192 protein-coding genes, 2 tRNA genes, 1 other RNA gene and 1 pseudogene (2 of these 196 running past the window's edge) are annotated in these 230,686 nt (G+C 59.4%); 73 read left to right on the forward strand and 123 right to left on the reverse strand.

Annotated elements, in window-relative coordinates; translation table 11 throughout:
* The 3 genes in view from IMCC20628_RS19725 to IMCC20628_RS19735 are tightly spaced (at most 11 nt apart) and all read left to right on the forward strand, a layout consistent with a single transcriptional unit that may run on beyond the window.
* On the forward strand, positions 1-2,626 hold the 3' portion of the coding sequence (locus IMCC20628_RS19725; RefSeq protein ID WP_047031612.1) for a site-specific DNA-methyltransferase. 344 nt of this gene lie to the left of the window's left edge; 2,626 of the gene's 2,970 nt are visible here — the last part of the coding sequence; its start codon lies off the left edge, out of view; the stop codon is at positions 2,624-2,626.
* An 11-nt stretch (positions 2,627-2,637) separates the two neighbouring features.
* Positions 2,638-5,166 carry an AAA family ATPase gene (locus IMCC20628_RS19730; RefSeq protein WP_047031613.1) on the forward strand — a complete coding sequence of 843 codons (2,529 nt, stop codon included), beginning with the start codon at positions 2,638-2,640 and terminating at the stop codon, positions 5,164-5,166.
* 7 nt (positions 5,167-5,173) lie between these two features.
* On the forward strand, positions 5,174-7,264 hold the full coding sequence (locus tag IMCC20628_RS19735) for a 3'-5' exonuclease (RefSeq protein WP_047031614.1): 2,091 nt from the start codon (positions 5,174-5,176) through the stop codon (positions 7,262-7,264).
* Positions 7,265-7,420: 156 nt separating this feature from the next.
* On the opposite strand, the gene IMCC20628_RS19740 is transcribed toward IMCC20628_RS19735, so the two are convergent.
* The 10 genes from IMCC20628_RS19740 to IMCC20628_RS24410 all read right to left on the reverse strand — a co-directional run bounded on the left by IMCC20628_RS19740 (position 7,421) and on the right by IMCC20628_RS24410 (position 17,104).
* Positions 7,421-7,741, reverse strand: a complete 321-nt coding sequence (locus IMCC20628_RS19740) for a hypothetical protein (RefSeq protein WP_047031615.1) — start codon at positions 7,739-7,741, stop codon at positions 7,421-7,423.
* A 981-nt stretch (positions 7,742-8,722) separates the two neighbouring features.
* Positions 8,723-9,499 carry a hypothetical protein gene (locus IMCC20628_RS19750; protein WP_047031617.1) on the reverse strand — a complete coding sequence of 259 codons (777 nt, stop codon included), beginning with the start codon at positions 9,497-9,499 and terminating at the stop codon, positions 8,723-8,725.
* Complete coding sequence (locus IMCC20628_RS19755) at positions 9,492-10,199, reverse strand: ATP-binding protein (protein ID WP_047031618.1); 708 nt, start codon at positions 10,197-10,199, stop codon at positions 9,492-9,494. The genes IMCC20628_RS19750 and IMCC20628_RS19755 overlap by 8 nt, the downstream gene beginning before the upstream one ends.
* Positions 10,200-10,346: 147 nt before the next feature.
* Complete coding sequence (locus tag IMCC20628_RS19760; RefSeq protein ID WP_047031619.1) at positions 10,347-11,498, reverse strand: hypothetical protein; 1,152 nt, start codon at positions 11,496-11,498, stop codon at positions 10,347-10,349.
* Entirely contained in the window at positions 11,495-11,965 is a 471-nt protein-coding gene (locus tag IMCC20628_RS19765; RefSeq protein WP_156174590.1) for a hypothetical protein, read from the reverse strand. Before IMCC20628_RS19765 ends, IMCC20628_RS19760 begins: the two co-directional genes overlap by 4 nt.
* 69 nt (positions 11,966-12,034) lie before the next feature.
* Positions 12,035-12,946: a hypothetical protein gene (locus IMCC20628_RS19770; protein ID WP_047031621.1), complete on the reverse strand. Its 912-nt coding sequence runs from the start codon at positions 12,944-12,946 to the stop codon at positions 12,035-12,037.
* Positions 12,947-13,797: 851 nt separating this feature from the next.
* A complete protein-coding gene (locus IMCC20628_RS19775; RefSeq protein WP_047031622.1) occupies positions 13,798-14,553 on the reverse strand; it encodes an ABC transporter permease in 756 nt (251 codons plus the stop codon).
* A gap of 7 nt (positions 14,554-14,560) precedes the next feature.
* Positions 14,561-15,319 carry an ABC transporter permease subunit gene (locus tag IMCC20628_RS19780; RefSeq protein WP_047031623.1) on the reverse strand — a complete coding sequence of 253 codons (759 nt, stop codon included), beginning with the start codon at positions 15,317-15,319 and terminating at the stop codon, positions 14,561-14,563.
* Positions 15,316-16,086, reverse strand: coding sequence for an ABC transporter ATP-binding protein (locus tag IMCC20628_RS19785; RefSeq protein ID WP_245307830.1), 771 nt, complete (start codon positions 16,084-16,086; stop codon positions 15,316-15,318). The genes IMCC20628_RS19780 and IMCC20628_RS19785 overlap by 4 nt, the downstream gene beginning before the upstream one ends.
* 67 nt (positions 16,087-16,153) lie before the next feature.
* Entirely contained in the window at positions 16,154-17,104 is a 951-nt protein-coding gene (locus tag IMCC20628_RS24410) for an ABC transporter substrate-binding protein (protein ID WP_082128247.1), read from the reverse strand.
* Positions 17,105-17,862: 758 nt separating this feature from the next.
* On the opposite strand from IMCC20628_RS24410, the gene IMCC20628_RS19795 reads away from it, so the two are divergent.
* Entirely contained in the window at positions 17,863-19,272 is a 1,410-nt protein-coding gene (locus IMCC20628_RS19795) for a DHA2 family efflux MFS transporter permease subunit (RefSeq protein ID WP_047031625.1), read from the forward strand.
* Between the two features lie 78 nt (positions 19,273-19,350).
* Here the strand turns inward: IMCC20628_RS19795 and IMCC20628_RS19800 are convergent.
* Positions 19,351-19,524: pseudogene (locus tag IMCC20628_RS19800) on the reverse strand (IS110 family transposase); the annotation flags it as partial.
* Positions 19,525-20,254: 730 nt separating this feature from the next.
* Between IMCC20628_RS19800 and IMCC20628_RS19805 the strand changes: the two are divergent.
* Positions 20,255-21,415: a DUF3102 domain-containing protein gene (locus IMCC20628_RS19805; RefSeq protein ID WP_156174591.1), complete on the forward strand. Its 1,161-nt coding sequence runs from the start codon at positions 20,255-20,257 to the stop codon at positions 21,413-21,415.
* A gap of 108 nt (positions 21,416-21,523) precedes the next feature.
* Here IMCC20628_RS19805 and IMCC20628_RS19810 read toward each other — a convergent pair whose 3' ends face one another.
* The gene (locus tag IMCC20628_RS19810; protein ID WP_156174592.1) at positions 21,524-23,380 is read right to left on the reverse strand and encodes a hypothetical protein; all 1,857 of its coding nucleotides are present in this window, start codon (positions 23,378-23,380) and stop codon (positions 21,524-21,526) included.
* 91 nt (positions 23,381-23,471) lie between these two features.
* Positions 23,472-23,561, reverse strand: a tRNA-Ser gene (locus IMCC20628_RS19815).
* A 417-nt stretch (positions 23,562-23,978) separates the two neighbouring features.
* On the opposite strand from IMCC20628_RS19815, the gene IMCC20628_RS19820 reads away from it, so the two are divergent.
* The 3 genes from IMCC20628_RS19820 to IMCC20628_RS19830 all read left to right on the forward strand — a co-directional run bounded on the left by IMCC20628_RS19820 (position 23,979) and on the right by IMCC20628_RS19830 (position 26,303).
* Positions 23,979-24,296 carry a hypothetical protein gene (locus IMCC20628_RS19820; RefSeq protein ID WP_047031629.1) on the forward strand — a complete coding sequence of 106 codons (318 nt, stop codon included), beginning with the start codon at positions 23,979-23,981 and terminating at the stop codon, positions 24,294-24,296.
* A 262-nt stretch (positions 24,297-24,558) separates the two neighbouring features.
* Positions 24,559-25,551 carry a BMP family ABC transporter substrate-binding protein gene (locus tag IMCC20628_RS19825; RefSeq protein WP_047031630.1) on the forward strand — a complete coding sequence of 331 codons (993 nt, stop codon included), beginning with the start codon at positions 24,559-24,561 and terminating at the stop codon, positions 25,549-25,551.
* Between the two features lie 128 nt (positions 25,552-25,679).
* Entirely contained in the window at positions 25,680-26,303 is a 624-nt protein-coding gene (locus tag IMCC20628_RS19830) for a ribonuclease D (protein ID WP_047031631.1), read from the forward strand.
* Between the two features lie 1,098 nt (positions 26,304-27,401).
* Here IMCC20628_RS19830 and rpsA read toward each other — a convergent pair.
* The 5 genes from rpsA to aroA form a co-directional block, all read right to left on the reverse strand.
* A complete protein-coding gene (rpsA, locus tag IMCC20628_RS19840; protein WP_047031633.1) occupies positions 27,402-29,108 on the reverse strand; it encodes a 30S ribosomal protein S1 in 1,707 nt (568 codons plus the stop codon).
* A gap of 138 nt (positions 29,109-29,246) precedes the next feature.
* Entirely contained in the window at positions 29,247-29,894 is a 648-nt protein-coding gene (gene cmk, locus IMCC20628_RS19845) for a (d)CMP kinase (protein ID WP_047031634.1), read from the reverse strand.
* 10 nt (positions 29,895-29,904) lie between these two features.
* Complete coding sequence (locus IMCC20628_RS19850; protein WP_047031635.1) at positions 29,905-30,540, reverse strand: FMN-binding negative transcriptional regulator; 636 nt, start codon at positions 30,538-30,540, stop codon at positions 29,905-29,907.
* 70 nt (positions 30,541-30,610) lie between these two features.
* Entirely contained in the window at positions 30,611-31,252 is a 642-nt protein-coding gene (locus IMCC20628_RS19855; RefSeq protein WP_047031636.1) for a 2-hydroxychromene-2-carboxylate isomerase, read from the reverse strand.
* Complete coding sequence (gene aroA, locus IMCC20628_RS19860) at positions 31,249-32,607, reverse strand: 3-phosphoshikimate 1-carboxyvinyltransferase (RefSeq protein WP_047032803.1); 1,359 nt, start codon at positions 32,605-32,607, stop codon at positions 31,249-31,251. Before aroA ends, IMCC20628_RS19855 begins: the two co-directional genes overlap by 4 nt.
* 222 nt (positions 32,608-32,829) lie before the next feature.
* Here aroA and IMCC20628_RS19865 point away from each other — a divergent pair, with 222 nt between their 5' ends.
* Positions 32,830-33,261 carry a TIGR02300 family protein gene (locus tag IMCC20628_RS19865; RefSeq protein WP_047031637.1) on the forward strand — a complete coding sequence of 144 codons (432 nt, stop codon included), beginning with the start codon at positions 32,830-32,832 and terminating at the stop codon, positions 33,259-33,261.
* Positions 33,262-33,431: 170 nt separating this feature from the next.
* Positions 33,432-33,507 (forward strand) — tRNA-Ala (locus IMCC20628_RS19870).
* Between the two features lie 198 nt (positions 33,508-33,705).
* On the opposite strand, the gene IMCC20628_RS19875 is transcribed toward IMCC20628_RS19870, so the two are convergent.
* The 7 genes from IMCC20628_RS19875 to IMCC20628_RS19905 form a co-directional block, all read right to left on the reverse strand.
* On the reverse strand, positions 33,706-35,163 hold the full coding sequence (locus tag IMCC20628_RS19875) for a M20/M25/M40 family metallo-hydrolase (RefSeq protein ID WP_052766566.1): 1,458 nt from the start codon (positions 35,161-35,163) through the stop codon (positions 33,706-33,708).
* 131 nt (positions 35,164-35,294) lie between these two features.
* A complete protein-coding gene (locus IMCC20628_RS19880; RefSeq protein WP_052766567.1) occupies positions 35,295-37,127 on the reverse strand; it encodes a M4 family metallopeptidase in 1,833 nt (610 codons plus the stop codon).
* Positions 37,128-37,151: 24 nt separating this feature from the next.
* Complete coding sequence (locus IMCC20628_RS19885) at positions 37,152-37,574, reverse strand: hypothetical protein (protein ID WP_047031638.1); 423 nt, start codon at positions 37,572-37,574, stop codon at positions 37,152-37,154.
* 181 nt (positions 37,575-37,755) lie between these two features.
* Entirely contained in the window at positions 37,756-39,744 is a 1,989-nt protein-coding gene (locus IMCC20628_RS19890; RefSeq protein WP_047031639.1) for a di-heme-cytochrome C peroxidase, read from the reverse strand.
* On the reverse strand, positions 39,725-40,972 hold the full coding sequence (locus IMCC20628_RS19895) for a serine protease (RefSeq protein ID WP_047031640.1): 1,248 nt from the start codon (positions 40,970-40,972) through the stop codon (positions 39,725-39,727). Before IMCC20628_RS19895 ends, IMCC20628_RS19890 begins: the two co-directional genes overlap by 20 nt.
* Positions 40,973-41,002: 30 nt before the next feature.
* Positions 41,003-43,348: a S8/S53 family peptidase gene (locus tag IMCC20628_RS19900; RefSeq protein ID WP_197078348.1), complete on the reverse strand. Its 2,346-nt coding sequence runs from the start codon at positions 43,346-43,348 to the stop codon at positions 41,003-41,005.
* 21 nt (positions 43,349-43,369) lie between these two features.
* On the reverse strand, positions 43,370-44,578 hold the full coding sequence (locus IMCC20628_RS19905) for a helix-turn-helix transcriptional regulator (protein ID WP_047031642.1): 1,209 nt from the start codon (positions 44,576-44,578) through the stop codon (positions 43,370-43,372).
* Between the two features lie 596 nt (positions 44,579-45,174).
* Here IMCC20628_RS19905 and IMCC20628_RS19910 point away from each other — a divergent pair.
* From IMCC20628_RS19910 to IMCC20628_RS19935, 6 genes are all read left to right on the forward strand, one after another.
* The gene (locus tag IMCC20628_RS19910) at positions 45,175-46,614 is read left to right on the forward strand and encodes a UbiA family prenyltransferase (RefSeq protein ID WP_047032806.1); all 1,440 of its coding nucleotides are present in this window, start codon (positions 45,175-45,177) and stop codon (positions 46,612-46,614) included.
* A 5-nt stretch (positions 46,615-46,619) separates the two neighbouring features.
* Positions 46,620-47,966: an FAD-binding oxidoreductase gene (locus IMCC20628_RS19915; RefSeq protein WP_047031643.1), complete on the forward strand. Its 1,347-nt coding sequence runs from the start codon at positions 46,620-46,622 to the stop codon at positions 47,964-47,966.
* A gap of 104 nt (positions 47,967-48,070) precedes the next feature.
* The gene (locus IMCC20628_RS19920) at positions 48,071-49,072 is read left to right on the forward strand and encodes an NAD(P)H-dependent glycerol-3-phosphate dehydrogenase (RefSeq protein ID WP_047031644.1); all 1,002 of its coding nucleotides are present in this window, start codon (positions 48,071-48,073) and stop codon (positions 49,070-49,072) included.
* A 151-nt stretch (positions 49,073-49,223) separates the two neighbouring features.
* Positions 49,224-51,470: an AGE family epimerase/isomerase gene (locus IMCC20628_RS19925; RefSeq protein ID WP_047031645.1), complete on the forward strand. Its 2,247-nt coding sequence runs from the start codon at positions 49,224-49,226 to the stop codon at positions 51,468-51,470.
* A 74-nt stretch (positions 51,471-51,544) separates the two neighbouring features.
* The gene (locus IMCC20628_RS19930) at positions 51,545-52,975 is read left to right on the forward strand and encodes a phosphomannomutase (RefSeq protein WP_047032807.1); all 1,431 of its coding nucleotides are present in this window, start codon (positions 51,545-51,547) and stop codon (positions 52,973-52,975) included.
* 123 nt (positions 52,976-53,098) lie between these two features.
* On the forward strand, positions 53,099-54,376 hold the full coding sequence (locus IMCC20628_RS19935) for an IS66 family transposase (protein WP_047028619.1): 1,278 nt from the start codon (positions 53,099-53,101) through the stop codon (positions 54,374-54,376).
* Positions 54,377-54,457: 81 nt separating this feature from the next.
* On the opposite strand, the gene IMCC20628_RS19940 is transcribed toward IMCC20628_RS19935, so the two are convergent.
* The 3 genes from IMCC20628_RS19940 to IMCC20628_RS19950 all read right to left on the reverse strand — a co-directional run bounded on the left by IMCC20628_RS19940 (position 54,458) and on the right by IMCC20628_RS19950 (position 58,588).
* Positions 54,458-55,783: an HlyD family type I secretion periplasmic adaptor subunit gene (locus tag IMCC20628_RS19940; protein WP_047031646.1), complete on the reverse strand. Its 1,326-nt coding sequence runs from the start codon at positions 55,781-55,783 to the stop codon at positions 54,458-54,460.
* Positions 55,770-57,530, reverse strand: a complete 1,761-nt coding sequence (locus IMCC20628_RS19945) for a type I secretion system permease/ATPase (protein ID WP_197078350.1) — start codon at positions 57,528-57,530, stop codon at positions 55,770-55,772. The genes IMCC20628_RS19940 and IMCC20628_RS19945 overlap by 14 nt, the downstream gene beginning before the upstream one ends.
* 350 nt (positions 57,531-57,880) lie before the next feature.
* Entirely contained in the window at positions 57,881-58,588 is a 708-nt protein-coding gene (locus tag IMCC20628_RS19950; protein ID WP_245307831.1) for an FCD domain-containing protein, read from the reverse strand.
* 123 nt (positions 58,589-58,711) lie between these two features.
* Between IMCC20628_RS19950 and IMCC20628_RS19955 the strand changes: the two genes are divergently transcribed.
* The 3 genes from IMCC20628_RS19955 (at position 58,712) to IMCC20628_RS19965 (ending at position 61,839) form a co-directional block, all read left to right on the forward strand.
* Positions 58,712-59,707 (forward strand): hypothetical protein, encoded by a 996-nt coding sequence (locus IMCC20628_RS19955; protein WP_047031647.1) that lies wholly within the window; start codon positions 58,712-58,714, stop codon positions 59,705-59,707.
* A gap of 14 nt (positions 59,708-59,721) precedes the next feature.
* On the forward strand, positions 59,722-60,753 hold the full coding sequence (locus IMCC20628_RS19960; RefSeq protein ID WP_052766569.1) for a hypothetical protein: 1,032 nt from the start codon (positions 59,722-59,724) through the stop codon (positions 60,751-60,753).
* Positions 60,754-60,879: 126 nt separating this feature from the next.
* On the forward strand, positions 60,880-61,839 hold the full coding sequence (locus IMCC20628_RS19965) for a 4,5-dihydroxyphthalate decarboxylase (protein WP_047031648.1): 960 nt from the start codon (positions 60,880-60,882) through the stop codon (positions 61,837-61,839).
* A 146-nt stretch (positions 61,840-61,985) separates the two neighbouring features.
* Here IMCC20628_RS19965 and IMCC20628_RS19970 read toward each other — a convergent pair whose 3' ends face one another.
* The gene (locus tag IMCC20628_RS19970; protein WP_047031649.1) at positions 61,986-62,417 is read right to left on the reverse strand and encodes a heme-binding protein; all 432 of its coding nucleotides are present in this window, start codon (positions 62,415-62,417) and stop codon (positions 61,986-61,988) included.
* Positions 62,414-63,283 (reverse strand): sugar phosphate isomerase/epimerase, encoded by an 870-nt coding sequence (locus tag IMCC20628_RS19975; protein ID WP_047031650.1) that lies wholly within the window; start codon positions 63,281-63,283, stop codon positions 62,414-62,416. The genes IMCC20628_RS19970 and IMCC20628_RS19975 overlap by 4 nt, the downstream gene beginning before the upstream one ends.
* Before the next feature lie 434 nt (positions 63,284-63,717).
* Between IMCC20628_RS19975 and IMCC20628_RS19980 the strand changes: the two genes are divergently transcribed.
* Both IMCC20628_RS19980 and IMCC20628_RS19985 read left to right on the forward strand, forming a co-directional pair.
* Positions 63,718-64,464, forward strand: coding sequence for an SDR family oxidoreductase (locus IMCC20628_RS19980; protein WP_047031651.1), 747 nt, complete (start codon positions 63,718-63,720; stop codon positions 64,462-64,464).
* A gap of 57 nt (positions 64,465-64,521) precedes the next feature.
* Complete coding sequence (locus IMCC20628_RS19985; RefSeq protein ID WP_047031652.1) at positions 64,522-65,508, forward strand: 2-dehydropantoate 2-reductase; 987 nt, start codon at positions 64,522-64,524, stop codon at positions 65,506-65,508.
* A 234-nt stretch (positions 65,509-65,742) separates the two neighbouring features.
* Here the strand turns inward: IMCC20628_RS19985 and IMCC20628_RS19990 are convergent, their stop codons facing one another.
* The 4 genes from IMCC20628_RS19990 to IMCC20628_RS20010 all read right to left on the reverse strand — a co-directional run bounded on the left by IMCC20628_RS19990 (position 65,743) and on the right by IMCC20628_RS20010 (position 70,210).
* Complete coding sequence (locus tag IMCC20628_RS19990) at positions 65,743-67,272, reverse strand: tripartite tricarboxylate transporter permease (protein ID WP_047031653.1); 1,530 nt, start codon at positions 67,270-67,272, stop codon at positions 65,743-65,745.
* A gap of 6 nt (positions 67,273-67,278) precedes the next feature.
* The gene (locus IMCC20628_RS19995) at positions 67,279-67,833 is read right to left on the reverse strand and encodes a tripartite tricarboxylate transporter TctB family protein (protein WP_082128253.1); all 555 of its coding nucleotides are present in this window, start codon (positions 67,831-67,833) and stop codon (positions 67,279-67,281) included.
* A 131-nt stretch (positions 67,834-67,964) separates the two neighbouring features.
* Positions 67,965-68,993, reverse strand: a complete 1,029-nt coding sequence (locus IMCC20628_RS20000) for a tripartite tricarboxylate transporter substrate binding protein (protein WP_197078351.1) — start codon at positions 68,991-68,993, stop codon at positions 67,965-67,967.
* 512 nt (positions 68,994-69,505) lie between these two features.
* Positions 69,506-70,210: a FadR/GntR family transcriptional regulator gene (locus IMCC20628_RS20010; protein WP_047032811.1), complete on the reverse strand. Its 705-nt coding sequence runs from the start codon at positions 70,208-70,210 to the stop codon at positions 69,506-69,508.
* Positions 70,211-70,364: 154 nt separating this feature from the next.
* On the opposite strand from IMCC20628_RS20010, the gene kdgD reads away from it, so the two are divergent.
* Entirely contained in the window at positions 70,365-71,270 is a 906-nt protein-coding gene (kdgD, locus tag IMCC20628_RS20015) for a 5-dehydro-4-deoxyglucarate dehydratase (protein WP_047031657.1), read from the forward strand.
* Between the two features lie 74 nt (positions 71,271-71,344).
* Here the strand turns inward: kdgD and IMCC20628_RS20020 are convergent, their stop codons facing one another.
* Together IMCC20628_RS20020 and IMCC20628_RS20025 are read right to left on the reverse strand one after the other, a co-directional pair.
* Entirely contained in the window at positions 71,345-71,674 is a 330-nt protein-coding gene (locus IMCC20628_RS20020) for a multidrug efflux SMR transporter (protein WP_047031658.1), read from the reverse strand.
* 1 nt (position 71,675) lies between these two features.
* Positions 71,676-72,290 carry a TetR/AcrR family transcriptional regulator gene (locus IMCC20628_RS20025; protein WP_047031659.1) on the reverse strand — a complete coding sequence of 205 codons (615 nt, stop codon included), beginning with the start codon at positions 72,288-72,290 and terminating at the stop codon, positions 71,676-71,678.
* Between the two features lie 232 nt (positions 72,291-72,522).
* Between IMCC20628_RS20025 and IMCC20628_RS20030 the strand changes: the two genes are divergently transcribed.
* Complete coding sequence (locus IMCC20628_RS20030) at positions 72,523-73,521, forward strand: NADPH:quinone reductase (protein WP_047031660.1); 999 nt, start codon at positions 72,523-72,525, stop codon at positions 73,519-73,521.
* Between the two features lie 66 nt (positions 73,522-73,587).
* On the opposite strand, the gene IMCC20628_RS20035 is transcribed toward IMCC20628_RS20030, so the two are convergent.
* Positions 73,588-75,033 carry an aldehyde dehydrogenase family protein gene (locus IMCC20628_RS20035; protein ID WP_047031661.1) on the reverse strand — a complete coding sequence of 482 codons (1,446 nt, stop codon included), beginning with the start codon at positions 75,031-75,033 and terminating at the stop codon, positions 73,588-73,590.
* A gap of 272 nt (positions 75,034-75,305) precedes the next feature.
* Between IMCC20628_RS20035 and IMCC20628_RS20040 the strand changes: the two genes are divergently transcribed.
* Positions 75,306-76,226 (forward strand): class I SAM-dependent methyltransferase, encoded by a 921-nt coding sequence (locus tag IMCC20628_RS20040; protein WP_156174593.1) that lies wholly within the window; start codon positions 75,306-75,308, stop codon positions 76,224-76,226.
* 47 nt (positions 76,227-76,273) lie between these two features.
* Here IMCC20628_RS20040 and IMCC20628_RS20045 read toward each other — a convergent pair whose 3' ends face one another.
* From IMCC20628_RS20045 to ffs, 6 genes are all read right to left on the reverse strand, one after another.
* On the reverse strand, positions 76,274-77,512 hold the full coding sequence (locus IMCC20628_RS20045; RefSeq protein WP_047032813.1) for a lytic murein transglycosylase: 1,239 nt from the start codon (positions 77,510-77,512) through the stop codon (positions 76,274-76,276).
* Positions 77,513-77,582: 70 nt separating this feature from the next.
* Positions 77,583-77,972, reverse strand: coding sequence for a RidA family protein (locus tag IMCC20628_RS20050; protein ID WP_047031662.1), 390 nt, complete (start codon positions 77,970-77,972; stop codon positions 77,583-77,585).
* A gap of 11 nt (positions 77,973-77,983) precedes the next feature.
* The gene (gene recR, locus IMCC20628_RS20055) at positions 77,984-78,589 is read right to left on the reverse strand and encodes a recombination mediator RecR (RefSeq protein WP_047031663.1); all 606 of its coding nucleotides are present in this window, start codon (positions 78,587-78,589) and stop codon (positions 77,984-77,986) included.
* A 27-nt stretch (positions 78,590-78,616) separates the two neighbouring features.
* Complete coding sequence (locus IMCC20628_RS20060; RefSeq protein ID WP_047031664.1) at positions 78,617-78,940, reverse strand: YbaB/EbfC family nucleoid-associated protein; 324 nt, start codon at positions 78,938-78,940, stop codon at positions 78,617-78,619.
* A gap of 87 nt (positions 78,941-79,027) precedes the next feature.
* Entirely contained in the window at positions 79,028-80,872 is a 1,845-nt protein-coding gene (locus IMCC20628_RS20065; RefSeq protein WP_047032814.1) for a DNA polymerase III subunit gamma/tau, read from the reverse strand.
* Between the two features lie 110 nt (positions 80,873-80,982).
* Positions 80,983-81,079, reverse strand: an RNA gene (gene ffs / locus IMCC20628_RS24830) — signal recognition particle sRNA small type.
* 94 nt (positions 81,080-81,173) lie between these two features.
* Between ffs and IMCC20628_RS20070 the strand changes: the two genes are divergently transcribed.
* Together IMCC20628_RS20070 and nudC are read left to right on the forward strand one after the other, a co-directional pair.
* Positions 81,174-81,578: an HIT family protein gene (locus IMCC20628_RS20070; RefSeq protein WP_047031665.1), complete on the forward strand. Its 405-nt coding sequence runs from the start codon at positions 81,174-81,176 to the stop codon at positions 81,576-81,578.
* Between the two features lie 3 nt (positions 81,579-81,581).
* A complete protein-coding gene (gene nudC, locus IMCC20628_RS20075) occupies positions 81,582-82,544 on the forward strand; it encodes an NAD(+) diphosphatase (protein ID WP_047031666.1) in 963 nt (320 codons plus the stop codon).
* Between the two features lie 10 nt (positions 82,545-82,554).
* Here the strand turns inward: nudC and IMCC20628_RS20080 are convergent, their stop codons facing one another.
* The gene (locus IMCC20628_RS20080; RefSeq protein WP_047031667.1) at positions 82,555-83,439 is read right to left on the reverse strand and encodes a prephenate dehydratase; all 885 of its coding nucleotides are present in this window, start codon (positions 83,437-83,439) and stop codon (positions 82,555-82,557) included.
* Positions 83,440-83,468: 29 nt separating this feature from the next.
* A complete protein-coding gene (locus tag IMCC20628_RS20085) occupies positions 83,469-84,215 on the reverse strand; it encodes a 3-deoxy-manno-octulosonate cytidylyltransferase (protein WP_047031668.1) in 747 nt (248 codons plus the stop codon).
* 172 nt (positions 84,216-84,387) lie between these two features.
* Here IMCC20628_RS20085 and IMCC20628_RS20090 point away from each other — a divergent pair, with 172 nt between their 5' ends.
* The 6 genes from IMCC20628_RS20090 to IMCC20628_RS20115 all read left to right on the forward strand — a co-directional run bounded on the left by IMCC20628_RS20090 (position 84,388) and on the right by IMCC20628_RS20115 (position 92,101).
* Positions 84,388-85,053, forward strand: a complete 666-nt coding sequence (locus IMCC20628_RS20090) for a cytochrome c family protein (protein WP_047031669.1) — start codon at positions 84,388-84,390, stop codon at positions 85,051-85,053.
* A gap of 169 nt (positions 85,054-85,222) precedes the next feature.
* The gene (locus IMCC20628_RS20095) at positions 85,223-87,067 is read left to right on the forward strand and encodes an extracellular solute-binding protein (RefSeq protein WP_047032815.1); all 1,845 of its coding nucleotides are present in this window, start codon (positions 85,223-85,225) and stop codon (positions 87,065-87,067) included.
* Positions 87,068-87,226: 159 nt separating this feature from the next.
* Positions 87,227-88,330, forward strand: a complete 1,104-nt coding sequence (locus IMCC20628_RS20100) for a microcin C ABC transporter permease YejB (protein ID WP_047031670.1) — start codon at positions 87,227-87,229, stop codon at positions 88,328-88,330.
* Entirely contained in the window at positions 88,327-89,478 is a 1,152-nt protein-coding gene (locus IMCC20628_RS20105; protein ID WP_047031671.1) for an ABC transporter permease, read from the forward strand. Before IMCC20628_RS20100 ends, IMCC20628_RS20105 begins: the two co-directional genes overlap by 4 nt.
* The gene (locus tag IMCC20628_RS20110; RefSeq protein ID WP_047031672.1) at positions 89,475-91,124 is read left to right on the forward strand and encodes an ABC transporter ATP-binding protein; all 1,650 of its coding nucleotides are present in this window, start codon (positions 89,475-89,477) and stop codon (positions 91,122-91,124) included. The genes IMCC20628_RS20105 and IMCC20628_RS20110 overlap by 4 nt, the downstream gene beginning before the upstream one ends.
* Before the next feature lie 8 nt (positions 91,125-91,132).
* Positions 91,133-92,101 carry a glyoxylate/hydroxypyruvate reductase A gene (locus tag IMCC20628_RS20115; RefSeq protein ID WP_047031673.1) on the forward strand — a complete coding sequence of 323 codons (969 nt, stop codon included), beginning with the start codon at positions 91,133-91,135 and terminating at the stop codon, positions 92,099-92,101.
* Here the strand turns inward: IMCC20628_RS20115 and IMCC20628_RS20120 are convergent.
* The 3 genes from IMCC20628_RS20120 to IMCC20628_RS20130 all read right to left on the reverse strand — a co-directional run bounded on the left by IMCC20628_RS20120 (position 92,098) and on the right by IMCC20628_RS20130 (position 94,792).
* On the reverse strand, positions 92,098-92,958 hold the full coding sequence (locus IMCC20628_RS20120) for an NlpC/P60 family protein (protein WP_047031674.1): 861 nt from the start codon (positions 92,956-92,958) through the stop codon (positions 92,098-92,100). The two genes, IMCC20628_RS20115 and IMCC20628_RS20120, sit on opposite strands and share 4 nt — an antisense overlap.
* Positions 92,951-93,322 (reverse strand): MarR family winged helix-turn-helix transcriptional regulator, encoded by a 372-nt coding sequence (locus IMCC20628_RS20125; protein WP_047031675.1) that lies wholly within the window; start codon positions 93,320-93,322, stop codon positions 92,951-92,953. Before IMCC20628_RS20125 ends, IMCC20628_RS20120 begins: the two co-directional genes overlap by 8 nt.
* A gap of 75 nt (positions 93,323-93,397) precedes the next feature.
* Positions 93,398-94,792 carry a leucyl aminopeptidase family protein gene (locus tag IMCC20628_RS20130; RefSeq protein ID WP_047031676.1) on the reverse strand — a complete coding sequence of 465 codons (1,395 nt, stop codon included), beginning with the start codon at positions 94,790-94,792 and terminating at the stop codon, positions 93,398-93,400.
* Between the two features lie 143 nt (positions 94,793-94,935).
* Here IMCC20628_RS20130 and IMCC20628_RS20135 point away from each other — a divergent pair, with 143 nt between their 5' ends.
* Positions 94,936-95,736 (forward strand): tetratricopeptide repeat protein, encoded by an 801-nt coding sequence (locus IMCC20628_RS20135; protein ID WP_047031677.1) that lies wholly within the window; start codon positions 94,936-94,938, stop codon positions 95,734-95,736.
* Positions 95,737-95,987: 251 nt separating this feature from the next.
* Here IMCC20628_RS20135 and IMCC20628_RS20140 read toward each other — a convergent pair whose 3' ends face one another.
* The 10 genes from IMCC20628_RS20140 to IMCC20628_RS20185 all read right to left on the reverse strand — a co-directional run bounded on the left by IMCC20628_RS20140 (position 95,988) and on the right by IMCC20628_RS20185 (position 105,648).
* A complete protein-coding gene (locus tag IMCC20628_RS20140) occupies positions 95,988-97,001 on the reverse strand; it encodes a type II secretion system F family protein (protein ID WP_047031678.1) in 1,014 nt (337 codons plus the stop codon).
* 13 nt (positions 97,002-97,014) lie between these two features.
* Entirely contained in the window at positions 97,015-98,025 is a 1,011-nt protein-coding gene (locus tag IMCC20628_RS20145; RefSeq protein ID WP_047031679.1) for a type II secretion system F family protein, read from the reverse strand.
* A gap of 12 nt (positions 98,026-98,037) precedes the next feature.
* Complete coding sequence (locus IMCC20628_RS20150) at positions 98,038-99,546, reverse strand: CpaF family protein (protein ID WP_047031680.1); 1,509 nt, start codon at positions 99,544-99,546, stop codon at positions 98,038-98,040.
* Positions 99,547-99,571: 25 nt separating this feature from the next.
* Positions 99,572-100,858 (reverse strand): CpaE family protein, encoded by a 1,287-nt coding sequence (locus tag IMCC20628_RS20155; protein ID WP_047032816.1) that lies wholly within the window; start codon positions 100,856-100,858, stop codon positions 99,572-99,574.
* A 45-nt stretch (positions 100,859-100,903) separates the two neighbouring features.
* Complete coding sequence (locus tag IMCC20628_RS20160) at positions 100,904-101,599, reverse strand: CpaD family pilus assembly protein (RefSeq protein ID WP_047032817.1); 696 nt, start codon at positions 101,597-101,599, stop codon at positions 100,904-100,906.
* Positions 101,600-101,613: 14 nt separating this feature from the next.
* Complete coding sequence (locus IMCC20628_RS20165; RefSeq protein WP_082128255.1) at positions 101,614-103,152, reverse strand: type II and III secretion system protein family protein; 1,539 nt, start codon at positions 103,150-103,152, stop codon at positions 101,614-101,616.
* 8 nt (positions 103,153-103,160) lie between these two features.
* Positions 103,161-103,970 carry a Flp pilus assembly protein CpaB gene (gene cpaB / locus IMCC20628_RS20170; RefSeq protein ID WP_047031681.1) on the reverse strand — a complete coding sequence of 270 codons (810 nt, stop codon included), beginning with the start codon at positions 103,968-103,970 and terminating at the stop codon, positions 103,161-103,163.
* Positions 103,971-104,270: 300 nt separating this feature from the next.
* Positions 104,271-104,786, reverse strand: a complete 516-nt coding sequence (locus IMCC20628_RS20175; protein ID WP_047031682.1) for a prepilin peptidase — start codon at positions 104,784-104,786, stop codon at positions 104,271-104,273.
* A gap of 116 nt (positions 104,787-104,902) precedes the next feature.
* Positions 104,903-105,091 carry a Flp family type IVb pilin gene (locus tag IMCC20628_RS20180; RefSeq protein WP_047031683.1) on the reverse strand — a complete coding sequence of 63 codons (189 nt, stop codon included), beginning with the start codon at positions 105,089-105,091 and terminating at the stop codon, positions 104,903-104,905.
* Between the two features lie 368 nt (positions 105,092-105,459).
* Entirely contained in the window at positions 105,460-105,648 is a 189-nt protein-coding gene (locus IMCC20628_RS20185; RefSeq protein WP_047031684.1) for a Flp family type IVb pilin, read from the reverse strand.
* 373 nt (positions 105,649-106,021) lie between these two features.
* On the opposite strand from IMCC20628_RS20185, the gene IMCC20628_RS20190 reads away from it, so the two are divergent.
* From IMCC20628_RS20190 to IMCC20628_RS20200, 3 genes are all read left to right on the forward strand, one after another.
* Entirely contained in the window at positions 106,022-106,435 is a 414-nt protein-coding gene (locus tag IMCC20628_RS20190) for a pilus assembly protein N-terminal domain-containing protein (RefSeq protein WP_082128256.1), read from the forward strand.
* A 127-nt stretch (positions 106,436-106,562) separates the two neighbouring features.
* On the forward strand, positions 106,563-107,198 hold the full coding sequence (locus IMCC20628_RS20195) for a TadE/TadG family type IV pilus assembly protein (RefSeq protein ID WP_047032820.1): 636 nt from the start codon (positions 106,563-106,565) through the stop codon (positions 107,196-107,198).
* A gap of 50 nt (positions 107,199-107,248) precedes the next feature.
* A complete protein-coding gene (locus tag IMCC20628_RS20200; RefSeq protein WP_047031685.1) occupies positions 107,249-107,821 on the forward strand; it encodes a TadE/TadG family type IV pilus assembly protein in 573 nt (190 codons plus the stop codon).
* A gap of 32 nt (positions 107,822-107,853) precedes the next feature.
* On the opposite strand, the gene IMCC20628_RS20205 is transcribed toward IMCC20628_RS20200, so the two are convergent.
* The gene (locus IMCC20628_RS20205; protein WP_047031686.1) at positions 107,854-108,831 is read right to left on the reverse strand and encodes a PhnD/SsuA/transferrin family substrate-binding protein; all 978 of its coding nucleotides are present in this window, start codon (positions 108,829-108,831) and stop codon (positions 107,854-107,856) included.
* Positions 108,832-108,964: 133 nt separating this feature from the next.
* Between IMCC20628_RS20205 and IMCC20628_RS20210 the strand changes: the two genes are divergently transcribed.
* From IMCC20628_RS20210 to IMCC20628_RS20225, 4 genes are all read left to right on the forward strand, one after another.
* On the forward strand, positions 108,965-110,185 hold the full coding sequence (locus IMCC20628_RS20210) for a phosphopentomutase (protein WP_047031687.1): 1,221 nt from the start codon (positions 108,965-108,967) through the stop codon (positions 110,183-110,185).
* Complete coding sequence (locus tag IMCC20628_RS20215) at positions 110,182-111,153, forward strand: adenosine deaminase (RefSeq protein ID WP_047031688.1); 972 nt, start codon at positions 110,182-110,184, stop codon at positions 111,151-111,153. Before IMCC20628_RS20210 ends, IMCC20628_RS20215 begins: the two co-directional genes overlap by 4 nt.
* Positions 111,154-111,332: 179 nt before the next feature.
* A complete protein-coding gene (upp, locus tag IMCC20628_RS20220) occupies positions 111,333-111,962 on the forward strand; it encodes a uracil phosphoribosyltransferase (RefSeq protein WP_047031689.1) in 630 nt (209 codons plus the stop codon).
* A 170-nt stretch (positions 111,963-112,132) separates the two neighbouring features.
* On the forward strand, positions 112,133-112,687 hold the full coding sequence (locus tag IMCC20628_RS20225) for a TIGR02281 family clan AA aspartic protease (protein ID WP_047031690.1): 555 nt from the start codon (positions 112,133-112,135) through the stop codon (positions 112,685-112,687).
* A gap of 21 nt (positions 112,688-112,708) precedes the next feature.
* Here the strand turns inward: IMCC20628_RS20225 and deoA are convergent, their stop codons facing one another.
* The 8 genes from deoA to IMCC20628_RS20265 form a co-directional block, all read right to left on the reverse strand.
* Positions 112,709-114,019, reverse strand: coding sequence for a thymidine phosphorylase (deoA, locus tag IMCC20628_RS20230; protein ID WP_047031691.1), 1,311 nt, complete (start codon positions 114,017-114,019; stop codon positions 112,709-112,711).
* Between the two features lie 8 nt (positions 114,020-114,027).
* Positions 114,028-116,418, reverse strand: coding sequence for an aldehyde dehydrogenase family protein (locus IMCC20628_RS20235; protein ID WP_047031692.1), 2,391 nt, complete (start codon positions 116,416-116,418; stop codon positions 114,028-114,030).
* 10 nt (positions 116,419-116,428) lie between these two features.
* The gene (gene deoC / locus IMCC20628_RS20240; protein ID WP_047032821.1) at positions 116,429-117,340 is read right to left on the reverse strand and encodes a deoxyribose-phosphate aldolase; all 912 of its coding nucleotides are present in this window, start codon (positions 117,338-117,340) and stop codon (positions 116,429-116,431) included.
* A 110-nt stretch (positions 117,341-117,450) separates the two neighbouring features.
* On the reverse strand, positions 117,451-118,248 hold the full coding sequence (locus IMCC20628_RS20245) for a purine-nucleoside phosphorylase (protein WP_156174595.1): 798 nt from the start codon (positions 118,246-118,248) through the stop codon (positions 117,451-117,453).
* Complete coding sequence (locus IMCC20628_RS20250) at positions 118,248-118,637, reverse strand: cytidine deaminase (protein ID WP_082128258.1); 390 nt, start codon at positions 118,635-118,637, stop codon at positions 118,248-118,250. Before IMCC20628_RS20250 ends, IMCC20628_RS20245 begins: the two co-directional genes overlap by 1 nt.
* A gap of 1 nt (position 118,638) precedes the next feature.
* On the reverse strand, positions 118,639-119,610 hold the full coding sequence (locus tag IMCC20628_RS20255; RefSeq protein ID WP_047031695.1) for an ABC transporter permease: 972 nt from the start codon (positions 119,608-119,610) through the stop codon (positions 118,639-118,641).
* A 4-nt stretch (positions 119,611-119,614) separates the two neighbouring features.
* On the reverse strand, positions 119,615-120,748 hold the full coding sequence (locus tag IMCC20628_RS20260; RefSeq protein ID WP_047031696.1) for an ABC transporter permease: 1,134 nt from the start codon (positions 120,746-120,748) through the stop codon (positions 119,615-119,617).
* Entirely contained in the window at positions 120,745-122,280 is a 1,536-nt protein-coding gene (locus IMCC20628_RS20265) for an ABC transporter ATP-binding protein (RefSeq protein ID WP_047031697.1), read from the reverse strand. Before IMCC20628_RS20265 ends, IMCC20628_RS20260 begins: the two co-directional genes overlap by 4 nt.
* A gap of 201 nt (positions 122,281-122,481) precedes the next feature.
* Between IMCC20628_RS20265 and IMCC20628_RS20270 the strand changes: the two genes are divergently transcribed.
* Positions 122,482-122,916, forward strand: a complete 435-nt coding sequence (locus IMCC20628_RS20270) for a thioesterase family protein (RefSeq protein WP_047031698.1) — start codon at positions 122,482-122,484, stop codon at positions 122,914-122,916.
* Positions 122,913-123,125, forward strand: coding sequence for a SlyX family protein (locus tag IMCC20628_RS20275; protein WP_047031699.1), 213 nt, complete (start codon positions 122,913-122,915; stop codon positions 123,123-123,125). Before IMCC20628_RS20270 ends, IMCC20628_RS20275 begins: the two co-directional genes overlap by 4 nt.
* 7 nt (positions 123,126-123,132) lie before the next feature.
* Here the strand turns inward: IMCC20628_RS20275 and IMCC20628_RS20280 are convergent, their stop codons facing one another.
* From IMCC20628_RS20280 to IMCC20628_RS20320, 9 genes are all read right to left on the reverse strand, one after another.
* Positions 123,133-123,963: a TolB family protein gene (locus tag IMCC20628_RS20280; protein ID WP_047031700.1), complete on the reverse strand. Its 831-nt coding sequence runs from the start codon at positions 123,961-123,963 to the stop codon at positions 123,133-123,135.
* Positions 123,963-125,573 carry a glycoside hydrolase family 43 protein gene (locus IMCC20628_RS20285; protein WP_047031701.1) on the reverse strand — a complete coding sequence of 537 codons (1,611 nt, stop codon included), beginning with the start codon at positions 125,571-125,573 and terminating at the stop codon, positions 123,963-123,965. Before IMCC20628_RS20285 ends, IMCC20628_RS20280 begins: the two co-directional genes overlap by 1 nt.
* Complete coding sequence (gene mgrA / locus IMCC20628_RS20290) at positions 125,570-126,613, reverse strand: L-glyceraldehyde 3-phosphate reductase (RefSeq protein ID WP_047031702.1); 1,044 nt, start codon at positions 126,611-126,613, stop codon at positions 125,570-125,572. Before mgrA ends, IMCC20628_RS20285 begins: the two co-directional genes overlap by 4 nt.
* 5 nt (positions 126,614-126,618) lie before the next feature.
* Entirely contained in the window at positions 126,619-127,761 is a 1,143-nt protein-coding gene (locus IMCC20628_RS20295; RefSeq protein ID WP_047031703.1) for a Gfo/Idh/MocA family oxidoreductase, read from the reverse strand.
* Between the two features lie 5 nt (positions 127,762-127,766).
* Positions 127,767-128,519 carry a sugar phosphate isomerase/epimerase gene (locus IMCC20628_RS20300; RefSeq protein ID WP_047031704.1) on the reverse strand — a complete coding sequence of 251 codons (753 nt, stop codon included), beginning with the start codon at positions 128,517-128,519 and terminating at the stop codon, positions 127,767-127,769.
* A 23-nt stretch (positions 128,520-128,542) separates the two neighbouring features.
* Positions 128,543-129,625, reverse strand: coding sequence for an ABC transporter ATP-binding protein (locus tag IMCC20628_RS20305; RefSeq protein WP_047031705.1), 1,083 nt, complete (start codon positions 129,623-129,625; stop codon positions 128,543-128,545).
* A 4-nt stretch (positions 129,626-129,629) separates the two neighbouring features.
* Positions 129,630-130,520, reverse strand: coding sequence for a carbohydrate ABC transporter permease (locus tag IMCC20628_RS20310; RefSeq protein ID WP_245307967.1), 891 nt, complete (start codon positions 130,518-130,520; stop codon positions 129,630-129,632).
* Between the two features lie 43 nt (positions 130,521-130,563).
* On the reverse strand, positions 130,564-131,469 hold the full coding sequence (locus IMCC20628_RS20315; protein WP_156174596.1) for a sugar ABC transporter permease: 906 nt from the start codon (positions 131,467-131,469) through the stop codon (positions 130,564-130,566).
* 85 nt (positions 131,470-131,554) lie between these two features.
* The gene (locus tag IMCC20628_RS20320; RefSeq protein WP_047031708.1) at positions 131,555-132,787 is read right to left on the reverse strand and encodes an ABC transporter substrate-binding protein; all 1,233 of its coding nucleotides are present in this window, start codon (positions 132,785-132,787) and stop codon (positions 131,555-131,557) included.
* Between the two features lie 222 nt (positions 132,788-133,009).
* On the opposite strand from IMCC20628_RS20320, the gene IMCC20628_RS20325 reads away from it, so the two are divergent.
* From IMCC20628_RS20325 to IMCC20628_RS20345, 5 genes are all read left to right on the forward strand, one after another.
* Positions 133,010-134,035, forward strand: coding sequence for a LacI family DNA-binding transcriptional regulator (locus tag IMCC20628_RS20325; protein ID WP_047031709.1), 1,026 nt, complete (start codon positions 133,010-133,012; stop codon positions 134,033-134,035).
* Between the two features lie 60 nt (positions 134,036-134,095).
* A complete protein-coding gene (locus IMCC20628_RS20330) occupies positions 134,096-134,422 on the forward strand; it encodes a metalloregulator ArsR/SmtB family transcription factor (protein ID WP_047031710.1) in 327 nt (108 codons plus the stop codon).
* Positions 134,423-134,619: 197 nt separating this feature from the next.
* Positions 134,620-137,472 (forward strand): molybdopterin oxidoreductase family protein, encoded by a 2,853-nt coding sequence (locus IMCC20628_RS20335; RefSeq protein WP_047031711.1) that lies wholly within the window; start codon positions 134,620-134,622, stop codon positions 137,470-137,472.
* Positions 137,469-138,230, forward strand: a complete 762-nt coding sequence (locus IMCC20628_RS20340) for a 4Fe-4S dicluster domain-containing protein (protein WP_047031712.1) — start codon at positions 137,469-137,471, stop codon at positions 138,228-138,230. Before IMCC20628_RS20335 ends, IMCC20628_RS20340 begins: the two co-directional genes overlap by 4 nt.
* Before the next feature lie 4 nt (positions 138,231-138,234).
* Positions 138,235-139,146, forward strand: a complete 912-nt coding sequence (locus IMCC20628_RS20345; protein ID WP_047031713.1) for a DmsC/YnfH family molybdoenzyme membrane anchor subunit — start codon at positions 138,235-138,237, stop codon at positions 139,144-139,146.
* A gap of 38 nt (positions 139,147-139,184) precedes the next feature.
* On the opposite strand, the gene IMCC20628_RS20350 is transcribed toward IMCC20628_RS20345, so the two are convergent.
* The 4 genes from IMCC20628_RS20350 to IMCC20628_RS24835 all read right to left on the reverse strand — a co-directional run bounded on the left by IMCC20628_RS20350 (position 139,185) and on the right by IMCC20628_RS24835 (position 143,505).
* A complete protein-coding gene (locus IMCC20628_RS20350; RefSeq protein ID WP_047031714.1) occupies positions 139,185-140,207 on the reverse strand; it encodes a TAXI family TRAP transporter solute-binding subunit in 1,023 nt (340 codons plus the stop codon).
* A 141-nt stretch (positions 140,208-140,348) separates the two neighbouring features.
* Positions 140,349-141,404 (reverse strand): succinylglutamate desuccinylase/aspartoacylase family protein, encoded by a 1,056-nt coding sequence (locus IMCC20628_RS20355; protein WP_047031715.1) that lies wholly within the window; start codon positions 141,402-141,404, stop codon positions 140,349-140,351.
* A gap of 38 nt (positions 141,405-141,442) precedes the next feature.
* Complete coding sequence (locus IMCC20628_RS20360) at positions 141,443-143,050, reverse strand: NAD(P)/FAD-dependent oxidoreductase (RefSeq protein ID WP_047031716.1); 1,608 nt, start codon at positions 143,048-143,050, stop codon at positions 141,443-141,445.
* 86 nt (positions 143,051-143,136) lie between these two features.
* On the reverse strand, positions 143,137-143,505 hold the full coding sequence (locus tag IMCC20628_RS24835) for a PilZ domain-containing protein (RefSeq protein WP_082128259.1): 369 nt from the start codon (positions 143,503-143,505) through the stop codon (positions 143,137-143,139).
* A gap of 206 nt (positions 143,506-143,711) precedes the next feature.
* On the opposite strand from IMCC20628_RS24835, the gene xseA reads away from it, so the two are divergent.
* The 3 genes from xseA to IMCC20628_RS20375 all read left to right on the forward strand — a co-directional run bounded on the left by xseA (position 143,712) and on the right by IMCC20628_RS20375 (position 148,092).
* A complete protein-coding gene (gene xseA, locus IMCC20628_RS20365) occupies positions 143,712-145,292 on the forward strand; it encodes an exodeoxyribonuclease VII large subunit (protein ID WP_047031717.1) in 1,581 nt (526 codons plus the stop codon).
* A gap of 98 nt (positions 145,293-145,390) precedes the next feature.
* Positions 145,391-146,626: a putative DNA modification/repair radical SAM protein gene (locus tag IMCC20628_RS20370; RefSeq protein ID WP_047031718.1), complete on the forward strand. Its 1,236-nt coding sequence runs from the start codon at positions 145,391-145,393 to the stop codon at positions 146,624-146,626.
* Positions 146,626-148,092, forward strand: a complete 1,467-nt coding sequence (locus IMCC20628_RS20375) for a UdgX family uracil-DNA binding protein (RefSeq protein WP_047031719.1) — start codon at positions 146,626-146,628, stop codon at positions 148,090-148,092. Before IMCC20628_RS20370 ends, IMCC20628_RS20375 begins: the two co-directional genes overlap by 1 nt.
* A gap of 52 nt (positions 148,093-148,144) precedes the next feature.
* Here the strand turns inward: IMCC20628_RS20375 and ybaK are convergent, their stop codons facing one another.
* The 18 genes from ybaK to IMCC20628_RS20465 all read right to left on the reverse strand — a co-directional run bounded on the left by ybaK (position 148,145) and on the right by IMCC20628_RS20465 (position 165,693).
* Positions 148,145-148,618: a Cys-tRNA(Pro) deacylase gene (gene ybaK / locus IMCC20628_RS20380; RefSeq protein WP_047031720.1), complete on the reverse strand. Its 474-nt coding sequence runs from the start codon at positions 148,616-148,618 to the stop codon at positions 148,145-148,147.
* Between the two features lie 11 nt (positions 148,619-148,629).
* Positions 148,630-148,977 carry an ArsC family reductase gene (locus tag IMCC20628_RS20385; RefSeq protein ID WP_047031721.1) on the reverse strand — a complete coding sequence of 116 codons (348 nt, stop codon included), beginning with the start codon at positions 148,975-148,977 and terminating at the stop codon, positions 148,630-148,632.
* A 24-nt stretch (positions 148,978-149,001) separates the two neighbouring features.
* Positions 149,002-150,573 (reverse strand): glutamine-hydrolyzing GMP synthase, encoded by a 1,572-nt coding sequence (gene guaA, locus IMCC20628_RS20390; protein ID WP_047031722.1) that lies wholly within the window; start codon positions 150,571-150,573, stop codon positions 149,002-149,004.
* Positions 150,574-150,582: 9 nt separating this feature from the next.
* A complete protein-coding gene (locus tag IMCC20628_RS20395; RefSeq protein ID WP_047031723.1) occupies positions 150,583-151,215 on the reverse strand; it encodes a 5'-methylthioadenosine/S-adenosylhomocysteine nucleosidase in 633 nt (210 codons plus the stop codon).
* Entirely contained in the window at positions 151,212-151,661 is a 450-nt protein-coding gene (locus IMCC20628_RS20400) for a PaaI family thioesterase (RefSeq protein ID WP_047031724.1), read from the reverse strand. Before IMCC20628_RS20400 ends, IMCC20628_RS20395 begins: the two co-directional genes overlap by 4 nt.
* 75 nt (positions 151,662-151,736) lie before the next feature.
* Positions 151,737-152,201, reverse strand: a complete 465-nt coding sequence (locus IMCC20628_RS20405) for a TspO/MBR family protein (protein WP_047031725.1) — start codon at positions 152,199-152,201, stop codon at positions 151,737-151,739.
* Positions 152,202-152,265: 64 nt separating this feature from the next.
* Positions 152,266-153,558 (reverse strand): RsmB/NOP family class I SAM-dependent RNA methyltransferase, encoded by a 1,293-nt coding sequence (locus IMCC20628_RS20410; protein WP_047031726.1) that lies wholly within the window; start codon positions 153,556-153,558, stop codon positions 152,266-152,268.
* A 178-nt stretch (positions 153,559-153,736) separates the two neighbouring features.
* Positions 153,737-154,483 carry an SDR family oxidoreductase gene (locus IMCC20628_RS20415; RefSeq protein WP_047031727.1) on the reverse strand — a complete coding sequence of 249 codons (747 nt, stop codon included), beginning with the start codon at positions 154,481-154,483 and terminating at the stop codon, positions 153,737-153,739.
* Between the two features lie 26 nt (positions 154,484-154,509).
* Complete coding sequence (locus IMCC20628_RS20420) at positions 154,510-155,976, reverse strand: aldehyde dehydrogenase family protein (RefSeq protein ID WP_047031728.1); 1,467 nt, start codon at positions 155,974-155,976, stop codon at positions 154,510-154,512.
* Positions 155,977-156,005: 29 nt separating this feature from the next.
* Positions 156,006-157,616, reverse strand: a complete 1,611-nt coding sequence (locus tag IMCC20628_RS20425) for an ABC transporter ATP-binding protein (protein WP_047031729.1) — start codon at positions 157,614-157,616, stop codon at positions 156,006-156,008.
* A complete protein-coding gene (locus tag IMCC20628_RS20430; protein WP_197078352.1) occupies positions 157,613-158,476 on the reverse strand; it encodes an ABC transporter permease in 864 nt (287 codons plus the stop codon). Before IMCC20628_RS20430 ends, IMCC20628_RS20425 begins: the two co-directional genes overlap by 4 nt.
* A complete protein-coding gene (locus tag IMCC20628_RS20435) occupies positions 158,473-159,423 on the reverse strand; it encodes an ABC transporter permease (protein WP_047031730.1) in 951 nt (316 codons plus the stop codon). The genes IMCC20628_RS20430 and IMCC20628_RS20435 overlap by 4 nt, the downstream gene beginning before the upstream one ends.
* 70 nt (positions 159,424-159,493) lie before the next feature.
* Positions 159,494-160,984: an ABC transporter substrate-binding protein gene (locus IMCC20628_RS20440; RefSeq protein WP_047031731.1), complete on the reverse strand. Its 1,491-nt coding sequence runs from the start codon at positions 160,982-160,984 to the stop codon at positions 159,494-159,496.
* Positions 160,985-161,020: 36 nt separating this feature from the next.
* Positions 161,021-162,328: an acetylornithine deacetylase/succinyl-diaminopimelate desuccinylase family protein gene (locus IMCC20628_RS20445; protein ID WP_047031732.1), complete on the reverse strand. Its 1,308-nt coding sequence runs from the start codon at positions 162,326-162,328 to the stop codon at positions 161,021-161,023.
* Positions 162,329-162,391: 63 nt separating this feature from the next.
* On the reverse strand, positions 162,392-162,721 hold the full coding sequence (locus tag IMCC20628_RS20450) for a septal ring lytic transglycosylase RlpA family protein (RefSeq protein ID WP_047032823.1): 330 nt from the start codon (positions 162,719-162,721) through the stop codon (positions 162,392-162,394).
* 182 nt (positions 162,722-162,903) lie between these two features.
* Positions 162,904-163,776: an SDR family oxidoreductase gene (locus tag IMCC20628_RS20455; RefSeq protein ID WP_047032824.1), complete on the reverse strand. Its 873-nt coding sequence runs from the start codon at positions 163,774-163,776 to the stop codon at positions 162,904-162,906.
* 47 nt (positions 163,777-163,823) lie between these two features.
* Complete coding sequence (gene queG, locus IMCC20628_RS20460) at positions 163,824-164,969, reverse strand: tRNA epoxyqueuosine(34) reductase QueG (RefSeq protein WP_047031733.1); 1,146 nt, start codon at positions 164,967-164,969, stop codon at positions 163,824-163,826.
* 31 nt (positions 164,970-165,000) lie between these two features.
* A complete protein-coding gene (locus IMCC20628_RS20465; RefSeq protein WP_047031734.1) occupies positions 165,001-165,693 on the reverse strand; it encodes a glutathione S-transferase family protein in 693 nt (230 codons plus the stop codon).
* A gap of 191 nt (positions 165,694-165,884) precedes the next feature.
* Here IMCC20628_RS20465 and IMCC20628_RS20470 point away from each other — a divergent pair, with 191 nt between their 5' ends.
* Positions 165,885-166,688, forward strand: coding sequence for an undecaprenyl-diphosphate phosphatase (locus tag IMCC20628_RS20470; protein WP_047031735.1), 804 nt, complete (start codon positions 165,885-165,887; stop codon positions 166,686-166,688).
* Positions 166,689-166,815: 127 nt separating this feature from the next.
* Here the strand turns inward: IMCC20628_RS20470 and IMCC20628_RS25485 are convergent, their stop codons facing one another.
* The 12 genes from IMCC20628_RS25485 to IMCC20628_RS24415 form a co-directional block, all read right to left on the reverse strand.
* On the reverse strand, positions 166,816-166,968 hold the full coding sequence (locus IMCC20628_RS25485) for a hypothetical protein (protein WP_197078353.1): 153 nt from the start codon (positions 166,966-166,968) through the stop codon (positions 166,816-166,818).
* 235 nt (positions 166,969-167,203) lie between these two features.
* Complete coding sequence (locus IMCC20628_RS20475; protein ID WP_047031736.1) at positions 167,204-167,923, reverse strand: sulfite exporter TauE/SafE family protein; 720 nt, start codon at positions 167,921-167,923, stop codon at positions 167,204-167,206.
* A gap of 62 nt (positions 167,924-167,985) precedes the next feature.
* Positions 167,986-168,966, reverse strand: a complete 981-nt coding sequence (locus IMCC20628_RS20480; RefSeq protein ID WP_047031737.1) for a complex I NDUFA9 subunit family protein — start codon at positions 168,964-168,966, stop codon at positions 167,986-167,988.
* A 252-nt stretch (positions 168,967-169,218) separates the two neighbouring features.
* A complete protein-coding gene (locus IMCC20628_RS20485; RefSeq protein ID WP_047031738.1) occupies positions 169,219-169,512 on the reverse strand; it encodes a DUF1330 domain-containing protein in 294 nt (97 codons plus the stop codon).
* 19 nt (positions 169,513-169,531) lie between these two features.
* Complete coding sequence (gene pyrF, locus IMCC20628_RS20490) at positions 169,532-170,260, reverse strand: orotidine-5'-phosphate decarboxylase (RefSeq protein ID WP_156174597.1); 729 nt, start codon at positions 170,258-170,260, stop codon at positions 169,532-169,534.
* A gap of 90 nt (positions 170,261-170,350) precedes the next feature.
* Complete coding sequence (locus IMCC20628_RS20495; protein WP_047031739.1) at positions 170,351-170,932, reverse strand: NAD(P)H-dependent oxidoreductase; 582 nt, start codon at positions 170,930-170,932, stop codon at positions 170,351-170,353.
* Positions 170,933-171,023: 91 nt separating this feature from the next.
* The gene (gene pmtA, locus IMCC20628_RS20500; RefSeq protein WP_047031740.1) at positions 171,024-171,614 is read right to left on the reverse strand and encodes a phospholipid N-methyltransferase PmtA; all 591 of its coding nucleotides are present in this window, start codon (positions 171,612-171,614) and stop codon (positions 171,024-171,026) included.
* Between the two features lie 112 nt (positions 171,615-171,726).
* Entirely contained in the window at positions 171,727-172,854 is a 1,128-nt protein-coding gene (gene dnaJ / locus IMCC20628_RS20505; protein WP_047031741.1) for a molecular chaperone DnaJ, read from the reverse strand.
* 96 nt (positions 172,855-172,950) lie between these two features.
* On the reverse strand, positions 172,951-174,876 hold the full coding sequence (gene dnaK / locus IMCC20628_RS20510; protein WP_047031742.1) for a molecular chaperone DnaK: 1,926 nt from the start codon (positions 174,874-174,876) through the stop codon (positions 172,951-172,953).
* A 253-nt stretch (positions 174,877-175,129) separates the two neighbouring features.
* Positions 175,130-177,325, reverse strand: a complete 2,196-nt coding sequence (locus IMCC20628_RS20515) for a transglycosylase domain-containing protein (protein WP_047031743.1) — start codon at positions 177,323-177,325, stop codon at positions 175,130-175,132.
* A 225-nt stretch (positions 177,326-177,550) separates the two neighbouring features.
* Complete coding sequence (locus tag IMCC20628_RS20520) at positions 177,551-178,942, reverse strand: M20/M25/M40 family metallo-hydrolase (RefSeq protein ID WP_047031744.1); 1,392 nt, start codon at positions 178,940-178,942, stop codon at positions 177,551-177,553.
* 306 nt (positions 178,943-179,248) lie between these two features.
* The gene (locus IMCC20628_RS24415; RefSeq protein WP_197078354.1) at positions 179,249-180,217 is read right to left on the reverse strand and encodes an AraC family transcriptional regulator; all 969 of its coding nucleotides are present in this window, start codon (positions 180,215-180,217) and stop codon (positions 179,249-179,251) included.
* A 181-nt stretch (positions 180,218-180,398) separates the two neighbouring features.
* Here IMCC20628_RS24415 and IMCC20628_RS20530 point away from each other — a divergent pair, with 181 nt between their 5' ends.
* From IMCC20628_RS20530 to IMCC20628_RS20565, 8 genes are all read left to right on the forward strand, one after another.
* Positions 180,399-181,130 (forward strand): SDR family NAD(P)-dependent oxidoreductase, encoded by a 732-nt coding sequence (locus IMCC20628_RS20530; RefSeq protein WP_047031745.1) that lies wholly within the window; start codon positions 180,399-180,401, stop codon positions 181,128-181,130.
* 111 nt (positions 181,131-181,241) lie between these two features.
* Positions 181,242-184,196, forward strand: a complete 2,955-nt coding sequence (polA, locus tag IMCC20628_RS20535; protein ID WP_047031746.1) for a DNA polymerase I — start codon at positions 181,242-181,244, stop codon at positions 184,194-184,196.
* 192 nt (positions 184,197-184,388) lie between these two features.
* Positions 184,389-185,621, forward strand: coding sequence for an ABC transporter substrate-binding protein (locus IMCC20628_RS20540; RefSeq protein WP_082128261.1), 1,233 nt, complete (start codon positions 184,389-184,391; stop codon positions 185,619-185,621).
* A 33-nt stretch (positions 185,622-185,654) separates the two neighbouring features.
* Entirely contained in the window at positions 185,655-187,349 is a 1,695-nt protein-coding gene (locus IMCC20628_RS20545) for an ABC transporter permease subunit (protein WP_047031747.1), read from the forward strand.
* Positions 187,350-187,351: 2 nt separating this feature from the next.
* Positions 187,352-188,008, forward strand: a complete 657-nt coding sequence (locus IMCC20628_RS20550; RefSeq protein ID WP_047031748.1) for an ATP-binding cassette domain-containing protein — start codon at positions 187,352-187,354, stop codon at positions 188,006-188,008.
* Positions 188,005-190,470: an ATP-dependent helicase HrpB gene (hrpB, locus tag IMCC20628_RS20555; protein ID WP_082128262.1), complete on the forward strand. Its 2,466-nt coding sequence runs from the start codon at positions 188,005-188,007 to the stop codon at positions 190,468-190,470. The genes IMCC20628_RS20550 and hrpB overlap by 4 nt, the downstream gene beginning before the upstream one ends.
* A 69-nt stretch (positions 190,471-190,539) precedes the next feature.
* Positions 190,540-191,880: an ActS/PrrB/RegB family redox-sensitive histidine kinase gene (locus tag IMCC20628_RS20560; RefSeq protein WP_047031749.1), complete on the forward strand. Its 1,341-nt coding sequence runs from the start codon at positions 190,540-190,542 to the stop codon at positions 191,878-191,880.
* A 64-nt stretch (positions 191,881-191,944) separates the two neighbouring features.
* Entirely contained in the window at positions 191,945-192,511 is a 567-nt protein-coding gene (locus IMCC20628_RS20565; RefSeq protein WP_047031750.1) for an ActR/PrrA/RegA family redox response regulator transcription factor, read from the forward strand.
* Positions 192,512-192,551: 40 nt separating this feature from the next.
* Here IMCC20628_RS20565 and IMCC20628_RS20570 read toward each other — a convergent pair whose 3' ends face one another.
* Positions 192,552-193,022 carry an MmcB family DNA repair protein gene (locus IMCC20628_RS20570; RefSeq protein ID WP_047031751.1) on the reverse strand — a complete coding sequence of 157 codons (471 nt, stop codon included), beginning with the start codon at positions 193,020-193,022 and terminating at the stop codon, positions 192,552-192,554.
* 207 nt (positions 193,023-193,229) lie between these two features.
* Between IMCC20628_RS20570 and IMCC20628_RS20575 the strand changes: the two genes are divergently transcribed.
* Entirely contained in the window at positions 193,230-193,886 is a 657-nt protein-coding gene (locus IMCC20628_RS20575) for a L,D-transpeptidase (RefSeq protein WP_047031752.1), read from the forward strand.
* A gap of 105 nt (positions 193,887-193,991) precedes the next feature.
* Here the strand turns inward: IMCC20628_RS20575 and IMCC20628_RS20580 are convergent, their stop codons facing one another.
* The 3 genes from IMCC20628_RS20580 to IMCC20628_RS20590 form a co-directional block, all read right to left on the reverse strand.
* The gene (locus IMCC20628_RS20580; protein ID WP_047031753.1) at positions 193,992-196,148 is read right to left on the reverse strand and encodes a malate synthase G; all 2,157 of its coding nucleotides are present in this window, start codon (positions 196,146-196,148) and stop codon (positions 193,992-193,994) included.
* 261 nt (positions 196,149-196,409) lie between these two features.
* Positions 196,410-198,413, reverse strand: coding sequence for a hydantoinase/oxoprolinase family protein (locus IMCC20628_RS20585; RefSeq protein WP_047031754.1), 2,004 nt, complete (start codon positions 198,411-198,413; stop codon positions 196,410-196,412).
* 152 nt (positions 198,414-198,565) lie between these two features.
* Complete coding sequence (locus IMCC20628_RS20590) at positions 198,566-199,960, reverse strand: cytochrome P450 (RefSeq protein WP_047031755.1); 1,395 nt, start codon at positions 199,958-199,960, stop codon at positions 198,566-198,568.
* Positions 199,961-200,218: 258 nt separating this feature from the next.
* On the opposite strand from IMCC20628_RS20590, the gene gyrB reads away from it, so the two are divergent.
* The 4 genes from gyrB to IMCC20628_RS20605 all read left to right on the forward strand — a co-directional run bounded on the left by gyrB (position 200,219) and on the right by IMCC20628_RS20605 (position 206,138).
* Positions 200,219-202,651 carry a DNA topoisomerase (ATP-hydrolyzing) subunit B gene (gene gyrB / locus IMCC20628_RS20595; protein ID WP_047031756.1) on the forward strand — a complete coding sequence of 811 codons (2,433 nt, stop codon included), beginning with the start codon at positions 200,219-200,221 and terminating at the stop codon, positions 202,649-202,651.
* Positions 202,652-202,745: 94 nt separating this feature from the next.
* Positions 202,746-203,003 carry a hypothetical protein gene (locus tag IMCC20628_RS25210; RefSeq protein WP_156174598.1) on the forward strand — a complete coding sequence of 86 codons (258 nt, stop codon included), beginning with the start codon at positions 202,746-202,748 and terminating at the stop codon, positions 203,001-203,003.
* Entirely contained in the window at positions 202,978-204,360 is a 1,383-nt protein-coding gene (locus tag IMCC20628_RS20600) for an aminotransferase class III-fold pyridoxal phosphate-dependent enzyme (protein ID WP_047031757.1), read from the forward strand. The genes IMCC20628_RS25210 and IMCC20628_RS20600 overlap by 26 nt, the downstream gene beginning before the upstream one ends.
* A 305-nt stretch (positions 204,361-204,665) precedes the next feature.
* On the forward strand, positions 204,666-206,138 hold the full coding sequence (locus IMCC20628_RS20605) for a PLP-dependent aminotransferase family protein (protein WP_047031758.1): 1,473 nt from the start codon (positions 204,666-204,668) through the stop codon (positions 206,136-206,138).
* Positions 206,139-206,183: 45 nt separating this feature from the next.
* On the opposite strand, the gene xsc is transcribed toward IMCC20628_RS20605, so the two are convergent.
* From xsc to IMCC20628_RS20620, 3 genes are all read right to left on the reverse strand, one after another.
* Complete coding sequence (gene xsc / locus IMCC20628_RS20610) at positions 206,184-207,968, reverse strand: sulfoacetaldehyde acetyltransferase (RefSeq protein WP_156174599.1); 1,785 nt, start codon at positions 207,966-207,968, stop codon at positions 206,184-206,186.
* A 162-nt stretch (positions 207,969-208,130) separates the two neighbouring features.
* Complete coding sequence (locus IMCC20628_RS20615) at positions 208,131-208,778, reverse strand: YjbE family putative metal transport protein (RefSeq protein WP_047031759.1); 648 nt, start codon at positions 208,776-208,778, stop codon at positions 208,131-208,133.
* A 292-nt stretch (positions 208,779-209,070) separates the two neighbouring features.
* On the reverse strand, positions 209,071-209,952 hold the full coding sequence (locus tag IMCC20628_RS20620; RefSeq protein WP_082128369.1) for a LysR family transcriptional regulator: 882 nt from the start codon (positions 209,950-209,952) through the stop codon (positions 209,071-209,073).
* A gap of 112 nt (positions 209,953-210,064) precedes the next feature.
* Here IMCC20628_RS20620 and IMCC20628_RS20625 point away from each other — a divergent pair, with 112 nt between their 5' ends.
* From IMCC20628_RS20625 to IMCC20628_RS20665, 9 genes are all read left to right on the forward strand, one after another.
* Positions 210,065-211,024, forward strand: a complete 960-nt coding sequence (locus IMCC20628_RS20625) for an NAD(P)H-binding protein (protein WP_047031761.1) — start codon at positions 210,065-210,067, stop codon at positions 211,022-211,024.
* A gap of 304 nt (positions 211,025-211,328) precedes the next feature.
* The gene (locus IMCC20628_RS20630; RefSeq protein ID WP_047031762.1) at positions 211,329-212,612 is read left to right on the forward strand and encodes a polyhydroxyalkanoate depolymerase; all 1,284 of its coding nucleotides are present in this window, start codon (positions 211,329-211,331) and stop codon (positions 212,610-212,612) included.
* A gap of 162 nt (positions 212,613-212,774) precedes the next feature.
* Complete coding sequence (locus tag IMCC20628_RS20635) at positions 212,775-213,209, forward strand: DUF2852 domain-containing protein (RefSeq protein ID WP_047031763.1); 435 nt, start codon at positions 212,775-212,777, stop codon at positions 213,207-213,209.
* A 129-nt stretch (positions 213,210-213,338) separates the two neighbouring features.
* On the forward strand, positions 213,339-214,085 hold the full coding sequence (locus IMCC20628_RS20640) for a M48 family metallopeptidase (protein WP_047032830.1): 747 nt from the start codon (positions 213,339-213,341) through the stop codon (positions 214,083-214,085).
* A 92-nt stretch (positions 214,086-214,177) separates the two neighbouring features.
* On the forward strand, positions 214,178-214,843 hold the full coding sequence (locus IMCC20628_RS20645; protein WP_047031764.1) for a phosphoribosylanthranilate isomerase: 666 nt from the start codon (positions 214,178-214,180) through the stop codon (positions 214,841-214,843).
* Between the two features lie 5 nt (positions 214,844-214,848).
* Entirely contained in the window at positions 214,849-216,069 is a 1,221-nt protein-coding gene (gene trpB / locus IMCC20628_RS20650) for a tryptophan synthase subunit beta (protein WP_047031765.1), read from the forward strand.
* A gap of 2 nt (positions 216,070-216,071) precedes the next feature.
* Positions 216,072-216,911 (forward strand): tryptophan synthase subunit alpha, encoded by an 840-nt coding sequence (gene trpA / locus IMCC20628_RS20655; protein ID WP_047031766.1) that lies wholly within the window; start codon positions 216,072-216,074, stop codon positions 216,909-216,911.
* 36 nt (positions 216,912-216,947) lie between these two features.
* The gene (accD, locus tag IMCC20628_RS20660; RefSeq protein WP_047031767.1) at positions 216,948-217,868 is read left to right on the forward strand and encodes an acetyl-CoA carboxylase, carboxyltransferase subunit beta; all 921 of its coding nucleotides are present in this window, start codon (positions 216,948-216,950) and stop codon (positions 217,866-217,868) included.
* 71 nt (positions 217,869-217,939) lie between these two features.
* Entirely contained in the window at positions 217,940-219,232 is a 1,293-nt protein-coding gene (locus IMCC20628_RS20665) for a folylpolyglutamate synthase/dihydrofolate synthase family protein (RefSeq protein WP_047032831.1), read from the forward strand.
* A gap of 78 nt (positions 219,233-219,310) precedes the next feature.
* Here IMCC20628_RS20665 and trxA read toward each other — a convergent pair whose 3' ends face one another.
* From trxA to IMCC20628_RS20695, 6 genes are all read right to left on the reverse strand, one after another.
* A complete protein-coding gene (gene trxA, locus IMCC20628_RS20670; protein WP_047031768.1) occupies positions 219,311-219,631 on the reverse strand; it encodes a thioredoxin in 321 nt (106 codons plus the stop codon).
* 111 nt (positions 219,632-219,742) lie between these two features.
* Positions 219,743-223,366 carry a double-strand break repair helicase AddA gene (gene addA / locus IMCC20628_RS20675; protein ID WP_052766574.1) on the reverse strand — a complete coding sequence of 1,208 codons (3,624 nt, stop codon included), beginning with the start codon at positions 223,364-223,366 and terminating at the stop codon, positions 219,743-219,745.
* Positions 223,293-226,484 (reverse strand): double-strand break repair protein AddB, encoded by a 3,192-nt coding sequence (gene addB, locus IMCC20628_RS20680; protein ID WP_047031769.1) that lies wholly within the window; start codon positions 226,482-226,484, stop codon positions 223,293-223,295. Before addB ends, addA begins: the two co-directional genes overlap by 74 nt.
* On the reverse strand, positions 226,481-227,236 hold the full coding sequence (locus tag IMCC20628_RS20685) for a nucleotidyltransferase family protein (protein WP_047031770.1): 756 nt from the start codon (positions 227,234-227,236) through the stop codon (positions 226,481-226,483). Before IMCC20628_RS20685 ends, addB begins: the two co-directional genes overlap by 4 nt.
* Before the next feature lie 18 nt (positions 227,237-227,254).
* Positions 227,255-228,763 (reverse strand): tRNA (adenosine(37)-N6)-threonylcarbamoyltransferase complex ATPase subunit type 1 TsaE, encoded by a 1,509-nt coding sequence (gene tsaE / locus IMCC20628_RS20690; protein ID WP_047031771.1) that lies wholly within the window; start codon positions 228,761-228,763, stop codon positions 227,255-227,257.
* Between the two features lie 6 nt (positions 228,764-228,769).
* Positions 228,770-230,686, reverse strand: partial view of an ATP-binding protein gene (locus IMCC20628_RS20695; protein ID WP_343123246.1) — the 3' portion only. 528 nt of this gene lie beyond the right edge of the window; 1,917 of the gene's 2,445 nt are visible here — the last part of the coding sequence; its start codon lies off the right edge, out of view; it ends in the stop codon at positions 228,770-228,772.

Here is a 230,686-nt window from a genome sequence, read left to right on the forward strand (position 1 = left end):
CAATGCACCACCGCTTTATATTCAGGAAAAGGTGCATCCCAAGGCGATCATCGATGATCTGAAGCGCAAGACCACCAAGGCGCGGGAGACCACCGACGAAGCCCCCGATCTGTTTGCCGATTTCAACGGCATCGCCGATCCGGAAGCGCGGGCCGAATTCTACCAGCACACCAAGCACTGGCAGAACCGCTTCATCCTCGGCGACAGCCTGCAGGTGATGGCGAGCCTGGCCGAGCGCGAGGAGATGCGCGGCAAGGTGCAGTGCATCTATTTCGACCCGCCCTATGGCATCAAGTTCAATTCGAACTGGCAGGTTTCGACTCGAGAAACGACTGTAAAGGACGGCAAGAAAGCTGACGTCTCGCGCGAGCCGGAACAGGTGAAGGCTTTTCGCGACACCTGGAAGGACGGCATCCACTCCTACCTTACCTATCTGCGCGACCGGCTGATGGTGGCGCGGGAACTGCTCACCAATAGCGGCTCGATCTTTGTGCAGATCGGCGACGAGAATGTACATCGCGTCCGGGCACTGATGGATGAAGTTTTTGGGGAGGAGAACTTTGTTTCATTGATTTCGTATCCAACATCGGTCGGTCTGGGCTCCTCGGGTCTGGACAACGTAAACAACTATCTGATCTGGTATGGAAAAAGTAACGCGACAAAAGTACGCTCGCTGTATCGGGTCCTTGAATTGGGAGGTGAAGGAGCCACTCGATATTCAAAGATTTACGGCGAGGATGGAGTAATTATCAATGCCAGTGAAGCGTCCGAGAACGATTTAGCAAACGGAAAATACTTTACAGATCAAGGCATGACCTCCCGAAGTGGGTCAGAGACTACCTTGAAACCCTTCTTCTTTCGGAGCCGAGAATTTAAACCTATTTCGGGTGGATGGCGCACATCACTAAAAGGGCTTGAACGGGTAGCGAAAGCAGACCGTGTCCTTCAGACAAGTGCGAAGCTTCGTTTCCGAAAAAACTTCGACGATTTCGGCGTTCTGGCGCTGACCAACAACTGGACTGATGTATCTGGCGGTATTCAAAGCAGAGCCGATCCGAAAGTGTATGTAGTCCAAACCTCGACGAATGTTATCGAGCGGTGTGTTGTTATGGCTACCGACCCCGGCGACCTCGTCCTCGACCCCACCTGCGGATCAGGCTCTACAGCCTACGTCGCGGAGCAATGGGGTCGCCGCTGGATTACAATCGATACATCGCGCGTCGCATTAGCGCTTGCGCGTACACGGCTGATGAGTGCGCGTTACGCTTATTACCTTCTGGCCGACAGCCGCGAAGGCCGTGACAAAGAACAGGATGTATCCGGGAAAATCCTCGCCGACACGGCAGTGACAGGCGACATTCGCCAAGGCTTCGTCTATGAGCGCGCGCCGCATATCACGTTGAAAAGCATTGCCAACAACGCCGAGATCGATGTGATCTGGGAGAAATGGCAGGAGGTGCTGGAGCCGCTTCGGCGGCAGCTGAACGAGGCGCTTGGTGCCACATTTGAGGAATGGGAAATCCCTCGCGATCTTGACGAATGGCTGGATAGCAAGGACGGCCAAGCCAAGGTGCATCTGGTATCTGAGAAGGCGCGTCATTTGCACGCCGACTGGTGGGAAGGCCGCATTGCCCGGCAGACGGAAATTGATGCCTCGATCGCCCGTTCTGCAGATGTCGAACTGCTCTACGACCGCCCCTATGAAGACAAGAGCAAGGTGCGAGTTGCCGGTCCCTTCACAGTCGAAAGCCTGTCGCCGCACCGTGTCATCGCCGCCCGCGAGGACACGCTGGGGGAAGAACTTGCCGCCGCCGGCGCAATCACCTCCCGCACCTCCACTCCCGCCAATATGCCGGAGGCCGATTTCGGCGAGATGGTGCTCACCCATCTGCGCAGCGCCGGTGTGCACCAACAGGAGAAGCGCGACACCATCCACTTCAGTTCCATCGATCCCTGGCCTGGCAATTATATTGCCGCGGAAGCCCGCTATACCGATGGCGGATCGGTGGAGAAGCGCTCGGCAATTCTCATCGGCCCGGAATTCGGCACGCTGACCCGCAGCCAGATCACCGCGGCCGCCCGCGAGGCCTCGGATTCCCGTTTCGACGTGCTGATCGCCTGCGCCTTCAACTTCGACGCCCAGGCGACCGATCTCAACCGGCTTGGCCCGCTTGCTATCCTCAAGGCCCGCATGAACCCCGATCTGCACATGGCTGAGGATTTGAAGAACACCGGCAAGGGCAACCTCTTCGTTGTCTTCGGCGAGCCCGACGTGGAACTGATCGACACCCCGAACGGCGAGATCAAGGTGAAGGTACATGGCGTCGACATCTTCGATCCCTCGACCGGCGAAATCCGCTCCGACGACGTCAAGGGCATCGCCGCCTGGTTCATCGACACCGACTACGACGAAGAAAGCTTCTTCGTCCGCCACGCCTATTTCCTCGGCGCAAACGACCCCTACAAATCGCTGAAGACGGCGTTGAAAGCCGAGATCGATCCCGACGCCTGGGAGACATTGTATTCAGACACGTCACGACCATTCGCACGGCCGAGCACGGGGCGGATCGCAGTGAAAGTGATCAATCATTTTGGTGATGAAGTGCTGAAGGTTTTTGGGGTTTAGGGGATTAATTAATGAGAGAAGAACTAGCTAACATTCTATCTGCGATCCAACACAAAGAGCTTCCTGCGGCATTCGAAGACCTGTTAGGCGCAGCCTGGGACGCCACAAACGAGCGCTTTCACGTGCAAGAGACCTATGTTGTCGATTACAAAGAAACACTTCCAGATGAACTAGCTCGTGGATACGGGGCAGGTATAATTCGCCTTGCGATTGCCTACTATAATTCCTTCGGCGGCATCATCGTATTCGGAGTTCGGGACCGCGAACTATCGGTCGCGGGAGTTGCTGGCAATGTGGACATAGAAGCTTTTAATCGAGCGCTGAGCGACTATACTGGCTCCAGCATCGAATGTTTGTGCAAACAGTACACTGTCCCCACCAAAAAAGGTGAACTAAATATCTCGGTTATGCTGGTTCCGCGGAGGGGAACGACACCACCGATTCGACTATTGCGGAAGCTGGATAAGTACCCCCCGAATATCCTGTGGGTACGTGATCGACATGAGGTTCTTGAAGCAGCTCCGCGTCACTTAGCTCAGCTCTACTCAGATAGATCGCTCTTGCCATCGGATCAGGACGGCGAATCTCGCGTTCTGGTTCATCGGTCTCTTCCTCCGTCCCCAGCCACGATCGAGAGGTTCATAAACAGAGGCGTATTGCTGGACCAGCTTTGGACTTGGTTCGTCTATTCGGACCAACCAAGAGTGTATCTACATGGCCCAGGTGGATCGGGAAAAAGCACACTGGCTCATGAGTTCGCAAAGCAGCTAACAGAGAATGGAGCACAGGTACACCTAAAAAACGGGGAGCATCTAGACTACGTTCTTTATCTATCTTCTAAAGAAACAGAGCTAAATACATACAACGGTCAACAACAGAAATTTTTGCTGAGACAATTTTCTGATGTTGATGAGCAGATAGATCAAATTCTCCATCATTCTGGCATGCACAGCCAAAACGATGAGACGACGATTGCTGTAGATAAAGATGCATTGTTACAAGAACTTTTTGACAATTTTTCTGGCCTGATAGTTATCGACGACATCGACGCGCTGAGCAGACGAGGCCTCGACACCGGCGAAGAGCTTCTTTTCTTTAAGACTATGAAGGGGCGATCACGCAACAAGATTTTGTACACTCTTAGGCATCCTCCATCACACGCGATGAGCAGCTCGATTGTTGTACCTGGTCTATCCCCGGAAAATGAATATTTCGATTTTCAACGTGTATGCTGTGAATATTTCGATGTTCCTGAGCCTCCGCCCGAGAAAACTCCTCATATTATGGAGGTTACCAGTAGTTTGCCGTTGTTGATAGAAACGTTGGTTGGCATCCGAAAGCACTGCAGCAATTACAACGAAGCTATTGAGCTATTTAAAGATCGTGGGGGAGAAGAAGCGCGACGATATTTGTATCAGAGGGAGTACGACCGACTTTCAAACCAAGGTAAATCAAGATACGTCCTCGCAGGTTTATATCTACTTGATGAACCTATTACTTTTACCGCATTCTGCGGACTTACCCAAATGTCCCCTGAGCATCTAAAAGAGTCTCTAAGCGAGGCGGGAAGTATTTTTATATCTCGATCAGAAGACACCAGCGGTGAGACTCTCTACCAACTTACACCACCGTCGCGGCCATTCATTGGTGTAGTTTCAGGGCAGCTTCCGCACATCGGCGGATTAAGAACCCGGGTAAAGCATTATCGCTCCGAAGGCTTGAAGATGGGGCGTGAAGAGGCGGCTGTGATTGCGAGCATGGAGAGCTTGATAAAAACCAAATCGTATGGCGATGTCGCTCGCATTGCTGAGAAGTATGCGCCGCATGATCCGGTGATGGTGAATCCGAAAGTACAATCTTTACTCGGTCAGGCTTACTCGGAGCTCGGACCAGAAATGAGAGAAAAAGCCAGGCATTGTTTCAAGCACGCCGAGGGGTTGGGGTACCGCGACATATTCATGATGCGCCGATGGTTCAACATGGAACTCTTCTCTGGCTATGGGCAAATGGAGGCGGAGAGAATCTGTCGAGCGATGATTGAAGATTCTAAGATCACTCAGAGAGCCAGAAGTGAGTTCTGGAGTAAACTGGGCGCATGTGAATTTTCGAAGTCTCGGGCCGTCTCCACCGCTAGTAGCGACAAAGCCATGCTTTACCTTAGAAATTCAATTGTGTTCTATTGTGAGGGAATGTGGGTAGGGCAGCGCTCTGCCGACTTCGATGCAAGTCTGGGCTTGGGATGGCTAGAAAGGCCACTTCATGAATTGATCATTCGTGCAGGCCGCGATATTGAACAGTTCTTTGTCCTAATTGAAGACTTGTCTCGACAGAAACACGATATTTTCTTAGATTCTGCCAAGCTAATCATTTCATACTTGACGCGCTCTCCTGTCACTGCTGACGAAATGCTGCGAGCTCAGCTTAGAGGATTTGCTAGCCGCACCATTGCGACAATCAAACGCGAAATCAAGAATGCAAACGAAACGCCGGGATTTGGTTTCGTACTTGAAGCGCTAAACTCCTTCAAAAAATCAGTGTGAGCTGAAAATGCCGACAATCCTAGCCGACAGCTTTACCGCATCACTCGCCAAGCTCAGCAATGATGAGCAGAAGCGGGTGAAGCTGACGGCATTCGATCTGCAGACCGAACCTGATCGTCCAGGTTTGAAGGCGCATCGTATCGACGCGTCGAAAGACCCTAACTTCTGGTCAGTACGGGTCAATCGTGATCTCAGAATTATCATCCACAAGACCGGCGATAGCGTGATGCTGGCCTATGTCGATCACCATGATGACGCTTACAAGTGGGCGGAACGGCGACGGATCGAAACCCATCCGCGCACCGGTGCGGTACAGATTGTGGAAGTGCGCGAGCTGGTTGAGGATGTTGATGTCCATCGCCACTTGCCGCATCAGCAAGAGCTTCCCTTCGCAATCCAGATCGAACACAAGGTTTCCACCAGTCCATTGTTCGAGGCTCTGACTCCCGATGATGTGCTTGGCCTCGGTGTTCCCGAGGACTGGGTCGGCGACGTGCTGCAGGCGACTGAAGACGCATTCTTCTCGCTCGCCGACCATTTGCCTCAGGAAGCGGCGGAATCCCTGCTCGACTATGCAGCCAGTGGTGTTCTAAGGCCGCCGGCGCCGGTCACTGATGATCCGCTCACCCATCCCGACAGCCAAAGACGGTTCCGCATCCTTGAGGGGCACGAGGAGCTGGCTGCTGCCTTGGACCAGCCGTTTGAGAAATGGGCGATCTTCCTTCATCCTTCGCAACGTGCGCTGGTGAACCGGAACTTCTCTGGGCCGGTCAGGGCAATCGGGTCGGCCGGTACAGGGAAAACGGTCGTTGCCTTGCATCGGGTGGCGCGAATTCTCAAGGATGATCCCGAGGCGAGAGTTCTTCTGACAACATTCTCCGAACCTCTGGCGATTGCCCTCAAGCGCAAGCTCGGCGTGCTCCTGGCCGACGCTCCAACTCTGACGGACCGAGTCACGATCTCCTCATTTGAGCAAGCTGCGGCAGACCTGAATGCATTGATGACCGGTCGAAAAGCCTACCTCATAGGCAGGGACAAGCTGAGATCGATCATCAGTGATGCCGCTAGCAGCCTTCCGCGTTACACGTCGCAGTTTCTCAATTCGGAATGGGAACATGTGATCGATGCCTGGCAGATTGACAGCGCCGAAGCCTACGCCACTGTTCCTCGCATGGGGCGCAAGAACCGACTTGGTTCGAAACAACGGACCGAGCTTTGGGGTGTCTTCGCAGAGGTTCGAAAGCAATTGCGTTCCAAAGCCCTGATGACGGCAGCTGGCGTGTTTACCTCCGTAACGGCTCATTACAGCGCGCGGAATGACAAGCCCTACACCCACATAGTTGTCGATGAAGCGCAGGACTTGGGCGTTGCTGAACTGCGGTTCCTCGGTGCGATCGTTCCAGAGCGACAGGATGCATTGTTTTTTGCGGGAGATATCGGTCAACGCATCTTCCAGCAACCGTTTTCCTGGAAGGGCCTCGGCGTTGATATCCGCGGACGGTCGTTCACACTGAAGGTAAACTACCGTACTTCACATCAGATACGGCGATTGGCAGATCATCTGCTGCCCGAGAATATTCGCGATGTGGACGGTGAGACCGATGATCGAAAGGGCACCGTTTCGGTTTTCGACGGCGTGGAGCCAGTGGTTGTGATCGCTCCGAACTGGGAGTCGGAAAAGGAAGCGGCGGCCGAGTTTTTGAAAAGGCTCATCGCTCAAGGAATTCTGCCAGGTGAGATCGGTATTTTTTGCCGGTCAAATGAACAGATCAGCCGCGTGGCTGAGATAGCGCACCTGGCGGGGTTAAAAACGATGTCATCATTGAGCGGATCAAGTCCTGAGGACTTCGTCCTGATCGGAACGATGCATTTGGCAAAGGGGCTTGAGTTCCGCGCCGTGTTGATCGTTGGCTGTGATGAAGGCGTTCTACCATTGCAATCCCGTATCGCTGATGTCGCCGATGAGTTTGAGCTGGATGAAGTCGTATCGACTGAGCGCCAATTGCTCTACGTCGCAGCAACTCGGGCGAGGGACCAGTTGTTCATCTCAGCGATTGAGCCCGGTTCGGAGTTTCTCGACGACCTAATTGTCGCCTGAACATTCTGCTGGTTCTATGGGTTCGGCGGAGACTATTTCTGCATTATACACCAAATATCCGATTCCTCTGCAAACGGCGTTATAGGGAGTAATGGGGGGAAGACAGATAAGAAGGACCAAACAGCGTTTGAATGACGGTGCCAAAAATGAGGCCGATCATGCAGGCTTGAGATGCCGCTTTGGCCGAAATGGAAATAGCCCGTCTGCATAACGTGCAGCAAGCTCTTCGAAGACGTCTTCGCTTTCTCGGACATCAAAACCTTGAAGCTCAAGGCCATCCACGATCTCATCGCGCAACCGATCCAACGCCTGACGTCGTCCTAGATTGTGCTTCTCGGCACTCATGATCATTTTCCACAGCAGCATGCGCGCCAGATCATCTCGCGACGGCCGGCACCGAAAACGGGCCTCATCTCTCACTCTCTGCTGGCGGGTACGCTGTGCAGCATTGATTTCTCGCTGTGATTTCTTTGTCATCCTGATCTCCTTGTTCATCATGGAGCCACAGTCTGATGGCCGGCGATGCAAGCAACAAACGCCGTTTGCCCTGCCAATGTTGACAATCTGGAAGGGGATTGCGCATCGGAATTTGAAGTCTCCACCCCTTCTGTCTGTAAACGCCGTGCGAAGAAGAATCGCAGATTCCTGGCATCGAATCGGCGTGACAGATTTTGGAATCGCGACAGGATAAATTGAAGTAACTTCCATCAAGTTGCCCGCACGTCATCACGGATCGAGTTGATGTCTGGGTGCCTTGAAACGCGTCCTCTTCACGTTCTTACAATTGAACTCAATTTGGCACCCGTCCCATCGGCCAATTTCCAGGTGGACATCTTGGCTGCGCGATATTCTGCCAGGTAACATGCTTCCCCCAGCTGCCGTCCATGGCTGCTGCCGAACAGCGAAAAGCTTGAACAGATTGCGGTGCTAACGGCTGATGCGGGGTTGCATCCAGGGCGGTTCATCGCCTGAAGTTTTCCGGATTGTCCGTGCCAGGGCGTCGCTCAACTCAACGATTGCGTTGTAGAGTTCAGACTGGGGTTTCAGGTCGCAAAACAAAGGTACAAGGTTACGATGCAAATCAGCGGCACGAGCGACCAGGCCGTCGATTTGCATGGAATTCAGTTCAGGGCTGCGTTTGTGTCTTTTTGCCATTGTGAAGCTTCTCCAAAGGATTGCCCCGTCCATCTCAATGGAGAGCTGAGTCACCTCATGATTCAAACCGGATGAGCAAGAATGCTCGATCTTCCAGCTATCGGAATCGCGGAATTCTGGTTTCGAAACGGCTGGGCCTGAACCGGAATCGCCGAGGCAGAGTCTGGCAACGCGGGGACTGGTTTCTGAAACGGCGAATCCTAAATCGGAAACGCCGTATCAGAGTTCAGAATCGCAAAGACGGACTTTGGAATCGTTGGCGCCCGGGTGGGTAACGCGGGAGCCGAATTCTGAATCGTGCTTTTAGGGCGCCGGTTTTTCTGGGCCCTTTGCGGTTACGTTCATTTCCTGAGTAAGCAGTGCTCTGACTTCGCTACCATCAAGGGTCCTGGCTTCAGCAAGACAGGTTGCCAGTGACAGAAGCGCATCGCGATGCTGCGATAGCATTTCGACGGCCATGGTCTCTGCGACCTCAAGCCTTGCATGGACATGATGCGCCAGTTGGCGATCGAGCGAAAGGATCGATGAGTGATCCTTCACTGAACGGTACAGTAGGGGCTGGGTTGTCCCGAATCCGAGATTGGCCTCTGCATCTGTCGCCAGCCTCGTGGCATGTGCAAGATCAGACGTGTCATTGCCACCGGAGCCTACGACATGATCACCAAAAATGAGCTTTTCCGCGGTCCTGCCGGCGAGCGTACAGGCGATCATCTGATTGAGCCATGTTTCGGTCTGAATGACATTCCTGCGCATCTGGCTTTCGACGAAGCCCCCGGAGCCATTGCCGACAGTCACCGTTGAAACGGTTGCGATGCCAAAGAATGTCCAAGCTAGCGCGTGCCCAGCTTCGTGAACTGCAATTCGCCAGACAAGCTCTGGCGACATTGCCGCCTGACCTTCGGTGAGCGCTGCATGAATGTCGCTGTACGATAACGGTCGCTTTTCGCGGCGGGCTTTCTGTCGTGCTTCGCGGATTAGACGCTCGATGTCTGCACCTGTCCTGCCGGCAGCAGCCAGTGCCAATGGCTTAAGCATTGTGTTCATGTCGGGCACGGCGGCGGTGAGATGAAGGTTATCCATTAGTCCGCACTCCTTCCTTGCTGTCGTTGACTTGATCGCAGCCGTCATCAGCAGTGCTGTCGTTGCTGTGAAACAGCAAAGCACCAGGCGCACTTTTGGAACCGACGGAACCACCGATCTCGCTGCTGTTCAGGAGCGCATCGAGGTCACCTCCCAAATGATGCGCAATGATTTTCACCAGCGCATTTGTATCCGGGGTCGGGATGACAATGTGCTTCTCAAGACGTCCTGAACGCAAAAGTGCAGGGTCGATCTTGTCTGGCCGGTTGGTCGCGCCCACGACAATGACGCCTTCGGTTTTTGCAGCCCCGTCCAGTAATTCCAGCACGCGATTCACCAGGCTTGACCAATAGTCGTCATGGTGGCGATCGCTGCCGCCACGGCTCCCGATGTTATCGATTTCATCTACGAACAGGATGCAGGGGGCTGCCTTGCTGGCATGCTCGAAAGTCGCGTTAATCGCTGCCAGAACATCGCCAAGATTCGACGCTTCCAGCCATCTCGCCACGGACGTCGCGATCAGCGGGACCTGAAGCGTATTACAGAGTGCCTTCGCAAACGTTGTCTTGCCCGTACCGGGCGGCCCAGAGAGCAGCAGCCGTGAACTGAGATCGGACCACTCGACCTCCTTGTTTTTGTAAGCACCAAGGTCGATCTTGAGGTCAAGAGCCCACGTCTGGGCATCCCCATAACCTGCCAACCGTTCAACATAGAGATGGTCCTTTCCGGTGGACGGTTTGACAGATTGCTCCCGCTTCTGCTTCTTGGCTGGTTCTGCCCCGGTCGGTGCCTTGACTGGCTCTATGATGTCGAAACAGACAGAATATTTCTCGCGCTTCCTTGCTTCCTAGCGACCCGACCTGTTCAGCAACGAACCAAGTCCGCAATTCTTTCCGTCGTCACCCTTGGCTTCTGCCCGTGCAGCATTCTCCGCTTCAAGCGCGGTCAGGATTCCGATGATTTTGGTCAAGGATCGACCTGGGCGGATTGCGATAGCCAGATCATCGATGCCGAGATGGAGCGGCTCGAATTCGAGTTCGCTCATCAGAAACCAGGAGCGGCCAACCGCGATTTGGCAACAGATGGCGAGCACATCAGCGATCAGGCTTGCATCAATTCCGTCACCTTGGATCACAATGTCCGCGACAGCAACAAGACGCGCCGGTAGTGGCTGTTCTCTCTCATCAGAGATGATCAAAGGCTTGGATGCATTAAGGACCTTGTTCGACACAAGCCGCCGCACGTCATCATGACGATCAAACCTCTCTAACAAAGCGCTCCCGCAGCAAGAGAGTGACCTTCGTCGTTTTGAATCCGCCAATGATTTAAAGTGCCCTGTAAGAGTTGGGCCATCGCTAATCGATTCAAGGGATGCGTAGAAAGGCAGGATCAAACCTTTTTCGAGCATATTGCCGAGCTGTTTTTCAAAACCGTGAACCGGAATCTGCACTGCGATGATCGGGCACTCGGACTTCATGATCGCAATCAGTCGATCGAGGGTATTCGCATCTTTCCCAAGAGCCCTTGCGAGCAATAGAGCGGTTGCGACTTCACGAACTTTCAGCGTGGGCGCAAAGCCCCCCACAATTGAAAGTACGTGGTCCCGGAGCCTGAGCAACTCCGATGAACTCGGCGTGGTCCCATTTTGATTGACGAGCATTTTGCGAACAGGTTTGCCGACTTCGCCGACCTCTCCAAACTCCTCATCATCGAAATCATTGAACTCGCCAGATTCAAGCTTCCTTTCGAGACATTTCCTGTTGCACGATGACACCTCCAGGAGGTTCCGCATCAGGTCCCGATCATGATCAACATCACCCGAGAACTTTGCTGTATGGTCCGCTGAAAGCCGCCAGATTGTGCCTTCACGCGAGGTTGCGCCAAGGGGCTGATCTTCAAGGATACCAGCTTCTGCGGCACGGCCAAAAGCTTCGAGCCGGGCAGCGCGGCGTTGGCGTGACAGGAGATACCGAAAGACACGTTTGCTGATCTTGCTCATAGCTGTGTCTCCTCTGAGCATGCGGAATAATCCGCGATTGTCTGAAAGTTCGCAGGCAGGAAGCGGCGGTTTCCATCAAGCCAGCCTTTGAGGATCAGGCCTGCCGGGTGCTTGAACCTGCACAACAACTCAAGTCTACGCTGCAAGCGCCTGGGCAGCCTGGTGTTGCCGGCTTCAACGGCTCCAGCGTGATCAACAATTTTCCGGACAGTGCTTGGCGCGATGTCATCAACGAGGTCAGGCGTCGGATTGCCGTCGCAAGACATCGCGAGAATCTCAAGCTCAATTTCAGCCGGACTTTGCGCCTTGCGGCTTGGCTTCGGTTTCCGAGATTTGGTAGCCGGTGGCTGCTTTCGAGAAGTGGACATCGGACCAGCATGATGTTGAACATCCGCGTTTTGCGGGAATGGCACGACATTGGTGTTGGGGGGATAGGTATTGGATTTACACATGACATATTTCTCCAAGCGCCAGATCAAAAGATCGGCGGCTGTTGTGAACAAAACGGTTGATTGATGGATTGAGCTGATTGCCTGTCAGTGCCGGATGGGCACTTGAGCAAAGCCCAGCTTGATCATTTGCGGCTCTCTGCCGGTCCCGATGCCAGAGCTTCCGCAAGAGGTCTGATCAGCCTCATCATCAGGCTCAGTCTCTTCTGCCGCAGTCATTACATCGACCGCCGTCGTTACCTGATGACTGGATTTACTGGAGAAGGTTTCACAAGCCAGCTTCCAGTTGGCCTGGATGCGCGAGCGGAACTTCTTCTGTAGCAACCCGATAGCTTCGCCGGCACCGGCAACCTCCACAAGGTGGTCAAGATGCGACAAATGCCAGATGCCACCTTCGAGGTCGGTCTTCTGGTTTTCTGCATTGAGGATCACAACCCTGACATCTTCGGCAACCATGCGTCGATGCTCTTTGTACAAGAAGTCGGGAACGACAAGCGCCGCTGCCAACATGCGATTCCTTAGCTCATCAATTCGTGCGCGCTCGTAGGAATTGAGGCTGCGTTTTGAATCCACCAGATGCGCAACCTTGGTCAACCGATTCAGAATGACGAGATCGGGCGTGTAGGTCTTGCGGCCACCCATATCGGCATCAAAAGTCACCGTCCGGTAGTTCAGCGGGTTATTCATGAGGACAACTTGCATCGCTGCCGGTGTCACCGGAAGCCGTAGATTTTGAGTCAGCACCGCGAGGTCTGGATTGCACTTGGCGACAAAGGCGATTCCGCGTTCGATCAGCCGGCCTTCCATTCCGGGAATTGCCCTAAGAACTCCGGCGATTTCATCCACGCCACCTGCGAGCGCATTTGCGAGGGCGTCGGCAGAAAGGGAGGGACTGACAACTTCATCGATGAGTTCATCAAAACGCTGCCTCAAATCGGGGCTGTCGGCTGAATAATCATAGATGTGGGCAGTCGTAGTCTTGAGGGTGTTCTTGTTCATGCGAGTCTCCTGTTGAGGAGCGATGACGGCAGCATTCATGCAGACACGGAGGGTCAGATGCGGAAATAATTTCCGCATTGGCTACCCCTGATGGGCAGTCGGACCATTAGTGTCGGCGAGGAGCTGGCGTGATCGCTTTATGGTGTAACGATCAGCGGTGCGAAAGCGACATCGGTGACGGCGAAACGTCGCCGGCCGGCCTGCGCGGCAGCCAAAAGCGAGCTTCAATAGGAGATTTATGTGATTGATCTTTCCCTGACGGGAAGTTGGCGGTAAGGGTCAACATAGCCCAATTCCTTCTAATCCAAGGTTACGGGTCAGGCCTCTGTCGGTGTTGGTAGCACCGGCGGGGGCCGTTAAGTCGCTTAAAAACATCAGTTTCTGGCGACAAAAATACAAATAGTCCGGAGTAGCTCCTCCGGCAAGGCGAAAAGAACGTATCCGGAACAAGGGCTCCGGCATGGTTAACAAACGACGCGGGTGTTCCGAAGCCCAGACAAAGGAACGCTCCAACGTATGGGAGCTTTGAGGGTAGTGCATCAAGCGCTGAGTTTTGTCGGTATGGGCGGAGAGCGGTCGTTCGTTGCAACTGCGCAGAGGCTACGCAATTTCTCAAAAGCGTAAACTCATCCGACGGAGTTTTCTTCCGATATGCCAGGTCGAATGAACATTCCGAGCCCAATTCAGCCGTCCCATATGCCGCGGTGGTGGCTTCGTTCAATCCTGAATCTAAAATCTGCGACGTGCTTTGGTGACTGATTCAATTTCCGTATTGGCATCGGGGATTGAAAGCGATTATGGGGCCGAGGCAGTAGGTCGGCATTTCTGCCCGTAGCCGAAGCCCAAGTGTTCTACTGCCGATAGCTCAACAAGCGTCTTTCGGCGAATTGCAGCACTGAATTGCTAATCATACCAATTACGGCCAGCAGACAGAGCCCGGCGAACAACCCCGCCATGTCGAAGGTGCGCGAGGCGAGAACGACCAGGCTGCCAAGCCCGACCTGGCCCGTAAGCATGTTGGTAATCACAACCAGAACCAGCGAAATTACCATCGACAGGCGCATGCCAGCGATGATGTCCGGCGTGGCATTCGGGAGGGCGATCTTCCAGACGAAAGCCAGAGGCGACATTTCCAGCGCAGCGCCGACCTCTTTGAGGCGGGGTTCGATCGCCGAAAATCCATGCACGGTCGCCAGCAATGCCGGCCAGATCGCGCCGAAAATCACAACGATCAAAGACATCTCCCGGCTCAGGCCAAAGATAGCGACAGCTACCGGAATAATCGCTGCTGGCGGCATCGGGCGAAAGATTTCAAGCACTGGACCAAGCGACAGCCGGGCCAGTGGCCAGACGCCGATAATGCTGCCCAACACCACGCCTAGCAAGCTGCACAGGAACCAACCAACCAACATAGCGACGACAGTGTGGGTGGTCTGCTCCAGCAATGTCCCGCTGACGAATCCGGTGGACAGCGATTGCCAGACCGAAACCGGGCTTGGCAGGAACACTCTCGGTACCAGTTGCGCAGCGGTTACGCCGTACCAGATAACGATCAACGATCCAATAGAAATTGTGTTGATAGCAAGACCCTTGATGACGTCTCTCATGTGACCCTCAATTCGAATTTAGGCGGAGTGTGAAAGCATATCGCTCCAACGCCATGAAGGCCCAGTTCAGGCACCAACCCATGAATGTAATTACCACCAAGTAGGCCAGCATCCGGTCCGGATGGAATCCTTCTTCGGCGATCATCATGCGATGGCCGAGTCCCCAGGGGTTGGATACCAATTCGACCGTCACCGCGATCAACAGCGCGATAGCGGCGGCGAAACGCAGCATGACGATCAGGCGTGGCCGCACAGAGGGCAGGACGATTTTCCACACACGGGCAAACCAGCTCAGCTCCAGCACATCGGCGACCTCAAGCAGCCGAGAATCTACGGCGCGTACCGCACTCTGGGTTAAGATGATACAGGGCCAAATCACGGCAAAGATGATTACGTAGACTTCCATCGCCAAGCCGAGACCGAAGGTAATGGTCATTAGCGGCACCAGCGCGATTGCAGGCAGGGGCCGCAGCACCTCAACCGGCCCCCGGATTGCCAGTGCAACCGGACGTGCCAGGCCACTGACTAGGCCTATGAAGGTTCCCAGGAAGCTACCTAACGCGAGCCCCAGAAGGGTCGCAGTCAGGGTCTCTTTCGCCGCCACAAGCACCTTTCCGTTCAGGATCAGGCGCCAAAGTTCGGCGAGCACCATGCTTGGCGGCGCCAAAGTGTCTGACTCGACATGGTTCACACCCAATGCCCATTCCCAGCCACCAACCAGGACCGCAAGCACTATGAAAGGGCGATAGTTGAAGCTGTGCCTCATCCCTGGTGTCCGTCGTGGGTCAGGCTGAACAATTCGCGCCGCATATGGAGGAAGATTACGTCTTCCTTGGTGGCAAGTTGATCGCGTGGGTAAGGCAATGTGACTTCGACCAACCGGCCAAGGCGCCCGGGATTGGACTGCAACGCCACGATCTGACTACCGAGATAAAGCGCCTCGTCAAGGTCATGCGTGACGAACAGTACGGTAATGGCGCTCTTTTCTTGAATCCTCAAAAGTTCGTCCTGCAGCACCGCGCGCGTCATCGCGTCGAGCGCGCCAAAGGGCTCATCCATCAGTAAAATCGAGGGCTCTTGTGCCAGACATCGAGCGATCTGCAACCGTTGCTGCATGCCACCTGAAAGTTGCGCGGGGAATTTGTCCGCATGATTGGGAAGACCCACCAGTTCGAGCATGGCTTCGATACGGTCGCGGCGTTCGGCGCGCGGCACCTGGGCGGCTTCCAGCGCGAGCGAGACATTTTCATACGCGGTGCGCCAAGGCAGGAGGGCACGCTGGTAGTCCTGAAACACGACGGCGACATCACGACTGGGGCGGGTGCGAACCTCGCCAGCGACTCGAATGTCACCTTTGGTGGCGCGGATAAAGCCCGCGACCAGCCGCAACAACGTGGTCTTTCCGCAACCCGAGGGGCCGATCACACAGCTTATGGTTCCAGCCTCGATGGTAAAATCGATGTTGGAGAGTATGGGTGTGTCCCCATAGGCGAACCCGACATCATTAAAAGCAATTGACTGAGCAGTCGCCACTTCGTCTTCCTTCCATGACCGTCCACTTATTGCCAAGGGCCGACTAAAGTCGGCCCTTGCTGTAGTGTTAGGGTTTTTTCCATACAACAACATCAGCATCGAGCGGTTTGGTGGCCAAACCGAGGCTGATCATGACTGTGTTGAGTTGTTCTATGTATTTAGCTGTATCGGGGCTGCAGAAGTTCTGCTTCCCTGCCGCACTGATGAACTCTACATCCTGCTCAAGCGCTTCGGCGGTATTCGCGATCGATTTTTCGGGATTTTCGGACGCGAATTTCACACCTTCGGCCAGACCGGCAATAAAGCTCGCCGTGGCCTCTGGATGAGCATCGGCCCAGGAACGCTTGGCGAAGTAGAATGAATCCGGCACGCTAAGCTCGGTGTCGTTCAGATTTGAAAAGACTTTGCCCAGCCCTGCCTTAACGATACGAGCCATATAGGGCTCCGACGTCACCACGGCATCGACAGTTGTGCCGCGCAGGATATCGGCCTGCTGTGGGTATTTGACCTCCACGTAAGTGACTGAGTTCGGATCCACGCCCTTTTCGCGCAGCCATTCCATGAAGGCAACGTGGGTCCCGCCATGGACTCCTGGCACCGCCACCCTTTTGCCGACGAAATCAGCCGGCGAATTGATGACCGCGCCATTGCGCGGGATCACACCCAGTACATCATTGCCCGGTCCGAAAGTGGTCTGGCAGCCTAAGGCGACGTAATCGAGACCGTTTTGTACAGCGCCGAAGAAGACGCCGGTGGCGGCGGAGCCAATTTCAGCCTGGTCCGCTTGAACTGCAGCGACCACGCCAACAGAGTTAGACTGCAGCAAGAGCGTGGTGTCGAGGCCGCCCTTGGCGAAGTATCCCTCGTAGTGTCCATTGAAGAAACCGGCCACGGCGGCGGTTGGGGTGAAGGCTACGGCGGCCTTGACGTTTTCGGCAAGCGCTGGTGCGGCAGAAAGTGCAATCACTGCCGCCCAAAGCGCACACCCGGACATTCCAGTGCGGTATTTACTCATCATCTACTAACCCTCCCAGATTGCGACCGACTGTTCCGGTCAAATTTATATGCGGCAATCCGGCCGCAGGACGGCGCACCTACTGCTAGGTGAAGGCGTTTTGACGGGGCCCGTGACCCTGTGGTGCTGGTGATCGCCGCGCGCGCCGACAGAGACGATGCCGCAGATTATCGCGGTAGCAGTCTTGGGCGTCGCAAGGAAGGACGGTCACGTCGCAGCATGGGATTTGTAGACGGTCGTCGAGAATTTGAGTGGCGCGATCGGCCCGGATGCAGATGAGATAGAGTTTCAACATGTGATGATCCGTGATCCACATTAGGGAATCGAGGGCCAAATCCCTGCGCGGCTACGTGCGCCGATGAACAGCTTTTTGTGTATCTTCAGAGTGGGGTATTCTGATCGCATTGAACAGATGGATTATCTAACCAATTAAGGTATTGGTTGAGGAAGAGCGCAGCACCAGAAGCCCCGCTTTTACACTGAGATTTCATCTGAGCGTGATGCACCTCTCGTACAAAAATGATGCTTCGCTTTCTGTGAGGCGCATTGGGCTTTCTCTTTGAATACATTGGCAGGAGGACAGTAAGATACGCGCGCATCGACGAGTTGGTCTAAGCAATTCGTTTGGAACCGCCGATGCATTTTCCGGGTGTAGTGGCGATTGCAAATCAGTTGATTGTATGGACGCAGCCATCTAACGGGGGTTGCATTTTGAGACCAAGTATCGGACTGAGTTATTCTCAGAGTACCAAGCACACCTTATGAACCAGATATCCCCAGACGCACGCCGAATCGCGCTGATCGTGGCTGCTGCATTTTTTATGCAGTTGCTTGACGGCGTCATCATTGTTGTCGCCCTGCCCGAAATGGCACTGTCGCTTGGTGTAAGCACGCTCGACATGAGCGTCGGCGTCACCAGCTACATACTGGCGAGCGCCATTTTCATCCCAGTTGCCGGATGGTTGGCGGACCGTTTTGGGCCACAGCGGATATTCCTGCTCGCCATCATATTGTTCACCCTGGCCTCTGTTGCCTGTGGTCTGGCGCAGAGCCTGCCTCAATTCATCGTCGCCCGTTCTATCCAGGGTATCGGCGGGGCTTTCATGATCCCTGTCGGCCGTCTGATTGTGTTGCGAAATGCCGGCAAGCACGAACTGGTCGACGCCATCGCCCTCATCACTTGGCCGGCGTTGATTGCTCCGGTCATCGGCCCAGCCTTGGGCGGTGCCATAACAACGTACATTTCTTGGCGCTGGAATTTCTTCATCAACATTCCACTTGGCATCATCGGCATTGGTCTGGTGCTGGCTTTCATCCCCAAGAGTCCTGATCGCGACCGACGACCGCTCGACTGGCCCGGTTTCATTCTCACCAGCGTCAGTCTGGGCAGTCTGCTCTATGGCCTGGAGCTTTTTGTGCATGCGAACGGCAACTACGTTCAGCCGATTTCGCTGTGCCTGCTGGGCTTGCTGACCGGCGCCTCCGCGATCCGCCACCTTTCCCGAACAAAGGTGCCGCTGCTGGACCTGAATACCTTCCGGCGTCGCACCTTTGCCATTTCCAACCTCTTTGCCGGCGGCTATGCTCGCATATCAATCAACGCAACCCCATTTCTGCTGCCTCTACTGTTCCAGATCAGCTTTGGGCTAGATCCATTGCAGGCGGGCGGACTGACCATCGCCTATTTTGCCGGCAATTTGGCAATGAAAACGGTCACGACGCGGATCCTTCGCCGCTTCGGATTTCGCCTTGTGCTGGTAGTCAATGGCGTTCTCAGCGCAATCTTCATCGCTGCTTGCGGCGCGCTGATGCCAGACACCCCATATGGCCTGGTGCTGGGTATCCTGTTCTGCGCGGGCCTTACCCGTTCGATGCAGTTGACAGCTCTCAACACGATTGCCTTTGCCGATGTCGAACCTGCTGAGCGCAGTTCCGCTTCGACACTGTCAAGCATGTTGCAGCAGGTTTCGATGGTCCTCGGTGTGGCACTCGCCGCGCTACTACTTAATGCCTCGCAGGCTTTTGGTGCGCGCCAATCACTGGCTCTTGTCGATTTCCAGATCGCCTTTGCCGCCATCGCCATTCTGGCGCTGATTTCCGCCGGACTGATGCTGCGTTTGCCGGCAGATGCTGGCTCGGCCGTGTCCGGGCACGGGAAAACAGCACGCTAAGTGTCGAGGTCGCGCATTAATAAATCCCCAACATGAGCTTGCATTTGGGGATAAAGCTCATCCCTTGGTCATTTTGTAATGGCTTGTGGAACAGGCTTCCATGCCAACGAGGCAAGGATTAAGCCGAGCGAAGAACGGCAACACATGAGCGCGGCGCAATGGCGAGTTGAAAACGACCTCGTCACTTTCCGTTTTCCCGTGAACCTGAAAAATGGTCTTGGCCAGGTCGGCTGCGATTGTTGTAACTTGCATGGGATGGCTCCTCTCGTTTTGCAGATTTTGACAACTACAAGTATAACGCATCGTGACGTCGGTTGGAGCAGGAGCCATCCACCCCATCAACAATGCGGCAGCTGCGGTGCAGCATTTGATAAGGTGACGAAGGTCGGCAAAGGGCCGGAAGCGTCGCCGATATCGGTGCAAGTTAAGGTCCGCTTTGCGGACTGGCATTCGGCAGTCGGCCACACTCTTATCATTTGCACACTGAAAACAGCAGTCGCTTCCGAACTCCCAGTGTTCCCAATCATGATTTTTTGTGGCGTCGGTGTTCAATCTCGGAAAACCTAGCCGAAGGCGCGTAGGCGCAGCGCTGCATTAATAATGGGCAGCCAAATCGCTCTGGGCCGTACTCTCCAAGAGAGCCGCCATGTCACAACCAATTTCCGTCAACTCGATTATTGACGACAGAGTGAGTCCATCACTGTCCGCAAAAGAACATTGGCTCGATAGAGAGATTTCCCCATTGCTTCGGAACACAAGAAAGAGCCTTTTCGGGCATTACCGAGGGAGTTATATGACGATCCATATTGCAGAAGAAAAAGATGTAAAAATATTTTCTTAGGCTAATTCAAACCTTATATTGTCGTGTTAAAAAGTACTAATTTCAACATTATTCAAAAATGTCAATTTGCAATAAACTATATTTTGAAGTATAATGGGTATATCTACAGTATTGTAGTGTCAACTGTAACCGGAGTAAAAAATGACATCTTTAAACAGAAAAGTACAACGCGCAGCCACTGCTAAGCAGACGAAGAAATCACGTGCGGAAACCAACGCCGTCGCGAAAAAGAAAGTGCGCGCAGCACGGGCACCGCAGGAAAATGACGAGCCGCTTTCGCCAGAAGCCGAAGCGCGCCTGTCTGAGCTCGCAAAGCAAATCGCGACATTGCATCGCAAGTCGACCTCACAGGTGTTTGAACTTGGTCAGTGCCTGGCTGAAGCAAAATCGGTTCAGCCTCAAAAACGCTTCGGTCGCTGGCTGAAAGAAAATAGCGGCTATAGCGTCCGTTCGGCCTGGAGTTTCATCTCCGTCCACGATCGGCTTGCTGATCACCGCGAACGACTTGAACAGCATGCCGTTGCAACGACAGCGCTCTTCGAACTGGCGAAAGGCGAGCCAGATCAGATTGAGGACGTCATCAAGCAATTTGACGAAGGCAAGAGCCTCAAGTCTATGGAAATCAAGACGCTCATCGGCGGCAAAAAGGACGAGACTGAAGAGAATGCCGATCCAAGGCAGATGGGCGGAAAATCCGGACTTCAAAAAATGGCTGCTACCAAACTGAAGATGAGTACGGCGGAGATGAACCGACTCATCGCTGCTGTCCTCGTCGGAGTGGAAGAAGCTATTGCGCGTCACGAGAGCGGAAAGCGAATCGTCATGGCGGCGCTGGCAGCTGATGTCGAAATCAATGCACGACATGCATCCGATCTATTCAAAGACATCGTGGCTCCTTTAGTGCCAGTTCAGCACATGCCGAAAGCGAATCTTGAACATGAAAGTATTGGCCTTGAGACAGGCTGGGGCGCAGTTCAGCACAGCCTCTATCGCCTCGGTGGTGTTGGATCATGGCCAGTCCGCGACGAGATGGAAAAATGGGTCATCGACGTCGCACACCCTGCACTTCGTTTTGCGGTGCATGGCGAACCCTATGTTGTCAGTGCAAAACCAGCTGGAGTTATTGTCGCCGAGGTCGCAAAAGCAGACAGCGACGTCACGAAAAATGATCATACTATGGTCGAGAAGGAAACCGACGTTGATGAGACAACACCAAACGTGTCTGACGCCGAGTTGGATGCAACGCTCGACGGTCTTATGGCTGCCAGCAAAACAACCGCTGAAGCACGCATGTCACGATAACGCGGGACAGCCGTTCAGCGTTTGCGTTACTCAATGCCTGACAATAACACCTACCAAAGCCCCGTTGGTCCACAGCGGGGCTTTGGTCTTTCTGTTCACAGAGGCTTTTTATCTGTCTTTGGCCTGTCGCCGTGTTTTTGCAAGCTGATCAAAATCCAGGCCACGGAACATGGAGAAATCAATCTTTGGATTGAGCGGCATCTTGGCGAACATCTCGGCTTCGGACTCAGTCAGCGTTTTCCAACCATATTTGTTGTGATCATCGCCGCCGAGCGCATGCCCGGCCTGCATCCGCCGTTCCCGTTCGCCGATCTCCTTGTCTTTACGAGCTTCCGTAATGTAATCGCCGCGTAGGGATTGGAACCGTTCACCTCGCGAGTCCTTGATGCCCGCCTTGTCGTAAAGGCGTCGCATATAAGTCGACGCCGATTTTGCCGGATCAGCGAGTTTCATAAGCTGAGGAAACAGGAACTGGTCGCCTTGTCTCCGGGCCCATTCGACATAACCGATTTCGATCAGAAAATTATGAAGTACAAAATACCGACCGCTTTCCGTCGTTTTGATCGGTCGTCGGACCCACTTCCCACCGACCATTACAATTCCCTCCACCTCTGCTACGCAGATTCCGTCGAACTTATCCGTGATGTCGTTCCCGATCAGATGAGTGAGCAAACCTAAACGACGGCTAGTCAGCAACCCCAGCAGAGGCAACATGACATCATCGATGTAAGGCGATTGAACACATGTCTGGAAGAGCCTTGTCAGCTTCTTGGTTGATATCGGCTCCGCGGAAATCGCATCCAGGGCATCTTTGGAATATTTGAGCGCTACGTTCTTGACTGGATTGTCGAAGGAATGTTGCGCGGCAGCATAGCTGAACACGGGCTTGATGACCCCCATATATCCATTCTGCAATGTATTCTTGGCAATCCGCCCCTTGCTAAAGCCTCGGTTGCTGTCGATAACCTCTCTTGCTGTAAGGTGTGAAGGCCGGTCCTTGTCTCTTGGGGGCCAGAATTTCATGAGATTGATGAACGCTTGAAGATCGGTTGGCGTGTACCTATCGATCGGATGATCGCCGATCAATTCCACAAATAGACTCAAACGCATCTCCGCCGTCTTGATGTCTTTGCTGGCCTTTACCATGGCGTTGACCCGTTGCGCGAGATACTGACTTGCAGCAGTGCTGAACAATGGTTTGTCGGACAGATCGCGTTCCACATATCGCCGATCCTTGTCGGCCTCCGTTTCAACATTGGCACTGACAAGCCCGACCCTCGCACTGATCTTGCCTTTCGAAGGCGAGCCGCTCTCAGGTGACAACGTCAAAAGAGATGCGGGATCATCGTTGGCTCTCTCGACCAATCGTCTGGCCAGCAGTTCGGCGTGATCTCCGAGCTCCTTGTTATACGCTTCGCCTGCATCCTTGCGCGCCTTCTCTTGCGCAATCCGCACAAGCCCCCGCATCATCGCGAAGTTGCTTTCCTCTTCAGCAGTTGGCGGAGGAGGAGGTTTGCTAATGTCATAGAGAGCGGATTTGAGGCCCATCGTCACGGCCTGCCACGCCCGGGTGCCTTTGTCATCCTCATCGATTCCATCGAAGTCGCCACCAAGCATGTCTTCCATCAGCGGCCAGAACCCGGTCTCGTCATCATTCGCTTTGGACATCGCAATCTCGATCCGTTCAAATTTCTCACGTGCGATCGCGGCCAGCTTGTCGGCAATCCTGCGGGCTTCCGGTTTCGGTATAACGCCGAGGCCAATCCGGATGGGACGCTTCACGTCGCCAGCGATCGTTTTGGGCAGTCGCATCTGAAACATATAGGCCGAACCGGTTTTAATCAGGTAAAGGCCCGGCGACGAGCGTGGGCGACCTGTCCTGCCCTGCTTCGCGGAAATTATTTCCGCGTTTTCGGATGATACTCCCGACGATACATGGAACGATACATTTTGAGTGTCTGCCATTGGAAACGGCCCTTGATTTGGGCGGCCCGTTTCAATTAAAGCTTATCTATCAAAAAGTTAGGAGATTCCGCATTTGGTGCCCCGAAAGGCGTGGCGGAGAGGGTGGGATTCGAACCCACGAGACGGTTCCCCGCCTACACACTTTCCAGGCGTGCGCCTTCGACCACTCGGCCACCTCTCCGCATATCCGTCTGACGGGCAAGTACCCGGCCATGCCGCCCGCTGTCAAGGCGGTCGCCCTGCCGGAAAATTGACTGGCAAAATGCGCCAAAAATTCCCGGTCCGGATCGGGCGGCACTATAGCCAAGACGCTTTGCTTGGCAACCGCTATTTGGCTTGGGTCTCCACATTGTCGGACTTGCGGTGCCGCTCAGCGCAAAATCGCCCTAGGCCAGCCGCAAAAACCGGCCCCGGGTGGTGATTTCCGACGTCCACCGGCTGCCTTGCATGCAATTATACACCCATCCGATGAAGGTGGAGAACTTGCCATTGCGTCAGAGTTGTCCGGGCTTTATGTCACGTAGGCCGCATATTCGCCGCGCATCTCCGCTGTGGCGGCAATCGTGCAGTCGGGGCTCATGTCTTTCCGGAGGGTTGCATGCGATTTATCGCACGGGTGTTCAGCCTGATTTTCCTAGTGTTCGCCGTCATCGCCGGGATGGTCGACGCCATCCAGTCGGTGGCTGCCGGCCAGCCGGTTCTGACGCCAATGATCGAGTCCTGGACGGCCAACAGCCCCGACACACTGGCGCTGGTTGCGGGCATGTTCGACACCTACCTGCCTGGGTGGGTCTGGGATCCGGGTGCAGTCTGGTTGTTGTCGCAACCGGCATTCGCGGTTTTCCTGCTGTTCTCGCTGATCTTCTATCTGATCGGGTATCGCCGCACCAAGCCCGCCGGCCGCTTCGCGGCCTGACCGGCAAATCAGCTCACCCGGACTGAGTGCCCGGCTTTTGCGGCACCGGCTCAGACGAGCCCGGTTTGCAGGCAAGTCAGGTGACGTAACGGCAATCGGTTTCCACTGCGGGCAAGGCAAATCGGCGTTGGATTTTTGCACAAAGCCATGCAAGGATGCGCTCTTCCGGCCCCGCAAAGCCGGCAAAATTCCGCAGGTCTGCCCGCAAGGGCATGCGGGAGGACCCTTAAAGATCAACAAGTAACCTATAGGGCTGCACACAATGAAACGCACGCTTTTGAGCATCCTCGCTATGGCCGCCATGTCCGCGACCGCCATGGCCGCCGACATCAAGCCGGCAATCATCTACGACCTCGGCGGCAAGTTCGACAAATCCTTCAACGAGGCTGCCTATGGTGGCGCCGAGAAATTCAAGACCGAAACCGGCATTGAATATCGCGATTTCGAAATTGCCAATGACGCCCAGCGCGAACAGGCGCTGCGCCGCTTTGCCAAGGACGGCAACAACCCGATCGTCATGGCCGGTTTCTCCTGGGGCTCTGCGCTCGAAAAGATCGCCCCGGAATATCCGGATATCAATTTTGCCATCATCGACATGGTGGTGGACGCGCCAAATGTGCGCTCCGTGGTCTACAAGGAACAGGAAGGCTCCTACCTGGTCGGCGTGATGGCCGCCAAGGCATCCGAGACCGGCACTGTCAGCTTCATCGGCGGCATGGACATTCCGCTGATCCGCAAGTTCGCTTGCGGCTACAAGGGCGGCGTGATGGCCACCAATGCCGACGCCAAGGTTCTTGAAGCCATGACCGGCCCGACACCGGACGCCTGGAATGATCCGGTCAAGGGTGGCGAGATCACCAAGTCGCAGATCGATCAGGGCTCCGACGTGGTCTATGCAGCAGCCGGCGGCACCGGTATCGGTGTGCTTCAGGCTGCGGCTGATGCCGGCAAGCTCGGCATCGGTGTCGATTCCAACCAGAACGGCCTGCAGCCCGGCAAGGTTCTGACCTCCATGGTCAAGCGCGTCGATGTGGCTGTCTACAATGCCTTCATGGATGCCAAGAATGACTCGTTCTCCTATGGCTTCAGCTCGCTGGGTCTCGCCGAAGGCGGCGTTGATTATGCCATGGACGACAACAATGCTCCCTTGGTCTCCGATGAGATGAAGGCCGCAGTGGAAACCGCCAAGGCCGACATCATTTCGGGCAAGGTCACGGTTCACGACTATATGTCCGACAACGCCTGCCCTTACTGAGGCATCTGACGGTCTTCGGGCCGGTTCAACAATTCAAGCGGCCGGGCAACACTTGCCCGGCCGTTTTCTTGCGCAGTCCGGTTTTCTTGCGGTATAGCCCGTTTCACACTCACAGGGATGAATCGAACATGGCTGATATCCGTACCCACAAGGGCGATATTTCCGACGCGGCGATGGCGCTTTACAGCGGCGACATCGCGGTTGACACCGAGACCCTTGGGCTGGTGCCGCGCCGCGACCGGCTTTGCGTCGTGCAGCTGTCGCCCGGTGACGGTTCTGCCGATGTGATCCAGATCGCTGCGGGTCAAACCCGCGCCCCCAATCTGGTGGCCCTGCTTTCCGATCGCACCAAGCGCAAGCTGTTCCACTATGGCCGTTTTGACATTGCCGTGCTGTTCAACGCGCTGGACGTGACATCAACGCCGGTGTTCTGCACCAAGATCGCCTCGCGGCTGACCCGCACCTATACCGACCGTCACGGCCTCAAGGACATCACCAGAGAGCTTCTGGGCGTCGAGCTGTCCAAGCACCAGCAATCGTCTGACTGGGCCGCAGAGACGCTGACAGCGGCACAGCTGGACTATGCGGCTTCCGATGTGCTGCATCTGCATGCACTGACCGAGAAGCTGACCGCCCGGCTGGTCCGCGACGGGCGCGAAGCCCATGCCGAGGCCTGCTTCAAATTCCTGCCCACCCGCGCCAAGCTGGACCTGCTGGGTTGGGGTGAAACCGACATTTTCGCCCATAGCTAAGCGGGTTGAACGGCTCAGCCTGTGTCCGGCAATGCGTGGACATGCAAAAGCAGTCCCGCGCGAAAATTTTCGCCGGGGTGGAGCAGGTAATCAGTCCGGAGGGCCGCACGCGGGCTTTGCCTTACGGAAATGAGTATATGGGTGGCGCAGCGCGCGCGCGGCCCGAATTTCGCCGGATGATGTCCGCATCCGACAGGCGGCACCTCGCATTCCCGGGAGTGGCTTATCCACCAGGCCCCCGCCCGGATTGCTCCGGCCACGATCAGGACAGATCGCGGGAGATGGTTTTCGTGGTCCGGCACGTCTTTCGGGTCAAAAGACCAAAAATCCGCCACAGGCCCGTTCCGGTGTCTCATCCGCAATCCCGCCTGCCCTGGGGCAAGGCATGGATGCTCGACCGGCCCGGTGGCTGGCTTGGCCCGTATGGTGAACCGGCTGCCAGCGGAGCCACGATGGTCACCGCCTCCTTGCGGATGCTGCCGCACGTTACGGCAAAGCCCGAAAGGTATCCCTCCCACCTGAACCGAAGCGTTCGCGATCCATCCGGCAGCGGGAGTACGGTGATGATGTCACGGGTTAGGAGGGTGTGGAAAAGATGGCGGATATCATTGACGGAGTTGGCGCGGCGCTTTTACCGATTGTCGTCATGCCGGACCCCGATCCGGCATCCAGCGGGCGAGCGTCCGCGAGCCGGTAAACTCTTGCGCTCTCACGGTTTTTGGCGGGAACCCCTCCCGCGTCCGCAGAAGCGGACGCAGCGGGATCCCGGATCAAGTCCGGGATGACGGTGGGGAGGGAGTGGCGTTCGATCATAGCTCTTTATCCCCGACAATTCGCGAACCCGATCTCCCCCCTTGGTGGGGGAGAAAGCAAAATCATGACCTTGGCTTTGGCTAAGTCATAGATTTTGCAAGAGAGGGGGCTGGTTTTGGTGTGCGGAATTTCCCCCTCACCTGAAAAATCTATGACTTGGCGCTGCGCACCAAGATCATGATTTTTCTTCCTCTCCCACCAGGGGAGAGGGGAAACGTTGCAAACAAAAAACCCGCCGGATTGCTCCGGCGGGTTCGTGTCTTTCGAAATCAGATCCGAGAAGGATCAGTCTTCGCTGTTCTGCTTCTTCAGGGCTGCGCCCAGAATGTCGCCGAGCGAAGCGCCCGAGTCGGACGAGCCGAACTGTGCGACTGCCTGCTTCTCTTCGGCGATTTCCAGCGCCTTGATCGACAGACCGACCTTGCGGTCCTTCTTGGAGAAGTTGGTCACGCGGGCGTCGACTGTCTGGCCGACCGAGAAACGCTCAGGGCGCTGCTCGTCACGGTCACGCGACAGGTCCGAGCGGCGGATGAACGAAGACAGGTCTTCGTGATCAACCAGAACCACTTCGAGACCGCCGTCGGTGATCGCTGTCACCTTGGCAGAGACGATAGCGTTCTTGCGCAAATCGCCCGAAGCGGCGGCGTCGCCGATCGAGTCCTTGCCAAGCTGCTTGATGCCCAGCGAGATGCGTTCCTTGTCGACATCGACGTCGAGCACGACGGCCTTGACCATGTCGCCCTTGTTGAACTCCTCGATGACCTGTTCGCCTGGACGGTTCCAATCGAGGTCGGAGAGGTGAACCATGCCGTCGACGTCGCCGTCGAGGCCGATGAACAGGCCGAATTCGGTCTTGTTCTTGACTTCGCCTTCGACTTCGGTGCCGGCAGGATGGGTCTGAGCGAACACTTCCCAAGGATTCTCAAGCGTCTGCTTGAGGCCGAGCGAGATGCGGCGCTTGTTCGGGTCGACTTCGAGAACGACCACGTCAACTTCCTGCGTTGTCGACAGGATTTTGCCGGGATGCACGTTCTTCTTGGTCCAGGACATTTCCGAAACGTGGATTAGGCCTTCGATGCCTGGCTCCAGTTCGACGAATGCGCCGTAGTCGGTGATGTTGGTGACAGTACCGGTGATGCGCTTGCCGGCAGGGTACTTGACGCCGATACCATCCCACGGATCGCTTTCCAGCTGCTTCATGCCCAGCGAGATGCGGTGTGTGTCCTGGTTGATCCGGATGATCTGGACCTTGACGGTCTGACCGATCGACAGGATCTCGGACGGATGGTTGACGCGGCGCCATGCCATGTCGGTGACGTGCAGCAGGCCGTCGATGCCGCCAAGATCAACGAACGCACCATAATCGGTGATGTTCTTGACCATGCCTTCAACGGTCTGGCCTTCTTCGAGGTTCTGCACGATTTCCGAACGCTGTTCGGCACGGCTCTCTTCGAGAACGGTACGGCGCGAGACAACGATGTTGCCGCGGCGCTTGTCCATCTTGAGGATTTCGAAAGGCTGCGTGATGTGCATCAGCGGCGAGACGTCGCGGATCGGGCGGATGTCCACCTGGCTGCGCGGCAGGAAGGCCACGGCGCCGTCCAGATCGACGGTGAAGCCGCCCTTGACCTGGTTGAAGATGACACCTTCAACACGCTCCTGCGCATTGAATTTTTCTTCGAGACGGATCCAGCTTTCCTCGCGGCGAGCTTTTTCGCGCGACAGCATGGCTTCGCCCAGCGCATTTTCGATGCGTTCGACATAGACTTCGACTTCGTCGCCGACCTTGAGCGAGCCGTCCTTCGACTTGGCGCCGAATTCCTTCAGCGGCACGCGGCCTTCGACCTTGAGACCGACGTCGATGATGGCGACGTCCTTCTCGATGGCGATGACGATACCCTTGGCGACATAGCCTTCGGCGAGGTCCTGCGTGGCAAGCGATTCGGCAAACAGCGATGCGAATTCGTCTGTCATGGATTCAGTGTTAGGCATGAATTCTCCTGGCGACCGCGTAATCATGGTGCGGTCGGATGCGCCTGGTTGGTGTTGGTCGGACCGGCGATGCCTGTCTGCCCCTGACCTTTACAAGGCGGGACAAATACGGCGCGGGACAAGCTCGCTGGTGTTAGTTCAATGTTCGAGCGCAGCATCCACAAGGATACGGGCGGCTTCGAACGCGGTTTCTATACTCATTTTGGTTGTATCTAGCAAGTGCGCATCCGAAGCCGGGCGAAGCGGCGAATCAGCGCGCTCCGCATCGCGCGCATCCCGCTTGATGATGTCGGCAAGAATCCCGTCCAGATCGGCGCTGCCGCCATTTGCGGTGATTTCGTCGTGGCGGCGGCGAGCGCGGACTTCCGGGCTGGCCGTGACGTAGAATTTGATCAGCGCATTGGGGCACACCACCGTGCCGATATCGCGGCCATCGAGCACCGAACCTGGCGGTGTCGCGGCAAAGACCCGCTGGGCTTCGACCAAGGCGCGGCGCACTTTCGGCATCACCGCCACTTTTGATGCTGCCTCGCCGATCTCATGGGCTGACAGCACCGAACGGTCGAGACGCCCGAGATCGAGCGTGCGGGCGATCTCGGCAGCCATGTCCTCGTCATCGAGCGGCAGGCCGCGATCCAGCAGCGCCTTGGCGGTGGCGCGATAGGTCAGGCCGGTATCAAGGTGACTGAGGCGGTAATGGCTTGCCAGCAGACGCGACAGCGTGCCTTTTCCGGCAGCCGCCGGTCCATCGACCGCAATGACAATCTGCGAAACCTGTTCAGTCATTCCGGATGCCTCATGTCTGTGAAAGTTTGCCGTAGAGGGCGACCAGATCGGCCATCTGATCCTCGTCGTTCTCCATCAGTCCGGCATGAACGCCGCGCCGGTCGGCTTCCGGACGGTTCTGGCTGACTTTCCACTTGCCGGTCAACTGCGCGGGGCTGATCTCGATGCCGACAATGCCGCGCAACTGCGCTGCCACGAATGTCTCCGGTGCGTCACTGACCTTCCAGGGGTCTGGGCGCTCTGCCTCGTGACGCGCGGTCAGTTTGGACACCTGCTGGCCGAGCCAGTCCGGTCCCTCTTGCACTGTGGCCGTGCCGCGTCCTTGAACCATGGCATAGTTCCAGGTCGGCACCACCTTGCCATGCTCGGCCTTGGCCGCATACCAGGACGGCGTCACATAGGTATCGACACCTTGGAACACCACCAGCACATCGGCGCCGTCCCTGATGTGCCGCCATTGCTCATTGGCCTTGGAGACATGGGCGCGAAGCGTGGTGACGCCGTCTTTTTCAGAGACCAGGAACGGCACCGGGTTTGCCAGCATGCCGGACGGCGAGGTCGAGATCAGCAGGCCGAGCGGATGCGCGGTGATCAGCGCCCGCATGACGGCCTCTTCGGTTTCGGCAAAATGTGGCGGCAGATACATTGGGCCTACTCCTCGGTTGAAAACGGCGCGCACCGGGCAGCCTGTACATCAGGGCCGGATCTGCGGCGGCTCATTTGCGCTCAATACCCACCGTGACATCATCGAGATGCCGGTAGGGTTCGCGGGCAAACAGGGTGTCATCGTCAAGCCAGGCCAAAAGCATGTCGAAGGAATCGACGCCCCAGAACACTTCATGCCCCGATGCGGTGGCGCAGACAAAGCTCGGCACGCCGAAAACGCCGCGGGCGATCGCCTGCTCGGTGTTGGCTCTCAGTGCCGCCTTGGCGGCGTCGTCACCGGCAAGCGCCAGCGGAATGCCGACTGTTTCGGCAAAACCCGCCAGTTCCGCATCGGTATCGGGCGCCCGGCCCTGTTCGAACACGAAGCCAAACGCGCGCCTGACCGTGTCGAGATCGGCATTGGCGCCTGCCAGCAGCCGCAGCGCTTTCAGCGGATTGAACGGATGGCGCGGCGGAAACCGGATATCGACGCCATGCTGTTGCCCTAAAAACACCGACTGCCGGTAGGTGTGGAGCCGCTTGGCGGAAATTTCGGCCGGTCCGCGCTGGCCCCAATGATTGAGAATTGCCCCGAGCAGCACCGGAACCGGCCGTACCGTCACATCCGCCGGCAATTCATTCAGCCGTGCCAGCGCCACATGCGCGAAGGGCGAAATCAGGTCGTAGTAAAAATCGATGGTTCTGGAGGTCATATCTCAATCATCTCCGCGCCCATGCCGGCCATCATGGTCATGAATTCGGGAAAATGGCTGGCGATGCTCGAGGCATCATCAATGGTGACCGGATGCTCGCTGGCAAGCCCCATGACAAGAAAGCTCATGGCGATGCGGTGATCAAGCCCGGTGGCGGTGATCATGCCGCTGGACACCGCACCCAGCCCCTTGCCATCGGGGCGGCCGCGCACCGACAGCCCGTCGGGACCTTCACTACAGTCGACGCCGTTGAGTTTCAGGCCGCGCGCAAGGGCGGTGAGCCTGGCGCCTTGCCGGGCCGGCAAATCTCCAAGCCCCGGCATCCGGGTCTCGCCGCTGGCAAAGCTCGCGGCAATGGCCAGCGCCGGATACTCGTCGATCATCGAAGCCGCACGCTCCGCCGGCACGGTGAGGCCGGTCAGTTGCGAGGCGCGGACCCGCAGATCGGCGACCTCTTCGCCACCGTTCTGACGCGGGGCAAGACTCTCTATATCTGCGCCCATCTCCTGCAGCGTCAGGATCAGGCCGGTGCGCGCCGGGTTCATCAGCACATTTTCGATGGTGATGTCGGAGCCCGGCACGATCAGCGCCGCCACCAGCGCGTAGGCCGCGAGCGATGGATCGCCGGGCACGTCGATTGTCTGTCCATAAAGTGCGCTGCGGCCTTCGAGACGAATGGTCCGCACAGCATCCGCTCCAGTTTCAACGCTGAGCTCCGCGCCGAAACCGGCAAGCATTTTTTCGCAATGGTCTGGCGTCGGGACAGTCTCGATCACACTGGTGATGCCGGGGGTATTGAGTCCTGCCAGCAGGATCGCCGATTTGACCGCGGCCGAGGCCATCGGCACCGGGTAGCTGATCGACGCAGGCGCCTGCGGTCCGCGCAACGTCACCGGCAAAAGGTCACCGGCTTCCGAGCTGACCTGAACCCCGATCTGCCGCAACGGGTCGAGAACGCTTCCCATCGACTGGCGCGACAGGGTCACGTCACCGACGAATGTGGTTTCGAAATCATAGGGGCCGACAAGCCCCATGATCAGCCGGCAGACAGTGCCGGCGTGGCCGAAATCAAGTGGTGCTTCCGGTGCGAGCAGGCAACCATTGCCGACGCCGCTGATGATCCACAGTTTACCATCGCGGCGGATCGTGGCGCCCATGGCCTGCATCGCGGTGCAGGCCGCGCGTACATCGGCGCTTTCGAGCAGGCCGGTGATCCGGGTTTCGCCCCGGGCGAGGCCGCCCAATATGACACAGTGCCGGGAAATTGATGCATCGCCGGGAATGCGAATGCTGCCCCTGAGCGCGGCGCTTGTTGAGGCGCGGGCTGGACGAAGGGGTGCTGCAGCGTGGCCCATGGGCAGTTTTCCGGCTGTTTTGGTCGGGACAGGCCGGAGATCCGGCGCCTGTGCCCGGCTGATTAGCACAGGCTTGAGGCGGGCGTCATCCGGATTGGTTGAATATTTGGTGAGAATGGCTTTGACAGCCGCGTTCAACATCATTATGGGGTCCGGACCCGCCGAACCGGGAAGTCAGGCACTCGAGCCTTGTCCTTCCTACCATTTCAAGAGGCTTCGACTGTGGCAAAACCGGAACTTGGAACAAAACGCGTTTGCCCCGAAACCGGACGCAAATTCTACGATCTCAAAAAAGATCCAATCGTTTCGCCCTATACGGGCAAGACATATCCGATTTCATTCTTCGAGGAGACGGCAAAAGTAGCCGTCATGGCGAAGGCGAAAGCGGAAAAGAAAACCGACGACGACGATGATGATGATGTACCGGAGGTCGAGGCAGAATCGGCTGACGTGGAAATCGTTTCGCTTGAGGAAGCCGACGAGGCGACCAAGAAGACCGGCAAGTCTGATGATACTGCCGACATCGACGACGACGATGATGTTGAAATCGACGATGACGACGATGACGACACATTTCTTCCCGATGACGATGATGACGATGACGACGACGTCAAGGATATCATCGGCGTCAGTGACGATGACGACGATCAGTAAGTGAAGTTCAGTCGCGGCCTGGAAAACTCTTTTTTCCGAAACTGCAAAATGGATTGAAATTTCATCTTGATCTTGTGCGGCTGCAGACGTATGAAGCCGCACTTGCCAACCACTGATAAGTGGTTGGCCACTCGCAAGGATTGAAGCCTACCCTCAATCCTTCGCGTCCCGGGGCCATAGCTCAGCTGGGAGAGCGCCTGCATGGCATGCAGGAGGTCAGCGGTTCGATCCCGCTTGGCTCCACCATTTCTTCCCAAGACCCTTGAAAACCCAAGGCGCTGCTGCGAAAGCGGGCGGTTGGCAGCTTCGATGCAATCAGTACGGCGCTCGGCGAAATCGTCAGCCTCTTGTGTCGCATCGACTGTCGAATTTTCTTCAAAGCAGCAGGCTGTGGCGCACAAGAGATGCGACACGCCTTGATGTCTGCAAGGCTTGATCCCGGCATCAGTGAAAAGTCGAGACCTTTCCGCATTCGAACATGCACTGAAACTTGGAGCCCTCGCGCCAGCACCCCGCCCAGCCGCGCCAGGCATTTGTGTCTCGCAGATCGGCCTTGCAGAGCCTGGTCATGCAGGACCAGTCATTGACGCCACAGCCTCTGGTGCTGCCGTTGCCGATGACGCGCAGTGTCGTATAGTTATAGCGATTGGCCGTGGGGGGCGTTGGCGCATTGGCGTTCTTGGCCATTTCAATGGCAAATTCCACGCCGAGTTTTGCGAAGCGCTCCTGATGCCGCCCGCTCGAATCCTGATTGGTGATCAGATCATCCGGCGAGTGAATGGTACGGTTGTAATCGGCAAAGGCCGATTCAAACGGGAATGCCGATGGAAAGCCCTTGCGGGTCCACGACGCGTGGTCCGAACAGGCATAGCCGCACTGGGTTTCGCCCCAGGTGATGGCGTGGGCACCACTGCTATTGTATTCGGCGATCAGCCGCTTGAGAAACGCGGTCGCATTCGGGTTCACAAAGTCGGTGACGAAATACATGTTCTTCGACGACCCCGCAAATCCGGTCATGTCGAACTGAAGAACGCCATTGACGGTCGAGTTGTTGGCCTCGAATGCCGTGGCGATATCGCCCGATCCGCGCAAGCCGACTTCCTCGGCGGCATAGGCCATGAATTTGATGGTGCGTTTTGGCCGGAAATTGATGTCGGTCAGCACCTTCAGGACTTCCGACACCACGGCGATGCCCGATGCATTGTCGTCGGCGCCCGGCGCGTCGTTGGTGTCGCCGCCGTTGATGGAATCAAGATGCCCGCCAATGACCACGATTTCGTCGGGATGGACCGCACCACGGATTGTGGCGATGACCGAATCCTGTGCCCAGGCGTGATTGATCCGCTCGATGGAAAAATCGCTCCGCCCCGCACCATAGCCTGTCCAGAGATTGGCAACCGTTGTTGCCGCCTGCGCGCCCTGTGCTGCCTGATAATAGCGCGTGCCCAGGTTCTGCAAGGTTTGCACTGTCGAGGTGATCCGGGTGCGGTTGACCTGCGCAAGTGCCTGATTGACGCTTTGCGCTTCGGTCAATTGAGCTGGAAACACGCCCTCGGGCCAGACATAGCCGGGCTGATAGATCGGGTTGTCCCGCTCGGCCAGTGCGGCGTCGAGGCTGGGGTGAACCGTGTAACCGCCACATCGGCGGAAATTCTCGTGCATCATCGTATGCAGATCGCCGATCAGGCTTGAATTGATCCGGGCCACGGTGAGACCGTTTCTCTGTCCAAGCGACGTGAACCCTGGCTCTTCAGGCCCTGAAAGTTGCGCGGCGAGCGAACCCTGCAGGACACCTGCGGCATCGCTGCCCAGAACGATCCATTGATCGCCTTGCTGAGCAGCAGCCGAAGAAATGCCAGCGGCGATAAAGCCTGCGGTCATGAGCGACAGGAGCTGTTTCATGGAAATTCTCCTCAAACAAATGTGACGTTCAGCGTCTGTTGTCGGGACGCAGGCACGGTCACTGGAAACGGGGTTGGTTCTGGAACAACGGGCCCGGTGGAGGATCCGGGCCCGTTCACGGCTAACAGGGTTCAGAACATGTTCCTGATCTGGCCGCATTCGAAGTTGCAGGTGTAGCTGCTGCCTTCTTTCCAGCAACCGGCCCAACCACGCCAGGCGCTCTGACTTCTCAGATCAGCCTTGCAGAGATTGGTCATGCAGTTCCAATCATAGGCTCCACAACCGCGCGAAGCGCTGCTCGAGATGATCCTCAACGTGGTGTAGAGGTAGCGTTTGGCAGTGGGCGTCGGTGCAAGCGAGATCCCGACCTGATCGAAAGCATAGATCACGTCCGCTTCCGCATAGTTGAGGCGCTTGGCCGCATTGAGAACCTTCTGGGCACCTCCGGCGAAGGTTTCATTGGGAACCCAATAGTTCTGGTTGGCATAGACCATGATGTCGAATGCCTTCTTCACATTCCAGCCCGGCCGCTTTGACAGCAGGCAGAACGCCTTGTTGTAGACGCCGCTGGAATAGTGAACGTCCATGCCGGCCACATAATCACGCACATGCCCGATCGAGCGGCCGTCCTGCGGCGGGTTGCACATGTAGCGCAGAGCCTGACCGGCAGCCTTGAAGATATCGGCACCGGTTTCAAGATCCGGCATGGTCCGGTTCGGGAACAGCTGTCCCCGGGTTTGGGCGAAGTAGTATTCTGACGCCTCACCCGCCATGTCCGAGAATGCCTCGTTCATGCCACCCGACTGACCACTGTAGATAAGGCCCGAATTCTGCTCGGTGAAGCCGTGCGAGACTTCGTGCGCCATGACATCCAGGCTGACCAGCGGGTGGAAGCGCGTTGCGCCGTCGCCGAAGGTCATCTGCTGACCATTCCAGAACGCGTTCTCGTAGTTGTTCGAATAATGAACGCGGATATGGAGCTTGTTGGTCAGCGGGCTGGTGCCGTACCAGGCCTGGTACATGTTGAACACAACCTTGCCCATGCCCTGCGCATCATTAAGCGGAGAATGAGCGCCATTGATCGACTTGACCGTGTTGTCGTGGCACGTCAAGCCAAACGGGGTTCCTGGCCCGCTGGTCCCATGGTTGAGGTTTTCGGTTTTCAGAGCGGTGGCGTCCATGGTGCAGTTCGTGCCGCTCTCGGTGACCTCATATTTGGGTGGCACGCCGGTTCCCCAGCGATACTGACCCACTTTGGTGTTGCCGCCAGGACCGGTTCCTTTCTCGACATACTGGATGTTGTCGTAGGACTGAATCGTGTCGCCGGTCTGCGCATCGATGACCAGCACCGGCCGGGTGGGACGCACCCCTCCGCCTTCATCCACCACCGTGGTGAAGAAGCTGGTCAGGTAGGACAGCCGGAGCTTGTTTTCGCCATCGACGACGTAAACCAGATCCGCCTGTTCATTTTCGAACGGGGCGAGTTCACCGCTGCTTTCTTCCGCCGAAACGGCGGCCCGAGGCGTAAGCCGAACCACGGCTTCCTTGGCTTTTTCAAGCGCCTCTTCGGGCGTCAGTGCCGGCGCCGCCGTCGAGCTTTCCTCCGGTGAAATGTCAAACACCGCGGTCCCCTCCAGCATGATCGCCGCGCCGGAACCGTCCTGTTCGACGATGACATGCTGGTCCTTGACCGGAATGCCGTTCACCGTTTGCTGGAACCGCACCACCCTTCCCAGATCGTTGGGAAGTTCGTTGACGGTCTTGACCTGCAGATCGCTGGCTTCATCAAGCCCAAGCGCACGCGCGGTTTCAAAGCCCAGCGCATCGGTTGTCGCACCGGATTCCTGAAGTGAACCCATCACGCCGAGCATTGCGCCTACATCTCGCACATCAGCCGCCATGGCTTGAGTTGCTATCAGGGCCAGCGTTGCAGCCAGGCATGTAATTTTCAGTGTCGTTCTCATGTCGACCTCCTAGATATGCCGGGGTTAAAACGCGTTGCGGGTCTGGCCGCATTCGAAGTAGCAAATGTAGTTGTTGCCTTTCTTCCAGCAGCCGGCCCATCCGCGCCAGGCGCTTTGGCTCCGCAAATCTGCCTTGCAAAGATTGGTCATGCAGCTCCAGTTGCCGGAGGCGCAACCACGGCTGGCGCCACTCGTGACCACTCTCAACGTGGTGTAGAGATAGCGAGGCGCAGCGGTGGCGTCGGCGTCCATAGCGCCCGCCGGCATCTCCTCGGATGGCGCGATCTCAACCGTGCCGCCCTCCGCTTCAGCATCGGCGAAGAGATCCGATATCTCGGACGGCATGCCATCCGGCATTGACGAATCCTGCGCAAAAGCTGGCGATGCCAGACCAATGCCTAGCGCAATGATCAAACGCGAAATTGATGTCGTGAGTGTGGTTTTCATGACTGTCTCCCTGTCTGAGTTTGAGCTCGGGAAACCAATTGTTCCCGGAACCTATCAAAACAGATTGGGAAAATCGCAAATCACCAGAATTGGGGAAAATTCAAAATTGATTTTTAAAACAAACAATTGACAAAGTCATATACAGAGACTCACCTTTATTGAAGGTGTAGCCGTCTATAGATCACAATGTCTTCAGGTACTCGACAAGCTCCCACTTTTCTGCTTCCGACAACGCGTCCGTTCCATATTCATGCCCGGAATTGTAGTTCCCGGGCACCGGCGCTCCATCGGTATCGTACACGCGATACTCGAACGGCGCGGTGATCCGGCCGTCAGCCGCCTGATGAACGGGTTCCGGCCCGGTTTTGAAGCCGATCCTGACCGGATCAAATTCACGGCTGCCGACGTGAAAGACAGAGGGTCTGTCGCCAGGTCCCGGCGTGCTCATCTCCTCTTCACTGTCAAGCACAAGGCGAAGTGGAGATGGCAGCAAGAGATCATAAAGCGTCGGCACCGACCCATTGTGCAGATAGGGCGCGGTCGCCCATATGCCGTTGAGCGGGCGCGCCTTGTAGACAAGCACGCTTTCATCAGGCTCCCTGGTCGCCTCCGGAGAGGTCAGACAGGCGCGCGCAAGCTCCTTCTTGCGCTGGTCTTTCACGCCCGGCAGATAGGTTTTCCCATCCACCGCCTCCTCAGCCGCACGGCGCCAGAAAAACGCCTGATCAAAGACATCGTCAAAGAACTTGCCGGCCAGTTCATCAACCTTGCCGATGACAGCGCCCACGGCGGCGTTGGTGAGCATATTCCGGGTGAAGTCGGGGCTGTCGATGGGTTCGCCCTGGATCATGAACGGGCGGCGCCCTTCGTAATTGCCGGCATTGGCCTGATGCATGAACGTATTGCAGGCAAGCGACATGTCCGTGCCGCTGCTCAGAAGACTGCTCATCTTGGCCTTGATCGGCGTTCTGGTGTCATCCCAGGCAAGTTTTTCATGGCATTGAGCACACTCGGCTTCAAAATGAACCTGGCCGCGCTCCGCTTTGGTCCAGTCGATCTTCGGCAGGATGTCCTCCGGCCACCGGGGAGATTTCAACCGCGCCAGCTGCCGTTCGAGATCGATCATTTCCGCGGCCCGCAGGCTTGACCGGTAGCCCAGCAGACCGGATTTCCATTTCGGGCTGATCTCGACATGGGCAAACACACCGATGACTTCCGAGGTGTTGCGCACCAGCGCACCGATGTCGGTTTGCTTGCCGAGGATCGACAGATTGAGGATGTTGCGGGCGATGCCGTTCCACTGCACCTTGTCCTGTTGCGAGGTATTCCAGATGAAAGGATAGCTTGAGGGCGCATCGGATTTGAGCGCATCCTCAAGTTCAGGCCCGCCACCGATAATGGCGACCTTGTTGAGAATGTGCCCTTGCGCATCAAGGCGCCCGAAGCCCGAGCGGAATTCACGGCCATTGCGTTGCTGCAACAGTGTCTGCCAGGCAATCTGTTCGGCGAGTTGCAGCCGGAGACTGCGCCGGGACTCCACACTGAGGTCGGCCTGCAGAACCGCGCGTGCAAAGCGGTCGAACTTGGCGTCGTCGTCATGGGTCATGACCAGAGCGTCGAGCAAACCCTCCAGAAGTCCCTGGAAATCGGCGAGGGTTGGCGCGCCTTCCACCCTGATCGTCTTGCCTTCAAACACAATGTCGTTGGTGTGGCAGGCAGAACAGGTCATCCCCACCCAGGGCTTGCGCATGACAAATGCATTGCAGGTCTCCGGAAACCGCTCACACATGAGATCGGCTTTGCTGCTGTCGTCCTGGTCGACAGCAAAACCGACAGGCAGCCCGTGCGGGTTGCCATCACCGGGCGGCGACGGCAGGTATCCATACCTGGAAAAATTGTCTTCGGAGAAAAAGCCGGCTGTGTTTGCCGATTGCTCGAGCGCCAGCGCCCAACTGAGCGGCAGCAGACGCGACCCCTGCGAAGTCGAGTACCACCAGGACCTTTCCTTCTCGTTCCAGCCCTGCTCCAGACAGGTGATTGCACCTGTGGAGCAAACGCCGCTGTCTCGCGCCTCGACACTCGCCGGTGCCAAGGAAACCAGCACGAAGCCGAGCACCACCAGAAACGGCCGGCAACACCGCACCATTGCTTCAGTTGGACCCTGTGCCATCAACACTACCCCCCGCATCAGGACTGCTTCCCGCGTCCACGCCTATATTGATTTGAGTGTCAGGCCCGGCGTCAGCCGGCGGTTCCGGCACAGGTTGCACCGGCGAAAGCAGCGTCCTGACCAGTTCCATCCGAACCGCCCGGTTGGACCGGCTGTAGCGGCCGGAAATATCCCGTCCCCAATGGTGCAATCCGACCACTTCACCCGAAACATTGAAGACAGGCGAGCCTGATGAACCACCAAGCGTGTCGCACATATGGGCAAAGTCAGACCGGGATTGACGGCCGGGCGATATGCTTTCGAAGACAGTGCAGTCGCTATCGGAAATCTGCTTTGGCTCACCTGCCGGGTGCTGGATGATGAAAAGCCGCTCGCCGTCCTGGGCCGGCTGGTCTGCCAGAGGCAGGCTGTTCCACCGTTTGCCGGGTTCACCGGCCAGTTCCAGCACCGCGGTGTCGAGCTCGACATTGACCGTCCGCACATTGAGGCAATCATATTGCTCCATGCCCGGAATTTGGCCGATGCGGTTATATTCATAGCCGAAAATTACCTTGGTGTTGGCGCAGGCCTCCTGATCGGCCACACAATGTTCGTTGGTCACCAAGGTGCTGTCGTCGACAAGAAATCCGGTACAGACATAGCGCTTCGGCCCATTGGGGGTGTTCTTGATCATGGAGAGCTTGGCGACGGCGCCGCTCACCCGCGATACAGTGTCGAGCAGGTCACCACCATATTCGTAAAGATGCTGGCGCTGGTCTTGTCCGATGATGGATTCGAGCACCATTCCCCTGCGGTCGAAACTTATCGATTTCAGCTCGAAGCTGAGAGAGCCATTGCGGTTGCCGTAGACAGACACACCCAGAGACTGGCCACGACCGATATTGGTCCAAAGTGCTGTTCTTCCGGCAAGCATCTCCGGGGTCAGTGTCTGAACATTGGCGCCGTTGGCGTCGACAATTTCAATCTCGAAATACTCATCCGCATCAAAGCTGATGTTCTCGAACCGGAGCTGAACGCCGGACGCGCCGGCTCTGAGGAAAGACTGCGCCCATTGCGCCGCTCCGCGGACTTGCTCGGTCCCCGATTCCTCGGGCGACGGCGGAAACCGGACCTCCAAAGTCTCGACGACGCCTTCGAGATGAGCCACCGACACCGGCGGTGGAGCATTCTGCGCGACCACTGGCACTGTCGAAAACAAGGTTGCGATGAGCAGTATCCGAAATCTCATAACTTGCCCTCCTATGGTTGTCTCATCCGCCTAACGGGTGGTTACAATCAGGTCCGCGATCTCGCTCATCGGAAATTTCTGCAGAAACTCCGGCTTGCGCTCACCACACTCTTCCGAAACCGTGGCTGGCAGGAACCGGGCAATGCGATCAAGATGTTCCGGGACCACCTGAAAAGTTCCGCGATGAAGCCGGTTGTTTTTCTCGTACATGATGAGGTGCCAATCCAGCCGGGCATTGTAGTGAAAGCGCCGGAGAGCGTCCTTGTCGATGAAAACCAGGCCGCCTTCGCCCACTGTCCAGTTGGCCTGCAACTGGCTGGCATTGGTCAGGTCGGTGAACGTGCCGTCCATGCGGCAGCCATCAGACAGTTCCACGTGATCGACACCGAATTGCATCACCCGGTCCATGTCGATCATGGTGGCATTGGCATAATCGAGAAGCGTATCATCCAGTTTGGCGGTCGTGATCAACTGGGTGTAGATATCATCCACATCGCGCATGCCGCGCCGGATCAAATGGCCCACCACCGCGGCAACGATGGGGGCTGCCTGGGACGTGCCCGACAACGGGCCGACCATTCCGTCACCAACGGTCGAAATCAGATTCGATCCAATGGCACCGATGTCATGATAGCGGTACCCGGCATTGCTCTGGTCAAGAAGCTTGAGACGGCCGTCCGCATCCACATCCAGTCCGACGACGGAAATGACATTCCTGCTCTCGATGCAGGCCGGGCTGATGCTGCAACCGGCGCGCTCGTTGTAGTTGCCGGCCGCGACGATAAACGGAATGGATTTTGCGTCCTGAATAATTGCCTTCTCGAGCAATCCTGCCTCGGCCTTGTTCCAGGCAACGCTCATATTGACGGCATCCACGTCCCACCACGAAAACAGATTGACCGCTTCCAGCAGGGCCTTCATGGCCGGCTCGTTGGGGCTCATCGCCCCGTCCGGATTGGGCACATGAATGATGGTGACGGGCGGCAGGCCTCCCGGGGGAGCCTGTGTCTGACCGCCAAGGCTGAGCAGTTCGACCAGCATGCCGAGCGTATGGGTGCCGTGACTTTTCTCCGCAAGCGGGTGCTCGTTGAGCAGTCCGCAGTCCGCACCGGCCGTATCATCGGGCGCTTCGCCTTCTGCCACTGTCTCAGTGCCGGTTGTCAGCGAGGCATTGACAGCTTCAGCGCCATTGTCCGGATCGAGAGTGCCGGCAGTTTCGGGCGCCGGCTCCAGCGGCTTGATTTCCTCGAGGATCCTCTTCTCCAGGTTCCAGCGCATCAGGTGCACCTTGCCCTTGAAGGCGCAATGATTGAGGTCCGCTTCCCCGTCGATATGGGCGATCGTGACGGGCTTGAGATTTTCGCCGTCCTTCCAGGGCGTTCGCATTTGCCCCGCCTTGTTGACAATCTCCATCCACCGAAGCTTGGCCTGGTTGTTCTGTTTGAAGGACGCAGATTGCAGCCGCAGCTTCTGTTCCACGATCACGTTTTCCGACAGGGAATCGAATGCCCTGCCGTAAGCGCCCGAATCAAACGACTCGATGGTGAAATTGGCTTCGATGATCGGGATCGCAACCATCTTGACTTCGGAACCCGCCGCGCCGAATTTTCGAAGCGCATTGGGAGAAGCCAGCTTCGAGAACATCTCAGGATCAACCTTGCCGTCATCGACATACTGGATGATCTCGGGCGGGCGGTTTGCCCATCCTTGCTGGACATCGCTGCCAGCACAGGATTCATGGATGGCGAACGCCTTGCGGCACCAGAGCTGCGCGAGGTCCGAAGTCTTGACGATGGCAATGTCATTGACCTGGCTCGCGAGCTCGGAGGCTTGTCGCGTGCCGACTTCATAGGACAATCGCATATCGATATCGGGAAGATAGATGGTCGCGCCAGGCCAGGCTTTTGACCAATCCACCCCATCCTGTTTGGAGGCCTTGCCGCGCACAGAACAGATGTCGGGATTGAGCGTGCACAGCAGCACCTCGACATTGTACGGGGTGCGTCCCTCAAGCCAGGATGGCCAGATGCCGCTTCTGATCATGACATCGGTGGGATTTTCGCCAGCAAGAATGATGGCCCGTTTGGTCTTCAGCGCTGTGTTCTCAGAGAGGGTCAGATAGAGTTTGGCAAGCGCGGCCTGGACCGCATCCTTGCTGACAACCTCGGTGCGCCAGAAAGCCTGCCTGGATGCGTCTGCGAAATCCGGGGCTATCATCCTGCCGCCGGTCTCCTGCGCCACAGCCCCTGCGGATGCTGACGCCGATGCGGCGCAAATCAAACCGGCAAGGACTGTCATCCGGCTGAAAACCGCCGTCCTGCGACGGTCGGGGGCAATTCGGTATTGCCTGTCAAACGGTGAAACCATTCCGGGCATGACAACCTCCATGCGAAGAGCCTAAATGCGAGTCTCCACCACTTCATCCCCAGAAATGGTGATGGCAGACTCCACAAAAACCTGTGGACTGAAACCCGTCGCCATGCGGATGAGCTGCGCCCGATTTTGTGTCATGGTTTTCGAAAGCAGCGTTTTGACCTGGGTGTAGATTGTTTCGGGCGAACGATTGCGCTGCTCCGATATCTGCGCGTTGGTCATGCCGTCGGCGATCATCGCAAGCACGGCTTCTTCCGAGGGCGTGAGAGAAAACACCTGCGCCAGATACCGGGTATCCACGCTGTACTTCTGACTTGTATCCAGACTGAAAAGCACGAATCCGTTCAGATTGGTCTCGCCGATAATGTTGCCCGAAAAAAGCGGACAGACTTCAATGCAAAGTGCGGCTTCATCTTGCCTGAGCGGATGAAGCACCGCCTCCTTGCGTGGGCGCCCGCCAAACTTGCCGTGCTGCTCGACGCCTGAAAACAGTGTATCGAGCTCGGCCCTGACTTTCGGATCGTTGGCAACAAGCCGTCCATGTGCGTTGAGCGCAAAAGCAGTGTGCACTTCAAGCTGCCGGTCAAATTCGACATTCTTGAAGACAATTCCGCCATTCGTCGAAAGGATGCAAATGCCGATGCGAAAGTGGTTGAAAGTCTCAAGCAGGGCTTTCTCCGCGCCGATCACGCGGGTGGTCTGACGGCCCATATCAAGCGCCTTTGCGATATGCGGCATGATCGTGTTGATGGCCTGCAGACGTTCGCCCGTTGGCAATCCGGCTCGTCGCGAGAACTGCATGGCAAAGCGGTCTGAATAAAGATGATCCTTGTTGAGCAGAGCACCAGCCCGGAAGGAAATGCCGTAATTCGCCATCATCTTGGCATTCGGCCGGCTATCGATCACCGCACGCGTGGGGCCCAGAACAGTATCGGGTATCAGTTCAATGCCATCTGTGAGCTGGGAATATTCGGCAAATATCCTCTGATCCCTGAGTTCCTGCTTGTTGAACAGACGGAGATACTCGTCGACAAGAACACGCTCGTAGTTGGATGTATTGTATGTCGCGCAAACGGAGGGAGTATGGACTGAAGTGGAGATGTCAAACACGAATGCGCCGCGCGCATCCACAAGCTCTGCGACCTTGTCGAGGATGTCCGGCCAGCGTTCCGGCTCCATTGCTGCATCGTAAATCGACAGAATGAGGCTTTGCGTATCCGGTAAATTTTGCACCTGGTCCTCCAATGACTTGGATTGCAGGGTTCTATCCCTGTCTTTAGCTTAACTGCCCCCACTTTGTTGATTATGTTTTATAACACCTGACCCATGTGGCTGCAAAGTTCCTGAATTCTCGGTTAGCAATTTGCTCCACCGACCGGTGCTATGCGGAGAAGAGAACGTCCCCCGTGGCAGGGAATGTAGCGGAGTTGCGTGTCAGGTTCATGCTGTTCACGGTCATTCCAAGAGCACGATATATTCCCCGCCCGGCTCACCATATGCACGAAACTCAAGCACCCAAAGCCAAAGCGCTCCGCGTGACACAGCGCGATATCATCTTTGTGCCAGCGCAAGCACATAGAGATAATCTGGGCTAGAGGATGAGCTGCTACCCCACTCTGCCTCTTTGCTACCATCGCATCTGATCGGAGTTTAGTGTGAACTACACAACCACAGCATGCACGGCGATCCAGATCTGAGCAAGGTTTTGATAACCACACTGGCAAAAACCGACGTTCCAGGCGGCTGGAATCTTTGAAACACGATGCCTTTTACCGGAAATGAAGTGTTTGTGTCCTATGCCGGATCGGACTGAAGCAGGGAGCCCGATCATGGATGCTGTGAGCGACAACCGGCACGTGCCGCTTTGTATTGATCTTGATGGAACGTTGATCACCACCGACACCCTTTGGGAAGGGCTGGTCTCGGTGCTGATACGCCGCCCATGGCTGATCTTTGCGGTTGTTGCCTGGGCTATGTCCGGCAAGGCGGTGCTCAAGCGCGAAGTCGCGGCCCGCTACCAGAACACGGGTGGCGACTGGCCCTACCGCGCCGAGGTGATTGAACGGATCCAGTTTGCCCGCAATGCCGGTCAGCCGGTCTGGCTGGTGACTGGTGCGGCCGAATCCACAGCCAAGGCCATTGCCGCCCATCTTGGCTTGTTTGACCGTGTCCTGCACTCCTCCGACTCAGAGAACCTGACATCCCGCCGCAAACGTGAGCGCCTTGTCGCTCTGTGTGGCGATGGCGGTTTCGATTACGCCGGCAACAGCCATGATGATGTCACGGTTTTCGATGCGGCACGGCGCGCCATCATCGTGGCGCCAGACAAAGCCGCCAGACGCTGGGGCCGAAAGCACGACGCCGAAGTGTTGCCGCTGGCCCGGGTCTCGCCGCTGACGATTTTCAAGTCCATCCGTGTGCACCAGTGGCTCAAGAACGTCCTGATCGCGGTTCCGCTGGTGCTCAATCACGAATATGCGGTTGCAGGCCTGGTCTTTGCGGTCTTTGCTGCCTTCTTCTCGTTCAGTTTCCTGGCGTCCGCGGTCTATATCATCAATGACATTGCCGATCTCGCCAACGACCGCAAGCATCCGCGCAAGCGGCTGCGTCCGCTGGCCAGCGGCGCGGTGTCGATTCCGGTGATCAGTGCCGTAGCAGTCGTGCTGGTCGTGGCTTCGGTCGGGCTGGCCAGCCTGTTGCCGCCACAGTTCTGGGGCGTTTTGTGCCTCTATGCGGTGATCACCACTGCCTATACCTTTGTGCTCAAGCGCAAGCTGCTGGTGGATGTCTTCACTCTGGCCGGGCTGTACACCGTGCGCATCATCGCAGGTGCGGCGGCCACCGGCGTTGATCTTTCGTTCTGGTTGCTGGCGTTCTCGATCTTCTTTTTCCTCAGCCTTGCGCTGGTCAAGCGATTTGTCGAACTCGATGAACTGGCCGACGATGATGCGATGCAATTAACCGGTCGCAGCTATATGGGCTGTGACAAGGACATGATTGGACAGGCCGGGGTCGCCTCGGCGTTCTCGGCGGCGATGGTTCTGGCGCTCTATGTCGACAGCAAGGAAGTTGCCTCGATGTATCCGCAGCCGGCGCTGCTGTGGCCGCTGTGCCCGCTGATTCTCTACATGCTGCTCAGGATCTGGGTTCTCGCACGGCGGTCGCAGATGCATGAGGATCCGGTGGTGTTCATCATGCGTGACTGGCGCAGCCAGATGACCACGGTCGCTGGTGCCTGCCTTGTCTTCCTGGCGACATGGAAGATGTGACCCCGATGGGCACCGCGTTTGAAAGCTGGGGCAGGGTGGTTCGCCATCCGCGCGGCAAAGCCCAAGTCACCGATTTTACCGGCGGCGCCGAACAGGGGTTCCTGGCTTTCGGCAATGGCCGGTCCTATGGCGACACCTGCCACAATGACCGCGGCCGGCTGATCGCCATGCAGCCGGGTGCCGCGATCAGCGCGTTTGATCCCGATACCGGCATCCTGAGCGCTGACGCGGGCGTTTTGCTTTCGGATATTCTGGCTCTGGTCATGCCGCACGGCTTTTTCCTCGAGGTGACACCCGGCACGGCGCAAGTGACGCTCGGTGGCGCCATTGCCAATGATGTTCATGGCAAGAACCACCATCGTCGCGGCACATTTGGCGGATCGGTGGTTTGCTTCGTGCTGCTTGGCAGTGACGGGGTGCGCAAGACCTGCTCGGCAGATAGCCACACAGCACTGTTTGAAGCCTCCATCGGCGGCATGGGGCTCACCGGAATTATCGAATCGGCCACCATCCGGTTGATGAAGGTCGCCTCCGCCAATGTGCGCCAGACAGCCTTTCGCTTTAACTCGATTGACGGCTATTTCGACGCGATTGACGATATTGATGCGGCCCATGAATATTCGGTGGCCTGGATAGACCAGCTGGCACGCGGCAGTGGGCTCGGGCGTGGCGTGCTGATGGCAGGAGACCATGCCGAAGATGGTGGTCCGGCAAAGCCGCCATCGCCGCCAAAACTGTCGGTTCCGTTCTCGCCGCCGGTCAACCTGCTCAACCGGCTGACGCTCAAGGCTTTCAATGAATTGTATTACGGCCGCGCGCCAAAACAGCCGACCACCAGAATTGTGCCGTGGGCCTCCTATTTCCATCCGCTTGATGCGATCACCGGATGGAACCGGCTCTATGGCCCGCGCGGGCTGTTTCAACATCAGAGCGTCTATCCTGCGGTCAATGCCCGCGAGACCACGATTGCGCTGATCGAATGCGCCCAAAATCATGGCGCGGCGTCGTTCCTGACGGTGCTCAAGCGCTTTGGCGATTTTTCCTCTCCGGGCCTGATGTCGTTTCCGCGGCCGGGTTTCACCCTGACGCTGGATTTTGCCAATTCCGGCGAGCGGACACTGAAGATGCTCGATGCGCTCGACGACATCGTGCTCAACGCCGGCGGGGCGCTCAATCCCTACAAGGACCACCGCATGTCGCCAAAGATGTTTGCGGCCTCGTTTCCGCAATGGCGGCAGATGGAAGCGATGCGAGATCCGGCGGTAATGTCTGATTTCTGGCGCCGCACAGCAATGGTTCTTTCCGAAGGCGAGGTTTTTGCGAGCAGCCTCGATCAGGCCGCCCGCGCCTGATCGGTTGTGATGCTGCTTGCCAGGATCAGCCCGGGCAAGTAACTCAGGACATTCAGAGCGACTGAGGCCGGCCCCGCTCCGGCCCAACCCCGAAGGCAACAGCCATGTCCCGCATCTGCATTCTCGGCGCTGGCGCCTGGGGAACAGCGCTGGCCACAGCCTTTGTCCGGCAGGGTCACGATGTGCGGATCTGGGGTCGCAATCCTGCGGCCTGTGACGAGATCAACCGGCTGCACACCAACACTCCCTATCTTGGCGATGCGGTTCTGCCCGATGCGCTGCAGGCGACGCCCAACATGGCGGAAGCTGTTACCGGCGCCGAGATCGTGCTGTTTGTCGCGCCGGCCCAGTCAACCGGCGATGTCGCCAGCCAGGCTGCTCCGCACCTTTCTGCCAGTGCTGTTCTGATTGCTTGCGCCAAGGGTATCGACAATCGCAGCGGGCAGATGCAGAGCGAAGTCATCGCCGCGCAATTGCCCGATCATGTCGTCGGGGTTCTCTCAGGTCCGAGTTTTGCCGCCGATGTGGTGCGCGGATTGCCGACTGCCGTGACGCTGGCGATGCCCGAACAAGACGCAGCCCAAGCCCTGGCGCAGAGCCTGTCCGGCGGCGGTGTCCGGCTTTACGCCTCCGACGATATCGCCGGGGTGCAGATCGGCGGATCGCTGAAGAACGTCATGGCGATTGCTGTCGGGATCTGCCGCGGCGGCGGCATGGGGGCCAGCGCCGAAGCCGCGCTGATTACCCGTGGCTATGCCGAACTGGTGCGGCTTGGCGTGGCGATGGGCGCGCGGGCCGAAACCCTGCTGGGTTTGTCCGGTCTTGGCGATCTGGTGTTGACCTGTTCGTCTGAATTGTCGCGCAATTTTGCCTATGGCATAGCCGTGGGCAGCGGCCGGGACGTGTCGGGCCTCAAGCTGGCCGAGGGCGTCTATACGGTTTCCATCGCCAATAAAATTGCCGCCAAGCACAAAATCTCCTGCCCGGTCATGGAGACCGCCGGCATGGTGTTGTCGGGAGCAATGTCGGCAGAACAGGCGCGCGTTGCGCTGATGTCGCGCCCGGTCAAGGCGGAAAACCCTGAAACACCAAAGAGCCCGGATTGAGCTCAATCCATCCGGTACGATATCGCGGTAAAACCTGATTTTCGACTATTGCGCATGTTTTCCCTGAAGCATGAGGGAATTTTCACCTTTTCCCGGTTTAATCAATGCAATCAGATCAAACGCCGAAAGGCCGCGTCAAGCGGAGCATCCCATGGGCTCAAGCCACACCATAACGCCCGTCATTCTGTGCGGCGGCGCCGGATCCCGGCTTTGGCCGATGTCCCGGGATTCAAAACCGAAACAATTTCACCGGCTGGTCAATGACAAGACCCTGCTGACCAACACGCTTGAACGTGTCGATCACAAGGGCGAAGGCCTGCGCTATCTTCCCACCCGCATCGTCGGCGGGGTCGGGTTTGAATCGCTGCTGGTCGAACAGGGCGAAACCGGCAGTGTCGAGGTTGAGCGCTATTTGCTTGAGCCGCTGATTCGCGACACCGCTGCCGCGATCGCGGCATCGATCGTCGATCTGGCCGAATCCGATCCGGACCGAATGGTTCTGGTGCTGCCGTCCGATCACCAGATCTCCGACGTGGCGGCATTTTTCGACGTGATCCGCACCGGTGCGGAAGCGCTGGCGACACGCGGCGGCATCATGACCATCGGCATCGCGCCGACGCGGCCCGAGACCCAGTATGGCTATATCGAGCGCGGCGACGGCGACGGTCCGGTCTATGACGTCTCGCGGTTCCGGGAAAAACCCGATCTCGAAACCGCCGAGAGTTTTCTTCGCTCCGGCCGGTTTTTCTGGAACGGCGGCATCTTCATGTTCCGCGCCGGCGATATGGGCGCCGAACTGGCCCGCCAGCAACCGGAAGTCTGGGCGCAGGCGAAGCTGGCCGTCGAGCGCGCCGATGTGAAAGGCAAGTGCTACCGGCTCGATGCGGAGGCCTTTGCCGCCAGCCCGAAGATCTCGATCGATTATGCGGTGATGGAAAACGCCCCGCGGATCGGCGTTGTGGCGGCCAGTTTCGACTGGAATGATCTGGGATCGTGGAACCAGTTGCATGACGGCTCGCCGCTCGACGAGAACGGCAACGCCCGATTTGGCGATGTGCTGACCATCGATGTGTCCAACAGCTATCTCCGCTCCGAAGACCGGCTGCTGGCAGTTGCCGGGCTCGACAACATCATTGTGGTCTCCCAGCCCGATGCGCTGCTGATCGTGCATCGCGACAAATCGCACCTGGTCAAGGACATCGCCGGGCGGGTCAAGAAAACCGGTGAGTGGCCACCGCTGGCTGTGGCCCGTTCAGGCAGGCCGGTCCCTTCGACACGGCTTATCCGCAAGTGGCTGTTTGACACCGCCCTGCCGCTCTGGGCCGGTGCCGGCGTCGACCGGGTGCATGGCGGCGTGTTTGAGGCGCTCAATCATGATGGCAGTCCGGCGGACCTGGATTACAAGCGGCTCAGAGTTCTGGCCCGGCAGGTCTACTGTTTTGCCAATGCCGAACTGCTCGGATGGGAGGAAGATGCCCGAGAAGCGCTCGCCCATTGCTTCAGCACCCTGACCACCACCGGATGGCACCCAGATGGCGGCTGGATTCATCTGTGGAACCCCGATGGAACGGTCAAGGATCCGCAACGCGACACCTATGATCAGTGCTTTGTGCTGCTGGCGCTGGCCTGGCTGTGGAAGGCAACAAAATGGCCCGAAGCCCGGGTCTGGGCCGAACGCACCATTGCCTATATGGACGATCACCTGGTCGATCGCGTCAATGGCGGATTTTACGAATCGAGCCTGCGTCTGGATTACCGTCGCGCCAACCCGCACATGCATTACCTCGAGGCGATGCAGGCCTGGTACGAAGTCACCGGCGAGCGCGCCTTCCTCGATCGCGCCCAGACCGCGGTCGATCTGTTCACCACGGTGTTCTTCAATCCCGAAAGCTGGAGCGTCACCGAGCATTTCGAGCGCGACTGGTCGGTGCGCCAGGACAAGCCGGCCCGCGTCGAGCCGGGGCATCATTATGAATGGGTCTGGCTGCTGCTGCGTCAGGCGCGCTTCGCCGACCAGCCGCAACTGAAGGAATACGCCCGCAAGCTCTACGCCACCAGCCACGCTTTCGGCCATGCCCGCGGCACCGACGCGGTGTGTGATTCGATGGCGCCGGACGGCTCGGCCATGGTGGGCACCGCCCGGCTGTGGTGCCAGACCGAGGCATTGAAAGCCGGACTGCTGGCCCGCGCCGAAGGTCTGCCGGGCGATGAGACGCTGTTCATCCGCATGCTTGACGTGATCTTCAACCGCTATCTGACCACACCAGCGCCGGGTGGCTGGTATGATCAGATTGATCCCAACGGCAGAGTGATATCCAAGGACATGCCGACCAGTACCTTCTACCATGTATTTTGTGCACTGGTGGAGTATCTCAGGCACGAGGACATGCTGGCCTGATCTGACGAGCGGCAATGCCGGCGCGGTGGTGCGCCCAAACGCCGTCGCAGGATGCGCAATCAACGGGAGAGACGATCATGGCGGCGAAATTCGGCACCAGCGGGCTTCGCGGTCTTGTCGGGGAATTGACCGACGGCACTGCCGCAGCTCACGCACGGGCCTTTGCCAGGCACCTCAGGCTCTCTGCAATGGCAGCCGAGGGCGCGCCGGTATTCCTGGGCCGGGACCTGCGCGCCTCCAGCCCGGAGATTGCCGGGCAGTGCGCTGCGGCTTTGCTTGCCGAAGGGTTTGAGCCGGTCGATTGCGGCGTGCTGCCGACACCGGCGCTGGCGCTGCACGCCATGGCCAAGGGTGCTGCCGCGCTGATGATCACCGGATCGCATATCCCGGACGACCGCAATGGCGTCAAATTTTACCGTCCCGATGGCGAGATCGACAAGCAGGACGAAGCCGCAATCTCCCGGCTTGCGCCGGAATTCCTTTTGGGCCCCTTATCTGCGCCCTCCGGCTTGCGCGACGAAACAGCCGCCGCCACCGCCGCTTTCATTGACCGCTATCGCGGCTTTACCACCGGCGACATGCTGCGCGGATTGCGCATCGGCCTCTATGAGCACAGTTCTGCGGCAAGCGGCGTTCTGGCCGAGATTTTGCAGGAGGCCGGCGTTGAGGTGGTGCGGCTTGGCAGGTCGGACGTGTTTGTTCCGGTCGACACCGAAGCCGTGTCGGACGAAACCAGGGCGCTGGTGGCCGGCTGGGTCTGCAGCCATGGGCTCGACGGTCTGGTCTCGGCTGATGGCGACGGCGACCGGCCGCTGGTGGCGGATGAGACCGGCCAGGTGCTCAGAGGCGATGCGCTGGGTCTGATTGTGGCGCGCTATCTTGGCGCCGATGCCATCGTCACCCCGGTGACTTCCAATTCGGGCATTGAAAGCCGCTGTCAGGCACGGGTTCATCGCACCAGGGTCGGTTCGCCCTTTGTCATTTCCGGCATGGCGCAAGCCCTGGCCGGGGGCGCCAGCCGCGTCATCGGATTTGAGGCCAATGGCGGCGTGCTGACCGGCAATGACATCGAGGTTGGCACGGCCCGGCTCGCCGCACTGCCGACGCGCGACAGCGTTCTGCCGGTTCTTAGTGCCTTTGCAGCGGCCCGTGCGGCAGGGCAAAGCCTCTCGGCCCATGTCGCAGCTCTCGGACTGCCGGTTGCCGCCAGCGACCGAATCGAAAACTTCCCCACGGCAACAAGCAAGGCGCTGCTGGCGGAGCTGTCAGAAGATGCGGCGGTTCGCGACAGCTTCTTTGAACCGATCGGGCCGGTCTCGACGGTCGATCTGACCGATGGGTTCAGAGTGACGCTGCAAAACGGCGCCATCGTCCACCTGCGCCCGTCAGGCAACGCTCCCGAAATGCGGATCTACAGCGAGGCTGCGACTGAAGCCGAGGCACGCAAATTGATCGTCAGCACTGTCGGGAGAGTTCATGAGCATTGCCGCCCACATAGCTCCTGAGCTACCCCGAAATTCGCGCACTGACATAAGCTGCGATTTGTTGCCGGCAGGTCTTGATTCAGCAGGTGCAATGTAATTACCCACCCCCTTGCCATGCACCACAATGTCTGAATCCATGATGATATGGATCGGACTGATTTGCAGCAGCTGAGCAAGGACGAATTGATCGAGATGGTGCTTCGGCTCCAACGGCCTGCCAAGGATTCTCGGACGTCTTCCAAGCCGCCCTCTACGGACAAGAAAGAGAAACGCGTCAACTCACGACCGGGTGGAGCCAAGCCCGGGCATGAACCCCACAATAGGGTGCTGGCGGATTTTGCCGACATGTTTCGCGATCATGAACCGACCGCCTGCAAGAGATGCGGCCATGCGTTTTCCGGTGATGATACGATGGTGCTGGCCGGGGCCTATGACGAGATCGATATTCCTGCGATCCGTCCTCATGTCACCCGGCATCGGCGTTTTTCCTGTCATTGCCCGCAATGCGGCACGACGACAAAAGCCACCGCACCTGCCGTGGCAACCGCAACGCCGTTCGGGCCAGGCATTCACGCGCTGGCGATCTACCTCAAGAGTTTCCATGCATTGTCTTACGAACGCCTGAGCGGTGTGTTCATGGATATCTTCGGCCTCCATGCGAGCGAGGGCGCGATCATGAACATGTTTGCCCGCTCCCGTCCGAGCTTCCAGGCCACAGCACAGGCCGCCAAGGCCAGCCTTCGAGCCGCCCGCGTTGTCGCCAGCGACGAAACCGGTGTGCGTATTGAGGGCACAAATGCCCAACACTGGGTTTTTCATTGCAAGGATGCCGTTGTCCACCAGCCCGATTACTCCCGTGCAGCACGGGTCGTTCACGAGACCATGGGCGGCCATGTCCCCGAGGTATGGATATCTGATCGGTATTCAGCCCAGCAATCTCACGGCCATCGACATCAAACCTGCCTTGCACATTTGGCGCGTGATACAGCCTTTGCGCTGGAACATGGCGAGGATGATCTCCCTCTTCGCTTCCAGCTTTGGTTTGGCCGTGTGTTTGATTTCGCCAGAGCCATAAGCACATTCGCTGCGTCTACCGTCGCAAGCAAGAAGCGCAAATTCGATAAACAGCTTGCCGGGCTTCTATGCGCCCCGACTTCATGCGACCTGGCCCAAAAGCTCCAGGCCAAGATCGGGCGGGCCCGCGATCAGCTGCTGACGTTTTGCGACTATCCCGGAGAAGTCGATGTCACCAACAACACATCTGAGCGAAAGCTCCGTCCATGGGTCATTCAGAGAAAGGTGACAAACGGATATCGCGCCATGTGGGCCGCCCAAGCCGAGGCGGATGTACGCACAACCGTCGATACCGCCCGCCTCAAAGGCGCAAATCCCTTCCAGGTTATCGCATCCGTCTTGGCGTAGGCCGACATCAAGGCCCGAAATCATAAATTCAGGGGTGGGTAATTACGGTGCAATGAGCGGCTGATCTGAAACCCGGTTGAATCAATTCTCGCGGAAAGCTTTCGCGAAGCTGTCACGGATCGGGCGAACCAGATAGTCAAGGAAGGTCCGCTCTTCCGTGGTGACAAAAGTCTCGACCTGCATTCCCGGATAAAGGTCCAGAATGCTGATCCCCACGTCCTCTATATCGGCGAGTTTGAGGCGCGTAAGATAATAGGGCTGTCGGGTGGACTCATCGACCAGGATGTCGGCAGAGACAAAGTCCACGGTTGCCTTGGCGACGGGCGTGGTGCGCTGGTTGAGAGCACTGAACATGATTGTGGCTTCCTGGCCGACCGAAACTACATCGATATCTTCCGGACTGACCCTTGCCTCTATGAGGAGTTCCGCGCCCTCCGGCAGAATTTCCACAAGCTGCTGACCGGACTGAACCACTTCACCGATTGTGTGCACTCCAAGCTTGATCACGGTCCCTGCAATTGGCGAGCGCACGACGGTCCGTTCCAGAATGTCGCGGGCTGCCTTGATCTGATTTTGAATGTCCTGCAATGCTGAACGGACCTGAGCGAGCTGTTTGGACGCTTCCTCCTGACGCGAGGTCCGGGTGTGCTGAATTTGCTGTTCTGTCTGAGCAATATCCTGCCGAACTGTGGCAATGGAGGCAATATTCTCGCCTTTGTCACCCAGAAGCGACGCGCGGGCGCGTTTGAGAGCCAACAGTCTCTCTTGCGTGGTCAGGCCATCTTTCATCAGTCCTGCCAGCCCGTGAAGCTCATCCGCCATCAATGACATCTGCTCCTCAACAGCTTCATTTTGCGCTTTGATGCCGACTATCTGTTCTTCGAATGCGCGGATTTTCTTTTCAAGTATGCCGATTTCATCCTTGTGCCTGGACAGGCGGGCGCTGAAATCGGTGCGTTCATCTTCCAACAGCAGAACGATCGATGGGCTGGCGGTCTTCTCGGTCAACTGTGCCGGAAAGCGGATTTCGTCAAGATTGTCACGCTCAGCCAGCAATTTTGCCTCGAGCGCCATCAGGGTATCCCGTCGCTCGGTCAGCCGGTCGAGATTGGACGCTGCAGCGGTTTTGTCGAGTACCAGAACCGGCGCACCGAGCGTGATCCGGCTTCCCTCCTCAATCAGGATTTCCTTGATGATCCCACCTTCGAGATGCTGGACGACCTTGTTCTGGCCGCTGACCACAAGAGTGCCAGAGGCAACGGCAGCTCCGGCAATTGGCGCAGTCGACGCCCAGACACCAAAACCGCCGAAAAACAGGACCAGACCCATCACCCCCACGAGCACAGGCATGCGAACCGAGAAAAGTTTCGATGTGGCGGAAGTCTTTTTGGCGTCATTTGGGGTCATTGGAAATCCTGGTTATCGACGTCAACCGCCCGGTCGCACTTCCGGTGGCTGAGGAGGGATGTCCGCCCGAGTTCCTGGCCGCCCGGGCCCCTGATCCGGGGATGAGGCGCGCCATCATCTCGTCACGCGGGCCCCAGGCCTCGATCTCGCCCTGGCTGAGGATCATGACCTTGTCAGCCACCTGCATGACACCGGTTCGCTGGGTTATGATGACAACTGTCGTTCCCGCCGCCTTTGCGGCCGAAATCGTCTCCGAGAGTTGTCTTTCTCCATCAATATCCAGGTGAGCGTTAGGTTCATCAAGCACGATGAATGCGGGCGAACCGTAGAAAGCCCGCGCCAGTGCAACACGCTGGGTTTGCCCGCCCGACAGGCCTCGCCCCCCCGGCCCCACAAGCGTTTCATATCCCTCCGGCAATTGCATGATCAGTTCATGGACACCTGCGCGCCCGGCCGCCTCGACTACAGCGGAATCAACCCGGTTCGGGTCGAGCCGTGATATGTTCTCGGCGATGGTTCCAGGCATCAACTCGATTGACTGGGGCAAATAGCCAACGTGGGCGAAGCGTGCCGCGTCAGGCCAGTTCATGATATCGGCCCCGTCCAGCCGGACACATCCTCTGGACGGGCTGGCAGCGCCGACGAGAAGCCGTGCCAGCGTGGATTTCCCCGCGCCGCTAGCGCCCAATATGACCAGAACCCCGCCAGCCTCCACCTTGAAATTCAAGCCTTTGAGGACTGGGTCCTGCTCCGCAGTTCCCGGAGCAGCATAGACAAGCGTTTCGACATCGATCCGCCCGGTAGGCCGGGGGAGTGATGTTCTTTCACCAACCGAGGCCGACTTATCAAACAGGTTCGTCAGGCGGCGATGGGCAAGCCGGGCCTGAGACAGCGACCGCCATGCTCCCACGGCCTGTTCAATGGGCCCGAGCGCACGCGATGAGATGATGGAAGACGCAAATATCATACCGGCTGTCATCTCGTTGATGAGCACGAGGTAACCACCCACCCCCAGCAGCGCTATCTGCAGCAGAAGCCTGAAAAAACGCGTCAGCCCGAAAAATGTCGAATTGCGAATGCCGACACGGTCCTGGCCCAAAAGCGATTTGTTGTTGCTTTTCGCCCATTTCGTCATGCCCGCATCGAACATGCCCATTGCACGGACGGTTTCCGAATTGCGGATTATGGACTGGGCCACGCCCATGCTGGTCTGGGTGTCGACGCCGGCCTGCTGCTGAACCGCGAAAGTGGCTCTGTCATTGGCGGCAGCCAGTCCCATCAGCAAAAGCGCGCCGACCAGTGTGATGTAACCCAGCGTCGGATGGATGAAAAAGACCAGCACAACAAACAGGGGTGCAAAAGGCAGATCAAGCAGGCTCAGCGCCACACGGTTGGATATGAACCCTTTCAGGAGCGAAATATCGCGCAGGGGTTCCGTCCCGTTCATGCCGGAGCGCTCATTTTGCAGGATGCGTTCAAAAACCGGTCGCGAAATGCCCAATTCGAACTGCGCGGCAGCCCGGTTCGCCATGATCCCGCGCACGCCTTCAAGCAGGCCGAACACCAGTACCGCCAAAAATGCCACGATGCTGATCATGACAAGGGTATCGAAACTCCGACTGACAAGCACCCGGTCATAGATCTGCAGCATGTATAGCGGTGTGGCCAGAACAAGCATATTCAGGAACACCGAGAAACCGGCAATCATCCAAATAATGCGCCTGACCGGCGCCATGAACGTAGACATGGAAACAACCGTTTCACCCCCGGAGACAGGGACGTGACTGGACGATCGACCTTTAACCATTTGCTACCCAAATGCTTGTTTTGACATCTAAACGATACATCATCCAAAAAATCGGAAGAGCACTCAATCTTAACCAATTTTATACCATGTTCATCCGGCAATGTAATAGCGCATGTGGGGCTATCGTTAATTTCGGAAATTCAGGCAGTTCTGATGAGGCGGCCTGCAGAGCGATGGGCCAGCAGCAAAGACTGCAAATCCGCCGTCTCGTAAACTTGAATTCTTCAATAACGAACGTGATCGCGCCCCGAGCAAGCATCCACCGACACCACATTACCTGCCAAATAAATCTACATCCCCGCACTGCGAAGGATCAGCCGCTTGCGTACCGACTCGAGATGCGCGCGCATCGCATTCGCAGCGTCTTCCGGCTTTTTGTTCAGGATCGCCTGGCAAATGTCCTTGTGCTCGTCGAGGGTCGGGTAACTGCGGGAGGGGCCGGACTCAGTACGTTGCGTCTGCCAGACATTTGAGCGTCGCACGGCGTTCAGTGTTTCAAAAACCGTCATCAGCAACTTGTTTCTGGTGGCGGTCGCAATGGCATTGTGGAACCGGTTATCCCACGCCTCGAAAACGCGCCAATCCGTCGCCTCGGCACATCGCCGGTAGCAGCGCCGGAGTTCCCTGTGATCGCTTGAAACGCCGTTTTGTGCCGCCAGTCGAGCGAGTTCGGGTTCGATAATCAAACGGGCGTCGGCTATCTCTTCCGGAGTGGTTATGCCGCTGAGGTAGCGCACCTCTGTAAGATTCAAGACCGAGCGAGCCCCGATATAGGTTCCGCGCCCCACCTGTCGCCAAACCCGGCCTTCGTCCTCCAGCACGCTCATCGCCGTGCGCAGCGCGGCCCGGGTCAGTCCCAGCTCGACACATAGCAATCGCTCAGGCGGAATCCGGTCGTTCAGGGCGAAGTCATGCCCCTCGATATAGGTTCGCAGTCTCTCGACGGCTTCGGCTGCACGCTGCTTGTTCATATACTGACCAATGCCGTAATTGGTCACGGTTTGCACCTGTTTTTTTGGCGCCATAACAATCAGAATTGTGCTGACTTAAAGGATCATACGTTCTTCGTTGACCGCTGGCATTGCATGCTCGCACACGCAGATCATTATCAGGGAATTCATATGACCAAGCTTGCTCTCTCGCTGGCATGCACGCAGACCGACCGGGCCGCTCCCATACTTGACGGGCGCATTGCCATCAGCGGATGTGACGTGATCCCGCTGCCAGGGGTGACACAGACCATTTTTCGTCAAGTGCTCGATGACAAGGCATTCGACATCGCCGAAATGTCGATGTCGAGTCACCTGATCCAGGTTGACCGGGGTGTTCGCGACTACGTCGCACTGCCAATCTTCCTGTCTCGCAGCTTTCGGCATTCAGCCATCTATATCAACGCCAACAGCGGAATCAAGAAACCGGAGGACCTGCGTGGCTGCAAGTTTGGTGTTCAGCAGTTCCAGCAAACAGTCGGCCTTTGGGTGCGGGGCATGCTGGCTGACGAATACGGGATTCGCAGTCAGGACGTAACCTGGATGAATGGCGGGCTGGAAGCGCCTGGCGGTGGCGAAAGGCTGAAGCTCGACCTGCCCGAGGAAATCAGCCTTACCCCGATTCCCGCGACCGAGACACTCAATGGCATGCTCGCCGACGGCCGGCTGGATGCTCTGATTGCAACAAAGCCGCCCTCATCCTTTACCAGCGGAGACAGCCGGGTAGCGCGGCTTTTCCCGGACTACCAGAGCGCGGAGAAGGACTATTTTCGCAAAACCCGGGCGTTCCCGATAATGCATTGTGTCGTTGTCCGGCAAAGTCTGGTCGACCAGCATCCATGGCTCCCCGCTGAAGTGTTCAAGGCCTTTGTCAGAGCCAAGGCGCTTGCCCTTGATGAGATGAAGCAGGTTAACATTCTTCGGCTGACTCTGCCCTGGATTGCCGAAACCTTTGCGGACGTCCAAAACCTGATGGGTGGCGATATCTGGAATTATGGCCTCAAGGAGAGCAGGCATGAAATCGAGCACATGCTGAGATATGCTCATGGAGATGGCCTGACCGGCCGTCACCTGACTCCTGAAGAGGTCTTTCATCCCAGTACATTCTCCCTGTCCGACAAGATATAACGAAGGAGACCTCGATGGCTGATAGCAAAAACGGTTCACAGGAAGACCCGCTGTTTTCCGGATTGTTTGATCCGACGATTACAAGCATCCCGCAAGGTGTTTCCCAGCCCAATCCCGACATCGTTCCGAATGCCGAGAATATGGGAGTCTGGAAAGAAGAGACCCGGATGCCGATCGCGACGGCTGAAATGGGTGTCATCGCATGCAATGGGAAGGTCCATGTCATCGGCGGCTATGCGCGCGGTCAGGTCAACAGCGATTACCATCAGGTATTCGATCCTGCGACCGGCGAGTGGACACTGAAGGCGCCCATACCCTATGCCTGCAATCACCTCAGCATGGCGGCGATCGGCAGCAAGATCTACAGTTTCGGTGGCTTTATCGAGCAGAACCGCTGCCCGCACTCCAACTGTTTTGTCTATGACGACGACACGGATGAGTGGGAACGGATTCCGAACCTTCTCAGACCGCGCGGTGCGATTTCAGCAGTGGAACTCAACGGACAGATTCATCTGCTTGGCGGCCGCAACGTCAGGTCGGTCGATTGGCACGAGATATATGATCCGGAAACGCAGCAGTACCAGCTTCTCAACGATATGCGCGGATCGACACCGACGCAGCCATTCGCGGGCCAGCGATGCCACATGGGAGCTGTGGTCGTGGATGGAAAAATCCACTGCATCGGCGGGCGCAAGGATTCCTACGACTTCAACACCGGTCTGCATTCGGTCTTTGATCCCGAAAGTCTGACCTGGTCGTTCCGGAAGGAAATGCCGACCATTCGCAGTGGACACTCTGTGGCCTATGTGAACGGCAAGATACTGGCGTTCGGTGGCGAGGCGCGCGGTTTGGTCTTTGAAGCCAACGAGTCGTATGATACCAAGACCGAAAAATGGGAAATTGTCGCACCAATGCCGGTACCGCGGCATGGCTTGCATGGCGCGACCGCAGCAGTCATAGGCAATACTGTCTACGTGCCCGGCGGTGCCCCGATTACCGGCGGGAGCGTCCAGGGTGCCTATCACGACTCCTTCACCTTCGGTTAGCACGCGGACCATCAACCAGACCCTGATGTGCTTCATGAAAGCGCAATCGGGGCATTCTGGCACTTTCACCTGAATTGAAAGCCTCATTCCCGTCTGGTGACGAAGGAAACAGGAAAGGCACGGCCAATGGAAAACCCGAACCTCAACATTGTGCTGCGCATGCAAGGCAATGTAGCCCCAATTTGCGATGGCAGGGTGAAAGTCGATGGATTTGACCTCACAATCCACGATGAAGGGGCAATGCAGGGCGCCTTTAGAAGCATGGTGCGGGAGCACAAATTCGAGATCAGCGAACTTGCACTGACAACCTATGTCGTCGCACGGGAACACGGTGCGGAATTCACGGCACTGCCAATCTTCCTTGTCCGGGAATTTCACCACGGTGCGATCCTGTTCAACCGGAACGCCGGCATTACTGATCCCAAGCAGCTAGAAGGCCGCGACGTCGGAGTTGACCGCGGATATACCGTCACAACAGGCGTGTGGGCGCGCGAAATCCTCGCCAAGGAACACGGGGTGGACCCCAGGCGCGTCAACTGGATCCTGTCCAGCGACGAACATGTTGCCGATTTCCGGCCGCCCGAAAATGTTCGACTCATAGAGGACGGACGCAGCCTGAGAGAGGACCTTCAGGCAGGTGTGCTGCCCGCCACCGTCGGGTTCTTTCCCGAGGATATTCCAGAACAGTATGACAACATCGTTGCCTTGCACCCTGATGGGCTGGAGGCTGGTCTGCGTGCATTCGACCAGCGCGGACACTACCCGATCAACCACCTGATCGTGGTGCGCAACGACGTGTTGGCGCGTAACCCGGATTTGCCTGTGGCGCTGTTCGACGCATTTGCGCAATCCAAGCAGATCTATGTTGATCAACTCAAGGCTGGCGCGATCGAATCTCCGACAGCCATCGATCAAATGCATGCCCGGATACTCGAGCGTGGTGCCGATCCACTGCCCTACGGCATAGAACCCAACCGGGCGCTTCTGGAGGGGTATCTGGAGCAATGCCAGGCGCAGGGCGTGCTGAACCGTCCAGTGAGCCTTGAGGCGCTGTTCGAGCCAACGACGCTTGAATTGATCGGCTAGACAATAGCTAGCCAACGCCGCGACGGGACCGCCATGACCCTAATAACAACGCCGCGCATCCGACTGGATGCGCGGCGTTGTTTGTTACTTCATGATTGCGCTGGCTCGTCTCTGGCTATTTCGCCCGATTGGAGCGGGCTATCGGTTCAACCGCCGTCGGCTGTCAGTCCCGCAGCCTCAATCCCGGCAATAGCGCAGACTTCATCATTATCGCCGGTATCCCCGGAAATCCCGACAGCACCGATAATGTGCCCGTCCGAATTCTTGATCAGCACACCACCCGGCGCGGGCACGCATCGCCCGTCGGAAGCATCTGAAGCAGCACTCATGAAGCCCGGCACTTTCTGTGAGCGCTTGGCAAGTTCGCGTGACCCCAACCCGAACCCCAGCGCGCCGTAGGACTTTCCCTTGGCCAGTTCGAGGCGCAGAATTCCGCTGCCATCCTCCCGCTTGGCGGCGACCAGATGACCACCTGCGTCGAGAACGACAACCGTCAGCGGCTCTAGAGAATTCTCCCGCCCCTTGGCGAGTGCGGCGTCAACGACGACAGAAGCATGCTTGAGCGAGATACTTGTCATGTTCTTGTTCCTTTTTCCGATTCATTGTTTTCAGCACAGGCCGCAGCAAGCAGCAGTGCACGGGTGATCTCGACCGCTTCGGCGCAAACCTCGTAGGGCGAGCGTTCCCAAAGGGCGGGATTGGGGGCCTCGTAGCTGAGGTAACCGTCGTAACCGATTTCGCTCAAACGGCCGAAAAGATTGTTCCAGTCGATCACACCCTTCCCGGGCACGAGCCGATCAATCGGGCGGCGAATTCCGGGTGTCGGGTGCAGGGGCGCATCGCTGTATTGAAATGCAAACAACTCGTCTGCACGTACGCCATCCAGACCGGCTGAAACACCTTGGCTTCTGTGCAAGTGATAGGCGTCGAGAAGCATGCCGCAACTGGGGTGGCCGGCGCCCTCGATGATCTCACGCAGGACCGCGGTCCGGTTGACTACCGGGTGCTGGGAGTTGAACTCAAGTGCAAGTTTGAGATCATATTCGGCAACGATCGCACCGGCAATCCGGGTTGCCGCGATAGCATCCTTGACGGTGCCTGTCACCTGGCCCGGCGCGCTCATGATCATGTCGCAGCCAACTGCCTTTGCAATCTCACAGGTTTCATGCAGGACGCCAAATAGTCTTTTCTGTTCCTCAGGCGGCGTAAAAAACCAGCCATATTCTGTGCCCAGAACGCCAATGGACACATCGCTGTCGCGCATCATGGCAATCACATCGTCTTTCGTCATGCCACGGTCAAAGCAATCGACAACGTCGCTGCGACGGATCTCGATTGCGTCAAAACCTGCCTTCGCAGTTGCATCCAGACAGATATCAAGCGGCGTGGTATGGATCGTCCAGGTGTGAAGAGCCGTCCTGAACGGCTTTTGCGTGTGTTTCATGATGCAAACTCGCTGTTGGACAGCCGCAGGCATCCGGAACGTCGCGCACAATTCATGCTCCCCGTCCCGGGATGATGTCGGTTCAGCGACTGCCGAACAGACTTGCATATGCGCACGCTCAAATGATCAGCTTCCATTTACCCATGCCGACGTCCGTCCTTGCTGGTGCCTCGCACAATGCGAACCGAGTTGTTTTTGCTGTGCCATTGTTCACGCGCTGCACCGCGCAGCACTGAAATGGCAAAGTCTCAATCGTCGTCCTAGGATAGGTCGATAATTGGCTGGGCGAAATTTCAAAGCAAAACCATTTCATCGATTGGGTCACCTGCAATATCTTCCGTTGGCGTGGCCGCACACCTATGCTGCAGCGCATAAGTGCGTGGTGAAAGTTTGCCATGCGGAACAGGCGCGGATGCGCTGCAAGGGAGAAGTCGATGGAGAAACGTGTTGCGGTGGTCACTGGAGCTGGCAGTGGCGTAGGTCGTGCGGCTGCGCTTGCACTTTTGAATGCCGGCTGGTCGGTTGGACTTGCAGGCCGCCGGGCCGACGTTCTCGAAGAGACCGTCACGATGGCCAAGGCAGGAACGGCATTTGCGGTGCCGACTGACGTGACAAAGCCGGATGATGTTGAGGCGCTGTTCACCGCTGTCACAACGAAATTCGGACGGCTGGACACGCTTTTCAACAACGCCGGCGGCGGTGCGCCAAGCACGAATTTTGGCGACGTCACTTACGAGACCTGGCTTCGCGTTGTGAATGTCAATCTCAACGGAATGTTTCTCTGTGCGAACGCGGCCTACCGGGCGATGCGAGATCAGTCGCCACAAGGCGGACGGATCATCAACAATGGCTCCTTGTCGGCACACACCCCGAGACCGGGGTCTGCGCCTTACACAACGACCAAACACGCGATATCCGGGCTGACGAAATGCATCTCGCTTGATGGGCGCGCGCACAATATTGTTGCGTCACAAATTGACATTGGAAACGCTGCAACACCGATGACTGCACGAATGGCCGGGGGCGTGTTGCAACCCAACGGTACGATGATGGCCGAGCCCACCATGGATGCCGCGAATGTAGGGGACACAATCCTCATGATGGCCAATATGGACCTGTCCGCCAACATACAATCGGTTATGGTCATGTCTTCGCAGATGCCGTTTGTCGGGCGCGGTTAGACACAGTTTGCAGAGTGCCCGTTCAAGGGAGAATAGTACGATGATAGGGCCTCAACGATGAAGATCTGTATTTTTGGGGCCGGCGCGGTCGGAAGCCACATCGCTGCGCGGTGCGATTTCGGCGGCGCCGTCACATCGGTCGTGGCCCGCGGCACGCAGCTGGAAGCGATCCGTTCGTCAGGGATCGTCTTGCAGTCACCGGACGGAGAACGCGCGGCTTCGGTCACCGTTTCGGATGATCCCGGTGAGCTGGGCCCCCAGGACGTGGTGATTGTTGCCGTAAAGGCCCCTGCCTTGACATCCGTCGCACGATCCATCGGCCCGTTGCTCAAGCCGGATACAGCAGTCGTTTTTGCAATGAACGGAATCCCCTGGTGGTATTTTTACGGCCATGGTGGAGCAATGGATGGCACCCGCCTTCCCACCATCGACCCTGAAGGCGCCGTGTGGAATGGCGTTGGACCCGAGCGCGCCATCGGATGCGTTGTCTATTCGGCAAGCGAGGTGGTCGCGCCGGGGATTGTTCGACTTGCTCAAGCCAGCAGCCGCCTGGTGATCGGTGAACCAGACGGGACAATGTCGCCCCGCTCGATTGCGATTGCCGATATCCTGTCCGGCGGCGGCCTCCCGACCACGACAACCGATGCAATTCGCGACGTCATCTGGTCAAAGCTGCAAAACAATGTCGCTTCGGGGCTGATGGCGATCCTGACGCAGTGTACGGTCGACAAGATCGCGGCAAAGCCGGCCTGTGCGACAGCCATGCGCGCGCTCCTGACCGAAACCATCAAAGTTGCAGAAGCACTCGGAAGATCGCCGTCGCGTGATATCGACAAGGTGATGGCACAAATGCACGCGCTCGCACACAAACCGAGCATCCTGCAGGATCTGGAGCAGGGCCGGATGATGGAGATCGAGTCGCTTTACACGATCATTCTGCGATTGGCCAAGATGGTCGAGGTCGAGACACCGAACCTGGATTTCATGATAGCGCTCGCCAGTCTCCGCGCCGAAGCAGCCGGTCTGGCCCCCGATGTGACCTAGCCCGGACGGTAAATACGCCGCTTCCCTCATCGAACCAACAGAACCTGATCAGGGTAGAATGCGTGCTGCGTCCGGCAAAGACCGCCCGCGGAGAAGCCTTCTAGTACTTTCGCTTTTCCGCACATCTTCAGGCCCGACAAGGGGTGAGATTTTGACCCCTTGCCGGTGGCTTCACGATGAGCTGCGGGCGGGCCTGAAACTTGTCTAATCAGCCGCCGCCCGGCTTTGTGCTCTCTATTCTTTCGTCTCGTTCTGACTGGCAAGGCTGCTTCGCATGCTGCTTATGGCACTGTACACGAAGGTCGCCAGCGCCAGTCCGAGAATTGTCAGTGTAATTGGCCGAGTCAGCACCACACTGAGATCGCCCGCGTGGATCGTCATTGCACGGGCAAGGTTGGATTCGACGATCGGCCCCATTACGAAAGCCAGAACCACCGGAACAACGGGAATGTCGATTTTCACCATCCAGTAGGCCACCAGGCTGAGCACGATGACCATCATCACATGAGCCGTGTAGTTGGCATAGGCATAGGTCCCCAGCAGGATCATGATGAAAACACAGGGGCCGAGAATACGGCGCGAGATCTTTGAGATATAGGCGAAACCGCGCGTGTAGATCAGGCCAAGCGCCAATAGCCAGAGATTGATGAAAATAAGTCCGATAAAGATCGAAGTGATCAGTTTCGGCTCAGCTGCGAAAAGCAGCGGACCGGGAACAACCCCTTTGCTGATCAGCACGCTGAGCAGGATGGCGGCTGAGCCTGAACCGGGAATGCCCAGCGTCAAGGACGGAACAAGGGTGCCTGCGACGACCGCGTTATTGGCTGTCTCGGGAGCTGCGATGCCTTCGGCGATACCTGTACCAAACTCATTTTTGGGTCGCCGCGACCAACGCTTTTCCTCTCCATAGGCGATCAGGGAACCAATCGAAGCGCCGGCGCCGGGCAGCGCACCGATGGCTGTGCCGATCATGCTGCCCCGGATCCATGTCGGGATCAGCCTGCGAAAATCCGACTTCAGGAAACGATCATCGGTCTTTTGCGTGTTGATCTGCAGAACAGTTTTTGGCGTCTCGATGGTCTTGCGGTGGCTGATGAGCAGGCGAAGCGCCTCGGGACCAGCGAGGAACGCGATGATCACCACAACAAGCGGAATGCCATCCGTCAGGAACCCCTTGTCGAAGGTAAACCTCATGCCGCCAAAATCGGAACTTCCAACGGTGGAAAGAAACAGGCCGAGACCTGCCGCCAGAAACCCGCGAGTAGGGTCCCGCCCGAAGAAGCTGCCGATGATCGAAAGCCCGAATATGCCAAGCGCAAACATTTCACCGGGTCCAAATTCAAGCGCAATGCTGGCAATCCATCCCCCCACAAGGATGAAGATGATCGTGCTGGTAAGGCCGCCGATGACACCGGAAAGAAGCGATATCTTGAGCGCCCGGTTGGGAAAGCCTTTCTGCGCCATTGAGTAGCCGTCCAGGACGGTTACGGCCTGCGCTGGCGTTCCCGGCGTCCGTATCAGAATTGCCGGGATCGAGCCGCCGTATTCCGCTGCGGAATAGACCGCGAGGAAAAAGATGATCGCCACATCGGCGGGCATTGTGAATGTAAGTGGAAAGAGAAGGGCAAGAGACTGGGAGCTGCCAAAACCGGGAAGCGCGCCGAGAACGATCCCCAGGGTCACACCGGCAACAATTGCGAGGATCACTGGCAGGCTGCCCATGTCCATGAGGACCGGTCCGATATTAGCGATTATGTTTTCCATGTTCGTTCAGTACCCACCTAGATACAGGGGAAGGAATTTCAGCGGCAGCGGCACATTCAGGCCAAGGACGAATGCGCAATAAACCACCAGCGTGGTGCAGATCGCACCCAGCGCCGCAATCACAACAGCCTTTGGCCAGGGCATCGGAAGCCGCGGCAACAGCAAGGCGAACATGAAGAGCGACGTTGCAATTTCCAGACCAAGGGGCTTGAGCAGAACCATGTAGAGCAGCGAAAGAGCGACGATCAGAGAGACTTCAACCAAGTCCAGGGTGATCGGTCCGTCCTTGTCGTCGTCGGCGTCGTCAATGTCGTCGGGAGGCGGCTGCGTCTCAGGCTGCTTTGTGATGAGTTCCCGGATCAGCGTGGCAACACCGCAGACCAGGATCATGGCAAGGGCGATGCGCGGGAAAAAGCCATCACCGGGATAGCCTCGCAGAATGGAGGGAGGCAGTTGGGTGGCTTCCCAATAGAGATAGGCGGCCCCCACCAGCGTTACGAACACCGAAATCATGAAGCTGCGCCGCCGCGGCAGTACAAGTGTTCTTAGTCGTGTAAGCATTGGTGCGGTTCCAAATCTCAGGGTTTTCGTAATGCACGTCAGGCTCGGCTGTTTTCGAAAGACGATCCCGTCTCATGCGGACCGCATGAACGGGGGGCGGAGCATGGCCGCCCCCCGGTAAGCGAGGTTGATTAGCCGTCGATCATTCCGACCTTGATCAGGAACAGACGGGTTTCAGCAACATCATCCTTGAAATCGGACATCAGCTTGTCGCGATCTGCAGCATCAAACGCAGGCACGACGTGTGGATTTTGCACCATGTAGGTATCCCGGTAGTGGTCGGACTCGGACACCTTTTTCAGTGCAGCGGCGAGTGTGTCCATGACCTCTGGCGGTGTGCCCGCCTTGACCATGAACCCCTGCCACTGGTGCGGAACGTTATAGGACATACCCACGTCGCGGATCGACGGAACATCGGCCCACAGCGGATCTTCCAACCGCTCCTCGTTGAGGGTCAGAATGGGGCAGATTGTCCCCGCTTCGATATGGGTATTCCACACACCGGCCGGTCCAAAGCCTACGCGCAAATGGCCCCCGATCACATCCTTGACGACACCGCCGGAGCCTTTGTACGGCACGAATCCGAGGTCGGCGCCAGCCGGATCGCGGCCGATCATGGTGTGCTGAAGGTGCTGCGTGGAACCAACCTTGTTCGAACCCATGGTCAGTTTGCCGGGATTCGCCTCATTGTAGGCGACCAGATCCTCCCAGCTTTTAATCTCGGGGTCGTCGCACCGCACGGCGACACCGTAAACCGTCTGCTCAAACTTCGCCAGCAAATGAAAATCATCCGGCGTCTTTGTGAAGTGCGGCAGATTGAAATAGCTGGTGAAGCTGCGGCTCATGTGCATGAATGTGTAGCCGTCGGCCGGCTGTTCGCTCAAATAGACCGTGGGCTCGTGGTTTGAACCACCGTTCTTGTAGGTGACATTGATCGGAACGCCGAGATACTCATCTTTTTTCAGCTCACCGGCAACCATTTCGCACCAGATCGATGTTCCCGAGCCCGGGGACGTCGTACAGACAAGTTCGATCGGCTTTGATGGATAATTGCTGTCTTGCGCTGTCGCTACTGTCGCGAACGCCATCACGGCTGTTGCGGACGTGAAGAGTGCTGCGGCAGTACCAATTCTTTGCGATATTCTGGGCAGGATGTTCATCTTGGTATTCTCCTCCATTTATTGATCTAGCTTGTCTCCCCGATCATCGGTCAAAACGATCGCTAATTCTTCGGATCGGTTTGCGGGGGTGATTCAAAGTCCTTGTGCCCGGCTTGCCGAGCACAAAGCGATCAAAGCCTCCCCTTCGATCTCTTGGTCGTGGGGAAAAGCATATCGGCATACCTGCTTCGATGGATAGGCAGATTGCGTACCAATTGCGGCATTGGTTGCGGCGCGAACCGAGGCTCGCTTTCGCTGCCAGCAAATATCTGAAGGCCGAAGATATCCGACCCCTCGTGACAACTACGCACACTATCGAGCTGTTTGCAGTCCGGGTGTTCAGTCCCGGCATCTCGTGCCACACGCCGAGGATGGAGCTATTCTGTCCGGAAATCCGTGGGATCGATACCTGACGCGCGCCGTGTCAATACGGGCCCGGATGACGCGCATTCGCTCTTTGTCTTTTGCATGTCGTTAGCGCAAAGCCGCTGCACACTTTTGCGCGACAGGCATCAGCCCATTTGCAGCGCGCGATAGCGTCGCTGACTTTGACCCAGGTGGTCACGCATGGCGCGTCGCGCCGCTTCGGGGTCGCGATTCTGGATGGCCTTTATGATCGCCATGTGCTCCGCATCCAGCATCACCAGATAGGATGGATCGCGGGTCATCTGTGTCCCAATCATGGTGCGCGGTATCGAATCGGGACCGAACATGGCCAGCATCTCGCCAAAGCGCGGGTTGCCCGAGGCGGCGGCGATGGCCATGTGCAGCGCGAAATCCGCCTTGGCCGCCATGCGTCCGGCTTCGACCTCAGTGCGCAGAAGCTTCATGGCCGAAAGCATGTACTCCTCCTGCTCCGGATTACAGCGTTGTGCTGCAAGCGCTGCAGCCTCGCTTTCTATGGCAAGGCGCAGTTCGAGAAGTTCCAAGACCGAGGACAGCCGGGTCTGATCTGTATCGCGCAGGGGCGGGTATGAGGACTTCGCTGCCTCGACCACGAAAACACCAGAGCCCTGTCGCGACAGCAAAAGCCCGTCGGCTCTCAGTGCTGCCACCGCTTCGCGCAGCACTGTGCGGCTGACGCCGAACTCGGCCGAGAGCACCGACTCGGTTGGAAGCTTTTCACCTGGCCGGTATTCCCCTCGCCCGATCTTGCCGCGTAACACCGCGGCAAGTTCGGAAACGCGGCTCGGTTTCCCGGAAGAACTATCTGTCACGTCAAACTCCTGCATTCTGACATTTCCTGACGCAAATCGCGGCAAATGCCAAGCGGTCTGTTTAATTCATCCTATTAATTCATACTATCTATATTGCTATTCTGCGGAAGGAAATCTAAACGAAGGAAATGCAACGCAACCAAGGATCCGCATCATGACCCCCGAACAAATCAAAACTGCCCTGGGTTCTGGCCTGCTTTCTTTTCCCGTCACTCATTTCGATGACGACGGCGCCTTCGCAGCCGACAGCTACAAATCACATATTGAATGGCTGACGGGCTTCAAGGCTCCGGTCCTGTTCGCGGCGGGCGGTACCGGCGAGTTTTTCTCGCTAAAGCCGTCTGAAATCCCGACTATTGTCTCGGCAGCAAAGGAAGCTGCAGGCGAGACTGCCATCGTCTCCGGCTGCGGTTACGGTACCAACGTTGCTATTGATATTGCCAAGTCCGTCGAAAAGGCCGGTGCTGACGGCATATTGCTTCTGCCGCATTACCTGATCGACGCACCCCAGGAAGGGCTGTACGCTCACGTCAAGGCCATCTGCCAATCAGTCGGCATCGGCGTTATGGTCTATAATCGCGACAATGCGGTGTTGCAGGCCGATACGCTTTTGCGGCTTTGCGACGACTGCCCGAACCTTATCGGATTCAAGGACGGCACCGGTGACATCGGCCTTATTCGCGAAATCACCGCACGCGCCGGCGATCGCTTGATGTATCTGGGCGGCATGCCCACGGCCGAGCTGTTCGCTGAAGCCTATCTGGGTGCCGGCTTTACCACCTACTCTTCGGCGGTGTTCAATTTCGTGCCAGGCCTGGCCAATGAGTTCTACACGGCGCTGCGTGGCGGCGACCGGGCGACATGCGACCGCCTTCTGAAAGATTTCTTCTATCCATTCATGGCTATTCGCAACCGTCAGAAAGGGTATGCCGTTTCGGCCATCAAGGCTGGTGTGCGCCTTCAAGGCTTCGCCGCGGGCAAGGTACGGTCTCCACTGACCGATCTGAGCAGGGAAGAAGAGGCAATGATGGAAAAACTGATCGGCGACCATCGTCGCTGATCCCCCGCCCTGTTCAATAAACAACAGCCTACCCAATGCCGGGCGGCGATGTGAACCGGCGGGCTTGAGCCGGTTCAGTGGGTTGCGGTTTTCGAGAGCAGGTTGAGGACGCCGACGCCTGCGACAATCAGGCCGATCCCCAGATAGCCATAGAGATCCAGTTTCTGGCCAAACAGGAAAATCCCTATGAACGTCACCATCGCCACACCGGCGCCGGCCCAGATCGCGTAAGCTACGCCTACCGACATGGTCTTGAGCACGATCGACAGAAAATAGAAGGCGACGGCATAGCCGACGACCGAGATGCTGCCATAGTTCCACTTGGTAAAACCGTCGGACGCCTTGAGGGCGGTTGTCGCAACCACCTCGCCGGTGATGGCAATCGCCAGAAAAATCCAGGGCATGTCATCGCTCTCCGCTGTGAGGTTCGGTTTGTGAACCGCTGACGCTCAATGCCGGAGCGGCATCAAGGTCTTCCAGAAACTTCAGGATTTCGCGCCGCGTTGCGGGGTTCGAATCCGGTCCGCCACCGAGATCGGAAAGCCAGAGCCCGTCAGCCGCCAACCGCAACGTGCGTGCCAGCGGCGTGCTGTCGGTCTGGCGATGTTCATCCAGCCGGGCTTCGACCCAATTGTTCCACAGACCACAATAGCGCGGATCGGAGCTGAGCATCAGGATCAGCACGGCGAGACGTTTTTCCTCGGGCAGACTCATGTCGATGCCGGCAATGACCTGCAAATAGGCGCGCGAGAACCGCCCATGACTGGTTTCATCGGGATCAAGAGTGGCCTCGACCAGACCGCCAAACCAATTGACAACCTGCTCGAACAAACCATCAACCAGTGCGTCCTTGCCCGGATAGTGATGCAACAGGCCGCCTTTGCTGACGCCGGCCTGACGCGCCACGCTTTCCAATGTCAACGCAGGCAGCCCATGTTCGATGATCACACCGGCCGCGGCGTCGAGCAGTTTTGCGCGCAACGCTTCAGGATTGTTCTTGCGATGAGGCAAATTTATCATTCTGTAAACATACCGTCTGGCCGGTTTTTAAACAAGCCATTGCCGTTTGCCTTGATGGTGTTTTTGCACCGTCCTTGTCCGCTCGCAGGCTTGCCGTTGAGGGCTCGTTTGGTGTCTATGACAAGACACGAAACCATCGCCTCGGAAGCTGGCAACTGGTGGCACGCAGACATAACGACCACTGCAGTGCTCTTCCCATTGCCAGCGCCGACCTGCCAACCCGGAGATTTTCATGAAAGCCATATTTTGCACAGACCGCGGGCCTGCCGCGGAGACCCTTTCGCTGCTTGAGGCCTCAAAGCCATCACCGGGACCGGGCGAGGTCCTGGTTGCGATGAAAACTTCAGGCGTCAATCCGTCTGATGTGAAAACCCGCAGCGGCGCCCAGGGCCCGATGGTCGCCGACCGGGTGATGATCCACAATGACGGCGCCGGCATCATCGAAGCCGTTGGCGACGGCGTCGATAGCGGACGTGTCGGTGAGCGTATCTGGCTTTACAATGTCAATCGGTCGACCGACGGGGTCAAGCAGGGCACCAACGGCACCGCCGCAGACTATATCTGTGTGCCAGCAGCACTTGCTGCGCCGCTGCCCGATCAGGCCAGCTTCGAAGCCGGCGCCTGCCTTGGCGTACCCGCGATGACTGCGCACCGGGCCGTGCTCTGGGCCGGACCGGTGGCCGGCAAGACCGTGCTGGTGACCGGTGGTGCCGGCGCCGTAGGGCATTCGGCAATCCAGATCGCCAAGGCCATGGGCGCACGGGTTATCGCCACGGTAAGTTCTGATCAAAAAGCCGCTGTCGCGCGCGAAGCCGGGGCGGACGCGATCATCAATTACAAAACCGAAAACCTGGAAGCCCGGATTATCGAACTGGCCGGCCCCGACGGCGTCGATCATGTCGCCGAGGTGGATCTGGCGGCGCATATGAGCCTTTATCCAAGAACTCTCGGATTCAACGCCACAGTTGGCGCCTATGCTTCAGCGACCGACGTCAACCCGGTGCTGCCGTTCTTTCCGCTGGCGTTCCGCAATATCTGTCTTCAGCCGGTTTTCGTTTACTCGATGTCGGATGCGGCCAAATCCGACGCCATCAGGGACATCAACGCACTTCTCACCTCAGGTGCACTGACGCCGATGGTGGCCAAGGTCTTTGCGCTGGGAGAGGTGGCTGCGGCGCATCAGGCCGTCGAAAGCGGCACACTGATCGGCAACGCCATCCTGAAGATCTGAACCATCAGGCAGAATGATGAAAACGGCCCGCGCCTGTGTCAGGCGCGGGCCGTAATCTGTTCGGGATCAGTCGGCGTCGCTGTCCCAGCCGGAGATTGCCTTGGCTTCAAGGAACTCTTCGATTCCCCAGACACCGCCTTCGCGGGCCCGGCCGGACGCCTTGACGCCGCCAAAGGGCGAGCCGGCGCCGCGTGATTTGCCATTCATCTGAACCATGCCCGAGCGCAGTCGCCGCGCCATGCGATTGCGCTTGGCGCCATCCTGGCTCTGCACATAATTGGTCAGACCGTAGATCGTGTCATTGGCGATCTCGACCGCATTTTCCTCGCCGTCAAAAGGAATGATCGACAGCACCGGCCCGAAGATTTCCTCGCGTGCGATGGTCATGTCATTGTTCACATCGGCAAAAATCGTCGGGCGGACGAAATAGCCCCGGTTGAAGCCTTCGGGCCGGCCAAGTCCGCCGGCGACTAGACGGGCACCTTCATCGATGCCCTTCTGAATCAGGCCCTGGATCTTGTCGAACTGCTGGGCCGAAACCACCGGACCGATATGATCGCCGGCCTGGTTGGCAGGACCGACCTTGACAGTGGCGGCAACCTCGATGGCCTTGTCCACGGACTGATCATAGACCGAACGTTCGACCAGCATGCGCGTCGGAGCGTTGCAGCTCTGACCGGTGTTGTTGAAGCATGACCGGACGCCACGCTCGACGGCCTTTTCATCGGCGTCGGCAAAGATCACATTGGCGCCCTTGCCGCCGAGTTCGAGGCAGACGCGCTTCAGCGTGTCGGCAGCGGACTTGGAAATGAGAATGCCGGCGCGCGCTGAACCGGTGAAGCTGATCATCTCCACATCAGTGTGGGTCGACAGATCGGTGCCGACGCCGACGCCGTCGCCATTGACCATGTTGAACACACCGGTAGGCAGGCCCGCGGCATGGACGATTTCGGCGAAGACGATCGACGACAGCGGCGCGATTTCCGATGGCTTGTGGACCATGGTGCAGCCGGCCAGCAGCGCCGGAATCACCTTGAGCGTGACCTGGTTCATCGGCCAGTTCCAGGGCGTGATCAGGCCGACAACGCCGATCGGCTCCATGGCGATGCGATCATTGGGCGCATGCGGTCCGAGCGGACGGATGAATTCGATGTCCTCGAAGGCCTTGATGAAATTGTCGATATGCCAGGTTCCGGAGGTGACCTGATCGTCGCGTGACATGTCGATCGGCGCGCCCATTTCAAGACTGATCGCCTGGGCCATATCCTCGGCGCGCTCGACATAGATGTCGCGGATTTTCTTGACATAGCCAAGCCGGGTCTGGGGATCGGTGCGCGACCAGCTGTCAAAGGCTGCCTTGGCCGCAGCAACTGCCGCATTGGTGTCTTCGGTGCCACCAAGCGAGATCACCGCACAGGCCTCTTCGCTCGACGGGTTGATGACTTCGCAATCGCGGCCGGCAATCGGCGAAACCCAGGCACCGTTGATGTAAAACTCGCGCTTCTCAATCATATTGTTCTCCATGCTCTCTGGCCGGCAAAGCGGCCGGGAATCGCCTTTAGTCTGATTTGGGGGGAAGCGGCGATGATTGCAACCTCGATTCCGCAGAACGATCGCCGAGCTTCAGCCTCAATCGGGATTTCACGTCACCTGCGTGGCGTCAACCGATCGGGCGACCGGCAGCGCTCAATGAAGCAAATTCCGGCCAATGCCTTTCCAGACCCGGTTTTGTCGCGTATTGGACCGTCAAGACGAGCCCCAAGCTCTCCACCGGACCCGAATTCATGAACTACAGCATCCTGTCATTCTTCCTGCCGTTCACACGGTATCCCTATGAAGGCCAAGATGTGCCCTGTCCGGGCTGCGGACATGGAGCCAAGACCAGGCTTGCAGGGATTGACCGCAGACTGAAACGCCTGACGACGGTTGCCTGCGACCATTGCGGCCTGCTCTATACCAGCCCGATGCCTTCAGATGTCGAACTGGAAGCCTATTACGCCGATTTCTACCGCTTCGATTATCAGGCCGCTTCAACGGTGCCGAAGGAAAAGCATCTGGCAAAACGGCGCGTCGAAGCCGCCAACCGTGTGAAGCAGCTTGAAGGGCTTTTGCCGGAAAATGCCCGGACCCTCGATTTCGGCTGCGGGTCAGGTGAATTCGTCACCGCCATGCTGGCGCTCGGCCATGACGCGCACGGATTTGAACCCGGTGAAACCTATGGCAACCATGCGCAGTCGCTGCATGGAGACCGGATCACCATCAAGGGATGGCAGCAGGTCAGCTATCCGGAGCGGTTTGACCTGGTGAGTTGTTTCCATGTGGTGGAACATTTGAGCAATCCGGTGGATGCACTCCGCCAGATGGCCGCTTGGTCGGCGCCCGATGGCCTTGTCTATGTCGAGGTGCCCGATCTCGGGACGACCTTGAACAAGGGGTTCGGCGCCCTGCATTTTGCCCATCTGCTCGGCTTCAATCATCACAATCTGATTGTCGCCGCCGCGCGCGCCGGGCTGGTTCCCGAGAAGGTCGTCACACCGACAGGGATCATTTTCCGCCACCAAGCGATCGATGAGGCTGCCACGGAGGCCGAGGCCGCACGTGGGGCGGCGCTGACGCAGCGTCTCTATGGCAATGGCAAAATGATTTCAAACTACTTCAAGCACCAGTTCCGCAAGATTACCGGCGCCTACAAACGACAGGGCTGACACCAACCTGCTCTGCGCCGCGTGTCACCTCGGGGTGCAGTGTCAGATTATCGCAGCGATTTCAGCAAGGCAGGCGTTGGAAAACAGGTTGGCGACTGGCTGTTTTTTGCCTGCCATTCGCCGATTGACCGCCGGGTCTTGTAGCCCGGCAGGCCGTCCGCTCCCCCGACATCATAGCCCTGCTTTTCCAGCGAAAATTGCAGCCTGGCGATGTCGGAGCGCAGCATCTTGCCGGTATTGCCCCAGGGTGTCACAAACGCACTTCCGCCATGGGCCATGCGGTCGGCGAGATTGCCGATGAACAGCGCGTAGAGGTCGGAATTGTTGTATTCCTTGATCACGTAGAAATTCGGTGTCACCACAAATTCCGGGCCGTAGATTCCGGCAGGCACCAGCACCATGCCGGGCGCACGGCGTTCATGATCGGGAAAGGGCCGGCCGGAAATGCGGATGATACCCATATCGGTCAAGCCGCTGATCGACCGGGCCCGGTCCGGGCCCTCAAGGGCGCAGGTGACGCCCCGCGGGATCACCGCCTCAAAGCCCCAGTCGCGACCGCGAACCCAACCCGACTGGGCCAGATAATTGGCGATAGAGGCCAGCGAATCGGCGGTCGAGTTCCAGATGTCGCGCTTGCCGTCGCCATCGAAATCAACCGCATGGTCAAGATAGCTCGACGGCAGGAATTGCGGCTGGCCCATGGCGCCGGCCCAGGAGCCTTTCATTGCCGAAGCGGAGACATCGCCGCGCTGGAGGATCTTCAGCGCTGCCAGTATTTCCTTGCGGAACAGCTCGGGCCGCGTCGACATGAAGGCCTTGGTGGCAATCACCCGCACTGCCGAATGGGGAATCTTGGCCCGTCCGAAGCCGGACTCGCGGCCCCATATCGCCACGATGATCGACGCCGGAACGCCATAACGATCCTCGATCTTGCGCAGCGTGCCTGCGTGTTGCGCCATCAGGGACCGACCCGAGGCGGCGAGACCCTGAAGCCGTTTTTCATCGAAATAGGCGCCGGGGCTGCGAAATTCGGCCTGGCTCTGGGCCCGCTGCTTGGGTTTGGGAAAACCGGGGGGTTGAAGATCAGGAAGATCCCAATCGAGACTGATGCCTGAAAAAGCGCTGTCAAAAACCGGTTTGGAGACGCCGCCGCGTTTGGCTTCCGGCCACAGATCAGCCTCCAGCCATTGGCGGAACTGGGCTTCGACCCCGGATTTGGTTGCGGCGTGTGATGGCATGGCCCCGAATGTGGCCACGGCGAACAGGAGGGTCATCGAAAGGATCAGGGTGCGAATCATCTGCTCAATCTAACCTGAGCAGCACGTCAGGAGAATGGCACGTCCGGTTTCACCGGCATCAGCTCTGGCGAAAAGCCTCTATCTCGATCTCCGTCAGCAGATCGGGGTGCGCCAGACCGGCAACAATCACGTAGGTCGAGGCCGGTGCGTGACCTTCGAGAAACTGATCCCGAATCTCCCGGTAGGCGCTGACATCGCCGGGCGCCACGTCGTAGACACGTATCGAGACGATGTCGCTGATTTGCATTCCGGAAGCGATCACGCCGGCAAGTCCGTTGCGCCACGCCTGTTCGGCCTGGGCACGGTAGCCCTGCAACATCTGCCCGTCCGGCGCAACCCCGATCTGGCCCGAGATGATCAGACGGCTTCCCGGCGAAACCATCTCAACGGCCTGGACATAATTGGAAGCCGGCTTCGGCATGGTTTCGGGGTTGAAAAATCGTGGCATGTGTCGCTCCCTCAAAAGGCAGTGCGCGCCCGGATGGCCGCAGCCAGCGTGCCTTCGTCGAGATAATCAAGTTCGCCGCCAACCGGTACACCATGGGCCAGCCGGGTGATCTTGATGTCGAAGCCGGACAATTGCTCGGTGATGTAATGCGCCGTGGTCTGGCCTTCGACGGTTGCGTTGACGGCAATCAGGATCTCGCGGACTTCGCCCTTGGCGACCCGGTCGACGAGCCCGGCAATCGACAGATCGTCGGGGCCGATGCCATCGAGCGGCGACAAGGTGCCGCCGAGCACATGATAGCCGGCATTCATCGCCGCGGCCCGCTCCAGCGCCCACAGATCAGCCACGTCCTCGACAACGATGATGACGGTCTGGTCGCGGGTCGGATCGGTGCAGACCGTGCAGGGGTCGGAGGTGTCGGCATTGCCGCAGGTCGAGCAGATGCGGACCTTGTCGAAGGCCTCGTTCATCGCTAGTCCCAGCGGTCCCATCAGCTGGTCCTTTTTCTTGATCAAGTGCAAAGCGGCGCGGCGCGCCGATCGCGGCCCCAGACCGGGAACGCGCGCCAGCAGCTGGATCAGGCGCTCGATTTCCGGCCCGGTTACACGTTTTTGCATCTCAATCTCCGGTGACGGTCACGCAGCTCAGAATGGCAATTTCATGCCGGGAGGGATCGGCAGGCCGGCGGTCAGTTCCTTGGTCCGCTCGGCAACCATGGTCTCGACCTTGCCCTTGGCGTCGTTATGGGCTGCGACAATGAGATCCTCGAGGATCTCGACATCATCTTCCTTGAACATGGAAGGATCGATTTTCAGGCCCAGCATCTGGCCCTTGCCGGACAGGCGCACGCTAACCATTCCGCCGCCAGCGACGCCTTCGCATTCGAGTGCCGCCATTTCGTCCTGCATGCTTTCCATCTTGGCCTGCATGTCCTTGATCTTGCCCATCATGCCCATGATGTCTTTCATCACAATCTCCTTTTGGTTGTTGAGTGCCGGTCCTGATCCGGTCCTGCGGCCCCATGCTGCAGCCATTTGCTGCAGTATGGGCACCGGCTAATCGGATTCGTCGTCGGGATCCATTTCATCTGGCAGGATGTCACCGTCCTCGGAAGGCGACAGCACCGTTTCGGCCAGGATTTCCTCGGTAACGGCGATGCGCACATCGGTGATCCGCGAGCCGGGGAACTTTGCCAGAATGGCTGCCACATCAGGATCCTGACGCGCATCGCTGACCAGTGCGTCCCGCTTGGCGGTCTCGCGCTCGGAAAGCGTCGGGGCGCCTTCTTCGCGGCTCAGCGTCACGATCCATTTTGCCCCGGTCCAGTCTGCCAGCTTCTTGATCAACTCACCCGGCAGGCTCGGACTTGCTTCCGGTGTCAGGCTGATCTCGAGGCGGCCGGGCTCGATCCGGACAAGACGCACACCGGTTCGGATCTGCACCTTCATGGCGATGTCGCGAAATTTTTCGGCCAGCGCCACCATGTCTTCAAGTGACGTTATGGCGATCTCTTGCACAGGCTCTGCGAGAGCCGGCGTGGCGACCGTGGGCTCGGCGGAATGAGCCAGCCGCATCGCCGGTTGTCCGCCACCGCCGCCTTGCGGCATGCGGCGTTCGCCGACCGCGCGGGCCGTCGCACCGCCGCCGCCAGAGGGTTGCCCGCCGCCACTGGTCGAAGCCGCTCCGGACGTCGTGCCGCCGGAATTGTGAAACGCCTTCACCGCATCCTCCGGCGACGGCAAACTGGCCGCATGCCCGATCCGGATCAAGGCCATTTCCGCTGCCGCAGCAGGCCGGCTTGAGGTGTCGGTTTCGGTGATGCCCTTGAGCAGCATCTGCCAGACCCGCGAGAGTATGACGGTCGACAAGGTTCCGGCAAAATCAGCACCGTTGAGGCGCTCGGTTTCGGTCAATGAGGGATCTTCACCTGCCTGCGGCACGAATTTCAGCCGGGTAACCAGATGGGTGAAATCAGCCAGATCGGTCAGGATCACCGAGGGGCTGGCGCCCGAATTATACTGATCGCGATAATTTGCCAAAGCTGCCGCAACGTCGCCAGTCATCAGCGACCCGAACAATCCGACAATGCGGGATCGGTCAGCGAGGCCAAGCATCGAACGCACGGCTTCAGCATCGACCCCGCCGCCACCATGGGCGATTGCCTGATCAAGCAGCGACAGCCCGTCACGCACCGAGCCTTCGGCGGCGCGGGCGATCATGGCCAGCGATTCGTCGTCGATCAAAATGCCTTCCTGATCGGAGACATTCCTGAAATGGGCAACAAGCAACCCCGAATCGATCCGCCGCAGGTCAAAGCGCTGGCAGCGCGACAGCACGGTGATCGGAACCTTGCGAATCTCGGTGGTGGCAAAGATGAACTTCACATGTGAAGGCGGCTCTTCCAAGGTCTTGAGCAGGCCGTTGAAGGCCTGATTGGAGAGCATGTGCACTTCGTCGATGATGTAGACCTTGTAGCGCGCCGACACCGGGCGGTAGCGGATCTGCTCGATGATCTCGCGGATATCGTCAATGCCGGTATGCGAGGCGGCATCCATCTCGATGACATCGACATGGCGACCTTCCATGATCGCCTGGCAATGTTCGCCCGGAACGGTCAGGTCTATGGTCGGCTGGTCGATCTCGGCAGTCTGGTAATTCAGCGCCCGCGCCAGAATCCGCGCCGTCGTGGTCTTGCCGACACCGCGCACACCAGTCAGCATCCAGGCCTGTGCAATGCGGCCGGTGGAAAAGGCATTGGTCAGCGTGCGGACCATCGGCTCCTGGCCGATGAGATCGGTGAAATCCTTGGGCCGGTATTTCCGCGCCAGAACCCGGTACGGTGACTTCGCCTCAGGCGCTGTCCCCGAGGGGGCTGTATTCGTGCCGGTTAAATCGTCCATGATCCTCGTGCCGCCTTCGCGCTGGCCCGGTGGCCATTCAAATCGAATGTTTGCACCCCGGTCGAACCCGGTCAATGACCGGGCCTGCCATGAATGGCACGGGCAAAAGGGTGGGAGGCTGGCACGGTGACCCGTGCCTGGCTCGTTAGGGCTGCTTCCTTCCGGACCTGACCCGGTTGGCGAGTGGCTCGTCCACCACCAACCTCCCACCGCACATATCGTCAATCGAACAGGCAAAAGCAAGCCAGGGGCCAAAAAAACTGCTAGAGTTTGCACTCAACTCTGTCCGGCGGTATAGCCCATGTCTGATTTTGTTCTCGATCCGCGCCTCGACCGCGATTCCAAGCTATTGATCAAGCTGGGTTTGTGCCAGCTCAGATTGATGATGGACAGCCGCTGGCCCTGGGTGCTGCTGGTGCCGCAACGCAGCGGTATTTCGGAGATATTCGACATGACGCCGCTCGACCAGACGATGCTGACCTTCGAGACCGCCCTTGCCGCCAAGGCCCTCAAGCAGGCGACCGGCTGCCTCAAGATCAATGTTGGTGCGCTTGGCAATCAGGTTCGCCAGTTCCATCTTCACATCATTGCCCGCAACGAAGGCGATCCCGCCTGGCCCGGTCCGGTCTGGGGGCATGGCGAAGCCAGCGCCTGGACTCCCGACGCCCGCACCGAATTTACCGAAAGACTGCTTGAGGTCCTCTGATTTATGATATTTTCCCTGTTTGACCATGATGCTCCTCATGGCGAAGCCAGCCGTCTGACGGCTTTTTCAACCAATCGGCTTGATCGCCGCTCCGAACACCGCACCGAAACCGAGCTTGGTGACGCGCTCAAGGATCCGGCAACACGCTATTTCGCCATCACCAAAGGCCGGCTGGCGATGCGGGTCGATGGCGACGCACCCATTGGGTTGCTGACGGCTGATGACATTGCGGCAATGCAGCCGCAAGACGCCGACGCCATTCTGATCGGATGGACCGAATCCAATGCCGCCCGCATCGCCATGCCGGTCGGCATTGGCCCCGATGATCTGCCCGAAGCCTTCAAGGCCATCGACACACGGTCGGTCTATCGTCAGGCGCTTGTGGACGAGGAAACGCTGGGCGCCTTTGCGCAAGGCACCAGCCTTGTTTCCTGGGCACTGGCGCACCGGTTTTGCGGCGTCTGCGGAGGGCAGATGACGCCCGAAGCCGGCGGTTACCGCCGAAAATGCCACAGCTGTGGCCATACGGTGTTTCCGCGAACCGATCCGGTCGGCATCATGCTGGTTGTTGATGAGGCTGGCGATCGCTGCCTGCTTGGCCGCAGCCCGCATTTTCCGCCCGGCATGTTTTCATGCCTGGCAGGCTTCATCGAACCGGGTGAAACCATGGAAGACGCGGTGCGGCGAGAGACAATGGAGGAATCCGGCATCAAGGTTGGCCGGGTGCGCTATCATGCCAGCCAGCCATGGCCGATGCCGCATACATTGATGATCGGCGTCTATGCCGAGGCACAAAGCCTCGAGATTTCCCGCGACACTGCAGAGCTTGAGGATTGCCGCTGGTTTGACCGCACCGAGACCGAAGCCATGCTGGCGAATGTTCTCGGCGAGGCCAATGCCTCGGCGCCGCCGCCCGGCGCCATCGCCCATCGGCTGATGCGCGACTGGCTGGATTGGGGCAAGTAAAGGGGGCTGTTCAGCCCTCGGCCTCTTGTGCGTGGGTTCCGTTTTGCACCAGGCGGAACGGATGGGCAGGGTAGACACCGAGAATCCGCAGTTCCTTGGAAAAGTAGCCAAGCTCCTCCAGGGCGCGGGCGACCGGCGCTTCGTCCGGATGTCCCTGGATGTCGGCATAGAACTGGGTTGCGAAAAACTTGCCGCCAATCTGGTAGCTTTCCAGCTTGGTCATGTTGACGCCATTGGTGGCGAAACCACCCATCGCCTTGTAGAGCGCTGCCGGAATGTTGCGGACCTTGAAGACGAAGGTGGTGACGACCACCTCGCCCGCCACCGGCCGCGGCGGAATCTGGGCCTCACGTGACAGCACCACGAAACGGGTGACATTGGTTTCGGTGTCCTCGACATTCTGCTCGAGGATATCGAGGCCATAGAGTTCGGCTGCCAAATGCGGCGCAAGTGCCGCCATGGTCCGGTCGTTGCTCTCCGAGACCAGCCGGGCTGCGCCGGCGGTGTCGCCAGCCACAACAGCCTTCCAGCCATTGGCGCGGACAATTTTGCGGCACTGACCGACGGCATGGACATGGCTGTGCACGGTGCGGATTTCCGACCGGTCAACGCCCGGCAGCGCCATCAGCTGAAAATGGATCGGCATGAAATATTCGCCGACGATATGCAGTTGCGATTCGGGCAACAAATGGTGGATGTCGGCAACCCGGCCGGCGATGGTGTTTTCGATCGGGATCATCGCCAAATCCGCCTCACCCTGTGCAAGCGCGTTGAAGGCATCCTCAAACGTGGCGCAGGGCAACGGATCCATGCCGGCAAACATGTCGCGGCAGGCCATGTCGGAATTTGCGCCAAACTCGCCCTGAAAGGCGATGCGGTTGGTGGATGCGGTCATGATAGGTGTCCGTTGTGAGAAATGCGTGTCTATTTCGGCGCCAGGATTTTGCGGGCGCGTTCAAGATCGGCGGGAGTATCGACACCGAGAGGAACGGAGTCAACGATGGCCACATCAATGCGCATGCCGTCCTCGAGCGCCCGCAACTGCTCAAGCGATTCGCGTCTTTCAAGCGTTGAGGGAGGCAGCGACACGAAGCGCTGCAACGCCGAGCGGCGCCAGGCGTAAAGTCCGATGTGGTGATAGAGCGGTCCGTCGCCATAGGGCGCGGTGGCACGGGTGAAATACAGTGCCCGCAAAAGCCCCTCGCCGATCGGCGTACCGATCACCTTGACGATGCTCGGGTTGATTTTCTCGGCTTCGTCGGAAATTTCGACGGCCAGCGTGGCGAGATCTGCCTTGGATGTCAAAAGCGGCAGGGCAGCCCTGCGGATGGCTTCAGGCTCGATGGCGGGAATGTCACCCTGAACATTGAGGATGACTCCGGCTCGCGCCTCGGGGTCCATTTTCATCGCCGCTTCGAACACGCGATCCGATCCGGACTGGTGATCATCGCGAGTCATCACCGCCTCGAAGCCTGCGGCTTCGACCACATCGGCGATTTCGCGCGAATCAGTGGCAACGGCCACACGGCCAACAGCTGCAAGTGCCGCCTGCCGGGCCACCCAGACGACCATCGGTTCGCCACCAATGTCGGCAAGCGGTTTTCCGGGTAGCCGGGCGGAGGCCATTCTGGCCGGAATGATAACGAGCGTATGCTCTGGGCCTTCTGCCATATGGGTCTGATCCTCGGGTTATTCGGCACAAGTGTCAAAAAGTCTCATGGCCGCCATTACAAACGGTGTTGCAACGAACTTGCAAAAGACATAGGTTCCGCGCGATTTCAAGACTGGTTCGGACATTGCTGAAAACAGCGCGGGACGCCGGATCGAAACGGAGCGACGGAACATGAACTCCTCATATTTTAACTCGGCAGCAGGCGCTTTTCTCGGTGTTTTGTTTGTTCTGATGACCCTTTCCATCGTGTCGGAGGGGATTTACCACGCAGCGGAGCCGGAAACCGAAGGCTTTCTGATCGAGGTTGCTGAAGGCGGCGGCGATGCGAGCGCGCCGGCAGAAGCGGCTGAACCTGAACTGATTGCGCCGCTGCTCGCCAGCGCCGATCCGGCCAAGGGCGAATCCGTGTTCAAGAAATGCGCCGCCTGCCACAGCAATGATGCTGCCAGCGCCAACAAGGTCGGCCCCGGCCTGTGGAACATCGTCAATCGGCCGGTCGCCACGCATGAGGGGTTCAAGTACTCCAGTGCCATGACCGAATTCTCCGAAGATGGAACCGTGGTTTGGGATTACGAGCATCTCAGCGAATTCCTGGCCGCACCGAAAAAATATATCAAGGGCACAGCAATGGGCTTTGCAGGCGTCAAGAAGATCGACGAGCGGGCAGACCTGATCGCCTATCTTCGCACGGTGGGCGATACGCCGGCGCCGTTGCCTGACGCAACCGAGGCCGCCACCGATGCGAGTGCCGAAGCCCCTGCCGATGCGGGTGCCGAGGCTGAAGCCGCTGCCGAACCTGCAGCAGAACCGGCTGCGACGCCTGCGCCAAGCGAATAATCTGCCATTCGATTGTTATGAAAGCCGGGCCTCGTGCCCGGCTTTTTTTATGATTTCATGCGGTTTTTGGCATCAGCCCCTGCAAGTGCCGCAGAACTGGCCTATTGTTGTTGTTATGACACAGGTTACCGGAGGACCCGCACCCATGACCATCCGCATTGCCGCATCCATGCTGGCCGCATCCGTTCTCGCCCCGATTCTGGCCCCCACTCTGGCATTGGCCGGAGTAATCTTCAGTGCAACGGTTGCATCGGCTGAGGAACCGGTCTGGCAGCATGCCACGGCAATGATTGACGAGCCGAAATACGCGCAAGGCTTTGACCGCTTCGACTACGTCAATCCGGATGCGCCGAAGGGCGGCACGCTGAAACTGGCGGAGGAAGGCACCTTCGACAGCTTCAACCCGACCCTGGCCAAGGGTGAATTGGTGACCGGGCTCAGCCTGGTCTTCGACACCTTGATGAAATCGTCGGAAGACGAGGTGTCTTCGTCCTACGGGCTGCTGGCCGAAAGCACCTCCTTTCCCGACGATATTTCAAAAGTCACGTTCCGGCTTCGGGCGGATGCCAAATGGGCAGACGGCAAACCGGTGACCGCCGACGATGTGGTCTTCAGCTTCGACAAGGCCAAGGAACTCAATCCGCTGCAGGCCAATTACTACGCCCATGTCGTCTCGGCCGAGAAGACTGCAGAGCGGGAAGTGACCTTTCTGTTTGACGAGAACAACAACCGCGAACTGCCGCAAATCCTTGGGCAGATCCTGGTTATCCCAAAACACTGGTGGGAGGGGACAGGCGCCGACGGCAGCGCGCGCGACATCAGCCGCACCACGCTGGAGCCGGTAATGGGGTCAGGCCCCTACCGGATCGCTGCCTTCAAACCCGGGTCAACCATCCGCTACGAGTTGCGCGACGACTACTGGGGCAAGGATCTCAACGTCAATGTCGGGCAGCACAATTTCGGTGCGATCGAATATATCTACTTCTCCGACGCCAATGTCGAATTCGAGGCTTTCCGCGCCGGTACGGTGGATTTCCGGCAGGAGAATTCAGCCAGCAAATGGGCTACTGCCTATGATTTTCCCGGTGTCCAGAATGGTGACATCAAGCGCGAGGAAATAGAGAACCCGCTGCGCGCCGTCGGCATCATGCAGGCGATGGTACCCAACATGCGTCGCGACAAGTTCAAGGACATACGGGTGCGCAGGGCGCTCAACTTCGCCTTCGATTTCGAAGACCTGAACCACAATCTGGCCTTTGACGCGCTGGCGCGGGTCGACAGTTACTTCTGGGGCACGGAGTTGGCTTCCACAGGCTTGCCGGAAGGCCGCGAGAAGGAGATTCTCGAAGGGCTGAAGGACAAGGTGCCAGCCGAAGTGTTCACCACGCCCTACACCAATCCGGTGGGCGGCGATCCGACAAAGGCGCGCGCAAATCTGCGCCAGGCGCTGACGCTTTTGCAGGAAGCCGGATATGAGCTGAAGAATGGCAGGCTTGTCGATGCAAGCACGGGCGAGCCCTTCGAGATTGAAATCCTGCTTTCCAGCCCTTCGCTTGAAAGGTCGGTGCTGCCCTATGTCGCCAGCCTGAAGAAAATTGGCTTTGATGCGCGGATCCGCACGGTCGACGCCTCACAATATACCAACCGGGTGAGAAGCTTCGACTACGACATGATCTGGAATGTCTGGGGGCAATCGCTCAATCCGGGCAACGAGCAGGCCGGGTATTGGGGGTCATCTTCGGTGGATCGCGAGGGATCGCGTAACTATGCCGGAATATCCGATCCGGCAGTCGACGAATTGATCCGGATGGTGATTTTCGCCCAAACCCGCGAGGAAAAGGCGGCGGCTGTAAAAGCACTCGACCGGGTACTGCTGGCACATCATTATGTGGTGCCGCTGTTTTACAGCAACGCGGTCAAGGTGGCTTACAGCAAGAACCTCGCCCACCCCGACGAGCTTCCCTATTACGGGCTCGGTTTTCCGGATGTGTGGTGGATGAACGAGCCAAATTGAGGCGTTTTCGGCCTTGCACCGCATGCGACATTCGATTCTGTATGAGACAGAGACGAATCAGCCGGATTCCGGACAATCCGGCTGGAAGGACGCGGAATTGAGCAACACACCACCCAACAGAGATGATGCGCGCGCTGCGACTGACAGGAATGTTGCCTGATGGGCATCTATATCCTTCGCCGGCTGCTTTTGATGATTCCGACCGTCGTCGGCATCATGGCGATTTCTTTTGCGGTGATCCAGTTCGCGCCCGGCGGGCCGGTCGAGCAGGTGATTGCCGAGCTGACCGGGCAAGGTGATTCGGCAATCGACCGGATTTCCGGCGGTGGTGACACCATGGGCAGCGCCCAGCAGGATTTCGGCGATTCCACATCCTCGCAATATCGCGGCGCGCAGGGACTTGACCCCGAATTTATCGCCAAGCTGGAAGCCCAGTTCGGCTTTGACAAACCGCCGCTCGAGCGGTTCGGCAAGATGATGTGGGACTATATCCGCTTCGACTTCGGCGAAAGCTATTTCCGCAGCATCGATGTGCTTGATCTGATCATCGAGAAAATGCCGGTTTCAATCTCGCTCGGCATCTGGATCCTGCTGTTGTCCTACGTCATCTCGATTCCGCTGGGGATCAAGAAGGCGGTATCCGATGGCTCCCGTTTCGATGTCTGGACCTCAGGCCTGATCATCATCGCCTATGCCGTGCCCGGCTTTCTGGTCGGCATCATGCTGATCGTGATGTTTGCCGGCGGATCGTTTTTTGACTGGTTCCCGTTGCGCGGCCTGACCTCGGACAATTTTGCCGAGTTGAGCCTGTTCGGCAAGATCGTCGACTATTTCTGGCACCTGGCGCTGCCCCTGATCGCGCTGTCGCTGGCGGCATTCGCCACCACGACGCTTCTGACCAAGAACTCGTTCATTGATGAAATCCGCAAGCAATATGTCACCACGGCGCGGGCCAAGGGACTGACCGAAAGCCAGGTGCTTTACCGGCATGTGTTCCGCAACGCGATGCTGATCATCATTGCCGGCTTTCCCGGCGCGTTCATCACGGCGTTCTTTTCAGGATCGCTGCTGATCGAAACGATTTTCTCGCTCGACGGATTGGGGCGGCTCGGGTTCGAATCGGTGATCCGGCGCGATTATCCGGTGGTGTTTGCAACGCTGTTCATCTTTTCACTGATGGGGCTGGTCGTCGGGCTGATTTCGGATCTGGTCTACACCTGGGTCGATCCGCGCATCGACTTTGAGAAAAGGGACGTCGGATGAGCGCGGCGGCTTCCAGCAACCCTGAGACCTATGATGTCAATGGCCGGCCAAAAGGCTGGCTGTCGCCGACCAACAAGCGGCGCTGGGCCAATTTCAAGGCCAACCGGCGCGGCTACTGGTCGCTGTGGCTGTTCCTGTTCCTGTTCATCGCCAGCCTGCTGGCCGAGTTCATCGCCAATGACCGGCCGATCCTGGCCTCCTACAAGGGCGAAATCCTGTATCCCGTGCTGGTCGACTATCCGGAGGAAAAGTTCGGCGGCTTTCTGGCGCGCACCGATTACCGCGATCCATTCATCCAGGACGAAATTCAGGCCAATGGATGGATGATCTGGCCGCCGATCCGCTATTCCTACACCACCGCCAATTCCTATATTCCGCATTCGGCACCGACCGCGCCGTTCTGGATGCTCGAAGACGGTGCAAGCTGCTCGGCTTACCCGCTCAAGGATGAGGACCCCGGCTGCACGCTGGGCAACATGAACTGGCTGGGCACCGACGATCAGGCCCGCGATGTCACCGCGCGGATGATCTACGGGTTTCGTATTTCCGTTCTGTTCGGGCTGATTCTGACGATCTTTTCGGCTGTGATCGGCGTCACCGCCGGCGCGGTGCAGGGCTATTTTGGCGGCTGGACCGACCTGTTGATGCAGCGTTTCATCGAGATCTGGTCATCTATGCCGGTGCTCTACATCCTGCTGATCATCGCCGCGGTGCTGCCGCCGGGGTTCTGGATCCTGCTTGGCATCATGCTGTTGTTTTCCTGGGTTTCGTTCGTCGGCATCGTCCGGGCGGAGTTCCTGCGCGCCCGCAATTTCGAATATGTCAACGCCGCCCGGGCGCTCGGCGTCGGCAACTCCACCATCATGTTCCGGCACCTGCTGCCCAACGCCATGGTGGCGACGCTGACATTCCTGCCCTTCATCCTGTCGGGTTCGATCACCACACTGACCTCGCTCGATTTCCTTGGCTTCGGACTGCCTCCGGGTTCGGCTTCGCTGGGTGAACTGATTGCCCAGGGCAAGCGCAATCTGCAGGCACCCTGGCTGGGGATGACCGCGTTCTTCACCATCTCGATCATGCTGTCGCTGCTGATCTTCATCGGTGAAGCCACGCGTGACGCCTTCGATCCGCGAAAGACTTTTCGATGAGTAGTGGTTCAGGCAATACCAATGACGTGCTGCTGTCGGTGCGCGATCTTTCGGTGGAATTCCACCAGTCCGGCGAAAGTCAGACCGCGGTCGACCATATCTCGTTCGACATAAGACGCGGCGAGACCGTGGCGCTTGTGGGCGAATCCGGCTCCGGCAAATCGGTCTCGGCGTTGTCCGTGCTGCGGCTCTTGCCCTACCCGGCGGCGAGCCACCCGTCGGGCGAAATCCTGTTCAAAGGCCAGGATCTGCTCTCGGCACCGGAACCGGTGATCCGGGATGTGCGCGGCAACGACATCACCATGATTTTCCAGGAGCCGATGACCTCGCTCAATCCGCTGCAATCGGTCGAAAAGCAGATCTCGGAAATCCTGCATCTGCACCAGCCTATCAAGCCCGACGAGGCACGCCGGCAGGTGCTGGAACTGCTCAATCAGGTCGGTATCCGCGATCCGGAAAAACGCCTAGCCTCCTATCCGCATCAATTGTCCGGTGGTCAGCGCCAGCGGGTAATGATCGCCATGGCGCTGGCCAACCGCCCGGAATTGCTGATTGCCGACGAACCGACCACGGCGCTCGACGTCACCGTGCAGGCACAGATTCTCGAATTGCTGAGCACTCTCAAAAGCCAGCACGGCATGGCCATGCTGTTCATCACCCATGATCTCGGCATCGTCCGCAAATTTGCCGACCGGGTTTGCGTGATGACCGACGGAAAGATCGTCGAAGCCGGTCCGACGGTCGATATTTTCGCCAATCCGCAGCATGCCTACACCAAGCATCTGCTTGCCGCAGAACCGAAGGGCGAGCCGCCCGAGCGCGATGAAGCCGCCCCGGAAATCATGCGTGCCAAGGACATCAAGGTCTGGTTCCCGGTCAAGAAGGGTTTTCTGCGCCGCACGGTCGACCATATCAAGGCGGTGGACGGGCTGTCGCTCGATCTCAAGGCAGGCCAGACGCTCGGTGTTGTCGGCGAGTCCGGATCGGGCAAGACAACGCTGGGGCTTGCGCTGATGCGGCTGATCCGTAGCGAAGGCGAGATTTATTTCAACAAGCTGCCGCTGCACGAGCGGTCATTCAAGCAGATGAAGCCGCTCAGAAGCGCCATGCAGGTGGTGTTCCAGGATCCGTTCGGGTCGCTGAGCCCGCGGATGTCGATTGCCGACATCGTCGGCGAAGGTCTGGCCATTCATGCCCCTGACCTTTCGGCCCGCGATCGCGACCGCCGCGTCGCCGAAGCGCTGGAGGAAGTCGGGCTCGACGCCACCACCCGCTGGCGCTACCCGCATGAATTTTCCGGCGGTCAGCGGCAACGGGTGGCGATTGCCCGGGCCATGGTGCTCAAGCCGCGCTTCGTCATGCTCGACGAGCCGACATCCGCGCTGGACATGAGCGTTCAGGCCCAGGTGGTCGATCTGCTGCGCGATCTGCAGAAGCGGCATCAACTGGCCTATCTGTTCATCAGTCACGACCTGAAGGTGGTGCGGGCGCTGGCCAATGACGTGATTGTCATGCGCAACGGCAAAGTGGCCGAACAGGGCACGGCGGACAAGATTTTCGACCACCCCGAAACCGAATACACCAAAGCGCTGATGGCGGCGGCCTTCAATCTGGAAGCCGCTGACAGCACCGTGGTCAGCGAATAGGCAGCTTCATGACAGACAAGAGCATCGACAAGGGCCGCATTCTGCTGGCACCCACCGGCTGGTCGACAGAGCTGTGGATTGATGAACTGGCCAAGGCCGCACCAGACCGGGCCGTGACGCTTGAGCCGGAGGGTGAAACCGATCCCAGTATCCATTACGCGGTGGTGTGGAAACAGCGGAAGGGCCTGTTGTCGAAGCTGCCCAATCTCAAGGTGATCTTCTCGCTTGGCGCCGGTGTCGATCATGTGTTTTCCGACACCAGCCTGCCAGACGTGCCGATCGTACGCGTGGTGTCGCCTGACCTGACCACACGGATGAGCGAATATGTGGTCTGGCAGGTTCTCGACCATCACCGCCTCGGACCGCACTACCGGGCTCAGCAGGCAGACCGGATCTGGCTTGAGGACAAAGACCAGGCCGCTGCCGCCGATATTACCGTTGGCATCATGGGGCTGGGCGAACTGGGCAGTGATGCAGCCGCCAAGCTGCAGGTGATGGGCTTCAAGGTCTCCGGCTGGTCGCGAACTCAAAAACAGGTCGAGGGCGTTGCCTGCCATGCCGGCCCCGAGGGGCTTGATGCATTTCTGGCCTCTGCCGACATTTTCGTGGTGCTGCTGCCGCTGACACCCGACACAAGCGAAATCCTCAATCGTGACGTGTTTTCGAAGATGACAAAGCGCGGGCCTTTGGGCGCGCCAGTGCTGATCAATGCCGGGCGCGGCGGGCTGCAGAACGAGACCGATATTCTCTCGGCCCTCGATGAAGGTCTGCTTTCGGCCGTCTCGCTCGACGTGTTTCAGCAGGAACCGCTGCCGCCGGAAAGTCTGTTCTGGGCGCATCCAAAAGTGACGCTGACCCCGCACGCAGCGGCATCGTCGGTGGCATCCTCTCTGATCGTGCCGATTGTGCGCCAGATGGACGCTTATGAACGCGGCGAACCGCTGGTCAATCTGGTTGACCGCAAAACCGGGTATTAAGGCCTGCGATAGCCTGTCGGATGACTGTAGAGCTTGGCGATGCGGTCAATTGCCTCGCGCAGGGGTTCGCGGGTGACAGACATGGTTGCACCGGAAGCGTGCAGCAGGGTGTGCTGATCTTCCAAAAACCCGACATGGCCTTTCCAGAACACCAGATCCCCGCGCTGCAAACCATCCCTGTCGGGATCAATCGGGGTTCCCAAATCTGCTGCCTGCTGATCTGAATCGCGCGGCGCCGGTTTGCCGGTCATGGCGAGTGCCATCTGCACCAGGCCCGAGCAATCGATACCAAGGCCGGAACGCCCGCCCCAGAGATAGGGCGTGTGCAAAAACCGGGCGGCGACGGACACGGCATCTTCAGCCGCTGTTTCATCGATCGGCCGCAGATGCGTGGCGATGATGGCGGAGCCATCGTCCAGAAGCGCATAGGGAGTGGCACGCGTTTCTGCGGCGCCAACCACATTCACACGGCTGCCCATCGACAAGACCTTGAGATGCGGAAAGCGCAGATCCGGACCGGGATAGACAAAACTGCGCGGCACTGACACGACATGGGTGGCCGGGCTTGTGCCCTCCGCGATGGCCTCTTCGCGCAGATAACCGACATAGCCGTCGGCGGCCAGCTTAACCCAGGCCCAGCCACCAGAGCGGTCAAACACGGTCAGCGTCTCGCCGAGAAGCGCCTCTGTATCCATGCTGCAATCAGCGTCAGGTCTGGGGCGGACCGGGACCACTGGCAGGATCACCTCGCCAGGCGTGCCTTCGGCAAATCGCTCAGCCTCGACCCGGCCCTTGAGCCGGATATCGGCCAGATCCGCCCGATAGGCGTGCAAGCGATGGTCAAGTGTTTCACTCATGGATCTGATCTTTCGCCAAGGACAATTTGCGGCCTTCAGCAATGATGATGTCGCCAAGTCTCTCGACAAAGAGCGCGCCGTCCACCGTCCGCTTGATGATGACATTGCGCCGGTCGCGATCATCGCGTACCCGGCGCACCAGCCCCATATGGCCCATGGTGTCGAGCGCCCGGGTGATCACCGGCTTGGTTACCCCCAGCGTGGCGGCGAGCCCCCGAACCGTGTGCGGCGGCGGCGCCAGATAGATGTGCAGCAAGATGGCCAGTTGCCTGATGGTCAGATCAGGCCCGATCACACGCACATGCTCAAGCGTGGCGGCGTGCCACAGCCCAAGGGCATCGGAGGGCCGGAGGTCAAGTGACATTGCGGGTGCCTGTATCGTTTCGGTACCGAATTACTTTGACCGAAACACAGGCAGCGCGCAAGTCAGCGGTTGATCTCAGGCAGGATGCCGTTTGCTGATCACATCAAACAGGGCCCGGATGCCCTGGGCTTCGCCGCCCATCGGGGCATGCGGCTTGTCCTTTGGCGACCAGGCGAAAATATCAAAATGCACCCAGTTTGTTCCGGGCGCCACAAAACGCTTGAGAAACAGTGCGGCCGTGATCGAACCGGCAAATCCGCCCGCCGGCGCGTTGGTCAGATCGGCAATCCGGGCTTTGACATCAGCTTCATAGGGCTTGTAGAGCGGCATCCGCCAGAGCGGATCGACAACCGCTGTCGACGCCGTTGCGAGGTCTGCGGCCAGTTGATCGTCATCGGTATAAAATGGCGGAAGATCGGGACCGAGCGCGACACGCGCTGCACCTGTGAGCGTCGCCATGTCGATGAGCAGGCCGGGATTGTCCTCGCAGGCGAAGGTGAGCGCATCTGCCAGCACCAGGCGTCCCTCGGCGTCGGTGTTGTCGATCTGGACGCTGAGGCCCTTACGGCTCATAAGCACATCGCCGGGCCGGAAGGCCGACGCCGAGATCGAATTCTCGACCGCCGGGATGAGCACCCGCAGATCGACCTTCAGGCCGGCGTCCATGATCATCATGGCCAGCGCGATCACATTGGCGGCGCCGCCCATATCCTTCTTCATGTTCAGCATCGAAGCGGCCGGTTTGATATCAAGACCACCGGTGTCGAAGCAGACCCCCTTGCCAACCAGGGTGAGTTTCGGTGCACCCTCCTGACCCCAGCGCAATTCAAGCAATCGTGGCGCCTCCTGAGCCGCTCGGCCGACCGCATGGATCATCGGAAAGCCCTGGGACACGAGCTCATCGCCGGCAATGACACTGACCTTGGCCTGGTAATGTGCACCAAGTCCGCGGAAGGCCGCTTCCAGCGCATCCGGCCCCATATCATTGGCGGGCGTGTTGACCAGGTCTCGAGCCAACCCCACCGCCGTCACCGTGCGCCTGATGGCATCGGCATCTGCATCGTCGGGTATCACCAGCCGTGGACCTTCCGGTGCCGGCTTGCGGTAGCTCTCGAACCGGTAGGCGCCCATGCCGAAAGCCAGCGCCATCCTATCGCCCGGGATGGGCGAGGCGGCAATGTGCCAATCTCCCTTGGGCAAAACCCGTGCAAGCTTGCCGCCTACCAGCGGATGGCAGTCACCCTCCTCGCCCAGCCCGAACAGCGCGCCCGAAAGCTTGCCCTGGCTGTCGGGCACCAGCAGCACTGATCCCTCAGCGGCCTGAAAGCCGGCGGATGCCGCCCAGGCTGACGCCGCTTCTTCCAGCTTTCCGTGGTCCATATCGGCCCGCGACACCGCCCAGATGGGCAAGGTTTCAGCAGACTTCGGCGCGAAGGGCGACGGTCGATCAATGTGGGCATAGGGCGACATTGTTTCTCCTTTGGCTCTCCGCAAAAGGGACGCGGAGAATCAGACGTTAACTCTTGATTAGGGTTAACAGATTATTGCTTGAACGAAGACTGCGGCGCCACCCCTACCGGGCCGCCACGCACCTCAATTTACGGGACCAGGCCATGTCAGCGACCCCATCACGTGCACTCCTACCCCGGCGGCTGCTCAGCGCAGTCTGCATTGCCGCGCTCGCTGTCTCGCTTGCGGGATGCGCTTCCAAGGGCAGGCTGACCACCGGGTCGATCCCGTCGATGAACAAGCCGCTTGAGACCATGAACGCGACCGAGTTGCATTCCGCAGCCGCCAGCATCGGCAGGGTTTATGACAAAAACCCCAAAGACGCCGCTGTCGGGATGAAATACGCGTCCGTCCTGACCATGGGCGGCCGATCTGAACAGGCGCTTGCCGTGATGCAGCAAGTGGCGATCCACAATCCGACCGATCGCGCGGTGCTTGCGGCCTACGGCAAGGCGCTTGCCGGCGCAGGCCAATTCGACAAGGCGCTTGATGCCATTCAACGGGCGCAGACCCCGGACCGTCCGGACTGGCAGCTGTTGTCGGCGGAAGGGGCCATTCACGACCAGATGGGCGATCCCGACACCGCCCGCGCGCGCTATCGCAAGGCGCTGGATCTGCAACCCAATGAATCCTCGATCCTGTCCAATCTCGGCATGTCCTATGTCTTGCAGGGCGACCTTAAAACCGCGGAATCCTATCTTGCTTCCGCCATCCGCCAGCCCGGTGCGGACAGCCGGGTTCGCCAGAACTTGGCGCTGGTTGTTGGCCTGCAGGGCCGCTTTGCCGAAGCTGAAAAAATCGCCGGCGCAGAGCTTTCTGCGGAACAGGCAAGCGCGAACGTGACTTATCTGCGCGCCATGCTGAGCCAGCAAAACGCCTGGAACAAGCTCAAAGACACCAATTAAGGGGTAAGCCACTTCGCGCTCACGCCACACTGATCCATCCATGCAAAACGCCACGTTCAACTGAGCGTGGCGTTTTTTTGTTCGGGCATCTGGTGTTTTATTTGCGGGTCAACTGATGAAAGTCTGGGGCGATCGGCTGCTTTTGCCGCCAAAACGCCGCGCTTCCGATTGGATCGCGTGGCGCTGTCGGTTTATCAGATATGTGCGCCATCCCCGGCTTGTCATCCCGGAGATGGATAACTTCAGGCGGCCTATTGCGGCATGCCGCCAGCGAAATTGTCCGCCACCTGGATCGCTGCTGGTCCGAGAATAACGCCGATGAGCACCGGCAGAAAGAACAGGATCATCGGGACAGTCAGCTTCGGCGGCAAGGCTGCGGCCTTCTTCTCTGCTTCATTCATGCGCTGATCGCGGCTTTCTGCTGCAAGAACGCGCAAGGCCTGTGCAATCGGCGTGCCGTAGCGCTCGGACTGGATCAACGCCTGGGTGACCGACTTGACCGTATCGAGGCCCGTTCTGTTGCCCAGATTTTCAAATGCCACGCGCCGGTCCTGGAGATAGGACAATTCGGCAGTTGTCAGCACGAATTCCTCGGCCAGTGCAGTGGATTGCACCGCGATTTCCTCGGCCACGCGCTTCATCGCGGCCTCGATGGAAACCCCGGATTCAACACATATAAGCATCAGGTCAAGGGCGTCGGGCCAGGCAAGCTTGATCGACGCCTGGCGTTTTTTGGACTGATTGGAAACAAACATGTTGGGCGTGTAGAAGCCGACATAGGCACCAACGATGCAGGCCAGGACTCTCACGGTGAAAGGCTTGTCAGTCAGGTTTTCCAGAACGAAGACGTAGACAACCGTGCCGGTGAGAAAAATGAAGGGCAGCACGAACCGCGCCAGCAAGAACATGTTGAGCGAATTCTGGGTGCGATAGCCGGCCGCGCGCAGCTTGGCGACCGTGGCTTCATCTGCCAGCGCATTCTTCAGGTTAAGCTGCTCGACAATGCCGCGCACGGAGGCGTTGTTGTGAGACCGCAGCCCGGCACTCTTGGCGCCTTCGCGCGACTGCTCGGCGTTGAGCCTGGCGCGTTCCCTGGCGCGGATTTCATCGCGCTCAAGTGCTGCGGACTTCATCCGCGCATCAAGGTCGCCCCGTTCAAAATAGGGAGCCATGATGGTGAACAGTGTGGCGAAGACCGCCACGGACACGAGAATGGGGACCAGATAGGCCGGATCAGTCAGGGAAGACGCAATATCAGATAGCATGGTTCATCCGTCCCTAAATATCGAAGTTGATCATGTTGCGCATCACCATGATGCCGATCGACATCCAGATTGCCGATGCGCCAAGAATGAGGTGGCCGCGCGTATCGGTGAAAAGGATCGTGATGTAGTCAGGCGATGTCAGATAGACCAGCGTGGCCACAATGAATGGCAAGGCGCCGATGATGGCCGCCGACGCTTTTGCCTCCATCGACATGGCGTTGATCTTGGCCTTCATCTTTTTCCGGTCACGCAGCACCCGCGACAGGTTGCCAAGGGCTTCGGACAAATTGCCGCCAGCCTGGGCCTGAATGGTGATCACGATGGCGAAGAAATTGGCTTCAGAGAGCGGGATGCGGCTGTAGAGCCGGGTACAGGCCTCCGGTACGGTCATTCCCATCTGCTGTGCTTCAACGATGCGCTTGAACTCGGCGCGGACTGGTTCCTGGCCTTCGGACGCAATCATCCGAATGGCGTCATTCAGTGGCAGACCGGACTTGATCGACCTGACCATGATGTCCAGCGCATTGGGAAATTCGGTCAGGAATGCCTTCAAACGCCGACCGCGCAGAAAACCTATGGTCCAGCGCGGAAACCCGGCGCCAAAAATGATCGCCACGCCGGCCGCAACAAGAGGACTGCCATAGCCGACGAATGCGACCAGACCTGTGACAGCGCCCAGAATGAGAGAGAATATGTAGAACTGCCGGATCGAAATACCGAGCCCCGCCTGAGCAATCAGATCCTTCAGGGGTGGTGACTTGCGGCGGTCGTTTTCCTTGTTTTTCTCTTCCAGCGTCTTGAGCGAGTCCTGGACGGATTTGCGGCGTTTGTTGACTTCATTGAGCCTGTCGCGCGCCGCGGTCGCCTTGGACCGGTCGGTTTCAGCCGATTTGACCCGTTTGACGCGGTTTTCAGCCTTCCGATCGTCCTCGATCCGGCTGTAGAGCACGCCATAGCCCAAGGCACCCGCCGCAAGCGCGACCAGCCCTATGATGGCAAGTACCACTGTATCCACACCAAACACGCGACTTACTCCTTACGAGGTCATTTTTTCCATGGCGTCGAGCGAGGCGGCAAGGCGCTTGTCCTCGCCATAATAACGGGCACGATCCCAGAAATGCGGCCGGCCGATGCCGGTTGAACGATGTTCGCCGATAATGTTGCCATCGGCGTCTTCACCCGACATGTCGTATTTCATCAGGTCCTGGGTGATGATCACATCACCTTCCATGCCGATGACTTCGGTAATGTGGGTGATGCGGCGCGATCCATCGCGCAAGCGGGCGGCCTGAATGACCACATCCACCGATCCTGAGATGATTTCGCGCACGGTCTTGGCCGGCAGCGTAAATCCGCCCATGGCGATCATCGATTCCATACGGCTCAAACACTCGCGCGGGCTGTTGGAGTGGATCGTTCCCATCGAGCCGTCATGACCCGTGTTCATGGCCTGCAAGAGATCGAACACCTCCGGGCCACGTACCTCACCGACTATGATCCGCTCAGGCCGCATGCGGAGACAGTTCTTGACCAGATCGCGCATGGTGATCTCGCCTTCGCCTTCAATGTTGGGCGGGCGGGTTTCGAGCCGCACCACATGCGGCTGCTGCAGTTGAAGCTCGGCGGAGTCTTCGCAGGTGATGATCCGCTCGTCAGGATCGATATAAGCCGTCAAACAGTTGAGCAGCGTGGTTTTACCAGAGCCGGTACCGCCCGAGATCACCACGTTGCAGCGCACCCGGCCGATGATCTGCAATACGGCAGCTCCCTCGGGCGTGATCGCACCGAACTTGACCAGCTGATCAAGGGTCAGCTTGTCCTTCTTGAATTTACGAATGGTCAGCGCAGTGCCGTCAATCGCCAGCGGCGGTGCGATGACATTGACGCGGGAGCCGTCGGGAAGGCGGGCGTCACATATCGGGCTGGATTCATCCACCCGGCGGCCTACCTGGCTGACGATGCGCTGGCAGATCGACAGCAACTGGCTGTTGTCACGGAACCGGACATCGGTTTCGAGCACCTTGCCGGCCACTTCGATGTAGGTCATGCCTGCGCCATTGACCATGATGTCGGCGATGTCGTCGCGAGCCAGCAAAGGCTCCAGCGGGCCATAGCCCAGAACGTCGTTGCAGATATCATCAAGCAGTTCTTCCTGCTCGGCGATGGACAGCGCAAAATTCTTGATCGTGATGATATCATTGACGATATCACGGATTTCTTCACGCGCGCTTTCGGCATCAAGCTTGGCCAGCTGCGACAGGTCAATCGTGTCGATCAGAGCCGAGAAGACCTGGCTCTTGGTGTCGTAATAGGCTTCGTTGCGGGATGACTTGCGCTTGGCCTGAGGCTCCTCGCGACGCGGCGCGGCCTGCTGCGTGGGCTGCGGAGCAGACGCGGAGGCCTTGGCGTGTGCCGGCGCTGGAGCCGGCGACGACGCCTTGACTGCCGGGGCGACCGCGACCGGAGCTTCGGCACTGACCGATGGCTTGGCTGCCGGGGCGAGCGGTGGCTTACCCGGTGCGTCATTGCTGCGTTTGCCGAACATGTTCAGTTCCACTCCAGACTTACGGTTACTTGCGACCCAACAGACCCATCAAAGACGACAGGCCGGCCTTCTTGCTTTTTTTCGCTTCCGCTCTTCCGGTCACGACATGCGCGATCTGAGCCAAGGATTCGGCGATTGGCGACTTGGCCGAGGATTCGGCTATCATCCGACCGGAATTCGCCGCTTCGCCGAACAACGGCGCATCGAACGGAATAATGGCAAGCGGTTCGATTTCCAGCGGATCGCAAAACACATCAGGCGCGATTTCCGGCCGCTTGGCCATTCCGACCTGGTTGAGGATCAGCATTGGCGGATGATCGTTGGGTCGCAGCTTGCGCAAGGTGTCGAACAGATTCTTGGTGTTGCGCAAATTGGCGAGATCGGGTGTTGCGGTGATGACAATCTCATCGGCGGCACAGAGCAGCTTGCGGGTCCAGTCAGACCAGATGTGCGGAACATCGAGGATCGAGACCGGCGCGTTGCGCTGAATGATGTCGAGAATTGGCAAGAATGCCCCGCCGTCAAAATCGTAAGTCCGGTCCAGCATGGAAGGCGCGGCAAGCATCGACAGATGCTCCGAGCATTTGGTCAGCAGGCGGTCCAGAAACACCTCATCGAGCCGGTCTGGCGAAAACACCGCCTCGGCGATTCCCTGTGTCGGATCGTTGTCAAAGTTGAGGTTCGCGGTTCCGAACGCCAGGTCCATGTCAGCAAGGATGACCTCGCTGGAAAAAAGATTGGAAATGCTCCAGGCACAATTGTGGGCCAATGTGGACGACCCAACGCCGCCCTTGGCACCGACAAAAGCGATCGACCGCCCAAGCGGCGCTGCGTCAGGGTCGACGAAAATCGTCGAGATCACGCCGATGACATCGGCCATCGAAACCGGAGCAACGATATATTCAGAAACACCATTGCGTACCAGTTCACGGTACAAAGACACATCATTGACGTGCCCGACGACAACAACCCTGGTATCGGGATCGCAGACGCCGGCCAGTTCACCCAGTTCTTCCATCAGTGTCTGGGCGTCGGCGCGAGTCTCGAGAATCAACAGGTTGGGCGTCGGTGAGCCGGCAAACATGTTGGCCGCGGCCGAGACTCCGCCGGAATTGATACGCAGATTGACCTTGGCCATGCGCCGATCCTGGGAACAGCGTTCCATGGTCTTGGCCAGACCTTCGGATTCAATGAAGGCATGCACAGAGATCCGCGGCAAGGGCCGGACGCGCTCGAAGTCGCCGCGCTCCTGAGCGTTCTCGCCCTGCTCTGGCTGCTGTTCCTGCTCAAGCTGGTAATCAAGGTTGGTCATTGCATTGTCCTGCTTCAAAAAGCGCGTTGCGATTCAGCCTGTTCATTAGTTTCCGAGACCCGCACCGCTTGTTCTGTAGGTTTCAATCACCGCTGAACGCCGTTCAGCATCAATCGGAGTCATGCCGCGGGGCGCGATCAGATCACCCGGATTGGCAATCTGGGCGGCCAGGTTGTTCTGGCTGGCACATCCGAAATTGGCCCAATGCTTGTTCTCGGAGGTGTTGCCGAGCATATCCTCGGGCCAGCGCCCGCACTCGCCGGTAGAAGCAGTGATGGCCATGAAAGCGATGCGGATCGGTGCAGCATCATCCGGCGAGGACACCTGATATGGCGACGACAATATGCGATCTCCGGGGACGCCTTCCTTGCGCAAGACATCTGCCACCTGAGTGGACAGAACCGAAGCAGCGCCGGCATTGGCCGAACCGACCGGAACCATGATGCGGATGGCGCCGGATGCGCCCGACCGGTAGTTTTGTGCCGCACCGCGGATGGTCTCGCGCATCGATATGGTCAACTTGCGGTCACCCGTTGCAATGGGAAGGTCGACCGTGCGCTCCTTCTCCGCGATAATGATCGGGTGATTGGTCCGGTAATCGTCAGGAACAGCGCCGACGGTAACGCTGCGGCCTGGCCAGCCGGCGCAGCCGGATAGCAGCGAAACGGCGACCAACAACGGCAGGGCCGCCCGGAACGACCGGAGATCAGGATTAACGGAAACTGGGATCTTGCTAGACATGGTGAGGGTCCTGATCATTTGTAGATAAAACCGACGGCGCCGTGGTAGCGGCCTGGCGGCAATTTGGTTTCCATTCGGCCATAAACCCGGTTGACCCGGCCGAGGAAAAAGCCCGCGCCGTCGCCGGCTGCATTGAAATTGTCATCCGGACGGGCGATCTGGTTGCGAGCAACAGGTTTGACAATGTAGGGCGTGGCTATGATGACCAGCTCGGTCTCGTTGCGGACGAAATCACGGCTGCGGAAAAGCGTTCCCAAAACCGGAACCTTGGACAATCCCGGATAGCCCGACATCGCCTGGCGAATGTCATCCTTGACCAGACCGGCAAGCACAATTGATCCACCGGACGGCAGTTCCACCGAGGTTTCGGCCTCGCGGCGCTTGATTGACAGGCGAGTCAAACCGGAGTTGTTCTGTGCACCCTGAAGCGAGGTCGATCCCTCGAATGTCGGCTCCGACACTTCGGTGTAGACCTTGAGGGAAATTCGCCCCGGCGACAGCACAACCGGCGTAAAGTTCAACCGGATGCCGTATTCCACTTCGCGATCGGTATATGTGGCTTTACCGTCGTCGTCGTAGTCAACCGCATCACGGACCTGGAACTCGCCGCCAACATAGAATTTGGCGCTTTCGCCCGAGATCGCCGTCAAACTGGGTTCCGCCAGGGTGCGCATGACACCGGCCTGTTCCATTGCGTTGACATAGCTGGATATGGTGCGGCCGCCGACGGTCCCTGCCAGCGAGGCAAAGTTGAGACCGGTGGTCAGCGATCCCAGGTTGGCGGGGTTGTTATTGTAGAAGGCTCCGTTGCCGCCGGTGATCGACGAATTGAAGCCGAGCTGCTTGAGCACCTGCCGGCTGACCTCGGCGATGGTCACCTTGAGGGTCACCTGGTCTTCGCCATCGATCTTGAGCAGATTGACAATCTGGGATTTCTGACGGTCCTCGGCGCTGATGGCGGCGTCGCCGCCCTCGCTGGTCGCAGTTGTCAGACGCGTTGTGGCCTCGCCACCTGTCAGAAAGATTTCTGCCAGCCTTGCTGCCTGCGCGGCATCCTGCGGGGTGCGAACCGATCCGGTCAGGACAATGTTGTCGGAAATGATTTCGACCGTAATGTCGGAGTCCGGGAGAAAGCGGGCAAGGTGACCCTGCAGACCTGAGACATCGCGTTCGATTTCAAGATCGATGGCAACGATCTCTTCGCCGTTCGGGCCGAAAATGAAGATGTTGGTCTGGCCAACCGTCTTGCCGAACAGATAGAGCCGGCGAGAGGTGCGTGTGACCGCATCAGCAAGGGTCGGATCAGCAACAAGGATATCATGAGCATCGGTCGGAAGATCGATGACGATGGCCTTGTTCAGTCCCAGCTTGACCCGTTTGTTGACGCCGGGCCCGGTCTGTTTGATCGTGATGACGCTTTCAGCCGCCTGAGCAGAGGGCAGGAAACGGCCGCTTGACGGTTCCAGGCCTAAGCCCAGGACCACGGTTGTTCCCACCAGAGCAATGCTGGCGATGGATGACAGGAGCGATTTTGCAATGTGACGCACGTTCATTCTCCGCTTCAGTTGGTGGCGCCAACTTTGGTTATGGTGCCGGAGCGGATCAGCTGGATGGCAGTGGAGCCGTCTTCGCCGCTCAGTAGGTATTTTGCACCGTCGCTGTCAGGTTCCTGAACATCGGCGACGCTGCGCAAGGCGAGGGTCAACCGGTCGGCCATTTGCTGGGCAACGGTAATGATTTTTGCTTGTTCCGGCGTCAGCTCAAGGGTCGCCGTGGTTCCAACCGCTGTGCGGTTACCCTCGGCGTCTTGCTCGATCCGCTGGTCGATTGCCAGGATCCGGATGTTGGAAAGAATGACTTCCGTGAGAAATCCTTCCTCCGCCGTCTTGCGGCGCACCATGATCACGTCCACCCGGTCATTGGGGAGAATGAAGCCGCCGGCGCTGGTGGCCACCGATATCTCTGTCGCAATGGCGCGTTTGCCGGCAGGCAGAAGCGAAGACATGATACGGGAGGAGGAATCGACGATTTTTTCAGGCCGCAACGGTTCGCCGGCAAATATCGGCAGACGAACCACCGCACCGGTGAGCTCGGCGATCGCCTCCGGACGATTGTCCCGACGGACCAGCCCTTCGATGACGCCGTCTTCCGGCCAGCCTTTCCACTCCAGTGTTTCCTCGTTGAGACGTGCGCCTACCGGCAGGCTGGCGGTTGTCACCAGCACATCGATGGTCGGCATCTTTTCGATTACCGGCGCAGAGGCAATTTCATTGACCTGTACCGTGGGGGAGGTCAGATTCATGGCCAGATATCCAGCAAGTCCTGCTGCCAGGACTGCCACTGTCATTATGACGACGCGGGCGGGTTTCATGCTGTTTCCTCAAACGAGTATTGGATAGGCTCGCTGCAGAATGCATGTGTAATCGTGTAATTATGGTTAATGACCCGGTAGCAAACAGGGTTAACGCAAGATTGATTGGAAAAAGTTCAGCCTGCCAGGTCCTGATTCACCTGCGCAATCGCCCGAACCATAGGGCGCACACGCCGGAACTTGTCGCTACAAGAACTTGGAAAAGAGACGACTGCGGCACATCTAGCTGGATGCGCGGCGCTTTAAAACACCGGCCAGCGGCCGCAATCTGGAGCACCGTCCAACAAATCGAACGATGCCCTAATGCAGGCGAGCCAGCGCCTGGGTAAAGATTTCGGTGTCAGGAAAAGTGGAGAAGGCTGCCGCGCCAATGGCCACGCCATAGGGAATTCCGGCACGCGCCTTGAAAAAATGCATCGGAATCGGGACCGGCGAAATCAGGAGTACATTCTCATTGGCGCGGATCATCAGCACGATCAGGGCCAGAAAGCCGCCGTAAATGCCAGTGAAGCCAAGAAACGCAACCAGATCAATGTTGAAGCCGTACCAGAGCGCTGCGGCGCTGAGGATCTTGGCGTCTCCGCCGCCCATTACATTGAAAGCAAACAAGGCGAAACAACCGGCAAATACCGTTAATGCGGCGGCTAGAGACCAGCCGAATGTGACCAGGTCCATGCCGCTAAACGGAGCCACCACGAAAAATGACGCCGCCAATACGATTGGGACACGATTGGGGATTTTCATCGTCAGTATGTCAGAGAATGCCGCCATGGCCAGGCAAAGCGGAAAAATGACAAATATTGCGGCCTCGACCATCGGTTTGCTCCTGAGTTGCCTGGAACCCTAGCGGCAAGACATTAAAAAAAAGCAACGCGCATAAAAAAACCGCCCCGAAGGGCGGCTCTTGAAACGGAAAATCCAGTAGCGCGGGCTTACAGGCCCTGTGCGCCCTTGGCCGTATTCATCTTGTCGGAAAGGCCCTGGAACTGAGCATTGAGTGTGTTGCCCAGTGTGGTGGCGCCGGTGATGAGCGCGACCGAGATAAGCGCAGCAATGAGGCCGTATTCAATCGCTGTGGCGCCGGATTCGTCATTGGCGAAACGTTCAAAAAGGTTCTTCATGGGTTTGTTCCTTCATCCACTTGTATATTCAGCACTCCGCCAACTGCTTCGGCTGGTCGGATTTGACGATCATAGGAGCTGAGGTTTTCAAACTGCTTAAAGAACAAGGTGAACAAATACCTACTGGTCAGAAAAACCTGTTCTGATGAACAGGACGATAACAAGCAGCATGGAACCGGAGATACTTTCGACTGGCAGGATAGAAATGCAAAAAGCCGCCCCGAGGGGCGGCTGCTTAAATCGCAAAGGCTTCAGCGCCGCGCATCAAATCGGATGCTCAAAGGACGCCTTTAGCTCTTGAACCGATGCATGTACGATATCATCCAAATAAACTCATTCGACATCGACATGCATCAGGTGAGCCAATTTTACAGGCCCTGTGCGCCCTTGGCGGTATTCATCTTGTCGGAAAGACCCTGGAACTGTGCATTGAGCGTGTTGCCGAGGGTGGTAGCGCCGGTGATGAGGGCGACCGAGATAAGTGCGGCGATCAAGCCATACTCAATTGCGGTGGCGCCGGATTCGTCCTGAACGAAACGATTGATCATGTTTTTCATGGGATGCTCCTTAGTTCACATAATGGTTTCAGCACTCCGTCAACTGTTACCGTTGATCAGATAGAGGCACCCTACAGACAGGCATTTTCGATCTACTTAATAAAGAGAGTTAGCAAAACCTTCCGCGCCGGCAGCTGCAAACTGGCTTAATGGAGTCCGAACGAGCGCTCTCGAAAATCAGCTGTGCGCCGGCCCTATTATAGAGTGAACCTGAACGACGCCTTGTTTGAAGTATCGGGTCCATGTCAGCGCAAACCACGCTGCCGTTTGAACAGGGCGATGACTGATTTTTCAAAGATCCGGGCCGCTTTAAGGCTTCGTTCACCAATCCGAGTGATTTTAGGGGCTAGATCCGAAATCCCGAGGAAACGGCATGACCCACTCCCACCCAGTCCGAAGCCGGTTGATGCATGCCCTATGCGGCATGGCCCTGGTCACGATGTCGACACTTCCGGCACAGGCAACCGATGATGTCATCCGGGTGTTCATGGATCATGCGCGGATTCTCAAACTGGACCGCACCATCAGCAAGGTCATTATTGGCAATGCCGCAGTGGCCGATGTTGCCATCTCCGATCCGCAGACCATCGTGTTGACCGGCAAATCCTATGGCACGACAAATCTTGTCATTCTCGATCAGGCCGGCGATGCGATCGTCGATGAACGCATTCTGGTTTCTGTTGATGAGGCCAATACGCTTCGTGTTTTCAAACAGACGTCACGATCGGTGTTTTCCTGCTCGCCATCCTGCGAAGAGCATGTGCCGACGGCGGCAACGAGTCCCTGATCCCTTGCCCAGCGCAAGTATTGGTTGATGGTTGATTAACCACGCCGGGAGACTTGCCTGCAACCGCGTTACGAATATTCAACTAGTTTGGTCTAGCGTCGTCCCTTGACACCTAATGTCCGGGAGCATGACGATGAATGTCGATGATCAAGCCAATAAACGGCACACGTCACCACGGCGGATGCGGCGGATTCTTGCCCGGTTGAACCGATCCCGGGACGGGACGGCTGCAATCGAGTTCGGGCTGCTGGCGTTTCCCTTTTTCCTTTTGATCTTCGCCACCATCGAAGCCTTTATCGCTTTTGCTGGCGAACAATTGCTCGAAAACGCCGTTGATACGATGGGCCGGCAAATCCGCACGGGCCAGATCACGTTCGACATGGGCCGTGCCACTGATCTGACCGAAGTTCAGTTCCGCACAAAATTCTGCGGTGAGATCAGCCTGATGATCAAATGTGCTGACCAAGAAGACCCGGACGACAAGAAACTCTATCTCGATGTTCGGGAGTTTGCGGATTTCTCGGCCATCCCGACCTACATTCCAAAGATGGGCAACGAACGTTACTCGGATCTGGATGACACCGGCTTTGCCTATGATCCTGGTGGACCGCAAACGATCAATATTGTCCGGGCCTATTACCGTTGGGAAGTCATGACCGACCTTGTCAGGCCCTACATCACCAACATCCGCAAGGATGGTGAAATGCCGCACGACTACCTGATGGTGGCAACTGCTGCATTTCGCAACGAGAACTATCCGTGAATGGCGACACACGAAATGAAGCCAGGCGGAAATCACAAGGGAGCACGGCTATGACCGGCATCTTGATTGGACTGCGCGAGACCGCACGGAAGCTGCGCGGCGACCGTGCAGGCGTCGGCGCAGTTGAGTTTGCACTGATCGCACCGGTGCTGATTGTCCTCTATATGGGATCGCTGGAAGTGTCTGTCGCCATGTCGGTCAACAAGAAACTGGCGCGCGCTGCAAGCACCGTGGCCGATCTGGTGACCCAGGACGACAGCATCGACAAGGCTTTTCTCCAGTCCATGCTCAATGTGGCGCAAAGCGTGATGACGCCGTTTCGCGCTGACGGCGTGGCGGTGAAGATCACCGGAATCTCGATCAACGGGGCAGGTGTCGCGACCACCAAATGGTCATGGCAGGAAGACAACACGCGGCCCTATGTTGTTGGTTCCACCCAAACCCTGCCGAATGATCTTGCGATACCGAACACGTTTCTGGTTCGGACTGAAGTCGAGTTTGATCACGATCTGCTGCTGATCATGCCGGGCATACAAGACGTCGATTTCCGGACGATCCACATGAAGAAAACCTACCATCTCCGCCAGCGTGTCGGCGACGAAGTTTCCTGCGACAACTGCTGATGCGCCTTGCGAGACAATATTAACCGGCGCGGTCAACGCGCCGGTGGCGTGACGGAACTGTTCAACAGACCTTCCACGAGTCCCCGCACATTGCGGTAATCCTCCGGATCCGGCGTGACATAGCCGCCGCCATAGACCGGCTCGAAAATATCGAGCAGTCCCGGGGCCTTGGACGGCATTTCGTCAAGAAATCTTCCCAGAGCCTCGACCAGATCGTCTGGCAGTGACCGGTGTGCGGCATGCGGACCATAGGGAATGCGCTGGGACGACCAAAGCACCCGGAGCGGGTCTGCGGCCCCGATGCCGGACCGGTTCCAGCCACCAAACAAATGCGTCAGATCCGAGCCTGCATCGCCTGGAATATCCGGCAGCCAGGCAAAATATCCGTCAACTTCTCCGGCAAGGTACAGCGCGATCACCGCGTTTACGCTGCCGGCGCGGACCAGCTGTGGCGCATCCAGGCTGCCTGCCCGGATTGCCTGTTGCGGAATTTGCCATCCGGAAATCGACTCTTCACTGGAATAGGCGATCCTGAGCCCTTCCACCGGCCGATTGATGCTGTCACGTGCAACAAGCACCGAGCGAAAGCCGGTTGATCCATCGGCAGCCACCGGGCTTCGAAACGCCCGGACACAGCTGCAGACTGCATCGGTGGCGGCAAAGGATCTGGCAGAATGGATCGCGTAGCCGACGCGTCCACTGGCCTGCGCGTCAATCAGGGCCGCGTAACTGGCCATTTTGATGATCTCGACTGGAATGCCCAAAGTGGTCGCGAAAGAATGGCGGACCGCGTCAAGTTTCAGCGGATCTGCGGCTGCAACATGGGATTCGACCAGACCAATCCGCAGCACCGGAACGGATTCCCGGTAATCAGCCCGCGCCGCGCCGACCACGCACACAGCCGCTGCCAAACCGGCCCAGCACAGCAGGCGGGCCGGACGGGCCAATTCGTGTGCTCGTCTGGTGGACAGATGATGGGCAAGTCTGGCGGCTAGCTTGATCGTGATCATGGGAAAACCTGTATCATAAATGGCTGGATATGCGTGGATGTGGTGAAAACAGGGTTACCAGGCCAGAGACAGCTTCCGCCCTTCCGGTGACGGTCGAATCCGGCTAACCTGTGTCTCCCTTGGAGATTACTTTATGGCGCGTGCATTCCTGTTTGTTCTTGATTCTTTTGGCATCGGCGGAGCGCCAGACGCTGAAGCCTATGGAGATCTCGGCGCCAACACGCTGGGGCATATCGCCGAACAATGCGCGGCTGGGCTCTGCGACCGTCCAGGATTGCGTTCAGGTCCCTTGTCGTTGCCGCATCTGCAATCGCTGGGATTGGCTGAAGCGGCACTGGCTGCGTCTGGCGACATTCCGGCCGGATGGCAACTCGTGGCCCAACCCCGCGGAATTCACGGTGCCGCAAGCGAAACATCGCACGGCAAGGACACTCCGTCCGGGCATTGGGAGATCTGCGGCCAGCCGGTGATGTTTGACTGGGGCTATTTTCCCGACGACGGTCCGGCATTCAGCGACGAACTGGTTGCCGAGATCATATCGGAAGGCGAGTTGCCGGGAATTTTGGGAAATTGTCACGCGTCAGGCACCGAGATCATCGCCCGGCTCGGCGCGGAGCATGTGCGTACCGGTAAACCAATCTGCTACACCTCGTCTGATTCGGTGTTCCAGATAGCTGCCCATGAGGAGAGTTTCGGCCTGCAACGGCTGATCGACCTGTGCCAGATCGTGCGCAAGCTAGTCGATCCGCTCAATATCGGCCGGGTGATCGCGCGGCCTTTCGTGGGGACGGCCGAGACCGGCTTTGACCGCACCGGCAACCGTCGCGATTTTTCAGTGCCGCCACCCGGACCGACCTTGCTCGACCAGGTCAAGGAAAGCCAGCACCGGGTGTTCGCTGTTGGCAAGATCAGCGATATTTTCGCGCATCAAGGGGTTACCGATTTGCGCAAGGCGAGCGGAAACGCGGCCCTTTTCGAGGCCACCCTGCAGGCCACCCGGGATGCCGGTGATGGCGACCTGGTGTTCACCAATTTCGTCGACTTCGACATGCTGTACGGCCATCGCCGCGATGTTGCGGGTTATGCCGCGGCGCTGGAAGCGCTGGATGCGATGCTGCCGCGTTTTGCCAAGATGTTGAAGCCTGGCGATCTGGTGCTGATGACTGCTGATCATGGCTGTGACCCGACCTGGCGCGGGACCGATCACACCCGCGAACGGGTGCCTATATTGGGCTTTGGCCCCGGGGTGGCCGGACGCGACATCGGTGTGCGCACGACTTTTTCCGATATTGGCGCAACACTGGCAAAGCATCTGGGCTTGCCCGCAAGCGGCAATGGAAGGAGTTTTCTGTGACCGGGAATGTGAAGAAGGCGGAACTGCACTGCCATATCGAAGGTGCAGCCTCGCCGGAACTGGTCCGGCAACAGGCGCGAAAATATGGCGCCGATGTCTCGGGTTTCATCTCCGGTGACAGCTATATCTGGTCTGATTTCACCGAGTTTCTGGTGGCCTATGATGGCGCTGCCGCGTTGTTCCGCAGCCAAGACGACTATGCCTTGCTGGCGCGTACCTATCTTGAGGGCATCGCTGCCGAAAATGCCATTTATTCCGAGATCTTCGTGTCACCAGACCACGCCGTGGCTGCAGGCCTGTCTCCGTCAGCCTATTTTGACGGTCTTGCCGAAGGTATCGCCCAGGCGAAGGCTTCCACCGGTATTGAATGCAGGATGATCATCGTCGGGATACGGCATCTGGGCGCGGAAAAGGTGGAAGCGGCAGCAAGGCTTGCCAGCACGCGACCGCATCCGTTGATCACCGGGTTCGGCATGGCCGGAGAGGAACGCTTCGGCAAGGTTGCCGATTTCGCCGGCGCTTTCGACATCGCGCGCGACGCCGGACTTGGCATCACCATCCATGCCGGTGAACTCGCCGGACCCGACAGCGTACGCGACGCACTTGATCATGTCCGTCCCTCCCGGATCGGCCACGGAGTCCGTGCAACTGAAGACGAGGCTCTGGTCCGGCGGATAGCCGATGAAGGCGTTGTCCTGGAAGTCTGCCCCGGCTCCAATCTGGCACTGAAACTGTATCCGGACATTTCCAGGCACCCGTTTGATCGCTTGCGGCGCGCTGGCGTCAAGGTGACGCTGAGCTCCGATGATCCGCCGCATTTCGCATCTTCGATCGGCCGCGAGTATCAGATGGTGGCTGACGCCTGGGGCTATGATGCGGCTGAATTGACCGGTTTTACCCGCACGTCCCTTGAAGCGGCCTTCATTGACGAGCCCACCCGTGCAATTCTCTTGGGACAGCTTGACTGAAATCGGTCCGGGCGGTTGCCGGAGCCAGACAATCGGTGTCTAAATCGAGACTGGTTCAAACCGTGCTCCGGGAAATTTTCGGCAAGGAGACGGTGAAGATGTTTCAGGCGACAGGCGCCCTCATGCATTGATTGTCGAGATCAATGCGGCGTCCGGTCAAAGCTTCAAGGCAGAAAAACATGAACGGCGTAACGGTCATTGATCATCCCCTGGTGCAGCACAAGCTCACCATCATGCGCAAGAAAGAGACTTCGACAGCGGGTTTCCGGCGGCTGCTGAGGGAAATTTCGACCCTGTTGTGCTACGAAGTCACCCGGGATCTCGAGCTGACCATGGAGCGGATCGAAACACCGCTGGTCGAAATCGAAGCGCCGGTGCTTGAAGGCAAGAAGCTGGTGTTCGCCTCGATCCTGCGGGCCGGCAACGGCTTGCTGGAAGGCATGCTGGATCTGGTCCCCTCGGCCAGGGTCGCCCATATCGGTGTCTACCGTGACCACGAGACACTGGAAGCAATCGAGTATTTCTTCAAGGCACCCGAAGATATCAGCAACCGGCTGGTCATCGTTGTCGACCCTATGCTGGCCACCGGCAATTCGGCCATTGCATCGATTGACAAGCTCAAGGAGCGCGGCGCTGGCAACATCCGGTTCCTCTGCCTGTTGGCGGCACCGGAGGGTATTCGTAATTTTCAAAAGGCCCATCCGGATGTACCGGTTTTCACGGCCTCCATCGACAGCCATCTCAACGAGAAGGGCTATATCGTTCCCGGTCTGGGCGATGCCGGCGACCGGATGTATGGCACCAAATAGGCTGTGATGGTCAAAGCGCTTTTCGCGCAGAGTTAACGGTGTCGACGCAAGGCCCCGCATTGTTTGGAGCTTCTTAACCAATCACGCCGGTTTTCGCACGATTGTCGCGATTTTCACGCAGCGTTAGTCTTAAACATGTCTTATGAGCCGGTAATCTCGGGAGTGCCGGCATGTTCAAAAATCTGTTTCTTATGTCCTGCGCGGTGCTGGCCGTCTCCGGCCTGCCCTACTATGCTCAGGATCTTCGCGCGTTTCTGCCTCAGAACGCCGGCCTGGAAGCCGCCACCGCCACGCCGGTAGCGGCCCCCGCGCGCGAAGCCCCGGCAAAACCACTGGCGCATTATGCGACCGGGGTTCGGGCAGCCAGCATTCCGATGAACAAGGACGGGCATTTTTCCGCGGATTTTCACATCAACGGACGCTATGTGCGCGGAATGATCGATACCGGCGCGACCTATGTTGCGCTCAACCGGACCACAGCGCGCAATCTCGGCCTCGGACTTGCAAATTCCGATTTCAAACACCAGGTTCGCACGGCCAACGGACTGACCGAAGCTGCGCTGGTCACCATTGACCGCATCGAAGTCGGATCCGTTTCAGTCGACAATGTCCAAGCCTTCGTGCTTGCGGACTCGGCACTTTCGTCCACCCTGATTGGCATGAGTTTCATGTCGAAGCTGCAAACCTACCGGGTCAGCAACAACAGGCTCGAACTGGTCAACTGAACCGGCCAGTTCGTGGGCCTGTCAGCCCTGGCGGCCCATTATGACCGGTGATGCCGCCGGAGCCTCTTCGCCGATCCGCACAGCCTTGCGCAATTGCGCCCGCACCTCCGCCACCTGATCATCATCCCTGGCATGCACAAGTGCGATCGGCGTATCCTTCTCGACCCGGCTGCCGATCGGCAGCAATCCCGTCAATCCGACCGCGTGATCCACCGGGTCGCTCGGACGGGTGCGGCCGCCGCCCAGCGTGACGACGCAGAGCCCGATGCCACGCGTGTCATAGCCTGTGACATAGCCTTGCCGCTCCGCCGCGCATTCCGAAATGACCGGCGCTTTGCCGAGATGCTTGTCAACATCTGCAAGGAAATCCGCCGGACCGCCGAGGTCGGCCACCATCCGGTTGAAGTGTTCGGCAGCGCTGCCATCTTCAAGCGCCCCGAGCGCACGGGCTGTGGCTTCTTCGGAATTGGGCGCCAAGCCACCCGACACCAGCATTTCGGCGGCCAGCGCCAGCGTCACCTGCTGCAGGCGACTGTCGCGGGCCTTTCCGGTCAGGAAATCGACGGCGTTCCTGACTTCAACCGCATTGCCGGCAGCGCTTGCCAGCGGCTGGTTCATGTCGGTGACCATCGCCGAGGTCGGCATGCCGGCGCCGGTAGCTACCTCGACCAGCGATCGCGCCAACTCTTGTGCCCGCTCGGGATTGTCCATGAAAGCACCGTTGCCGCATTTGACATCCAGCACCAGTGCACCGAGGCCGGCGGCAAGTTTCTTGGAGAGGATCGAGGCGGTGATCAGCGGAACCGATTCGACCGTCGCGGTCACGTCGCGGATGCCGTAAAACCGCTTGTCCGCCGGCGCCAGATTGCCGGTCTGGCCAATGATGGCGCAGCCAACCGAGCCGACGACCTTGCGAAACAGGGCATTGTCCGGCATCGCCGTGTAGCCGGGGATCGATTCCATCTTGTCGAGCGTTCCGCCGGTGTGACCAAGGCCGCGGCCGGAGATCATCGGCACGGCCAGTCCGCAGGCTGCTGCAATCGGCGCCAGCATCAGCGAGACATTGTCACCGACACCGCCGGTCGAATGCTTGTCGACCACCGGGCGGTCGAGTTCGGGCCAGGACAGCACTTCGCCCGAATCCCGCATCGCCAGGGTGAGTGCCACTGCTTCTTGGCGAGCCATGCCCTGAAAGAAGATGGCCATGGCAAGTGCTGCGACCTGTCCCTCGCTGACGCTTCCATCGGTGAGGCCACGGACAAAATCTGCAATATCGGCAGGATCGAGCTCGCCGCCATCGCGCTTGGTCCGAATGATTTCCTGAGGAAGCATGATCCGCCCTATACGCCGAATGGCGTCCAAATGGTTTTGATGCGAACGGCGCGAAACAAAAACTCCTCACCCTGGCCCTGAGTGGCATCGAACCAGTCGCGCGCCTTGCCGTTGTTGGCCCAGACTGCCTTGAGGTTTCCGGCCGACTCGCGCTCGACCAGTTCGGTTCCGCTGGCGCCGCCGAAATACCAAAGTGCCGCGATGTCATCATGCTTGGCCATGGTGTCGGCGAGCGTATCGCGATCACCGGTGACAATGTTGACGACACCGCCGGGCACATCGGAGGTATCGAGCACCTGGTAGAAATCGCAGGCCGCCAGAGGCTGGCGTGGTGACGGTGTCACCACCACGCGGTTGCCCATGGCAATGGCAGGCATGACCAGGGATACAAAGCCGAGTAGCGGCGCTTCGTCGGGGCATGACAGACCCATCACGTCCAATGGCTCGTTGAGCGCCAGCGTCAACATGCGCTTGTCGGGCGCGCGCACCGCGCCGTCATATTTGTCCGCCCATGCCGCGTAATACATGATCCGCGCCACAGAAGCCTCGACCTCATGTTTGGCTGCGGATGACGAGGCGCCGGCATCCGCCAGACGCGCGGCGAATTCAGCGGCACGCAGTTCAAGATTCTCGGCCAGGAAATAGAGCACCTGCGCACGGGCATGGCCGGTCATACCGCTCCAGCCGGACGCCTTGTGTGCTGCCTCGACGGCATTGCGGATGTCCTTGCGGTTACCAAGCCCGACTTCCGCCAGGTGCTTGCCGCTCTTGCCGGTCACCGGATAGGAATAGCCCGAATCCGGACGCGCCTGCTTGCCGCCAATATACATCTTGACGGTGCGGTCGAGCGCGGTGGCGTCGCCGCCAAGGCCGGGTACGGGAGCCGGAACCGGCTCGCTTTCGGGCAAGGCCTTGGTCTTTTTCTGCCAGGACGGCACTAGATATTCGAGCATGCCTTCGCGGCCGCCCTCGCGGCCGAAACCGCTCTCCTTGTAGCCGCCAAACCCGGCTGAGGCATCAAACAGGTTGGTCGAGTTGATCCAGACTATGCCGGATTTGAGTGTGCGCGCGGCATCAAAGGCCTCGTCGAGATTTTGCGACCAGACCGATGCCGCCAGACCGTAGCGCGAATTGTTGGCGAGCTGGGCCGCTTCGCCCGGGGTACGGAAGGTCATCGAGGCCAGCACCGGTCCGAAGATCTCTTCCTGCGCCAGTGTCAAGGACGGCGCCACATCGGTAAACAGCGTCGGCGGGAAGAAGCAGCCATCGGCGTTCTCGATGGTCTTTGCCCAGCTCGGTTGCCACATCGTGGCGCCTTCGGCGATACCGGCCTCGACCTTGGCGGTGATCTCCCGCATCTGCACCGGGGCGACGACGGCGCCCATGTCCATAGACTTGTCGAGCGGATCGCCGACGCGCAGCTTTTCCATCCGGGCGCGCAGCTTGGCATGAAAGCGGTCGGCGATGCCTTCCTGAACGATAGCGCGGGAGCCTGCGCAGCAGACTTCGCCCTGATTGAACCAGATGGCGTCGACCACGCCTTCGACCGCCGCATCGATATCGGCATTTTCGAAGACGATGAAGGGCGATTTGCCGCCGAGCTCCAGCGACAGTTTCTTGCCCGAACCCGCTGTCTGGCGGCGAAGCAGGCGGCCAACGGCGGTGGAGCCGGTGAAGGCCAGTTTGGCGATATCGTCGTGCGCGGCCAGCGCCGCACCGGTGTCGCCGGCGCCGTTGACGAGATTGAACACGCCGGCGGGAAGCCCGGCCTCGGCGCAGATTTCAGCGAATGCCAGCGCGGTCAGCGGTGTGTGTTCGGCGGATTTGAGCACCACGGTGCAACCGGCAGCCAGGGCCGGCGCGACTTTCCATGACAGCATCAGCAGCGGGAAATTCCACGGGATGATCTGGCCGCAGACACCGACTGCCTCGTAGCCGGGAAATTCGCTGTCGCGCAATTCGGCCCAGCCGGCGTGATGATAGAAATGCCGTGCCACCAGCGGAATGTCGATGTCGCGGGTTTCGCGGATGGTCTTGCCATTATCCAGCGTTTCGAGGACCGCCAGAAAGCGCGCGTGCTTTTGCACGTGACGGGCCAGCGCATAGATGTGGCGGGCACGCTGGTTGCCCGACAGCGCCTGCCATTTCTTCAGCGCCTTGGAGGCTTCGCCCACGGCCTTGTCGACATCCTTGGCATCGGCAATGGCGACGTCGGCGAGCTTTTCGCTGTTGGCCGGATTGTGGACCTCGAAAGTCTCGCCCTTGGGCTTGGTGAAGGCGCCGCCGATGAAATGACCGAAGCCGGCTTCGTGGCTGGCGAGCCATGCGCGCACATCCTTGCTGTCTTCCGGCGCGGGTCCGTAGTCCATGGTGTTGAGAATATCCCTGATCTTGTTCATCGTGTGCTCCTCACGCCATGCCGTGGTGATCGGCAGACGCATAGCGTCCGGTCACATTGTGTTCGATCTGGCGTTCGATATCACCGAGCAGCGAGCTGGCACCAAAGCGGAACAATTCCGGCTTGAGCCAGTCATTGCCGAGTTCTTCCTTCATCAGGATAAGCCAGGCGATGGCGTCCTTGGTGGTGCGGATACCGCCAGCCGGCTTGAAGCCGCAAATCTGTCCGGTGTATTCGAGATAATCGCGAACCGAGCGCACCATGGTCAGGCTGACCGGCAGGGTGGCGTTGACGGCTTCCATCCCGGTCGAGGTCTTGACGAAATCGGCGCCGGCCATCATCGAGACCATCGACGCCTTGTAGACATTCGACAGGGTCTTGAGTTCACCGGTGGCGAGAATGGCCTTCATGTGGGCATCGCCACAGGCCTCGCGCATGGCCCGCACCTCTTCATAGAGCGCCGTCCAATTGCCGGTCAGCACATGGCGTCGCGAAATGACGATGTCGATTTCATCAGCACCTTCGCCCACTGAATAAGCGATCTCCGCCAGACGCTGCGGCATCGGGGTCAGACCGGCGGGAAATCCGGTTGCCACCGAGGCCACCGGAACACCGGAGCCCTCAAGCGCCTTGACTGCCGTGGCAACCATCATCGGATAGACGCAGACAGCGCCGGTGGTCAGGCCGTAATCTTCAAGGCCCAGGGCCTTGACCAGATCTGCCCGCAGCGGGTTGCGCGCCTTGGCGCAGAGCCGCTCGACCTTGCCGGGAGTGTCGTCGCCGGCCAGCGTCGTCAGATCGATGCACTCGATGGCGCGGATCAGCCAGGCGGCCTGCCAGCTCTTCTTGACCGTCCGCCGGGTGGTCAGCGTTGCAACGCGGCGTTCCGTCGCCGACAAATTGACCGACATGTTTTCAAACATCGCCGGCAGGAATTCGGTGCCGCTATTGCGTTTGTGAACCGGGGCAACCGAAACCAGTTGCGATCCGGTTGCTTCGCGTTCAGTCGCCGCCGCTTTGACGGTTTTGGTGCTCATGCCAGATCTCCGATGGCGTGGGTCAGGATGGCAGCGAGCCGCTTGCCGCCAACCGGCGCCATGTCCTTGGTTTCCTGATGGCTCAACTCGCCGCCGGTCATTCCGGCACCGTAATTGGTGATCACCGAAGCCGCCGCCACGTTCATTCCGAGGAAGCGGGCGAGGATAACCTCGGGAACCGTCGACATGCCGACCGCGTCTGCTCCCAAACCGCGCGCCATGCGGATTTCAGCCGGGGTTTCGAAACTCGGGCCCGAAAACCACATATAGACGCCTTCGTGCATTTCCGTGCCGGTCGCTTCGGCCGCAGCTTCAAGGCTCCCGGCGAGGCCGATATCATAGGCGCTGGTCATTCCGACGAAACGGCGATCACTGGGCTCCCCGAACAGCGGATTTGTGCCGGAGAAATTGATGTGATCAGAAATCCGCATCACCGATCCAGGCGGCATATCCTCACGCAATGATCCGGCCGAATTGGTCAGGAACAGATTGGTCACGCCGATGCCCTTCAAAGCCTCCAGTGGCACCCGCATCGCATCGGCCTGGCCGTGTTCATAATAGTGCACCCGGCCAGACAGCACGATGACCGGCGTTTCGCCGATGTATCCGGCAACGATCTCGCCGGCATGGCCGGAAACACCGCTGGCAGGAAAACCGGGCAATTCGCCATAGGCGATGCGCACCGGGTCGGTGACAGTTTCGACGAGAGACCCCAGGCCCGAGCCCAGGACAATGGCATGGCGCGGCATGAAACCGCGCAGCCGATCGGTCAGAACGTCAATTGCCGCATTCATCAAATCACCTCGGTTGCGAATGCATAGGGTAGCAATTCATCCATCCGCAGGGTTTTCTTGACACCTTCGGCATCGCACAGATGCACCAGCGTGTCGGCATCGGAAAATTCCGCCAGTCGTTGACGGCAGCCGCCGCAGGGCGTGCAGAGATCGAGTTTCTCGGCGATCACCGCAACCTCGCGAATCCGGGTCGAGCCGGCCATGATCATGTGGCCGATGGCCGTGGTTTCGGCGCACCAGCCTTCCGGAAAGGCAATCACTTCGATATTGGCGCCGGCGTGGATCGAGCCATCCGCAGCACGGATCGCAGCACCGACCGGAAATTTCGAGTAGGGCGCGTGGCACTTGGCCATGGCATCGCGTGCGGCTTCAAAAAGATCCCTGGCCATCTTATCGCTCCTTGACATAGGGCACACCGCCAGCGCGCGGCGGTATGGCCTTGCCGATAAAACCAGCCAGCAATATGACGGTCAACATATAGGGCAGCGCCTGCATGAACTGCACCGGCACCGCGCCGATGAGCGGCAGCTCATTGCCCTGCATGCGGATCGACATCGCATCCAGAAAGCCAAACAGCAGGCAGGCGAACATGACGTTGACCGGCTTCCACTTGGCGAAAATCAACGCCGCAAGCGCAATGAAGCCCTTGCCGGCGGTCATGCCCTTGACGAAACCGGCGGTCATGGCCATCGACAGATAGGCGCCGGCAATGCCGCAAAGAATGCCGCAGCAGATCACCGCGCGGTAGCGCAGCCAGATCACCGAAATGCCGGCGGTATCGACCGCGCCGGGGTTTTCGCCCACCGCGCGCAGTCTGAGACCGAAGCGGGTCCGGTAAAGCACCCACCAGGTGAAAGGCACCAGCGCGAAGGCCAGATAGGTCAGCAGGAAATGCCCCGACAGCAGGTTGGAATAGATCGAGCCAAGGATCGGTATATCGGCCAGTTCCGCAGCGAAGGGCAATTCGACAGTGGTGAATCGCTCGCCTTCGCCCAGTTGTGGCGTGCGGCCACCCTGCCGGAACCAGGCCTGGCCGAGGATAACGGTGGCGCCAAGGGCGATGAAGTTGATCGCCACACCGGAGACGATCTGGTTGCCGCGCTGGGTGATGGAGGCAAAGCCATGAACCAGCGCCAGGCAGACCGAGACCAGGATCGCAGCCAGTAGCCCGATAAAAGCGGATCCGAAGACCGAGGCTGCAGCACCGCCGGCAAAGGCTGCGGCGAGCATCTTGCCTTCGAGACCGATGTCGAAAATGCCGGCGCGCTCGGAATACAGCCCGGCAAGCGCTGCCAGGATCAACGGCACCGAAACCCGCACGGTCGATTGCAGAATGACGATCAGCGTATCGAAATATTCCAAGGGTCTACTCCGCCGCTGGCTGGGGCTTGTCCGCACGGGCGGCCCCCAGAGTTGCAAAAAACGTGGTGATGGCCGGCCGGAACATGTTTTCCATGGCGCCGGCAAACAGGATCACAAGGCCCTGAATGATGGTGATCATGTCGCGGGAAATCTCCGGCATCTCGAACGAAATTTCGGCGCCGCCCTGATAGAGCATGCCGAACAGGATGGCTGCCGGAATGATTCCCGCCGGATGCGATCGGCCCATCAGCGCCACGGCAATGCCGACAAAGCCGGCTCCGCCTACGAAATCGAGCTGCATGGAATGCTGGTCGCCCATGATCGGATTGAGCGCCATCATGCCGGCCAGCGCGCCCGACATCATCATGGTGATGATGATGATGCGGTTCTCGCGGATACCGGCATAGACTGCCGCCGAAGGGCTGTGGCCCATGGTGCGAATTTCATAGCCAAGCTTGGTGCGCCAGATCACCAGCCAGACGACGAAGGCGGCGACCAGCGCCAGCAGAAATGACAGGTTGAACGGCGCGCCGCCGATATCGAGACCAAAGGGCGACAACAGCCAATCCAGCCGCGGCAATTGGCCGTTTTCGGCAAATTTGCGGGTTTGCGGCGCCATCGAGCCGGCCGGCTTGAGCACATCGACCAGCACATAGACCATCAAGCTCGAGGCGATGAAATTGAACATGATGGTGGTGATCACCACATGGCTGCCGCGCTTGGCCTGCAGCCAGCCCGGAATCAGCGCCCAGGCCCCGCCAGCCAGAGCTGAGCCCAAGATGGCGACAGGGAAAATCACATACCAGGGGGCGAACTGATCCAGCCACAGGCAGGGCAATACCACGCCGAGGCCTGCGACATAGGCTTGGCCCTCGCCGCCGATATTGAACAGGCCGCAATGAAAGGCCACGGCGACAGCCAGGCCGGTGAAGATGAAATTGGTGGCGTAATAGAGCGTGAAGCCGATGCCTTCGCCATAGCCGAAAGCGCCTTCAATCAGCAGGCTTGCGGCACGCAGCGGGCTCTGGCCGACGGCCAGCACCACGAGACCCGCGACCATGAAGGCAACAATCAAATTTATCAGCGGAATCAGTCCGTAATCCACCCAGGCGGGCAGCTTTGCATAGGGTGCACTCATTCTGCTGCCTCTCTGGCATCTTCCACACCGGCCATCAGCAGGCCCAATTCACCCTCGCCTGTCTCGGGCGAGCGTTCGCCGACAATACGGCCGTCAAACATGACCAGAACCCGGTCCGACAATGAGCGGATCTCGTCAAGCTCGACCGAGACCAGCAGAACCGCCTTGCCGGCGTCGCGCATCTCGATGATGCGTTTGTGAATGAATTCAATGGCGCCGACATCGACACCACGTGTCGGCTGGCCAATGATCAGAACCGCGGGATCGCGTTCCATTTCGCGCGCCAGCACGATTTTCTGCTGGTTGCCGCCGGAAAAATTCGCGGTCTTCAGCCGTGGATTGGGCGGGCGAATGTCGTATTTCTCGATCTTCTCGACCGCGTCCTTGCGGATCGCATCCATGTTGAGGAACACGCCGTTGAGGTATTTCGGATCGCCGTGATAGCCGAGGATCGAGTTTTCGCTTTCATCGAACTTCAGCACCAGGCCCATATGCTGGCGGTCTTCCGGTACATGGGCCAAACCCCGCTGCCGCAACTCTGCTGCATCGGCTTTTCCTGTGACATTGATCGGCTCGCCCTTCAGCAACACCTTGCCCTTGACCGCACGGCGGATACCGCAAATGGCCTGCAGCAGTTCGGACTGCCCATTGCCCGCAACGCCTGCGATGCCGACGATCTCGCCGGCGCGCACCTGGAAGGAGACATCCTTGACCATGTCGACGCCGCGGCTGTCGCGCACGGTCAGGTTTTCAACCGAGAACAGCACCTCGCCAGGCGAAGCGGGACCCTTGTCGACCTGCAGCAGCACACGGCGGCCGACCATGAGTTCGGCCAGTTCCTCCACAGAAGTTTCCGACGTTGTCCGGGTCGCCACCATTTCGCCGCGCCGCATCACCGACACCTCGTCGGTGACAGCCATGATCTCGCGCAATTTGTGGGTGATCAGCAGGATGGTTTTGCCCTGTGCCTTGAGCTGCTCCAGGATACGAAACAGGTGATCGGCCTCTGCCGGGGTCAGCACGCCGGTCGGCTCGTCGAGAATCAGGATTTCGGCGCCGCGATAGAGCGCCTTGAGGATTTCCACGCGTTGCTGGATGCCGACCGGGAGCTCCTCGATGATCGCATCGGGATCGACTTCAAGCTCATATTCATGCTCGAGCCGCTTGAGCTCCGCCCGCGCCTTGGTGATGCCTGCGGTGAGGATCTGGCTGTCCTCGGCGCCAAGCATGACATTCTCAAGCACGGTGAAATTTTCGACCAGCATGAAATGCTGGTGAACCATGCCGATGCCAGCGGCGATGGCCGCGTTCGGATCCTTGATGACAGTTTTCTTGCCTTCGACAAAAATGTCGCCGCTGCCGGCCTGATAAAAGCCGTAGAGGATCGACATCAAGGTGGATTTGCCTGCGCCGTTCTCGCCAATGATCCCGTGAATGGTGCCCTTGCGAACACTCAGATTGATGTTCTTGTTGGCGTGAACGAGGCCGAACTTCTTGTCGATCCCCTTGAGTTCAATGGCAATGTCGATCATGGCCCCTCGTCATTTTTCAGGTTCGTCATCACCGCCCCTGTCACGGCCGCGACCTTTGGCTTAGTCTCGACAGTTCTGATTACAAAGTCCAGAATCAATTGAGGAATGTCCTGTGCAGTCATTGGTTTTCAACACCACCACCCGGCCGAAACGCGGCAGAGACGCTTGCGGTCTGTTGAACGGTATGGTGAAAGCGCGCCGATGACACGCACGCCTCCTCCCACACGCACCGAATTCCTGGTGTTTTCCGGCCTTCAGACCCGTTGGGCCGATAATGACATGTATGGCCACATGAACAATGTGGTGCACTACCAGCTGTTCGATACCGCCATCAATCAGTGGCTCATAGAAAAAGGCCTGCTCGATCCGCTGAACGGAACCATCGTCGGGCTGGTGGTCGAAACCGGTTGCCGCTACCACGCCGAGGCGATGTTTCCTGACCGGATTACGGCGGGAATTGCAGTTTCACGGCTTGGCGGATCGTCGGTCACCTATTCAATCGCGCTGTTTCGCAATGACGAAGAAACTGCCTTTGCCGACGGCAGATTTGTCCATGTCTATGTGAACCGCGCCACACGACGGCCTGTCCAGCTGCCAGACCCCTGGCGCCGGATTCTAGAGGAGATTGCCCAATGACCGATGCAGTTGAACTGCGGCTGGTAAAGCTTGAAGAACTGGTGGCGCATCAATCCACGGCGATCGAGGACCTGTCGCGGCAACTGGCTGACCAGTGGAAGCTGACCGAGCGGCTGCGTGGCGAGTATGATCAGTTGACCAACCGTTTCCAGGAGGTCGAGGAAGCAGCCCTCGGCTCGCAGCAGCAGCAAAAACCACCCCACTGGTGAGCCGGCTTTACGCGGCAGCCGGCTGGTAGCGGACGAAGGCGAAGCGTGCGCCATCGGGCGACCAGCACGGCACATTGATGCTGCCCTGACCGCCAAACAGCGCCAGCAATACACGCACCGACCCGTCGGCCATATCCAGCAGCCGCAATTCGACATCGCGGTCGCGCGGATGGCCCTCGGTTCCGGGCTGATAGCTGAGATAAAGCACCGCCCGGCCATCGGGAGCAGGATGCGGGAACCAGTTGAGCCTCTCGTCATCGGTCATTTGCTGCGGGGCGCCGCCGGTCGCTGCTTTCCGCCACAGGTCCATGCTGCCGCCACGGTCGGAATTGAACCAGATCCAGACCCCGTCGGGCGAATAATCCGGGCCGTCATAGTGGCCGCCGCCGGCTATCAGCAGGGTCTCGTCACCGCCCCCCACGTCTATGGTGTAGATGCCGAAATCGCCGTCGCGTCGGCCGACTAAGGCGAGCGTGGTGCCATCGGGCGACCAGCCATGCCACCAGGAGGGAACTTCTCTCGTGACCCGGCGCGGGACGCCGCCACTGACCGGCAGCACCCAGATGCAGGACTGGCCGGTGTCGGTGGAATCGCTGATCACCAGCTGTGTTCCGTCCGGCGAGATGCCGTGATCATTGTTGCAGGCTACCGCATGGCCGGTGTCGATCGGCGCGAGTTCCGGCGCATCAAGCGGAACCCGAAACATGCGGCCATCGCCATTGACGACCAGCGACGCGCCATCCGGCGTCCAGTTCGGCGCCTCGATCAGAAGGTCGGTCGCAAGCACCTCTTCGATCGCGCCGCTGGCGAGCTCATAGATGCACAAGTGGCTGCGCATCACGCGTCCTTGGGGATGTAGGTGAACTGGCTGTAATCGGCGGGAATCCCGTCACCGGAGGTGTCGAACGCCGCCATTCCGGCGAAGGCGCCGGTGAACGAGGCATGTTCGCCGCGTCCGCCCTCATCGGATATCACGCTTGCATCGAGCACCGGACCAACCGGCATCCAGTCCGAGCCGTGAACCCTGTAGAAAAACTGCAACTCCGCGCCATCAATCTCCATGGCGAGTTCGACCGCGCCATCGACCGGCAGCAGCACCGGCGGGTCGAGCGGGAACTGCAGGCGCGCATCCGGCCAGTCGCCGGGGCAGCTCAGGATGGTGAGAACCCGACCCAGATCCTCATGCCATGTGACGGCCAGAAAATGGAACTTGTGCCGGTTGTAATAATGCACCAATCCGGCGGCCTGCTGGAAATTTTGCGGTTCGAAGGAGAGCATGGTCTCGGCACGGAAATGCAGATGCTCCTGCCTGCGGGCGACCAGCGATTGCTCGAACCAGCTGCCGATGGATTCGCGCGCGATCAATCTCAGCGCCGAGCCGGTCAGCGAAAAGATCCGCTCCGGAACCGGTGTGCGCAGCCACTGGAATTCCTGCGGCAATTCCGTGCCGTCAAACGTCCGCCGCACCGGCTCTGCCGGCAATTTGCGGCTTGCCGGGTCGGGCGCATCCACCTCCAAAGCCGGCACAAGACCGCCCTGGGCCAGACGAAGCCAGCCATCCGCGCCCCAGACGCATTTCTGCAGGCCGGTTTCCCGCCCGAGCGGCGAGCGCCGGGTTTCGGGCAGCGGCCGTGAACACAGATGGGTGTGATAGACCGCGCCGCCGGGTGTCTCGACCATCTGGCCATGGCCGGCGCGCTGCAACGGCGCGTCGGGCGTGTCCTTCGAGGTCATCAGGAAGGTCTCGGGATGCAATTCGTAAGGTCCGGCCAGTGTGCGCGAGCGCGCCATGGTGACGGCGTGATCATAGCCGGTGCCGCCTTCGGCGACGGTCAGATAGTACCAGCCTTCCCGCTTGAACAGATGCGCGCCCTCGACCAGCCCGTGCGGACTGCCTCCGAAAATATTCTCCGGCTCACCAATCAGCTTGCCCGCCTGCGGATCATATTCCTGCATCAGGATGCCGGCAAAGGCCGGGTGCTTGGGACTGCCGCCGATCGAGTTGGAGCGGTGGTTCCAGACCATGTTGACGAACCATTTGCGGCCGTCATCATCATGAAACAGCGACGGATCGAAGCCCGACGAATTGACCCGCACCGGGTCCGACCACGGGCCTGCAGTATCCGGCGCGGTGACGATGTAGTTGTGGCTGTCCTTGAAATTGCCGTCGAGTCGTTTGACGTCGGTGTAGACCAGCCAGAACAGCCCGTCAGCATAGGACAGGCAGGGCGCCCAGATGCCGCAGGAATCGGGATTGCCGCGCATGTCGAGCTGGCTGGCGCGATCAAGCGGGCGGCCGACAAGCCGCCAGTTGACCAGATCCGTCGAGTGATGGATCTGCACGCCGGGATACCATTCGAAGGTCGACGTGGCGATGTAGTAATCCGACCCTGCCCGACAGATCGAGGGATCCGGGTTGAAGCCGGGCAGGATCGGATTGATGATCATTTTCTCGAGGGTCCCTTACGCTCGGACGAGGCCGCCCACAGGTTGATGTCGGCGTCGCGGGCATAGGTATCGATTTCAGCCAGTTCAGCCTCGGTGAAATCCTGGTTCTCGAGCGCGCCGACGCAATCGATGATCTGCTGCGGCTTGCTGGCGCCGATCAGCGCCGTGGTGACGCGGCCACCGCGCAGCACCCAGGCCAATGCCATCTGGGCAAGGGTCTGGCCACGGCGCTCGGCAATGACGTTGAGTGCGCGGATGTTGTCGAGATTGCGCTCGTTGAGGAAGCCTGCATTGAGCGATTTTTCCTGCGCAGCGCGGCTGTCCTCGGGAATGCCGTTGAGATATTTGCCGGTCAGCATGCCCTGGGCCAGCGGCGAGAAGACGATCGATCCGATGCCTTCTTCGTCGAGCGTGTCGAGCAAGCCGTCATCTTCGACCCAGCGGTTGATCATCGAATAGCTTGGCTGGTGGATGAGGCAGGGCGTGCCCAGCTGCTTGAGGATCGCGGCAGCTTCCTTGGTGCGCTTGGAATTGTAGCTCGAGATACCGGCATAGAGCGCGCGGCCGGAGCGGACGATGTGGTCGAGCGCCATCATGGTTTCTTCAAGCGGCGTTTCGGGATCGAAACGGTGCGAATAGAAGATATCGACATAGTCGAGACCCATGCGCTTGAGGCTCTGGTCGCAGCTTGAGACGAGATATTTGCGGCTGCCCCATTCGCCGTAAGGTCCGGGCCACATGCCGTAGCCGGCCTTGGATGAAATCACCATCTCATCGCGCAGGCCATGGAAATCGGTCTTGAGGATGTCGCCAAAAGCGGATTCTGCCGAGCCGGGAGGCGGGCCGTAATTGTTGGCCAGATCGAAATGGGTGATGCCGAGATCGAATGCGGTGCGGCAGAGTTCGCGCTTGAGCTCGTGCGGCGTGTCGCCGCCGAAATTGTGCCACAGGCCGAGCGAGATTGCCGGCAGTTTCAGGCCGGACCGGCCAACACGCCGGTAGCTCATGGTGTCATAGCGGTTGGATGCAGGTGTCCACATGGGTGCTAGTCTTTCGTGTTCAGGAGTAACGCTGCTTCCTTGAGTCCCAGCGGAGCAGGTTGGTCACAACTGGTGGTCAGCTGGATGAATTTGCCGGTTTCCCCAGAATGAAGGATTGCGGTCATTACGTCCACCACATGCAGCGCAAATTCCAGTGAACAGCGGTGCGGCCGGTCTTCGAGAATGGCAAGAGCCATGTCGGCGAGACCAGCGGTGCGATAATTGGCCATCATGCCCTGTTTGTGCTCCTGATTGGGCACGCTGAAGGGATGATCCCATGCGGGCAGGTCGCCCTGCTTGCCGCCGGACTCGATCAGCTCCACCTTTCCGCCAAAGAAATTCGGATCCGGAACGATCAGGCTGGCTTCCGTGCCATAAAGCTCCATCGGACGGTGGCCGTGTGTCTTGACGTCCCAGCTGGCGCCAAGCGTGACCAACGCCCCATTGGCGAATTCGAGAACGGCGTGCACCGTGGTTGGCGTCTCGACCTTGATCATCTCGCCGAAGCGCGGCTCGGAGGTGATCTTGCGCTCCGGGCTGGGAACCGAGGTCATGGCGGCCACGCGCACGACCGGACCGATCAGCTGCACCAGATTGGAAATGTAATAGGGGCCGAGATCAAGGATCGGGCCGCCGCCGGGCTTGAAGAAGAAATCCGGGTTGGGATGCCAGTGCTCCATGCCCGGACTGAGCACATGGCATGTGCCGCCGGTGATCCGTCCGGCCGCACCAGTGTCGACCAGATGCCGCGCCAGCTGATGGGCGCCACCCAGGAACGTATCGGGCGCAGAACCGACCCTGACGCCGTGTCTGGCAGCGCGTTCGGCAAGATCGCGCCCTTCCTCAACCGAGAGCACGAAAGGCTTTTCCGAATAGACGTGTTTGCCGGCGTCGAGCACCTGTGCCGACACCGCGTAGTGCACGGCTGGAACAGTCAGGTTGACGACCATGTCGATGTCGGAGGCAGCGAGCAGTTCCTCGACGGTTTCCGCGCGGATACCATATTCCTCGGCCCGCATCCTTGCCGCGTCTGGATTGATATCGGCGCAGGCACGTACCTTGATGCCTTTGAACAACGGCGCGAGCTTGAGATAGGAGGTTGAAATATTTCCGCAGCCGATGATGCCGACGCCCAGAACATTTGCCATGACGGTTATTCTCCCTTGCCCTGAAGCCAGGCGATCGAGCGCTTGGCAAAACGGGTCGTATCCGACGGCTTGTCGTGTTCCATGACATAGAGGCGTTTCACCTGCGAAGCGCGCAACTGCCTGAGCAGTGCAGTCCAGTCGACGGTGCCGTGGCCGACATCGGCCCAGCCGTCTTCATCCTCGCACTCGCCCTGCGGCGCGATGTCCTTGACATGAACCGCGGTGATGCGGCTGTCATATCGCTTGATCCAGTCGGCTGGGTCGCCGCCGCCGCGGATGATCCAGGCGATGTCGGCTTCCCATTCGACGCCGGGTGCCCGGTCGAGAATAACCTGCATGGGCACCGTGCCGTCGGCGAGGGCGACAAATTCAAAGGCGTGGTTGTGCCAGCCGAAGTTCAAACCATGGGCGCGAACCTTGACGCCGACTGCCTCGAGCCGGGCAGCGAAATCCTCCCAGCCAGCGCGGTCGGCAGGGCGCAACTCCTCGACCAGATGCGGGCAATAGATGGTCTGGATGCCCAAAACCTTCGCCTTGGCGAAGACGCCGTCGAGATCGGTCTCCAGTGCGTCGATGGAGAAATGGCCAGAAGGCATGGACAAGCCATTGGCATCCATGAGCGCGCGGAAGCCCGCCGGGTCCTCATAGATGCCGCCAAAACCTTCAACCATTGTGTAGCCGGCTTCGGCAAGCATCGTCAGGACGTCCTGCCAGGGCTGGAAATCGCGGGCACTGTAAAGTTGGAACGAATAGGTCATGGCCTTGTCTTTCTGTACGGGAATTAGAGACGAAGTTCGGAAGCTGCATCAAACACGGAGGCGCGGGCCGGATCGAAGCCGATGCGGACGTGATCGCCGACGCGCATGCTGGTCTGGCCGTCGACGCGAAAGCGGAATTCACACCCGTCAAGCATCGACCAGACCAGCGTATCCGCCCCCATCGGTTCCACGACATCGACCTCGACCTCCGCCGAATAGCGCTCGGATGACGCTGCTTCGCCAGCAACGATATGCTCGGGGCGGATGCCGAATATGCCGGGGCCGGATTTGGCCGGACCGGAAAACGGATAGCTCGTCAGATCGATGGTCTGGCCAGCGAAGCGAAAACTGGGGCTGGCGCCAGCATCGAGTTCGCCGGGAATGAAATTCATTCCGGGAGATCCCATGAAGCCGGCAACATAGAGATTGACCGGACGGTTGTAGATCTCGTGCGGGTTGTCGAGTTGCTGGATGGTGCCCGCCCGCATCACCGCGATGCGGTCCGCGAGCGTCAGCGCCTCGATCTGGTCATGGGTGACGTAGATCATCGTGTTCTTGAGTTTCTGGTGCAGCCGTTTGATCTCGACACGCAGTTCGGCGCGCAATTTGGCGTCGAGATTGGACAGTGGTTCATCAAACAGGAACACCTCGACGTCGCGCACCAGTGCGCGGCCAATGGCAACGCGCTGGCGCTGGCCGCCTGAGAGCTGCGCCGGCTTGCGCTTGAGCAGCGGTTCGATCTGCAACACGCTGGCGGCGCGGGCGATGCGGCTGGCGATCTCGTCCTTGGGCAGGCGGGCATTCTTCAGTCCGAAGCCGAGATTGCCCTCCACCGTCATCTGCGGATAGAGCGCGTAGGACTGGAACACCATGCCGATGCCACGGTTGCTGGGTTCTTCCCAGGTGACATTGCGGCCGGAGATGATGATCTGGCCATCGGACACATCGAGCAGGCCGGCGATGCAGTTGAGCAGCGTGGACTTGCCACAGCCCGAGGGCCCGAGCAGCACCAGGAACTCGCCCTCGTCGATATCGATGCTCAAGGACTTGAGCACTTCCAGAGCGCCGAATTTCAGGGTCAGGTCGCGGACCGATACACTAGTCATGTTGTTATCCCTTCACCGCACCGGCCGCGATGCCGCGCACAAACAGTTTTCCGGAAACGAAATAGACGAAAAGCGGCACAATGCCGGTGAGGATCGTCGCCGCCATGTTGACGTTGTATTCCTTCACGCCCTGGGTCGAATTGACGATATTGTTGAGCTGCACCGTCATCGGATAGAGGTCGGGCTTGGTGTAGATGACGCCAAACAGGAAGTCGTTCCAGATGCCGGTGACCTGCAGGATCATGGCGACAACGAAGATCGGCAGGCTCATCGGCAGCATGATGCGGAAATAGATCGACCAGAAGCCGGCGCCGTCAATGCGCGCGGCGCGGAACAACTCCTCCGGGATCGACGAAAAGTAATTGCGGAACAGCAGTGTGAGGATCGGCATGCCGAAGACTGTGTGGACCAGCACCAGGCCGGTGAGGCCGCCATAAAGGCCCATCTCGCGCAGGATGATGACGATCGGGTAGATCATCACCTGATAGGGAATGAAGGCCCCGACAATCAGGATGGCAAAGAAGGTTTCGGCGCCCTTGAAGCGCCAGTTGGCCATGGCATAGCCGTTCACCGAGGCAATGATGATCGACAGGATTACCGAGGGCACGAGAATCCGCACCGAGTTCCAGAAGCCGCGCGAAAGGCCTTCGCAATTGAGCCCGGTGCAGGCCTCCGACCAGGCCTTGACCCATGGCTGGAAGGTGACCTCCACCGGCGGCGAAAAGATGTTGCCAATGCGGATTTCCGGCATGCCCTTGAGGGAAGTGACGACCATCACGTAAAGCGGCAGCAGGTAATACAACGCCACCACGATCAGGGTGCTGTAGAGCATGATGTTGCGGCGGGTGAAGCGCTTGCGCGGCTTGCGGCCGCGCGGCCCCTCAAGCGGGATCACCGACTGGCTGACGGGTTTGCCGGATGGCGTGGTAAATGTTGAATCAGACACGACGTCCCTTGCCTCCGAATTCGAGATAGGCCCAGGGCACGACAACGATGACCACGGTGAGCAACATCATGGTGGAAGCGGCAAAGCCCTGGCCGAGATTCTGCGACAGGAACATGGTGTCGTAGACATATTTGGCCGGCACTTCCGAGGCGATGCCGGGGCCTCCGCCGGTCTGGGCGACGATCAGGTCATAGACCTTGATGATGCCCGAGGTGACCAGCACAAGCGCGGTGATGAAGATGCCGCGCATCATCGGAATGACCACGAAAATATAGGTCTTCCAGGTCGGGATGCCGTCGATGCGGCAGGCCTTCCAGATGTCTTCGTCAATGCCGCGCAGGCCGGCGAGCATCAGGCACATGATCAGCCCGGTTTCATGCCAGAGCCCGGCAATCAGCACGCCGTAGATGACGATATCGGAATTGTAGAGCGGGTCGAAAGCGAAACTGGTCCAGCCCAGCGAGCGGACCACATTCTGGACGCCGAAATCCGGGTTGAGGATCCATTGCCAGGCAAGGCCGGTGACGATGAAGCTCAAGGCGAAGGGATAGAGGAAGATAGTGCGAAAGGTGTTTTCAAAGCGGATCTTCTGATCCAGAAGCGCCGCCAGCAGGAAACCGCCGATCATCACGAAGATCAGGGACAGCACACCGTAAATCGCCAGATTCTCGATCGAGATCAGCCATTTGCTGCTCGACCACAGCCGCTCATACTGATCGAAGCCGACGAATTTCTCGCGCGGCAGCAATTTCGAATTGGTGAAGGAATAAAGGACGGTCCAAAGCGTGCCGCCGACAAAAACCACCAGGACGGTCAAGATCATCGGGATTGCGGCGATCTTGGCGTTGGCGTTGCGGAACCAGTTCGAGGGGCGTTGATTTCGCGCCATCGCGTCCACTCTCCTGCTTATCAATTGCAATGATATCGAGATGCGCTGGTCCGGTCGAGACAGGACCAGCGCTCGAGAATGATCCGGCTAAGGATCAGTCAGCAGAAGCTACGAGTTCGGCAAAGGTCTTTTGCGCGCCCTCGGCCGTGATTGAGGTGTCGTTGAAGAACTGCACGAACAGATCGTTGATCTGCTGCAGCGAATCCGGCGACATCAGCTGGTCGGGCGCCTGGATGATGTTGCCCTTGGCGAGGATATCGAGACCCTTCTTCATGCAGTCATTGGCAGCGGCCAGATCGACATCGCCGCGAACCGGCAAGGAGCCCTTCTTCAGGTTGAAGGCAACCTGGGTTTCGGGAGACAGCATCACCGAGGCGAGCACGCCCTGGGCTTCTGTCTGGGCTGCATCGTCGAGTTTGGGGAAGTAGAACGCATCCCCACCGGTCTGGATCACTTCGTTGACGCCAAGACCGGGCAGGCAGGTGTAGTCGGTGCCTGCGACCTGGCCCGCAACCTGGAATTCACCCTGAGCCCAATCGCCCATGATCTGGCCGGCAGCCTTGCCGGTGATCACCAGATTTGTGGCCTGATTCCAATCCTGCACATTCGAACCGGCCGACATGGCGCGGGCCTTGTCGGCAGCCTGGAATACCTTTGCCATTTCGGGACCGGCAGCCAACTCTGCGTCCTTTTCGCCGAAGATCTTTGTGTAGGCTTGGGGACCGGCGAGGGCTACCAGCAGAACCTGGAAGGCCAAAGTGGTCTGCCAGGGCTGCTGACCGACTGCGAGCGGAATGATGCCGGCAGCTTCCAGCTGCGGCGCGGCAGCGGCATACTCGTCCCAATTGGTCGGAACCGGCACACCGGCCTTCTCAAAGGCGGCATTGGATAGCCACAGCCACTGCTGCGAGTGGATGTTGACCGGCACACAATAGATGCGGCCATCAAGGGTGCAGCTGTCGAGCAGGCTTGAGGGACGGATCACGTCCTTCCAGCCTTCCTTTTCAGCGATATCGGTGAGGTCGAGCATCAGGCCTGCCTCGACCAGTTCTTCGGCCTGGCGGCCGTGGTTGAACTGGGTGGCGCCCATCGGATCGCCACCGGTGATGCGGCTGATCATGATCGGGCGGGCTGTCCCGCCGGAACCGGCAATGGCGCCGTCGACCCATTTGTTGCCGGTGGCGTCAAACGCCTTGGCAAATTCGGCAACTGCTGCAGCTTCGCCACCGGACGTCCACCAGTGGGTGACTTCCAGATCAGTGGCGTTTGCAGCCGTGGAAAGCGCCAACGCAGACGCGCCAGCCAGAAAAAGCTTGAGTGTATTCATCGAATTCCCTCCCAGGATTAAGCCTCCTCCCGACCTTGTCGCACTCCCACAACAGCCCGGGCCAACCGGTGTCCTCACACCGTTTCAATCGATTACATTCGCCAAGACAATGCTGCACTGCAATCGATTACATAAAGGTTGACCGCGATGCGAATTGGAGTCAAGTGATATTTGCCGACGGCGATCCCACGCCGCAAAGAGCACCCGGGAATGCCGCCTATCATGGAAAAAAAGACGCCCAAGATCACCGATGTCGCCCGGCTTGCAGGGGTTTCCACCGCGACCGTCAGCCGTGCCCTCAGCAAGCCTGAAACCGTCGCGGAATCAACACGTAACATCGTTCTCGCGGCTGCTGAGAAAGCCGGCTACCGGGTCAATCTCTCGGCCCGTAACCTCAGGCGCCAGCGCACCGGCACGATCGTGGTTCTGGTTCCGAATCTTGGAAATCCGTTTTTCTCCGAAATTCTTGCCGGCATCGAGACGGCGCTGTCGAAAGCCGACTTCAACATGTTTGTTGTCGACACCAAGCTGGTGCACATAAAGCCGCATCTGGTCTCGGAATATCTGCACGCGACCCGCGCCGACGGCATCATTGCGCTCGACGGTTCGTTGCCTGATGAGGTTCTGTCGGCGGCAACATCCGGCCGTGGCGCGCCGCCGATGATCTTTGCCTGCGAATGGTCGCCAAATGGCGAGTTTTCTTCCGTGCGCGCCAACAATGCGCGTGGCAGCGAGCTGGCGATTTCGCACCTGGCCGAGCTTGGACATCGCAATATCGGCATTATTTCCGGGCCCAAAGACAATGTCCTGACCCAAAGCAGGAGTGCTGGCGTGCTGGCCAGACTGGAGGCGCTTGGCCTGCCCTTTGATCCCCGGCATCTGTTTCAGGGTGATTTCAGCCTCGATGCAGGGGCTCGCGCGGCCCTTTCGTGGCTTGACCTGACGGAACGTCCCAGCGCGCTGTTTTGCGATTCCGACCAGATGGCGTTCGGATTCATTTCCGAACTTGCGCGGCATGGGGTTCCGGTTCCCGATGATGTCTCGGTGGTCGGATTTGATGATATCGACATTGCAAGCCGCTACATTCCGGCACTGACCACATTGCACCAACCGCGCTACCGGCTCGGCTTTTCAGCAGCGGAAATGCTGCTTGGTCACATCCGCTCGACCTCCAGCCTGGCGATCGAGACAAAAATCCTGGAAGTCGAGCTGATCATCCGCGACAGCACCAGCGCACCGAAAGCTTGAAACCCCGGCTCAGACCCTTTATATAAGGGCTGACGAATGTTCGCGATGGGATAGCCGGATATGCTGGATGCACAAGACATGCTTGAAATGGAGCCGCGCATGAATGATGCGGCAAAACTGATGGAGATGCTGTCCCAACCGGTGCGTCTTCGCATTCTCTGCATATTGCTTGATGGCGAGCAAAGCGTTCTCAAGCTTGCGGATATGGGAGGCCTGTCGCAACCGGCGATGTCGCATCATTTGCGCAAATTGCGGGATGCCGATCTTGTCAACACGCGGCGCGATGCCCAGACAATCTACTACTCGCTCAAAGGCCGGGAAGTCGGTGCCGTGCTCGAAGTGCTGCATGGCCTGTATTGCGCCTCGCCGGGTAAAGCGACCAGCTGAGAAACTCTCCGTTTTTTCAATGCCCGTCTGGTCTTAGAAGAAGCGTCTCTGGCTCTATCCTCTGGCCTTGACTTTTGATCGGCTGCGGGGTCCGTTTGCCCTGCGGCCGCGGAGGCGCTCGCTGTCGGGTTGCCCTATAGTTCAGAACCTGAACGTGCTGCAATCCAAACATCGGGCAGGACGCATGCGAGGGCGGAATGAACCAGACAAACGGGGAGCCGGGCGAGAGAGAGGGCGCGGATCACGGCACGACCGGGATTCGCAAGACCACCTGCTACATGTGCGCCTGCCGCTGCGGCATTGATGTGCATCTCAAAGACGGCAAGGTCACTTACATCGAGGGCAACCGCGATCACCCGATCAACAAGGGCGTGCTCTGCGCCAAGGGATCGGCGGGGATCATGCAGCATTATTCGCCAGCGCGGCTGAAGAAGCCGCTGCTGAGAACCGGCGAACGCGGCTCGGGTCAATTCAAGGAAATAGAATGGGACGAGGCTTTGGCGCTGGCCACCGACTGGCTTGGCGAAGTGCGGCGTACCGATCCGCGCAAGCTGGCGTTTTTCACCGGCCGCGACCAGAGCCAGTCGATGACCGGTTGGTGGGCTCAGCAATATGGCACCCCGAATTATGCCGCCCATGGCGGGTTCTGCTCGGTCAATATGGCCGCTGCCGGTATCTACACGATGGGCGGCGCGTTCTGGGAATTTGGCGCGCCGGACTGGGAGAAGACCGAGCTGTTCATGATTTTCGGCGTTGCCGAGGATCATGATTCCAACCCGATCAAGATGGGGCTCGGCAAGCTCAAGGAGCGCGGCGTCAAGGTGATCGGAGTTAATCCGGTGCGCACCGGCTACAATGCCATCGCCGACGAATGGCTCGGCATCACGCCGGGCACCGACGGGTTGCTGATCCTGGCGCTGGTGCATGAATTGATGCGCACGGGCAAGATCGATGTCGATTACCTGATCCGCTACACCAATGCACCCTGGCTGGTGATCGATGATCCCGATGGTGCAGGTCACGGGTTGTTTGCGCGCGACGATGAGGGAACGCCGCTGGTGGCCGAAAGGGCTAGCTGCAAGGCCGTGTCCTCCGCTACTTCGGGTATCAAACCGGCTCTGAAGGGCCGGTTCGAGTTGCCCGATGGCCGCTTCGCCATTCCGGTGTTCGAACTGCTGGCGCAAAAATATCTTGATGAGCAATATGCCCCGGCAGCCGTGGCAGCCCGAACCGGGATCGCGACCGACACCATCATCCGCATTGCCGGCGAGATTGCCGAGGCGGCATTCGAGCGCGAAGTCATCATTGAGCAGCCCTGGACCGACATGAAGGGCGAGCGGCATGAGCGGATGATTGGGCGCCCGGTGGCGTTTCACGCCATGCGCGGCATCTCTGCCCATTCCAACGGCTTTCAGACCTGCCGCGCCCTGCATCTGCTGCAGATCCTGGTCGGCTCTATCGATTGTCCCGGCGGGTTCCGCTTCAAGCCGCCCTATCCGCGCCCGGTTGCCGGACAGCCGCGGCCGCATGGCGGGGCTTGTGCCGACACGGCATTGGCAGGGCCGCACCTGGGCTATCCGCGCGGACCGGAAGATTTATTGCTCGAAGCCGATGGCGAAACCGCGCAGCGCATCGACAAGGCGTTTTCGTGGGATGCGCCGCTGTCGGCGCACGGCATGATGCACATGGTGATTTCCAATGCCCATGCGCGCGATCCCTACGGCATCGACGTGCTGTTCATGTACATGGCCAACATGGCGTGGAATTCGTCGATGAACACGACATCGGTGATGGATATGCTGACCGACAAGGACGACAATGGCGACTATGTGATCCCCAAGATCATCTATTCGGACGCCTATTCCTCCGAAATGGTGGCATTCGCCGATCTGATCCTGCCCGACACCACCTATCTTGAGCGGCACGACTGCATTTCGCTGCTGGACCGGCCGATCAGCGAGCCGGAGGCGCTGTGCGATTCGATCCGCTGGCCGGTGGTCGAGCCGGACCGCGATGTGCGCGGCTTTCAGAGCGTGCTGCTCGATCTCGGCGCCCGGCTGGAGCTTCCGGGCATGGTCGATGACAATGGCGCGCCGGTCTACAAGGATTACGCCGACTACATCGTCAATCACCAGCGCAAGCCGGGGATCGGGCCGCTGTCAGGCTGGCGCGGTGAAGACGGCGATCAGACCGGGCGGGGCAAGCCCAACCCGGACCAGCTCAAGCGCTACATCGAAAATGGCGGCTTCTCGCAGGTGCATGTGCCGGCGGAGGCGCATTATTTCAAACACGCCAACCGGGCGTGGAGCGACTGGGCAATTGAAAAAGGTCTGCAGGACGGGCCGGTGGAGAATATCTTCCAGCTCTATCTCGAACCCTTGCGCAAGTTTCAGCTTGCCGCCGAAGGCAAGATCAGGCCGATTCCGCCGGAACATCACTGGGAGCGGATCAAATCTTGTTTCGATCCACTGCCTACATGGTACCCGCCTTTTGCGGATGACGGGCTGAATGAGGACGCCTATCCGCTGCACGCCATCACCCAGCGGCCGGCAGCGATGTACCATTCCTGGGGCTCGCAGAATGCCTGGCTGCGGCAGATCCATGGCGAGAACGCGCTCTATGTGCCGGGCGATATCTGCGACCAACAGGGATTGGTCAATTGTGACTGGGCACTGGTGTCCTCGCAATCGGGCGAGATCCGGGTCAAGATTGCCCGTATGGACGCGGTCAACGGCTCGACGCTGTGGACCTGGAACGCCATCGGCAAGCGCTCCGGCGCCTGGGCGCTCGACAAGGACGCACCGGAAGCCACACGCGGCTTCCTGCTCAACCATCTGATTGACGAGTTGCTGCCACCCAAGGGCGATGGCCGCCGCTGGGCCAATTCCGATCCAATCACCGGCCAGGCGGCCTGGTTCGATCTGCGCGTGGCGATCCGCAAAGACCCCGATCAGACCACGGAACAAAGCCTGCCGCAGGCCGGTGCGCAAAAAAGCCCGGTCGGGCCGGCGCCTCACAGCGTTCGTTTCAGAGCGGAGGCTGCGGAATGACCAGTCTTCCCGCATCGACCGACAAACGGCTCGGCCTGGTCATCGATCTCGACACCTGCGTCGGCTGTCATGCCTGCGCGGTCAGTTGCAAGGAATGGAACACCAGCGCCGGGGCCTCGCCGCTGTCCGATGTCGATGCCTATGGCGCTGATGTTTCGGGCGCCTGGCTGAACCGGATCCACACCTTCGAGGTCACGCCGGAGAACGCGCCGGCGCAGATCGTGCATTTCCCCAAATCCTGCCTGCATTGCGACGATGCGCCGTGTGTGACCGTTTGCCCGACCGGCGCCAGCTACAAGCGGTCCGCGGACGGCATCGTGCTGGTCGACGAAGACATGTGCATCGGCTGCGGCTTGTGCGCTTGGGCCTGCCCCTATGGGGCGCGTGAAATGGACCCGGTCGAAAACGTGATGAAGAAATGCACGCTCTGCGTCGACCGGATCTACAGCGAAACCCTGGCTGAAGAAGACCGGATTCCGGCCTGCGTGCGCACCTGCCCGTCCAGCGCAAGGCATTTTGGCGATTTCAACGATCCGGAGTCGAATGTCTCGCAACTGGTTGCGGAGCGTGGCGGTATCGACCTGATGCCGGAGATGGGCACAAGCCCGGTCAACAAGTATCTACCGCCGCGGCCGAAGATCCATTCGCAGCCTGCCGCCCCGTTAGCGAACGTTGCATCAGCCAGAGTTCCAGCGCCCGTGCCCAAGGCCGACGGCTTTCTGGGCTGGCTCGACGCCGCACTCGACAAACTCGGATAGTTCCATGCATCCTGCTGTCTCCGTCATTTTCTTCACCGTCACATCGGGTGCCGGGCTTGGCATGATCTTCCTGCTTGGTCTCGGGTTTCCGGTCGATGCCTCTGCAGCGCGGGTGTTTTTTGTCGGCGTTGTCGGAGGCGGACTGGCGGTCGCAGGTCTGCTGGCGTCGACCTTCCATCTCGGCCATCCCGAACGGGCCTGGCGGGCGCTGAGTCAATGGCGCTCGAGCTGGCTGTCACGCGAGGGCATCGCCGCGATCGCAACGCTGATCCTGTTCGGGATCTATGTGCTGATCTGGCTGGTGACCGGAACCCGTTACTCGGTTTTGGGGCTGGTGGCAGCCCTCGGCGCCGCCGTCACGGTGTTCACCACCGCGATGATCTACGCCCAGCTCAAGACCGTGCCGCAGTGGAACAGCTGGTTGACGCCGCTGGTCTATGGCGGTTTCGCGCTTGGCTCCGGCTGGCTGCTGGCGTCGGGACTGGGCACGCATCAGGCGCCGGAGATCTGGGGCATCGCGCTGATCGCGCTTGCCTGGGCCGCCAAGTGGTTCTGGTGGGTGCGAGCCAGCCGCAGCCGGCTTTCCGATACCGGCTCAACACCCGAAACCGCCACGGGGCTGGGCTTCATCGGCAATGTCCGATTGCTCGAACGGCCGCACACCGGCGAAAATTACCTGACCAAGGAAATGGTTCACCGCATCGGGCGCAAGCATGCAAGCCGCTTGCGGATGCTGGCGCTGGTGTTTGGCGGCATCGTGCCTATTGCCGTTCTGGCGATTGTCGGCCTGAGCGGTGCGCCAGGATTGTTCAATCTCGTCGCAGCGGTTTCGATGATACTTGGGCTGCTGGCAGAGCGCTGGCTGTTTTTTGCCGAAGCCGAGCACGCGGTCTCGCTCTATTACGGCCACCGGTGAGCCGGATTATCCGGCCGCCATAGGCCGAGCAGACTGCATTACTTGATCATGCCGGCTTCACGATAAAACCGCTCAGCGCCGGGATGCAGAGGGATGGCAATGCCATCGAGCGCGGTCTGCCGTGTCACCGATGTGCCTTTGGCATGTCCGACATCAAGCAGTTGACGGGCGGTGTCATTCCACAGCGCCTCGGTGATCCCGTAAATCAGATCCTCATTCTGCTCGAGGCTGGTGAGCCATTGCGCACCCACGGCAACCGTCTCTACCCCCTTCACATTCCGGTAGGCAGCGTCCGGTATCTTATCCTTGGTGAAGAACGAATGCTCCAGCAGCATCTTGTCGACCTCCGGACCAACGATCGGAATGAGAACAATTTCCGCGCTTGCGGCAAGTTCTCCAACCGCGCGGGCCGGGTAGCCGCTGACAAAGAACAGCGCATCGAGCCGTCCATCGCGGAGCGCTTCGGAAGCGGCCTCAGGCTGGAGATTTTCGACGGTGATATCAGCCTCGGTGAGGCCGAAGGCCTCGAGAATCAGCACAGCATCGGGGTAGGTGCCTGAATCGGTCTTGTCGAGAGAGACCCGTTTGCCCTTCAGATCAGCGACCGACGCGATGCCGGAGGCCTTGGAGGCGACCAGATGGACATGTTCGGGATAGAGTGCGGCGATGACACGCAGATCGCGCATCGGCTCCTGGCCCTCGAACCGACCGGTGCCGGAATAGGCCCAATAGGCGACATCAGCCTGGGAAAATCCCGAATTCAACGCACCGGAAACTATGGCAACGACATTGGCGCCCGAGCCGTGCGAGGACTGGGCGACAGCCACCAGACCGGGGACACCGCAGGAACCGCCCTCATCGCAGGGGCGCGAGCCGGGCGGATTGGAGATCGCGTTGGCAATTGCCCCGGCAAGCGGGAAATAGGTTCCGCCGACCCCGCCGGTTCCAATGCTGAAATAGTTGATTTCCTGTGCCCGAACGCTCGCCGTCGCTGTGGCCAAACCGACAGTTATCGCCAAAGCGCCGACAGCGCGCAGCAGCGCCGATATCCCGATTGCCATCTTTTTCCCCAACCTGACTGACCGCCCTGCCCGCAGGACGGCTGATATTTAGTAACCGGTCTGTGCGCCGATGTTCAAATCTGCGCACAAAGTTGCGGTTTCGCGCGCCAAAGTCAAAGGCCCGCATCAAAGAGACCAAGCTCAATCTTCCAGCGCACCCTTGCGCGACGCCACCGGCGCATCGCCGATGATCTTGAGCAGATTGTCGCCCATTCTGATAAACCGGCGGATGCGCCGGGTCAGCACGTAACCGGCCTGCGGCGCCGAAACTGCGACAGTTCCATCCTTGCTGCCGGGATTGACGATGATCTCGGCGAGCATCTGACCGGCTTCGACGCGATCGCCGGGCGCAACATGGAACAAAATGGTGCCGCCCACAGGCGCCCGCACCATGTCGATATGGCGAATAGGCTTGCCGACGAAATCCGCTCTGAGCGCCGGCGCTGATTTTCCATCAGCAGCCACAACGCCACGACCCTGCAGGAAGCGGTAGATGCCCTCGGCGTCCTTTTTGCCGAGCGCCGCAGTAACATCGTTCTGCCCGCGCAATTCGACCGTGGTGACGCAATGACCCGACAGATCGCCATCTGGCGCCTGGGCTGTCATCTGCTCGAAGACTGCCTCTTCAAAAGCCCGGTCGGAGCCCGAATCCCACAGCAGCGCTGCTTCGGCATCGAGACAGGCGGCAAGGTCGGACATCTCCGGCCACAGCTGCTCGGGCGCATAGATATATTGCACGCTTTCGTCGTCGCAATGCAGATCGAGCACGATCGGGCATCCGTCGGCGAGTTCCAGCAGGCGGCTTTTCAGCCGGCGCTCGGCAAAAACCGGGGCGGAGGCGCGGTCGAGCACCCGAACGCCGTTTTCATCAGGCACCGGGAAATCACGGTTGAAATTGGTGCGGGTTCCGGTCGCAAACCGGCCCATATGCTCGCCATAAAGATGCTGCGCCGCGCCGATCGGGTTGGCATGCGGCACCAGTGTCAGCGAGCCAAGCAGACGCCCCTCGGCTTCCGCCTGCTCCAGCATCGGGATCAGATAATGCAACGCCGCAACACCCGGCCGCTCGTCGGCATGCAGACCGGCCTGGATATAGACGCGCGGCGCGCTGTCATCCGAGCCGCTAAACCGGTGAACAATCAACTGATAGGCAATGCCCGGAGTTTCGCCGGCAATGGATTCGATTTCAGTCTTCATGCTGTATTACCCTGAACTTGAATGCTGTGTGGTGACGACTACACCCGCCGGGCACGGATGTCGTTGAGAATCTCGCGTGCCGCATTGTGGCCGGGCACACCGGTGACGCCACCACCGGGATGGGTCGAGGAACCGCACATGTAAAGCCCGGCCAAAGGCGCCCGATAAGCACCATAGCCCAGCACCGGGCGCGCCGAAAACAGCTGGTTGAGGCTGAGCTTGCCGTGAAAGATGTCGCCGCCGACCAGCGACAATATGCGCTCGAGATCAAGCGGCGAAAGCACCTGACGCCCGACGACGATGTCGGCAAAACCGGGGGCGTGATGGTCCACCGTGGCAATCATCAGGTCAGCGACGGTATCGCGGTGATCATCCCAGGACGAACCGCCGGGAAAACCGTCCGGCAGGGTGGGCGCGACATGCTGGCAAAACAGGCTGGCCACATGCTTGCCTTCGGGCGCCAGTGTCGGATCCAGCGTCGACGGAATCAGCATCTCGACAATCGGCTGGCGCGACCAGCCATGGGTGCGGGAATCGACATAGGCGCGGTCCATGTAATCCAGCGACGGCGCAATGATGATACCGGCGGTCAGATGATCGCCCGGTTCGGGCCGTGCTGTGAAAACCGGTAGACGGTCGAGCGCCACATTCATGCGGAAGGTGCCCGACCCACTTTGCCAGTAACCGATGCGACGGCGGAAATCCTCCGGCAGCGGCGCCTCGGACAGCAGCTTGCCGACAAGCAATTGCGGATGGATGTTGGAGGCGACGAGGTCGGCGTCATAACGTGCGCTGTCTTCGGTAACAACAGCGCTGACCCGGCCATCGGCTGTTTCGATTGTGGCGACAGGCGCGCCGGTCTTGATGATGACGCCCTTTTCCTCGCAGGCGCGGCGCATTGCGGCCGTAATCGCCCCCATGCCGCCAATGGCATGACCCCAGACACCGCGCTTGCCGTGAACCTCGCCAAAGCAGTGATGCAAGAGCACATAGCCCGTCCCCGGCGTGTGCGGACTGGTCCAGGCGCCGACAATGCCGTCAAAGCCGAACAGCGCCTTGACCGGATCACTTTCAAACCAGCGATCAAGGATCTCTGCTGCCGAGCAGGTGAAGAGATCGAGAACATCGCGCCGCCCATCGAGAGAAAACTGCGAGAAGCGACGGCCCAGCGATGCCGCCTTCAACAGCTCAGGCACCGCGGACATCCAGTTTCCGTCGGTGACATTGGGCGGGGTGCGCAACAGCAGGTCGCGTAGAACGGAAGCGGCGTTTTCGAGCATCCGGTCATAACCCTCGAGTGCCTCGGCGTCATGCTCAGAGAATTGCGCCACTGACGCCCGGGTGATCCCCGGACCGGCCTCCAGTGCACGGCCATCGGGCAGAGGCAGAAAATTGTTCATGCGCCGCTCGACAATCTCGAGCCCGTGGCGAAACAGCTCAAGATCGGCGATCACTTTCGGATTGAGCAACGATACGGTGTAAGAGGCGACGGAATTGCGGAAACCGGGATGAAATTCTTCGGTAACGGCAGCACCACCGATGACGCCACGTTTTTCAAGAATGGTGACCTTGTGCCCGGCGGCTGCCAGATACCAGGCGCAAACCAGTCCATTGTGGCCGCCGCCGATTACCACCGCATGCTTCATTTTGCTGTTCCCCGCGTATTGCGGCCGCCATCTTGCACCGGGAGCCGGAACCGGCGCAATGGCACGCAACGAGCAGATGCTGGCGATCAGGACTGGTTGGCAAGGGCTTTCGGGCGCAACTTCGGCAGCGCGAGCTTTTCGACGGTTTCAGTTGGCAGATCCACCAGAAACTTCAAATGCAGGCCGATATTGGACCGGGCTACCACGGCACAGGGAAATTTGGCCTTCAGGCCGTCCAGTACAAGATAGATGAATTCGGGCACCTGACTGGGCAGAAGTCCACATAACTGACAACCGCTCTCCGAAATATTTGTCATCCTGCAACGCTGGGAGGCATAACCGCGAACACCCTTGGATAGAAAATACACCGTGCCCTGCAAATTGGCCTGCCGGCGTTCGTACCGACGCTGCTCTACATTTGCCAGTCGGCTCAGATAGTTTCCTGCTGCACTCATGACCACCCTCAAGCATCAAGTCCTCAACACCATTAGTATTGAGGGGTTAAAAACGAGTGTACATACAAGATATAACCCCTCCAAAATTAGGGTGATCGCGTAATTCAGCACCTGGCTCTGGAGATTACAGGACAGATTTTGCCGCTTTGAATTCAGCCGGACATCTCCAGACTTGACGCGGCCCAACTCATGGTGCGGAATCGGCCATGCCTTCAGCACTTGATGATTCGCCTACCAACGCCACGGAGTTTACCGTCAGCGAGCTGTCCGGCTCGATCAAGCGGACAGTCGAAGATACCTTCGGCTATGTCCGTGTGCGCGGCGAAATTTCCGGCTATCGTGGACCGCATTCCTCGGGGCATGCCTATTTTTCGCTGAAAGACGACCGGGCCCGGATCGAAGCAGTGGTCTGGAAGGGTGTGTTTTCACGGCTCAAGCATCGGCCGGAAGAAGGCATGGAGGTGATCGCCACAGGCAAGATCACCACCTATCCCGGATCATCGAAATACCAGATCGTCATCGACTCGATCGAACCGGCCGGCGCAGGTGCGCTGATGGCGCTGATCGAGGAACGGCGGCGCAAGCTTGCCGCCGAAGGCTTGTTCGATGAAGCACGCAAGCAATTGCTGCCGTTCATGCCGAAGGTGATCGGCGTGGTGACCTCGCCAACAGGCGCCGTAATCCGCGACATTCTGCACCGGATCGAAGACCGCTTCCCGGTCCACGTGATCGTCTGGCCCGTCAGGGTGCAGGGTGACACCTCGGGCCAGGAAGTGGCGCAGGCGATCAACGGCTTCAATGCACTGGGTGCAAACGGTCCGATTGCCCGACCGGACCTGATCATCGTGGCCCGTGGCGGCGGCAGCCTGGAAGACCTCTGGGGCTTCAATGACGAAGCCGTGGTGCGCGCTGCGGCAGACTCCGATATTCCGCTGATTTCGGCGGTCGGGCACGAGACCGACTGGACCCTTATTGATCACGCCAGCGACCGGCGCGCGCCGACACCCACCGGTGCCGCCGAGATGGCGGTCCCGGTCAAGGCTGATCTGGCGGCACAGTTGGCGGCATTTACAGCACGGCTCAAATCCGCCCAATCGCGCACACTCGACCGGCGGCGCGAAGCCATCCGGGCTCTGGCGCGAGCCCTGCCAACGCTCGACAGCGTGCTGGCGATGCCACGGCAGCGGCTTGACCGCTCGGGACAGGGGTTAGGGCAGGCGCTACAGCTCAACACCGCCAACCGGCGGCGCAGTTTCGAACGACAGGCCGGGCGTGTGACGCCGGTGGCACTGGTTTCGGCAATCCGCGACAAGCGCCAACTGGTTCGAGACAAGACCTCACGCGCCGACCGGGCGCAGGAGCGCCGTCTTGAGGCCTGGAGATCCCGGCTGGATCGGCACGCTCTGGTGCTCGCCGCAGTGCCGCGCCGGATCGCCGAGACCCAGACCCGCAGCCGTGAGAGGCTGGCTGGTTTCCACCACCGCGCCGACATTGCGCTCACCCAGTTGCTGGGCCAAAGACGCCGGGGGCTTGATGGACAGGCGCGCATGCTGCAATCGCTGTCCTATCACAGCGTGCTGGGCCGTGGCTTCGCGGTGATTCGCGACCAGGACCGTGCTGTTTTATCGCGCGCTGACCAGGTCGAGACCGGCACGATGATCGCAATCGAATTCTCCGATGGCGAGGTTGCAGCGCTTGCCAGCAGCGATCAGCCGATCTCGGGGCCGAAGCCCCCCCGCGCCAAGGCGACGAAGCCGAAAGAGCCGGGACAGGGCAGCCTGTTCTAGGATCCACACGCTCGAACTGACAGCAGACAGGCAGAACTTTCCGGCCCGATTTAACATGGGTTATTGCGGTCAGCGCTACCGGAACATATAAAGAACATATGACCGGAAAAACACTCGAATCAAAGCTGGCGATCCTCAGCGATGCCGCCAAATATGACGCCTCCTGCGCCTCGTCGGGATCGACCAAGCGCGACAGCAGGGACGGCAAGGGGCTGGGGTCGAACGAGGGCACCGGGATCTGCCATGCCTATGCCCCCGACGGGCGCTGCATCAGCCTGCTCAAGATCCTGATGACCAATTTCTGCATCTATGACTGCGCCTATTGCATCAACCGGGTGTCGTCGAACGTGCCGCGCGCGCGGTTTTCGGTCGACGAAGTCGTGCGACTGACCATCGATTTCTATCGGCGCAATTACATCGAGGGGCTGTTTTTGTCCTCCGGCGTCATCCGCTCGCCGGATGCGACGATGTCGGACATGGTGCAGATCGTGCGCAAATTGCGCGAGGAGGAGAATTTTCGCGGCTATATCCATCTCAAGACCATTCCGGACGCGTCGCCCGAACTGATCGCAGAAGCGGGACGGCTGGCCGACCGGCTGTCGATCAATGTGGAATTGCCAACCGACGCCGGCATGCAGGCCTTTGCGTCTGAGAAGAATCCGGCGCAGATCCGCCGGGCCATGGCCGATGTGCGGCTGCGCAAGGAGGCCGCCAGCGATGTCACCCATACCGGACGCAAGGCGGCGCGATTTGCCCCGGCCGGGCAATCGACCCAGATGATTGTTGGTGCGGACGGATCCAATGACGCCGCCATTCTGGGTGAATCAACCCGGCTCTATTCCAGCTACAAGCTGAAGCGGGTCTATTACTCGGCGTTTTCGCCGATCCCCGACAGCACGGCGCGGCTGCCGCTGATCTCGCCGCCGCTGGTGCGCGAGCACCGGCTTTACCAGGCCGACTGGCTGCTGCGGTTTTACGGCTTTGACTTGCAGGAGATTGTCAGTGGCGCGCGGGATGGCAATCTTGATCTGGAGCTTGATCCGAAACTGGCCTGGGCGCTGTTGCACCGCGAAACCTTTCCGGTCGACATCAACCGCGCCGACCGGGAACTATTGCTGCGGGTGCCGGGCTTCGGGGTGAAGACGGTCAACCGGATCCTCAGCACGCGCCGCTACCGCAATGTGCGCTACGAGGACGTGGTGCGAATGGGCGGAAGCATGAAAAAGGCCGGCGCCTTCATCACCGCGCAGGGCTGGTCGCCCGGTGGGCTGATTGACACCGCGCAGCTCCGCAGCCGCTTTCTGCCGCCACCAGAGCAATTGTCGCTGCTCTGATGCGCCATATCGCCTTGCCAGACACCGGGACCGCGGATGCGTGGCGCAAGGCCGCGCGATCCTGCCTGCGCGAGGGCCTGCGGCCTGCTGACATCTCCTGGGGAACCGCACAGACCGAGCGGGGGCTGTTTGACGACCAGCAGTCGGAAGGTGGCGCGCCGGTCAAGATGACGGTGCCGCGCAGTTTCATCAGCCTCGCCGAAACCGTCTGCTGGCATAGCGACGCCGATCGGTTTGCGCGGCTCTACCAGTTCTTGTGGCGGCTCAAAGACACGCCGCATCTGATTGCCGACCGGGGTGACAGGGAACTGGCGCATCTCCGCGGGATGGAAAAATCGGTGCATCGATGCCAGCACAAGATGAAAGCCTTTGTGCGGTTTAGGGAAATTGGCGATCGCGATGATGCGCGGCGCAGTTTCGCTGCCTGGTTCGAGCCGACCCATCACACGGTGGAGCCGACAGCGGGCTTCTTTGCCGGGCGGTTTGCCGATATGGACTGGCGGATTGTCACGCCGGAGAAGACCGCGATCTTTCAGGACGGGAGCTTGAGCTTTGCGCCGGGGCAACCCAAGCCGGCCTTGCCAGAGGACGCCGGCGAGACGCTGTGGCTCACCTATTTCCGCAACATCTTCAATCCGGCGCGGCTGAAGGTGCAGGCGATGACCTCGGAGATGCCGAAGAAATACTGGAAGAACCTGCCCGAGGCGGCGACGATCCCCGACCTGATTGCCAATGCCCCGGCGCGCGCCCGGGCGATGGCGCATGCCGCACCGACCCTGGCGCCGATGCGGGCGGGCAAGGCGCGCCAGCAGCTTGCCGCGCACATGTCCGCCTGGGACGGGCCGCTGGACGCCCTGCCCGCCGCCATTCATGCCTGCACCCGCTGTCCGCTGCACAGTACGGCGACACAGGCCGTGCCCGGAATCGGACCACTCGATGCGGCGCTGATGATCGTCGGCGAGCAACCTGGCGATCAGGAGGATCTGACCGGGCTTGCCTTTGTCGGCCCTGCCGGGCAGCTGTTTGACAAGGTCGCGCAATCGGCGGGCTTGGACCGGTCGGCGGCCTTTGTCACCAATGCCGTCAAGCATTTCAAGTTCACGCCCCGCGGCAAGCGGCGGCTGCACCAGCGGCCCAATTCCGGCGAGATCGAGCATTGCCGCTGGTGGCTGGATGCCGAGCGCAACCTTGTGCAGCCGAAACTGATCCTGGCCCTTGGCGCCACCGCTGCCGAGACCCTGACCGGGTCAGGTGCGAACATTCTTCGCCGCCGGGGAACCGTGGAACAGCTTGCCGACGGCACCCCGGTGCTGCTGTCGGTGCATCCATCGTTCCTGCTGCGCCTGCCCGATCCGGCGGAACAGGAAAAGCAGATAGCGTTGTTCGAGGCGGATCTTCGCCGTGCGGTGGAGATGGTCGTTGCGCTGACGGCTCGATCCGGCAGTCAGGACTCGGCGGCAGGGTGAACTGGCAACGGAACTGTCCGGGCCTGATCAGCCGGCTAACATATCCGCTGTGTCAGGCAACAACTTCGGCACAGACCGCATTGAGCGCCCGCGCCGCATCTTTCGGATCAAGCCGGACCTGCAGTCCGCGCTGGCCACCATTGATGAACACATAGGGTTGCGTGAGTGCGGCGCGTTCAATGGCGGTCGGCACCTGCTTTTTCTGGCCGAAGGGGCTGATGCCGCCGACATGATAGCCGGTAAGGCGCTCGGCGTCCGCAGGCTTCATCATCATCGCCGACTTGCCGCCAAGGGCTGCTGCCAGCTTCTTCATGCTGACTTCATGGTCGGACGGCAGCACGACGCAGACCGGCTTGCCGTCGAGTTCCGCCATCAGGGTCTTGAGCACCCGCGACGGCGGCTCGCCCAGTGCCCGGGCCGCGTGCATGCCGATGCTTTCGGCATCGGGATCGTAGTCATAGCTGTGGACGGTGAAGGCAATGCCGAGCTTGGCGAGAGCTTGTGTGGCGCGGGTGGTCTTCGCCATCTCAAATCCCCTTACGCGAAAAACTGCTCGTAGAGGTCCGGCTTGAAGCCGATGATGATCCGGCTATCGGCTTCCAGCACCGGACGCTTGATCATCGACGGTTGCGCCAGCATCAGGGCGATGGCCTTATCCGTATCCAGATCCTGCTTGGCGGCTTCATCAAGCTTGCGGAATGTGGTTCCGGCGCGGTTGAGGACAGTTTCCCAACCGGCTTGCCCGCACCAGCGCACGAGATGCGCCCGTTCGATGCCCGACGCCTTGTAATCGTGGAAATCCACCACGATGGCATGCTCAGCGAGCCAGTTGCGCGCCTTCTTCATCGTGTCGCAGTTCTTGATGCCGTAGATGGTGACGGTCATATGCAGTTCCGTGCTTGCAGCACCTCATTCCCACTCGATGGTTCCGGGGGGCTTGGAGGTAACGTCATAGACGACGCGGTTGATGCCCTTGACCTCGTTGATCAGCCGCGTGGCGGTCTGTCCGAGAAAGGCCATGTCATAGGGATAGAAATCCGCGGTCATGCCGTCGACAGAGGTGACGGCGCGCAGCGCGCAGACGAACTCGTAAGTGCGGCCATCGCCCATGACGCCGACGGTCTGCACCGGCAAGAGCACGGCGAATGCCTGCCAGATGGTGTCGTAAAGACCGGCCTTGCGGATCTCGTCGAGATAGATCGCATCAGCCTGACGCAGGATGTCGAGTTTTTCGCGGGTGATGCCGCCCGGGCAGCGGATGGCCAGGCCGGGACCGGGGAACGGGTGACGGCCGATGAAGCTGTCGGGCAGGCCAAGCTCTTTGCCCAGCACCCGGACTTCGTCCTTGAACAATTCGCGCAACGGCTCGACCAGCTGCATGTTCATGCGATCAGGCAGACCGCCGACATTGTGGTGCGACTTGATGGTCACCGAAGGGCCGCCGGAAAACGAAACACTTTCGATCACGTCTGGATAGAGCGTGCCCTGGGCGAGGAAATCGGCGCCACCGATCTTCTTGGCTTCTTCCTCGAACACTTCGATGAACAGCCGGCCAATGGTCTTGCGCTTGGTCTCCGGATCGGCTTCGCCTTCCAGCTGCGAGATGAACCGGTCCGACGCATCCACCATTTTCAGATTGAGATTGTAATGTTCGGTGAACATGGCCACCACATCGGCAGCCTCGTTCATGCGCATCAAGCCGTGATCGACGAGGATGCAGCTCAGCTGGTCGCCGATGGCTTCGTGAATCAGAAGCGCTGCAACGGAGGAATCAACGCCGCCGGACAGCGCGCAGATGACCTTGCCGGAGCCGACCTGGTCGCGGATCTTTTGCACCATCTCCGCCCGATAAGCAGCCATGCTCCAATCGGATTTCAGACCGACGATCTTGTGCACGAAATTGGCCAGCAGCTTGGCGCCATCGGGCGTATGCACCACTTCGGGATGGAACATGGTGGTGTAATAGCGCTTGTCTTCATTGACCGAGATGGCGAAGGGCGCGTTCGGCGATGTGCCGATCACCTCGAATCCGTCTGGAAGACGGGTGACCCGATCGCCATGGCTCATCCACACTGGATACTTCTTGCCAACTTCCCAGATGCCTTCAAACAGCGGCGAAGGCTTGAGGATCTCGACATCGGCGCGGCCAAACTCTCGGTGATGACCGCCTTCGACATTGCCACCGATCTGTGTGCAGAGCGTCTGCTGACCATAGCAAATGGCGAGGATCGGAACGCCTGAATCAAACACCGCCTGCGGCGCGCGCGGCGAGCCTTCGCGGGTGACCGAATCCGGCCCGCCGGAAAAGATCACGCCTTTCGGCTGCATCCGCTCAAAGCCTTCATCGGCCAGCTGGAACGGGACAATTTCGCAATAGACCCCGGCTTCGCGCACGCGGCGGGCGATCAGCTGCGTGACCTGACTGCCGAAGTCGATGATCAGAATGGAATCGGGATGAGTGGTGTGGAGGATATCGTTCATGGCGAGCGATTAAGCCAAAGCCGCGCCGGATGCAATCGCCTGCTCTATGCGATCCACCGCTTCGGCGAGTTTTTCATCAATCACATGCAAATATTCGGTCCAATCGTCGAGATGGTTGAGGTCTGCCTTGCCATCGGAGATGCCGCGCAGACCGATCACCGGCACGTCAAACAGGCTGGCGGCGCGCAGCACGGCAAAGGTTTCCATGTCGACCATGTCGGCATCGATGAGGTCATAGGCAGCGCCCGAGACAATGTTGGCACCGGTGGACAGGCTGGCGGCGGCGATGCCTCCGGCGATCACCGGCATCGGCAGCTTGGCGGGGAGGTCAAGCAGCGGCGTCCGGCCTTTCTCGAAGCCGAGCGGGCTCGCATCCATGTCGCGGTAGCTGACCGAGGAGACCTGATAGACATGGGTTTGCTCGAGCAGCCGCGAGCCAGCAGATCCCAGCGACACAATGCAGTCGGGCCGGCCAGACCCGGACATTGCCAGGCTGGCAGTCAGCACGGTGGCGGCCTCCACCGGGCCGATGCCGGTGATCAGCGGATCAAACCGCGTCTTCAGATGCGGGCCATATTCCGGCTCAGCCGCCATCACATAGAGAACCCGGCGGTCACCAACCGTTTTGACTGTGCCTCTCATCCGTCAATCCCTTCGCGGCCACGCACCACCATCATGGTGCCGGTCATCGACGCGATCAGTTTGGCCGGACCATCGGAGATGGAATAGGCGCGCCCATCGCTGACAATGATGGTGTTGCCGGGCTTGGTGACCTCGCCGCGAAACAGGAAATGATCGCCGCGTCCCGGCGACAGAAGATTGATCTTGAACTCGATGGTCAGCACTGCCGCACCCTCGGGCATTACCGACAGCGCCGCATAGCCGCAGGCCGAATCGAGCGCGGTCGACAAAATTCCTGCATGAAGAAAGCCGTGCTGCTGGGTGAGATCCGCACGAAACGGCATCTCGATCTCGACCACGCCATATTCGACGCTGGTCAGCGAAGCCCCGATGCTGCGCATGACGTTCTGGCGGGCAAAACTGTCGGTCACCCGGCCGCGGAAATTCTGGTCTGGTCTTTCGTCCATGCGCAATTCCTTTCGCAGCTGCGAAGGTGGCAAGCACGCGTCAAAACCGCAAGCGGTTTCTGGCGCACTTACCGATCAGACCCGGTTGAGCCACCAGATTGCGCCGTTGAGCAGACCGGCAAAGGACACCCAGGCCGCATAGGGCAGGAACAACAAGGCTGCGGGACGATCGCGGTTCCAGGCGGTGGCGATAAAGGCCAGAATCGATATCAGCATGGCGATCAGCACAACGAGCGCCAGATCGGCGCGATGCAGCACGAAAAACACCGGCGACCAGGCGAAGTTCAGCGCCATCTGGACAAACCAGATTTTCGACAGCCAGTTGCCCCGTTCCTTGATGAAGGCCCGCGCCCCGGCGATGCCGACAAGCACATAGAGCGTGGTCCAGACCGGGCCGAAAATCCAGTTTGGCGGATTGAAGGACGGTTTTTCCAGGCCCTGATACCAGGGACCGGGAATCGAGAAATATCCGATCAGGCTGCCACCGGCGACAGTGAGGCCGACAAACAGGAACAATGCCAGTGCATGCGATTTATTCATGGTTCCACCTCTTGCCGATCATGATCCGTCACCAGCTGCGCTGACCTTATAGCCCTGCCGACTGTTACATCTTGCGGCGGAACCCGGCGAAATAAAACCCGTCGGTGCCGGTCCGCCGCGGCGACAGAATCAATCCCAGATTCTGGTCCGCATAGGGAACCGGCGCATCGGGATCGGCCACTGCGGCACGCCAACGCTGCTTGAGGCTAATGGTTTCAAATTCCGGATGCCGGGTCAGAAACGCCTTGACCCGGTCGGTGTTTTCTTCCGGAAGCAGCGAGCAGGTGACATAGGCCAGCTCGCCGCCGGGGCGGACATAGACCGACGCGTCATCGAGCACCTTGTCCTGATCGGCGGTGCGGTCGGTAAGGTTCTTTTCCGAAATCCGCCATTTGGCATCAGGCCTGCGGCGCCAGGTGCCGGTGCCGGTGCAGGGTGCGTCAACCAGAACCCGGTCCATCGCCTGTTCCAGCCCGGCCAGATTGAACGGTCGCTCCTTGATGTCGATGATTTCGACACCGGCGCGGCGCATGCGCTCAACCATCGGCGCAAGCCTGCGCCGGTCGGCATCATAGGCATTGATGCGCCCTTCGTTGTTCATCATGGCTGCAAAGGCCAGCGCCTTGCCGCCGCCGCCGGCGCAATAGTCGAGAACGATTTCGCCCGGCTCGGCGCCGGCCAGACCGGCTGCCAGCTGCGAGCCCTCGTCCTGGACTTCGAACCAGCCCCGGGCGAAATTGACTTCGCTGGTAGCGGCAATCTGGCGCTGCGGTCCCTCGCCGGCCTCAATGCGGATGCCATTTGGCGCCAGCCGGGTCGCCGATGCGCCTTGGCCTTCAAAGGCTGCCAGCACCTGATCGCGATCGGTGACGATTGTGTTGACCCGAAGATCAAGCGGTGGGCGGGCGGTCATCGCCTGCGCCTCGGCTTCCCACTCTTCACCAAAGGCGCGCTCAAACGAGGCGACCAGCCATTCGGGAATGTCGGCGCGCACATGCGGTTCAGCTTGTGACAGATCCCGCGCCAGACAGGCTGTCTGCAGGTCCACTGACGGTATTTCGGGTGCGAACTTGTCTCCCTCAAGGCTGGCGGTCAATTCTTCCGGGCTGATGCCCCACTGGCGCAACAGCGTTGCCACTGCCAGATCGGCAGGCGTATCACCATCCATGATGAAAGCGTGCGACAGCTTCATCCGCAGCGCGTCATGCACCAGGTTTGAAATCGCGCCGCGATCGCCGGATCCGGCAAAGCGGTGCGACAGGCCCCAATCCTTCAGCGCTTCCGGCACCGGCCGGTGCCGGGTCTCGATGTCGGTGAGAATTTCGATGGCTGCTTGCAGACGTCCGCCGAGGCGCATGATCAAATCTCCAATGCATGGCGGGCTCAAATGGGTTCATTCAAGCGATGATGCGCATGCATTCATTAGGTGTGGCACAGCGCCCTTGGCGCGTCATGTCTGACGCGCGGCGCGGTTGGTTAGCCCCCTGCTAGAGGTTTTTGCACCTGAATGGAAGCAAATTGGACAAGCCGCCAGCTCAGATGCAGCGGCCGCCATCCACTTCCATGGCCACACCGGTGATCATCGCCGCCTCGTCGGAACACAGGAAACAGGCGGCATTGCCCATGTCTTCGGGCGTAGAAAACCGGCCAAGCGGAATGGTCGAGAGGAATTTGGCGCGGATTTCCGGCGTGTCTTCGCCCATGAAGGATTTCAGCAGCGGGGTTTCTCCCGCCACGGGATTGAGCGCATTGACCCGAATTCCCGACGGCGCCAATTCGATGGCCATGGATTTGGTGGCGGTGATCATCCAACCCTTGGAGCAATTGTACCAACTCAAACGCGGCCGCGGGCTGACCCCGGCGGTCGAGGCGATATTGAGGATCACACCCGAACGATTTTGTTTCATGACCGGAACAAAGTGCCGTGCGGTGAGGAACACCGACTTGGCATTGACGGCCAGAACCCGGTCGAATTCCTCCTCGCTGATATCCTCCATGGCTGCGGGCAGATGGGTGATGCCGGCATTGTTGACCAGAATGTCGAGCTGCCCGAACCGGGCATGCACGGTCTTTGCCATCGCCGTGACGCTGTCATTGCTGGACACGTCGACCGTGACGGCAAAGGCCTGATCGCCGAATTCCGAAGCAAAATCCCGTGCCGCGTCGGCATTGATGTCAGCGATCGCGACGCGCGCGCCTTCGCTGATGAATTTGCGGGCGATGCCGGCGCCAAATCCGGATGCGCCGCCGGTCACCAGGGCTGTCTTGCCTTCAAGTCTCATTGTTCCCACTCCCCGAAAAATTCGATTTACTTGCCGTGCCAGACGGCGACTGTCTTGAGGGACGAGAAGCCATAAAGCGCCTCGAACCCCTTTTCGCGGCCATGGCCGGATTTGCCGACCCCGCCGAAGGGCAGCTCCACCCCACCGCCGGCGCCGTAATTGTTGATGAAGACCTGGCCGGAGCGGATCGCCCGGGCCAGACGCATCTGCCGGCCGCCATCGCTGGTCCAGACGCCGGCAACCAGGCCGTAATCGGTACCATTGGCAATCGCGATGGCTTCGTCTTCATCACGGAACGGGATGATCACCTGCACCGGGCCGAAAATCTCGTCACGCGCCAGCACATGGTTGGGGTCAACACCGCCATAGAGCGTCGGCCGCACATAATGGCCGCCCATTGGCGCCGATTTCGGCATCTGACCCTCGGCCACCGGAGCCATCCCGTCTTCGTCGGCCTCGGACAAAAAGCCCTGGACGATGTTCTTCTGGCGCTCGGAAATCAATGGGCCGATCGATTGATCCTCGATGGCAGCGCCGACGGTCAGCGCCTTGTAGCGCTCGCTCATCAGCTTCACCACTTCATCATGGCGCGAGGCTTCAACCAGAATGCGCGAGGAGGCCGAGCAAGTCTGGCCGGCATTCTGGATGCCGGCATTGACCAGAAACGGCAGCGCGCGTTCGAGATCGGCATCGGCAAAGACGATCTGCGGGGATTTGCCGCCAAGCTCCAGCGTCACCGGGATCACATTATAGGCCGCTGCCTGCTGGATCTTGCGTCCGGTCTCGAGCGAGCCGGTGAACGAGATATGATTGACGTCGGGATGGGCGCAGAGTGCCGCACCGGCCTCTTCGCCGAGGCCGGGGACGACATTGAGCGCGCCATCAGGCAGGCCGCACTCCATGGCGATGCGGGCAAAGGCCAGCGCCGTCAATGAGGCTTCCTCAGCGGGTTTGAGAACCGCGGCATTGCCCATCGCCAGGGCCGCGCCGACAGATCGTCCGAGGATCTGCATCGGATAGTTCCACGGGATGATGTGGCCGGTGACGCCATGCGGCTCACGCAGGGTGAAAACCGTGTAATCGTTGAGATAGGGGATGGTTTCGCCGTGTACTTTGTCGGCAGCACCACCATAGAATTCGAGATAGCGGGCCAGGGCGCGCGCGTCGGCACGGGCCTGGGTCAGCGGCTTGCCGACATCGTGCGCCTCGAGATTGGCGAGCCATTCGACATGGTCTTCAACTGCCCGTCCGATCTTGGAGAGCAGGCGCCCCCGCTCGGCGGCGGTCATTTTCCCCCATTCACCCGACATCGCCGATTGGGCGGCTGAAACCGCGGCCTCGATTTCGGCTTTTCCACCCCGGGCAATGCGGCCAATTTCCAGGCCGGTCGAAGGGTCTTCAACGGCCAGGGTCTTGCCGCCGCTGGCGCCGATCCATTTGCCGCCGATCAGGCATTGGCTGGTGTCAAATCCGGCGTCGAGTGTATCGGTCACGGGGTGTCCTTTCGTTTAGCCTTCGCCGCTCAGCGTTCCGGGCTGGCGAGGGCTGCTTCCAGCGACGGTGTGGCAGCCACCAGCGCTCTCGTATAGGGGTGTTGCGGATTGCGGAATATGCTCTCGGTCTCGCCCTGCTCGACAATCCGGCCATCTTTCATCACCAGCACCCGATCGGTGATGGCGCGGACAACAGACAAATCATGCGAGATGAACAGATAGGACAGGTCGAGCCTGTCGGAAAGATCCGCCAGAAGATCGAGAATCTGGGCGCGGATCGACACATCCAGCGCCGAGACCGCTTCGTCCAGCACGATCAGCGCCGGTTCGATGATCAAGGCCCGGGCAATGGCAATGCGCTGCCGCTGACCTCCGGAAAATTCGTGAATGTACTTGTCGGCGTCGCTTGACGACAGCCCTACTTCGGTCAGCGCCCTGTCGATCCGAAGCTCCATTTCTGCACCACTCGGCGGTGATTTCAGAAGATGGAACGGTTCCGTAACAAGACGGCGCACCCGGTGGCGCGGATTGAAAGACCCGTAGGGATCCTGAAACACCACCTGCATCCTGGCCCGAAGCTCCGGATGCGGACCGTCGCCGGCGCTGGAGACCACATGGCCGTTGAGGCGGATTTCACCGCCCTGCAACGCATCGAGTGCGAGGATGGCGCGAGCCAGCGTGGACTTGCCGCAGCCGGATTCGCCGACAAGCCCGACATTTTCGCCATGATGAATGTCGAATGCGACGGAATCGACGGCGCGAAACGGCGGCCTGCGAACAAACAGGCTGCGGCGCGGTTGCTGATAGTCGCGTACCACCTGGCTGACCGACAGGACAGGCGTGACCGATGGTTCCGGTTTGCGGCCACGGTCCGGCACATGCGCAGACGCCGAAAACAGGGCACGTGTATAGGGATGGCGCATCTCACGGAAAATCTCGCGCGTCGGTCCGGCCTCGACCACGGCGCCGTCCTTGAGGATGGCAATCGTATCGGCCAATCCGGCCACCACAGCGAGATCATGGGTGATCAACATCAGCCCCATGCCCTCTTCGCGCACGAGCTGCCTCAGCAAATCGAGGATCTGGGCCTGGGTGGTGACATCAAGCGCTGTGGTGGGCTCGTCGGCAATCAGAACCTTGGGCCTGAGTGCGATGGCCTGGGCGATGACCACGCGCTGGCGCTGGCCGCCGGAGAGATCATGCGGATAACGGTCGAGCGGAAACTGCGCTTCAGGCAGGCCGACGCGGTCCAGCATGGCTCTTGCGACGGCATAGGCCTCGCGGCGGCTGGCGCCGGTGTGCACCCGCACGGTTTCGGCCACCTGATCGCCGATCGTGCGCACCGGATTGAGCGCTGTCATCGGCTCCTGGAAAATCATACCAACATCGCGGCCGCGCATCTGGCAGAGTGCGGCCTCATCCATGGTCGCAAGATCAGCGCCGCCGACGGTGATGCTGCCACTCCAGCGGCTGCCGCGCGGCAGCAACTGCATCACCGACAGCGCAGTCATCGATTTTCCCGAGCCGGATTCGCCGACAACGCCGAGAATCTGCCCGGGTTCGAGCCTCAGGTCGATATCATGCAGCACGGTGTTGCCGTGGATCTCGACCTTGAGATTGGAGATACTGAGCGCGCTCATCCGCGTCCGTGCCTCAGCCTGGGATCGAACAGGTCGCGCAGGCCATCGCCCATCAGATTGAGCCCGAGCACGGTGATGATGATGGCAAAGCCGGGAAACAAAGCCATGTGCGGCGCCAGCGAGATCAGCGTCTGGGCATCGGCCAGCATCCGGCCCCAGCTCGGCAGCGGTGGCTGCGCGCCGAGACCGACATAGGCAAGCGCTGCTTCAGCCAGAATGGCCAGCGAAAACTGGATGGTGCCCTGGACGATCAGCAGATTGGCGATATTGGGCAGGATGTGCTCGGCGGAAATGCGCGCCTTGTTCTTGCCCGCGACCCGTGCAGCGAGAATGAAATCCCGGGTCCACAGCGACAAGGCCGCACCGCGCGCCAGCCGCGCGAACACCGGCACGTTGAAAATGCCGATGGCGATGATGGCGTTGATCGCGCCGGGGCCGAACACCGCAGTGATCATGATCGCCAACAGCAGCGAAGGGAACGCGAACACCAGATCATTTCCGCGCATGATGATTTCATCAACGAGACTGCCACGGCGGGCCGCCGCATAGAGCCCCAACGGCACACCCAGCGAGATGCCGATCCCGACCGCGACAAAGGCCACCGCGATCGACACGCGGGCGCCGACCATGATCATTGAAAACATGTCACGCCCGAAGTGATCTGTCCCGAACCAGTGTTCCAGTGATGGGGTCTGGAGTTTTGTGGCAATGGAGAGCTTGGTCGGATCAAACGGGGTCCAGACAAAGGAGATCAGCGCCAGCAGGATGAAAAACCCCGAAAGCACGACACCGACGACAAACGCCCGGTGACCCAGAGCCATTTGTAGAAGAGAGCGGTCAGTGGAATCCGCCGTGTTCATCGTCTGTGCCTCCGCAATCGCGGATCAGCGGCGGCGTAGGCGAGGTCGACCAGAAAGGTGACGGTGATGACGGCGAAGACCAGCAAAATCACCACAGACCGGACGACAATCAGATCGCGCTGGGTGATGGCCTGAAAGACCAGCCGGCCGAGGCCGGGCAGATAGAAAACGTTCTCGATGATGATGCCGCCGGCCAGCAGGAACGAAAATTGCAGGCCAAGAATGGTCAGCACCGGGATCAGCGCATTGCGCAGCGCGTGCCGCCACAGCGCCTGGCTGCGGCTCAAGCCCTTGGCCCGGGCAGTGCGCATGAAATCTTCTTCCAGCGTGTCGATCAGCGAAGACCGCATGACCCGCGCCAGAATCGAGGCCTGCGGCAGGGCCAGCGCGATGGCCGGCAGCGTCAGCGCCTTCATGGCAATCCAGAAGCCGGCGTCCCATCCGGGAAAACCGCCGGCCGAGAACCAGCGCAGATTGATGGCAAAGATCAGCACCAGGATCATCGCAAACCAGAAATTGGGGATAGCCACGCCGAGCTGGGTCGCGCCCATGACCGAGAGATCGGCGGCGGAGTTGCGCCGCGAAGCGGCAAGGATGCCGGCAGGGAAGGCAATCACGGTCGACAGCGCCAGCGCATAGAGCGTCAGCGGCAACGAGATCATCACCCGTTCGGCAATCAGTTCGGACACCGGTACCCGGTAGGTGTAGGAGACGCCGAAATCACCCTGCAACAGCCCCGCCACCCAGCCGAGATAGCGCAGCGGCAAGGGGTCATCGAGGCCAAGCTGGGTGCGCAAGGCGGCCACGGCCTGAGGATCGGCATTGATGCCCATCATGAAGGAGGCCGGATCGCCCGGCACGGCTTCCATGACCAGGAAAATCACGAGGCTGGCCGCGATGAGGCTGAGCGACAGCGACAGCAAGCGCCTGAGCAGATAGGCGGTCATCGGGCATGGTCCAATCGCATGAGTGCATAAAGGCCGGACATCGGTCCGGCCCTCATGTCTCGATCAGGTGTCAATCTTCCCAGTAGACACCGGTCATGTCGTTGGCCTGGGTTGGCGAGTTGGGCCAGATGCCCTTGAGCTTGGCGTTGGAAACGCCGGTGCGAGCCAGCTGGAACAGATAGGCGTTGACATAGTCGTCAGCAATTTTCTTCTGTGCCGCCTGCATCAGCTCGGTGCGTTTGGCCGGATCGGTGGCCTTGTCGAGATCCACCATGATCGCCTTGAAGTCCGGATCGCCGTACTGGAAATAGTAGTCATCACGGCCATAGATCCCGATATCCATCGGTTCGGTGTGGGAAACAATGGTCAGGTCAAAATTCTTGGCCTTGAACACATCGTCGAGCCATTGCGCCCATTCGACATTGGTAATTTCGGCAGTGATGCCGACTTCACGCAACTGCGCAGCGATGATTTCACCGCCACGACGGGCATAGCTTGGCGGCGGCAGTTTCAGGCTCAAGGTCAGATCCTTGATACCGGCTTCGGCCAGCAGCGCCTTGGATTGCTCCGGATCGTAAGCCGATTGCGCAGTCAGGTCGACATAGGCCGGGTTGTGCGGGGCAAAATGGGTGCCGATCGGTGTTCCGTAGCCGAACATGGCGCCATCGATGATCGCCTGGCGGTCGATGGCATGGGCGATCGCCTGGCGCACCAGGATGTTGTCGAGCGGCGGCTTCTTGTTGTTCATGCCCAGTATGGTTTCGCCTTCGGACGAACCGATAATCACCTCAAAGCGCGGATCGGCCTCGAACTGCACCAGGTTTTCGGGTGCCGGGAAGGCCGGATAGGCATCAAGATCGCCAGCCATCATCGCGGCAAATGCCGCTGTCGGGTCGGAGATGAATTTGAAGGTCACATGATCGAGCTTGACTGAAGTGCCCCAGTAATCGGGGTAACGGTCGAGATCGACGCGATCGCCCTTGACCCATTCAGCCAGTTTGAACGGGCCGGTGCCGACCGGATTGGCCGCGTTGTCGGCAGCCGACTCAGGCGCAACAATCACCGCGTCGCCCCAGGCCATGTTGAACAGGAACGAGCCGTTCGGCTTGGACAGGGTGATCTTGACGGTGGCCGGATCAACCGCTTCAACCGAAGCGATGTCGGCAAACAGCGCCTTCTGGGCATTGGTCGAATCGTCAGCACGGGCCCGGTCGAGCGAGAACTTGACGTCTTCGGCGTCAAAGGCCGAACCATCGTGGAATGTCACGCCGGTGTGCAGTTTGAATGTGTAGGTAAGACCGTCTTCGGAAATCTCCCAGCTTTCGGCCAGTGCCGGAAGGATTTCACCATCCGGGCCAAAGCGGGTCAGGCCTTCAAAGACATTGGCGTAGACCACCTCGTCAATTGCAGCCGCAGCGCCGCCGGTCGGATCGAGATTCGGTGGCTCGAGCTGCATGCCGATGGTGGCGTCCATCTTGGCGGCGGTTGCCGGCGTGACGCCGAGCGCCAGTCCCAGCGCAAGTATCGAAACGGCTGCAGCCGCGATCGGGTTCTTCGTCATGTCAGTTTCCTTCGCTCCCGTTGGCACGGCACTGTCTTATGCGCGTCCGTGCAAAAGATCGTCCAGAGCGAAGGCCATCACCTTCGCTGAATCAATCATGTCGTCGATCCCGACATATTCATCCGGCTGGTGTGCCAGATCGAGTATGCCGGGGCCATAGGCAATACAGTCTTTCAAGCGGCCAATCCGGTCAATATGTTTCTGATCGTAAGTGCCCGGCGAGACGACATGGACCGGTTCGCAGGACAAAGCCGAGCGAATCCCCCGCTCGACAGCCTTGACCACGGGAGACTCCACCGAGGTCATGGTCGGGCTGACCTGCCAGAGCTCCTCGAAATCATAGCGAAATCCCGGCCTCTCGGCCTTCACCCGCTCGAGCAGTGCCACGATCTCCTCGCGAACCTCATCGGCCTGTTCCTCGATCAGGTAGCGCCGGTCGATGACCATGCGGGCCCGGTCCGGAACGCAGGCAGAAGGAAAGCCGGTGAAACCGGCATCCGGCTCGGCCTGGCCGCCATGCAGCGAATTGATGTTCATGGTCGACTGCCGGGCACCGTCAGGCACCACCGGCATGGCGGTGCGTTTTTGGGCCAACGCCGGAAACAGCGATATTTCCATCTCGGCTATGACCGCGCCCATGTGGCGCACGGCGCAATCGCCGAGAAACGGCATCGAGCCATGGGCAATGCGCCCATGGGTACTGATTTGCGCCCACATGACGCCGCGATGACCGAGGCAGATGCGGTCCTTGTTGAGCGGTTCGGGAATGATGACGTGCTGGACCCGTTCGGGGGAGAAGTAACCCTGTTCGGCAAGCCAGGCGACGCCGCCATAGCCGCCAGTCTCCTCATCAGCCGTTCCGGAGATCTCGATCGCGCCGGGATAATCGGGCCACAGCGCAACAAAAGCTTCCGCCGCAATGATCGAGGCAGCCAGCCCGCCTTTCATGTCGCAGGCACCGCGACCATAGATCTTGCCATCGGACACGGTTCCGGCAAAGGGATCAAAGCTCCAGCCGGAGCCGGTCTCGACCACATCGATGTGGGAATTGAAATGCACGCAAGGGCCGGAGCGGCCGCTTTCGCGGCGGGCGATCACATTCCAGCGGGGATGGCGCTCACTGTCGCCGGGCGTGCCGATGGCGCGCAGCAGTTGGATGGCAAAGCCGGATTTTTCCATGCGGCGAGCAAGGTATTCGCAAATGTCGCGGTAGAACTCGCCGGGTGGATTGAGCGTCGGAATCCGGATCAGATCCTGGGTCAGGGCGACGAGATCATCGCGCCGGGAGATGATTTCCCGGGACAGGGCCTGCTGCCTGTCAGATTGTTCGACGGCCTGCGCCATGTGAGCTCTCCCTGCTGCCGCGCCACAATAGCGCGACAGGCAGGTCTGGCAAGCCGGGAAAGTTCAGGAAACGACGCGAAAACAGACCTTTGCAACACCAGCATTGATCATGCCGAGATGTCCGGCCGCCGCCTTGGAGACATCGATGATGCGTCCCTTGACGAAAGGGCCGCGGTCGTTGATGCGGACGATGACGGATTTGCCATTGCCCGGGTTGCTGACCTCCACTTTGGTGCCGAAGCTCAGACGCGGATGGGCAGCGGTCAGCTTGGAAGGATCCATGCGTTCACCGGAAGCGGTGCGCGAGGTCAGCGCATACCAGGATGCGCGACCGCAGGACGGCGCAGCAGCAGAGGCCGGGCTGAATGTTGTGAGCGTGGTTACAGCGGTCATGACGGCTGCAAGGAACAATCCGGAGGCCCGTGCGTTAAGCTTTGTTGACGTCAAATTCTCGATCCTTTTGGTTGAGGCCGTGTGTTGCACACCGAACCGGACCAAAAAAAGATCAGGGAAATCACTTGTTGTTTCTGTTTGTTGCAGTGCAACAGAACCTATAGTGCACTGGACTGCCGGGGTTACCCGGCCCAGTTGCCATTGTGCCAGAGCGAGTCCAGACCAGACTCATAGTCCGGATTGAGAAACTCATATCCGGCGGCCTTGATCCTGGCATTGGCTACCCGCTTGTTTTCACCGTAGAAAGACCGCGCCATCGGCGACAGATCAGCGGTGTCGAAGTCCATTTCCGGCGGCGGCGCAACGCCCATCAGCCTGGCGGCATATTCAACAACATGTTGCGGCGGCGCAGGCCTGTCATCGGTCACATTGTAGATCCCGCCCAGACACTGCCGCGCCAGCAAGGCGGTGGCGCCGCCAATATCAGCGACATGGATCCGGTTGAACACCTGACCGGGCTTGATCAGCCGCCGCGCCTTGCCGGCCTGCATGGTCTTGAGCGCGTTGCGGCCCGGACCGTAAATGCCTGAGAGGCGAATGATGGCAAGCGGCACACCGGCCTCTGCCGCCAGGCGGGCCCAGTGGTCTTCGGCCGCGCGGCGTGCCACCGAGCGTCTGGACACCGGCCGGCACGGCGTGTCTTCATCGACCCAGGCGCCGCCGTGATCGCCATAGACTCCGACCGTGGAGAGATAGCCGGCCCACTCCAGTTTCGGCAGAACCTGCTTCAGCCCGCTGGTCAAATTCTCGAGCACCGGGTCACCGTCGTCGTCGGGCGCAATCGACATCAGGAGATGGGTGACCTCGGCAAGCGCCAAGCTAAGGTCTTCGGTAAGACTGCCACCACCGTAGAGGAACGGGGACAGGCCAGCGGCGCGCAGAGCGTCAAAGCGGGCTTCGCCACGGGTGGTGCCGCCGGCAAAAGCACATTCGCCGGCCAGCGCGCGGGCTATGGCAAGACCGGAAAACCCGGCACCGAAAATCATCAGGTTCATCTGGCAATCCATCCTTTCATGAAATTTCGGCGTCCGGCATCATGGTTTCACGGATCCGGCGTCAGCGCGATGCGCCATTCGGCGCGGACATCATCGTCGGTCTCAGTGCCAGCCTGCGCCTGCAGGCCCTGCATGTAGTCCGATCCAGTCAGTTGCGACAGGGCCCAGACCGCAGCACCCCGCACCAGCCCCGAGGCATCGCCCAGCAGCACCTCGCAGTCTGGCACCAGGCTTTGATCTTCGCTGTTGCCAGCGGCAATCAGCACGTTTCGCAGAAACCTGTCGCGGCCGATCCGCTTGACCGGAGAACCGGAGAAAAATGTGCGGAACGTCGCATCGTCCAGCTTCAGGAAATCGCCAAGCGGCGGCGACAACAAATCGTTCCGCGCCATCAGCTTGGCCTCGTGCGAAGCCACCGCATATTTATTCCAGGGACAGGCCGCCAGGCAATCATCGCAGCCATAGATGCGGTTGCCGATGGCGCGGCGGAACTCGTGCGGAACCGGACCCTTGTTCTCGATGGTGAGATAGGAAATGCAGCGCCTTGCATCGATCTGGTAGGGCGCGGGGAAGGCATTGGTCGGGCAGGCATCTAGACAGGCCCGGCAGGAGCCGCAATGATCGGTTTCGCCGTCATCAACAGGAAGTTCAACGGTGGTGAAGATCGAGGCGAGAAACAGCCAGGAGCCCTGCGTGCGGCTGACCAGATTGGTGTGCTTGCCGATCCAGCCCAGTCCCGCCGATTGGGCCAGTGGCTTTTCCATCACCGGGGCAGTGTCGACGAAAACCTTGACGTCGCCGCCCGAACGGGAGGCGAATTTGCCGGCCAGCTCTTTCAGTTTGCCCTTGATCAGGTCGTGGTAATCGCGGTTGCGGGCGTAGACTGAAATATTGGCGCTGGATTTTCGCTCGAGATTGGCAAGCGGCTCGCTCTCCGGGCCGTAATTCATTGCCAGCATGATCACCGATCGGGCTTCCGGCCATAAATTGCGCGGGGCGCTGCGGCGTTCCACCGTTTCGGCGATCCAGGCCATCGAGCCATGCCGGTCGAGATCAACGAAGTGATCCAGCCGTTCACGCAATTGCGGATCGGCATCGGCGCCGGTCACGGCAAGGTCGCAAAACCCCAGCGCCCTGGCCTCGTCACGCAGGAAAGTCTTGAGCCGCGCCGCCCTTGCGTCAGTGATGACCATGGACGATTCGGGGCCGGAACCAGTCATCGAGCTAGAAATCGAGATCGGCGTAGTGAGCAACCGGTGGCAAATTTCGAATCCGGTCAGTCAACAGCGGCCTGAACGAGGGGCGGGACTTGATGCGCTGGTACCATTCCTTGGCTTGCGGATACTCGTTCCAGTCGATCTCGCCAAGATAGTCCATCACCGACAGCGCAGAGGCGGCGGCAAGATCGGCATAGCTCATCCGGTCGCCGGCTAGCCAGGTGCGGGAGCCTGCAAGCCAGGACAGATATTTCATGTGCTGGCGGATGTTGGCGCGGCCGGTGCGCAGCATTTTGGGGTCTGGCGCGCCGCCACCATTGCTTGACGGCAATTGCAGCTTGATAAACCGTTCGCGGACCAGCGGACGCACAACATCCTGCTCGAACTTGACCAGAAACCATTCCATCAATCGCCTGATTTCGGCGCGGCTGAACGGATTTTCGGCCAGAAGACGGCGGTCGCGCTTGAACACGCCAAAGGATTCATCGAGCCACTCGGCAATGACATGCGGTCCACACAAGGCGTGGCCGTTGTCGGTCACCAGAACAGGCAGGGTTTCAGCCGGATTGAGCTTGAGAAACTCCGGGCGCCGTTCCCACGGAAGCTCCTCCTTCAGCTCGGCTGCAAAATCGACCTCGCTGAAACACACTCGAACAAAGCGGGAGGCGACGGACACTGTGTGATGATAAAGAACTGGCATTGTTAAAGCTGGACATGCTCTCGTTGGCGGGGTGCGCGGGACTGGTCAGATTCCGGAAAATAGAGCTATAGGGATTGGCCCACCGCAAGACAAGCGAATCACTGATCGGATATTGGCGACTCCTTTGTGGCGAAATCGGGCGATCAACCCGCAATGAGCGGAAATCAGTCGAGACAAGGACGGGCACGAGCATGAACGAGTCGACAATTGTGGGGGCTTTTCTTGGCCTCATCGAAGGACTTACCGAGTTTGTCCCGGTGTCTTCGACGGCGCACCTGCTGCTGGCCGGTCATTTTCTCGGTTTCAAATCTCCCGGCAACAGCTTCGAGGTGCTGGTTCAGCTCGGCGCCATATTGGCAATCCTGTCGGTTTATTTCGCGCGGTTGTGGAAGCTTGCCATGGATCTTCCTTCCAGCGCCACGGCGCGGCGATTTGTCGGCGCCATTTTACTGGCTTTCCTGCCTGCAGCGGTGATCGGTGCATTCGCGCATGGCTTCATCAAGTCGGTGCTGTTCGAATCAACCGCGCTGATCTGCTGGGTGCTGATCGGCGGCGGCGTGATTCTCCTGATGATCGACCGGATGAAACTGACACCCAAATACACCAATGTGATGGATTATCCGCTGCCACTGGCATTCAAGATCGGACTGTTCCAGTGCCTGGCTATGATTCCCGGAACCTCCCGCTCCGGTGCGACCATCGCCGGCGCGCTTCTGATGGGCGCCGACAAGCGGTCAGCCGCGGAGTTTTCCTTTTTCCTCGCCATGCCCACAATGGTGGGCGCCTTTACGCTGGATCTGTACAAGAATTACGACAAGCTGGCCTATGATGATGTCGTCACCATCGTGGTCGGCTTCATCATGGCGTTTATCGCCGGCGTGATCGTGGTTCGGGGCCTGCTCGATTTTGTCTCGCGGCACGGCTTTGCGGTGTTCGCCTGGTGGCGCATCGTCGTCGGCACACTCGGCCTCATCGGCCTGTGGCTGCTGGGCTGAACCCAACCGGCCTCAGCCATGTCCGGCTGAGAGCCATTTGACAGCCGGATCGGCGACGACCAATCCGTGACCTGCGCACTGGCGATCAGGTGGATTCACCCGTTCCGGACAGAATATTTCCTGAAATTCAGTTGGCGATGGTCTGAACAGCGCAGGGATCAACACCATAGGCAGGGGTGCAGCCCTTGGGCGAGTGGGCGACACTGCGTGGCGCGAAAGCTGATGCGGACAAAATCACCACAATTGCGAACGCGAACGCGGTTACCACTGTTTTACCCATGAACTCAATTCCCGACCTGTTTTCAACTCAACACTACAATTGACCATCTGGCAAAAGCACGTGGCAGTCGATTTTCGACTCTGCAGCACCCGTTCTGGTGTGCCCGTTCCCCTGACGCTTGCGCGCCGGGCCGTGCTCTCCGAGAGAAGCAGAGGCGGATTACGCCACGTTGGCTGCCCGTTCAAGTCCTATTCCTGCAAGGCCGCACTTATACCGGCAGAAACTTAAACCAATGCTAACCATGCGCCATTCCGGCAACACCGCGCCGGATCAAATCGATGGAAAGCACGGTCAGGCAGACCTTGAAAATCAGTTGAAAGCGGTTCTCGGGGGTCTTGCGCAGGATATTGGCACCGACCCAGGTGCCCGCCAATCCAGTGAGAATCATCGCCGCAATCAACGGCAGCCACGGCGCAAAGGCAAAACCGGCCAGGGCAAAAGCAATGGTCTTGACCAGATGTTGCAAGCTCATAACGGCGGCCGTGGTGGCCTGAAACCGCATACGGTCGGGAAACGTCTTGGACAGAACCACGGCGTTTAACGGGCCCGTTGCGCCAAAGATCATTGTCAGGAATGTGGTGATCGCACCTGTCACTGCGAAACCGGGCAGTCTGATCGCCGCCAGACGGGGCAACCGCATCCATGTGATCAACAGGATGAAAAACCCGAGTATCGCCTTGAGCACAGGATCAGACAAGGCGCCGACCGCGGTGCTTCCGGCCCAAGCCCCCGGAATGGCGCCAACAAGAAAAGCCGCCAGGCAGGTCCAAACGACATGATTGTGCAAAATCGCCGCGCGACCGACATTGGAGCCCAGTTGCACCACGCCATGCAGCGGAATGATGGCTGCCACGGGGACGAGATATCCCATCACCGCCAGCATCGCGATACCGCCGCCCATACCCGCCGACACGGTCAGCGCCGAAGTGAAAAAACTTGCAGCGATCAGGACCATCGCGACCCAGGGCTCAAGCCCGGACGGCGCCACAGTTGCAAACAGCGAGACCAGATCGGCGCTCAGGCTTCGCTCCCCGTGCCGCTATACTGGCCGTGCGGACGGTAGCGGGTGAGGTAACTCGGCAGGATCGCCTCCACGGTGGATGGCGCAATTCCCATACCAGCCAAAGTGCGGCTCTGACTTGTTGCTTCGGCGGAGACAACATTGTCAGTCTTGAGCAGAATGACCTGATCGCCGGTCAATGGCGGGTCAATCAATGGAATGAAGCTGGCGATCTTGCCAATCATCGACGCCAGCGCCCAAGGCAATGTCACCAAAGCGCGCTTGCGGTGCGTGATCTTGAGGATCTCCTCAAGGCATTCCTTGAAGCTCATCACGCGCGCTCCGCCGAGTTCGTAAATCGTTCCGCCAATCAGCTTTCCATCGACGCTGCGCGCGACGGCTTCCGCGACATCTCCGACATAGACCGGCTGGAATTTGGTTTCGCCGCCACCGATCAGCGGCAGGGCCGGTGCGAAGCGGGCCATTTCAGCAAACTTGTTGAAAAATCCGTCTTCCGGGCCAAAAACGATCGAGGGACGCAGGATCACTGCGTCAGGCAGGATCTTAGCAACGGCAGCCTCCGCGAGACCCTTGGATCTGGCGTAATCAGACGCTGATTCGGCATCGGCGCCAATGGCCGAGATATGGGTCAGTCTAGCGCCTGCAGCACGGGCTGCTTCGGCGACCGCGCGGGCGCCAAAACCCTGGACCGAATCAAAGGTATTGCGTCCGGACTCGAAAAGAATACCGACGCAATTGACGACATGATCCGAACCCTGAACCGCCCGGTCTACCGAATCACGGTTTCGCAAATTGGCCTGGATGGCGACAATCTGGCCAACTCCTCCCAGGGGTTGAAGATGACCGGCGAGATCGGGTCGGCGCACCGCAACACGGATCCGGTAACCGCGGCGGGCAAGCGCGCGTACCACGTGGCGGCCAACAAAGCCGGACCCGCCGAATACCGTGACGAGCTTGGGTTGGTTCAGCGATGTCATCTGTGCTCTCCCTGACAGGATCATTGGGGCAGGTGGATATGACTGAAGCGCCGTGCGTCAAATCTAACGCAAATACGCGCTGCAGCAGGAATAATCTGGTGCTCGGCTTTATCCCCAAATCGATGCCGCTGCGAGGATAAATGCAATTGGTCAATCAACTGCGACTGCAGTCCATCCAAGCTCATAGTCAATAACGGCGCCAAGGTGAAGGGCAAAGCCTGCACCAAATGGATCAGACCGCGTTCACATGCATCAGGCGTCATGACCCTTGATGACGATCAGTTCGCCATCAGAGAATTTCTGGCGGATCGAACGGGCCTTCTGATAGGTCTTTGAATTGTAGCAGGCGAGGGCAGCCTCGTAACTGGGGAACTCGATAACGACGTTGCGGGCCCGTGATGCGCCTTCGACCGGGTCAAATTCACCACCGCGGACCAGAAATGTCGCGCCGAACTCCTTGTAGGCTGGCGTCGCGGTTTCGACATAGGCCTTGTAAGCCTCCGCATCATGCACATCGATCCGCCCGATCCAGTATCCCTTGGCCATGATCCCGTTCCTTCCGGTTCTAAAACTGCGCCATTTCCAGGCGGATTGCGCGGGCGGCGGCGGCTGGGTCACTTGCCGCCGAAACAGGTCGGCCGACCACCAGATGCGACGCGCCGGCTTGAAGAGCCTGTGCAGGCGTCATCACCCTTTTCTGATCCCCGTGGTCGGTGCCTGAAGGCCGGATGCCCGGCGTGACGATGGCCATGTCAGGACCAACGATAGCCCGCACAGCCTTGGCTTCGGCGGCCGAGCAGACGATGCCGCCCATGCCCGCATCGCGCGCCTGCGCGGCACGGCGCAGCACCAGTTGTTCGGGGGTATATGCATAGCCGGCTTCAGCAAGATCATCAGCGTCCATCGAGGTCAGGACTGTCACGCCCAGCAGACACAGATTGCTGCCCCGGGCGGCCTCGACTGCGGCGCGCATGGCTTTTGGATAGGCGTGCAGGGTCAGCATATCGACGCCCATGCCAACAACGTTCTCGACACCCTTGGCGACCGTGTTGTCGATATCGAGGAGCTTCATATCAAGGAAGACCTTGTGTCCCGACGCCTTGAGATCCCGCGCCAGGTGCAATCCGCCGGCAAAGGCGAGCTGATATCCAATCTTGAAGAATACCGCTTCATTGCCAATACGCGTCACCAAAGCCTCGGCTTCGGCAACCGTGGGCACGTCGAGCGCGACAATCAAGCGCGGGTCGATGATTTCACTGGCAGGCACAGATTGATCAAGCACTGCATTTTCCATGATGCATTCCCTCCGTGTTTTCCGGTCCTCGCATGAAGACAAAAGCTTCGCAACCCTGCTCGAACCGCCGTGGCGGCAATACTTGCCGGCTCAGCGGCTGTTCATCATGACGCAATGGGTGATCAGGGACTTACAAGCCTTGGCCAACATCGCCTGTGTGCGCTCGTCGGTAATCCGCCCTTCCTCGTCAAAGGCAGTGGCTGCGGCGCCAACCGAACATTGCTCGCTGATGACCTGTGCGCCAACATTCATCATCACAGGGCGGACATGACCGAGGCACCGAATGCCTGCAAATTTGCCATTGGATGCCGAGCCGAGCGCCACATAACGGCCCGCCCACGGTTTGAACGCACGGTCGCCATCCTTTGAAATCAGACTGACCCAGTCGATCATGTTCTTGAGCAGCGGCGGGATTGATGAATTGTATTCCGGGCAACACAGAAACACACCGTCCTGTGCAGCAATCATGCGCCCAAGCTTCATGGCGTTTTCAGGGATACCCGACTGGTTTTTCAGATCCTCGTCAACGATGGGCAGCGGGTAATCAATCAGCGAGATACGGGTCACATCCGCGCCTTGCCTGGCCAGTTCCACAGACGCCGCAGCAGCCAATCCCGCATTGAAAGAGTTGCTCCGGTTGGAGCCGGGCAAAACCAGGATCTTGGGTATCATCTGCTACTCCGCTGCACTGTCGCCGGTTGAGTGGGACACACTCGTGTCCGTTGCTGCCTGCAAAATGCAGCCATTCGGCGTCTTCTTAAGCTCAAACCGGCCGCCGGTAGATCCACAATCTCGCCGGTGGCACATTTCGCATGACGAAATCGTGGTGCACCACCTCGAAGCTGACGCCGCGCGACGTCACCGGTGATTTCGGGCCATAGGAAAACTGCACGACGGGTCGTCCCGGCGGCAGGCGATCGAGAAGGTCTTCAACCAGTGCAACGCGCTGGGCCATGGGAAAATTGAGCAACGGAATACCGGAGATCACGCAATCAAAGAGACTGGTCTTCAAGCTTCCCAGTGTTGTGCCCAGATCGAACGCGTCGCCGCAAATGAAATGAACTCCAGGGAAATCGAGTTTCAGACGGGCATGGAAATCGGAGGAAAACTCAATCGACACGAGGTCGGACGGAGCCACACCACGGGCCAGAACGGCGCGGGTGATCACGCCCGTTCCCGGTCCCAACTCAAGCACCGGAAGCCCGGACGCGGGATTGATCACCGAGGCCATGGAACGTGCAGTGATCGATGAGGTTGGCATGATAGCGCCGACGGCCTTCGGACCGTGCATCCAGCCTTTGAAAAAACGAATCTCGTCATCAAAATGCTTGGCGATTCGCTCAGGAAAACTCATGCTCACGGCCTGCCCCTCCGGCGTCGGCACCCCATCCAAAATACAATCTACACGACAATTTCTGGATCAAAAACATGGTGTATCCTGAGCAACGCCGGGATGGGCTGCAAGATCAGTCAGTCAATGTATGGAAAAAGCCCTTCATCCGCGAAAAAAAGCCGGTGGATTCGGGACTGGTCTCTTTTGAAGACAATTCCTGAAATTCCGTCAGTAGTTCACGTTGCCGCTTGGACAGTTTCTGCGGCGTCTCGATTGTAATCCGAATGTAGAGATCACCAAATTGAGCCGAGCGCAGCACCGGCATGCCTTTGCCGCGCAGCCTCAATTCCTTGCCAGGCTGGGTACCTTCGGGCACCGCAACGCGTGATCGCGCGCCATCCATCGTGGTGATTTCAAACTTGCCGCCAAGCGCCGCCGAGGTCATCGAAATCGGCACTGAGCAATACAGGTCCGCACCTTCGCGCTGGAACACCGCATGGGGACGAACCGAGAGGAAAATATAGAGATCGCCGGAAGGTCCGCCGCGCATACCGGCCTCGCCTTCGCCGGTCAGCCTGATGCGGGTGCCATCCTCGATGCCGGCCGGGATATTGACCGATAGCGAACGCTCTTCGGTGACGCGGCCCTGGCCAGCGCATTTGGTGCACGGATCGGTAATGGTCTGGCCGCGGCCATGACAGGTCGGGCATGTGCGCTCGACCGAAAAGAAGCCTTGCGCCGCGCGAACACGGCCGGCACCGCCACAGGTGGCGCAGGTGGTTGGCTGGGTGCCGGGCTTTGCGCCCGAACCGCTGCAGACATCACAGGTGATTGACGTGGGAACCCGGATCTGGGCGGTCTTGCCCTCGTAGGCTTCCTCAAGCGAGATTTCCATGTTGTAGCGCAGGTCTGCACCGCGCTCGCGGCCACCGGCCGAGCGTCGGCCGCCACGGCCACCCATCATCTCGCCGAAAATATCCTCGAAAATGTCGGAAAATCCGCCACCGCCGCCGCCCATTCCGCCGGGGCCGCCCTGCTCAAAGGCAGCGTGGCCAAACCGGTCATAGGCCGCACGCTTCTGGGGATCCTTCAGGGTCTCGTAAGCCTCACTGATCTCCTTGAACTTGTGCTCGGCATCGGCATTGTCGGGATTCTTGTCCGGGTGGAATTTCATCGCGAGTTTTCGATAGGCGCTTTTCAGCTCCTTCTCGTCCGCGCCACGCGCCACGCCGAGTGTTTCGTAAAAGTCTACCTTAACCATGCTAATCCGCCGACGTCCTGAGTTAACTTACCGCTACCGGCCGAGATGCCGGGTAGAGACCCGGGAGCTAACTCCCGGGTCCTTTGCGTTCGCCTATCAGGCTGACTTCTTCTCGTCGTTGTTGTCGTCGTCGTCGTTGACTTCCTCGAAGTCGGCGTCGACGACTTTTTCATCGCCTTCCGCCTGTGCATCGCCGTCATCACCTTCAGCCTGGGTCTGCTCGTATATGGCCTGACCCAGCTTCATGGAGACTTCCATCAAGGTCTGGCTCTTTTTCGTGATGTCTTCGGCATCGGCTTCTTCAGCTTCCACCGCGGCCTTGAGGGCTGCGATCGCCTCGGTGATCGCGGTGCGATCCTCGTCGGAAACCTTGTCGCCATATTCCTTGAGCGACTGCTCCGAGGAGTGGATCAGGCTTTCGCCCTGGTTCTTGGCCTCAACCCCGGCACGACGCTTCTTGTCGGACTCGGAATTGGTCTCCGCTTCCTTGATCATCGCATCAATGTCGGCGTCGGACAGACCGCCAGAGGCCTGGATGCGAATCTGGTGCTCCTTGCCGGTGCCCTTGTCCTTGGCAGAGACGTTGACGATGCCGTTGGCGTCGATGTCGAACGTGACCTCGATCTGTGGAACACCGCGCGGGGCCGGCGGAATGCCGACGAGATCGAACTGACCGAGAACCTTGTTGTCGGCGGCCATTTCGCGCTCACCCTGGAAAACCCGGATCGTCACTGCGTTCTGATTGTCTTCGGCAGTGGAGAAGACCTGACTTTTCTTGGTCGGGATCGTGGTGTTGCGGTCGATCAGGCGAGTGAAGACGCCACCAAGTGTTTCAATGCCGAGTGACAATGGCGTCACGTCGAGCAGCAGAACATCCTTGACGTCACCCTGCAGCACGCCGGCCTGAATGGCGGCACCCATGGCAACAACTTCGTCCGGGTTGACGCCCTTGTGGGGCTCCTTGCCGAAGAACTTCTTCACCACTTCCTGGATCTTGGGCATGCGTGTCATGCCGCCGACCAGAACCACTTCGTCGATTTCAGCGGACTGAAGACCGGCATCCTTGAGAGCAGCCTTGCAGGGCCCGATGGTGCGCTGGACGAAATCATCGACCAGGCTTTCGAACTTGGAACGGCTGAGCTTCATCGTCAGGTGCTTCGGCCCGGAAGCGTCGGCGGTGATGAAGGGCAGGTTGATTTCAGTCTGGGCCAGCGAAGACAGTTCGATCTTGGCCTTTTCCGCAGCTTCCTTGAGACGTTGCAGCGCGAGCTTGTCCTTTTTCAGGTCAATGCCCTGCTCTTTCTTGAACTCGTCAGCCAGATAGCCAACCAGACGCATGTCAAAGTCTTCACCGCCAAGGAAAGTGTCACCATTGGTCGATTTGACTTCGAAGACGCCGTCGCCGATCTCGAGGATCGACACATCGAAGGTGCCGCCACCCAAGTCGTAGACCACGATGGTCTTGCCTTCGGTCTTGTCCAATCCATAGGCCAGCGCCGCAGCGGTTGGCTCGTTGATGATGCGCAACACTTCAAGGCCTGCAATCTTGCCGGCGTCCTTGGTGGCCTGACGCTGGGCGTCGTTGAAGTAGGCCGGAACCGTGATGACGGCCTGTTCGACCTTTTCACCAAGATAGGATTCTGCGGTTTCCTTCATCTTCTGAAGAATCATCGCCGAAATCTGAGCCGGAGAATAGTTTTCGCCATTGGCCTCGACCCAGGCATCGCCATTGTCGCCGCGGACGATCTTGAACGAGACAAGTTCCTTGTCCTTGGTGACGGCCTTGTCTTCATAGCGGCGGCCGATGAGGCGCTTGACCGCAAACAGGGTGTTTTCCGGATTGGTGACAGCCTGCCGCTTGGCCGGCTGGCCAACCAGACGCTCGCCATCATCGCTGAAGGCTACCATGGAAGGTGTTGTGCGGGCGCCTTCCGCGTTTTCAATCACGCGGGCGTCCTTGCCATCCATCACTGCGACACAGGAATTTGTGGTTCCGAGGTCGATACCGATTACTTTCGCCATATTACATTCTCCTTGAAGCGAGCTGCCGGGACCCGGTCAGGCGTTCCATCGACAGCCCCTAACGGGACATTACTGAAAACAGGATGACGAACGTCATCCGTCTCCGCTACCCAAGCCAAGGCCGCATCAAAGCGGCGCCCGCTGGAAGCGTTGATGGGTATATAAGAATGTCGCTTCAAGACTGCAAGCGTCACAGCACCACCAGTTGATGAGCTGAAGTTTGTTTTACCGACTCAAGCGACAAGTTTAGGTATTAATTGCCCATCAGGATATCAAGCAGGGTGGTTCTTTTTCCATTCCCGTTCGCGGCATCGCCGCCGCCGATATCGGCAGGCGGGGTCGGAAAGCCCTGCCCGGTGGCGCTTGTTGCATCGCGCGAAACCGGCACCGGCGCCAGATCGCGCACAAGATCGGCCACCGCATCGCCGGCGCCGGAAGCGGGTCCATCAATGGCGACAGGCGGCACCGGTCCGCCAAGCGGCAGGTTGACTGGCGCCAGGCCGGCATGGGCCACCTGCATGAACTGTTTCCATGTCTGGGCAGGAAGCCCGCCGCCGGTAACTTTCTTCATCGGCTTGCCATCGTCATTGCCGAACCAGACACCGGTGGCAAGATTGGCGGTGTAGCCAACAAACAGCGCATCGCGATAGGACTGGGTGGTACCGGTCTTGCCGGCCGCGGGCCAATTGTCGAGCTTGGCGTTGTGGCCGGTGCCTTCCTCGACAACACGCACCAGCATCTGGTTCATCATCGCTGCAACAGCAGGATCTATGACACGCGGCGGATTGTCATAGGTGTTCTCATAAAGCACCTTGCCATCCTGGGTGGTGATCCGGCGGATGACATGCGGCGTCGCCTTGTAGCCGCCATTCATGAACGGCGCATAGGCTCCGGTCAGTTCCAGCAGCGTCACTTCGGAAGTGCCCAGCGCAATCGAGGCATTGGCCTGCAGCGGCGCTTCGATGCCAAGCCGGTGGGCGGTCTTGACCACGGTCTTGGGGCCGACTTCCATGACCAGTTGGGCCGCAACCGTGTTGAGCGAATCGGTCAAGGCATCCGACAGGGTGACCTTGCCGCGGTATTTGTTGTCATAGTTTTCCGGAGTCCACTTGCCGATCTTGACCGGTGCATCGTTGCGCACAGACAACGGTGTCCGCCCCTGTTCCAGTGCTGCGGTGTAGACAAAGGGCTTGAACGCGGAACCAGGTTGGCGCAAGGCGTCGGTGGCCCGGTCAAACTGGCTGGTGGCGTATTCACGCCCGCCGATCAGCGCCCTGACCGCGCCGGTGCCGTCGATGGAGACCAGCGCGCCCTGGCTGACATTGAGCTTGGCGCCATTTTCCTCAAGCGCGGCCCGCAGTGCCTTTTCGGCCTCGTGCTGAAGATTGAAATCGATGGTGGTATCGACGACCAGATCCTCGGTGATCTTGCCGACCAGGTCGGGCAGACGTTGCATGACCAGATCGGCGACATAGTTTTCCGAGCCGGTCCAGTAGCTCTTGGCGCGGACTTGCGGACTTGTCAGTGCGGTGGCGGTTTCGCTGTCGGTAACCACGCCCTGATCGCGCATGGCAGCGAGCACAACCTGCGCCCGGTCTTCGGCGGCCTTCGGGTCACGGGCGGGCGAGAGCCGCGACGGTGCCTTGAGCAGGCCGGCAAGAAGGGCTGCTTCGGCGAGCGAGACATCGCGGGCGGGTTTGCGGAAATAGCGCCGCGATGCGGCCTCGACGCCATAGGCGCCGGATCCGAAAAACACCCGGTTGAGATACATTTCCAGGATCTGGTCCTTGGAGAAGCGGTGCTCCAGCCACAGCGACAGCAGCACTTCCTGGACTTTTCGTTCAATCGTCCGTTCAGGCGACAGGAACAGGTTCTTGGCCAATTGCTGGGTCAGTGTCGACCCGCCCTGAACCAGCCTGCCGGCCATCACATTGGCCATCATGGCGCGGGCCAATCCGATCGGATCGACGCCGAAATGCGAATAGAAGCGGCGGTCCTCAATAGCGATCACGGCTTCCGGAATGTAGGGCGACATATCGCCGAGCAGCAGCGCCTCGCCGCCGGTGGCGCCGCGATTGGCCATGGTCTCGCCACGGACCGAGACGATCTTGACGTTGGGCGAACGGTCGGGAATCGACCAGGTGGCCGCACTTGGCATGCGCGCGCCGTAGAAAATGACCACCCCGGCAATGGCGATGCCGCCCCAGATCGCCAGCACAAAACACCAGTAGATCGCGCCACGCAGCACACCGGCAAGACGGCCACGCGATGTGCGCGCCCTCGACTTGCGGGCTTTCGTCGATGGCTTCTTGCGGCGCTTGGGAGGAGCGGATTTGGACGCGGATTTGCCGGCCACGCGATCATCGGAAAGGGTTCGCGACGTCGCTTTCGAGCGGCCGCCTTCAAAGGAAGGTTCGATGCGGCTTCGGGTGGTTTTCTTGCGCGCCATGAGGGTCCGGATGCTGATGAGTCCCGGCCGGCTTCACATTCGATGCGTTTGCGACAGCGGTCCGGGTTTTGGTTTCACAGCAATTCCGGCTCAAGACATCAGTTGTCTCATTCCGAAACTGCCCGGCGATCTGTGAGCACTCTAAATGCGACGATTTAAGGGGTGGTTAAGGAAACCACCCCTTTCCAGCTCTCGCTATCGGCAATCGAGCCGCAACGTCGAGGTTCAGCGCACCGACAAGGCGTCGAGAATGCGGACCCAGGACCTAATCCCCTTGGCAAAGGAGGTCAGGTCGTATTTTTCGTTGGGCGAATGGATGCGGTCATCGGTGAGCCCAAAACCGCACAGCATCGACTGCAAACCTAGAATGTTCTGGAAGTCGCCAACGATGGGGATTGATCCGCCCATGCCGATCATCACGGCAGGTTTTGGCCATTCATCGGTCAGCGCGGAACGCGCCTTGGTGACCACCGGCGAATCAAACGGCAGCTGGATGGCCGGCGAGCCGCCATGCGGCGCATAGCTGACTGTGCAGTCGGCCGGCAGGCGGGCTTCGACATGGGCGCGAAAGGCCGCTGCCACCTTTTCCGGATCCTGCTTGCCGACAAGCCGGAAGGACACCTTGGCCGAAGCCTGGGCCGCAATCACAGTCTTGAAGCCTTCGCCGGTGTAGCCGCCCCACATGCCGTTGACCTCGGCAGTTGGCCGGGCCCAGGTGAGTTCCAGAACGGAGCGACCCTTTTCGCCAGACGGAACCGACAGCCCGACTTCGCCCAGAAAGTCTTCAGCGGTCCGGCCAAGGCTTTCCCAGCTGGTGAGCACCTGCGCCGGGGTTTCCTCGACACCGTCATAAAATCCCTCAAGGGTCACGCGACCGGTTTCATCATGCAGATCAGCGAGGATTTTTGACAGGATATGCAGCGGATTGGCGGCGGCGCCACCGAACAGGCCGGAATGCAGGTCCCGGTCAGCGGCATGGATCGTCACTTCTTCGCCGACCAGACCGCGAAGTGCAACTGCAATAGCCGGCGTCTCGGTGTCCCACATGCCGGTGTCGCAGACCAGGGCGCACTCGGCCGTAAGTTCGTCGACATTGGCCTTGAGGAACGGCTTGAGCGAGGGTGAACCGGATTCTTCCTCGCCTTCGAACAGAATGGTGATGCGGCATGGCAGAGAGCCGGAGGCTGCCTTCCATGCCCGGCAGGCCTCGACAAAGGTCATCAGTTGTCCCTTGTCATCGGACGAGCCCCGACCAGTAATGGCCTTGCGGCCGGGAGCGATTTCCTTGATCGCCGGTTCGAATGGCGGGTCGACCCAGAGATTGAGCGGATCGACCGGCTGCACATCGTAATGGCCATAAAACAGGTAATGCGGCGCATCGGGTGTTGCGCCGGGATGATGGGCAACCACCATGGGGTGGCCGGTGGTGTCGCGCAGTGTTGCGTCAAAACCCAGCGAGGTCAGCTCATCAACCAGCCATTGGCCGGCACGGCGGCACTCGGGCGCGAAAGCCGGGTCGGTCGAAATCGACTGGATACGCAACAGCCCGAACAGGCGCTCGAGGCTGTCATCGAGATTGGCGTCGGCAGCAGAAAGGGCGGCGGTAAGATCGGTCATGACAAGCTCCGGAGGGGAATCAGATGGTTGCAGACTACAGCCGGTGCCCGCCAAAAGAAAAGCCGCCACGACCGGGGGAAGGTCATGACGGCTCGTTTTTCGGACAAGGACCACTGAGGGGGCGGGGGGTCCAAGTCCATCGTCTGGAGACGGCGGGGGACGAGCCGAAATTCCAGACAGCGGCTTATTCGTTTGCCGGTAACAATGAATTGGCCCCCTGAATGTGGCTTTTCAAGGACACAAAGTGTTGCCAAAGATTACAAATTGGTAACCATTTTGTGATCCCCGTGCAGTTTACCGCCGCTATCACCTCCAGTTTTGGCGGCCCAATGCCACGCGGTTTGCGCCAGTTGCTTTTGCGCCTGACATCTCGCGAAACCGTTTCGGGGTGATGTTGGTGACGCGGTGAAAATCCCTCTGGAAATGTGATTGATCGGCATAGCCGCAACAATAGCCAATCTCCGACAGCGGCGCAGCTGTGCGGGTCAACAGTTCAGTCGCTTCACGCATCCGCGCCTGACGCAGAGTGGTTGAAAAACTGCGGCCGTTGTCTGCGAGATGGCGCTGCAGAGAGCGCCTGGACATGGCCAGCAGTGTTGCTGCGTCGTCGATTCTCCAACTGCGCCCGACATCGCTGCCGAGCAGTTCCGCGAGCCGGCGCGCCAGATCAGCATCCGGATGGGCCAGCTCAGTTGCCTCCGCCGAGATTTGCCGGCCCCGGGGTTGCGACCAAAGCACACGGAATTGCACCAGCGATTCTTGTGGCAGCAGAACCGCGTCTCGCAGGTTGGCGGCGGCAAAGTCCGATTCGCCGATCTGAAGCCGGCAATCCTCAACGCCGATCATTTCGACAAGCCCGACCAGCAAGCCGGCGATAAGACAGTTTTCACCCAGTATCGGCTCGGAGCCGAGGCTGTAACGATGACAGGCCCAGCCTTCCATTTCCAATGGTTCGATCCGGGTCCGGTGCGAGGCATGGTGATAGCGTTCAAGCCGGAGCCATTTGGTCGCCAGCACCTGAGGATCAGCCGACTGCCTGAAGACAGTCGCAACCGGGGTTTCCTCAGCCAGATGCAGATACTGGCCTACCGAAAGCAGCAGGCCCGGGCCGTGCTTTGCCATCACCTTGTCCACCAGACCGCGTTTGAATTCCGCGGACGCGATACCACCGGCAAATGGATCCGACCTTTGTTGACCCGAAACCAGGTCCGGATCAACTTCGCCGACGACGCGCTGAAGCAGGTTGACCAGGATAGTGCTTGTGAAATCTTTCATCTGCGCGCCTTTCGCCGCCGAGCCATCCTCGGCGACACCCGTCTTTATCCATCGCATCAAACCACATCTGGCGCACGCGGCATTGAACAATCATGCCAATCGCGGCGTGGGGCGCAATTGTTCAATACTGGATCAGAGACGCGCCTTAGATTTGCCACTCATTCACATGCAGGAGCAACTCATGTCGCAGCCCAAGGGACTTATCGTCATCACCGGAGCCAGCCGTGGAATCGGTTTGGCGCTGGTTTATTGTTACCTGAAAGCCGGCTTTCCGGTTCTCGCTATTGCCCGCAATGCTGCTTCCATGCGACCGCACAAGAACCTGACCGCCCTGGATGCCGACCTCACCGACCAGACAGCAATAGCCCGCATTGCGGACTTGGTGGAGATGACGGCGTTACCGATCGCGGTGCTGATCAACAATGCGGGCATACAAAACGCGATCGATTTTACCGACCCTGATATTGGCGGTGAGACAAGCGCCAGAAAGATGCGCGACGAAATTGCGCTCAATCTCACCGCACCGATCCTGCTCATTCAATCACTGCTGCCCTTGATGCTTCGCCCGGGCGGAACAATCATCAATGTCACCTCGCTGGTCTCCCGTCAGCCAAAACCCTCCGCACCGGTCTATTCGGCAACAAAGGCCGGGCTCGCCTCGTTCACCCAATCGCTTCGGGTGCAATTGCTGTCAGAGGGAATTCATCTGGTGGAAGCTGTGCCGCCGCTGGTGGACACGGAAATGACCGCTGGCCGGGGATCTGGAAAAATGTCTCCTCAAGCCATAGCGCATGCAATTTTTGAAAGCGTCCGCCATAGAAAGAGGCTGGTAGCGCCGGGTTTGTCGCGCCGGGTTCTGATCCTGAACCGGTTGCTGCCGGAACTGGTTCGCAGGATACTGGCGCGGTCCTGATGGCTCTCGCGTCCTTTCGCCGGAACAGATGCAAGGTGACGACTGCATTTTCCGGCCTATCGCGCGCAAAGCGCATGGACCTTGGCGCGGCCCCGCGCTAATCCTTGCCTCATGAAAAAAGGTGATCATCTCTTTCTCGTTGACGGCTCTGGTTATATTTTCCGGGCCTATCACGCTCTTCCACCCCTGACGCGGAAATCCGACGGCCTGCCGGTCGGCGCTGTCGCCGGTTTCTGCAACATGCTGTGGAAGCTCATGTCGGAGACGCGAGATACGTCCGTTGGCGTGACACCGACGCATTTTGCGGTGATTTTCGACCATTCCTCGAAGACCTTTCGCAAGGATCTTTATCCGGAGTACAAGGCTAACCGTTCGGCCCCGCCGGAAGATCTGGTTCCCCAGTTTGCGGTCATTCGCGAGGCAACGCGGGCTTTTGATCTGCCCTGCATCGAGATGGAAGGCTTTGAGGCCGACGATCTGATCGCGACTTACGCGCGGCTGGCGCGGGAAGCCGGCGGCGATGTCACGGTGATCTCGTCGGACAAGGATCTGATGCAGTTGGTCGGGCCGCAGGTGTCGATGTATGACAGCATGAAGGATCGCCAGATCGGAGTGCAGGAAGTCATCGACAAATGGGGTGTGCCGCCCGAAAAAATGATCGACCTGCAGGCGCTGACCGGTGATTCGGTCGACAATGTTCCCGGTATCCCCGGGATCGGTCCGAAAACCGCAGCACAACTGATCGGCGAGTTCGGTGACCTCGACACGCTGCTGGAACGCGCCGGCGAGATCAAACAGAACAAGCGCCGCGAGAACATTATCGAGTTTGCGGACAAGGCGCGGCTTTCCCGCGAGCTTGTAAGACTCAGGGATGATGTCGACATCACTGAAAAGCTCGATGAATTTGTCCTCAATCCGCTCGACGGACCCAAGCTGGTGGCCTTTCTCAAGGGCATGGAATTCACATCGCTGACCCGGCGGGTGGCCGACGCCACCGACACCGACGCCAGCGTCGTCGACGCGACGGACGTTGCTGTTGGTGCGGCAGCCGAGATGCGCGGACCCGATCTCGATCCTGGCCAGTCTGCTTCGACTGGTGGCGATGGCTCTTCGGTCGGAAACGGCAAAAGCGACGACACACCGCAAGCACTGGCCAAGCGGCGCATGGACGCTGCCATGTCGGCCAAGATCGACACCAGTGCTTATGAAACGCTGAGCGACATCGTCCAGCTCAAGGCCTGGTGTGCGATGGCACGTGAGCGCGGTCTCGTTGCCTTCGACACCGAAACCACTTCGCTTGATGCGATGCAGGCGGAACTGGTCGGCTTTTCACTCGCCCTCCCTGAAAACGCCCCGGAATCCGGTGCTCTGAAGGTGAAAGCCTGTTACGTGCCGCTGGCCCATTCCAACGGCATCGGCGACCTGCTGGGGGGTGGCGGGGCGCAAGCCGGGCAAATGCCGATGCGCGCGGCGCTGGATGAACTCAAGGCACTGCTTGAGGATCCATCGGTTCTGAAAATAGGTCAGAACCTGAAATACGACATGCTGGTGATGGCACAGCACGCGATTTCCATCGAGAGTTTTGATGACACCATGCTGTTGTCCTATGTGCTGGACGCCGGACAGGGCGGCCACGGCATGGATCCGCTGGCCGAACGCTGGCTCGGCCACAAGACCATCAGCTACAAGGATGTCACCGGGTCGGGCAAAAGCGCAATCCCGTTTGCCGAGGTGCAGATCGACAAGGCGACAGCCTATGCTGCCGAAGACGCCGAGGTGACGCTGCGGCTTTGGCATGTGCTCAAACCTCGGCTGGTGTCCGATGGACTGGCGACGGTCTATGAGCGGCTCGAGCGTCCGCTGGCGCCGGTGCTGATGCGGATGGAAAAGCACGGAATCCGTGTTGACCGGCAGATCCTGTCGCGGCTGTCGGGCGAACTGGCCCAGGGCGCGGCGGCGCTGGAAGCGGAAATCCAGGAACTTGCCGGGGAAAATTTCAATGTCGGCTCGCCCAAACAGCTCGGCGAAATTCTGTTTGACAAGATGAGCCTGCCGGGCGGGTCGAAAACCAAGACCGGGCAATGGTCGACATCGGCCCAGGCACTCGAGGATCTCGCAGCCGCCGGCCATGAACTGCCGCGCAAGATCGTCGACTGGCGGCAGCTGACCAAGCTCAAATCCACCTATACCGACGCGCTGCCGGGATTCATCAACCCTCAGACCCAGCGGGTGCACACCTCTTTCGCCATGGCGGCCACCACCACCGGGCGGCTATCCTCGTCAGATCCGAACATTCAGAACATTCCGGTGCGCACCGCCGAAGGCCGCAAGATCCGCACCGCCTTCATCGCCGAGCCCGGCAACGTGCTGATTTCGGCCGATTACAGCCAGATCGAACTTCGGGTGCTGGCGCATGTTGCCAATATTCCGCAGCTGACCCAGGCTTTTGCCGATGGCGTCGACATTCACGCCATGACTGCATCAGAAATGTTCGGCGTTCCGATTGAGGGCATGCCGTCCGATGTGCGCCGCCGCGCCAAGGCGATCAATTTCGGCATCATCTATGGCATTTCTGCCTTTGGCCTGGCCAATCAGCTCAGCATCTCGCGGTCGGAAGCCGGCGATTATATCCGCAAATATTTCGAACGCTTCCCGGGCATCAAGGATTACATGGACGCCGCCAAGGCGGAGGCCAAGGAGTTTGGCTATGTGACCACCATCTTTGGCCGCCGGGCGCATTATCCGGAAATCCGCTCTTCCAATCCGCAGGTGCGCGCCTTCAATGAACGCGCCGCCATCAACGCGCCAATCCAGGGCTCTGCCGCCGATGTCATCCGCCGCGCCATGGTGCGAATGGAACCGGCACTCGAAAAAGCCGGCGCCAACGCCCGGATGCTGTTGCAGGTGCATGACGAACTGATTTTCGAAGCGCCCGAAGCAGACGCCGAAAAGATCATTCCGCTGATCGTCGAAGTGATGGAAAACGCCGCCATGCCGGCTGTCGATATGGCGGTGCCGCTGAAGGTCGATGCACGTGCGGCGTTGAACTGGGATGAGGCGCATTAGCGGCTGAGCCGACCAATCCCACCGTCGCAGGGTAGCAGGGTAGCAGGGTAGCAGTGATCCGGAGCCCGCTGTTGGAGCGCGTTCAACACGTGCGAATCACCAAATTGTGACGCTTCGGAACAACCGGTTTGATTGACGCCATTCCGGCCCTGTGGTGAGTGGTCTCTACTTTGCCGTCTGAGGAGAAAAGCCTTGTTGAAACACCTAACCGTACTGGCTGGCGCGCTGACCGCAGCACTTGCCCTGTCGCAATCGGCCCGTGCCGCTGACCCGAACCCTCGCAACTGGGATGCGGTTTTGGCCGAAGCCAAGGGCCAGACGGTCTATTTCAACGCCTGGGGCGGCTCCGAAAACATCAACAGCTATATCGACTGGGCCGGCGAGACGCTGAAAGACCGCTTCGGGGTCTCGGTGGTTCACGTGAAACTCGATGACACCGCCAACGCCGTGGCCAAGGTACTGGCCGAGAAGGCCGCCGGAAAGAATGAAGGCGGCTCGGTTGACCTCATCTGGATCAATGGCGAGAACTTCGCCTCGATGAAACGCCAGAACCTTCTGATGGCGCCGGACTGGACCACAGGCCTGCCGAACTGGGCCTATGTCGATCATGAAAACAAGCCGACCATCCTGACCGACTTCACCATTGCCACCGATGGCCTCGAAAGCCCTTGGGGTGGCGCAAAGATGGTGTTCTTTTACGACTCCGCGCGGACGCCGGCCGACAGAGTGCCGCAGTCTTCCGCTGACCTGCTGGAATGGGCGCAGAAAAATCCGGGGCAGTTTTCCTACCCGCAGCCACCGGATTTCATCGGCTCGTCTTTCCTCAAGCAGGTGTTGCTGGAAACCATCAAGGACAAATCCAAACTCGGTCAGCCGGTCACCGAGGCGAGCTTTGCTGAAGATGCTGCACCCTTGTTTGCCTATCTCGACAAGTTGCACCCCGTTCTGTGGCGCAGCGGCAGGGCCTATCCGCAGAACTATCCGGATATGAAACAGAAGCTGGCCGACGGCGAACTCGACATCATTTTTGCCTTCAATCCCTCGGAAGCCTCGGCCGGAATTGCAGCGGGCGAATTGCCCGACACCGTGCGCTCCTTCACCTATTCCGATGGCACGCTGGGCAACACCCATTTCGTCACCATTCCCTACAATGCGGCTGCCAAGGCCGGGGCATTGGTGCTGGCAAACTTCCTGATCTCGCCGGAAGCGCAGGCCCGCAAGCAGGACCCTTCGATCTGGGGCGACCCGACGGTGCTGTCGATGGACAAGCTGTCATCCGAGGACCGGGCCACCTTTGATGCGCTTGATCTCGGCATCGCCACTCTGAAGCCCGACGAACTCGGTCCGGCACTGGATGAACCGCATCCGGACTGGATGGAACATATCGAGGGCGAGTGGCTCAGGCGCTACGGCGCGGCCAACTGACCGACATGGCCACATTGAACGGAAACACGTGACATGACGGGCGGCGTGCGCCTGGCGCGACTGGCGCCGCCGCTGACATTGGTGATCCTGCTCGGACCGCTGGCTTTCGGCCTGGCCGGAACAGCACTGCCAGCACTCGGCTACCTGCCTGAACTGGGTGGCACGGAATTTACCACGGCACATTTCTCGGCTCTTGCAGCCGTTCCCGGGATCACCCGCTCGGCGGTTTTGTCGATCCTGATCGGTCTGGTGACCACACTGGTCTCGCTTGGCGCGGTTGCGGGTTTTGTCGCCAGTGATCTGGGCACATCCGGATTTGCCCGGATGCGGCGGATGATTTCGCCGCTTCTGTCGGTGCCGCATGCGGCGGCGGCGTTCGGACTGGCCTTTCTGATTGCCCCGTCGGGCATGATCATGCGGTTGATTTCGCCGTGGCTGACCGGTCTTGACCGGCCGCCGGATCTGTTGATCGTCAATGACCCTTGGGCGCTGTCGATGATGGCAGGCCTTATCGTCAAGGAGATCCCGTTTCTGTTTCTGGTGACGCTGGCCGCGCTGCCGCAAACCCGGCATGTCGAGACCATGCGGCTGGGGCGGTCACTCGGTTATGGCCGTATCGCCAGCTTCATTTTCCTGTTGTGGCCACCGCTTTACAGGCAAGTCCGTCTCGCCGTGTTTGCCATCGTTGCCTATGCCACGTCGGTGGTTGATGTGGCGCTGATCCTCGGGCCACATCTGCCGGCGACCCTTCCCGTGCGTCTGATTGACTGGATGAACGATCCGGATCTGGAAACAAGGTTTCTGGCGTCGGCCGGTGCGATTTTGCAGCTGGGAGTCACCTTGACGGCGCTGATTGCATGGATTGGGCTTGAACGGATTGGCGCAGATATGGTCGGGCGGGCGCGTAATTGCGGCCACCGGATGCAGCGCGACCGGGTTCTGCGCGCCGGCGCGCGCTTTATGATGATAGCCTCGGCCGCCATCGTGTTTGGCGGGATCGCGGTGCTGGCGCTGTGGTCGGTGTCTGGCCTCTGGCAATTCCCTGACGCCTTGCCAGCCAATTTCAACCTCCGATCATGGATGCAGGCGCTGCCGCGGATGAGTGGCCCACTTGCGACAACGCTGGCCGTTGCCGGGTGGTCGACACTGATCGCGCTGGTGCTGACCATTCTGTGTCTCGAACGTGAATATGAGACCGGACGAGGACGTGGCGGCGGGGCGTTGCTTTTGATCTATCTGCCACTGATCGTGCCGCAGATCTCGTTCATGTTCGGCCTGCAGGTGCTGTCGATCTGGCTTGGGGTCGATGCCAGCTTTTCGGCACTGGTTCTGGCGCATCTGGTGTTTGTGCTGCCCTATGTATTTTTGTCACTCAGCGATCCCTGGCGGGCGCATGACCGCCGTCATGATCTGATTGCCGCCGGCCTCGGCATGAGCCGCACCCGGACCTTGATCAAGATCCGGATGCCGATGCTCACACGGGCGATTCTCACGGCGGCGGCGGTCGGGTTCTCCGTCTCGGTCGGGCAGTATCTGCCCACCGTGCTGATCGGGGCGGGACGGCTGACCACGGTGACCACCGAGGCGGTGGCGCTGGCCGCGGGCGGCAATCGTCGCGCCATTGGCGTTTACGCCTTCATGCAGACACTGCTGCCATTTTTGGCATTTGCCATTGCAACAGGATTACCCGGCTTGGTATTCCGCAACCGGCGAGGCTTGCGGGTGTGAAAATGGACAGCATGAACGACAATCAGGGACTTCGACTGGAAGGCGTACACATCTGCCTTGGCGACCGTGTGCTGGTGGCGCTTGATGCTCAGGTAAAGCGCGGCGAGACCCTGACGGTGATGGGTCCATCAGGCTCGGGGAAATCGACGTTGCTGGCCTATCTCGGCGGGTTTCTGGATCCGGCGTTCACAGCCAGCGGCCGGGTGTCTGTCGATGGTATTGATCTGACCCGGCTTGACGCAGAAAAACGTCATGCCGGCATCCTGTTTCAGGATCCGCTGTTGTTCCCCCATCTCAGTGTCGCCGACAATATCGCCATTGCCATTCCCGAATCGGTGCATGGCCGCAAGCAAAGGCGGGCGCTGGCGGATGCAGCGCTTGAAGATGCGGGCCTGGCTGAATTCGGTGACCGGGATCCCGACACCTTGTCCGGTGGCCAAAAAGCCCGCGTCGCGCTGCAAAGGGTATTGGCGTCTCGCCCGAGAATCCTGTTGCTGGACGAACCGTTTTCCAAACTTGATGCCAATTTGCGCGAACAAACGCGACATCTGGTGTTTGACCGGGCTCGGCGGGCCGGCCTGCCGGTGGTGCTTGTCACCCATGATGAAGACGATGCCCGTGCAGCCGGCGGACAGGTACACAAGGTCGATGTAGCGTGAATGACATCGCCGCAAGCCATGCGGATCTGCCGGTCTCAGATGCGCTTGCTTCGCTGCGGGCCGCGCTTGCCAAGGCTCCAAACGCGGTACTCGCAGCTCCGCCGGGTGCGGGCAAGACTACGCTGGTGCCGCTGGTGCTCGCAGCAGAACCCTGGCTCACAGGCAAGATCATCCTGATTGAACCACGCCGCTTGGCGGCCCGTGCAGCAGCGCGTCGGATGGCTTCGATGCTGGACGAAGAGGTGGGCGCCACCGTCGGCTACCGGATGCGGCTCGACACAAAGATCACTGCAAAAACCCGCATCGAGGTTGTGACCGAGGGTGTGTTTACCCGCATGGCGCTGTCCTCGCTGGATCTTCAGGGCACTGATTGTGTGATCTTCGATGAATTCCACGAGCGTGCGCTGGAGGCTGATTTTGGTCTGGCGCTGGCGCTCGATATCCAGTCCGGCCTGCGCGAGGATTTGCGCATTCTGGTGATGTCGGCGACGCTCGACACGGAGCGCGTCGCGGCGCTGCTGGGTAATTGCCCGGTGATCGAGAGCCTTGGCCGGAGTTTTCCGGTCGAGACCCGCTACCAAGACCGGACGCCCGGCGAACGCATCGAAGCCAGCATGACCAGCGCCATTGAGGCGATCCATCGTTCCGAGTCCGGGTCGATCCTGGCTTTTCTGCCCGGTCAGGGCGAAATCCGACAGGTGGCTTCGCGGCTTGAAGACCGACTTGGGTCGCTCACCGATATACAGCCGCTCTATGGCGGGCTCAGTTCGCAGGAACAGGACGCGGCCATCAAGCCGCCACCAGAGGGACGGCGCAAGGTTGTTCTGGCCACGCCGGTGGCTGAAAGCTCGATCACCATTGACGGCGTGCGCATCATCATCGACAGCGGGCTTGTGCGGCAGCCGGTGTACGAGCCATCGACCGGCATCACCCGGCTGGAGACAATTCGCGCGTCGCAGGCTTCTGCCGACCAGCGCGCCGGGCGTGCCGGACGCATCGCGCCGGGCATTGCGGTGAGGCTCTGGCGGGAGGCGCAGACCAAGGCGCTGCCGGCCTTTTCAACTCCGCAAATTCTCGCCAGCGATCTGTCTGCCATGGTGCTCGATTGTCTGGCCTGGGGCGTCAAGGATCCGCGGGAATTGCGCTTTATCGATGCGCCGCCTGCCCTGGCGATCGAGGAAGCCCGCGTGTTGCTTCTAGGCCTTGGCGCTATCGACACGGATGGCAGGCTGACTGACAGGGGCAAGCGCATGCGCGCACTGGCGCTGCCGCCGCGGCTGGCCTCCATGGTGGTTGCCGGACAACAGGACGGCTACGGATTTGCCGCTGCCGAACTCGCCGTGCTGCTGACCGAGCAAGGGCTTGGCGGGCAGGATGCCGATCTCGACGCCCGGATGTCGCGCTTCCGGTCTGATCGGGGACAACGCGCGACTGCGGCTCGGGCGCTGGCGGCGAGGCTTTCCGGCGGTGCAAAGAAAGACACCCGGACGGGGCAGATCCCGGCGGCGGCGCTGCTTGTGCATGCCTTTCCCGATCGGATTGCCCGGCAGCGGGGCGGCAGGGGCCGGTTCGTGCTGGCCAATGGCCGGGGTGCAACCATCAACGAGACCGAGCGGCTGGCCGGCGTCGAATTTGTGGTGATCGCCGATCTCAGCGGCAAGGCGCAAGCCGCCCGGATTCTCGCCGCTGCGGAATTGTCCGGCGATGCGCTGAACCAGATTCTGGAGAGCCGGACAGTGCAGAGCGAGGACTGTGTCTTCGATCCGCAATCGGGCGCCGTGCGGGCCCGGCGGATCAGCCGGCTGGGCGCAATCACTTTATCCGAAGCGCCGTTGCCAAAACCCGATGCAGCAGCTGCAATGGCAGCCTTGTGCGCCGGCATCCGCAAGGTCGGGCTCAAGGCACTGCCGTTTTCCCCGGCCGGCCTGCAACTGAGGGATCGCATCTTATTTCTCAACAGCAGCCTCGGCGCGCCCTGGCCCGACGTTTCGGATCAGGCTTTGCTCGACACTCTCGAGATCTGGTTTGCTCCCTATCAGCCGGGAATCACATCGCTCAAGGCAATTGACCGGGATGGGCTCAACGAAGGCCTGTTTTCCTTGTGCGGGCCCGGCGCAAGAAGCGACATCGGGCGTCTGGCGCCAACGCATTACGAAGCGCCGACCGGGTCCCGGCTGCCTATCCGCTATGAGGAAGACGGTCCGTGCGTGGCTGTTCGCGTGCAGGAGCTGTTTGGCGAAACCCGTCACCCCTGCATCGCCGGTGGCCGGCTGCCCCTGACGCTGGAACTTTTGTCGCCGGCGCAGCGGCCGATCCAGACAACCCGTGACTTGCCCGGTTTCTGGAGCGGCTCGTGGGCCGATGTGCGCGCGGACATGCGCGGCCGCTACCCGCGCCATCCCTGGCCGGAAGATCCCTCCGAAGCGGACCCGACGCGGCGGGTCAAGCCGCGCGGCAGCTAGCTAACCAGACTTCTGCATTTCTGGAAAACCGATTGTGAACTCTCGTACTGATGCGCTAAACCAAAACTCATGACCGTATCCCCCTCGCTCCATGATGATCATTCGATCCGGCACCGGCTGCGGCTGCAAACGCTGACGCGGCTGCGGTGGCTGGCTGTCGCAGGCCAGAGCCTCACGGTGCTGATCGTTGCGCATGGCTATGGCTTCGATGTTCCGGAAATGATGTGTTTTGCGCTGATCGCCTGCTCGGTCTGGCTCAACATCTTTCTGTCTGTTCGCTTTCCCGCCGCTCACCGGCTGCCGCCGCTGGGCGCAACGGCGGTGCTGTCGATTGACGTGCTGCAGCTCTCGGGGCTTTTGTTCCTGACCGGAGGGCTGGCTAATCCGTTCTCGGTGCTGTTGTGCGTACCGGTGATTATTTCGTCGGCTTCCCAGCCGGTGCGCCACACCTTGAGCCTCGGTGCCCTGTCTGTTGCCACGGTCACGGTTCTGGCGTTTTATTCACTGCCGCTGCCCTGGTATCCCGGAAGTGATTTCGAGTTTCCGCGGCTTCTCATCGGCGGGGCGTGGATTGCCATCGTGTCAACCACAGCATTTGCTGCCTTCTACTCGTTTCAGGTCTCTGCCGAGGCCAATCAACTGGCCGATGCGCTGGCCGCGACAGAGCTGGTCTTGCAGCGCGAACATCACATTTCTGCGCTTGATGGTCTGGCCGCAGCGGCTGCGCATGAGCTTGGCACGCCGCTGGCAACCATTCAGGTGGTGGCACGGGAAATGGAAAAGGCGCTGGCCGATGATCCACGGTTTACCGATGATCTGATGCTGCTGCGCAGCCAGAGCGAGCGCTGTCGTGACATTCTGAGGCGGCTCTCCACCTTGTCGGCGGAAGACGAGGCCCACATGGTCCGGCTGCCGCTCGGCTCGCTGATCGAAGAGGTGATTGCGCCGCATCGGGAGTTTGGCATTGCCATTGAAGTGGTTCATGGCGAAACCGATACGACTGAACCGGTGGGCCGGCGCAACCCCGGCATTCTGTTCGGGTTGGGCAATCTGATTGAAAATGCCGTCGATTTCGCCAAAACGGAGGTCACGGTGACGACGTCTTATGGCCGCGACCAGGTTGAAATCACCATCGACGATGACGGGCCGGGATTTGCGCCCGATGTGCTTGCGCAGATCGGCGTGCCGTTCATGAACCGGCGCAATCGCCTGGACCGGGAAAAGGCGGGCGGATTGGGGCTGGGATTGTTCATCGCCAAGACTTTGCTCGAACGCTCCGGCGCTCAGTTGACCTTCTCCAATCGACCAGCGCCAGCGACCGGCGCCCATGTTCACATCACCTGGCCAAGGGAAAAAATGGACCTGTTTGGCGCCAGCAATGTGCACCGAATTGCGCCTGGAACTGGATAAATTGCAAAAGCGCATTAAATCGGAGATACCAACCCGCATATTGCGCACACCGATAAGGTGAATCATGACCGACGATACACATTCAGCCGAAACCCAGTCCATCGGACCAGACGCGACACTTCTGCTTGTCGACGATGACGCGCCATTTCTGCGCCGGCTTGCTCGCGCCATGGAAGCCCGTGGCTTTGTGGTCGAGATTGCCGAAAGTGTGGCGGAGGGTTTGGCCAAGGCGCGGCGCAACACCCCGAAATATGCTGTTGTCGACATGCGCCTGCAAGACGGCAACGGACTGGACGTCATTGAAGCGATCCGTGAACGCCGCGACGACACCCGGATCATCGTGCTGACCGGCTACGGCAACATCGCCACGGCGGTGACTGCGGTGAAGCTGGGGGCGATCGACTATCTGGCAAAACCTGCCGACGCTGACGAAGTCTTCGCAGCGCTGACCCGCAAACCCGGTGAACGGGCCGAGCTGCCTGAAAACCCCATGTCGGCCGACCGGGTTCGCTGGGAGCACATCCAACGGGTCTATGAGATGTGCGAGCGCAATGTCTCGGAAACCGCTCGGCGCCTCAACATGCATCGTCGAACCCTGCAGCGGATTCTTGCCAAACGCGCACCGCGCTGAGTCCAATTTTCTCCGCCAAGCTGGTGAAGCGGGTGCGATTTCAGCTGGCAGCAAGTTCAGCGAGAAGCAACCGATCGGCGGCCGCGCGGGCAAATCTCAACAGCATCGCCTTGCGTGTCGCCGCGGCCAGCCGGTGTTCCGGAGCTTCCCTCAGCATATGACCTGACCAGTTGTCGGCAACGATCAGGCCGCACTCCTGAGGGAACAGGTCAGCCGGCACACCTGCGTGGGAGGCAAAGAACAGCCGGTCGCAATGCTGACGGTAGTCGGGCCATTTGGTGTCGCACTTGAAGTCTTCAATCGATGACTTGATCTCGACAATCCAGATTTCGCCCGTGACGCTGAGCGCCACCAGGTCCGCACGGCGCCCGGAGGCCAGCGACAATTCCGGCACCATCGACAGGCGCAAACTGGAAAACAGCCGCTGAACGCCGCGGCGCACCATCAAGGCGCGATCGGACTGGCGGCCATCGACAAGCGGGTTGTCTGAATGCGGTGAAATGATTGGCATGCCGCATGATTGCCCAGTTTGCCCGATGTCGCAACGTCAGGTAGCGACCTTGTTGCAGAAAAACACTGGCTCCCGACAAAGCGGGAATTTTGAGACACCTTTTGGCGAAAGGCAGTTGCATGATTAGGATTTATTTAAAATAACCGGTGCCATGTTGAGCACGATTCTAGAATCGGCGCGTACGCCTTGCACTCGGAAGATCCCATAATGACACTACGTATTTCGTTTACCATCGCCGGACTGGTTGCGGCGCTTGCGCTCGCCGGGTGCTCTTCAGGCTCTGAGGGCGGTGATTCCGGCTCCACCTCGCAGATTTTCACTTCGGAATATGGCACGGTTGCAGATGCCGGATATTCGATCCCGGCAGTTCCGATCAGCAAGGTCAACAAGCAGTTTCATCGCCAGATCGTCAGTTACGGCACCAAGGAAAAGCCAGGGACAATCATCGTCGATACGCCCAACCGCTATCTCTATCTGGTTTTGCCGGGCAAAAAAGCGGTGCGCTACGGCATTGGCGTTGGTAAGGCTGGCTTTGCCTGGGAAGGTGAAGCCTATATCGCCTGGAAGCAGCAGTGGCCTAAATGGACACCGCCAGAGGAAATGATCGATCGCAAGCCTGAACTGGCCAAATATGGCAAGGAGGGCATGAAGCCCGGTTTGAAAAACCCGTTGGGCGCACGCGCGCTGTACCTGTTCAATCAGAAGGGCGAAGACACGCTGTTCCGGTTGCATGGCACGCCGGAATGGGCCTCCATCGGCACAGCCGCTTCTTCAGGCTGCATTCGCCTGATGAACCAGGACATCATCGATCTTTATGAACGCGTCCGTCCGGGCAAAAGTGCCCGCGTGATCGTCAAGCAATAGGCTCGAGGCTCTCTCGCCCCAACCCTTTCAAGTCATTGAAAAAGCCCGCCCGAACATTGTTCCGGCGGGCTTTTTTGCCTCGGCTGTGGCGTTGTCAGCTGCCGGTCAGACCGCTGCAGCCTTGAGTTCAAGACGGCGGCGATGCAGCACCGGCTCGGTGTAGCCGTTGGGCTGGCTGCGGCCTTCGAGCACCAGCTCAACGGCCGCCTGGAATGCGATTGACTTGTCGTAGTCCGGCGCCATCGGGTGGTAGGCCGGATCGCCGGCATTCTGCTTATCCACAACCTCGGCCATGCGTTTCATGGTCTCGATGATCTGATCCTTGGTAACCACGCCATGGTGCAGCCAGTTTGCCATGTGCTGGGCTGAAATCCTCAGTGTGGCGCGGTCTTCCATCAGGCCGACATTGTTGATGTCAGGCACCTTGGAGCAGCCGACGCCCTGATCGACCCAACGCACCACATAGCCCAAGATGCCTTGTGCATTGTTGTCGATTTCTCGCTGGATTTCTTCGGGCGTCCAGTTGGGGTTTCGTGCCACAGGGATCGACAGAATGTCATTGAGCTCGGCGCGTTCACGCGTCTTGAGGCCGGCCTGGACCTCGGCGACATTGACCTTGTGGTAGTGAGTGGCGTGCAGGGTTGCGGCTGTCGGCGAAGGCACCCAGGCGGTGTTGGCACCAGCCTTCGGATGACCAATCTTCTGCTCCAGCATCGCCGCCATCAGATCAGGCATGGCCCACATGCCCTTGCCGATCTGAGCGTGGCCGGCAAGACCGCACTCGAGCCCGACATCGACATTCCAGTTTTCATAGGCTGCGATCCAGGCTGCCTGTTTCATGTCGCCCTTGCGGATCATTGGTCCGGCTTCCATCGAGGTGTGAATCTCGTCGCCAGTCCGGTCAAGGAAGCCGGTGTTGATGAACACGACACGCTGGCTGGCGGCGCGGATGCATTCCTTGAGATTGATGGTGGTGCGGCGCTCCTCATCCATGATGCCCATCTTGATGGTGTTGGGCGCCATGTTGATGGCCTGTTCAACGCGAGAGAAGATCTCGACGGCGAAGGCCACTTCTTCGGGGCCGTGCATCTTGGGCTTGACCACATACATGGACCCTTCGACTGAATTGGCGCGGCGGCCATTCGGGCCGATGTCATGCAGGGCGATGACACCGGTGAGGAACGCATCCATGATGCCTTCCGGGATTTCGGTGCCGTCCTTGAGCAGGATCGCCGGGTTTGTCATCAGGTGACCGACATTGCGGATCAGCATCAGCGAGCGGCCCTTGAGCGTGGCCGGCTTGCCATCGGGCGTCGAGAAGCTGATGTCGTCATTCAGTTTGCGGGTAAAGCTCTTGCCGCCCTTGTGCACTTCCTCGGCCAGATCGCCGCGCATCAGGCCAAGCCAGTTGCGGTAGACCAGCGTCTTGTCCTCAGCGTCGACGGCGGCGATGGAATCTTCGCAGTCCATGATCGCGGTAACAGCGGATTCGAGGATCACGTCGGAGATATTGGCCTTGTCGGTCTTGCCGATGACGCTGGCGGGATCGACAGAGACGACCGCGTGCAAGCCGTTCTTTTCGAAATAGAGACGATAGGCGTGATCATTTTCGCGCCGGAAGCCGGCGTACTGCGCCGGATCGACCAGCGTTGTCTCGCCAGCGGCCGTGCCGATTTTCAATTCACCGTTTTCGAAATCGAACCCCGTGACATCAGCCCATTTGGCGTTCGCCAGGGGAACGCTGTCATCCATGAACGACTTAGCCCAGGCGATCACCCGGGCGCCGCGATACGCATCATAGCCACCGCCCTTGGGCAGGTCGCCAAGCGCATCTGTGCCGTAAAGCGCGTCATAGAGCGAACCCCAGCGGGCGTTGGCGGCATTGAGTGCGAACCGCGCATTCATCACCGGAACAACCAGTTGCGGGCCGGCAATCAGGGCGATCTCGGGATCGACATTGTCGGTCGAGACCTGGACCGGGCCACCTTCAGGCAGCAGATATCCGATCGATGTCAGGAAATCCTTGTAAACATCCATATCAATCGGCGCGCCGTTGGCGCGGTGCCAGGCATCAAGCTTTTCCTGAAGTGCGTCCCGAGTGGCGAGCAACGCCCGGTTTTTCGGGGCCAGATCGTCAACTGCGGAAGCGAAGGCCTCGAAAAAACTGTCGGGGTCTACGCCGGTTCCCGGCAGCGCCTCGTTGACGATGAACTCATGCAGGTCGGCGCTGATTTTCAGGCCATTCTTGTCAATTCTCTTCACACTGGATCTCCGCTTGTGGGATGTCCCGGCTTTTCCTCGAATCACCGAAACACTCTGTTTTTCTGGGTGCTGCGCAATTGCGAACGGAAAACCGATATGGTTTGCCGCGAAAACAAGTCACGCAATCATAGCCCTCCGCTCAACTCCCTAAATTGCGCCGAGGCGAATTTCATTCGCCAAAATGTGGCGGGACACTGCCGCGCAGGGGATTGCCTGTCAATTCCTCCATAGGGCGAAACACATTCGTCTGTCTGGTTCGGGTTACCTTGCGGTAATGCGCGGCCGCCCCGAAGCCGCGGCAATGAAGCGGGCTTCGATCAGCTTCTCCAGCCCCTCAATGAGAGGCATGTCGATCTGTTCACTGTGCTCGACCACCGGGTGATCGGCGCCGCTGCGGATCGCCGCCAGACGGGCCTCGATGCCGGCCAGTTCGCGCGCCCGAGCAAAGGCTTCGCCACGATCCTTGAACAGCTGATGCTGGCCAGCGCCATTGACCGCGTAGCGTCCCTCGTCGGGTTCGGTAACAAAGACAGTGACGGTTTCACGCACCTGACCGACAACTGCGCCCACCGCATTGGCGACGCCAGCATGAACCGGGACAAAACTCTCGACATCGAGCATATTGGCGATGGCCGGATAATGCACCGGCGCCGACGCACCCAGCGCCACCAAGGGCCGGTCAAGCTTGACGCCAAACTGGACAAATCCCGGTGCGCGGCTCAAGGCGCGATCAATGAAGTTTGATTTGGCGGCATCAATCCCGGTGATTCCCTGATCGGCGATGAGCGCGGTCAGGACCGCCTCGGCGCTTTGCCGGGTCATCCGAGCCGAGACCATGTGAGCCAGTTCGGCCGGCGACCCGGCCACATTCTGCCCGGAACCAGCCTTGCGGCGGGCAAAGATTTCGGCACCAAGCTGCGCCGCCTCTGTATTCCATTGGTCCTGGCGACCCAGAACATGCATCGCATCCGAGGGCGTAAAACCGGCGATCAGCACCAATCCGCGCCCGACAAGCCGGTCAAGCGTGGCGCGCTGGGAGGTTCCGGTCAGGACCACATCAAGCAACTGCGGTTCGAGGGTGATCCGGGAATAGAGTGCAGTCTCTTGCGATGTGAGGCCGGCGGCCAGCGAATCAGGCAGGCCGGTGCGCAGCGCAAAACGGCCATCATAGCGGCCCTGATAGGTGGACTGCGCCTGCCGTTCGAGACCAGCGAGAACCGGTTTTGGCCAGAGATGCGCAGCCAGACTCAATGGCATGAGACGGCGCGGTCCCAGTGTCAGCCCCGCCGCATAGCTCCCCTCGTCGAGCCGCAGTTCGGAATCACCGCCAAGCCCGAATGTGTGCATGGCCACCGCCTCGACCATGGTCCGGTAACGTCCGACCGTGGCACCTTCCGTGTCGAGCCTCGGCAGACCGCCATCCAGAACCGCGACGTCGGTGGTGGTCCCGCCGATGTCGGAGACAATGGCGTTCTCGAGGCCGGTCAGATGCCGGGCGCCGACGAGACTTGCCGCCGGGCCAGACAAAATGGTTTCAATTGGCCGCATCAGCGCCTCACTGGCGGAAATCAGCGCACCGTCGCCACGCACCACCATCATGGGCGCGTGAATGCCGCGGTTCGAAAGATAACCGCTGGTGGCTTCGATCAGCCGCGCCACCATTGAAATCAATCGCGCATTGAGCAGCGTGGTCAGCGCCCGTCGCGGTCCGCCCAGACGGGACGACAAATCATGGCTGCAGGTGACCGGTAGTGACGTCCGTTGCCGTACCAGATCGCGCACGGCGATTTCATGGGCCGGGTTGCGAACCGCGAAATAACCGGCAATCGCCACCGCCGAAACTTCCTTGCCCAAGGCGTCGATCTGTTCTTCGAGCGGTGCAAGGTCAAGCGGCGTTTCGGTGCCGTGCACATTGTGGCCGCCCTGCAGATAGATAACCGGATCACTGCCCAGCGCTTCAGCCAATCCGTCCCGCTGCAGGTCCTCCGGCCCAAAACCAATCATCACCAGGCCGGCGCGCCCGCCCTGACCTTCAACCAGCGCGTTGGTGGCGAGCGTGGTCGACAGCGACACCAGCCTGATCCGCGCCGTGGCGCCGCCGATCTCCGACAGCACGGCTTCCACCGCACCGGAAACGCCAATGGCCAGATCATGACGCGTGGTCAGCGACTTGGCCGAGGCCAGAACGCCTTCGGTCTCGCTGTAGAGAACGGCATCGGTGTAGGTGCCGCCGGTGTCGATGCCGAGAAAAAGAGGAGAAGTCATAGCCTGCAGTCCATTCAATCGTTCCGCGCCAAATGGGAGCTTGCAACCACATAAGACGGTTTGGGCAGGGAAGCCACCACTTCTGACGTCACCGGGTGCCGCGATCGGGCAAGCGGGATGCGAATGGCACGGATTTACAGCCGCGCCGCACCCTATCTGCGGCTGACCCGCATCGGCAATCCACCCTCTGGCTGGGTGGTGAGTTTCTGTACCGGCCAGGGCTTGGTCTCGGCTACGCAATCAAACCGATATTTCGACATCAGCACGCCCAGCGCAATCACCGCCTCCTGCAGCGCGAAGGTTGCACCAATGCATATGCGCGGACCGACGCCAAAGGGCAGATACTGGTAACGGTCAATCTTGCCCCGGTTCTCGGGAAGAAAGCGTGATGGAATATAGGCGCCGGGCTGATCCCACAGCTTGGTGTGGCGGTGCAGGGTCCAGGGCATCACCAAAATGGTGGTGCCTGCTTCAATGGTCACGGTCTCGCCCTTGCCGTTGTCCCATTTGTCGTCGGCAATGGCGGCACGATTGATCGACGGCGCGGGCGGGTAGAGCCGCATCGCCTCCTCGAAGGCAGCCCGCGTCCACGGCATCGCATCGAGCCATTTGACCGGATCAGGTTCGCGCGCCAGCACTTCGTCGATCTCGGCTTCGACCTTTTCGCGGTCCGATGGCGAGTTGGCCAGACAATAGAGCGTCCAGCCGAGCGCCCGCGCCGTGGTTTCATGGCCGGCGCCGATGAAGGTGATGATGTTGTCCTCGATCTCGTCGAGGGTCAGACCATCGGGACCATGAAGCCGGATCAGCAGTGTCAGGAAATCTTCGGGCGCCGCATCGGGATCGGTTTTTATCAGGTGCTGACGATCAGCCATGGTCTGCTTGACGATATTGCGAAATTTGGCCAGCACGCGGCGTCCGAACAGACGCCTGATGCGCGGAACCCAGGACGGGGCCTTGAGCAGGTCCATCGGATCAACCCGGCCCATGGTGGACAGCAGCCGTTCGATATCGCCGGCGAATTCGGTCTCGGTGCCAGCCACCTGTCCTGAAAACAGCGTGGCAGAGAGGATGTCGAAGGTCAGCTCGGTCATGTCGACAGCAATGTCGCGCACCTCGCCCTTTTCGGCCGCAATGTCATAGCGACCGGTGAATGCACGGGACTGCTCCAGCATCTGCTCGGCAAATCCTTGGGCGTGGCGCGGCGTGAACACCGGCGCCATCGCCTTGCGCGACCGACGCCAGGTCTCGCCTTCCGCTGTCAGCAAGCCGTCGCGCAGGATCGGGCGCAAGATCAACTGACGGATCACCGCCATCTTGTAATTTTTCGCATTGTCGACCAACACATGACGCACCAGCCCCGGATGATTGACGATCAGCGTGCGCTCATTGAAGAATTTGGTTTTCATCCACTCGAGCCGGAAGGACGGCTCGCCCCACAGCTCAAGCGGGTTGCGCATGACTGTGCGAATGATCTGGAAGCGCGACGGAGGGGTTGTTCTTGGAACCGGCGCCGGCGGTACAAACGGGGTATGAGGCTTGGTCATTCGGCTTCCTTTGGGTTCCGGATCCGGGGCCAATTGCAAAACCACAGCCGTTCGATTCCGGCTGCATGGTTCCGTTCTTTGGGTTCCGGCACGTTCATCCCCATATATGCATTCCAAAACCCACAATTCCATGGCGTCACGGATTTGGTTTTCATCACCCGCCCGCCTATACTGAAACCTCCTATGCGCGGTGATTCGTTGCCGCAGTTTCCACCTTTTCCGCCCGGCACCGCCGCTCTGGACTGAAAGACCTGCATAATGAACGATACGCCTGAGACAAGCCCGACCGTGGAGGCCGAATACGGCGCCGAATCGATCAAGGTTCTCAAGGGCCTGGATGCTGTACGCAAACGGCCAGGCATGTATATCGGCGACACCGATGACGGGTCCGGCCTGCATCACATGGTCTATGAAGTCGTGGACAACGCCATCGACGAAGCGCTTGCAGGTCATGCGGACCGCGTCACCGTAGCGCTCAATCCGGACGGATCGGTGACCGTGACCGACAATGGCCGCGGAATTCCGACCGATATCCACAAGGGCGAAGGCATTTCGGCGGCCGAAGTGATCATGACGCAGCTGCATGCCGGCGGAAAATTCGACCAGAACTCCTACAAGGTCTCCGGCGGCTTGCACGGCGTCGGCGTTTCCGTGGTCAACGCGCTTTCGATCTGGTTGAAGCTGGTTGTCCGTCGCCAAGGCAAGATTCATGAAATCCGGTTCACGCACGGCGTTGCCGATGCACCCTTGAAGGTCATCGGCGATTGCGGCGACGAGACCGGTACCGAATTGACCTTCATGCCAAGCACCGAAACCTTCACGATGATCGATTTCGATTTCGGTACGCTTGAGCATCGGCTGCGGGAACTGGCGTTTCTGAATTCCGGCGTGCGCATTCTGCTGGCTGACCGGCGCCATTCCGACGTAGTGGAACTGGAATTGTATTACGAGGGCGGGCTGGAAGCATATGTGCGCTATCTCGACCGCTCCAAGAAGCCGCTGGTCGTCGATCCGGTGACCCTTCTGGGCGAAAAGGACGGTATCGTTGTCGAACTCGCCATGTGGTGGAACGACAGCTACCACGAAAATGTTCTGTGCTTCACCAACAACATTCCCCAGCGCGATGGCGGCACCCATATGGCCGGTTTCCGCGCGGCACTGACCCGGCAGATGGTGTCCTATGCCGACAGCTCCGGCATGACCAAAAAAGAAAAAGTGTCACTCACCGGCGATGATTGCCGCGAGGGACTGACCGCAGTCTTGTCGGTCAAGGTTCCCGATCCGAAATTCTCGTCGCAAACCAAGGACAAGCTGGTGTCGTCGGAAGTCCGGCCGGCGGTTGAAAACCTGGTCAACCTGACACTGAGTGCCTGGCTCGAGGAACACCCGGCAGAATCGAAAGTCCTGGTCGGCAAGGTGATCGAAGCCGCTGCAGCGCGGGAAGCCGCCCGCAAGGCGCGTGAATTGACGCGACGCAAAGGCGCGCTCGACATTTCTTCACTGCCCGGCAAGCTTGCTGACTGTTCGGAAAAAGATCCGGCCAAATCCGAATTGTTCCTGGTGGAGGGCGATTCCGCTGGCGGATCGGCCAAACAGGGCCGGTCGCGTGAAAATCAGGCCATTCTTCCGCTCAGGGGCAAGATCCTCAATGTCGAGCGGGCCCGGTTCGACAAGATGCTGTCGAGCCAGGAAATCGGCACGCTGATCATGGCGCTCGGGACCGGCATCGGCAAGGACGAGTTCAACGCCGACAAGCTGCGCTACCACAAGATCATCATCATGACGGATGCTGACGTCGACGGTGCCCACATTCGGACCCTGCTTTTGACCTTCTTCTTCCGGCAGATGCCGGAACTGATCGAGCGCGGGCACCTCTATATCGCCCAGCCGCCGCTCTACAAGGTTTCGCGCGGCAAGTCCGGCCAGTATCTCAAGGACGAGAAGGCGATGGAAGAGTATCTGGTCACCACCGGACTCGACGAAGCCACACTGGAATTGTCGACTGGTGAAGTGCGGACCGGCGCCGATCTGAAGGATACGATCACCGATGCGCTGAGAATGCGGGTGCTGCTGGAAGGCCTGCATTCACGTTATGATCATTCGGTCGTCGAACAGGCGGCGATTGCCGGCGCGTTCAATTTGGAGCGGATTACCGATCCTGCTTCCTCGGAAGCAATGGTTGCGGAAGTCTCACGACGGCTTGACATGATCTCCGAGGAATCGGAGCGCGGATGGACCGGCGTCACCAGCGAGAATGGCTACCGGTTTGAACGCGTGGTGCGCGGCGTCAAGGAATCGGCCTATCTCGACTCCGGCTTGATCGGCAGCCAGGACGCGCGGATGATCGACCAGATGAACGCCAAGCTGCGCGATGTCTACACCGAGCCGCCAACGCTGCGGCGCAAGGAAGGCGGCACTCTGGTTTCGGGACCGCGTGAACTGCTTCAGGCAGTCTTCGCCGTTGGCCGCAAGGGTCTGACCCTGCAACGCTACAAGGGCCTTGGCGAAATGAACGCCGAGCAATTGTGGGAAACCACGCTTGATCCGCATGCCCGTTCACTGCTGCAGGTCCGGGTCAATGACGCGGTGGACGCCGACAGCCTGTTCTCGCGCCTTATGGGCGACGAGGTTGAGCCGCGGCGCGAGTTCATTCAGGAAAATGCGCTTTCGGTGGCAAACCTGGATATCTGACCAGACGTCATTTCAAAGGTAAAACAACGCCGCCGCGCCAATCTGGAGCGGCGGCGTTTCCCGTTTGCTGGCGTAGCTTCAGAGCATAGATCGATTGACAAGACGCAAGCTGCACCAACAAGGTCAAACCGGCAGTCCAAGCCATAGAGCCAAATTGTTCAACGACGCAGTTGCTGTTTGCGCAAACGCGCTCAATTTACGGGTTTCATTTTCGTTTTCTGGCTATATGGCTAAACACCACTGGCCCTATTCTCTTGCCAGGGACTTCGGCGATGATTTTGATGCCGAAGGATCGGCTATCACCATCTTCCCGGGAGCGAGCGCTCATGAATTTGCCCATTCAACCCAATGATATCCAGGCGGTCATCGAAGCTGATCGCGCCCATGTCTGGCATCACCTGATCCAGCACAAGCCGTTTGAGACCATTGATCCGCGCATCATGGTTGAAGGTCGCGGCATGCGGGTCTGGGATGCGACCGGCAAGGAGCATCTCGACGGGGTGTCCGGTGGCGTCTGGACGGTCAATGTCGGCTATGGCCGGGAAAGCATTGCCGATGCGGTGCGCGATCAGCTGGTCAAGATGAACTATTTCGCCAACAGCGCCGGATCGATCCCCGGCGCGATGTTCGCCAAGCAGCTGATCGAGAAGATGCCGGGCTTGAGCCGGGTCTATTATTCAAATTCCGGATCGGAGGCCAACGAGAAGGCGTTCAAGATGATCCGGCAGATTTCGCACCGGCATCACGGCGGCAAGAAATACAAGATCCTTTACCGCGACCGCGACTACCACGGCACCACAATTGGCGCGCTGTCGGCCGGTGGACAGATGCAACGGGTGGAGCAATACGGGCCGATGGTTCCGGGATTTGTCATGGTGCCGCATTGCCTTGAGTACCGCAACCAGTATCCGGACGCAGAAAGTTATGGTCTTGCTGCGGCAAATGCCATTGAAGAGGTGATCCTGCGCGAAGGCCCCGACACCGTCGGCGGCTTGTGCCTTGAGCCGATTACAGCGGGCGGCGGTGTGATTACCCCACCTCCGGGCTATTGGGAGCGGGTGCAGGAGATCTGTTCCAAGTACAACATCCTTTTGCATATCGATGAAGTGGTCTGCGGCGTCGGCCGCACCGGGGCCTGGTTCGGCTATCAGCATTACGGCATCAAGCCGGATTTCGTCACCATGGCCAAGGGCGTGGCATCCGGCTATGCGGCAATTTCCTGCACGGTGACGACGGAAGCGGTGTTCGAGCAATTCAAAGATGACCCGTCCGATCCGATGTCCTATTTCCGTGATATCTCGACCTTTGGCGGATGCGCCGCAGGTCCGGCAGCCGCACTTGAAAACATGCGGATCATCGAGGATGAAAACCTCATCGAGAACACCCAGGTGATGGGTGAAAGGATACTGGACAATCTGCGGGTGCTGCAGGAAAAACACGCGGTGATCGGCGATGTGCGCGGCAAGGGACTGTTTGTCGGGGCTGAACTGGTCAGCGACCGCAAAACCAAGGATCCGGTAGACGAGAAAAGGATGCAGGCGGTGGTGGCCGACTGCATGGCACAAGGCGTTATCATCGGTGCAACCAACCGCTCGCTACCCGGCTTCAACAACACCCTTTGCTTCAGCCCGGCGCTGATCGCCACTGCACAGGACATCGATCAGATTACTGACAGCGTCGACCGTGCGCTGACCAAGGTGTTCGGCTGAGCCAAACCCATTAAACGCAACGCGAAAGGGGCAGGACACAATCACCGTCCTGCCCCTTTCGCTATGCCATGTCAGCCGATATGCTCAAAAAATCATCCATGGCATCGCATGGACCGCTACTGACTTCCCGGTCGACTTGGCCCATGGATCCACTAAAGCACGTTGCATTCAATCGTATTCATGCAATGTGCTTTAGGTTTTTGTTTTGGCGCGTGTTTTTTCCGAAAACCGGTTCCCACTTTTCGGAACACGCTTTAGGGACAGAGCGACGTTTGCGCGCCATCATGGGCCCGCGGGGCACCTGAATGCCGATACCGATAGAGACATTTTTCCTCGATCCCAAATTCGAGGGAACACTGCAGCAGAAAATCCAGAGGATGATCAGCGAGGGCGTTCTGTCGGGACGCTTCATTCAGGGGGCGAAGCTGCCTTCGAGCCGCAAACTGGCTGTTCATCTCGGAATCAGCCGAATCACGGTGACGCTGGCCTACAGCGAACTGGTTTCCGATGATTACCTGATCGCAAAAGGGCGCTCGGGATATTATGTTTCGCCGACCGCACCGCAACGCAGTCGCTTTGAGGCACCAAAAGGCGTCTTCACCGATTGTGTCGACTGGGGCAAAGCTATCGGACAACGGTTTTCCGATCAGGTCCTGCCGGAAAAACCGATAGACTGGAGGAGCTACCCCTATCCCTTTATCTACGGGCAGGCCGATGACCGGATTTTCGACCACAGCAACTGGCGGCAATGCGCGTTACAGGCGCTGGGAAAGCGGGAGTTTTCGACCGTCACGGCTGACAGCTTTGAACGGGATGATCCCGAACTGGTCAAATATATCGCGCTCAACACCCTGCCACGGCGTGGTATCCAAGCAAAGCCGGAACAAATCCTGATCACCATGGGTGCTCAAAACGCATTGTGGCTGTGCGCTCAGGTGCTGCTCAATCAACGGCGCACGGCAGCGATGGAGAATCCAGGCTATTCGGGCCTGCGGGTGGCGCTCAATCTGGCCCGTTGCACCGTTGCCTCGGTGCCGGTGGATGATTGCGGCATGGTGCTTGATGCATTGCCAGTTGAGACCGATGTTGTTTTCACCACGCCAAGCCATCATTGCCCGACCAATGTGACGATGCCGCTTGAACGCCGGCGGGCGCTTCTCGAGCTCGCCAGCCGCCATGATTTCATCATCGTCGAGGATGATTACGAATTCGAGATGTCGTTTCTCAATCCACCCGAACCGGCGCTCAAATCACTCGATGAGGAGGGCCGGGTGATTTATGTCGGCTCGTTTTCCAAATCTCTGTTTCCCGGTTTGCGACTTGGTTATGTCGTCGGATCGGAAGTGTTCATCCGTGAAGCCCGAGCCCTTCGCGCCGCGATTTTGCGGCACCCGCCGGGGCACCTGCAACGAACGGCGGCCAATTTCCTGTCATTGGGGCACTACGATGCGCTGGTGGCACGGATGGGTCAGATCTACCGCAAACGCCGGGAGATCATGCAGGAAGCCATCGAACAGTGCGGACTCGAATCGGGCGGTATGAATGTGTCAGGGGGATCAAGTTTCTGGCTCAAGACACCCGACGGCGTCGACGCACGCGATCTTGCTTTTGCACTCAAGAATCGCGGTGTGCTGATCGAGCCGGGGCATGTGTTCTTCGAGCGCCCGGAAGACGGCGCGCGGTATTTCCGCATTGCCTATTCGTCGATCGAAAGCGCCAAGATATCGGCCGGAATCAAGATCATTGGCGAGACCCTGCGGACCTTCGGCGGGCGTTGAAACCACTCGCCGAAGGGGGGCAGGTTGCGTTATCGGCCAGTTCCGTCAGGCAGCACCTTTTTGCGGGCGCATGTCGTTGCGGCTGATGCCGGCAACAACGACAGGCTTTTTCATGGCGTCCCTGCGGAAGGGCTCGCCCAGCTCCTGATTGAGCACGATTTCGATGAACGTGGTCTCACCCTTCTTCATCTGGCGCTCAACCGCTTTGGCCAGTTCCTCGGTCAGCGCGTGCTGATCCTTGACCACCACGCCATGGGCGCCGCAGGCTTCCGCGATCCTGGCATAGGAGGTGTCGCGGTCGAGTTCGGTGCCGACGAAATTATTGTCGTACCAGAGCGTGGTGTTGCGCTTTTCCGCACCCCATTGGTAGTTGCGGAAGATCACCATGGTGATCGGCGGCCATTCATCGCGGCCGCAGGCGGTCATCTCGTTCATCGAGATGCCGAAGGCGCCGTCACCGGAAAAACCGACGACCGGGATATCGGGCTGACCGATCTTGGCGCCGAGGATCGACGGGAAGCCATAGCCGCAGGGCCCGAACAAGCCGGGCGCGAGATATTTGCGGCCCTCTTCGAAACTCGGATAGGCATTGCCGATGGCGCAGTTATTGCCGATATCCGACGAGATGATGGCGTTTTTCGGCAGCGCTGCCTGAATGGCGCGCCAGGCCTGACGGGGTGACATCAGGTCGGCGTCGCGCTTGCGTGATTGCGCGTTCCACTCGGTACCGGGATCATCTTCCTCGTGATCAAGCGAAGACAGTTCCTGCGCCCAGCGCGATTTGGTCAGCGACACCAGATTGCGCCGGTCCTCGCGGCCAGCATTGCCGGCATCACCCGAAAGCTGGGCCAGGATAGCGCGCGCCACTTTGGTTGCATCCCCTTCGATGCCGACGGTGACTTTCTTGGTCAGGCCAATTCGGTCGGCGTTTATATCGACCTGAATCACGTCGGCGTCTTTCGGCCAGTAATCGATACCGTAGCCGGGCAAGGTCGAGAACGGATTGAGCCTTGTGCCGAGCGCCAGCACCACATCGGCCTTGGCGATCAGTTCCATTGCGGCCTTTGAGCCATTGTAGCCGAGCGGGCCGACAGCCAGCGGGTGCGATCCGGGGAAACTGTCATTGTGCTGGTAGTTGGAGCAGACCGGCGCATCGAGGCGGTCGGCGAGTTCGACAACATCCGGGATGGCGCCGGAGAGCACCACGCCGGCACCCGACAGGATGACCGGAAACTTGGCTTTCGAGAGAAGCCCGGCGGCTTGCGCAATGGCCTGCTCGCCGCCGGCAGGACGTTCGAAGCGGACCATCTGCGGCAGATCGACATCAATCACCTGCGTCCACATATCGCGCGGAATGTTCATCTGCGCCGGCGCCGAGCCACGCCAGGCCTTCATGATCACCCGGTTGAGCACTTCGGGAATGCGCGACGCATCGCGGACCTCTTCTTGGTAGCAGACGCAATCGGCAAACAGCCGCATCTGCTCCATCTCCTGAAAACCGCCCTGGCCGATGGTCTTGTTGGCCGCCTGCGGGGTGATCAGCAGCATCGGCGTGTGGTTCCAGTAGGCGGTCTTGACCGGGGTGACGAAGCCGGTGACGCCGGGACCGTTCTGGGCAATGGCCATGGCCATCTTGCCGGTGGTGCGGATGTAGCCGTCGCACATCAACCCGGCATTGGTTTCGTGGGCGCAATCCCAGAAAGTGATCCCGGCCTTGGGGAACAGGTCCGACACCGGCATCATGGCCGATCCGATGATGCCGAATGCATGCTCGATGCCGTGCATCTGGAGAACCTTCACGAAAGCTTCCTCGGTGGTCATTTTTGGCATCGGACACTCCTCCTTGTTGAAGGCTAGAAACCACAACTGGCCCGAACCGCTCTAGTGCCAGTTTCGCGGTTTGACGACGCCAGATCAGTTTGCAGACGGCCGCGCGTCACGGCAAAGCCTGCCGGGCCGGATCAATTCTGCGGTCAGGCCGCGCCGAGGCGCCTAGAGCGAGGCGGCGTGCAGCATCGACAGAATTCCCGTATCGGGATCGATGATGCCGCGATACATCATGTCGCCGGCGACATAGATCAGCACCGCCAGACCAAGCCAGGAAATCGCCGGGAAGTGGCTCAGCAGTTTCATGATCATCGTTGCCGCGAAAGCCATCAGCAGAATGGCCAATCCCAGGCCGAACACCAACATCTGGGTGTTGCCGTCGGCAATGGCTGCAACCGCCAGCACATTGTCGATCGACATCGACAAATCGGCGATGGTGATAGATATCAGCGCCTGAACAAGAGTTTTGTGCGATGGACCGCTACAGCCTTCTGCGCCGTTGTCGACCGCTTCAAGCGCATGAACGGCGTCCTCGTCAATATTGGCCCGGATTTCTCCATAGAGCCGCCAACACACCCAGAAAAGCAGCAGCGCGCCCAAAAACAGCAAGCCCGGCACGCCGAGAAGCTTGGTTGCAACCAGCGCAAAGATGATCCGAAGCACGGCAGCGACGATGATGCCGTAAAGGATGGCGCGCTTGCGCAACTCCGGCGACAACGACGCTGCAGCCATGCCGATGATCAGGGCGTTGTCGCCTGAAAGCACCAGATCGGCCAGAACAATGGTGCCGAAATCGAGAACCAGTTGCAACATCAATAGGCTCCTGCGGTTTCTGGTGCGAAAACTGCGGTCATGCGGATGATGTCAATTTCGATGATTCCTCGCGGATAGTCCTGCATTTCTCGTTTCCGGCCTAGACCTCACCCTATTGCTGGAAACAAGCTGCGGCGCAAGGTGACATCCACTGCCTTACCCGCTGCCGCCAGTGATCTGACCGGCACAATGGGCGAAATCGGATGCGATGTGACGGCAATCCTTGTTCGAGACAGTCAGGGGCAACCGCATGTCGAACGCACGCCTGTTCATCGCCCATCCTGCTCACATTTCAGCGCAGCGCAGCGAAGTCCCGCATGGCTTGATACAAATAATCCGCGACAAAGCGGATCCGCGGGCTGTGCCGCACATCGCTATGCAGGGTCAAATAGGTCTCGAGCCGGGGCAATGGCATGTCTTCGAGACAGGTCTCAAGGTCTGGATTCATCGCCACCAGTGGAACCTGTGCGAAATGGATGCCTGCGCCAGCGCGCGTTGCTTCCCACAATACCAGTTGACTGTCCGACCGGATCTTGAAGGCTGAGCGGCTGAGCGTGACGCCGGCTTTGGCAAAGCCGTCGATGATCTCGTCCGAGCGGTCATAGCCAATCAGGTCATGGCTGGTCATGTCCTCGAGCCGCTCAGGTTTGCCTGCGCGGGCGAAATAGGACGAACTGGCGCAGGGCACCAGTGGAATATCGGCGATGTGACGAATCAGCAGATCAAGCTGGTGCGGCTTGACCATCCGAATGGCGATGTCGGCGTCGCGCCGCAGCAAATTGCCAACACTGTTGGACGCGACAATTTCGATCTCGATGGACGGTTCCTGCAGTCTCAGTTCAGTGACCATGGCCGGCAGCACCAGAGCACCGATGATTTCGCTGGCAGTAATTCTCACCGTGCCGGCGAGACTTTCGGATTGCCCGAAGGCAATGCGGGAAACAGCGTCTGCAGCCTCCCCCATCCGGGCCACCTCGGCCATCAGGTCCAACCCGCGCTCGCTGAGTTGCTGGCCGCGCGGGCCGCGCCGGAAAAGCGGTGTGTCGAGCTGCCGTTCCAATTCACCGATGTGGCGACCGATCGAGGGCTGGCTCATGCCAAGCTTCACTGCAGCCGCCGTCAGGCTTCCGGTTTCAGCCACTGCCAGAAAGCTGCGCAGCAGGTTCCAGTCCATGGTGCCCTCCATTGTCATTCATATATGCATGATCATCCAACATTATTGGGCAATGTTCAAACCAATATGAATGATCAAAAATGGTCTCATCCAATCACAACAGGAGACGAACATGAAAACCATCGCAATTCTCGGAGCACGCGGCAGATTGAGCCGCATGGTGGCACGCGCCTTTCTGGCACAGAACTGGCAGGTCATCGCCATTACCCGTGACGGCAAAGCGCCCGAAGGGGTCGCTCAAGCTGACTGTCGCGCCGCCGACGCCATGGACAAGGCCGCTTTGATCAGCGCCTGTCAGGGTGCTGATGTGATCTTCAACGGGCTCAACCCGATCTACACCGAATGGGCGGACAAGGTGCCGGTGTTCACCGCCAATGTCATCGCCGCTGCCAAGGCCACCGGGGCGCTGCATCTGCTGCCTGGCAATGTCTACAATTATGGCAGGAGCATTCCCGATCTCGCCGACGAGACCACTGCGATGCCGGGTGATACCGGCAAGGGTAAAATCCGCAATGCCATGGAACAGGCTTTCAAGGATGCAGCCAAGAATGGGGTCAAGACAATCATACTTAGGGCCGGCGATTTTTACGGCGGCGACGGACGCGGCTCCTGGTTCGATCTGGCGATCACCGCCAAGCTCGACAAGGGTGCGTTCACCTGGCCGGGTGCAATGGACATTGACCATGCCTGGGCCTATCTGCCGGATCTGGCGCAGGCCTTCGTCAAGCTTGCCGACAAGGGATGCGGCTCATCCGGATATGAGCATTACACATTCGAGGGACACACGCTGAGCGGCACCGAGATGAAACGGCTGGTTGAACAGGCACTCGGTGGCAAATCCTTGAAACAAGCCGGCATGCCATGGCTGCTGTTGCGCGCCGGTGGGCTGGTTGTGCCGATGTGGCGCGAAATCTCGGAGATGTCCTATCTCTGGTTCACCCCGCACCGGTTGTCCGGCGACAAGCTTGCTGTTGCCATTGGTCCCTTTGCGCAGACCGCACCGGACATTGCTGTCGCGAAAGCGCTTGCCGAACTGGGGTTTGATAGGTCCGGTCTCAGCCACGCTGCGTGAGCAATCTGCCGGCGACAAGAATCAGCGGATGCCGGGGCGAGTCTCCGGCGTTCGGCTGGCGCGCACCGAAAAGTAACCACTCAGACCTTGCCCCAATTGGCGGATTGCGACGGCAATAAGCCCGTTTGCCTTAGCCGATGGTCGCAAAAAGGCGGTTTTGCGCGGTCTTGTTGTTGCAACGCAACAAATCCGTGATAGGTTTCCGGACTGTTTGCGCGCTGCGACAAGTCAGACTCCGGTAAGGATATGACGTGCATGATGGCGGGAACGGGGCAGTCGATCTGCCGGAAAAGGGCTATTTTCCATGTTCTACCAGATGTATGAGTTCAATCATGCCGCAATAGCGCCGATGCGAGCCTATGCCGATGCCATGCGGTTGACGTTCCGCAATCCGATCAATCCGATTTCGCACACACCAATTGGCCGCGCCATGGGCGCCGGCTTCGAGCTGTTCGAACGCACCACGCGGCGCTATGGCAAGCCTGCTTTCGGGCTGGATGAGACAAAGCTCGATTCCGGAACAGTCTCCGTGCATGAAAAGACCGTCTGGTCGCGGCCATTCTGCAATCTGATTCATTTCGAGCGCAGCCTGCCTGCAAACCATCGGCCTGACCCCAAGATTCTGGTGGTGGCGCCGATGTCGGGTCATTACGCGACGCTGCTGCGCGGCACGGTCGAGACCTTGCTGCCCAATGCCGAAGTCTACGTCACCGACTGGACCGATGCCCGCATGGTGCCTGTCACCGACGGCAAGTTCGATCTTGATGATTACATCGACTACGTGATCTCGATGTTGCACGCGCTTGGACCGGACACCCATGTGATGGCCGTCTGCCAACCGGCCGTGCCGGTGCTGGCTGCCGTCGCATTGATGGAAGAAGACGGCGATGCGTTCGCGCCTTCGACAATGACGCTGATGGGCGGCCCGATCGACACCCGCATCAGCCCGACCGGCGTCAACGAGCTGGCCCAGGCCAAGCCGATCGAGTGGTTCGAAGAAAACGTCACCATGCAAGTGCCCTGGCCATTGCCGGGATTCTCCCGCCAAGTCTATCCGGGTTTTCTGCAATTGTCCGGTTTCATGACCATGAACCTCGACCGGCACATGATCGCGCAGAAGGATTTCTACCAGCATCTGGTCAAGAATGATGGCGATTCTGCCGAACGGCATCGCGACTTCTACGACGAATATCTGGCGGTCATGGATATGACAGCCGAATTCTACCTGCAGACCGTCGACACGGTGTTCATCAAGCATTCGCTGCCCAAGGGCGAAATGATGTATCGCGGCCGCAAGATCGATACCAAGGCCATTCGGAATGTGGCGCTGTTGACCGTCGAAGGTGAAAACGACGATATTTCGGGTGCTGGCCAGACCGAAGCGGCGCAGACCATCTGCCCCAATATTCCCGATGACATGCGTCACCATTATGTGCAGCCCGATGTCGGCCATTACGGCGTCTTCAACGGCTCGCGATTCCGCGCCGAAATCGCACCGCGGATCCTGGATTTTGCCCGCACTCATGCCCAGGAAAATCGCGGAAAAAAGACCGCGCCGAAGGTGATCAAGGGTGGCCGCAGCAGCTGACACGGAAATTTAGCGGCATTTTAGGCGTTCGAAATTTCTCTGTTAAAACAGTAGAATATCGGATTTTTGCGGTCAATTTCTTGAATAGGCAGGCGATTCATACCACATCAAATACACTAGGGAACGATTCCGGCTTCCCTTCACCTGATTAGGTTTTACCTGATGACACAGACCGCATTGATCCGTCCCGCATGGACACCGGCGACCATCGCCCTGATGGTTTTGGGCTTCATGGTTTTCTGGCCGCTCGGCCTTGCCATGCTCGCTTATATCATCTGGGGTGACAGGCTCGAAGCGTTCAAGGCAGACGTGAACCGCGCTACCGATGATTTCACCGGCGCGTTCCGCAAGAAAAGCGGCAACGGCATGCGCGCCAGCAGCGGCAACGCAGCCTTTGACGACTGGCGCGACACTGAATTGTCGCGGCTTGATGAAGAACGCAAGAAGCTTGACGAGATGCGCAGCGAATTCGACCAGCATATGCGCGACCTGCGCATGGCCCGCGACCGCACAGAATTCGAGCAGTTCATGGCCGACCGCCAGGCCAGCCAGAGCAAGGCCAAGAAAGGCCGCTCGGTGCCTGAAATCGACGGCTGATTGCCAAAACCCGCGAGTACCGGCGGCGTCCTGTTCAGGGCGCCGCTTTTTATTGCCCTAATCCCGGGTTTTGCAGGCAGCACGCATTTTCAGGCTTACAGCCCCGGCGAATCGGATAAAACCACTGCCATGTTCGGATTTGGCCGCACGTCCCCCAGGAAGACCACCGCACGGCTGGCGGCTATCACCGTCAATGGCCGCGAGTTGCCGCTGACTGTCCGCGAGAATGCCCGGGCAACGCGGATGACACTGCGGATCGAGCCGGGTGGCCAGGCGCTGAAGCTGACCGTGCCACGGGGCCTTCCCGACCGGGACGTCGATGAATTTCTCACCCGCCACCATGGCTGGCTGATGACCCGGCTGGCCCGCGTCACCGAAGCCGGCCCGCTGACCCAGGACAAGACCATCGCCATCCGCGGCGTCGATCACCGGATCGAGATGACCGGCAAGCTGCGCGGACTGGCCGAAGAGACCGAAATTGACGGCGTGCCGACGCTCAGGGTGTCCGGCGCAGAAGAGCATGTCGGCAGGCGGGTGTCGGATCATCTCAAGCGGGTGGCGCGTCGCGAACTTGACGCCGCGGTGCGGATGCATGCGGCAACGCTGGGCAAGCCGGTGCGGGCGATCGCCTACAAGGATACCAAGAGCCGCTGGGGATCGTGCACATCACAGGGCAACCTGGCCTTTTCCTGGCGCATCGCCATGGCGCCAGATTTCGTCATTGACTACCTCGCTGCCCATGAAGTGGCGCATCTGAAGGAAATGAACCATGGGCCCGATTTCTGGGCCACCTGCCTTGAGCTGTGCCCGCGCACCAAGGAAGCCAAGCGCTGGCTCAAGCAGAACGGCTCGCGGCTGTTCGCCGTCACCTTCTGAGCGTCCGGCAAAGGCGGTACTGCGCCGATCCGGACGATTGATGGCGCATCCATATCTCGACTCTCGGGCGGATTCATGCGACTTCAGCCGGCATGACGATACAGATCAAGATTTGTGGCCTGAGCACGCCTGAAGCGGTGGATCGCGCGGCCGATCTGAACGCGGATATGGCCGGGTTCATCTTTTTTCCAAAGAGCCCGCGCCACGTCAGCGTCGAGGCTGCCAGCACGCTGGCTGAGCGCGCCCTGACGCGCGGTCTGAAAACCGTGGCGGTGACGGTTGATATGGACGATGCCGGTCTCGACGAGATCGTGGCAATGGTCAAACCGGACTGGCTGCAACTGCATGGCGGCGAAAGCCCGGAACGGACCGCAGAACTCAAGACCCGCTATGGATTGCCGGTGATGAAGGCCTTTGCAATCCGCGAGGCCGCTGATTTTGACAAGATTGGGCCTTACAAGGGTATTGCAGACCGGTTTCTGTTTGATGCCAAGGCGCCGAAAGGCTCGGATCTGCCGGGCGGCAATGGGGTCAGTTTCGACTGGCGACTCCTTGCCACGCTTGACGGGGCCGCCAATTACATGCTTTCCGGTGGATTGACGAAAGACAATATCGGCGAGGCGCTCGGCATCAGCCACGCAACCGGTATTGATGTATCATCCGGCGTTGAAAGCGCGCCAGGTGTAAAAAGCCTCGAGATGATGGACAGCTTCATCCGCGCGGTTCGTGACGCAGACAAGGGACGGCCCCAGGAGTAGATGATTTGAACCAGACAAGTACCCCAAACTCATTCCGTACCGGCCCCGACGAGCAGGGCATGTTCGGTATTTTCGGTGGCCGTTTCGTTGCCGAAACGCTGATGCCGCTTATCCTTGAGCTGGAAGAGGAATGGACCAAGGCGAAAGCTGATCCGGCCTTCCGCGCTGAACTCGACCATCTCAACGCCCATTATGTCGGGCGGCCATCGCCGCTCTATTTCGCCGAACGGCTGACCGAGCATCTGGGCGGCGCCAAGGTCTATTTCAAGCGTGACGAGCTCAACCACACCGGTTCGCACAAGATCAACAATTGCATCGGCCAGATTCTGCTGGCAAAGCGCATGGGCAAGACCCGGATCATCGCCGAGACCGGCGCTGGCCAGCATGGCGTTGCTTCGGCCACTGTTGCGGCACGCTTTGGTTATCCGTGCGAAGTCTATATGGGCGCCACGGACGTTCAGCGGCAAGCGCCGAACGTGTTCCGCATGAAACTGCTTGGCGCACAGGTGCACCCGGTCTCTTCCGGTCACGGCACGCTGAAAGACGCGATGAACGAGGCGCTGCGGGATTGGGTCACCAATGTCGACGATACCTATTACCTGATCGGCACAGCGGCAGGGCCGCATCCTTATCCGGAGATGGTTCGCACCTTCCAGTCGGTGATCGGCGAGGAAACCCGCGAGCAAATTATGGCAGCCGAAGGCCGCTTGCCGGACATGCTGGTCGCAGCGGTCGGCGGTGGCTCCAACGCCATCGGGCTGTTCCATCCGTTCCTGGATGACAAGGACGTGCAGATTGTCGGCGTCGAAGCCGGTGGCAAGGGCCTTGAAGGCGAAGAGCACTGCGCCTCGTTGACCGCCGGTTCGCCCGGCGTGCTGCACGGCAACCGCACCTATCTGCTGCAGGACGGCGACGGACAGATCAAGGAAGGCCATTCGATCTCGGCCGGCCTCGACTATCCCGGCATCGGACCTGAGCATTCATGGCTGAAGGAATCGGGCCGGGTCGAGTATGTACCGATCATGGATACGGAAGCACTGGAAGCTTTCCAGCTGCTGACCAAGCTCGAAGGCATTATTCCCGCGCTGGAACCAAGCCACGCGCTGGCCGAAGTGATCAAGCGTGCGCCGAAAATGGGCAAGGATCAGATCATCGTGATGAACCTGTGTGGCCGCGGCGACAAGGACATCTTTACTGTCGGCAAGATTCTCGGCGTGGAGCTTTGATCATGACCACTCGCATCGATACCCGTTTTGAAAAACTCAAGGCCGAAGGCCGGCCGGCGCTGGTGACCTATTTCATGGGCGGTGATCCCGACTACGACACCTCGCTGAAGATCATGCAGGCACTACCGGGCGCCGGCTCCGACGTGATCGAACTTGGCATGCCGTTCTCCGATCCGATGGCCGACGGTCCGGCGATCCAGATGGCCGGACAGCGGGCGCTGAAAGGCGGCCAGACGCTCAAGAAGACGCTGGCGCTGGCTGCTGACTTCCGCAAGGGAGACAATGAGACACCGATCGTGCTGATGGGCTATTACAACCCGATCTACATCTATGGTGTCGACCGGTTTCTGGTGGATGCCATAGAGGCCGGAATCGACGGGCTGATCGTGGTTGATCTGCCGCCGGAGATGGATGAGGAATTGTGCCTGCCTGCGCTGAAAGCCGGGCTGAATTTCATCCGCCTGGCAACGCCGACCACCGACGACAAGCGGCTGCCGCGGGTGTTGAGCAATACTTCGGGCTTTGTCTATTACGTGTCGATGAACGGCATCACCGGCTCAGCCATTGCCGACACATCAAAGGTCAATGAGGCTGTCGACCGGATAAAGAGCCACACAAATTTGCCGGTCTGCGTCGGTTTTGGCGTCAAGACCGCCGAACAGGCGCGAGCCATCGGACAGTCGGCGGACGGCGTGGTGGTTGGCACCGCGATCGTCAACCAGATCGCCAATACGCTTGATGCCAAGAATGCGGCAACCACCGACACGGTCGAGAGTGTCGTCACCATGGTGCGCGGTCTTGCCACCGGCGTGCGCGCCGCACGTCTTGCACCGACGCAATAACAGCCCCACATTGGGTGACGAACCGGAGATAACGCCTTGAACTGGATTACCAACTACGTCAGGCCAAAGATCAATTCGATGCTCGGCCGCCGCGAGGTGCCGGAGAATCTCTGGATCAAGTGCCCCGAAACCGGGGAAATGGTGTTCCATAGCGATCTGGAAGAAAACCATTTCGTCATCCCTGCCTCCGGCTACCACATGAAAATGACAGCCGAAGCACGGCTCAAGCACATGTTTGACGAGGGGAAATACGAACTCCTGCCTTCACCAAAAGTGCCGCAGGATCCGCTCAAATTCCGCGATTCAAAAAAATACAGCGATCGGCTGCGGGAAAACCGGACCAAGACCGGCCTCGAAGATTCGATCGTCGCAGCCCATGGCGCGGTGCAAGGCGTCGAAATTGTTGCCTGCGTGCATGATTTTTCGTTCATGGGTGGTTCTCTCGGCATCGCCGCCGGCGAAGCCATCATCCAGGCCTTCGAAGCCGCGATCGCCCGCAATTGCCCGCTGGTGATGTTTCCTGCGTCTGGCGGCGCCCGCATGCAGGAAGGCATCCTGTCGCTGATGCAATTGCCGCGCACCACCGTAGCGGTTGAAATGCTCAAGGAAGCCGGCCTGCCCTACATCGTGGTGCTGACCAATCCGACCACCGGCGGCGTCTCCGCCTCCTATGCCATGCTCGGCGACGTGCATCTGGCCGAACCCGGTGCCGAAATCTGCTTTGCCGGCAAACGGGTGATCGAGCAGACCATCCGGGAGAAACTCCCAGAAGGCTTCCAGACATCAGAATATCTGCTCGATCACGGCATGATCGACATGGTGGTGCACCGCCACGACATTCCGGCGACGGTTGCGCGCTTGCTGAGGATTTTCCTCAAGATGGATGCGCCGGCACCAGCAGCACTTCCTGCGCCTGTTGAACTTGCTGAGCCCGTACCGGCCGAGGCCGCGGAATAGGTTTTCAACGAGAGCCGCAACCAGCGGGAGGAGCGGTCGTGTCGGCTGCCGAACGGGAAATCGACGCGCTGATGGCGCTGCATCCGAAGGGCTTTGACCTTTCGCTGGGGCGGATTACACAGCTGCTTGAGCGTCTTGGAAATCCGCATCAGAAATTGCCGCCGGTGATCCATATTGCCGGCACCAACGGCAAGGGTTCAACCAGTGCCTTCTGCCGTGCCATTCTCGAGGCGCAGGGACTCAAGGTCCATGTCCATACTTCTCCGCATCTGGTCAATTGGCACGAACGCTTCCGCATCGGCGCGGAAGGCGGCGGTCATCTGGTCGATGACGAGGTGCTGGCCGATGCGGTGCGGCGGGTAGCGGACGCCAATCAGGGCGAGATGATCACCGTGTTCGAAATCCTGACTGCGGTGATGTTCGTGCTGTTTTCCGAGCACCCCGCTGACGCTGCACTGATCGAGGTCGGCCTTGGCGGCCGCTTTGACGCGACCAATGTGATTGCTCATCCGGCGGTGTCGGTTATCATGTCGATCTCGCTCGATCATCAGGCCTATCTCGGCGACCGCGTCGAATTGATTGCCATGGAAAAGGCCGGCATCATCAAACAGCGATCACCGGTGGTGATCGGCGCGCAAACCGAAGATACCGCCCGCGACGTTGTCATCGGTATCGCTGAAAGGCTCAGATGTCCGGTCAGTGTCTATGGACAGGACTTCTTCGCCACCCAGGAAAACGGGCGATTGGCCTATCAGGATGAAGATGAGCTGATTGATCTGCCGTTGCCGAAGCTCGCCGGCCGGCATCAGCAGGCCAATGCGGCGGCGGCAATTCGGGCGCTTAAAGCCGCCGGATTCAAGCTTGATGAAGCGGCCATCGCCAAAGGACTGGTCAATGTCTATTGGCCCGGGCGGCTGGAACGTCTCGCTGAAGGACGGCTTGCGGACTTCGCCATGGAAGGCGCAGAACTGTGGATCGATGGCGGTCACAATCCCGGCGCGGGACTGGTGATCGCCGAAGCCATGGCCAATCTCAACGACCGCGAGTCGCGGCCATTGTTCCTGATCTCCGGGATGATCAACACCAAGGATCCAGTGGGCTATTTCGAAGCCTTTGCTGGCATGGCCCGGCATGTCTACACCGTTCCTGTCCCGGCTTCGGAAGCCGGAATTGACCCCGAATTGCTGGCCAAGGCCGCCGGCGAGGCCGGGCTGACGGCTGAATCAGTCCCAAATGTCGAAACAGCAATTGCCGCTGTTTGCAGCAACTGGAATCAAAACGAACGGCCACCGCGGATTCTGATTGGCGGGTCGCTCTATCTGTTGGGTGACGTCCTCAAGCTCAACGGCACAGCGCCAATCTGAGCCGAACCCGGTCCTATTTGCGCAGCAAAAAACCCGCCCGGTTGCCCGGACGGGTTTTGTCATGCTGATACTTTGAGTTCAGGCAGCGCCCGAAATCCAGCTGGCCAGAGCGCTCTTCGGCGAGGCGCCAACCTTGATGTCGGCCACTGCGCCACCCTTGAACATCGCCAGCGTCGGGATCGAACGCACGCCGAATTGCGATGCAAGCTCCGGATTTTCGTCGATGTTGAGCTTGACGACCTTGATCTTGCCTTCCATCTCGTTGGAGATTTCCTCAAGGCTGGGGGCAATCATCTTGCATGGTCCGCACCATTCGGCCCAGAAATCGACAACCACCGGTACGGTCGATTCGAGCACTTCGCTCTGAAAATTGGCGTTGTCTACTTTAACGGTTGCCATGAATGGGCACTCCTTTGGTGAGTCTGTTGATGCAGCCAATGTGATGATTCGATCAGGTTTATTCAAGGCTTTTCCGACCCGCATCACCGGGTCGTGATTTCCAGGACCAAATCACGTGTTGAGCCGGGCCATTGCCTCGTCCAGCGCGTGCGCGGTTATTTCAATCAGCAATGGCCCGGACACATAAACCAGTGCAGCGTCAATTTGTCGTCCGGGATACAGCGGCGCCAAAAGCGCGCGATAAATAGCCAGTTGTGACACATGACTGGCGGGAGGACTCTCGCCCGGACGCGGCGCAAGACCGGTCTTGTAATCCACGACAAGCACCCGATCGCCATCCAGCGCTATGCGGTCGATCCGGCCCGAAACCGCGCGGTCCTCGCCACCGATCCGCAAGGTTCCCATCACCGAAACCTCGGCTTCGCCGGGCGCATCGAAAATCGGCGCGAAGCGGGGATCAGTGAGAACTGCGAGAATTTGGGTTTCCAGTGCCTGGGACACATCCGCCTGGTCCGCGGACAAGGCTCTTTCGAGATAACGGGCAAGCACGGTCTGACGTTGATCCGCAGCGACCGCAGGCAAGACCTGCAGCAGACGATGCACCATACTTCCGCGCTCGAGAGCTGCAGCCGAGCCGGATTGCCGATCAGCAAAGGGCGAGCGTGTGGCGATGCCGGCGCTTTCCTCGAGCACGGCACCGACACCCGATGGCGCCAAGGGCCGGGGCAGCCTGCGTGGTGGCGGCAGCGGTGCATCGGTAATGGTCAAGATGGTAGACTGCGGCGCGGCTGGTGTCGCTGATGGTTCGGCTGCAGGCGCGACCGAATCATCGCCGCGCGCCCGGCAAAGGCGGCGCGCCTCGAATGGTTCGCCGCCCGGATCATGCACGATATCGGAGACCAGATAGCCGGCTTCGTCTGCGGCGCTGTCAAAACCAGCGGCTGCCAACGAATGCCAGGTCGGGGTTTTCACCTCGCGAACACCACGGTAGCCACAGACAATCAGCCGGTCGGCAGCGCGTGTCAGCCCAACATAGAGCAACCGGCGATATTCCTCCTCGGCCTGTTCCCGCATCTTGTCCCGCATCGCAGCCGTCGCTTCATTTTCATAGGACTTGTCGGGCAACCAGACCGGGATTGAGGGCGGCTCGGAGCTCCCTGGCGCTTTAGGCAACAGCCAGAGCCGCGGCTGATGGCTGTGCTGGAAGGCTTCGCCGCCGGAATCAACCAGAAACACAATCGGCGCTTCCAGTCCCTTGGCGGCGTGCACGGTCATGATCCGCACCGCACCGGATTGACCCTCCATCTCGCGCTTGATCTCGGGCGATTCGGTTTCGAGCATGGCGAGAAAGCTTTCCAGCCCCGGAAGCCCTGCCTGTTCGTGATCGAGTGCAAGCCCCAGAAACTCATCGAGCACATCGCCGACCTCATGACCAAGACGGGAGAGATAGGCGCGGCGGCCGCCATCGGGGCCGAGCAGCGTTGCATAAAAATCATGAGGCGGCAGCCGGGTGGCACACGCGGCCCAGTGATCGAGTTTTTTCACCGCCACGGCAAATGCTTCGTCGGATTCGGAAAGCCCGCGCATGTGACGCCAGACCGACTGGTCCTTGGGCCGCGAGGCGGTCAGACGGAACAGATCATCTTCATTCAGACCGAGCAACGGGCTCTTGATCAGCGCGGCAAGCGACAGGTCATCATCGGCCAGAACCGCGAAACGGCCCAGCGCGATCAGATCCTGCACGGCGATGTGATCGGTCAGCCGCAACCGGTCGGCACCGGCCACCGGAATGTCGGTTGTGGCCTTGAGCGTGCGCAGCAGCGTTGGCACGAAGCCGTCGCGCTTGCGCACCAGAACCAATATGTCGCCCGGCGCGACGAGCCGCAGTTGCCGGGTTTTCTGGTCCTCGATGGTTTCAATGCCGACCCACTGGCTCAGCACCTTGGCGATTCGCCGCGCCAGTTGCGCCGCCGGCGCCGATTCCGGAACCTCGTCAAAGGCGGCAGTCCAGTCCTCGTCGTTGTCGGTTTTTTCCTTGGCGATCATCGGCCAGAGTTCGACCAGTCCGGGGGCCTGCTGCCGGGCGGTTTCGTGGATCACCGGATCAAGCGCCGACCCCATGCCGCGCAGCGCGTCGGCGCTGGCAAAGACGTGATCGACCAGCTTGAGCACTTCCTTCGATGAGCGGAACGAAACCCGGAGTTGAACCTCCCTGAAATCCACATCCGCCGCCCGCGCACGTCCGGATATTCGGCTGCGTTCTTCGGCGAAGCGTTCCGGACGGGCGCCCTGGAAGGAATAGATCGACTGTTTCTCGTCGCCGACGGCAAACACGGTGCGCAGCGCCGCACGTGCTCCTTCGCCGGCAAAGAACTCGTCCGACAGCGAGCCGATGACGTTCCATTGCAAAGGTGCTGTATCCTGGGCCTCGTCGACGAGCACATGGTCAATGCCCTGATCGAGCTTGTAGTGCACCCAGGCGCTGGCGCCGCTTTTCGACAACAGCGCCTCGGTCGCGGCGATGAGATCATCATAATCAAGCAAGGCCTGGCGGGTCTTGAGCGCCTCGAAGCTGCCAAGATAGCGGCGCGCCAGGCGGAACGCCGTCAGCGAGACCGACAGCGCATTAAGCCGCGCCAACCGGTCGCAGACATCCATGATCTGCGTCTGAGCCTGTTCCAGCCTCTCGGCGAGATCGGGAAATTGCGCGGCAACCGTCTTGGACGCAGCACCGCCAAGTTTGGCGGGCGCGCCAGCCTGGGTGAAAAACACCTGCCTCAAAAGCTCAAGCCGCTTGTCCGGATCGGGTTCGGATCCGCATACGAGTAGCCCATAGGACACATTGTGGGCCCGCGTCGCCGATTTTGCGGTTTCGGCAAAAGCGCACAGGCTGCGGATGTAATCGACCGGCAGCGCCTCCAGCGGCCAGGCCCGGTCCGTCGCCGTTGCTGCAGTCTCCCCGGCTGACAGGCCGAGTGCAGTCCGGAACATCGGCTCGGCACCACCACCGGAAGCGCGGGCAAGCGTATCAAAGGCGAGGTAGTCGCGGCGGCGCGCATAGAGCCCTGAAAGCAGCTTGTCGAAGCCGGCTTCGCCCGCGGTATCGAGCGCCGTGGTCACCGCCAAGGCCAGGTCCGGATCATCCTCGAAGGTCTTGCGCGACATCAGTTGCCGCCGCGCTTCGGCCAGCAATTCTGCGGCCTTGTGATCATCGAGAACATTGAAATGGCCGGGAATATTGGCTTCCAGCGGAAACCGGTGCAACACGGCCTCACAAAACGCATGAATGGTCTGAATCTTGAGGCCTCCCGGGGTTTCGAGCGCGGTGGCAAACAGGCGCCGGGCGCGGACCAGCATATGCGGTTCGACCGTGCGGCCTTCCAGCTCCGTCAGCCTGTTGGCAAGCGCGGCATCATCAAGCCGGACCCATTCCCCCAGCGTGCGGAACACGCGGATCGACATCTCCGCCGAGGCCGCCTTGGTGTAGGTCAGGCACAGGATCGCCGAGGGCGGGGCGCCGCGCAGCAACAGCCGGATCACCCGGCGGGCCAGCACATGGGTCTTGCCGGACCCGGCATTGGCCGACACCCAGGCCGACAGATTCGGCGTGGCCGCCAGATTCTGCCGCAGCGTGGTATCGGAGACCGGGTTGGTTGTGGCTTCAGCCGTCATCGCCGTCGCCTCCTTCTGCATCGACAGCGGTCTGCCATTCGGCGACACGGGCGAGATGATCATATTCGCCGCCAAAATCGCGGGCGCTCTGCGGAATGGCGCGCGAGAGGAACCCGCGCTTGCCGGAGCGGAGCAAGTTTACCAGCCGGCCAAGTTCCTCAACGGCTTTGACGCCAAGATCTTCCGGACCGACAAACTCGTCCTTGCCCGGCTTTTCCGGATCGGTGTCGATCCGGTCCGCAACCTTCTCCTTGCCAGTCAGACGAATGTAGAAAAGCCCCGACACCGGTATTTTCCCGGCATCGGAAAAGCCGCCATGGATCAATGCATAGGCTTCCAGCGCCAATTGCGGATCAAGCAGGATGCGGGCCTCCTTGCGCGATGGCGTGCCGCCGGTCTTGTAGTCGATGATCCAGGCGGTTTTGTCCTTGCGCAGATCAATCCGGTCGGCCATGCCGGTGAGTTTCACCCCGGCACCTGGCAGTTCCAGACTGGCGCGGGTCTCAACGAGGGAGCGAACCAGGCCATCGGCTGCACCCGCTTCCCACTCGGCAATGAAGCGCGCCGCCTTGTCGAAGCGCATCCGCCAGACCAATGCGGTGGCGTCCGGCAACTGTGCGCGGGCGAAATGCTTTGCTGCGATGCCCTGCAGGGTTTGCTGTGTCCGATCACTTCGTTCCGTGGACGAAATGAATTCTTCGAGGATCGCATGGTAGAGTGTTCCGCGTTCGCGCGGCCCGGGATCCGCGAGAAAGGGCTCGAGCGGATCAAGCTTGAGCACGCGGCGCGCATAGATCGCATAGGGATCGCGGCGCAGCTTGCCGACCTCGGAGAAGGAATAGCTTTTGGGCTGAAGATCAGCGGGCGGACATGGCTCCGGGCGCGAGGCGGGAGCCGTCGACGGGCCCTGATCCAGCGACCGCGCATGGGCAAGGAGCGCATCGCCTCTGTGCTTGAGCGCCTTGGCCGGTTCAGGCCCGACAACGGCCAGAAGCCGCTGAAGCCAGCGCGATGCCACCGTCGGAGCCTTGCCCGAACGCAGCGACCGCGACAGCACCACAACGGGTGCGCCCATGGCCATTTGGAAATCATGCGCTGCCTGGCCAATCCGCCGCTCCGGCGGTTCCAGCCCGATCGCCGCTTTCATCGAGCGCGATAAAAACGGATCTTCCTGACCGGCCTGTGGCCAGACACCCTCGTTGAGACCGCCCAATAGCAGCGTGTCGACATGCTGCAACCGGGCCTCGAGTGCGCCCCAGATGAAAGCACGGGGATGTCCGCCGGCGCGCGGCTTGACCATTCTGCCGGCCATCAGCGCGTCCAGCGTGTCGATCCATTCATGCCCGGACATCGCCAGGGTCGAGCCGCTGTCGCGGGTCTCGAGCAAAAGGCTGGCCAGGTCGGCGCCTGCTTCATCGCCCCAGAGACCATCGAGCGCCGCAGTGTCATCGGCGCAAATCCGCTCCAGCACGGCTGCGGTCAAGCCGGCAAACCGGCCGATGGCACTTTCGGTCGTCTCGGCCAGCATCGAGGTCAGCGGCGACAGCGCCTCGGTGACGCGACCGGCAAAATCGACGGCGAGGCTTGCGTCCTCGTCGCTGATCCTGCTGAGCCAGTGCGGCGCATGACGGTCATGCCGTCCGGGATCGCGTTTCCTCACAAGTTCTTCAAGAGAGTTGATATCAGCTGCGCCACTGCCGCCGCGCAGGCCGATGCGCTCGACCATGCCGGCGCGGAGTTTCGCCTCTTGGGCAGTCAGGCCAAAACGCGCCAAGGGGTGCTTGATAAGTGCTGCAATCGCCACCGGATCGCCCGGCGCAAAACCCACCTGCACAACCAGCCGCGCCAGACCGCCCTGCGGGCTTGATGCCAATGGCACACCGCCCGAATCATTGGCTTCGATCCCGTAGCGGCCAAGTTCGGTGACAACCCGACGCGCCAGATTGCGATCAGATGTGATCAGAGCCGCGGTGGGTTCAGGATTGCCCGAACCTGGCTCAAGTGCGCGGCGCATGGCGGCGGCAAGCGCCGCGGCTTCCTCGCGCTCATTGGCGGCCTCAATCAGGCTGACCTGTTCAAAACCGGACTGAACAACTGATGGATCTGGCAGAAACCCCGCTTCGCCCCAGGCCTCGGTGCAAGCCGCCGGCAGAAGTGCCGCGGATACAAGGTCCCGCCGCGCCGTCATTTCGGAACCGATATGACCGATCTCCGGGATCTCGCCGATCCGGTCAGCATCAAGGCCGGAACTTTGAAGCAGCCGGAGGAGGCCGTATTGCGGATGGCTGCGAATCGACACATCAACCACGGCACGCCCGTCATCAGCGGTCCGGTTGGTCGCGGCTTGAGACAGCGCAGCCCAGTGCGAGGCGCGCATGACGTGATCGAGGCCGGGCAAGACAACCGCGCCCTGCGCGAGCTGTGCCACGGTGGCGATCAGGCGGGCGGTTGACGGCCTTGTACCGGTCGATCCGGCAACGATAACCGGCCGGGACTGCGATGCTTCCGCCAGGCCGCGCGTGAACACATCAATCATCACATTGTGATGGTGAGTTGGGCTGGAGCGGGAAATTTCAGTCAGCAGCGCCGGCCAGTAGTTGCGGGCGATCTTGAGAAATTCGCTGGTCAGCTGCCACCATTGCTGCAGATCTGCATCGATCACCGTATCGAGGCCGGCGAAATCGCATTCCTCGGTCTCCACCGCCTGGATCAGGTCAAACAGGGCGCGACCCAGCCAGATCGCATCGGCCGGGTTGGCGGGCGCCACCAAAGGCATTCCGCCAAGATGATCGCGAATGGTTTGCGGCAGGGCCATTTTCCAGGCCAGAACCAGATCGGCCAGACGCAGGATGGCTGCTGTTTGCGGTATCGGCGGATCCAGCGCCAGGATTTCAGGATCAGCGGAATCGAAAAATCCCGCATCGTCGTCGGTTTCACCCAGCGGACGGATCGAGGGCAGGATCGCCGAACCCTTGCCAATCAGATCGGTCAGTTCGGAGCGCAGCACCCGGGCGGCGCGGCGCGTGGGCACGAACACCGTGGCGCCGGCCAGCGACAGCGGGTTGTCAGGATCATAGGCAAGCTCCGGAACCAGACCGCCGGAGAGGATCTGTTCGGCCAGCGTGGTCAGAAACGCCGCACCGGGCGGAATTGTCAGGATTCTGGCTGCACCGCGAGTCACTGACCCAGACCGCCAGCGCCGGGGGCCTGTTCGCTGAAATAGGCGGACCGGGCGGCCTCGGCTTCGCCGATCGCCTCGGGCGTTCCCACCGTAAGCCAGTGACCGCGCATCGGTGCGCCAAACAGCCGTCCGGCGCTTGCAGCGGCATCAAAGCAGCGATTGAGATTGAATTTCGGCTCGGTGATGCCGTCGAAAACCCGCGGATGCAGGATGATTGCACCGGCATAGATCACAGGGTCGCCAGCGCCCTTGTAGCGGGCGAGCCGTCCGTCCGCCTCATAGATGAAATCACCAGCACCGGTATGGCCGGTGGCCTGATCAAGCCGCGCGGTCATCAGCAGCATATCCATTGATTCGGGATCGAAACGATCTGTCATCAAACTCAGATTGTCGGATCGAGCGCCGGGTTCTTCAACCCAGAACGTATCAGCATTGAGCACCAGAAACGGGTCGGTCCCGAGATTTGGCAAGGCGTTGACGATGCCGCCGCCTGAATCCAGCAGTGCTGCTGTTTCATCAACCACACAGATCTCCGGGCCGGGCCAGGCTGCAAGCCAGTCGATCAGCATCGGCGCGAGATAATGGACATTGACCACTACGCGGTCGACCCCAAGCCGGTTCAGCGCCTCTAGCGAATAGGCGATCAAAGGCTTGCCGGCGACTTCGACCAGCGGTTTGGGCACCGTCTCGGTGATCGGCCGCATGCGGGTGCCAAGCCCCGCGGCAAGAATCATGGCGGTTTTGATGGTCATCTCTCAGACAGTTCCGGTTTATGATTCGCTGGCGCTGATACCAGCCTTTGCAAACCAGAAGTGCAAGGGTTGCATCACCGGATGGGTAAGAGAAGCAGCAATATAGGCCTCTATGCGCGGAAGATGACGCATATAGCCGGATTTTCCATCGCGCTGCTTGAGACGGACGAAGATGCCGAGGATCTTGGCGGCGCGCTGGGCTGCCATGATAGCGTAGGCTTCGCGGAACCCTGCTTCATCAAACTCTGCATTGGCTTCATGACGAGCCGCGATATAGCGATCCAGCAGTCGGCCTGCCAGATCCGGGTCGACAGTCACGCGCGCATCCTGGCACAAGGACGCCACGTCATAGGCGGACGGACCGATCATCGCATCCTGGAAATCGATAATACCGAGACGGTCAAAACCGGATTTGTCATTTCGCCAGATCAGGTTGGGCGAATGATAATCCCGCAGTACCAGATGGGATTCAGCGCTCTTGAGCCGGGCAAATAATGCCTGCCAAAGATCGAGATAGCTTTGACGCTCTTCTTCTCCAACAGCAGTGTCGCGCCGCCAGGGCAAATACCAGTCGGTCAACAGTTCGACTTCGATCTGCATCGCGCGCGAATCATAAGCCGGCACATGATGCGTCCGGTTGCCCGCTGGAAGCGATCCGGGTTGAGTTTTTTGATGCAGCTCTGCAAGGCAATCAATCGCCAACCCATAGCGATCGGGATCAGGTCGGTCGTCAGCATCGAGGAGGCCATCGGTGCCGAGATTTTCGAGCAGCAGAAAACCCTGATCAAGATCCTCGCCCAGAATTTCGGGGGCGGAAAAACCTTGTGCACCCAGCCAGCGAGCAACGGCGACAAATGGAACAACGTCTTCGGCCAGATGGGCAATCTGCGAATAGGGCAGGCCATCGCGAATCGGTGGACCATCCGGCTGACGCGGCGCGTTCATCAAAATGATTGATTGGCGCCCGGATTTACGAATGGTTTCGTACGTGCGGGACGATGCATCGCCCTGCAGATGCCGGCGTTCAGCCAGCTCGTATCCGGTCTGGTCAAGAAACCGCCGCGCGGCTCGCGACCTGCCGAGCCGTGCCATGAAATCATCCGGCCCGGACACATCGACAGTGCGGCTTTCGCCCAGTCCATCAAAGCGCATCATCACCCGGTCAAACGGCAGACGTTCCAGCGCCTTTTCCGGCCATTCGATCAAGGCTGCGCCTTCGACGAGCGCATCATCGAGACCAAGCTCATCCAGTTCGTCGGGTGACCCGATCCGGTAGAGATCGAGATGGGCAATCGGAAGCCGCAGTTGGTAGCTCTGGACCAGCGTAAATGTCGGGCTCGGGGCTTCGAGATCAAGATCATCGGCGATGGTCCGGATGAGGGCGCGGGCAAAGGTTGATTTTCCGGCGCCGAGATCACCCGACAGGCACAGGCAATCGCCCGGCTTGAGCGCCATCGCGACGTCTTCGGCAAAGCGGGTCGTCGCGGACGCATCCGCCAGTTCAACGCGCAAGGGAGCAGCCGTCATTGCGGCTCACTCAGCCGCATCGCGGGCGCGTGAGCCGGTAATCGGGAACCGGCAAACTATTGTTGCGCCACCTGCTTCGCCGCCCTCGATGGATACGGTTCCGTTGTGCAATCCGACAAAACTCTGGACGATCGACAGTCCCAACCCGGCGCCGCGGCGACGGCCACCCTGGCCGTGGGTTTCGAAACGGGCAAATACATCCTTGCGCGCATCCTCCGGAATGCCGGGACCGGAGTCCGATACCGAGAAAATGGTCGCCTGATTGTCCTGGCTGCAGCGAAGACGAACCGCTGATCCGGCCGGCGCAAAGTTGGCGGCATTCATCAACAATTTGAAAAGGATCTGCTTGAGCCGCTGGTGATCACCGATCATTTCTTCCGGCGCGTTATCGATGTCGACTTCAAGCGAGAGACCGTTTTCCTTCAACCGGTCAGAAATCTGAACACCCGCTTCGGCCACCAGTTCGGCGATGTTCACGGTGCCCGCGTCGAGCCGCATGATGCCGGCATCAACTGTGGCGAGGTCGAGAATGTCGTTGACGATGGTCAGCAGCACCGAAGAAGACGTCGAGATATGATCCAGATATTCAGACTGACGTTCATTGAGCGGACCGAAATCGGGGGTACGCAGCAATTCGGTGAATCCGATGATATTGGTCAGGGGAGACCGCAACTCATAGGAAACGTGCTGGACGAATTCATTCTTCAGCACATCGGCCTTGCGCAACGCTTCGTTTTTCTCGGTCAGCATGCGTTCGGCGCCGACACTGTCGGTGACATTGACGAACGCAACCATGGTTTGGCCATTGGGCAGCGGCACGATGGCGTAATCCAGGATCAGACCGGTCGTAAGTTCTATGCGGCCGTCACGGGTAAGCCGCTCTTCTTCAAATCCGGTAATTTCCCCGGCAAAAAGCTTCCATCCATCAGCTTCGCGATAGGAGGGTTCGCAGGCCTCGGCGATGTGACGAATATGGGTGCCTGGCTTGACCTGCTCTTCGGTGAGGCCCCAAAGCGCCCGAAAAGACGGATTGGACAGACGGATCTTGCCGTCGGGACCAAAAACGCCGACGCCTTCGGCCAGATGATCGATGGTTTCACCCTGCGCGCGCAGCAGTGTGTTGTAGCGGGTTTCAAGATTGACCTTTTCGGTCAGGTTCTCGAACACCCAGGTCACACCACCTTGCGGATGGGCGTTGGCAAAAACATTGAGTGTCTGGCCATCGGGCAGATGCCAAAGCTGCGGCGTCGTCTCGACTGAGCGGTAAGCCGCCAGAATCTGTTCTTTCCAGTCACGCCAGGCATGCGGTTCGGGCAATTTGCCCTCGGCCCGCAGCCGTTCAAGAAACTCGCCATTGTCGGGACGGCGGGCCAGAAATGGTGTGTCGAGTTCCCAAAGCCGCTGGAATGCCTGATTGAAAAACTGCAGCCGCTGATCCCGGTCGAAAATCGCTACCGGAGTGGCCAGATGATCCAGCGTTTCCGAGTGGCTTTGAATGGTGCGCTTGAGCTCTTCGCGCAGATCCTCTTCGATCGAGACATCGAGTGCGAGGCCGGCAGTACCGGATGGCGTCTTGACGTCGGCAACTTCAAGAAAGCGGCGGTGGCCATGAATGACCGTCGAGACCTTGTCCAGAAACGGGCGTTCCAGCGTCGCCATGGCGCGCACGCGTTCACGCGCCGCGGTTCCCAGCAGTTCCAGGCCCCGGGTCAGGGCGTCGTCACGGTCCGCACCTTCAACCGATTGGGCATAGGCATTGTTGACCCAGAGGAGTTTTGCATCAGGCCCGCGCAGCCACACTGGCATGTCGATGACGTCCAAAAGCGCCTCGAACGTGTCGACGGAGGTGAGCAACCGGTCCCGCTCGGTCTTCAGTTCTGCCAATTCGGCGCGGACATTGGACAAGGTTACAAATCGGACGAA

Origin of the sequence: Hoeflea sp. IMCC20628, from assembly GCF_001011155.1 — a bacterium.
Taxonomy (GTDB): domain Bacteria; phylum Pseudomonadota; class Alphaproteobacteria; order Rhizobiales; family Rhizobiaceae; genus Hoeflea.

What these genes read in the sequence shown, in the direction of transcription:
- cmk (WP_047031634.1), bottom strand. Translation starts at nt 29,894, where the DNA reads ATGACTGAACAGGTTTCGCAGATTGTCATTGCGGTCGATGGACCGGCG.
- IMCC20628_RS20355 (WP_047031715.1), bottom strand. Translation starts at nt 141,404, where the DNA reads ATGAAGACTGAAATCGAATCCATTGCCGGCGAAACTCCGGGCATTGCC.
- IMCC20628_RS20060 (WP_047031664.1), bottom strand. Translation starts at nt 78,940, where the DNA reads ATGAAAGACATCATGGGCATGATGGGCAAGATCAAGGACATGCAGGCC.
- IMCC20628_RS20340 (WP_047031712.1), top strand. Translation starts at nt 137,469, where the DNA reads ATGACCAGTCTTCCCGCATCGACCGACAAACGGCTCGGCCTGGTCATC.
- IMCC20628_RS20110 (WP_047031672.1), top strand. Translation starts at nt 89,475, where the DNA reads ATGAGTAGTGGTTCAGGCAATACCAATGACGTGCTGCTGTCGGTGCGC.
- IMCC20628_RS20425 (WP_047031729.1), bottom strand. Translation starts at nt 157,616, where the DNA reads ATGAGCGCGCTCAGTATCTCCAATCTCAAGGTCGAGATCCACGGCAAC.
- IMCC20628_RS20165 (WP_082128255.1), bottom strand. Translation starts at nt 103,152, where the DNA reads ATGAACGTGCGTCACATTGCAAAATCGCTCCTGTCATCCATCGCCAGC.
- IMCC20628_RS20405 (WP_047031725.1), bottom strand. Translation starts at nt 152,201, where the DNA reads ATGAATAAATCGCATGCACTGGCATTGTTCCTGTTTGTCGGCCTCACT.
- IMCC20628_RS20200 (WP_047031685.1), top strand. Translation starts at nt 107,249, where the DNA reads ATGACCGGCATCTTGATTGGACTGCGCGAGACCGCACGGAAGCTGCGC.
- IMCC20628_RS20190 (WP_082128256.1), top strand. Translation starts at nt 106,022, where the DNA reads ATGACCCACTCCCACCCAGTCCGAAGCCGGTTGATGCATGCCCTATGC.
- IMCC20628_RS20575 (WP_047031752.1), top strand. Translation starts at nt 193,230, where the DNA reads ATGACACTACGTATTTCGTTTACCATCGCCGGACTGGTTGCGGCGCTT.
- IMCC20628_RS19910 (WP_047032806.1), top strand. Translation starts at nt 45,175, where the DNA reads ATGGATGCTGTGAGCGACAACCGGCACGTGCCGCTTTGTATTGATCTT.
- IMCC20628_RS19750 (WP_047031617.1), bottom strand. Translation starts at nt 9,499, where the DNA reads ATGGATAACCTTCATCTCACCGCCGCCGTGCCCGACATGAACACAATG.
- IMCC20628_RS20280 (WP_047031700.1), bottom strand. Translation starts at nt 123,963, where the DNA reads ATGCGCAGCCACTTGTGCATCTATGAGCTCGCCAGCGGCGCGATCGAA.
- IMCC20628_RS19855 (WP_047031636.1), bottom strand. Translation starts at nt 31,252, where the DNA reads ATGACCTCCAGAACCATCGATTTTTACTACGACCTGATTTCGCCCTTC.
- IMCC20628_RS20570 (WP_047031751.1), bottom strand. Translation starts at nt 193,022, where the DNA reads ATGCCAATCATTTCACCGCATTCAGACAACCCGCTTGTCGATGGCCGC.
- gyrB (WP_047031756.1), top strand. Translation starts at nt 200,219, where the DNA reads ATGAACGATACGCCTGAGACAAGCCCGACCGTGGAGGCCGAATACGGC.
- IMCC20628_RS19825 (WP_047031630.1), top strand. Translation starts at nt 24,559, where the DNA reads ATGAAACGCACGCTTTTGAGCATCCTCGCTATGGCCGCCATGTCCGCG.
- IMCC20628_RS20665 (WP_047032831.1), top strand. Translation starts at nt 217,940, where the DNA reads ATGGCGCTGCATCCGAAGGGCTTTGACCTTTCGCTGGGGCGGATTACA.
- queG (WP_047031733.1), bottom strand. Translation starts at nt 164,969, where the DNA reads ATGGTCATCACTGACGCAAGGGCGGCGCGGCTCAAGACTTTCCTGCGT.
- IMCC20628_RS20370 (WP_047031718.1), top strand. Translation starts at nt 145,391, where the DNA reads ATGACCGGAAAAACACTCGAATCAAAGCTGGCGATCCTCAGCGATGCC.
- IMCC20628_RS20100 (WP_047031670.1), top strand. Translation starts at nt 87,227, where the DNA reads ATGGGCATCTATATCCTTCGCCGGCTGCTTTTGATGATTCCGACCGTC.
- IMCC20628_RS19990 (WP_047031653.1), bottom strand. Translation starts at nt 67,272, where the DNA reads ATGGAAAACATAATCGCTAATATCGGACCGGTCCTCATGGACATGGGC.
- IMCC20628_RS20620 (WP_082128369.1), bottom strand. Translation starts at nt 209,952, where the DNA reads ATGGACTGGAACCTGCTGCGCAGCTTTCTGGCAGTGGCTGAAACCGGA.
- IMCC20628_RS20480 (WP_047031737.1), bottom strand. Translation starts at nt 168,966, where the DNA reads ATGACATCGCTGAACCAACCCAAGCTCGTCACGGTATTCGGCGGGTCC.
- IMCC20628_RS20140 (WP_047031678.1), bottom strand. Translation starts at nt 97,001, where the DNA reads ATGCTATCTGATATTGCGTCTTCCCTGACTGATCCGGCCTATCTGGTC.
- IMCC20628_RS20640 (WP_047032830.1), top strand. Translation starts at nt 213,339, where the DNA reads ATGTTCGGATTTGGCCGCACGTCCCCCAGGAAGACCACCGCACGGCTG.
- IMCC20628_RS19885 (WP_047031638.1), bottom strand. Translation starts at nt 37,574, where the DNA reads ATGAAAACCACACTCACGACATCAATTTCGCGTTTGATCATTGCGCTA.
- aroA (WP_047032803.1), bottom strand. Translation starts at nt 32,607, where the DNA reads ATGGGCCACGCTGCAGCACCCCTTCGTCCAGCCCGCGCCTCAACAAGC.
- IMCC20628_RS20630 (WP_047031762.1), top strand. Translation starts at nt 211,329, where the DNA reads ATGTTCTACCAGATGTATGAGTTCAATCATGCCGCAATAGCGCCGATG.
- IMCC20628_RS19820 (WP_047031629.1), top strand. Translation starts at nt 23,979, where the DNA reads ATGCGATTTATCGCACGGGTGTTCAGCCTGATTTTCCTAGTGTTCGCC.
- IMCC20628_RS20120 (WP_047031674.1), bottom strand. Translation starts at nt 92,958, where the DNA reads ATGAGTGAAACACTTGACCATCGCTTGCACGCCTATCGGGCGGATCTG.
- IMCC20628_RS20520 (WP_047031744.1), bottom strand. Translation starts at nt 178,942, where the DNA reads ATGACCGATCTTACCGCCGCCCTTTCTGCTGCCGACGCCAATCTCGAT.
- IMCC20628_RS19805 (WP_156174591.1), top strand. Translation starts at nt 20,255, where the DNA reads ATGACATCTTTAAACAGAAAAGTACAACGCGCAGCCACTGCTAAGCAG.
- IMCC20628_RS19925 (WP_047031645.1), top strand. Translation starts at nt 49,224, where the DNA reads ATGGGCTCAAGCCACACCATAACGCCCGTCATTCTGTGCGGCGGCGCC.
- addA (WP_052766574.1), bottom strand. Translation starts at nt 223,366, where the DNA reads ATGATCATCTCGCCCGTGTCGCCGAATGGCAGACCGCTGTCGATGCAG.
- deoC (WP_047032821.1), bottom strand. Translation starts at nt 117,340, where the DNA reads ATGTTTGAAAACATGTCGGTCAATTTGTCGGCGACGGAACGCCGCGTT.
- IMCC20628_RS20070 (WP_047031665.1), top strand. Translation starts at nt 81,174, where the DNA reads ATGTCTGATTTTGTTCTCGATCCGCGCCTCGACCGCGATTCCAAGCTA.
- IMCC20628_RS19880 (WP_052766567.1), bottom strand. Translation starts at nt 37,127, where the DNA reads ATGAGAACGACACTGAAAATTACATGCCTGGCTGCAACGCTGGCCCTG.
- guaA (WP_047031722.1), bottom strand. Translation starts at nt 150,573, where the DNA reads ATGAACGATATCCTCCACACCACTCATCCCGATTCCATTCTGATCATC.
- dnaK (WP_047031742.1), bottom strand. Translation starts at nt 174,876, where the DNA reads ATGGCGAAAGTAATCGGTATCGACCTCGGAACCACAAATTCCTGTGTC.
- IMCC20628_RS19770 (WP_047031621.1), bottom strand. Translation starts at nt 12,946, where the DNA reads ATGAACAAGAACACCCTCAAGACTACGACTGCCCACATCTATGATTAT.
- IMCC20628_RS20450 (WP_047032823.1), bottom strand. Translation starts at nt 162,721, where the DNA reads ATGACCGCTGTAACCACGCTCACAACATTCAGCCCGGCCTCTGCTGCT.
- IMCC20628_RS20350 (WP_047031714.1), bottom strand. Translation starts at nt 140,207, where the DNA reads ATGGCAATCGGGATATCGGCGCTGCTGCGCGCTGTCGGCGCTTTGGCG.
- IMCC20628_RS19965 (WP_047031648.1), top strand. Translation starts at nt 60,880, where the DNA reads ATGGAAAACCCGAACCTCAACATTGTGCTGCGCATGCAAGGCAATGTA.
- IMCC20628_RS20065 (WP_047032814.1), bottom strand. Translation starts at nt 80,872, where the DNA reads ATGGACGATTTAACCGGCACGAATACAGCCCCCTCGGGGACAGCGCCT.
- IMCC20628_RS20590 (WP_047031755.1), bottom strand. Translation starts at nt 199,960, where the DNA reads ATGACCAAGCCTCATACCCCGTTTGTACCGCCGGCGCCGGTTCCAAGA.
- IMCC20628_RS19810 (WP_156174592.1), bottom strand. Translation starts at nt 23,380, where the DNA reads ATGGCAGACACTCAAAATGTATCGTTCCATGTATCGTCGGGAGTATCA.
- IMCC20628_RS19935 (WP_047028619.1), top strand. Translation starts at nt 53,099, where the DNA reads ATGGATCGGACTGATTTGCAGCAGCTGAGCAAGGACGAATTGATCGAG.
- IMCC20628_RS20430 (WP_197078352.1), bottom strand. Translation starts at nt 158,476, where the DNA reads ATGAACACGGCGGATTCCACTGACCGCTCTCTTCTACAAATGGCTCTG.
- IMCC20628_RS19735 (WP_047031614.1), top strand. Translation starts at nt 5,174, where the DNA reads ATGCCGACAATCCTAGCCGACAGCTTTACCGCATCACTCGCCAAGCTC.
- kdgD (WP_047031657.1), top strand. Translation starts at nt 70,365, where the DNA reads ATGACCCCCGAACAAATCAAAACTGCCCTGGGTTCTGGCCTGCTTTCT.
- IMCC20628_RS20615 (WP_047031759.1), bottom strand. Translation starts at nt 208,778, where the DNA reads ATGTTGCAACTGGTTCTCGATTTCGGCACCATTGTTCTGGCCGATCTG.
- IMCC20628_RS20545 (WP_047031747.1), top strand. Translation starts at nt 185,655, where the DNA reads ATGACGGGCGGCGTGCGCCTGGCGCGACTGGCGCCGCCGCTGACATTG.
- IMCC20628_RS20320 (WP_047031708.1), bottom strand. Translation starts at nt 132,787, where the DNA reads ATGAATACACTCAAGCTTTTTCTGGCTGGCGCGTCTGCGTTGGCGCTT.
- IMCC20628_RS19775 (WP_047031622.1), bottom strand. Translation starts at nt 14,553, where the DNA reads ATGAGAGACGTCATCAAGGGTCTTGCTATCAACACAATTTCTATTGGA.
- IMCC20628_RS19890 (WP_047031639.1), bottom strand. Translation starts at nt 39,744, where the DNA reads ATGGCACAGGGTCCAACTGAAGCAATGGTGCGGTGTTGCCGGCCGTTT.
- IMCC20628_RS20625 (WP_047031761.1), top strand. Translation starts at nt 210,065, where the DNA reads ATGAAAACCATCGCAATTCTCGGAGCACGCGGCAGATTGAGCCGCATG.
- IMCC20628_RS20275 (WP_047031699.1), top strand. Translation starts at nt 122,913, where the DNA reads ATGACCGATGCAGTTGAACTGCGGCTGGTAAAGCTTGAAGAACTGGTG.
- IMCC20628_RS19830 (WP_047031631.1), top strand. Translation starts at nt 25,680, where the DNA reads ATGGCTGATATCCGTACCCACAAGGGCGATATTTCCGACGCGGCGATG.
- IMCC20628_RS20135 (WP_047031677.1), top strand. Translation starts at nt 94,936, where the DNA reads ATGTCAGCGACCCCATCACGTGCACTCCTACCCCGGCGGCTGCTCAGC.
- nudC (WP_047031666.1), top strand. Translation starts at nt 81,582, where the DNA reads ATGATATTTTCCCTGTTTGACCATGATGCTCCTCATGGCGAAGCCAGC.
- IMCC20628_RS20185 (WP_047031684.1), bottom strand. Translation starts at nt 105,648, where the DNA reads ATGAAAAACATGATCAATCGTTTCGTTCAGGACGAATCCGGCGCCACC.
- IMCC20628_RS20465 (WP_047031734.1), bottom strand. Translation starts at nt 165,693, where the DNA reads ATGCCAGTTCTTTATCATCACACAGTGTCCGTCGCCTCCCGCTTTGTT.
- IMCC20628_RS19780 (WP_047031623.1), bottom strand. Translation starts at nt 15,319, where the DNA reads ATGAGGCACAGCTTCAACTATCGCCCTTTCATAGTGCTTGCGGTCCTG.
- IMCC20628_RS20040 (WP_156174593.1), top strand. Translation starts at nt 75,306, where the DNA reads ATGAACTACAGCATCCTGTCATTCTTCCTGCCGTTCACACGGTATCCC.
- pmtA (WP_047031740.1), bottom strand. Translation starts at nt 171,614, where the DNA reads ATGAGTTTTCCTGAGCGAATCGCCAAGCATTTTGATGACGAGATTCGT.
- IMCC20628_RS20050 (WP_047031662.1), bottom strand. Translation starts at nt 77,972, where the DNA reads ATGCCACGATTTTTCAACCCCGAAACCATGCCGAAGCCGGCTTCCAAT.
- IMCC20628_RS20400 (WP_047031724.1), bottom strand. Translation starts at nt 151,661, where the DNA reads ATGGACGAAAGACCAGACCAGAATTTCCGCGGCCGGGTGACCGACAGT.
- IMCC20628_RS20635 (WP_047031763.1), top strand. Translation starts at nt 212,775, where the DNA reads ATGACACAGACCGCATTGATCCGTCCCGCATGGACACCGGCGACCATC.
- IMCC20628_RS20160 (WP_047032817.1), bottom strand. Translation starts at nt 101,599, where the DNA reads ATGTCTAGCAAGATCCCAGTTTCCGTTAATCCTGATCTCCGGTCGTTC.
- IMCC20628_RS20305 (WP_047031705.1), bottom strand. Translation starts at nt 129,625, where the DNA reads ATGACTAGTGTATCGGTCCGCGACCTGACCCTGAAATTCGGCGCTCTG.
- IMCC20628_RS20605 (WP_047031758.1), top strand. Translation starts at nt 204,666, where the DNA reads ATGCCGATACCGATAGAGACATTTTTCCTCGATCCCAAATTCGAGGGA.
- IMCC20628_RS19985 (WP_047031652.1), top strand. Translation starts at nt 64,522, where the DNA reads ATGAAGATCTGTATTTTTGGGGCCGGCGCGGTCGGAAGCCACATCGCT.
- IMCC20628_RS19960 (WP_052766569.1), top strand. Translation starts at nt 59,722, where the DNA reads ATGGCTGATAGCAAAAACGGTTCACAGGAAGACCCGCTGTTTTCCGGA.
- IMCC20628_RS20685 (WP_047031770.1), bottom strand. Translation starts at nt 227,236, where the DNA reads ATGACCATCAAAACCGCCATGATTCTTGCCGCGGGGCTTGGCACCCGC.
- IMCC20628_RS25485 (WP_197078353.1), bottom strand. Translation starts at nt 166,968, where the DNA reads ATGGGTAAAACAGTGGTAACCGCGTTCGCGTTCGCAATTGTGGTGATT.
- IMCC20628_RS20395 (WP_047031723.1), bottom strand. Translation starts at nt 151,215, where the DNA reads ATGAGAGGCACAGTCAAAACGGTTGGTGACCGCCGGGTTCTCTATGTG.
- trpA (WP_047031766.1), top strand. Translation starts at nt 216,072, where the DNA reads ATGACCACTCGCATCGATACCCGTTTTGAAAAACTCAAGGCCGAAGGC.
- IMCC20628_RS19955 (WP_047031647.1), top strand. Translation starts at nt 58,712, where the DNA reads ATGACCAAGCTTGCTCTCTCGCTGGCATGCACGCAGACCGACCGGGCC.
- IMCC20628_RS20530 (WP_047031745.1), top strand. Translation starts at nt 180,399, where the DNA reads ATGTCGCAGCCCAAGGGACTTATCGTCATCACCGGAGCCAGCCGTGGA.
- IMCC20628_RS20235 (WP_047031692.1), bottom strand. Translation starts at nt 116,418, where the DNA reads ATGAACAAGATCAGGGATATTCTCAACACCATGGACTACGGACCCGCG.
- IMCC20628_RS20585 (WP_047031754.1), bottom strand. Translation starts at nt 198,413, where the DNA reads ATGACTTCTCCTCTTTTTCTCGGCATCGACACCGGCGGCACCTACACC.
- IMCC20628_RS20495 (WP_047031739.1), bottom strand. Translation starts at nt 170,932, where the DNA reads ATGATACCCAAGATCCTGGTTTTGCCCGGCTCCAACCGGAGCAACTCT.
- IMCC20628_RS20285 (WP_047031701.1), bottom strand. Translation starts at nt 125,573, where the DNA reads ATGATCATCAATCCGATCCTGCCCGGCTTCAACCCGGATCCCTCGATC.
- rpsA (WP_047031633.1), bottom strand. Translation starts at nt 29,108, where the DNA reads ATGCCTAACACTGAATCCATGACAGACGAATTCGCATCGCTGTTTGCC.
- IMCC20628_RS20115 (WP_047031673.1), top strand. Translation starts at nt 91,133, where the DNA reads ATGACAGACAAGAGCATCGACAAGGGCCGCATTCTGCTGGCACCCACC.
- IMCC20628_RS19895 (WP_047031640.1), bottom strand. Translation starts at nt 40,972, where the DNA reads ATGAGATTTCGGATACTGCTCATCGCAACCTTGTTTTCGACAGTGCCA.
- IMCC20628_RS20360 (WP_047031716.1), bottom strand. Translation starts at nt 143,050, where the DNA reads ATGAAGCATGCGGTGGTAATCGGCGGCGGCCACAATGGACTGGTTTGC.
- IMCC20628_RS20180 (WP_047031683.1), bottom strand. Translation starts at nt 105,091, where the DNA reads ATGAAGAACCTTTTTGAACGTTTCGCCAATGACGAATCCGGCGCCACA.
- IMCC20628_RS19795 (WP_047031625.1), top strand. Translation starts at nt 17,863, where the DNA reads ATGAACCAGATATCCCCAGACGCACGCCGAATCGCGCTGATCGTGGCT.
- IMCC20628_RS20440 (WP_047031731.1), bottom strand. Translation starts at nt 160,984, where the DNA reads ATGACGAAGAACCCGATCGCGGCTGCAGCCGTTTCGATACTTGCGCTG.
- IMCC20628_RS20265 (WP_047031697.1), bottom strand. Translation starts at nt 122,280, where the DNA reads ATGATCGACATTGCCATTGAACTCAAGGGGATCGACAAGAAGTTCGGC.
- IMCC20628_RS20270 (WP_047031698.1), top strand. Translation starts at nt 122,482, where the DNA reads ATGACACGCACGCCTCCTCCCACACGCACCGAATTCCTGGTGTTTTCC.
- IMCC20628_RS20415 (WP_047031727.1), bottom strand. Translation starts at nt 154,483, where the DNA reads ATGAGACTTGAAGGCAAGACAGCCCTGGTGACCGGCGGCGCATCCGGA.
- IMCC20628_RS20455 (WP_047032824.1), bottom strand. Translation starts at nt 163,776, where the DNA reads ATGAACCTGATGATTTTCGGTGCCGGGTTTTCCGGTCTTGCCATAGCC.
- xseA (WP_047031717.1), top strand. Translation starts at nt 143,712, where the DNA reads ATGCCTTCAGCACTTGATGATTCGCCTACCAACGCCACGGAGTTTACC.
- IMCC20628_RS20645 (WP_047031764.1), top strand. Translation starts at nt 214,178, where the DNA reads ATGACGATACAGATCAAGATTTGTGGCCTGAGCACGCCTGAAGCGGTG.
- IMCC20628_RS20205 (WP_047031686.1), bottom strand. Translation starts at nt 108,831, where the DNA reads ATGATCACGATCAAGCTAGCCGCCAGACTTGCCCATCATCTGTCCACC.
- IMCC20628_RS20245 (WP_156174595.1), bottom strand. Translation starts at nt 118,248, where the DNA reads ATGAATGCGGCAATTGACGTTCTGACCGATCGGCTGCGCGGTTTCATG.
- IMCC20628_RS20175 (WP_047031682.1), bottom strand. Translation starts at nt 104,786, where the DNA reads ATGGTCGAGGCCGCAATATTTGTCATTTTTCCGCTTTGCCTGGCCATG.
- IMCC20628_RS19915 (WP_047031643.1), top strand. Translation starts at nt 46,620, where the DNA reads ATGGGCACCGCGTTTGAAAGCTGGGGCAGGGTGGTTCGCCATCCGCGC.
- IMCC20628_RS19940 (WP_047031646.1), bottom strand. Translation starts at nt 55,783, where the DNA reads ATGACCCCAAATGACGCCAAAAAGACTTCCGCCACATCGAAACTTTTC.
- IMCC20628_RS20300 (WP_047031704.1), bottom strand. Translation starts at nt 128,519, where the DNA reads ATGACCTATTCGTTCCAACTTTACAGTGCCCGCGATTTCCAGCCCTGG.
- IMCC20628_RS20330 (WP_047031710.1), top strand. Translation starts at nt 134,096, where the DNA reads ATGCTGGATGCACAAGACATGCTTGAAATGGAGCCGCGCATGAATGAT.
- IMCC20628_RS20295 (WP_047031703.1), bottom strand. Translation starts at nt 127,761, where the DNA reads ATGGCAAATGTTCTGGGCGTCGGCATCATCGGCTGCGGAAATATTTCA.
- IMCC20628_RS24415 (WP_197078354.1), bottom strand. Translation starts at nt 180,217, where the DNA reads ATGAAAGATTTCACAAGCACTATCCTGGTCAACCTGCTTCAGCGCGTC.
- IMCC20628_RS20485 (WP_047031738.1), bottom strand. Translation starts at nt 169,512, where the DNA reads ATGGCCAAGGGATACTGGATCGGGCGGATCGATGTGCATGATGCGGAG.
- IMCC20628_RS20445 (WP_047031732.1), bottom strand. Translation starts at nt 162,328, where the DNA reads ATGGCGCAGGCCGTCGAACAATCTGACAGGCAGCAGGCCCTGTCCCGG.
- IMCC20628_RS20030 (WP_047031660.1), top strand. Translation starts at nt 72,523, where the DNA reads ATGAAAGCCATATTTTGCACAGACCGCGGGCCTGCCGCGGAGACCCTT.
- IMCC20628_RS20195 (WP_047032820.1), top strand. Translation starts at nt 106,563, where the DNA reads ATGACGATGAATGTCGATGATCAAGCCAATAAACGGCACACGTCACCA.
- IMCC20628_RS20260 (WP_047031696.1), bottom strand. Translation starts at nt 120,748, where the DNA reads ATGAGTGCACCCTATGCAAAGCTGCCCGCCTGGGTGGATTACGGACTG.
- recR (WP_047031663.1), bottom strand. Translation starts at nt 78,589, where the DNA reads ATGCAAAAACGTGTAACCGGGCCGGAAATCGAGCGCCTGATCCAGCTG.
- IMCC20628_RS19945 (WP_197078350.1), bottom strand. Translation starts at nt 57,530, where the DNA reads ATGTCTACGTTCATGGCGCCGGTCAGGCGCATTATTTGGATGATTGCC.
- pyrF (WP_156174597.1), bottom strand. Translation starts at nt 170,260, where the DNA reads ATGGAAAATGCAGTGCTTGATCAATCTGTGCCTGCCAGTGAAATCATC.
- IMCC20628_RS20410 (WP_047031726.1), bottom strand. Translation starts at nt 153,558, where the DNA reads ATGCGCCTCGGCGGACGTCTGCAAGCAGCCATCGAAATTCTCACCGAC.
- mgrA (WP_047031702.1), bottom strand. Translation starts at nt 126,613, where the DNA reads ATGTGGACACCTGCATCCAACCGCTATGACACCATGAGCTACCGGCGT.
- cpaB (WP_047031681.1), bottom strand. Translation starts at nt 103,970, where the DNA reads ATGAAACCCGCCCGCGTCGTCATAATGACAGTGGCAGTCCTGGCAGCA.
- IMCC20628_RS20125 (WP_047031675.1), bottom strand. Translation starts at nt 93,322, where the DNA reads ATGTCACTTGACCTCCGGCCCTCCGATGCCCTTGGGCTGTGGCACGCC.
- polA (WP_047031746.1), top strand. Translation starts at nt 181,242, where the DNA reads ATGAAAAAAGGTGATCATCTCTTTCTCGTTGACGGCTCTGGTTATATT.
- upp (WP_047031689.1), top strand. Translation starts at nt 111,333, where the DNA reads ATGAACGGCGTAACGGTCATTGATCATCCCCTGGTGCAGCACAAGCTC.
- IMCC20628_RS20250 (WP_082128258.1), bottom strand. Translation starts at nt 118,637, where the DNA reads ATGGCCAGGGATCTTTTTGAAGCCGCACGCGATGCCATGGCCAAGTGC.
- IMCC20628_RS20470 (WP_047031735.1), top strand. Translation starts at nt 165,885, where the DNA reads ATGAACGAGTCGACAATTGTGGGGGCTTTTCTTGGCCTCATCGAAGGA.
- IMCC20628_RS19760 (WP_047031619.1), bottom strand. Translation starts at nt 11,498, where the DNA reads ATGAGCAAGATCAGCAAACGTGTCTTTCGGTATCTCCTGTCACGCCAA.
- IMCC20628_RS19975 (WP_047031650.1), bottom strand. Translation starts at nt 63,283, where the DNA reads ATGAAACACACGCAAAAGCCGTTCAGGACGGCTCTTCACACCTGGACG.
- IMCC20628_RS19920 (WP_047031644.1), top strand. Translation starts at nt 48,071, where the DNA reads ATGTCCCGCATCTGCATTCTCGGCGCTGGCGCCTGGGGAACAGCGCTG.
- IMCC20628_RS20035 (WP_047031661.1), bottom strand. Translation starts at nt 75,033, where the DNA reads ATGATTGAGAAGCGCGAGTTTTACATCAACGGTGCCTGGGTTTCGCCG.
- IMCC20628_RS20000 (WP_197078351.1), bottom strand. Translation starts at nt 68,993, where the DNA reads ATGAACATCCTGCCCAGAATATCGCAAAGAATTGGTACTGCCGCAGCA.
- IMCC20628_RS19740 (WP_047031615.1), bottom strand. Translation starts at nt 7,741, where the DNA reads ATGACAAAGAAATCACAGCGAGAAATCAATGCTGCACAGCGTACCCGC.
- IMCC20628_RS20550 (WP_047031748.1), top strand. Translation starts at nt 187,352, where the DNA reads ATGGACAGCATGAACGACAATCAGGGACTTCGACTGGAAGGCGTACAC.
- IMCC20628_RS20335 (WP_047031711.1), top strand. Translation starts at nt 134,620, where the DNA reads ATGAACCAGACAAACGGGGAGCCGGGCGAGAGAGAGGGCGCGGATCAC.
- IMCC20628_RS20095 (WP_047032815.1), top strand. Translation starts at nt 85,223, where the DNA reads ATGCTGGCCGCATCCGTTCTCGCCCCGATTCTGGCCCCCACTCTGGCA.
- IMCC20628_RS20325 (WP_047031709.1), top strand. Translation starts at nt 133,010, where the DNA reads ATGGAAAAAAAGACGCCCAAGATCACCGATGTCGCCCGGCTTGCAGGG.
- tsaE (WP_047031771.1), bottom strand. Translation starts at nt 228,763, where the DNA reads ATGACGGCTGCTCCCTTGCGCGTTGAACTGGCGGATGCGTCCGCGACG.
- IMCC20628_RS19970 (WP_047031649.1), bottom strand. Translation starts at nt 62,417, where the DNA reads ATGACAAGTATCTCGCTCAAGCATGCTTCTGTCGTCGTTGACGCCGCA.
- xsc (WP_156174599.1), bottom strand. Translation starts at nt 207,968, where the DNA reads ATGCCAAAAATGACCACCGAGGAAGCTTTCGTGAAGGTTCTCCAGATG.
- IMCC20628_RS19900 (WP_197078348.1), bottom strand. Translation starts at nt 43,348, where the DNA reads ATGCCCGGAATGGTTTCACCGTTTGACAGGCAATACCGAATTGCCCCC.
- IMCC20628_RS19875 (WP_052766566.1), bottom strand. Translation starts at nt 35,163, where the DNA reads ATGAAACAGCTCCTGTCGCTCATGACCGCAGGCTTTATCGCCGCTGGC.
- IMCC20628_RS20080 (WP_047031667.1), bottom strand. Translation starts at nt 83,439, where the DNA reads ATGACCGCATCCACCAACCGCATCGCCTTTCAGGGCGAGTTTGGCGCA.
- IMCC20628_RS20020 (WP_047031658.1), bottom strand. Translation starts at nt 71,674, where the DNA reads ATGCCCTGGATTTTTCTGGCGATTGCCATCACCGGCGAGGTGGTTGCG.
- IMCC20628_RS20225 (WP_047031690.1), top strand. Translation starts at nt 112,133, where the DNA reads ATGTTCAAAAATCTGTTTCTTATGTCCTGCGCGGTGCTGGCCGTCTCC.
- IMCC20628_RS24410 (WP_082128247.1), bottom strand. Translation starts at nt 17,104, where the DNA reads ATGATGAGTAAATACCGCACTGGAATGTCCGGGTGTGCGCTTTGGGCG.
- IMCC20628_RS19995 (WP_082128253.1), bottom strand. Translation starts at nt 67,833, where the DNA reads ATGCTTACACGACTAAGAACACTTGTACTGCCGCGGCGGCGCAGCTTC.
- IMCC20628_RS20345 (WP_047031713.1), top strand. Translation starts at nt 138,235, where the DNA reads ATGCATCCTGCTGTCTCCGTCATTTTCTTCACCGTCACATCGGGTGCC.
- IMCC20628_RS20155 (WP_047032816.1), bottom strand. Translation starts at nt 100,858, where the DNA reads ATGACCAACCTTGATTACCAGCTTGAGCAGGAACAGCAGCCAGAGCAG.
- IMCC20628_RS20560 (WP_047031749.1), top strand. Translation starts at nt 190,540, where the DNA reads ATGACCGTATCCCCCTCGCTCCATGATGATCATTCGATCCGGCACCGG.
- IMCC20628_RS20565 (WP_047031750.1), top strand. Translation starts at nt 191,945, where the DNA reads ATGACCGACGATACACATTCAGCCGAAACCCAGTCCATCGGACCAGAC.
- IMCC20628_RS20105 (WP_047031671.1), top strand. Translation starts at nt 88,327, where the DNA reads ATGAGCGCGGCGGCTTCCAGCAACCCTGAGACCTATGATGTCAATGGC.
- IMCC20628_RS19730 (WP_047031613.1), top strand. Translation starts at nt 2,638, where the DNA reads ATGAGAGAAGAACTAGCTAACATTCTATCTGCGATCCAACACAAAGAG.
- IMCC20628_RS20475 (WP_047031736.1), bottom strand. Translation starts at nt 167,923, where the DNA reads ATGGTCCTGATCGCTGCAAGTTTTTTCACTTCGGCGCTGACCGTGTCG.
- IMCC20628_RS20515 (WP_047031743.1), bottom strand. Translation starts at nt 177,325, where the DNA reads ATGGCGCGCAAGAAAACCACCCGAAGCCGCATCGAACCTTCCTTTGAA.
- trxA (WP_047031768.1), bottom strand. Translation starts at nt 219,631, where the DNA reads ATGGCAACCGTTAAAGTAGACAACGCCAATTTTCAGAGCGAAGTGCTC.
- IMCC20628_RS19980 (WP_047031651.1), top strand. Translation starts at nt 63,718, where the DNA reads ATGGAGAAACGTGTTGCGGTGGTCACTGGAGCTGGCAGTGGCGTAGGT.
- IMCC20628_RS20435 (WP_047031730.1), bottom strand. Translation starts at nt 159,423, where the DNA reads ATGACCGCCTATCTGCTCAGGCGCTTGCTGTCGCTGTCGCTCAGCCTC.
- IMCC20628_RS20025 (WP_047031659.1), bottom strand. Translation starts at nt 72,290, where the DNA reads ATGATAAATTTGCCTCATCGCAAGAACAATCCTGAAGCGTTGCGCGCA.
- IMCC20628_RS20085 (WP_047031668.1), bottom strand. Translation starts at nt 84,215, where the DNA reads ATGGCAGAAGGCCCAGAGCATACGCTCGTTATCATTCCGGCCAGAATG.
- deoA (WP_047031691.1), bottom strand. Translation starts at nt 114,019, where the DNA reads ATGCTTCCTCAGGAAATCATTCGGACCAAGCGCGATGGCGGCGAGCTC.
- IMCC20628_RS20130 (WP_047031676.1), bottom strand. Translation starts at nt 94,792, where the DNA reads ATGTCGCCCTATGCCCACATTGATCGACCGTCGCCCTTCGCGCCGAAG.
- IMCC20628_RS20375 (WP_047031719.1), top strand. Translation starts at nt 146,626, where the DNA reads ATGCGCCATATCGCCTTGCCAGACACCGGGACCGCGGATGCGTGGCGC.
- IMCC20628_RS20600 (WP_047031757.1), top strand. Translation starts at nt 202,978, where the DNA reads ATGAATTTGCCCATTCAACCCAATGATATCCAGGCGGTCATCGAAGCT.
- IMCC20628_RS20210 (WP_047031687.1), top strand. Translation starts at nt 108,965, where the DNA reads ATGGCGCGTGCATTCCTGTTTGTTCTTGATTCTTTTGGCATCGGCGGA.
- IMCC20628_RS20150 (WP_047031680.1), bottom strand. Translation starts at nt 99,546, where the DNA reads ATGTTCGGCAAACGCAGCAATGACGCACCGGGTAAGCCACCGCTCGCC.
- dnaJ (WP_047031741.1), bottom strand. Translation starts at nt 172,854, where the DNA reads ATGGTTAAGGTAGACTTTTACGAAACACTCGGCGTGGCGCGTGGCGCG.
- IMCC20628_RS19850 (WP_047031635.1), bottom strand. Translation starts at nt 30,540, where the DNA reads ATGTATCTGCCGCCACATTTTGCCGAAACCGAAGAGGCCGTCATGCGG.
- IMCC20628_RS20385 (WP_047031721.1), bottom strand. Translation starts at nt 148,977, where the DNA reads ATGACCGTCACCATCTACGGCATCAAGAACTGCGACACGATGAAGAAG.
- IMCC20628_RS24835 (WP_082128259.1), bottom strand. Translation starts at nt 143,505, where the DNA reads ATGAGTGCAGCAGGAAACTATCTGAGCCGACTGGCAAATGTAGAGCAG.
- IMCC20628_RS20090 (WP_047031669.1), top strand. Translation starts at nt 84,388, where the DNA reads ATGAACTCCTCATATTTTAACTCGGCAGCAGGCGCTTTTCTCGGTGTT.
- ybaK (WP_047031720.1), bottom strand. Translation starts at nt 148,618, where the DNA reads ATGGCGAAGACCACCCGCGCCACACAAGCTCTCGCCAAGCTCGGCATT.